Origin of the sequence: Rathayibacter sp. VKM Ac-2928 (assembly GCF_022815545.1) — a bacterium.
Lineage (GTDB): Bacteria > Actinomycetota > Actinomycetes > Actinomycetales > Microbacteriaceae > Rathayibacter > Rathayibacter festucae.
Window position 1 is genome coordinate 624,556 of sequence record NZ_JALGRU010000002.1, and the last position, 225,189, is coordinate 849,744.

Consider the following 225,189-nt stretch of genomic DNA (forward strand, 5'->3'; position numbering starts at 1 on the left):
TCGCGGCGCAGCGGTGAGCGGTCCCGCGGGAGCTCTCCACAGGCCGCTCCTCTCTCCTCTTGTCCACCGTTCGCGAGCTCGCCACCCCGACCCGCTCCGTGCTCGGCGATCCTCGAGTGGGGGCAGTGACGACGAACGGAGCGAGCGGATGAACGGCAGTCGGAGCAGTGGTGCGGGGACGATCGGACGAGTGCGGGGCGGTGCCGGGCGGGAGCGCTTCCCGGGCCCTGCCTGGGAGGCGGGGCCGCTGAGCGGATGGCGCGACGAGGAGGGCTCGGCCACGGCCGAGTACGCGATCGCGACGATGGCCGCGGTCGGCTTCGCAGGTCTGCTGGTGGTGATCCTCAAGGGCGACGAGGTGCGCGGGATCCTCACGGACCTGGTCACCCGGGCGCTCACCTCGGGGGGATGAGCGGTGCGGTGCCCGGGTGGCGCCCGTGCAGCAACGAGAGTGGACCTGGTCGCCGACGGCCGTCGAGGCGAGGACGGCTCCGCGACGGCCGAGCTGGCGGTCGTGCTGCCGGCGGTGGTGGTCGTGCTGGCGCTCTGCCTCGGCTCGGTGGCGGCCTCGGCGCAGTACGTCCGGCTGGTCGACGCCGCGGCGGACGGGGCCCGGTCGCTGGCGCGGGGGGACGATCCTCGTCGGCCCGTCGCGCGGGTCGATGCGGGAGCGAGTGTCGCGACCTCCGCGGACGGCGAGCTCGTCTGCGTGGACGTCGCCGCGCGGCTCCGGCCGCTGCCGGCGCTGGAGCTGCCGGTCTCGGTCCGGTCCTGCGCGCTGGGCGGAGGGCGGTGATCCCCCGGCCGGAGCCGGACCGCGCAGGGGAGGACGGCTCGGCGGCGGTCGTCGCGGTCGGCGTCGTCGCGGGGACGATCCTCGTGACCGCGGCCGTGCTCGCCGGTTGCGGGGGAGTGGTGGGGCACCAGAGGGCCGTGGCCGCGGCGGATGCGGCGGCGCTCGCCGCGGCCGACGTGTCCTCCGGGCTGCTGCCGGGCGAGCCGTGCGGGGCGGCCGAGCGCGTCGCGGGGGCGATGACGGCGACCGTCGCGGGCTGCGCGGTGGAGGGAGGAGTGGCGACCGTCGAGGTCGTCGTGTCCGTCGGGCCGCTCGCGCTCCCCGCCCGGTCGCGCGCCGGGCCGCCGCCGTGATGCTCCTCCCGCGCCGGGGACGGCGGCGACGGCTTTCGCCGCGCCCGGGGCGCAACGGCAGCGCGCTCCCGCGCTCGGTCGGGTCGCCGGTGTCCGACCCGCCCGGTGGGACCGGGGCTCAGTCGGCGCTGACCCGCAGGTAGCGGTAGGCCGCCGCGGTGGGCAGCGCGCCCGCTCCCTCGTCGTGCTCGAGAGCGCCGGCGAGGAGATAGAGGTAGCGGGTGCCCTCGCGGGCGGCCGGGATCTCGAGGCGGCCCGCCGGGGCCGTCGCCTCGCCGTAGGAGCGGCGGAGCGTCTTGCCCTCGAGCGGCCCGTCGAGGAACTTCGCGGTGTAGGCGGAGGTGGTCGGAGCGGAGGTGGTGTGCGTCGTTGCCATGCCCCTCATCATGCGCCGATCGCCGCGATCCGTCACCGGGTGCGGTCCTCCCGATTCGGCGGATTCCCGGGCGGCGGCCGGAGTGCTCCCAGCGCGCGGCGAGCGGAAGACGGCGAGGGACGCCCGGAGTCAGTGTGTATGGTGTGCCTGTCGGGCGCCCCGAAGCCGACGCGAACGGATCGTCGTTCCTCCTGCGGACGCCGCGCACCGCCTCCCCGCCGAAGGGGACCCGTCGGACTCGCTGAGCGTCCGATCCGACAGCATCAATCGAGGAGAACTGTGTCCGGCACGAAGAAGCTGGTGATCGTCGAGTCGCCGGCGAAGGCCAAGACCATCGCCCAGTACCTGGGCGAGGGCTACGAGGTGCTCGCCTCCGTCGGGCACATCCGCGACCTCATCGAGCCGAAGAACCTGCCGCCCGAGCTCAAGAAGGGCGGGCTGGGCAAGTTCTCCGTCGACGTCGACAACGGCTTCGAGCCCTACTACGTCGTCTCCGATCAGAAGAAGAAGACGGTCGCCGACCTCAAGCGCGCACTGAAGAACGCCGACGAGCTCTTCCTCGCGACGGATGAGGACCGCGAGGGCGAGGCCATCGCATGGCACCTCCTCGAGGAGCTCAAGCCCAAGGTCCCCGTGAAGCGGATGGTCTTCCACGAGATCACCAAGGACGCGATCCAGACGGCCCGCGACAACACCCGCGACATCGACACCTCCCTCGTCGACGCGCAGGAGACCCGCCGCATCCTCGACCGCCTCTACGGCTACGAGATCTCGCCGGTGCTCTGGCGCAAGGTCGGGCCGGGGCTCTCCGCCGGGCGCGTGCAGTCCGCCGCCACGCGCCTCGTCGTGGACCGCGAGCGCGAGCGCCTCGCCTTCGTCTCCGCCTCCTACTGGGACCTCGCCACGGTCCTCGCGCCGGAGGCCGACGCCTCGGCGGCGTTCGACGCGCGCCTGGCGCGCCTGGACGGCAAGCGGATCGGCAGCGGCCGCGACTTCGACGACCGCGGTCAGCTGAAGGGGGACGTCACCGTCCTCGACGAGGCCTCCGCCGGTGCCCTCGCCGAGGCGCTGCGCGACCCGAAGACGCTCGTCCGCGTCTCGAACCTCGAGTCCAAGCCCTACTCGCGCCGCCCCGCCGCCCCGTTCACCACCTCGACGCTCCAGCAGGAGGCGGCGCGCAAGCTCCGCTTCTCGGCGCGCCAGACGATGAGCGTGGCGCAGTCGCTCTACGAGAACGGCTTCATCACCTACATGAGGACCGACTCGCCGAACCTCTCGCAGCAGGCGCTGAACGCCGCCCGCTCGCAGGCGGCCTCGCTCTACGGAGCCGAGACGGTCCCCGACAAGCCGCGCCTCTACTCCGGCAAGAACAAGAGCGCGCAGGAGGCGCACGAGGCGATCCGCCCCGCGGGCGAGACCTTCCGCACCCCGGACCAGCTCGCCGGCACCCTCCGCGGGAACGACCACCGCCTCTACGACCTGATCTGGAAGCGCACCGTCGCCTCGCAGATGGCCGACGCCAAGGGCTCGACCGCGACGGTCACCCTGCTCGCCAACCCGGCCGGCGACACCGAGCGCACCGCCGAGTTCACCGCCTCGGGAACGGTCATCACCTTCCGCGGCTTCCTGCTCGCCTACGAGGAGGGCCGCGACGAGGAGCGCCACGGCGCCCGCGACGAGAAGGACGCCAAGCTGCCCGTGCTCGAGGTCGGCCAGAGCCTCGTCGTCGCCGAGGTCGAGGCCAAGGGCCACGAGACCTCGCCGCCCCCGCGCTACACGGAGGCGAGCCTCGTCAAGTCGCTCGAAGAGCTGGGGATCGGGCGCCCCTCGACCTACGCCTCGATCATCACGACGATCGTCGATCGCGGCTACGTCACTCCGCGCGGCACGGCGCTCGTGCCCAACTGGATCGCCTTCTCGGTGGTGCGCCTGCTCGAGGAGTTCTTCTCCGACCTCGTCGAGTACGACTTCACCGCCGCGATGGAGGGCGACCTCGACCGCATCGCCGGCGGCGAGGAGGACCGGGTCGACTGGCTGAACCGCTTCTACTTCGGCGGCGGCGACCAGCCGGGCCTGCGCCACGTCGTCGACAACCTCGGCGAGATCGATGCGAAGAGCATCAACTCGGTCCGGATCACCGACGACATCACCCTGCGCATCGGCAAGTACGGGCCCTACCTCGAGGTCGCCCAGGAGGAGGGGCAGGAGACGCCGCGCCGGGTCAACCTGCCGCTCGAGCTGGCCCCGGACGAGCTCACGCCCGCGAAGGCGCAGGAGCTCGTCGACGCTCCCGTGCAGACCGACCGCGTGCTCGGCAGCAACCCGGACTCGGGCAAGACCGTCGTGGTCAAGGACGGCCGCTTCGGCCCGTACGTGACCGAGGTCGACCCGGAGCCCGAGACCACCGCCGACCCCGCCACCGGTGAGGTCGTCGAGCCCGTCTCCGCTCCTGCTGCGAAGCGCGGCGCGAAGAAGGCGGCCGCGGTCAAGCCGCGCACCTCCTCCCTCTTCAAGTCGATGGACGTCGCGACCGTCGACCTCGCCACCGCCCTGCGCCTGCTCGACCTGCCGCGCACCGTCGGCGAGGACCCGGAGTCGGGTGAGCCGATCACCGCGCAGAACGGCCGTTACGGCCCGTACCTGAAGAAGGGGACGGACAGCCGCTCGCTCACCAGCGAGGACCAGATCTTCGAGGTCGACCTGCCGACCGCGCTCGAGGTCTTCGCCCAGCCCAAGTACGGCGCGAAGCGCGCCACGAGCGCCCTCGCGGAGTTCGAGGCCGACCCGGTCAGCGGCAAGCCGATCCGGATCCGCGACGGGCGCTTCGGCGCCTACGTGACCGACGGCGAGACCAACGTCACGATCCCCAAGGGCCAGCCGATCGAGGAGATCGACTTCGAGCAGGCGGTGCAGATGCTCGCCGACAAGCGGGCGAAGGGTCCGGCGCCCAAGAAGGCCCCGGCCAAGCGCGCCCCGGCCAAGAAGCCGGCGGCGAAGACCACGGCGGCCAAGACGACGGCGACGAAGACCACCGCCGCGAAGACCACGGCGGCGAAGGCGACGGCCGCCAAGACGACGGCGGCGAAGACCACCGCCGCGAAGAAGCCGGCCACCACCCGCGCCCGCAGCACTGCGGCGGAGGCGACGGGCTCGACGGAGTCGTGACCGGGCTGTTCGTCACCCTCGAGGGCGGGGACGGCGCGGGCAAGACCACGCAGGCCCGGCTGCTCGAGGAGTGGCTGGGCTCGCGCGGTGAGACCGTGCGGCGCACCCGCGAGCCCGGCGGCACCGAGGTGGGCGTGCAGATCCGCGAGATCGTGCTGCACCACCGCGGCGAGATCGATCCGCGGGCCGAGGCGCTCCTCTACGCCGCCGACCGCGCGCAGCACATCGGCACCTTCGTCCGGCCCGCGCTCGAGCGGGGCGAGGTCGTCGTCCAGGACCGCTACATCGACTCCTCCGTCGCCTACCAGGGCGCCGGCCGGGTGCTAGACGCCGCGGAGGTCCGCTCCCTCTCGGAGTGGGCGACCCGCGACCTCCGCCCCGACCTCACCGTCCTGCTCGACCTCGATCCCGCCGTCGCCCGGACCCGGCTGGACGCCGCGCGCACCCGCTACGACCGGCTCGAGGCGGAGAAGGCCGAGTTCCACGGCCGCGTCCGGCAGGCGTTCCTCGACCTCGCCGCGGACGACCCGGAGCGCTTCCTCGTCCTGGACGCGAGCCGTCCCGTCGAGGAGCTCGCCGCGGCCGTCCGCGCCCGCGTCGAGCCGATGCTCAGCGCCGGTCCCCAGGGCGCGCGGCCCGCTGTCGGACCTCGCGGTTAGCCTGGATCCGTGACCGTCTGGAGCCAGCTCGTCGGCCAGGAGCACGCCATCGGCGCCCTGCGCGACGCCTCGACCCCCCGCGACGAGAGGGGGCACGAGTCGACCTCGATGACCCACTCCTGGCTGATCACCGGGCCGCCCGGCTCCGGCCGGTCGAACCTCGCCTACGCGTTCGCCTCCGCACTGCTCTGCCGCCGCGGTGGCTGCGGCGAGTGCCCGGACTGCGCGCAGGTCGCCGCCCGCTCGCACCCCGACCTCGCGGTCCTCGCCACCGAGCGCGTCATCATCTCGATCGAGGAGGTGCGCCGCCTCGTCTCGTCCTCGCAGTACTCGCCGTCGGTCTCGCGCTACCGGGTGATGGTCATCGAGGACGCCGACCGGATGAGCGAGCGCACCTCGAACGTCCTGCTGAAGGCGCTCGAGGAGCCGCCCGAGCGCACCGTCTGGATCCTCTGCGCGCCCAGCGAGGCCGACCTGCTGCCGACGATCCGCTCGCGGGTCCGCTCGGTGCGCCTGCGCGTCCCCAGCGTCGAGGACGTCGCCGGCCTGCTCGAGCGCCGCGACGGCGTCGACGTGGAGACGGCGGAGCGCGCCGCCCGCCAGGCCCAGAGCCACATCGGCATGGCGCACCGGCTCGCGACCGATGCGAACGCCTGCGAGCGGCGGGAGGAGACCCTCCGGATCGCGCTGAGTCTGCGCGGGGTGTCCGACGCGGTGCTCGGTGCCGCGCGGATGATCGAGGTCGCCACCGAGGACGCGAAGGCCTACACGCTCGAGCGCGACGAGGTCGAGCGCCAGCAGGCGCTGCGCTCGCTCGGCGTCGAGCCCGGCGGCACGATCCCCGCCCAGCTCCGCTCGCAGCTGCGCACCCTCGAGGAGGACCAGAAGCGCCGGGCGACGCGCAGCCTCCGCGACGGCCTCGACCGCATCCTCGTCGACCTGCTCTCGCTCTACCGCGACGTCGTGCGCCTCCAGCTCGGCGCCCCCGGCGGCGTGATCAACGAGGAGGTGCGGAGCGAGATGACGGCACTCGCCTCGGCCACCGCCCCCGAGCGCACGCTCGCGGTGCTCGACGCCGTGGCGGAGGCCCGGCAGCGCATCGACGCGAACGTCTCGCCCGTCCTCGCCCTCGAGGCGATGCTCGTGGTCGCCGCGCGGCGCCCGGTGGCCGCGTGAGGCGCCCGGGCCGCTGGTCGGCGCTCGCCGCGGTCGGCGCCGCGGTCGCGCTGCTCTCCGGCTGCTTCGCTCCCGGACCCTCGCCCGAGCGCACCTCGACGCCCGCCCCGCAGGCGGTCGACGCCGATCTCGAGCAGTACTACGGCCAGGTCCTGGTCTGGGACGACTGCGGCGAGGGCATGCAGTGCACCGACGCGACGGTGCCGCTCGACTGGGACGCCCCGGCCGGCGAGACCGCCTCGATCGCCCTGGTCCGCCACCCGGCGACGGGCGGGGACGCGATCGGCTCCCTCCTGGTCAACCCGGGAGGGCCCGGCGGGTCCGGGGTCGACCTCATCCGGGACAGCCTGGACTTCGCCGTGGACGACGAGCTCGCCGCCCGCTTCGACGTGGTCGGCTTCGACCCGCGCGGCGTCGGCGCCTCGACCGCGGTGTCCTGCCTCGACGCCGCCGGCCTCGACTCCTACCTCTACGACATCGTCCCGGGCGAGCGCGGCAGCGACGAGTGGATCGCCGCCCAGCGCACCGCCTCGGCCGCCTTCGCCGCCGCCTGCGAGGAGCGCAGCGGAGCGCTGCTGCCCGAGGTCGGCACCACCAGCGCGGCCCGCGATCTCGACGTGCTGCGGGCGGCGCTCGGCGACCAGGCGCTGCACTACCTCGGCTACTCCTACGGCACCTTCCTCGGCGCCACCTATGCCGGCCTGTTCCCCGATCGCGTCGGCCGCCTCGTGCTCGACGGCGCGATCGATCCGGCCGCGACCTCGCTCGACGTCGTCCGCGAGCAGGCGATCGGCTTCGAGAGCGCCCTGCGCGCCTATCTCACCGCCTGCCTCGGTGGCGAGGGCTGCCCCTTCACCGGCACGGTCGACGAGGCGATGGCGCAGGTCGCCGCGATGCTGGAGCGGGTCGACGCCTCGCCGATCCGCGCCCAGGACGGCCGGCAGCTCGGCTCGAGCACGCTGCTCACCGCGATCGTCTACCCGCTCTACTCCGCCTCCTCCTGGGGCGGGCTGAGCGAGATGCTCACGGACGTGCGTCAGGGCGGCGCGGAGATCGCCTTCCAGTACGCGGACGCCTACAACGGCCGGACGGCCGACGGCGACTACAGCGACAACGCGACCGAGGCCTTCCTCGCGATCAACTGCGTCGACTACGCCTACGACGCCGAGACGGAGTCGATGCGGGCGGACGCCGCGGAGCTCGAGGCGGCGGCGCCGACGCTCGGCCGCTACCTCGCCTACGGCGACATCCTCTGCGGCGAGTGGCCGGCCGCCTTCGAGGGCTCGCGGGCGCCGATCACGGCGGAGGGCTCGGGCCCGATCCTCGTGGTGGGCACCACGAACGACCCGGCGACCCCCTACGTCTGGGCGCAGGCGCTGGCGGAGGAGCTGTCCGACGGGCACCTCGTGACCTTCGACGGCGAGGGCCACACGGCCTACAACAAGTCGAACTCGTGCGTGAACGACGCGGTCGACGCGTACCTGCTCGAGGGCGTCGTCCCCGAGGAGGACCCGCAGTGCTGACCGAGCAGGAGCGCCGGGGCGCGCCGGAGCAGCCGGGACTCCGGGAGCGCAAGCGCCTCGCGACCCGGCGCGCGATCGAGACCGCCGTGCTGCGGCTCGCGAGCGAGCGCGGGCCGGACCGCGTCACGATCGAGGACGTCTCGCGGACAGCCGACGTCTCCACGCGCACCTTCTTCAACTACTTCGCCTCGAAGGAGGACGCGCTGGTCGGCGGCCTTCCGGTGATCTCCGACGAGACGGCCGCCGCGTTCCTCGCGGGCGACGCGCCGCTGCTCGTCGATCTGCAGGCGGTCTTCGTCGCGGCGGCGGAGGTCCCGGGGGAGGAGGACCGCGAGCTGCACCTGCTGCGGCGCAGCCTCTTCCGCGAGCACCCGCAGCTCGTCGGCCTCAAGATCGCCGGCATGCGGGAGTTCGAGCTCGCGATCGAGGATCTGGTCGCCGAGCGCCTCACCCGCGGCGGGACGGACGCCGAGGCGGTGCGCAGCCGGGCCCGGATGCTCACCCTGCTCGGCCTCGCCGCCATGCGGCACGCCTGGGCCGGCTGGGTCGACCACGACGGTCGCGACGCGCTCCCGGGACTCATCGTGCACTCGTTCGACGAGCTGCGCGGCGCGCTCGCCGAGTAGCCGGCGGGCTGCGCGCCCCGATTCACGCCCCGGACCGCGAGCAGGCTATGCTGTGTAATCGTGTCCGGGGCCAGCGCCTCGCGAGCACGCCGCCTTAGCTCAGTCGGTAGAGCGTCTCACTCGTAATGAGAAGGTCGTCGGTTCGATTCCGACAGGCGGCTCCGCATTTTTCCCCGTGGTGCAGCCGCGAGTGTCGCCATCGCCCCCAGGCCCCGTTGATCCCGGTTCGTTACCCTGGGCCGGATGACCGACACCCCGCCCCGCCGCCGACCGCGCGCCCTCGTGGCCGCCGCAGCCGTCGTCGCCGTGCTGCTGGGCGTCGGAGCCTTCGGCGCCGGGACGGCGATCGGCCGCACGGCGACTCCCTCCGCGGCGCCCACCGCCTCGGCACCCGCCGCCGCGACGACGGCCACAGCGACGCCGACGCCGACCGCCCGGCCCGCCGGCACCGAGACCGCCGAGGCGCTGCGCACCTGCTCCGTCGCCGAGCTCGCGGCGGATCCGCGCCTCGGCTCGATGCAGGCGCGGGTCGTCGATGCGGCGACCGGCGAGGTGCTCTTCGACCGCGGCGGCACGACCGCCTCGCGCACCGCCTCCGCCCTGAAGATCCTCACCGCCGCCAGCGCGCTCGCCGTCCTCGGCCCGGACACCCGGATCGCCACGACCGTGGTCGCGGGCGACGCTCCCGGCAGCGTCGTGCTGGTCGGCGGGGGAGACCTCACGCTGAGCCGCCTGCCGAGCGGTCAGGAGTCGGTCTACGCCGGCGCCGCGCACCTCGACGACCTCGCCGCGCAGGTCGAGGCCGCCTGGGACGCCGACCCGGCGACCGCGGGCGCCACGATCTCCTCGGTCGTGCTCGACGCCTCGCTCTACTCCGGCGACACCTGGCAGCCGAGCTGGAACCGCAAGGAGCAGACCGACGGCTACATGCCCGAGATCACCGCCCTGCAGGTCGACGGCGACCGGGCGGACCCGAGCGCCGCCACCTCCCGCCGTGGCGAGGACCCGATCGGCCGGGCGGGCGACGCCTTCGCGGACGAGCTGTCCGGCTCGCCGACGGTGAGCACCGGCACCGCCCCGGCTGGAGCGCGGGTGCTCGGCACCGTCGAGTCGGCCCCGGTGAGCACCCTCGTGCAGCAGATGCTGCTCGTCTCGGACAATGCGATCGCCGAGATGCTCGCGCGGCTGGTCGCGATCCGGACGGGCTCCGGCAACGACTTCGGCGCCGAGCAGGCGGGCGTCCTCCAGGGCCTCGCCGGCTACGGAGTGGACACGGCCGGCATCACGATCGTCGACGGCTCGGGGCTCAGCGACGACAACGCGGTGGCTCCGGCGTACTTCACGAGCCTGCTGCGGAAGATCCAGGCCAGGGAGGGGCAGCTCGGCGTCCTCCTCGACGGCCTCCCGGTCTCGGGGCGCACCGGATCGCTCTCCTACGCCGACCGCTTCGCCGGCGACAACGCGGTGGCCGACGGCGCCGTCCGCGCGAAGACCGGCTGGATCGACACCGGCTACACGCTCGCCGGCGTCGTCGACGCCCAGGACGGCACGGCGCTCACCTTCGCGGTCTACGCGCTCGGCGACGTCTCCGACTCGGCGAAGTCCGCCATCGACACGCTCGTCACCGGCGTCTACCGCTGCGGCGGCGCGCTCTCCGACTCCTGACCGACCCGCCCCCACCGCCCCCCACCGCCCCCGCACCGCTCCCGCTCCCGCTCCCGCTCCGAGAGGACCACCATGACCACGGCACTCCTGATCGTCGACGTGCAGAACGACTTCACCGAGAAGGGCGCCCTCGCCGTCGCCGGCGGCAGCCGTGTCGCCGAGGGGATCACCGCCCACCTCGCCGCGAGCGCCGGCCGCTACACGACGGTGCTCGCCTCGCGCGACTGGCACGACGGCGACTCCGACAACGGCGGGCACTTCGCCGCCGAGCCCGACTTCGTCGACACCTGGCCGGTGCACTGCGTGGCGGGGACGGCCGGTGCGGAGTACCACCCGGCGCTCGCGGTCGACGCGGTCGACGTGCACATCCGCAAGGGCCAGGGCCGGCCGTCCTACTCGGCCTTCGAGGGGACCGCGGACGACGGCGCGCCGGTTCCGGCGCTGCTCGAGCGCCTGGGCGTGACCGAGCTCGACGTCGTCGGGCTCGCCACCGACTACTGCGTGCGGGCCTCGGCCCTCGATGCGCGCGCGGCCGGCCTGGAGGTGCGCGTGCTCTCCGACCTCGTCGCCGGGGTCTCGCCCGAGGCGAGCGCCGCGGCGCTGCGCGAGCTGGCCGAGGCGGGCGTCCGTGTCGAGGCGTCCTCCACCGTGCTTCCCTCCTCCACCGTGCTCCCCTCCTCCACAGGGGCTCCGTCGTCCACAGGGGTGACCGACTCCTGAGGTGCGTCCGGGGGCGGTCGTAGACTGAGAAGCGTCGTCGTGCGGGGTCCGCGCGACTCGATCCGCACAGGAAGAGTGTTCTCGTGAGTGATTCCGTCGTTCGAAGCGCCGCCGAGGCGGCCCTGCTCGCCCGCGTCCCGTCGCAGCTGCTCATCGGCGGCGCCTGGGTCGACGGCTCGGGCGGCGGCACGATCGACGTCGAGGATCCGGCCACCGGCGAGGTGATCCGCACCATCGCCGACGCGACTCCGGAGGACGGCCTGCGGGCGCTCGACGCCGCCGTCGAGGCCGGGCCGGCCTGGGCCGCGACCGCGCCCCGGAAGCGCGCGGAGATCCTCCGCCGCGCCTTCGACCTGCTGCAGGAGCGCAAGGACGACTTCGCCCTGCTGATGACGCTGGAGATGGGCAAGCCGTTCGCCGAGGCGCTCGGCGAGGTCGCCTACGGGGGCGAGTTCCTCCGCTGGTTCAGCGAGGAGGCGGTGCGCATCTCGGGCCGCTACGGCGTGAACCCGGAGGGCACGGGGCGGATGATCGTCTCGCAGCACCCGATCGGTCCGTGCTACCTGATCACCCCGTGGAACTTCCCGCTCGCGATGGCGACCCGGAAGATCGCCCCGGCCCTCGCCGCCGGCTGCACCGTCGTGGTGAAGCCCGCCGAGCTCACGCCGCTGACGACGCTCGCCTTCGCGGCCCTGCTCGCCGAGGCGGGGGTGCCGGACGGCGTCGTCAACGTGGTCACCACCTCCTCGGCCGGAGCGGTGTCGGAGCCGATCCTGTCGGACCCGCGGCTGCGCAAGCTCTCCTTCACCGGCTCGACGCCGGTCGGGCGGACGCTGCTGCAGCAGGCGGCCGAGGGCGTGCTGCGCACCTCGATGGAGCTCGGCGGCAACGCGCCGTTCGTCGTCTTCGAGGACGCCGATCTCGACCGCGCGGTCGAGGGCGCGATGCTCGCGAAGTTCCGCAACATCGGCCAGGCCTGCACCGCCGCCAACCGCTTCTTCGTGCACGAGTCGATCGCCGAGGAGTTCGCGGCCCGCGTCACGGAGCGCGTCCGCGCGCTGACCGTCGGCCGCGGGACCGAGTCGGGCGTCACGATCGGTCCGCTGATCGACGATCGCGCCGTCGAGAAGGCCTCCTCGCTGGTCCGGGACGCCGTCGAGCGCGGCGCCGAGGTCCGCGTCGGCGGGCACGGCATCGACGGAGCGGGGCACTTCTACGAGCCGACGGTGCTCGCGGGGGTCGCGGTCGGCAGCGAGATCCTGCACACCGAGATCTTCGGCCCGGTCCTCGCGATCGTGCCGTTCCGTGACGAGGACGAGGCGGTCGCCCTCGCCAACGACACCGAGTTCGGGCTGGTCTCGTACGTCTTCACCCGCGACCTCGCCCGCGGGCAGCGGATGATCGAGCGGCTCGCCACCGGGATGATGGGCCTGAACGTCGGTGTGGTCTCGAACGCCGCAGCACCCTTCGGCGGCGTCAAGCAGTCGGGGCTCGGCCGCGAGGGCGGGCTCGAGGGCATCCACGAGTACCTCAGCACCAAGTACACGCTCACCCCCGACCCCTTCGCCTGATCCGTGGAGCTGATCGAGGTCCGCTCGCTCGAGGACCCGCGGCTGCGCGACTACGCGCACGCCACGGACGTCGCGCTGAAGAACGCCCGCGGCCCGCACGGGCTCTACCTCGCGGAGTCGGCGCTGGTGCTCGAGCGCGCGCTCGCCGCCGGGCACCGGCCGCGCTCGGTGCTCTCGCTCGGCGGCTCGGTCGAGGAGGCCGAGCGGCTGCTCGGCGACCGCGACGTGCCGGTGTTCACCGGGCCCGGCGAGCTGCTGGCCGAGCTGACCGGCTACACGCTGCACCGCGGCCTGATCGCCGCGCTGGACCGGCCGGTGCTGGCCGACCCCGCGGAGCTGCTCGCCGGCGCGCGCCGCGTGGTCGTGCTCGAGAACGTGGTCGACCCGACCAACGTCGGCGCGATCTTCCGCTCGGTCGGCGCGATCGGCGCCGACGCCGTGCTGGTGACGCCGCGCTGCTCCGACCCCTTCTACCGCCGGGCGATCCGCGTCAGCATGGGCACGGTGCTGCAGGTGCCCTGGACGCGGGTCGGCGACTGGCCGAGCACGCGCGCGCTGCTGCACGGGGCCGGCTTCACGATCGCCGCGATGGCGCTGACCCCGGAGGCGGTGCCGCTGCGCGACTTCGCGGCGGCCGCCCCGGAGCGGGTCGCGCTCGTGCTCGGCACCGAGGGGGAGGGGCTCACCGCGGAGGCGCTGGCCGCCGCGGACGTCGCGGTGCAGATCCCGATGCGGCACGGAATCGACTCGCTGAACGTCGCGGCGGCGAGTGCGGTCGCGATGTGGGCGCTCGCGGCGCCCTGACCCCCCGTCAGGGCCGCGGCCCGTCGTTCCGCGCACCCCGGACGCCCCGGTCCGAGCGCCTGCGCTACGCTCGCCACGAACCCGGCCGGCACCGCTCCTCCGGCGCCGTGCCGCCCTCCGCCGTCATCCACTCCCGAGGTCGTCCATGTCCGAGCGCTCCCGGCTCCGCGCCGCCCGCCTGCCGTCGGCTGTCGCGGCCGTGCTGCTGCTGGCCCCGCTCGCGGGCTGCGCGCTGGACCCGGCCGAGGTGCCCGACTCCGGTGCCACGCCCGCGCGGACGATCCGCGCGACCGAGCCGACGCCCGTCGCGACCGGAGCGGTGACCGAGGGTGATGAGGTCTCCCAGCTGATCACCCGGTGCCTCGCGCGCTACGGCCTCAACGAGCGGCCTCCGGCGCCGGACGGCTCGCTCAGCGAGACGGAGTGGCTGGCCGCGCAGGAGGCGATCGCCGACTACGACCGCACCCTCACCGACTGCTCCGCCGAGGCGCTCTCCACCGACGCGCCCGCGCCGACGATCGCCCCCTGATGCGTGTCGAGGGCTGCGCGGCGCTGGTCTCCGGGGGAGCCTCGGGTCTCGGAGCAGCGACGGCGCGGGCCCTCGCCGAGGCAGGAGCGCGAGTCGTCGTCCTCGATCTGCCGGCGGCGCTCGACAGCGCCGACCTGCCGGAGTCGGTCCTCCGGATCGCGGGCGACGTCCTCGACGGCGACGCCGTCCAGCGGGCCGTGACGGCCGCCGAGGGGCTGCGGATCGCGGTGACCTGCGCCGGCGTCGCCACCCCGGGCCGGCTCCTCGGCCGTGACGGGCCGCTGTCGCTCGACGCCTTCGAGCGGGTCCTGCGGATCAACACCGTCGGCACGCTGAACGTCCTGCGGCTCGCGGCGGCCGCGATCGCCGAGGGCGAGCCGGTCGAGGGGGAGCGCGGGGTCCTGGTCACCACCTCGTCGATCGCCGCCTTCGAGGGGCAGATCGGGCAGGCGGCCTACGCCGCCTCGAAGGGCGCCGTGGCCGCGCTGACCCTGCCGCTGGCGCGCGAACTGGCGGCCGCGCTGATCCGGGTCGTCTCGATCGCGCCCGGCACCTTCGACACCCCGCTGCTCGCCGGGCTGCGGGAGGCGGCGCGCACCGCCCTCGGCGAGGCGGTGCCGCACCCCGCCCGGCTCGGGAGGCCGTCGGAGTTCGCCGCGCTCGTGCGCCACGTGATCGAGAACCCGATGCTCAACGGCGAGGTGATCCGCCTCGACGGCGCGCTGCGGATGCCGCCGCGCTGACCGGGCGGGGGCCGCGCTCAGACCAGCAGCTGGTGCTTGGCCAGGTCGCGGTAGAGCGGCGTCGACTCGACGAGCTCGGAGTGCGTGCCGATCCCGACGACCTCGCCCTTCTGCAGCACCACGATCTGGTCGGAGTCGACGACCGTCGACAGGCGGTGCGCGATGACGAGCAGCGTCCGGTTCTCGGCCACGGCGTCGATCGCGAGCCGCAGGCGCTGCTCGTTGAGCCCGTCCAGGCTCGAGGTGGACTCGTCGAGCAGCAGGATCGGCGGGGCCGCGAGGAGCGCGCGCCCGATGGCGAGGCGCTGGCGCTCACCGCCCGAGAGCATGACGCCGCTCTCGCCGACGGGCGCGTTCAGTCCGAGCGGGTTGCGCTCGAGCACGTCGGTGAGGTTCACGGCCTCGAGCACCCGCAGGCAGTCCTCGTCGGAGGCGTCCGGTCGGCCGAGCACGAGGTTCTCGCGGAGGGTGCCGGCCAGCACCGGCGCGTCCTGCTCGACGTAGCCGATCTGGGCGCGGAGGGCGTCGCGGTCGATGGCGGTGATGTCGACTCCGCCGAGCCGGACCACGCCGGCCTCGGGGTCGTAGAAGCGCTCGATCAGCGCGAGGATCGTGCTCTTGCCGGCGCCGGACGGGCCGACCAGGGCGGTGCGCTTGCCGCGCGGGACCGTGAAGGAGACGCCGCGCAGGACGGTGCGGTCGCGGGCGTCCTCGTCGACGTCGAGGGCCTTCTCGTCGTAGGAGAAGACGACGTCGTCGAAGGCGATCGCGGAGTCGGCGACGCCCGGGCCGAGGCCGCCGCCGTCGCGCTCGCCGTCGCCCTCGATCGGCAGGTCGATGATCTCCTGGATCCGCCCGAGCGCGCCGAGCGCCGAGTTGACCGAGGTGATCGCGCCGATGAAGTTGCCGAGCGGCATCACCATCATGAAGAGGAAGAGGATGAACGACACCAGCTGCGCGATGTCGATCGCGCCCGAGGCGACGCGGTAGCCGCCGACGCCGAGCACGGCGAGGAAGGCGACCTGCATCGCGATCCCGGCCACCGGGACGACGAGCGCCGAGATGTGCGCGACGCGGATGCCGAGCCGGTAGGCCTCGGTCGCGTGGGTGTCGACGACGGCGATCTCGCGGTCGGTGGCGCCGGCGGCGCGGATGGTGCGGACGGCGCTGATCGCGCGCTCGACGGCGGCGGCGAGATCACCGACCTTCTCCTGCGCCTTCCGGCTGGCGACGCGGATGCCGCGGCCGAGGGTGAGGGCCGCGCCGAGGGCCACGGCGACGACCACGACGATGATCAGCAGCAGCACCCAGTCGATGATCGCCATGGCGACGATCGCGCCGACGAAGAGCAGCGAGCCCGCGATCGAGTCGACGAGGCCCTGGGTGAGCACGGCACGCAGGAGCGTGGAGTCGGAGCCGACGCGCGAGACGAGGTCGCCGGTGCGGCGGGCGTCGAACTCGCGGATCGGCAGGCGGAGCAGCCGCGCGACGAGCCGGCGGCGGCTGGAGAGCACGATCCCCTCACCGGTGCGCTGGAGCAGGTAGTGCGCGAAGCCGGAGATGAGGCCGGAGGCGACGACGAGCACGAGGAGCGCCCAGACCAGCGGGCCGAGGTCGAGGCCGTCCTGCACGCGGGTGATGACCTGGCCGACGACGAGCGGCTGGGCGAGGCTGGCGGCGGCGCCGAACAGGCTGAGCACCACCACGACCGAGAGGATGCCGCGGTGCTCCAGCAGGTAGGGGACGAGCTGCGAGAAGGAGGCGCGGGGTCCGTCGTCCTTGCCGCGGCGGGGCCGCCGTCCGCCGCGCGTGCTCTCCGTGGTGCTGCTCATCGCTCGTTCGTCCTCGCTCACGCCTTGCCGTACTTCTTGTGGACCGCCGTCCATCTTGCCCCTTCGTGGCTGCGAACCGGCCCTCGATCGGGACGGGACGCCATGCTGATCGAGTAGCCGGCGGAGCGGGCGTCTCGAGATCCGCCGGCGTCAGAACGCGAGTCTGCGGACCGGCCCTGCTGACCACGGTGGGTCTTGATACGCCCCTGCGGGGCTACTCGACCAGCATGAGAAGGGTCGACCAGCATGAAGGGTCGACCCGCATGGAGGGTCGACCGGCATGAAGGGTCGACCAGCATGAAGGGTCGGCGCCGCGTCCTCTCGCACGGGCCCGGAGACGGGTCCGGCCCGCCGGGGGAACCGACGGGCCGGACAGGCGGTGAGCAGGAGCGTCCTACGACACGTTGTCGTGGTACGCCGTGTGCTGCGTCTCCTTCGAGAGCAGCAGCGCGATGAGCGTGAGCACCGCCGCGCCGCTGAGGTAGAGGCCCACCAGCAGCGTGCTGCCGCCGGCCGACTGCCAGAGCGCCACCGCGATGATCGGCGCGAGCGCCGCTCCGAGGATCGACGCCAGGTTGTACGACATCGCCGAGCCGGTGTAGCGGACGTTGGTCGGGAACAGCTCGGGCAGGACGGCGCCCATCGGGCCGAAGGTGAGTCCCATCAGCGTGAAGCCGAGGATCAGCACCGCCATCACGCCGGCGAAGCCGCCGCTGAACAGCGGGACGAAGAGCAGGCCGAAGACGAGGATCGCCGAGGTGACGACGAGCAGCGTGCGGCGGCGGCCGAACTTCTCGGCCAGCGGGCCGGAGACGAGCGTGAAGATCCCGAAGAAGACGACGCCGACGATCAGCATGATCAGGAAGTCGTTGCGGCTGTAGCCGAGGCCCGGGGTCGCCGCGTCGGAGGGCGTGGTGCCGTAGGTCAGCGTGAACGTGGTCATCAGGTAGAAGAGCACATAGGTCGCCAGCATGATGAACGTGCCGAGGATGAGCGGGCGCCAGCTGGTCTTGAAGACGCGGGCGAGCGGCAGCTTGGCCACCTCGCCGTTGTCGACGACCTTCTGGAAGGCGGGGGTCTCGACGAGCTTGAGGCGCACGTAGAGGCCGACGATCACCAGCACGGCGCTCGCGAGGAACGGCACGCGCCAGCCCCAGGCCGCGAAGGTCTCGTCGCTCATGGTGCTCGCCAGCACGAGGAAGAGCACATTCGCGACGATGAAGCCGATCGGGGCGCCGAGCTGAGGGAACGTGCCGTAGATGGCGCGCTTGTTCGCGGGAGCGTTCTCGGTCGCGAGGAGCGCGGCGCCGGACCACTCGCCGCCGAGGCCGAGGCCCTGGCAGAAGCGCATCACGACGAGCAGGAACGGAGCGAGGAACTCCCAGCCCGGCGTGAGGGCGGTCGGCAGGCAGCCGATCAGGAAGGTCGCGATGCCCATCGTGAGCAGCGAGGCGACGAGGGTCCCCTTGCGGCCGACGCGGTCGCCGAAGTGGCCGAAGATGATCGACCCGATCGGGCGGGCGATGAAGGCGACGCCGAAGACCGCGAAGGAGGCGAGGAGGGCGACCGCCGGGTCCTCATTGACGAAGAAGAGCGACGGGAAGACCAGGACGGCGGCCGTCGCGTAGGCGTAGAAGTCGTAGAACTCGATCGAGGTGCCGATGAGGCTCGCCAGGATGACCCGGCCCCGGGAGTTCTGCGGGGCGGCGGCGGGAGCGTCGGCTGCGGTACGGGAAGAAGACATGGAAGAGGGCTGCTCCGGTGGAGGGGTCTCCCGGTGCCGGCGGGGGCGGCGTCGATCGGGCGCTGCGGGCCGCGGGGGCCGAGGGGGAGGGAGGGTAGGGCCGCTCGTGACGACCCGTCCACTTTACTCCGGGTCTTCTCAGCAAGAGCGCCTCTCCGCGAAGTGCGCCGACGCCCCCGACAAGGGGGGCGTCGGCGCGCGGGGTCGCGGCTAGCCGCGCAGCTCGCGGAGGACGAGCGCGGTCGCGATCGCCGCCTCCGCCGCCTCGCGGCCCTTGTCCTCCTTCGAACCGGGCAGGCCGGCGCGGTCGATGCCCTGCTGCTCGGTGTCGAGGGTGAGCACGCCGAAGCCGACCGGCTTGCCGGTCTGGATCGAGACGTTCGTCAGCCCCGAGGTCGCCGCGTCCGAGACGTACTCGAAGTGCGGGGTGCCGCCGCGGATGATGACGCCGAGGGCGACCACCGCGTCGGCGCCGGCCTCGAGGGCGGCCTTCGCGGCCACCGGCAGCTCGAACGAGCCCGGGACGCGCACGAGCGACCAGGAGGCGCCGGACTCGTCGAGCGCGGCCTTCGCGCCGGCGATCAGCCCGTCGCTGATCTGCTGGTGCCAGGTCCCCGCGACGACGACGACGCGGAGGCCGCTCCCGTCGACGGGGGAGGTGGTGGGGGCGCCGCTACCGGCCATGGCTTACTCCTTCGGTGTCGCGCCGGCGGGTCCGGCGTCGAGGGGGTCGAGTCCGACGAGGGGGTCGAGATCGCTGAAGTGGCCCATCCGGTCGCGCTTGGTCGCGAGGTAGCCCTGGTTGAAGGCGCCGACGCCGGCGATCAGCGGCACGCGCTCGGACACGGTGATGCCGCGGTCGGTGAGCTGGCGCACCTTCTCCGGGTTGTTGGTGAGCAGGCGGACGTCGGTGACGCCGAGGTCCTCGAGGATGCCGACGGCGGCGCCGTAGTCGCGGGCGTCGGCGGGCAGGCCGAGGGCGAGGTTGGCGTCGAGGGTGTCGAGCCCGTCCTCCTGGAGGCGGTAGGCGCGGAGCTTGTTGATCAGGCCGATGCCGCGGCCCTCGTGCCCGCGGAGGTAGATCACGACGCCGCCGTCGCGCTGGATCGTGTCGAGCGCGGCGTCGAGCTGCGGTCCGCACTCGCACTTCAGCGAGCCGAATGCCTCGCCGGTGAGGCACTCGGAGTGCACCCGCACGAGCGTGCCGTGGCCGTCGCCGATGCCGCCCGCCACGACGGCGACGTGGTCGGCGCCGGTCTGGCGGTCGCGGTAGGCGCGCAGCTGGAACGGCCCGTGCGTGGTCGGCACGGTCGTCTCGACCTCGAAGATCACCCGCGGGGTGTCCCGGGCGGGTTCCACGCTCGAGGCGTCCAGCTCGGCGTGGTGCTCCTCGAGGTAGGCGATCAGGGCGGCCACCGTGGTCACCGGCACGCCCTCGCGCTCGCCGAGGGCGATCAGGCCGGGGAGGCGCATCATCTCGCCGTCCTCGGCCACGATCTCCGAGATGGCGCCGACGGGCTCGAGCCCGGCGAGCTTCATCAGGTCGACGGCGGCCTCCGTGTGGCCGTCGCGCTCGCGCACGCCGCCCTCGACGGCGCGCAGCGGCAGGATGTGGCCGGGCCGGTGCAGTCGCGCCGGGGTCGCCTCCGGGTCGGCCAGCACGCGGAGCGTGTGCGCGCGGTCGGACGCGCTGATGCCGGTGGAGAGGCGGCCGGCGGCGTCGACCGAGATCGTGTAGGCGGTGCCGCGCGGGTCCTCGTTGTCGACGACCATCAGCGGGAGCTCCAGGCGGTCGGCGATCTCGTTCGTCATCGGCGCGCAGATGAAGCCGGAGGAGTGGCGGACCATCCAGGCGATCGTCTCCTGGCTCGCGAGCTGGGCCGAGACGATGACGTCGCCCTCGTTCTCGCGGCCCTCGTCGTCGGCGACGATGATCGGCCGGCCGGCGCGCAGGGCAGCGACGGCCTCGGGGATCGTGGCGAGGCTCATGCCCGGCCTCCTTCGTCGGCGGCGGACCGCAGCGCGAGCATCCGCTCGACGTGGCGGGCGAGGATGTCGGTCTCGATGTTGACGCGGTCGCCGACGACGCGGGCGCCGAGGGTGGTGGCGGCCAGGGTCTCGGGGATGAGCGAGACCTCGAACCACTGCTCCGGCTCGGTGGCGAGGCTGATCGCCGAGACGGTCAGCGAGACGCCGTCGACCGCGATCGAGCCCTTGTCGGTGACCAGGGGAGCGGCCGCGGGCGGGAGGGAGAAGCGCAGCACGCGCCAGGCGTCGCCGGGGGTGACCGCGAGCAGCGTCGCGGTGCCGTCGATGTGGCCCTGGACGATGTGGCCGCCGAGGCGGTCGCCGACGAGGGCCGCGCGCTCGAGGTTGACGGGGTCGCCGACCGCGACGCCGTCGAGCGTGGACATCCGCAGGGTCTGCGCCATCACATCGGCGGTGAAGCCGTCCGCCGACTGGTCGACGACGGTGAGGCAGACGCCCGAGACCGCGATGGAGTCGCCGTGCCGGGCGCCCTCGACGGCCAGCGGGCCGCGCACAGTCAGGCGGATCGCGTCGGTCCCTGCCGAGACGGCCGTGACGACGCCGACCTCCTCGATGATTCCGGTGAACATCAGGACTCCTTCTGCGGGGCGGTGCGCCGGGCGGGGGAGCCCGGCCGGGCGGTGACGAGGAGGTCGCCGCCGAGGACCTCCACGGAGCGGAGGTCGAGGCGGTGCGCGCCGGCGATGCTCTCGACGCCCAGGTCGTCGAGCGCGAGCCGCGGGCCGCCGAGCAGCGCCGGGGCGAGGTAGACGAGGAACTCGTCGACGAGCCCGCCGGCGACCAGGGCGGAGGCCAGCGTCGGGCCGCCCTCGACGTAGACGTGGCGGATCTCGGCGTCGTAGAGGCGGTCGAGGACCGCGGCGAGGTCGTGGGTGCGCTCGAGGACCGGGGGGCGCGGGTGCTCGAGGACGCGGGCGCCGGCGGGAACGGCGCGGGTGCCGACGACGACGGGGAGCGGCTGCTCGGCGAGGAGCTCGCCGGCGTCGCCGCGGGCGGTCAGGCTCGGGTCGTCGGCGAGGACCGTGCCGGTGCCGACGAGGATCGCGTCCGCTGCGGCGCGCTGCTCGTGCACGCGCTGCCGGGCCGCGGCGCCGGTGATCCAGCGGCTGCTGCCGTCGGCGGCGGCGGTGCGGCCGTCGAGCGTGGACGCCCACTTGAGGGTCACCCAGGGGCGGCGGCGGCGGGTCGCGGCGAGCCAGACGTGCAGGAACTCCTCCGCCTCCTCGGCGAGGACGCCCTCGATCACCTCGACGCCGGCCGCGCGCAGGGTGTCGCCGCCGCCGGCCGAGCGGTCGCCGGGGTCGCCGACGGCGTAGACCACGCGGGCGACGCCGGCGTCGATCAGGGCACGGCTGCAGGGGCCGGTGCGGCCGGTGTGGTTGCAGGGCTCGAGGGAGACGACGGCGGTGGCGCCGGTCGCGGCGCCGGGGGCGAGGGCGGAGAGGGCGTCGACCTCGGCGTGCGCGGTGCCGGCGCCGTGGTGCCAGCCCTCGGCGAGCACGGTGCCGTCGGGCCCGAGGAGCACGCAGCCGACGCGCGGGTTCACGCCGCGGGCGGGGCCGCGCTCGGCGAGGGCCAGCGCCCTGCGCATCGCGTGCTCGAAGTCGATCGTCATTCCCGGTTCCGTTCGTCGCCGAACTCCGGGGTGCGAGCGGCGGTGCGCGGGCACCGTCGTTCAGCGCCGCGCTCGCGCGCGACGCTCGTGCTGCCTCCCATCCGGACTCTCACCGTCGGTCCCGGAATTCCACCAGGTCAACCGCCTCCCACCGAAGTGGTCAGCGGCTCGCGGACTGTCACCGCCGGTTCGGACTCTCACCGACCCCGGAGCACGTTGTATCCCCGCCAGCCTACTCACCGCGGCTGGGAGCGGGGTCTCGCGGCGTCATGCTCGCCGGCGGCGGGGTCTCGATACGCCGCTGCGCGGCTACTCGACCAGCATGGGCCGCTCATGCTGATCGAGTAGCCCCCGGAGGGGGCGTATCGAGATCCGCCCGACGGGTCAGGACTGGTCGGCGGCGGCGACGTGCTCGGCGTGGGCGCCGTGCTCGTCGTAGTGGTCGCCGTGCAGGGCGTGGCGGTGGGTGCCGTGCGCGTAGTCGACGTGGTCGTCGTGCTGGACGGTGGTGTGGCCGCAGCCGTCGCCGTGCTGGTGCTCGGTGAGGTCGTGCTCGGCGTGGAGGTCGGTGCTGCTCATGGTGCTGCCTTTCGAGGAACGCGGCCACCGGTCGGCGGCCAGGACCAGTGGACCAGATCCATAAACGCATCGCAATACATTCGGGCAATCGAGAGTGATGATCATCCGCAGCAGCGGGCTACCCTCGAGGCGATGGACGAGGACAGGTACGGGCAGGACGTGCTCGCCGGGAACTGGCGGGCGAAGAACACGGTCGAGGTCGCGGTGGTCGAGGCCGAGCGCGATCTCGTGGTCGAGGAGGTCGCCTCCGGCTTCGTCGGCGCGGTCGTCGGCGTCGAGCTGCGGATGGTGAAGCTCGAGGACCGCTTCGGCAAGGTCCGCGTCTTCCCGATCGGCCCCGGCTTCCTCATCGACGGCAAGCCGGTGTCGCTCAAGGCCCCCGGTCTCAAGCGCGACGCGAACCTCGGCCGCGCGCGCTCCGCCTCCGGCTCCTTCCACGTCGCGGACGCGAAGGCGCGCGTCGCGCTGCCGAGCCGCATCTACGTCGAGGGCCGCCACGACGCCGAGCTGGTCGAGAAGGTCTGGGGTCACGACCTGCGGATCGAGGGTGTGGTCGTCGAGTACATCGAGGGGGTGGACAACCTCGACGAGCTGGTCCGCGCCTTCGCCCCCGGGCCCGGACGGCGGATCGGCGTGCTCGTCGACCACCTCGTCCGCGGGTCGAAGGAGTCGCGGATCGCCGACGCGGTCGCCGCCGGCCCGCACGGCGCGCACGTCCTCGTGGTCGGGCACCCCTTCGTCGACGTCTGGCAGGCGGTCAAGCCGGCCCGCGTCGGCCTCGAGCGCTGGCCCGACGTCCCGCGCTCGATCGAGTGGAAGAAGGGCATCTGCCAGGCGCTCGGCTGGCCGCACGACGAGCAGGCCGACATCGCGCGCGCCTGGCAGCGCATCCTCGGGCAGGTCCGGACCTTCAAGGACCTGGAGCCCGCGCTGCTCGGCCGGGTCGAGCAGCTGATCGACTTCGTGACGGAGCCGGCGTGACCCGCCGCGCCGGGCTCGGCCTGGCGGCGGACGTCCTCCTCGTCGCGGTCTTCGTGCTGATCGGGCGGCGGACGCACGACGGCGACTCGGTGCTCGAGGGCTTCCTCGTGACGCTCTGGCCCTTCCTCGCGGCGCTGCTGCTGGGCTGGGTGATCGCGCGCGCCTGGCGGACGCCGGATCGCATCCTCGTCTCCGGCCTCGTGGTCTGGGTCGTGACCGTGGCCGGCGGGATGCTGCTGCGGGTGCTCTCCGGGCAGGGCGTGCAGCTGAGCTTCGTGGTCGTCACGTCGATCGTGCTCGGAGTGTTCCTGCTCGGGCGCCGCGCGCTCAGCCGGCGGATCGGGTGACGGCGCGCATAGGACCGGCGGTGCGCCTCAGCCGAGGATCCGCACGCCGAAGTGCTCGGCGAACAGCGGCAGCATCAGGCTGAGCTGCAGCTCCGTGAGCGCGACGCCGCGGAGTCCGTCGAGACCGCCGAGCACGTGCAGCTCGGCGCCGCGCAGGTCGAGGTCCTGGATCTTCGCGCCGGGCAGTTCGAGGGAGCGGACGTCGCAGTCGGTGAAGGCGACTCGCGAACCGGTGGCCCCGCCGAGGTCGAGCTCGTCGATCGTGCAGCGCTCGAAGAGGACGTCGCGCAGGGTCGCTCCGCGCAGGTTGACGTAGCCGAGCTTGCAGTCCGTGATGCGGACCTGCTCGAAGGTGCTCTCGTAGAGCTCGGCCGAGCCCAGCCGGGAGGACGCGAGCTCGATCGAGCGCCAGCGGCTGCGGGGCGCGGACAGCCCCGGCACGTCCAGCCGCTCGAGCCGCGATTCCACGAGGGAGGCGGCCCGCAGCTGCGCCCGCTCGAGGACCACGCCGTCGAGCACGCACTCGCTGAGCGAGGCGGCCGTCAGGTCGGCGCCGGTGAGGTCGACGCCGTCGAAGCGGAGGCCCTCCGCGTGCTCCCGGGCGCCGGTGTCGCCGGCGTAGCCCTCCGCGAGGCCGTCGAGGACGAGCGGATCGAAACGGGGAGCGGGGAGGGCGGCGCGCACCCGGCGAGCCTACGCGGCGAGCACCTGCGCATCGCCCACCGGCGAGCCTCGGCACGCGAGCAGGGCCGTGCGGTGAGAGCATGACCGCATGCCCCGACTCCTCGCCGTCTGCCGCGTCGACCGCCTGCTCCCGGACCCGGGCCTGGTCGGCGTGACCGCCATCGACAAGCGCCCCGTCGAGGGGCCGGTCGTCATCCGCGATCTCGGCGTCTACGCCGACGTGCAGGCCGACCGCGCGCACCACGGCGGCGAGGCGAAGGCCCTCTACGCCTACGCCCGTGAAGACGCCGAGTGGTGGGCGGAGCGGCTCGGCTACGAGATGCCCCCCGGACGGTTCGGCGAGAACCTGCGCGTCGAGGGGCTGGATCTCATCGGCGCCGTGATCGGGGAGCGCTGGCGGATCGGCGAGAAGGTCGAGGTCGAGGTGACGATGCCGCGGACGCCGTGCGCGACCTTCCAGCGCGTGCTCGGCGAGCCGCACTGGGTCAAGCGCTTCGCCGACGAGGGGCGCACCGGCGCCTACCTGCGGGTCCTGCACCGGGGGAGCATCGAGGCCGGCGACGCGATCGAGCTGCTCTCGCGCCCTGAGCGCGCCGTGCCGCTGCGCCGCTGGTTCGTCGAGCGCCGCGCGGACGACGCGCGGACCCTCCTCGACGCCGAGGCCGCCGGCGAGCTGCGCCTCGCCGCCGACCTGCGCCCGTACGTCGAGCGCGCGCTCGCCTGACCCGCGGGCCGTCTCGTTACGCCGCTCCGCGGCTGAGCGGCTGGAAACAGCATGCTGATCGAGTAGCCCTCGGAGAGGGCGTATCGAGATCCGCCGTCGTCCGGTGGGTGGGTCTCGATACGCCGCTGCGCGGCTACTCGACCAGCATGGAGGGGCCGCTGCGCGGCTGCTCATCCGGCAGGGACGGCCGCTCCGCGTCCGCTCAGCGGCATCAGCATGCTGATCGAGTAGCCCTCGGAGAGGGCGTATCGAGATCCACCGTCGTCCGGTGGGTGGGTCTCGATACGCCGCTGCGCGGCTGCTCGGCCGGCATGGAAGGGTCGCTGCGCGGCTACTCGGCCGGCGTGGAGGGGGCGCTGCGCGACTACTCGAGCCGCGGCGGGCCTGCGCAGGAAACTCGGGGAGGATGGGGGGATGACTGCGACCCTGCTCGAACGGATGCCGACGCCCGACGCCGACGGGCGCGTCGACGACGACGCGGTGTACCTGGCGTTCACGGAGTGGGCCGAGGCGCGCGGGCTCCCGCTGTACCCGGCGCAGGACGAGTCGATGATCGAGATCTCGTCGGGGGCGAACCTGATCCTGTCGACGCCGACGGGCACCGGGAAGTCGCTGGTCGCGATCGGGGCGCACGCCGCCGCGCTGGCGAACGGGCGGCGCAGCTACTACACCGCGCCGATCAAGGCCCTCGTCTCGGAGAAGTTCTTCGCACTGGTCGACGTCTTCGGCGCCGCGAACGTCGGCATGGTGACCGGCGACTCCTCGGTGAATCCGGACGCGCCGATCATCTGCTGCACCGCCGAGATCCTCGCGAACCTGGCGCTGCGGCACGGCGCCGAGACCGACGTCGACCAGGTCGTGATGGACGAGTTCCACTTCTACGCCGACCCGGCCCGCGGCTGGGCCTGGCAGGTGCCGCTGCTGACGCTGCCGCACGTGCAGTTCGTGCTGATGTCGGCGACGCTGGGCGACGTGACTGCGCTCGCCGCGGATCTCACCCGGCGGACGGGGCGCGAGACCGCGACGGTCACCGGGGTCGAGCGGCCGGTGCCGCTGCACTTCTTCTACGAGATCGCGCCGATCCACGACTCGATCGAGGAGCTGCTCTCGACGAACCAGGCGCCGGTCTACATCGTGCACTTCTCCCAGGCCGCCGCGCTCGAGCGCGCGCAGGCGCTGACCAGCGCGAACATCGCCACCCGCGAGCACCGCGACCGCATCGCCGAGGTGATCGGCGGCTTCCGCTTCACGACCGCGTTCGGCAAGACCCTCTCGCGCCTGCTCCGGCTCGGGATCGGCGTGCACCACGCGGGCATGCTGCCGAAGTACCGCCGCCTGGTCGAGCAGCTGGCCCAGCAGGGCATGCTGCGCGTGATCTGCGGCACGGACACCCTCGGGGTCGGCATCAACGTGCCGATCCGGACGGTGCTGCTCAGCGCACTGACCAAGTACGACGGCGTGAAGAGCCGCCAGCTCTCGGCCCGCGAGTTCCACCAGATCGCCGGGCGGGCCGGCCGCGCGGGCTACGACACCGCGGGCACCGTGGTGGTGCAGGCGCCCGAGCACGAGTCGGAGAACCGCAAGGCGCTCGACAAGATGGGCGACGACCCGAAGAAGCGGCGCAAGTGGGTCGGCAAGCGCGCGCCGCAGGGCTTCGTCAGCTGGGGCGAGCCGAGCTTCCGCAAGCTCGTCGACGCGGAGCCCGAGACGCTCACCTCGCACATGACGATCACCTCGGCGATGCTGCTCAACGTGATCGCGCGCGGAGGCGACGTCTTCGCGAACGTGCACGCGCTGATCTTCGACAACCACGAGCCGTGGAAGCGGCAGCTGCAGCTGGCCCGACGGGCGCTGGGCATCTACCGCACGCTCCGCACCGCGGAGGTGGTCGAGCAGATCGTCGACGCCGACGGCGTGGTCCGCATCCGGCTGACCGTCGATCTGCAGCCGAACTTCGCGCTCAACCAGCCGCTCTCGCCGTTCGCGCTCGCCGTGTTCGACGTGCTCGACCCGGAGTCGCCGACCTTCGCGCTGGACGTGATCTCGGTGCTCGAGGCGACGCTCGACGACCCGCGGCAGATCCTCGGCGCCCAGCAGTTCCAGGCCAGGGGCGATGCGGTCGCCGCGATGAAGGCGGACGGCATCGAGTACGAGGAGCGGATGGAGCTGCTCGAGAGCGTCACGCACCCGAAGCCGCTCCAGGAGCTGCTCGAGGCGACCTTCGAGACCTACACCGCCGTGCAGCCGTGGGTGCGCGACTTCGAGCTCTCGCCCAAGTCGGTCGTGCGCGACATGTACGAGCGGGCGATGTCGTTCGGCGAGTACTGCGCGTTCTACAAGCTCTCCCGCTCGGAGGGCCTCGTGCTGCGCTACCTCTCCGACGCGTTCCGGGCCGCCCGGCAGACCATCCCGGACGAGATCAAGAACGAGGAGCTGCACGATCTGATCGAGTGGCTCGGCGAGCTGGTGCGCCAGGTCGACTCCTCGCTGGTCGACGAGTGGGAGGAACTGGTCAACCCGGCCCTGCACGCCGCCGACCAGGCGATCGTGCCGCCCGCTCCGCGCCGGCTGACCGCGAACCAGCGCGCCTTCCGGGTGCTGGTGCGCAACGAGCTGTTCCGGCGGGTCACGCTCGCGGCGCTGGACGACCACGAGGCGCTCGGCGAGCTGGACGCGGCGGCCGGCTTCGACGCCGACGCCTGGGGAGAGGCGCTCGACGACTACTACGACGAGCACGACTCGATCGGGATCGGGCCGGACGCCCGCGGACCGAAGATGCTGCTCGTCACCGAGACGCCGACCCAGTGGCGGGTGCGCCAGATCCTCGACGATCCGGCCGGCGATCACGACTGGGGGATCTCCGCCACGGTCGATCTCGCGGAGTCGGACGAGGCGGGCGCCGCGGTCGTGCGGGTCACCGCGGTCGGGCGGCTCGACGGCGCGAGCTGACGGCGCGAACCGACGGCCGGCGCGCGGCCGAACGCCGCGAGCCGCCACCGCGGACCGACGCCGGACGCCGCACGTCGCGTTTTCCGCGACACATCGAGCCCTCATACTGGGTCGCGTGGCAACGGGATCAGGGGACGCGCTCGTCGCGCGCGAGCGGCTCGCCTGGATCGACACCACCCGCGGTCTGGGCGTCCTCGCGGTCGTCCTCTTCCACGTCCTGATCTGGAGCTTCACCACCGTCGCCGATCCGGGATCCTCGGTCGCCGCGCTTTGGGACCAGGTCGGCGGCTCGCTCGGGCGCATCCGGATGCCGATCCTCTTCGCGCTGGCGGGGCTCCTGGCGCAGTCCGGTCTGCTGCGCGGCTGGCGTCGCGGCTCCGCGCGGGTGCGGCTCGTCTCGAACTACTACCTCTACGCGGTGTGGGTCGTGCTCTACGCCGTGTTCTTCGCCCTGCTCGCGCGCCCCGACTTCCCGCACTCGATCGACTCGCTCGACCGCGTCCTCCTGCAGTCCGTCTTTCCGACGACCACGCTCTGGTTCCTCTTCGCGCTCGCGCTCTACCCGCTCGTGCTGGTGCTGCTGCGGGCGCTGCGGGTGCCGTGGTGGGGGATCCTGCTCCTCGGCACCGCCGCCTGGTTCCTCGCGACGAACCTGCGGGTGATCCTCTTCGGCGACGCGCTGCTGGCCAACTTCGTCTTCTTCGCGCTCGGCGTCCTCGGGGCGGAGCAGCTGCGCCGCTTCTCGCGGCCGGGCGTGCTGGTGCTCCTCGTGCCGCTCGGGGTGTTCCTGGTGGCGGTCGTGGGCGGGCGCGTCGTCGACGGGGCGGCCGGGCAGATCGCGGGCTTGGTGGTGAGCGCGAGCGCGATCCCGCTCGCCGTGGCCTGCGCGGCTCTGCTCTGCCGCTGGGCGCCGGCGGCGCGGGTCGGCTCGGCGATCGGGCGGCGGACGCTGCCGATCTACCTGCTGCAGGTGCCGCTGCTCGGGCTGTGGTCGCTCGTCGCGAACCCGGACGCCGCCTGGCTGACGGGGCTGCTCGAGAAGCCGGTGGCGGCGCTGCTCTACCCGCTGGTGCTCACGGCGGCGATCGTCGCGCTCTCGCTCGGGATCCGCCGGGTGCTGGCGCTGATCCCGGGGGATCCGCTCTTCACGGTGCCGGCGCCGCTCGTCGCGCTGACGCGTCCGGCGCGGGCCGGGCGGCACGCGGGCTGAGCGCCGGCAGCCGCGCGCTCAGGCGCCCGGCCGGTGAGGCGACCAGGTGGTCGGACGGTCGGTGCTCAGCCGGTCAGGCCCAGATCTGGGCCAGGTACTCGCTCGTCACCTGCGGGCTGCGCTCGTGCACGTCGTCGGCGCTCCACTCGAGGATCGACTCGTCGATGATCCACTCGCCCTCCTTCGGTGCCGCGCCGCTGGTCTCGTAGCCGGCGGTCGAGTTCGTCACCGACGCCCAGGTCGCGGCGCCCATCGGCCCGATGAAGGTGCTGTCGAGCGCCGAGCAGCCGAACTCGACGCCGGGGCCGTTGGAGGCGCCGAAGCTGCCGTCCTGGTCGGCCTCGTCCGGCACCGGGAAGACCCGCTTCACGACGTCCGCTCCCACGACCAGGCAGTGCTGGTAGCGCACGTTCTCGGCCGAGCCGATCTGGAACGCGGTGTTCGTCGAGGCGAAGTCGATGCAGTCGATGCTCGTGATGTCGCCGTAGTAGTTGCCGCCCTGGCCGGAGAACTGCACCGTGTCCGTGTGGGCGCCGGAGCCCTTCTCCTTATACGCCGGGGCGGTGTAGCAGCCGATGCGGAAGATGTGGCGGAGGCCGCCCGCGCCGTCGGTGGGGGTGCGCATGCTCGAGACGTCCTCGTCGCGGAGCTGGGCGTCCGGGACGACCACCTCGACGAGCTCGACGTTCTCGGTGAAGTCGGTGCCGTCGACGCCGTAGACGTTGTAGGCGTTGGTGGTGATCCGCGCGAAGGCCGAGCTGCTGCAGCCGGAGGCGAGGAAGGCGCCGTTGGTGACGATGCCGACGAGCGCGACGTTGTAGACGCGGAGCAGGCGCCAGGAGTTGGCGGTGGTGACCGTGCCCCAGCCGTCGCGCGGGTAGACGAGGACGCGGGTGTCGCGGTCGAGCGTGCCGATGTCCTGCATCATCGGGGACGAGCTGGAGCCGGCGCCGCCGCCGGGCAGCTCGCCCGGTGCGACGAGGATGCGGACGGTGTCGGCAGGGCCCGCGGTGTCGAGTGCCGTGGTGATGGCCTCGCTGATCGCCGACCAGGAGCACTCCACCTCGACCTCGAGGTCGACGTCACCGGTGAACCACGGGGTCCGCGAGGGCCAGTGGGTGCCGTTCGGGCCGAAGGAGGGCGTCGGAGTCGGGACGCCGGCCAGCAGGTCGAGCTCGGCGGCCGGGGTGCCCGGCTCGCCGGAGACCCCGGGCTGGTCGGGCTGCAGGGCGCGGTAGGCGGCGTAGCCGCCGCCGCCGAGGGCGACGAGGCCGAGGCCGGCGCCGACCGCGCCGAGCACGACGGCTCGGCGGGAGGGCCGCTTCGGCGGGAGCTCGTGGAACTGCGACGCGTCGAAGGGAGGCTGCGCGGAGGAGGGCGGGGAGGAGTCGGCCAAGGGTGTCCAAACCGTCAGTGGGCGGTGCCGGAGGCGGCACGCCTCGGGTCCGGCGCGCCACGCTGTGCCGTGAGCGCAGCCGTCGGGACGTCGGCGCGCTCGACACGCACCCTAGCAGCCGGGGTCGACGGGACTCCTGGGAGGGGGGTGCCGGGTGGGGCCGGGGCTGCGTGTGGGTGGGTCTCGATACGCCGCTGCGCGGCTGCTCGACCAGCATGGAGCGGCGGCGCGGCCGGTATGAGGTGCGAGTCTGCGAGGGGATGTCACCTGGGGCGCGGGAGGAAGATCATGCTGATCGAGTAGCCCCGGAGGGGCGTATCGAGATCCACCCCTCCGTCGTGTCGGGGGTCAGCGGCCGCGGAGCTCGCGCTTGCGCATCTGGGCGGCGATGTCCGCCTCGGTGATCTCCTTCTTCGCCGGGCCCCAGAGGGCGGCCGCCTGGCTGGCCACGCCGATGCCGATGCCGAGCATCGGCCAGATCGGCCAGAAGTAGCCGTCGGCGCCGGTCGCGAACCAGACGCCGGTGCTGATCGCGGAGACGGTCATCCAGCCGCCGACCGAGCCGGCGAAGTCGCGGCGGCGCTTGAGGTCCTTGACGGCCTGCGCCCGCTCGATGTCCTCGGGGCGGGCGAGCTCGACCTCCGCCGGCTTCTCGGCGGCGTTCTCGGCGGGCGGCTGCGCTGCGGAGCTCCGCTCGACCCCGGTCGCCGACGGCTGATCGCGCCGGGCCGACGGGTCCGGGGACCCCCAGACGTTGTCGCTCATGACACCCCTCCGCTCGTTGCGCCCAGCCTACGCAGGCGGGCGGTCGAGGGCACGGCCCGCCTCAGGGGAGCTCGGGCTGGCAGTGCGGGCACCACCAGGTGCGCCGCTGCTCCGGGTCGTCGCGGACCTCGGCGCGGACGAGGACCGTGGTGCCGCAGCGCAGGCACGGCCGGCCGGCGCGGCCCGCGACCCAGTGCCGCTCGCCGCGGCGGGTGTCGCCGGTGGTGGTCTGGAACATCCCGGGCACCGTGACGGACGCGCGCAGGCCCCGGGCGGCGGTGGCGACCAGGGCGCGGACGTCGACAGTGCCGACGGGCCGCCAGGGGAAGAGCCCGCGGAGGAAGCAGATCTCGTTGGCCCAGAGGTTGCCGAGGCCCGCCATCAGGCGCTGATCGAGCAGGGCGGCGACGACCGGCCGCTCCGGTGTGCGGGAGAGGCGAGCGACGGCCTCCTCCGCGCTCCAGTCGGTGCGGAGCGGATCCGGCCCGAGGTGGCCGACCGCGCGCGCCTCGTCGCGGGTCGGCAGCAGCTCGACGACGGGGAGGTCGACGCCCCAGAGGGTGACCCCGTCGTCGAGCCGGAGCCGGACGCGGACGTCCTTCTGCACGGCCCGCGGGACCGCTCGGCCGGGCGAGGTGACCGTCCACGAGCCCTGCATCCGCAGGTGCGTGTGCAGGGTCAGGTCACCGGAGAAGCGGGTGAGCAGGTGCTTGCCGTGGGTGTCGTGCTCGAGGATCCGCAGGCCCTCGAGCGAGCTGCCGGCGGCGTCGCCCGAGCGCAGCTCGCCGTCCGCCACGGTCCGGCCGTCCGCCGCCCGCCTCAGACGGGCGGCGAGACGGTGGACGCTGTCTCCCTCGGGCATGCTCCGCACTCTAGGAGCCGGGACCGCGGGGCGTCAGGGGTGGCGCGACGAGGGCGGGCCCGCTTCTCAGCGGGCCCGCCCCGGCGGTCGGTCGTGCGCGGTGCTCTAGCGGGCGCGGTACGCCTGCTGGTACGTCCGCTCCGTGCCGTCCTTCGCGGTGACCTCGATCGTCGCGGTGCCGGCCTTGATCGGGCGGAGCACCGTGAGGTAGGAGGTCGTGAACGACTGGCCGGGCTTCACCGAGCTCTTCGTCCGCGTGCCGTAGGGCGTCGAGATCTCGATCGCGACCGCCTCCGGGCCGTTGTTGACGGCCGTGACCGTCAGCGTGCGGAGCACGGCGAGGCGCGTGGTCTTCGCGCTGGTCGCGACGTCGATCACGGTCGCCGGCGCGGTCTCGGGCAGGTCCAGGCCGACGACGACCGGGTCGTGGTCGCTCGAGCGGTAGGCCGAGGTGTCGTAGAAGATCGTCGCGTTGTAGTCGTAGCGGCTGTACTCCAGCGCCACCGACTCCCCGCTGTTGATGTTCCAGGTGTCGACACCGGTCACGGTCGCGTCGGCCGCCGGGGAGGCGAAGACGTGGTCGAGCGAGCCGACCGCGCCGTCGAAGGAGTAGGAGTACTTCCCGTCCTTCGCGCCCTGGTCGATGTAGCCCGCGTCGCGCAGGACCTGGATCGGGTCCTCCTGCGAGTAGGCGTTGAAGTCGCCGAGCAGGTAGACGAGGTCCGTCGCCTTCTCGGTCTTCAGGCGGTCGGCGAACGCGACGAGCGCGGTGGCCTGGTTGACGCGGGAGGCGTTCGAGGCGCCCTGGCCGTCGCCCTGGTCCGCGTCGACTCCGGAGCCGGAGCCCTTCGACTTGAAGTGGTTCACGATCGCGACGAACTCGCTGGCGCTGTCGCCGATCAGGCGGAACTCCTGGGCGAGGGGCTTGCGGGCGTTGGAGAAGGCGGCGCCGTCGTTCAGGATGACGGACTCGCCTACCGGCTCGATGACGGCCTTCTTGTAGATGAACGCGGTGCGGATGACGTCCTCGTCCGCGAGCGCGGGGAGGGCGGCGGGCGAGGGCACGTACGCCCACAGCTCCGAGCCGGCGGCGGTGTTCAGCGCGGCGGTCAGCGTGGCGAGGGCCTCGTCGCGCGGCTTGCCGAACTTGGCCGAGTTCTCGATCTCCTCGAGGGAGACGACGCCGGCGCCGAGGCTGTTGATCGCGGTGACGATCTTGGCCTGCTGGCGCTCGAGGTCGTCCGCGTTCGCGGCGCCGCGGGCGTCGCAGCCGCTGTTGACCGTGACGGGGTCGCCGTCGCGGTCGGTGTAGAAGGTGCAGCCGGTGATCGAGTCACCCGTGGTGGAGAAGTAGTTCAGCACGTTGAAGGACGCGATCGAGAGGTCGCCGCCGACGGCCTCGGGGGCCGCCTCGCGGGTGTTCGCGAAGGTCGCGGGCTGGACGGTCGCGGCGTTCTCGACGGTCAGCTGCGTCGTCGGCTGGAAGGACCAGCCGCCGTTGCGGTAGTCGAGCACGACCGGGGTCGTGAAGGTCGCCGGGGCTCCCACGCGGATCGGCTCGGTCGGGGTGAGGTAGGGCAGCGGGATCGCCTTGTTCGCGGCGGCGCCGAGGAAGTTGATCGAGGCGCCGTCGTCGAGGACGATCGCGCGCGCGGCGTTGTCGGCGACGACCGCGGCCAGCTCGGGCGTTCCGGGACGGGCGACCTCGGTCGGGGTCAGCAGCGGCGAGTCGCCGGCGGCGAGGCCGACGGAGCCGAAGCTGTTGAGGTCGAAGGTGTCGGTCACGGTGAACGCGCCCTGCGGGGCGATCAGCATGCTCTCGAGCGTCTCGCGCTCCTCGACGGTGCGGGGGAGGCCGACGGCGGCCGGGATCGGCGCGACGGCCGGGGTGCCGAGCTTCTCGACGGTCGCGGCCGAGGTCGGGGTGAGCTCGGTGAGGCCGTTGAACTCGCTGACGGCGCCGGTGATGCGCAGGTTGTCGCCGATCGCGACCGCGCCGACCGAGGCGGAGGAGTAGACGAAGACGGCGTCGGAGGCGGTGCGGCCGGTGGTCTGCGCGCCGGTGCCGGCGGTCTGGATCACGTAGCCGCTGTAGCCGCCGGTGGGGTAGCGCGCGGTGACGACGCCGGTGGTGGTGACGGTCTGCCCGACGAGCGGGGACGCGGCTCCGGTGCCCTGGATCTCGGCGATCGAGACGGTCGGCGCGGTGGTGGGCGGAGTGGTCGGCGGGGCGGTCGGGGTCGCGGTGGGGGTCGGCGTCCCGGTCGGCGCGGGCGTCGGCTCCGGGGTGCTGCCGCCGGCGGCCTCGGGGGTCATCGCGCCGACGGTGAAGTCGGCGGCGTTGGAGTCGGTGTCGCCGGTCGCGGAGTCGGCGCGGGCGATCGACTCGGTCAGCGTCGGCGCCGTGGCGGCCGCCGACTCGAAGGTGTTGGAGGTGCCGTAGCCGAGGAGGTCGAGGACCGCCTCGGGCTGCTCGGCGGTGCCGGTCGGCGGGGCGACGAGGGTCGCGGTGCCCTCGACCAGGAAGAGCGTGCCGCCCGCGGCCGCGATGTTGAGGCCGTTCGCGGTCTGGTCGGCGGCGGGGAGCGGCGCGCCGTTGGTGCCGTTGCTCGCGCCGGCGATCAGGAAGTGGCCCTCGGCGGGGACGGTGCCGGTGAGCGCGACGGTCGTCGTCGGGTTCGCCGTGCCGGTGGCCGAGCGGTACTGCAGCGAGAGGCCCGAGAGCGCGACGTCGGCGCCGGTCGGGTTGTAGAGCTCGACGAAGCGGTTGCTGTAGGTCGCGCCGGCCGAGCCGCCGCGGGCGAAGACCTCGCTGATGACCAGCTCGTCCCCGCTCGGAGCGGCGGTGGCGGGCGCAGCGACCAGCGGCGAGGCGACGAGGGCCAGGCCGGCGAGGGCCGCGAGTGCGAGGCCTCTCCGGGGAGCGCGGGCGCGGGGCCTCTGCGCGGGGAGTTCGGGGGAGTCGGGCATGGTGGTCCTCTCGATCGCCGCTCCGGGGAGCGGTGGTGCGTCACCGCACGTCGACGGCGACCCTCGCCCCTGAAAGGGGCACAGTGAGCCACGCTATGCAGTGCGGGTGCCCGGCCTGTGAACCGGACGTTTCATGAACGTAAACTCACCCACCGACATCGGGGCCGCGGTCCCGTCTTCGCGGCCTCCGTCCGGGAACGCGCGCCATGATCGGGGGATGATCTCCTTCGAACTGGCCAGGGCGCTGCGCACCGCGGGACTGCGCTGGGCACCGGTCACCGGCGACCGCTTCCGCATCGAGCGCGAGGGGTTCGACGGCGACGTCTTCACCGTGAGCGACATGACCATCGAGCCGCACGAGTACGAGACGGGCACCGTCCTCGGCTTCAACGGCACGACCGAGTGGGCGCTCGACTCCGTCGCGCTCGACGACTCGCTCTGGCTGCCGCGCGAGGACCAGCTGCGCGAGCTGCTGCGCGGCACGTTCCGCTCGCTGCGCCGCGTCGCGGACGGCGGGCCGGTGCGCTTCGCCGTGACCGTCGAGCTCGCCGGCGAGCAGCGCGACTTCGAGGACGAGATCGCCGAGAACGCCTATGCGGAGGCGCTGCTCGCGCTGGTCAGCTCGGTCGCGGTCGACCTCGACGACGTGGACGAGCTCGCCTGAGCCGATCCTCCGGGCCGCTCGGGCTCAGGACGCCGCCTTCTCCTCCTCAGCTTCGGCCGTCGAAGCCGCCTTCTTCGCGGCGGGCTTCTTCTTCGGGGTGATCTTCTTCGGAGCGGCCTTCTCGTCGTCGGTCTTCGCGGCGCTCTTCTTCGCCGGCGCCTTCTTGGCGGCGGTCTTCTTCGGCGCCGAGCCCTCGTCGGCGGAGGCGTCCTCGTCCGCCTTCTTCCTCGTCGCCCGCTTCTTCGCCGGCGCCTTCTCCTCGGAGTCCGCGGACGCCCCCGCCTTCGCGCCGCGGCTGCGCTCCACCGAGCGCTTCAGCGCCTCCATCAGGTCGAGCACCTCGCCGCCGCCCTCCTCCTCGGGCTTCTCGCCGAAGGTGGCGGAGGTGTCGAGGGCGTCGCCCTGCTCGATCTTCGCGTCGATGAGGGTGCGCAGCTCGGCCTGGTAGGAGTCCTGGAACTTCGACGCGTCGAAGTCCTCCGAGTAGGAGTCGACCAGGTGCGAGGACATCTCCAGCTCGCGGGCGGCGATCCGGGTGGTGCCCTCGAGCGACGGGAACTCGACCTCGCGCACCTCGTCGGCCCAGAGCAGCGTCTGCAGCATCAGCAGCTTGCCGCGCACGCGCAGCGCCGCCAGCCGGGTCTTCTGCCGCAGGGCGAACTCGACGATCGCGGTGCGGTCGGTCTCCTCGAGGGTGCGGCGCAGCAGCACGTAGGCCTTGGGGGAGGAGGAGTCCGGCTCGAGGATGTAGGCGCGGTCGAACATGATCGGGTCGACCTGCTCGCTCGGCACGAACTGCACGACGTCGATCTCGCGGTCGCGCTCCTCCGGCAGCGCCTTCAGCTCGTCCTTGGTGAGCACGACCGTGCGCTCGCCGTCGTCGTAGGCCTTGTCGATGTGGTCGAAGGTGACGACCTCGCCGCAGATCTCGCACTTGCGGGCGTAGCGGATCCGGCCGCCGTCCTTGTCGTGCACCTGGTGCAGGGGGACGTCGTGGTCCTCGGTCGCGCTGTAGATCTTCACCGGCACGTTGACCAGGCCGAAGGTGATCGCGCCCTTCCAGATGGCTCGCATGGCCCCAGTGAACACCGTGCGCCACCGCGGCGGGAAGCCCCGCCCCTCCCGCGAGATGCCACTTGTGCACGCGACACGCCGAGGAATCGGGTCACAAGTGGCATCTCGCGGCAGGGGACGGAGGGCGGCACTCGACGTCCTTTCGGGCGGCGGGTGTCGAATGGATGGCGATGACTGACGAGAACCGGCCCGCCGACAGGCTCCGCGCCGCCCTGACTGCCCCCGACGCGTCGTCCCGGCTGCAGGCGGCGATGACGGCCGGCACGCGGCCCGCCGAGGAGTACGCCGCGGTGCTGGTGGAGCGCTGCGCCGTCGAGCCCGACTTCGGTGTGCGCGAGATGCTGACCTGGGCGCTCACCCGCCACGATCCGGCGGTCACCGTCGACCTGCTGCTGCCCGAGCTCGAGTCCAAGACGCCGCAGGCCCGCAGCCAGGCGCTGCACACGCTGTCGAAGGTCGGCGATCCGCGCGCGTTCCCGGCGATCACGCCCGCGCTGCTGCACGACGAGCATCCCGCGGTCGCGCACGCGGCCTGGCGCACCGCCGCCCGGCTCGCCTCGGACTCCGAGAGGCCCGCGCTGGCCCGGCAGCTCGCGGAGCACCTCGGCGAGCGCGACCGCCCGGACCAGCGCGCCCTCACCCGCGCGCTGCTGATGCTCGGCGACGCCGCGGCCCCCGTCCTCGAGGCCGCCGCGCGCTCGGAGGAGGACCCCCGCCGCTTCCACGCCCTCGCGACCCTCCGCCTCCTCGCCGACCCGGACGAGGACGTCGAGGAGGCCTTCGCCCGCGCCCGCCGTCCCTGACGCGGGCCCGATCGCTCGGAAGCGGACGCAGGGAACGCGTGAGGCGTCCCGTTCCCGTCGAGGCGTCCAGCAGCAGCGGGACTCCTCGACGGGGACGGGACGCCTCGGGCGTCCGGGTCGGCTCAGCCGATCGGGGTCGGGTTCACGGGGTCCGGCGGAACGGGCAGCGAGCCGTTGATGCGGTTCTGCGCCTGGCACTGGCTCGTGCAGTTGGTCGCTCCCTGCGAGAGCTCGACGGCGTCCTCGCCGAGCACCCCGCCGAGGCGGCCACCCGAGGCGACGGTCCACTTCGTGACCGTGCCGCTCTGGAAGGTCTTCGTGGCGACCTGCGGGCTGTCCTTGCCGAGCAGCATCGAGTGGTAGCCCGTCGCGCTCTGGGCCGGGGTCACTGCGTCGACTCCGATGCCGAAGTTGATCTTGCCGGTGAAGCTGTTGACGAAGTAGAACAGCCCGGGGCCGAGTGTGTGCACGAGCTCGACGTTCCCGGCGAACTCGGGCTCCATCTGGAAGATGCCGCCCTGCGCGCCGTCCTTCGCCTGCACCTTGAGCTTGCCGGCCGCGGTCCGGAGGATCACCACCAGGGTGTCGTCCTTCACCTCCAGCGAGTCGAGCCGCGCGCCCGCGAGCTGCGCCGCGGTGAGCGTCGGCACCTTGGACGCGAAGACCACCGTCGGCGAGGTGACCATCCGCTGCGTGTCGGGGGCGCCGGTGAGCGTGTAGTCGTAGACGCCCAGCGTCGACACGCGGAGGTCGAAGCGGTTGTTGACGCCGCGCACGGCGATGGTCCCGGAGACGGCGACGTCCTTGAGCTTCACGTCCTTGCCGGCGGCCGGGTCGTAGGTGGTGCCGTTCACGGTGACGGAGTAGTCGCCTCCGACGGACGAGGTCTTGGCCTGCGCGGGCGAGGCCGCGAGGCCGGTGAGGAGCAGTGCGATCGCGGCGATCGCCGCAGTGCGGGCGGTTCTGCTGAGGGGGGACATCGTGGCCTTCCTGTCGACCGGCGCTGGGCCGGTGCGGGTAGGAGGCAACCCTCGCCCGCGCCGCGCCGCGCGGCAATCGGACCTTGGTACTAGTACCCGGGCAGGTGGTCGCGCACCCACAGCGCGGCGCTCGTGCGATCGCGCACGCCGATGCGCGTGAAGGCGTGCCCGACGTGCACCTTGACCGTCCGCTCCGCGATCCCGAGCTCTCGCGCGATCTCCTTGTTCGCTCGGCCGGAGGCGATCAGCCGCAGCACCTGCTCCTCGCGAGTGCTGAGCGCGGGCAGGGCGGCACCGGCGCCGCCCGGCAGCAGAGCCCGGGCCGCCCGAGGATCCAGCGGGGCGTGCCCCGCCGCCGCCGAGCGGACCGCGTCGAGCACCACGGCGGGGTCGGCGTCCTTGAGCTGGTACCCCTGGGCACCCGCCCGCAGCGCGGCGAGGACGCGGCCCCGGTCGTCGAACGAGGTCAGGACCACGACGCGGATCGCCGGGTGCAGGGCGAGCATCCGCGCGGTCGCCTCGATGCCGTCCATGCCCGGCATCGACAGGTCCATCAGGACGACGTCGGGCGCGGACTCCGCCGCCGATCCGAGCGCCTCCTCGCCGCTGCCCGCCTGCCCGACGAGCAGCAGGTCCGGCGCGCTCGAGATCAGCGCGGCGAGGCCCGCGCGGACGAGCGGATGATCGTCGACGATCAGGACGCGGATCACGGCGCCGGCTCCAGTCGCCAGTGCGTCCCCCGGCCTGGAGCGGTCAGGAGGCGCAGCTCGGCGCCGCGCTCGCGGGCGAGATCGCGCAGAATGCTCAGCCCGAGGTGTCCCGCTTCCGGATGCGCGAGCGCCGTCGCCGCGTCGAAGCCGCACCCGTCGTCGACGACGTCGAGCGCGACCGAGCGGCCCGTGCGATCGCCTGCGCGCCGCAGCCGGACGAGGACGCTCCGCGCGCCGGAGTGCTTGACCGCGTTCGTCAGCGCCTCGTGCGCGACCCGGTAGAGGAGCCGCTCGTCGTCCGCGGTCAGGCCGGTGCGCGGCGGCGCCTCGACCACCACGTCCAGTCCGCGCGCCCGGGTCGTGACGGCGAGATCCTCCAGAGCTGCCGCGAGCCCCGCGTCGGCGAGGCTCGGCGGGTAGATGTCGACGAGCAGCGACCGCAGACCGCCGAGGCCGGTGCGGACGGTCGCGGCGACCTCGCGGAGATCCGCGGCGAGGGCGGGATCGCCGTCCGCCTCGGCTCGCTCCGCCCGCCCGTGCACGGCGAAGGAGGCGGCGACGAGGTCCTGCACGGCACCGTCGTGGACGGTCGCCGCGATCCGCCGGCGCTCGTCCGCCGAGGCGTCGAGGGCGCGCTGCAGCAGTGCCTCGCGACTCCGCCGCGACCGCCCGATCAGCGCGAGCAGGCGCGCGAGCACCGGCAGCAGCACGAGCACCAGCAGCACCGTGCTCGCGATCGAGATGACGGCGAAGCTGCGCCAGAGCTCGCCGCTGCGCTCGACGACCTCGTCGTAGCGGAAGTAGCTCTCGAACAGGAGCGGAGTCCCCGACGGCGTCCGCACGGTCCGGTAGGCCTCGAGGAGGCGTCCGCTGTCGCGCTCGTACACGTTCTCCGGGGCCCGCAGGTCGGAGACCTCGGCGTGCACCGCGACGTCGGCGAAGGCCTCGAGATCGTCCTCGTCCAGGGTGAAGGTCCGTCCCTCCAGGCGCCGGTCGTCGGAGTAGAGGATGCGGCCCGAGCGGTCCCAGAGCTTCACGCGCACCAGGGAGTCGTCGAGCACGTGCGCCCGGACCTCGCGGTCGACGAGCTCCAGCGCCGCCGGGTCGCCGGTGAGCACGGCGTCCGCGAGAGCCGGCTCGACGATCACCTCCGCGAGGAGATCGGCGGTGTCGGAGGCGTCGGCGACGGCCTCGGACTCCGCGAGCGTCCGCGCAGCCTGGACGTCGAGGGCGCTGATGCCGAGGATCAGGAGCAGGGCGACGGCGATCACGCCGGCGAACACGCGCCGCGGCCGGACGGCGGGCTCGCCGGTCCGCTCGCCCGCGGCCACGACGACGATCCAGGAAGGCTCCATCGCTCGCGAGGCTATCAACGACATCCGTCGTTCAGTGCGAGCGGTCCGGGTCGGCGGCGGCCCGCCGCGAACGGGCGAGGCGTCCCGCCCCCGTCGAGGCGTCCTGCCGGAGCGGGACGCGTCGACCGGAGCGGGACGCCTCGGGTGGTGCGGTGGCTACGCGCCGATGAGCACGCCGCGGTCGGCGAGGTACTCGCGGATCAGGCGCTCAGCGCTCGCCCGGTCGGTGATGCCGTAGCGGTCGATGATCTGCTGCACGTAGGGACGCGCGATCGCCTCGGTGATGCCGAGCTCGGCCGCGATCTCGCGCGGCGAGAGGCCGGCGGCGATCAGCCCGAGGACCTGCTCCTTGGTGGGGAGCACGAACGGCGGGGTGGTGGGCTCCGGCTCCGGCGTGGTCGGGTCCTTCTCGGCGTCGATCGCGGAGGTGTCCTCGGCGAACGAGGCGGTCACGAAGGCGATCGCCTTCGAGGTGATGCCGAGCGCTTCCTGGTTGATGTTCGCCAGGTCGTCGCCGGCCGAGTGGTAGTTCGGGTCGTGCGCGATGCCGACGGTGCCGCCGAAGAGCGCGGCCTCCTCCTCGGTCTTGATGTCGTCCGCTCCGGTGAACAGGCCCGAGGCCGGGATGCCGGCGGAGATGAAGCCGTCGTAGTCGCTGCGGCCGTCGAACGCGGTGTCGATCCACGGCTGGTCGATCGAGTCGAAGTAGTCCGTGAACGCCTTCTCGGTGGCGATGGAGCCCGCGGGCACCTCGACCGGGGCCTCGTAGGTGGACTCGTTCGCGTCGTAGACCGAGACGACGTAGTTCGGCGAGGCGACCATGTCGAAGTTCAGGTAGGTCGCGATGTCGCCGGCCTCCTCCTCCGAGAGCGAGTCGACGTAGGTGTACGAGCCGACGAGCCCGACCTCCTCGGCGCCCCACCAGGCGAAGCGCACGGCGTTGGTGGTCTCGCCCGCGTCCGCGAGCTGGACGGCGGTCTCGAGGAGCGTGGCCGATCCCGAGCCGTTGTCGTTGATGCCGGGGCCCTCGGGCACGCCGTCGAGGTGCGCGCCGAGCATGACCACGTTGTCGTGGTCGCCGCCGGGCGTCTCGGTGATGATGTTGAAGGTGTCGGTGTCGGTGGTCGTCTGCTCGATCACCAGCGTCGCCGTGCTGGGCAGCGCCGCGATCAGCGACTGGCCCTCCTCGAGCGTCACACCGACCGACGGGATGTAGCTGTCGTCGGGCGCGCCGAGCGTGCCGTTGAGCGCCTCACCGGGAGCGTTGTTGTAGATGATCACGGCCGACGCCCCGGCGGCGCCGGCGGCGGCCGACTTCTCCGAGAAGCTGCAGGTGCCGCGGCTGACCAGGGCGACCTTGCCGGTCGCGTCGAGCCCGGCCCAGGCGTCCGCGTCGCAGCCCAGCGGGTCGACCGGCTGGATCAGCTCGCCCGTGACGCCGCCCTCGGGGGTGGAGGGGGTGAACGACATCGGGATGCCCTCGACCGCGGGGGTCGTGGTCAGCGAGAACTCGTCGATCGTCTGGGTGGTGGTGGTGAAGTCCTGGCGCTCGGTGGTGTAGCCGGCGGCCTTCAGCACGGCCTCGACGTACTGGCCGCTCTGCTCGTAGCCCTCGGTGCCGATCGCGCGGTTGCCGTCGTTGGCGTCCGCGATCGCCTGGAAGGCCTCGAGGTGGTTCATGATGCCGTCGACGGTCACCGCATCGGCGAAGTCGACGGGCTCGACGGCGTTCGCCGCCGGAGCGAAGGCGAAGCCGGCGACCAGCGCGCCGGCGCCGATCATCGCGGCCGAGCCGAGCAGCGGACGCCGACGTCGTGCGCCGGAGGTGTCTTCAGTGGTGGTAGCCACAGGTGGTCCCTTTCGTCGAGGGCGGCGGCCGTCGGACCGACGGTCTCCGTCGCCCTCGCTGTGCTGAGAAGCGGCGGTGCCCTCTGCGAGCGTATTCACAGGTCGCGCGCGAATGACACCCCTTCGCGGCACTTGTCACCCGGTGGAAACACAGGCGGCCGGCCGCGGCCGGAGCGCGTCTCAGGCCGTCGCGTCGCTCTCGGCCCACTCGCGGAGCATCGCGATCGTCTCCGCAGGCCGGTCGCGGTGCGGGCTGTGGCCGGCTCCGGCGACCACCGCGTAGCGGATGCGCGGGTTCGCGCGGAGGACCTGTGCGGCGAGGGACGGCGGGAAGAACGTGAACACCTGCGGGTCGCCCGCGAGCACGAACGCCGGCGCCCGCAGGGTCGGGACGTCCGCGAGCAGGTCCCAGGGGTCGTTGTCGTCGACGGTCGCTGCGACGGCGGCCGGATCGGCGGCGTGCGCGGCGCGGAGCTTCTCCGCGCGGTCGCGCTCGTCCCAGTGCGGCTCGGCGGCGGCGAGCTCGTCTGCGGTGACGGTGAGGGCGGCGAGCTCCTCCGCGCGCACCTCCGCCCGCGACTCGGCCGGCAGCTGCAGCACCGGGTCGAGCAGCACCAGCCGGGCGGCCCAGCCGGTGTCGCGCGCCGCCGCCCGCACCGCCACCGCTCCGCCGAGGGAGTGGCCGACCACCAGGTCCCAGGTGCCGGACGGAGCTCGCAGGGCGAGCACGTCGTCGGCGTAGTCGTCGTGCCGGGACGACCCGCCGCGGGCGCCCGCACCGTGCCCGCGCAGATCCGGTGCCGTCACGCTCCAGCCGGCACCGGTCAGCGCCTCGGCGACCCGCCACCAGGTGCCGGACGCCCCGCCGAGTCCGTGCAGGAGGAGGGCGGTTCTCGTCTCCGGGGCTCGCGTCGTCATGCCGCCAGGCTAGGGCGCGTCAGTCGAGGCTCGGGTCGCGGCCGGTGCGCTCGCCGGTCGCGAGGGCACTGATTCCTGCCAGATCCTCTTCGTCGAGGGCGAAGCCGAACACGTCGAGGTTATCCCGGATCCGCGCGGGCGTCACCGACTTCGGGATCACGACGACTCCGAGCTGCACGTGCCAGCGCAGCACGACCTGCGCGGGCGAGACGCCGTGCTTCGCGGCGATCGAGGCGAGCACGGGCTCGTCGAGCAGGCGGCCGCGGGCCAGCGGCGACCAGGCCTGGGTCACGATGCCGTGCGCGGCGTCGAAGGCGCGCAGCTCGTCCTGAGGGAGCCGCGGGTGCAGCTCGACCTGGTTGATCGCGGGCACGACCTCGGTCTCGCCGAGCAGCCGCTCGAGGTGCTCGATCGCGAAGTTGGACACGCCGATCGAGCGCGCCCTGCCCTCCTGGCGGATCCGCTCCAGCGCGCGGTAGGTGTCGACGTAGCGGTCGCGCGAGGGGATCGGCCAGTGCACGAGGTAGAGGTCGACGTAGTCGGTGCTCGAGGCTGCGGTCGAAGGCCTCGAGCGTCTCGTCGAAGCCGTGGTCGTCGTTCCAGACCTTGGTGGTGACGAAGACCTGCTCCCGGGGGAGGCCGCTGGCGCGGATCCCCTCGCCGACGCCGCGCTCGTTGCCGTAGAGGGTCGCCGTGTCGACGTGCCGGTAGCCGGCCTCCAGCGCCGTGGCGACCGTGCGGGCCGCCTCGTCGTCGCCGATCTTGTAGACGCCGAGCCCGACCTGCGGGATCGCCCGCCCGTCGTTGAGGGGGAGAAGGGGAACGCTCATCCCCCCATTCTTCCCCCTCCGCGAGATGCCACTTGTGCGCACGACACGCCGCGAAAGCCGGTCACAAGTGGCATCTCGCGGGAGGGGTCAGAGGTGCCAGTGCAGCTCGCCGTGCGGGCCGACGCGGACGGTGTCCTCGATCAGGGCGGCGAGGCCGGCGACGCCGAAGAGGAGGCGTCGGTCGTCGCGCGCGGCCTGGCTGGTGTGCACGAAGCGGCGGACGGCGAAGTAGTCGTCGTGTCCGGGCTGGAGGCCGTCGACGAGGCCCTGCTCGCCGAGGGCGCGCAGTCCGCGGCCCGGTCGGCGAGCGGGCCCGAGACCGAGCCAGAGCGTGCCGGTCTCGAGCAGGACGACGGTGCTCGGCACGATCGCGCCGGCCCGCAGGCGCCGGGCCGTGATCTGCCAGCCGAAGCCGAGGTGGTGCACCCGGATCGGATGCGGTCCGCGCCAGGCGTGCGAGGGGTCCTCCGCGCGGTAGTAGACGGGGCTGGGGCGGAACGAGCCCTGCCAGAGCGCCGCGGCGAGCTCGCCCGCCCATTCGGGCGTCTCGGGGTCGGCCCAGGGGTCGAGGACGTGCGCCTCCTCCGCCTCGCGCTGATGCTGGCGGACGAGTTCCTCCGCGTCGTCGCGCAGTGCCATCGGCAGCCCCTCCGTCCCGTGCGAGCCCCACCCTAGGGGGGCGCGCCTGGGAGCCTCAAGGGAGCGGGGTCCGAGCCGAGTGGGAGACGCCTCCGCGAGAGCGACGTCGGGGAAGCCGACTCAGGTCGGCAGCTCCACCGGCTCGGTGTCCGGCAGCGGGCTCGCGTCGCGGCCGCGGAGGTCCGGGTGGAAGCGGCGGCCGAGCGCCGGGACGACGAAGCCGACGAAGGCGAACACCGCGGCGACCACGATCGCGGCCGTCGGGCCGGATCGGTCGATCTGCACGCCCGCGATCGCCGAGCCGAGCGCCGCGCCGATCAGCTGCCCGGTGCCGACCCAGCCGTAGGCCTCGGCCGTGTCCGAGAACTTCACGCTCGCGGCCGTGATCGTGAAGAGCGCGGCCAGGGCCGGTGCGATGCCGACGCCGGCCAGGAACAGCGTGATCGAGAGCCACCAGAAATCGGTCGAGAACGCCGCGAGGCCCATGCCGACGGTGACGATCAGCATCCGCCGCGCGGTCGCCCAGCGGCTGATCGGGATGTGGCCGAGGGTGAGGCCGCCGACGAGCGAGCCCGCCGCGAAGACCGCCAGGACGACGCCCGACTCCACGCCGCCCTCGCCGAAGACCGCCACGACGCCGGCCTCGACCGCGGCGCAGGCGCCGACCAGCAGGAAGCCGACGACGGTCGCGAGCAGCACCGGCGGCTTGGTCAGCACGACGCCGAGCTTCCGACGCGAGCGCGGGATGCGCACCCTGCCGACCTCGGGTGAGGCGATGAACCAGATGCCGCCGCCGACGAGGAAGAACGCGGCGGTCAGGATGCCCGCGACGGTCGAGATCTGGATCGAGACGAACGTCGTCAGCACCGGGCCGAGCACCCAGATGATCTCCTGCGCCGAGGCGTCGAGGGAGAACAGCGGGGTCAGCTGCGAGCTGGGCACCATCTTCGGGTAGATCGTCCGGACCGCCGGCTGCACGGGCGGCATGCTGAGGCCCGCGACGAAGCCGATGACGACGAACTGCCAGATCTCCAGCGGCAGCAGCGCCATCGCGATGATCGCGGCCGCGCAGACGACGAGGGTGGCGGTGAGCACCCGCCGCATCCCGAGCCGGCCCATCAGGCGGCTGGTCAGCGGGCCGGCGATCGCCTGGCCGATCGACATCGAGCCGAGCACCAGGCCGGCCGCGGCGTAGGAGTCGTGCACGCGCTCGACGTGCAGGAGGAACGCGAGCGAGAGCATCCCGAACGGGAAGCGCGCGGTGAGCTGGGCCGCGATGATGCGACCCACGCCGGGAGTTCTCAGGAGTTCGGTGTAGCTGCCCACCGGACGACACTAGCGGCCCGCGGCGGCCCGCCGGCGTCGTCCGCCGAACCGGCCGCCGGCGGCCCCGGTCAGCCCGCGAGGACCTTCCGGATCCGCTGCAGGGAGACGCTCTCGACGGTGCCCAGGCTCTGCGCGAAGAAGCTGATCCGCAGCTCCTCGATCAGCCAGCGGGCGCGCACGAGACGCTCCGGAGCGTGCGGCGGCAGCGGGATCGTGCCGCCCGCGGAGCGGTAGAGCTCCTGCGCCGCCTGCACCTCGTTCAGCCAGACCCGGTCGCGGCCGACGTTCTCGCCGATCTTGCCGAAGCGCTCGGTGATGCCGGCGAGGTAGCGCGGCAGGTGCCGGAGCCGCTCGAGTCCCGTCGCGGAGACGAAGCCGGGGTGCACGAGCCCGGTCAGCTGCTCGCGGGCGTCGGTCAGCGCGGGGAGCAGCGCCATGCTCGTGGACGCCTTGAGCGCCTTCTCGACGCCGCGCGCCGTCGTGAGGATCGTGGTGACCGTCTTCACGGTCTCGAACATCGAGTCCATCACGCTGCCCGACACCCGGTCGCGCACCGCGTCGAACTCGGCGCGGAGGAAGAGCATGCCGTCCGGCTTCATCCGCCAGAGCACCGCGTCGACGCAGGCGAGCAGGCAGTCGCCGAACAGCGCCGTCGTGTTCTGGTACGGGCTCTGCGCGAGCACGAGCTTCTCGTTGGCGGTCAGGTACTGCTGCACGTAGGCGACCGGGCTGGGTGTCGCGAGCAGCAGCAGGCGGCGGACGCCGCGCGGGTGCTCGCGCGCCTGGTCCTCCGCGGTCGCGAGCAGGCGGATCGAGACGGAGTCGCCGTCGTCGATCAGCGCCGGGTAGGCGCGGATCGTGTTGCCGCCCTGGCGGGTGTCGGTGACACGGGGGAGCTCCGCCATGTCCCACGTCCTGATGCCGCGGCGCTCGAGGGCGTCGGGCACGCGCGCCTCGACCACCCGGGCGACCTCGTCGCGGACCCGGCCGCGCAGGCGCTCGGCCAGCGGCGCGAGCTCCTTGCCGGCGGCGACGGTGCGGCCGCGCTCGTCGGCGATCGCGAAGGTGACCCGGAGGTGCGCGGGGATGCGCTCGAGGTCGAAGTCGGAGGCGTCGATCACGACGCCGGCCTCGCGGCGGATCGCCCCGGCGAGGGTCGCGGCGAACGACTCCGTCGGCGGGTTCGGCACGTCCTGCGGGAGCGCGGCGGTGAGCTTGCGCGCCCAGTCGTTCGCCGGGACGACGTTCCGGCGCAGGTGCTTGGGCAGCGCCTTGATCATCGCGGTGACGAGCTCGGCGCGGAGCCCCGGCACCAGCCAGTCGAAGCCGAGCGGCGTGACGCGCGGCAGCAGCGCGAGCGGCACGTGCACGGTGACGCCGTCCTCCTCGGTGCCCGGCTCGAACCGGTAGGAGAGCCGGAAGCGCTGGTCGGCCTGGCGCCACTGGGTCGGGAACGCGGTCTCGTCGATCTGCTCCGCGTCCTCGGGCAGGAGGGTCTCCTGCGTCATGGTCAGCAGGTCGGGCTCGTCGTGCTGCGCGGTGCGCCACCAGGAGTCGAAGGAGCGCACCGAGGTGATGTCGCGCGGGACGCGGCGGTCGTAGAAGTCGAAGACGGCCTCGTCGTCGACGAGCAGGTCGCGGCGGCGGGTGCGCTCCTCGAGGCGCTCGAGCTCGGCGCGCAGGGCCCGGTTCTTCCTGTCGAAGGCGTGCCGCGCGTCCCACTCGCCCTCCACGAGGGCATGGCGGATGAACAGCTCGCGGGCGTACCCGGCGTCGATCCGGGAGAACTGCACCCGGCGCCGGGCGATGATCGGCACGCCGTAGAGCGTGACCTTCTCGTAGGCGACGGCCGCGCCCTGCGCCTTCTCCCAGTGCGGCTCGCTGAACTGGCGTTTCACCAGGTCGCCGGCGATCGCCTCGGCCCAGGCCGGATCGATCGCGGCGTTCGAGCGGGCGAAGAGCTTGCTGGTCTCGACCAGCTCGGCGCTCATCAGGGCGTCGGGCTGCTTCTTCGCCAGCGCGCTGCCGGGGAAGATCGAGAACTTCGCGTTGCGGGCGCCGACGTACTGGACGCTCTGGCGCTCGCGGTTCTTCGCCGCGCGCTGCGCCTGCTGCGAGGTGGTGTCCTTGATGCCGAGGTGCGAGAGCAGACCGGCGAGGAGGCTCCGGTGGATCCCGTCCGGGTCGACCTTCGGCTCGCCGAGCTCGAGCTTCAGCGGCCGGGCCAGCTGGCGCAGCTGGCGGAAGACGTCCTGCCACTCGCGCACGCGGAGGTAGTTGAGGTACTCGGCCTTGCAGAGCCGGCGGAAGGCGCTGGAGGAGAGCTCGGCCTGCTTCTCCTCCACGTAGTTCCAGAGGTTGAGCAGTGTCAGGAAGTCGCTGGTGGGGTCGACGAAGCGGGCGTGCTGCTGGTCGGCCTGCGCGCGGCGCTCGAGCGGGCGCTCCCGGACGTCCTGGATCGTCAGCCCGGCGACGATCGCCATCACCTCGCGGCTGACGTCGTGCTTGCGCGACTCGATCACCATCCGCCCGAAGCGCGGGTCGATCGGCAGCCGCGCGAGATCCCGCCCGATCCTGGTCAGCTGAGGCGCCGTGTCGGCCCCCCGCGAGATGCCACTTGTGACGGGTTTCTTCGGCGTGTCGCCCTCATAAGTGGCATCTCGCGAGGGGGAGTCGGCGGGGGTGGCGGAGGAGCGGAGGGCGCCGAGCTCGGTGAGGAGGTCGAGGCCGTCCTTGATGCCGCGGGAATCGGGCGGGGTGAGGAACGGGAAGCCGGCGATGTCGCCGAGGCCGAGCGAGATCATCTGCAGGATGACGGCGGCGAGGCCGGTGCGCAGGATCTCCGGATCGGTGAACTCGGGGCGGCGCTCGAAGTCCTCCTCCGAGTAGAGCCGGATCGCGATGCCCGCGCTGGTGCGGCCGGAGCGACCGGAGCGCTGGTTCGCCGACGCCTGCGAGATCGCCTCGATCGGCAGGCGCTGCACCTTCGAGCGGGCGCTGTAGCGCGAGATGCGGGCGGTGCCGCCGTCGATGACGTAGCGGATGCCGGGCACGGTGAGGCTGGTCTCGGCGACGTTGGTCGCGAGCACCACCCGGCGCCGGACGCCCGGGGTGCGCCCGCGCTCGAAGACGCGGTGCTGATCGGCGGCCGACAGCCGGCCGTAGAGGGGGAGGACCTCGGTGCCGGGGAGGTTCCGGCCGCGGATGGCGTCCTCGGCGTCGCGGATCTCGTTCTCGCCGGAGAGGAAGACGAGGACGTCGCCCTGGTCCTCGCGGGCCAGCTCGGCCAGCGCGTCGGCGATGCCGGTCATCAGATCGCGGCTGCCGCTCGTGGCGTCGGGGACGTCGGTGTCGTCCTCCTCCTCGGGCTCCTCGGCGACGAGCGGGCGGTAGCGGATCTCGACGGGGTAGGTGCGGCCGGAGACCTCGATGATCGGCGCGGGCTCGCCGGCGGCGTCGCGGAAGTGCTCGGCGAAGCTCTGCGGGTCGATCGTGGCGGAGGTGATGATCAGCTTGAGGTCCGGGCGGCGGGGCAGCAGCCGGTGCAGGTAGCCGAGCAGGAAGTCGATGTTGAGGCTGCGCTCGTGCGCCTCGTCGATGATGATCGTGTCGTACCGGCTGAGCATCCGGTCGTGGTTCATCTCGTTGAGCAGGATGCCGTCGGTCATCAGCTTGATCCGGGTCGACGCGCTCGCCTTGTCGGTGAAGCGGACCTGGTAGCCGACGATCCCGCCGACCTCGTCGTCGAGCTCCTCCGCGATGCGCTCGGCGATGGTGCGGGCGGCGATGCGGCGGGGCTGGGTGTGCGCGATGCTCTCGCGGCCGAGCTCGAGGCAGATCTTGGGCAGCTGCGTCGTCTTGCCGGAGCCGGTGGCGCCGGCGACGATGACGACCTGGTGGTCGCGGATGGCGGCGGCGATGTCGTCCCTGCGCGCCGAGACGGGGAGTTCGGGAGGATACCGGATGCTGAGGACGTCTGACATGAGCCCTCCATCCTACGGCGCCGTGACATGATGCCCAGGTCTCCCGGCGGAATCCCGCGGGCGGCCACCCGCGCCGAGCGGGCCGAGCAGAGAGCCGAGTGTGAACACGCAGTCCCTCCTCGTGATCCTCAACATCGTCCTGCTGATCCTCGCGATCCGGGGCGTGCTGGCGAACGGGCGGCTGTCGAAGGTCGCGAAGGTCGGCTGGGTGGCGCTGATCGTGATCCTCCCGTTCGCGGGGAGCATCGCGTACCTGGTCTTCGGCCGGCGGGCGAGCGGCGGCGGGTCGTCGTCGGGGCCGCAGCGGCCGACCGGCTGGTTCTTCGAGCGCTGACGTCCACCCCGCCGGGGGCGAGGGTGGGGCCGAGGGGAGGCGTCCGTTCCTTCGGGGTGAGACGGGGTCGAGGGGGAGGATCGGCGCGGTCAGTGCGTGCCGGCGCCGACATCGGGGGCGGTCAGGGGGCGCTCCGCCAGGGCGATCGCCTGGTCGCGGGTGAGGTGCGCCGGGAAGTTCACCGCGGCGAAGCGGCCCGTCGGGTCGTCGCGGGAGGTGGGCGTCTCGATGCTGCTGCCGCGCAGGAGCTCGAGCACGGCCTCCTGCGTCCGGCCGGTCGTCAGGCGTCCTAGGCTGTCGCGCAGCTGCAGGAGGATCGTCTGGCCGGGGCGTGGAGCTCGATCGCGACGCGTTTCGAGCGGCCAACGGTCGGCCGTCGCTGTGCCGAGGTGAAGGCGGCGAACGGGGTCGTCCGGGAGCGGACGCGGACGGTCCGCGCGGTCAGGTCGGCGTACGGGGTCGGGTGCCGGACGGCCATCAGCGTGCCCATCACGCCGAACAGGACGACGGTCAGTGCGGCGAGGACGGCGATCCGAACGCCGAGCTGGACGCCGTCGACGAACACCCCGACGAGGTTCCAGGCGGGGATCGCGAGCACCAGCATGCCGATCACGATGCTCTCACTCGGTGTCTTCGCCCGCGTGAACCAGTTCCACTGCGTGAGGGGGACCTCCTTCGATGACTGCTCCGTGCGCATCCGCCCGCCTCTCCTGCTCGGGCCACCCTACGATTCCGGGCGGGTCGGCGTCACTCGGTGCGGGTTGGGGCGGAGGCGGTGCCTCGTCGCGGGGTGGGGTGGACGCGGTGCCTCGTCGCGGCTCCTTCCCGCGCGCCTGCGGCGGGCCCGCCAGACCCGAGCCAGGAGCCGCGACGAGGCACCGCGTCCACCCCTTCGGCGTGAGACAGCGGCGAGGGGCGGCGTCCATCCCTTCGGGATGAGACTCGATGTCGTCAGCGGGGCGGCTGCAGTCATGCTGGTCGAGTAGCCCCAGAGGGGCGTATCGAGACCTGCCGGCGTCAGCAGGTGGGTCTGCAGACTCGGCTTCTGACGATGGTGGATCTCGATACGCCCGCTGCGCGGGCTACTCGATCAGCATGGGGGCACCCGCGGAGCGGGTGTCCACCGGGGGAGGGGCGAGCGTGGGGGCGGCTGTCAACGCCCCGGACGGCGGCGGGCGGCGCGTCTAGCGTGGAGGGCATGGCCGAACGACTCCGCTCCAGTGTCAGTCCGTACCTCCGCTCGCACGCCGACAACCCGGTGGACTGGTGGCCGTGGGGGGAGGAGGCGTTCGCCGAGGCGGTGCGCCGGGACGTGCCGGTGCTGGTGTCGATCGGGTACGCGACCTGCCACTGGTGCCACGTGATGGCGCGGGAGTCGTTCTCGGATCCGGTGCTCGCGGCGCGGCTGAACGACGGGTTCGTGGCGGTCAAGGTGGACCGCGAGGAGCATCCGGACGTCGACACCGCCTATCTGACGGCGGCGAGTGCGTTCACGCGGAATCTGGGCTGGCCGCTGACGGTGTTCACGACTCCGGCCGGGGAGACGTTCTACGCGGGGACGTACTTCCCGCCGCGGGCCGTCGGCGGGGTGCCGGCGTTCTCGGACGTGCTCGACGCGGTGTCGGAGGCGTGGCGGCTGCGGCGCGACGAGGTGCAGGCGACGGCGGGGTCGCTCAGCACCGCGCTGCGGGAGGCGACGTCGGTGGTGCCCACGGGAGACGCGCTCCCGGACGACGCGGCGCTCGCGGCGGCCGTCGGGGCGCTCGCCGCGGAGGAGGACCGGGTGCACGGCGGTTTCGGCGGGGCGCCGAAGTTCCCGGTGGCGCCGGTGCTCGGGTTCCTGGCGTCACGGGACGACGGCGCGGAGCTGGCCGAGCGGACACTGCTGACGCTGGCGGGCTCGCCGCTGCGGGATCGCGACGGCGGCTTCTTCCGCTACGCCACCCGCCAGGACTGGAGCGATCCGCACTACGAGCGGATGCTCTACGACAACGCCCAGCTGCTCGACGTGGCGGCGGTGCTGCTCGGGCGCGAGGGCACCGACCGGGAGGCGCTCGCCGGGGTGGCGGAGGGCGTCGCGTCGTTCCTGCTCGCGACGCTGCGCCGGCCGAGCGGCGGCTTCGCGAGCGCGCAGGACTCGGAGAGCATCGTCGACGGGCAGCGCTCGGAGGGCGGCTACTACCTCGCCGAGGACCGCTCCGACCTGACCCCGCCCGCCCTCGACGAGAAGGTCGTCACCGGCTGGAACGGGCTGGCGATCGGAGCGCTCGCGCGAGCCGGGCGGGCCCTGGGCCGGGAGGACTGGATCGCTGCCGCGCGCGACGCCGCCGATCTCCTCCTGGAGCGGCACCTCGTCGACGGGCGCGTCGGCGTCCGCGCCTCGCTCGGCGACTCCGTCTCCGCCGCGCGCCCGGCGCTGGAGGATCTCGGCATGCTCGCCGGCGGGCTGCTGCAGCTGGCGCTCGCCGAGGGGACGCCCCGCTCCGCGGTCGTCGCCCGGACGCTGATCGACGGGGCGCTGGACGCGGCCGCGTCCTGGCCGCCGTTCGCGCTGCCCGGCGGTGGGGACCCGGCGCTCACCGCGCGCGGGCTGCTGCTGGCGGCGGATCCGTCCGAGGGCGCCTACCCCTCGGGCCTCTCGGCGGCGGCCGACGCGGCCCACGTGCTGTACCTCCTGACGGGGGAGCGGCGCTACCGGGAGGCGGCGGAGGCCGTGGTCGCGGGCATCGGTCCGGGGGCACTCGGGCAGCCGATGGGGTTCGGCGGGATCCTCGCGCTCGCCGGGCGCCTCGCGCAGCCGGTCACGCAGCTGGTCGTCGTCGTGCCGGACGACGGCTCCCGGGCGCAGCTGCAGCGCGGCGCCCGGGAGACCGGGCTGGGCGTGCTCGCGGTGGTGAGCGACGACGCGGCGGCCGAGTGGGCCCGCGTGGGCTTCGAGCTCTTCGAGGGCCGGACGTCGCGCGACGGTCTGCCGACGGCCTACTCCTGCGAGGCCTTCGTCTGCGCGCTGCCGACGACCGAGCTCCCGGAGGAGCTGCTCACGCGGCCGTGACGACGAGCGGGGCGTCGGGATCGGCGGCCCACTCGTGGAGCGAGCCGTCGTAGACGACCGCGGTGTCGACACCGAGGACGGCGAGCGCGAGCGCGTCGGCCGTCGCGGCGATCCCGCCCGCGCAGTAGAGGACGATGCGCTCGGCCCGGAGCGTCTCGCCGAAGAGCGCCCGCAGCCGCTCCGGCGGGAGGAGCGTGTTGTCCTCGCGGTCGACCAGCCGCACGGCCGGGACGCTGACCGAGCCGGGGAGGTGGCCGAGGCGCGGCCGGCGCCCCTGCTCGCCGGTGAACTCCCTCGGCGGCACGGCGCAGACCAGGGCGCCCGGCTCCTCGCCGCGGACGACGCGCTCGACGCCGGCCTTGTCGATCCAGAGCGGGCGCTCGGGGCGCACGGTGATGCCCGCGGCGGTCCGCGGCTCGACGTGACCGGTCTCGATCGGGCGCTCCTCCCGCCGCCAGGCGCTGAGTCCGCCGTCGAGCACCGCGACCGCGTCGTGCCCGGCGGCGCGCAGGAGCCACCACAGGCGCGACGCCCACTGGCCGACCGCGGAGTCGTAGACGACGACCACCGAGTCGTCGTCGATACCGAGGGCGGCCGTCGCCGCGGCGAAGCGCTCGGGGTCGAGCCGGGTGAAGGGGAGGGCCGCCTCCGGATCCGAGAGCTGCGCGAGCAGGTCGCCGAACACCGCACCGGGCACGTGGCCCTCGAGGAGGTACTGCTCGTCGCCGCCGAGGTAGCCGGGCCGGCCGTCGAAGCCGGTCACCAGCAGCACGCTCGCGTCGACCACGACGAGGTGCTCGCGGCCGAGCTGGTCGGCCAGCCACTGGGTCGAGACGATCGGCCGGGCGAGGTAGGGGGCTGCAGTGCTGCTCACCCGCACCACGCTAGGCGCGACCCCCGACGCTCCGCAGGCCGGTGCGTCATCGTGGTTCATCCGGCGTCACAGTCCGCTCGGCGCGGCCGTCCCTCCTGCGGTACCGACCGCCGCCCTCAGCACTCGATGACGTTGACCGCGAGACCGCCCTCGCTGGTCTCCTTGTACTTCGAGGACATGTCGATGCCCGTCTGGCGCATCGTCTCGATCACGGTGTCGAGCGAGACCCGGTGCGTCCCGTCGCCGTGCAGCGCCAGCCGCGCCGCGCTGACCGCCGTCGAGGCCGCGATCGCGTTGCGCTCGATGCACGGGATCTGCACCAGCCCGCCGACGGGGTCGCAGGTCAGCCCGAGGTGGTGCTCCATCGCGATCTCGGCCGCGTTCTCCACCTGCCGCGGGGTCCCGCCGAGCACCGCGCACAGCGCGCCCGCCGCCATCGCGCAGGCCGAGCCGACCTCGCCCTGGCAGCCGGCTTCCGCGCCGGAGATCGACGCGTTGGTCTTGCAGAGCGAGCCGATCGCCGTCGCGGTGAGCAGGAACCGCCGGATGCCCGCGCGGTCCGCCCCGGGCACGAAGCGGAGGTAGTGGTGCGCGACGGCCGGGATGATGCCCGCCGCCCCGTTCGTCGGCGCCGTGACGACGCGCCCGCCCGCCGCGTTCTCCTCGTTGACCGCGAGGGCGAACGCGTGCAGCCACTCCACCGAGGTCGCCCGCGCGCGGTCCAGCGGGTCGTCCTCGAAGGCCTCGAGCCGGCCGCGCAGGACGGAGGCGCGGCGCTGCACGCCCAGACCGCCGGGCAGGACGCCCTCGGTCGCCAGGCCGTGCTCGACGCAGGCCGCCATCGCGTCCCAGATCGCGTCCAGCCGCGCGTCGACGTCGAGGCCGGGGTGCAGCGCCCGCTCGTTCGCGGCGGCGATCTCGTCGATGCTCGAGCGGGTCCGGTCGCAGGTCGCGAGCAGGTCGAGCGCGGAGACGAAGGGGTAGGGGTGCGGAGCGAGCGAGGCCAGCTCGGCGCGCTCGCCGGCCCGGCGGATGAATCCGCCGCCGATCGAGTAGTAGGTCTCCTCCCACTCGGGCAGCGCCGCGTCGCCGAGCCAGACGCTGAACGTCAGGGCGTTGGGGTGCTCGGGGAGCCGGGTGCGCGGCTCGAAGGCGATGTCCTCGCGCGTCATCGGCAGGCGCGTCTCGCCCGCGAGCGCGATCGCGCCGTCCTCGTCGAGCCGCCGCCACGCTCCGCGGACCTCCTCCGGGTCGCAGGTCTCCGGGTGCAGCCCGGACAGCCCGGCCACGATCGCGTCCGGCGTCCCGTGGCCGATGCCCGTGGAGCCGAGCGAGCCGTAGAGCGTGCAGACCACGCGGCTCACCCGGTCGAGCAGCCCGGCGTCCCGCAGCCGCTCGGCGAGGGCCAGGGCCGCCCGCATCGGGCCGACCGTGTGCGAGCTGGAGGGGCCGATCCCCACGCTGAACAGGTCGAAGGCGGAGACGTATGCACTCATCTCCCGAGACTACGCCTCACGCACGGAAGGGGGCGGGCGCCCGATCGAGCGCCCGCCCCCTGTGGCTCCGAGTACCGGGACCGAGGTCCCGGGGGTCAGAACTCGCAGTGCACGTGGTCCGAGTGGCCCGCGTCGCCGGGGCCGAGCGTGAGCGTCGCGCCCATCTCGGCGCAGGCGTTCTGGATCGCCTGGTGGTCGGCGCCCTCGTAGACCCGCACGCCGTCGATCAGGTCGATGTCGACCGCGTCGCCGGTGTAGTGGCCGGAGCCGGTGGAGTGGTCCTCACCCGCGATGGAGGTGACCCGCAGGGTGTGGCCGTACTGCGTGTTCAGCTTCAGCAGCGCATCGAGCATCGCCGGGTTCAGCGCGACCGAGGTCACCCCGGCGTCGCCCTCGGGGCTCGTCTTCGCGGGCTGGCCGGAGGCCGTGTCGCGGATGTTCGCGAGCGAGGTGGAGGCGGCGTCCGAGCCCAGCTCGTAGAGCTCGATCCCGGGGTTGTCGAGGATCGCCTGCGCGGTCGCGGCGGCGTCGCCCGACGGGGGAGGCGTGGTGCCGCCGCCGGTCCCGGCGATCAGGGCCTTCCAGGTGGCCGGCCCGACGATGCCGTCGGCGGTCAGTCCCGCAGTGCCCTGGAAGCTCTGGACCGCGGCGGTGGTCGCCGGGCCGAACGCGCCGTCGACCGCGACGGACGCGCCGTTCGCGTTCAGCTGCGTCTGGACGGCGCTGACCGCGTCTCCGGAGGCGCCGCTCTGCACGGTCACCGTCAGCGCGCCCCAGGTGGCCGCGCCGATCACGCCGTCGGCCGCGAGGCCCGCGCCGGACTGGAAGGAGGTGACCGCCGACTGCGTGCCGGCGCCGAACGCGCCGTCGACAGCGAGCGACTGACCCGACGAGCGGAGCAGGTACTGCGCGGTGGTCACGTCCTCCCCGGTCGAGCCGGAGGAGAGGACGGGCCAGTCGGCCGCCTGAGCGCTGGTCGCGGTCCCGACGCTGACGCCGAGGGCGAGCAGCAGGGCGGTGACGACGGCGAGGACGCGGGCGCCGATGCTCCGCCGGTGCCGGGCCTCGGGGGCCGCCGTGCTGGTGATCGTGCTGATCTCCGTCGTGCTGATCTCCGTCGTGCTCATGATCCTCATCCCTCGCTCTCGACGGCCTCGCGCGCCAGGGTCTCCCACTGCGCGTAGGCGTCCGGGTAGGCGGAGACCTGCACGGCCTGCGCCGCCTCGGTCACCGACATCGACTCCCAGCCGGCGATGTCCGTCAGGCCGGTGTTGGTGGTGGGGCTGTTCGCCGCCCCGTAGAACGCCCTCGAGGCGTAGACCGGGTCGACGAGGTCGGCCGCGTCGCCCCAGCCCGCCGACGGGCGCTGCTGGAACAGGCCGACCGAGTCGCGGTCGCCACCGGAGAGGTTCCGCAGTCGCGACTCCTGCATCGCCGTGGCGATGGCGACGACCCAGCCGTACTCGGGGACGCCGGCGGTCTTGCCCTCCGCGATGATCGTGCGGACGTTCGCGAGCTGCTCGTCGCTGAGGGTCGCGAACGTCTCGCCCGGCTGGCCCGGGTCGGGCGTGGTGCCCGAGCCGGCGCCGACCAGCGACTGCCAGGTCTGCGGTCCGACGACGCCGTCGACCGCGAGCCCGGCCGCCGACTGGACGCTCTTCACGGCGGCGAGGGTCGCGGCGCCGAACGCGCCGTCGACCGTGAGGCTCCCGCCGACCTTGTTCAGCTGCACCTGGAGCGCGCTGACCGCCTCGCCGGAGTCGCCGGAGGACACCGTCGTGATCAGGGCGGCCCAGGTCTGCGCGCCGACGATGCCGTCGGCGGAGAGGCCGCGCGCGCTCTGGAAGGAGGTCACCGCGGCGGCGGTGGCGGGGCCGAAGACGCCGTCGGCGTCCACGGAGGCGCCGGCGGCGTTCAGCAGGTGCTGCACGGTCCGGGCGTTGGCGCTGTTCTCGCCCTCGGCGACGACGGGCCAGGCGGCGGCCGAGGCGGCAGCGGCGCTGACCGGTGCCTCGGCGGCGAAGACCGCAGGCGCCGTGGCGACCGACCCGAAGGCGAGGGCGCCGCAGGCGAGCCCTGCGATCAGGAGGCGCCTCGGGCGCTGGGCGACTGGAGTGGGACGGGTGGTTCTCATCGTTTCGTACACCTCTTCGTGGCCGCCGGGCGGCCGGATTCGTTGTCACGATCGGCGGAGTTCGCTTCTCCCTTGCCCGTCCTGCCTACTCCTGTCGCTGTCACGGATCCGGGGACACGGAGGGGTCGCCCAGAGAGCGCCCACGCGATGCGGAGGAGACTCCGACTCGAGGGGGAGGTGCTCACTGGACGGCAGGAGGATCCTTCGCCGATGGGTTCCGACGTCCCGCGCCGCGCGACACGCCCGGGTTGCACGGCACCAGCGGCACTGCTGGCTTCGGCGGGCGCGCCACCGGAGTGCGCACCCCCGACGCCCGGAAGGAGCAGCCCGTGACCGCGTATCGATCGACCCGTGACGAGATGCTCGTCGCCGATCGCCCCCGCGCCCTCGTCGGCGCGGTCGAGCTCGAACGCTCGAAGCGCGATCTCGCGAACCTCCAGCCCGGCGTCGTCCGGCACCCCTAGGCATCCGCCGCGGGCTCCCGGACGACGTCGTCTCGGGGCCCTCGTGCGTCGGCACTCCTCTGCAGGGGAGGGGCCTCGCGGTCGGCTCGCGGCATCCCGCCGCCCCGAGCGCGTCCCACCCCGATCCCGGCGACCGCCGGGCCTTCACGAGAGGAAGGACCATGCAGAGAATCACGGAGCGGCTCGTCTCCTGGGCGAGCATCCTGGACGACAACGCGCGGCAGCAGGCGCTCACCGCGTCCGAGATGCCGTTCATCCACCCCCACCTGGCGCTGATGCCCGACGCCCACCTCGGACTCGGAGCGACGGTCGGCTCGGTCATCCCGACCCTCGGCGCGCTCATCCCGGCGGCCGTGGGCGTCGACATCGGCTGCGGCATGATCGCCGTCCGCACGCAGTTCTCCCGGAGCGACCTCGCCGGCCGCGACCTGGGCGAGCTGCGGCGGCAGATCGAGCGGGCGGTGCCGCTGTCGGCCGGCGCGGCGAATCGCAAGGTCGCCGCGACCGCCGAGCCGCGGGTGGCCGAGCTGGAGGCGCTCGCCGTCGAGGCGGGCTTCGACCCGGCGCGCTCGGCGAAGCACTGGCGGCTGCAGGTCGGCTCGCTCGGCAGCGGCAACCACTTCATCGAGGTGAGCGTCGACGAGACCGACGCGGTCTGGCTGTTCCTGCACTCCGGCTCGCGAGGCGTGGGCAACCGGATCGCGACGGCGCACATCCGGGTCGCCCGCGAGTACTGCGACCGGCACTGGATCGCGCTGCCGCACCCCGACCTCGCCTACCTGGTCGAGGGGACGGAGCAGTTCGACCGCTACGTCGCCGAGCTGCGCTGGGCGCAGCGGTTCGCGCTGCTCAACGCGAGGAGATGATGGACCGGGTGATCCGCCAGCTCGCCGAGTGGAGCGGCGTCGCGGTCCAGGAGCGGGAGCGGATCAACTGCCACCACAACTTCACCGAGAAGGAGCGCCACTTCGGCCGCGACGTCTGGGTGAGCCGGAAGGGCGCGATCCAGGCCGACGCCGGACGGCCGGGGCTCATCCCCGGCTCGATGGGGACCGCCTCGTACGTGGTGGTGGGGCGCGGTGACGCGATGTCGCTGAACTCGTCGCCGCACGGCGCCGGTCGCGAGTACTCGCGGTCGGCGGCGCGGAAGGCCTTCACCCGCGAGCAGCTGCGCGAGGCGATGGCCAGCATCGAGTACCGCGACACCGACGCCTTCCTCGACGAGATCCCGGCGGCCTACAAGCCGATCGACCGGGTGATGGCCGATGCTGCCGACCTCGTCGAGATCCGGCACACCCTCCGCCAGCTCGTCAACGTGAAGGGCGACTGACCCCCTCCGCGAGATGCCACTTGTGCACGCGACACGCCGTGGAAAGCGTGCACAAGTGGCATCTCGCGGGGGGAGGAGGGGCGCGTCAGCGCAGGGTCTTGCGGGAGGTGATCTGGCCGGTGTCGAAGCCGAGGAGGTGCAGGCCGCCGTGGAAGCGGGCGTGCTCGACCTTGAGGCAGCGGTCCATCACCACGGTGAGGCCCTTCGACTCGCCGTACTCGGCGGCCTCCTGGTTCCAGATGCCGAGCTGCACCCACACCGTCGGCGCGCCGATGGCGACGACGTCGTCGATGACCGAGGGGATGTCGCTCGCCTTGCGGAAGACGTCGACGATGTCCGGAACCACCGGGAGGTCCGCGAGGCTCTTGTAGACCGGCTGCCCCAGGATCTCCTCCGCGTTCGGGTTCACGAAGTACAGCTCGTAGTCGCTCGACTGCTGCAGATAGGTCGACACGAAGTAGGAGGAGCGCGCCGGGTTCGGCGAGGCGCCGACGATCGCGACGGTCTTCGCGCGGCGGAGGATGTCCAGCCGCTTCTTCGCGTCCGGCCCGACCCAGGTGCGCTGCGACTTGAGCAGCTTCGCCAGGGGCGAATTCGTCGGCACGGAGCAGCTGAGCCCGTTCGACAGGTGCGCGACGACGGTGTCGTCGGCCTCGGTGGTCGCGGCGGTGTCGGCAGCGATGGCGGTGTCGCTCATGGTCAGACCTCCACGGTCGGGGAGTCGATGGTCACCGAGACGTCGTCGGGCAGCTCGGTCGGTGCGTCCGGCGTGCCGTGCTCCTCGACCGCGCGGGTGAGCGCCTGATCGAGGTCGTAGATGATGTCGTCCGCGTCCTCGATGCCGACCGAGAGCCGGACGAGGCCCGGCAGCACCCCGGCGTGCAGCAGCTGCTGCTCCGTGAGCTGCGCGTGCGTCGTCGAGGCGGGGTGGATCACCAGCGTCTTCGCGTCGCCGATGTTGGCGAGGTGGCTGGCGAGGTCGACCGACTCGATGAAGGTCTGGCCGACGGCGCGACCGCCCTTGACCACGAAGCTGAAGACCGAGCCGGGGCCCTGGGGCAGGTACTTCTGCGCGCGCTCGTGGTGGGGGTGCGCGGGCAGGCCGGCCCAGTAGACCTCCTCGATCCGCGGGTCGGCGTCGAGCCACTCCGCGACGCGGCGGGCGTTGTCGACGTGCGCCTGGATCCGGTAGGGCAGCGTCTCGACGCCCTGCGCGAGCAGGAAGGCCGAGTGCGGGGCGAGGACCGGGCCGATGTCGCGCAGCTGCTCGGCGCGGAGGCGCGTGAGGAAGCCGTACTCGCCGAAGTTGCCGTCCCAGGAGAGACCGCCGTAGGACGCGACGGCGTCGTGCAGCAGCGGGAACTTCTCCTGCGAGTAGTGGAAGCGCCCCGACTCGACGACGACGCCGCCGAGCGTGGTGCCGTGCCCGCCGAGGAACTTGGTGGCCGAGTGGATGACGATGTCGGCGCCCCACTCGATCGGGCGGACGAGGTACGGCGTCGCGACGGTCGAGTCGATGATCAGCGGGATGCCGGCGGCGTGCGCGACGGCGGCCAGGCCCTCGATGTCGGCGATCTCGCCGGAGGGGTTCGCGATCGTCTCGGCGTAGAGCACCTTGGTCTTCTCGGTGATCGCGGCGGCGTAGTCCGCCGGGTCGCTCGACTGGACGAAGGTGGTCTCGACTCCGAAGCGCCGCAGCGTGACGTCGAGCTGGGTGATCGAGCCGCCGTAGAGGTTGGCGGAGGAGACGACGTGGTCGCCCGCGCCGACCAGCGCCGCGAAGGTGATGAACTGCGCCGACAGGCCGGAGGCGGTCGCGACGGCGCCGAGGCCGCCCTCGAGGCTCGCGACCCGCTCCTCGAACGAGGCGACGGTGGGGTTGGAGAGCCGGGAGTAGATGTTCCCGTACTTCTGCAGCGCGAACCGGGCCGCCGCGTCGGAGGTGTCGTCGAAGACGAACGCGCTCGTCTGGTAGATCGGCAGCGCTCGCGCGCCCGTCACCGGGTCGGGGATGTTGCCGGCGTGGATTGCCCGCGTCTTGAAGCCGTACTCGCGATCTGCCATGCGATCGACGCTAGCGGGCGCCGCCGACACCGGGCCGCCGGAGCGACGCATCCCGTAACAGTCCCAGGCCCCGAGCACTCGAAGCGTCGCGCCTCGACGAGCGTCACAGCGTCGCGTGCACCGCCGCCAGCGACATCACCGCGATCGCGAACCACGAGGCGAGCGCGACGACCAGCGCCCGCCAGCCGGTCGTCAGCAGCGCCCGCAGCCGCACTCCGCTCCCGAGCGCGAACAGCGCCGCCGCCAGCAGCCAGGTCTGCGCCGTGTCCGCCGCGACCAGCACGCCCTCCGGCAGCGGCAGCAGCGTCCGCAGCAGCACGGCCGCGAGGAAGCCGACCACGAACAGCGGCACGATCGCGGGGCGCGGTCCACCCTCGTCTCCGCCGCGTCGCGTCACGGCAGCGGCGACCGCCACCATCGGCGCGAGCATCACCACGCGGGTCAGCTTCACGACCACTGCGATCGCGAGGGCCGACGCCCCCGCGACCTGCGCCGTCGCCACCACCTGGCCGACGTCGTGCACCGACGCGCCGACCCAGTGCCCGAACTGCACGTCCGTGAGGCCGAGCGGATACCGCAGCGCGGGCAGCACCGCGATCGCGAGGGTGCCGCAGAGGGTGACCAGCGCGACCGGCACCGCCTGCTCCTCCTCCTTCGCCCGGGTCGCACCGGCCATCGCGCCGATCGCCGAGGCCCCGCAGATCGAGAAGCCCGCGGCGAGCAGCAGCGGCTCGCGGCCGGGCAGGCGCAGCGCTCGCCCGAGGCCGTAGGTCAGCCCGAAGGTCGCGAGCACGATCGCGACGACGATCAGGATCGCTCCCCAGCCGAGCGCGGCGATGTCGACGAGCGAGAGCTTCAGCCCCAGCAGGACGATGCCTGTGCGCATCAGCGTGCGCGAGGAGAACTTGAGCCCCGGTGCCAGCCGGCCGCTCAGCAAGGGACGGGCTGCCGGCAGCTGCGCGACCAGGATCCCGAGCGCCACGGCGGCCGTCAGCATCGGCACGGCGGGGACCGCCAGGTGCGCCGCGAAGGCCAGGACCGCGGCGGCCGCGCAGGCCGCGAGTCCGGGCCCGATCCGGGCGATCAGACCCATGAGGGCAGCCACATGTGCGCCTGCCAGAACGAGAAGGACGTCTGCTGCCCGGTCCACAGCGGATAGAAGTAGGCGGTCAGGGCCGCCGCGAGCACCACGAAGATCAGCACGATCACGATGCCGCGCGTGCGTCTGCCGCGCTCGTCACCGCGCTTCCCGATCACCACCCCGGCTGTCAGGGCGAGCGCCAGCATCATGTAGGGCTCGAAGACGACGCAGTAGAACTGGAAGACGGTGCGGTCGAGGTACAGCATCCAGGGCAGGTACCCGGCGACGATGCCCATCAGCACGAAGCCGGCGCGCCACTCCCGGTAGCGGGCGAGCCGGTAGAGCAGGTAGACCAGCGCGAGCACGCCGGCGTACCAGATCAGCGGGTTCGCGACCGAGGTGATCGCCTCGTCGCAGCGCACCGCCGCGCAGCCGTCGACCCCGGTCGCCTGGTCGACGAAGTACATGCTCGTCGGCCGCAGCATCAGCAGCCAGGTCAGCGGGTTCGCCTCGTAGGGGTGCGTGGCGCGCAGATTGATCGAGTAGTCGTACATCTGCACGTGGTAGTGCCAGAGGCTCTGCGCCCAGTCCGGCACCCAGGCGAGCGCGCCGGTCCAGGCGTTGCCCGGCGCCTCCGTCGCCCACTGCCGCGCCCAGCCGCCCGAGGTGCGCAGCCAGCCGAGCCAGGTGCCGAGGTAGGCGATCAGCGCGATCGGCACGACCAGGAGGAAGGTGACCGGCCCCTGCTTGAGGATCGCGCCGCTGACCCAGAACGGCACGCCCGCGCGCCGGCGCAGCAGCGCGTCGACGACGACCGCGTAGACGCCGTAGGCGGCGAGGAAGTAGATGCCCGTCCACTTCACGCCCGCCGCGAGGCCGAAGATCAGACCGGCGGTCAGCAGCCAGGGCCGCCACCAGAGCACCGGTCCCCAGCTCGGCAGGTCGCCCGCGGCGACCTTCACGGCCATCCGCTCCTCGGCCCAGCGCCGGTCGAGCAGGATCGCGGCGACACCGCAGAGGGCGACGAACATCAGGATGCCGTCGAGCAGCGAGACCCGCGACATCACGATCGCGTGGCCGTCGATCGCGAGCAGCAGGCCGGCGAGCGAGGCGAGGAAGGTGGAGCGGAAGAGCAGCTTCCCGATCACGATCACGAGGGCGACCGCGAGGATGCCGACGATCGCGGTGGCGAGGCGCCAGCCGACGCTGTCGTCCGCGCCGAGCAGGCCCATCCCGAGCCCGATGATCCACTTGCCCAGCGGCGGGTGCACCACGAAGGACGGCGCTCCGGTGAAGACGTCGACGGCGCCGGTGGCGAAGCCCGGGTCGGGGTTCTCCGGCCAGGCGCCCTCGAAGCCGAGGTTCCAGAGGGTCCAGGCGTCCTTGACGTAGAAGGTCTCGTCGAAGACCAGCGAGCGCGGGTGCCCGAGGTTCCAGAGGCGGAGCACGGCGGCGACCACGACGACGAGGATCGGCAGCCCCAGCTCCCAGAGCCGGCGGCGCGCGGTGGTCGCGACGAGGCGGTCGTGCACGTCGTCGAACCAGGAGCCGCGGGGCAGATCCGGCGCGCTCTCGCGCACGCGCGTCGTCGGGGCGCTCTCGGCGGTGCTCGCGGCAGTGACGCCGGCGGTGCTCCCGTCCGCGGGCCCGACCGGCACGGCGCGCGAGGCCCCCGCGGAGTCGAGGAGCAGGTCGTCGAAGTCGCGCTGCGGTCGGTCCGTCACCCGGCCATGCTAACGGCGCGCGGATCCGCCGCCGGGCCGTGTTCGGCCGCCGACGCGCGCCGACTGGGAGGATGGACGGATGATCATCCTGGCCGGCACGCCCATCGGCAATCTCGGCGACGCGACGCGGAGGCTCGTCGAGGCGCTCGAGAGCACCCGGCACATCGCCGCCGAGGACACCCGCGTCACCATCCAGCTGCTCCGCGCCCTCGGGATCGAGAACCGCCCGCAGCTCTACGCCCTGCACGACCACAACGAGCGCGAGCGCTCCGCCGAGCTGGTCGAGCTCGCCCGCGAGGAGGACCTCCTCGTCCTCAGCGACGCCGGCATGCCGACCGTCTCGGACCCGGGCTACCACCTCGTCGAGACCGCCGTCGCCGCCGGTGTCCGCGTGACCGCTCTGCCCGGCCCGTCGGCCGTGCTGATGGCGCTCGCCGTCTCCGGTCTGCCGACGGACCGCTTCAGCTTCGAGGGCTTCCTGCCGCGCAAGCACGGCGAGCGGGTCACGCTGTTCCGCTCGCTCGTCGACGAGCGCCGGACGATGGTCTTCTTCGAGTCGCCGCACCGCATCGGCGACTCCCTCGCCGATCTCGTCGAGGCGATGGGGCCCGAGCGACGGGTCGTGGTCTGCCGCGAGCTGACGAAGATGTTCGAGGAGGTCCGCCGCGGTACGGCGGCCGAGCTCGCCGAGTGGGCGGCCGACGGCCTCCGCGGCGAGATCTGCCTGGTGGTCGAGGGCGCTCCCGAGCGCGAGTCCTCCCTCGAGGACGGGCTCGCCGACGTGCTCGAGCGGGTCGCGGCGGGCGCGCGGCTCAAGGAGGCGTCGGCCGAGGTCGCGGAGATCACCGGCCTGTCCAAGCGCGCGCTCTACGAGGCGGCCCTCGCGTCCCGTCGCGGCTGAGCCCGAGCCCTGGTCGCGTCCGGCACCGCTCCGTCACACAGCGGGAGGCCCCGGCGGCGAACCCTAGGATGGTCGCCATGTCCGACGGCGCCTCCTTCTATCTCACGACCCCGATCTTCTACGTGAACGACGTCCCCCACATCGGGCACGCGTACACCGAGGTCGCCGCCGACGTCCTCACCCGCTGGCACCGCCAGGCGGGCGACGACACGTGGCTGCTGACCGGGACCGACGAGCACGGCCAGAAGATCCTGCGCACCGCCACCGCGAACGGGACGACCCCGCAGGAGTGGGCCGACCGGCTCGTGCAGAACTCGTGGAAGCCGCTGCTGTCGACGATCGACATCGCCAACGACGACTTCATCCGGACCACGGAGCAGCGCCACGAGGTCAACGTGCAGAAGTTCCTGCAGAAGCTCTACGACGAGGACGCGATCTACACCGGCGAGTACGAGGGCTACTACTGCGTGGGCTGCGAGGAGTACAAGCAGCTCTCCGACCTCGACGAGGGCACCGGCGAGTACGAGGGCCAGTACGTCTGCAAGATCCACTCGAAGCCGGTCGAGCTGCTCAAGGAGAAGAACTACTTCTTCAAGATGAGCGAGTACACCGAGCGCCTGCTCGCGCTCTACGAGGAGCGCCCCGACTTCGTGCAGCCCGAGTCGGCGCGCAACGAGGTCGTCAGCTTCGTGCGCCAGGGCCTCGCCGACCTCTCGATCTCGCGCTCGAGCTTCGACTGGGGCGTCAAGGTGCCCTGGGACGACTCGCACGTCGTCTACGTCTGGTTCGACGCGCTGCTGAACTACATCACCGCCGTGGGCTACGGCCAGGACGAGGCGGAGTTCGAGCGCCGCTGGCCGGCGACCCACATCGTCGGCAAGGACATCCTCCGCTTCCACGCGGTGATCTGGCCCGCGATGCTGATGGCCGCCGGGCTCGACGTCCCCAAGCAGGTCTTCGGCCACGGCTGGCTGCTGGTCGGCGGCGAGAAGATGTCGAAGTCGAAGCTCACCGGCATCGCACCGGAGCAGATCACCGACACCTTCGGCTCGGACGCGTTCCGCTACTACTTCATGAGGGCGATCACCTTCGGCCAGGACGGCTCCTTCTCCTGGGAGGACCTCGCGGCGCGGTACCAGGCCGAGCTCGCCAACGGCTTCGGCAACCTCGCCTCGCGGGTCATCGCGATGCTGCACCGCTACTACGACGGCGTCGTGCCCGAGCCCTCGGCACTGACCGAGGCGGAGGAGCGCGTGCAGGCGACGGTCGCGGAGGCGGCGGCCGCGGCTGACCGCTCGATCGAGACCCTCGCGATCCACGACGCGATCACCGCCGTCTGGACGATCGTCGACGAGCTCAACGGCTACATCACCGAGCAGGAGCCGTGGGCCCTGGCCAAGAAGGACGCGCGCGAGCGCCTCGGCACCGTGCTCTACACGGCGTCGGAGGGGCTGCGCGCCCTGGCCGTGCTGCTCTCGCCGGTCGTGCCCCGCGCGACCACGGCGCTCTGGGAGGCGCTCGGCGTGCAGGACGCGCTCGGCGCACTCACCGCCCAGCCGCTGCGCGCGGCGGGGGAGTGGGGGCAGCTGCCCGTCGGCACCACCGCCGGCACCCTCGCCCCGCTCTTCCCCCGCATCGAGGTCCCGGAGTCCTGACCCGTCCGGGCCGTTGATCGCGGAGCCCGCTCCGCGGGCGCCTTCATGCTGGAGGAGCCCGCTGCGCGGGCGCCGATATGTTGATCGAGTAGCCCGCGCCGCGGGCGTATCGAGATCCACCGTGTGCAGGCGCGGGTTCTCCATCCGCCCGCCGAGGCTCCGCCGCCCCGCCCCGGTAGCCTGGACGCATGACCGACAGCCAGCACGTCCGCGCCCGTGAGAACACGTCCGGCCGTGACCTGACGTACCCGCCGCTGCCCGAGGCGCTCGTCGTCCCCGTCTACGACAACCACACGCACCTCGAGATCAGCGACGGCCTCGAGCCCCTGGACTACCGGGAGCAGCTCGACCGGGCCTCCACGGTCGGCGTCCGCGGCGTCGTGCAGGTCGGCACCGACGTCGAGACCAGCCGCTGGTCGGCCGAGCGCGCCGCGTCCGAGCCGCGCATGCTCGCCGCCGTCGCGATCCACCCCAACGAGGCGCCCGCGCTCGAGGAGCGCGGCGAGCTCGACGACGCCCTCGCCGTCATCGCCGAGCTGGCCACCCAGCCGCGCGTCCGCGCCGTGGGCGAGACCGGCCTCGACTTCTTCCGCACCGGCGAGAGCGGCCGCGCCGCCCAGTTCCGCTCGTTCGAGGAGCACATCCGCATCGCGAAGGAGACCGGGATCGCGCTGCAGATCCACGACCGCGACGCGCACCGCGAGGTGATGGAGACCCTCCGCCGCGTCGGCGCCCCCGAGCGCACCGTCTTCCACTGCTTCTCCGGCGACGCCGAGATGGCGCGGATGTGCGCGGAGGAGGGCTGGTACCTCTCCTTCGCGGGCACCGTCTCGTTCAAGAACGCCGAGTCGCTGCGCGAGGCGCTGGTCGCCACTCCGCGGCACCTGATCCTCGTCGAGACCGACGCGCCGTACCTCACTCCGGAGCCGTTCCGCGGCCGCCCGAACGCGCCCTACCTGATCCCGCACACCCTCCGCTCGATGGCCGCGACGCTGGAGACCGACGTCGGTCACCTGGCCGCCACGATCGCGTCGAACACGGAGCAGGTCTACGGCGAGTGGGGCGGCGAGGTCGGCTCGGAGCCGTCGGAGCCGGTCGGACAGCTGGCATGACCGGCCGGCACGCGGCGGAGGCGGCGGCCGAGGAGGTCGCCGTCCCGAAGCTGCTCGGACCCGCCGAGATCCGCGATCTCGCTCAGCTGCTCGACGTCACGCCGACGAAGAAGCTCGGCCAGAACTTCGTGCACGACGCGAACACCGTCCGCCGCATCGTCAAGCTCGCCCGCGTGGAGCGGGGCGAGAGCGTCGTCGAGATCGGCCCGGGGCTCGGCTCGCTCACCCTCGGCCTCCTCGAGGCCGGCGCCGGGGTCGTCGCCGTCGAGATCGACGGCCGGCTCGCGGAGCAGCTGCCCCGCACGGTCCAGCTGATGGCGCCCGCCGCCGACCTCACCGTGATCCGCGCGGACGCGATGAAGGTGCTCGAGCTGCCGGGCGAGCCCGTGCGGCTCGTCGCGAACCTCCCGTACAACATCTCGGTGCCGGTGCTGCTGCACTTCCTCGAGCACTTCCCGAGCATCCGCTCCGGCGTGGTGATGGTGCAGTCCGAGGTCGGCCTCCGCCTCGCGGCCGGCCCGGGCTCGAAGATCTACGGCGGCCCGAGCGTCAAGGCGTCCTGGTTCGGCTCGTTCACGACCGGCGGCACCGTGTCCCGGCAGATCTTCTGGCCGGTGCCCAACGTCGACAGCGTCCTCGTGTCGTTCGAGCGCGGCGAGGAGCCGGGCGACGAGACCCTGCGTCGCGCCGTCTTCGCGGTGGTCGACGCGGCGTTCGCGCAGCGGCGGAAGATGCTCCGCCAGTCGCTCGCCGCGCTCTTCGGCGACAGCACCGCCGCGATCGCCGCCCTCGAATCGGCCGGCGTGCCGCAGACGGCCCGCGGCGAGGAGCTCGACGTCGCGGCGTTCACCGCCCTCGGCCGGGCGCTCGACCCGGCGCGGGCGCCGGTGCGCGGCGGCGCGGTGCCAGCCGCGACGGGGGCCGAGGACGACGGCGAGAGCGCCGACGAGGATGCCGACGAGGCCGTCGACGAGAGCGCTCCCGCCGCGGACGAGCGCGGCTCCGCCACCCTGTAGCGTGGTCGCATGGCCCATCGCGCGACGACGTCGAACCGGGTCCACGCGCGAGCGCCAGGCAAGATCAACGTCTACCTGAAGGTCGGCGCCGTCCGCGAGGACGGCTACCACGAGCTCGCGACGGCCTTCCAGTCGCTGTCGCTCTACGAGGACGTCCGCGCGAGCGACGCCCCCGACTTCTCGGTCGAGTTCTCCGGCTCGATCGACACCCGCGGCCTCGCCGTCGACGGGTCGAACCTCGCGATCAAGGCGGCGCGGGCCCTCGCCCGGGCGACCGGCTACCGCGGCGGCGTGCACCTCGAGATCGAGAAGAACGTGCCGATCGCGGGCGGCATGGGCGGCGGCTCGGCCGACGCCGCCGCGACGCTGCTGGCCTGCGACGCGCTCTGGGGCACCGCCTGCACCCGCGAGCAGCTGCTCGGGATCGCCGCCGGGCTCGGCGCGGACGTGCCGTTCTCCTTCACCGGCGGCACCGCGATCGGCGTCGGCCGCGGCGACGAGCTGAGCCCCGCGCTCGCGAAGGGCCGCTTCGAGTGGGTGCTCGTGCTCTCGGAGCAGGGCCTGTCGACCCCCGAGGTCTACCGCGAGCTGGATCGCCACCGCGAGCGCCACCTGCACGACTTCCGGCCGATCTCCGCGACGCCGAGCATCGAGCCGAACGTGCTGCAGGCTCTCCGGGCGGGCGATGCCGCGATGCTCGCCGATGCGATGCACAACGACCTCCAGGCGCCCGCCCTGCACCTGCAGCCCGGCCTCGCGCGGATCCTCGAGCGCGGCGAGGAGAGCGGCGCCCTCGGCGGCCTCGTCTCCGGCTCCGGCCCGACGGTCGCCTTCCTCCTGCCCGACGCCGACGCCGCGCTCGACCTGCAGCTCGAGCTGACGTCCGCCCGCCTGCGCGCCGTCCGCGTCTCCGGCCCGGTCCACGGCGCCCGCCTCCTCTCCACCTGAGGCATGCCGTCGGGGCATGCTGGTCGAGTAGCGGCGCAGCGGCCCACCCATGCTGGTCGAGTAGCCGCGGAGCGGCGTATCGAGACCCGCCCTGCTGGACACGGTGGATCTCGATACGCCCTCTGCGAGGGCTACTCGATCAGCATGAGTGGGGAACCGGCCTTCACCATGCTGGTCGAGTAGCCGCGCAGCGGCGTATCGAGACCCACCCGGCGTCCGCAGAGAACGCTCGATCTCGTGGCCTAGAGTGCCGCTCATGGCCCCCAGACGAGTAGCACTGTTCGCGATCCTCACCGGGCTCGTCTCGGCCGCCGTCACCCTCGCCACCGCCGAGCTCGTCGCCGTCTTCACGGGCGCCGGCGGCAGCCCTCTCGTCGCGGTCGGCGGCTTCGTGATCGACATCGTCCCGCCCGGCGTCAAGGACACGGTCATCGCCCTGTTCGGCACCGGTGACAAGCTCGTCCTCCTCGTCTCCCTCGGTATCGCGGTCGCCCTGCTCGCCATCGCCGCCGGACTGCTCGAGTACCGCAAGACGCCGCTCGGCGTCCTGGTCCTCGCCGCCGTCGCCGGCCTCGGAGCCCTCGCGGCCGTCAGTCGGGAGGGCGCCTCCGGCATCGACGCCGCGCCGAGCGTGGTCGGCATGGTCGCCGGCGCGATGGTGCTGCGCGCCGCCTCCGCCCGCTTGCGCGCCTGGGACGAGGAGCCCGCTCAGGGCTCGACCGACCGCCGCTCCTTCCTCCGCCTGGTCGGCATCGCCGGTGCCGCCGCCGTCGTCGCGGGCGTGGGCGCGCGCGTCGTCACCGCCGCCGCCTCCGCCGTCACCGCGGTCCGCGAGGCCGTCGTGCTGCCGACCCCCGCCGCCACCGCCGCGCCGATCCCCGCGACCGGCGTCCTCGACAGCATCGAGGGCATCAGCTCCTACGTCACCTCCAACGACGACTTCTACCGGATCGACACCGCGCTCTCCGTGCCCAGCGTCGACCCGGCGGACTGGTCGCTGAAGATCACCGGCATGGTCGAGGAGGAGATCACCCTCACCTGGGACGAGCTCCTCGCCCTCCCGCTCGAGGAGCACCTCGTCACCCTCTCCTGCGTCTCGAACGAGGTCGGCGGCGACCTGATCGGCACCGCGCTCTGGCTCGGCTACCCGATCCGCGAGCTGCTCGCCCGTGCTCGCCCGACCGCCGGCGCCGACATGGTGCTCTCCCGCAGCATCGACGGCTTCACCGCCTCCAGCCCGCTCGAGGTGCTGACCGACGAGGGTCGCGCCAGCCTCCTGGCGGTCGGCATGAACGGCCAGCCGCTCCCGGTCGAGCACGGCTTCCCGGTGCGGATGGTCGTCCCGGGCCTCTACGGCTACGTCTCGGCGACGAAGTGGGTCACCGAGCTCAAGGTCACCACCTTCGAGGACGACGTCGCTTACTGGTCGACCCGCGGCTGGACCGAGCGGGGCCCGATCAAGGTCGAGTCCCGGATCGACGTCCCCCGCCAGGGCCAGGCCGTTCCGGCCGGCACGGTCGCGGTCGCGGGCGTCGCCTGGGCGCCGCACACCGGCATCTCGAAGGTCGAGGTCCAGATCGACGGCGGCGCCTGGCAGTCCGCGCGCCTGGCCGAGGCCGTCACCGCCGACACCTGGATCCAGTGGGTCTACGAGTGGGACGCGATCGCCGGCGACCACGTCGTCCTGGTCCGCGCCACCGACTCCGAGGGCCTGGTGCAGACGCAGGACGAGGCGCCGCCCGCCCCCGACGGCGCGACCGGCTGGCACATGCGCACCGTGACGGTCGCCTGAGCGCACCGCGTCCGCCCGTGGGGATCCGCGGAGGCGGCCCCCGGTAAACTCGGCCCCTATGGCACATCTCCTGGGCGCTGAGTCGCTCCGCCTCGAGTACCCCACGCGGGTCATCTTCGACGACGTCTCCCTCGGTATCGAGGAGGGCGACCGCATCGGCATCGTCGGCCGGAACGGCGACGGCAAGTCCACCCTCCTCCGCCTGCTCGCCCAGCGCATCGAGCCGGACGGCGGCCGGGTCACCCACCGCCGCGGCGTCACGCTCGGCATGCTCGACCAGGCCGACACCGTCGACGAGGAGCTCACCGTCGCCCAGGCCGTCGTCGGCGGCCTCGAGGAGCACGAGTGGGCCGGGGACGCGCGAACCCGCGACGTCATCGCCGGGCTGCTGCGCGACGTCCCCTGGGACGGCGTCGTCGGCGCGCTCTCGGGCGGCCAGCGCCGCCGCGTCGCGCTGGCCAAGCTGCTCGTCGGCGACTGGGACGTCGTCTTCCTCGACGAGCCCACCAACCACCTCGATGTCGAGGGAATCGCCTGGCTCGCCGAGCACCTCAAGCGCCGCTGGGCCGCGACCTCGGGCGGCCTCGCGGTCGTCACCCACGACCGGTGGTTCCTCGACGAGATCTGCACCGCGACCTGGGAGGTGCACGACCGCCTGGTCGAGCCCTTCGAGGGCGGCTACGCGGCGTACATCCTGCAGCGCGTCGAGCGTGACCGGATGGCCTCCACCATGGAGTCGAAGCGGCAGAACCTGATGAAGAAGGAGCTGGCCTGGCTCCGCCGCGGCGCTCCGGCCCGCACGGCCAAGCCCAAGTTCCGCATCGACGCGGCGAACCAGCTGATCGAGAACGAGCCGCCCGTGCGCGACTCCGTCTCGCTGTCGCAGCTCGCCGTCTCGCGGCTCGGCAAGGATGTCGTCGACCTGCTCGACGTCACCGTCCGCTACGGCGAGCGGACCGTGCTCAACCGGATCGAGTGGCGGATCGCTCCCGGCGAGCGCACCGGCGTCCTCGGCGTGAACGGCGCCGGCAAGTCGACGCTCCTGGGTCTCGTGGCCGGCAGCGTGCAGCCGACCAGCGGCAAGGTCAAGCGCGGCACCACGGTCCGCGTCGCGATCCTGGACCAGCAGCTGCGCGAGCTGACCGAGGTGCAGCACCAGCCGGTCCGCGAGATCATCGCCGAGCAGCGCACCAGCTACTCGATCGGCGGCAAGGAGATGACGCCCGGGCAGCTGCTCGAGCGCCTCGGCTTCTCCAGCGCGCAGCTCTCGACGCCGGTGAAGGACCTCTCCGGTGGCCAGCGCCGCCGGCTGCAGCTGCTGCTGATCCTGCTCAGCGAGCCCAACGTGCTGATCCTCGACGAGCCCACCAACGACCTCGACACCGACATGCTCGCCGCGATCGAGGACCTGCTCGACTCCTGGCCCGGCACGCTCCTCGTCGTCTCGCACGACCGCTACCTGCTCGAGCGCGTCACCGACCAGCAGTACGCCGTGATGGACGGCGCGTTCCGCCACCTGCCCGGCGGGGTGGAGCAGTACCTCGACCTGCGCCGCGCGCTGGAGAAGGGCGCGCCCGCGGGTGGCTCGACGGGGGCCTCCGCTCCGGCTCCGTCCGGCCTCGGCGGCGCCGAGCGGCGCACCGCCGAGAAGGAGGTGTCGGCGATCGACCGGCGCCTGCACAAGCTCACGCAGCTCTCCGCCGCGGTGCACGAGAAGATGGCCACCCACGACCCGGACGACTACGACGGCATCCTGGGCCTGAACGCGAAGCTGCGCGAGCACCAGGACGAGGCGGCCGGGCTCGAGCTGCGCTGGCTGGAGCTGTCGGAGCTGCTCGAGGGCTGAGAGCGGCGCAGAACATCAGCTGAGAAGGGTGTGCCTCCGCTGTGGGGGGAGGGACCCCTGTCTCAGCTGATGTTCTGCAGCGGCGTCAGCCGAAGTCGAGCGAGAGCTTGCGGAGCAGCTGCGCCAGCCGCTCCTGCTGCGCGTGCGTGAGGGCTCCGAGCAGCTCCTGCTCGGCGTCGACGAGCCGGGTGATCGCCGCATCCACCCGGGACAGGCCCGACGGCGTCATCTGCACCAGCACGCCGCGGCCGTCGTTCGGATCGTCGAGGCGCTCGACCAGGTCGCGCTCGACCAGCCGGTCGATGCGGTTGGTCATCGTGCCGCTGGTGACCATCGTCGCCTGGAGCAGCTGCTTAGGGCTCATCCGGTAGGGCGCCCCCGCGCGGCGGAGGGCGGAGAGGACGTCGAACTCCCAGGTCTCGAGCTCCGAGCGGCCGAACGCACTGCCGCGAGCCCGCTCGAGCTGCTTGGCGAGCCGGCGCATCCGGGAGAAGACCTGCAGGGGAGTGAAGTCGAGGTCGGGCCGCTCGCGCACCCAGGCGTCGACGATGCCGTCCACCTCGTCATTCGCGCTCACCCGTCCATTCTGGCGGGTGCGCGCCCCGGGAGTCGCCGGGAGCCGCCCGGCGGGGACGCCACGGCGACGGCGGGTGCGGGCGGATGGCAGGATGGACGGCGCGCGAGAGCGCGGTCCGCCATGGTGTAACGGCAGCACGGCAGCCTTTGGAGCTGTCCGGTCCAGGTTCGAATCCTGGTGGCGGAGCTCGAGCACCGAGCACCGGTGCCGGACGGAGGAGCACGCGCACCATGGTCGACAGCACGCTCGCGGTGGTGATCCTGGCCGCCGGTCAGGGCACCCGGATGAAGTCCCGCACCCCCAAGGTCCTGCACCGTCTCGCCGGGCGCCCGCTGCTGGGGCACGTCCTCGACACGGCCGCCTCGCTCGACGCCGGCCACGTCGTCACCGTCGTCCGGCACGAGCGCGAGCGGGTCGCCGCCGCGGTCCTGGACCACACGCCCGCGGCCCTCGTCGTCGATCAGGACGAGGTGCCCGGCACCGGCCGCGCCGTGGAGCTCGGCCTCGCCGCGCTGCCGGACGACTTCGACGGGACCGTCGTGGTGCTCAGCGCCGACGTCCCCCTCCTCGACGCGCCGACCCTGCGCCGCCTGGTCGACGAGCACCTCGGCGCGGCGAACGCCCTGACGATGCTGTCCTGCGTGCTCGAGGACCCGACCGGCTTCGGCCGCATCGTCCGCGGCGTCGACGGCGGCTTCGCCTCGATCGTGGAGCAGAAGGACGCGAGTGACGCCGAGCTCGCGCTCACCGAGACCAATGCCGGCGTCTACGCCTTCGAGGCCGCCGCCCTGCGCGCGGTGATCGGCGCGATCGGCACCGACAACGCGCAGCAGGAGAAGTACCTCACCGACGCCGCCGCCGCGCTCAAGGCCGCCGGCCGCGCCATCGAGGCCGTCCCCGTGCAGGACCGCTGGCTCGTCGCCGGCATCAACGACCGCGCCCAGCTCGCCGACGCGGCCCTCGAGCTCAACGCCCGCATCGTCCGCCGCTGGCAGCTGGAGGGCGTCACGATCCAGGACCCGGCCACCACCTGGATCGACGTCGACGCGGTGCTCTCGCCCGACGTCGAGATCCTCCCCGGCACGCAGATCAAGGGGCCGACGGTCATCGCCTCCGGGGCGATCATCGGGCCGGACACGACCCTCGACTCCTGCGAGGTCGGCGAGGACGCGGTGATCAAGCGCTCGGACGCGACACTCGCGGTGATCGGCGCGCAGGCGCAGGTCGGCCCGTTCTCGTTCCTGCGCCCGGGCACCGTGCTCGGCGAGCGCGGCAAGATCGGCACCTACGTCGAGACCAAGAACGCGACAATCGGCGCCGGCTCGAAGGTGCCGCACCTCTCCTACGTCGGCGACGCGACGATCGGCGAGGAGTCGAACATCGGCGCCGGCTCGATCTTCGCCAACTACGACGGGGTGAACAAGGCGTCCTCCGTCGTGGGGTCGCACGTGCGCGCCGGGTCGCACAACGTCTTCGTCGCCCCCGTTAGAATCGGTGACGGAGCGTACACGGGCGCCGGCACGGTCATCCGCAAGGACATCCCCGCCGGAGCCCTCGGCATCACCGTCGCTCCGCAGCGCAACATGGCCGGATGGGTGCAGACCCATCGTCCGGGAACCGCGTCGGCCGCCGCCGCCGAGGCCGCCCAGGCGTCGGAGCCCGAGGGCACCGACCGCGCGACCGGAGGAAGCGGAGCACAGTGACGGGCATCACCGCCAGCAACAAGAAGAGCCTGGTCCTGGTCTCGGGGAGGGCGCATCCGGCACTGGCGGAAGCGGTCGCCGACGAGCTGGGCACCGAGCTGGTCACCACCGAGGGGCGCACCTTCGCGAACGGCGAGCTCTACGTCCGCTACGGCGAGTCGGTCCGCGGCGGGGACGTCTTCGTCCTGCAGTCGCACACCTCGCCGATCAACGAGTGGCTCATGGAGCAGCTGATCATGGTCGATGCGCTCAAGCGCGCCTCGGCCAAGCGGATCACCGTGGTCGCCCCGTTCTACCCCTACGCGCGCCAGGACAAGAAGGGCCGCGGCCGCGAGCCGATCTCGGCCCGCCTGGTCGCCGACCTGTTCAAGGCCGCCGGCGCCGACCGCATCATGTCGGTCGACCTGCACGCCGCGCAGATCCAGGGCTTCTTCGACGGCCCCGTCGACCACCTTTTCGCGATGCCGGTGCTGCTCGAGCACTTCCGCGAGAAGCTCGACCCCTCGACCCTCACCGTCGTCTCGCCGGACATGGGCCGCGTCCGCGTCGCCGACATCTGGAGCGACAAGCTCGGCGTGCCGCTCGCGATCATCCACAAGCGCCGCGACCCCAAGGTCGCGAACCAGGTCTCGGTGCACGAGATCGTCGGAGAGGTCAGCGGCCGCGTCTGCCTCCTCGTCGACGACCTGATCGACACCGGCCGCACCATCGCCAAGGCCGCCGAGGCCCTCAAGGCCGCCGGCGCCATCGGCGTCGTCGTCGCCGCGACCCACGCCGTCTTCTCCGACCCGGCCCGCGAGCTGCTCAGCTCCGAGTTCATCGACTCGGTCGTCGTCACCGACACCCTGCCGCTGCCGGAGGAGAAGAAGTGGGACCGCCTGACGATCCTGCCGATCGCCCCGCTGCTCGCCCGCGCGATCCACGAGGTCTTCGACGACGGCTCCGTCACCTCCATGTTCGACGGCGACGCGTAGGCCGAGACCGGAGACGTCCGCGCTCCGCGCGCCACATGCTGGTCGAGTAGCCGCGGAGCGGCGTATCGAGACCCGCCGTCGCCCGCGGGGTGGTCTGCAGACCCGCGTCTGACGGTGGTGGATCTCGAGACGCCCGCTGCGCGGGCTGCTCGATCAGCACGAGCGTCCGCGGTCGGCGGCCTTCGGCTCGCTCGGGGGAGCGTCCGACGCCCTAGCATGAGTGAATGCGCATGCATGGTGATCAGACCCGGACGGGGGGTCTGCTGCGCGCCTCCGAGCTGTCGCGGGCGTCGATCGCCGTAGCCGCGCTCTTCCTGGTCTGGTCGCCCGCCGCGCACGAGTCCGGCTGGTGGCTGCTGCTCGGTCTCGGGCTCGCGGCGGCGATGGCCGTCGTCGGCGCAGTCGCCGACTCCGGCCGCGAGGTGCACGACGGACCGACGGGGGAGTGGCTCGGGCTCGCCGGCCGCGCCCTCGCGGCGTCCGCCCTCGCACTGACCGCCGCCGACTCGATCGTCGGCGCGAGCGCGCGCCCGGTCGCCGTGCTCCTGATCGTCGGCACCACCCTCTTCGTGCTCCGCGGCGGTGCCGTCCCGCCCGGGCTCGCGCGCCTGCTCCTGGGGCTCGTGCTGCTCCTCCTGCTGGCGTCCGCCGTGATCGTCGCCCTCGCGGACCCGGTCGCGGCGCCGTCGGAGACGGTGATCGGCGGTGCGGAGGGTGCCGGAACGGCGGCCGCCCTGCTGCTCGTCCTCTTCGCTCCCGCCTCGCCCGGCGAGACGCCGACGCTCGGCCGCTCGCTGCTCGGGACTGGCATCACGACCGTCGTGGCGGCCGTGATCGGCGTCGGGCTGCTGCTGCTCGTCGGTCCGCAGGAGCTCGCCGATGTCCCGGCCTCGCTCTCCGCGGTCGCAGCAGGGACCCCCGCCGCCGCCCTCGTCGGCATCGCCGCCGTGCTCGCCGCCCTTCTCGCGCTCGTCGCCCTGACGCGGCGCGACGCCTCGGCGCTCGTCCGGCTCGCGGACGCGGGCGAGATCCCCGGCCCCTTCGCCCACCGCAACCGCCGCACGGGCGTGCCCGCGGCCGGTCAGCTCGCCGTCTGCCTCGTGTCGGTGCTCGCGGTGGTCGTCCTCGACGCCGACGCCCTGCTCGCCTTCGCGGTCGCGGCCTCGCTGATCGCGCTGATCCTGCGCCGGCTGGACCGCGGAGTCGCCGGCGCGCGCTGGCCCGCGATCGTCTCCGCGGCGGGCGCGCTCGTCCTCCTGCTCGCGCTGCCCTCGGCGACGGCCGCCGCGGTCGCCGTCCTGCTCGCGCTGCTGCTCATCGTCCGCGCCTTCCGGCGCTAGCGGCCCCTAGGCGAGCGCGGCGGTCTCGACCGGCCGGCTCGGCAGCTGCAGCGCGAGCGGATCCGCCCGCACCCGCCCGAGCCCCGAGCGGACCGCGCCGAGCGCGACCGCCTGATCGCCGAGCGTCGACGGCAGGATCCGCGGCGCCGGGGCGTGCACCTCGCCCACCAGGCGCTCGGAGACCGCTGCGAGCAGCGGGCCGGCCGAGGCGGCCAGCGCCCCGCCGACGACGATCAGGGAGACGTCGAGCAGGTTGGCGACGGTCGCGGTGATGGCGGTGAGGCGGTCGATCAGCCGTGCGACGACGGCGGAGGCCAGCGGATCGCCCGCGTCGGCCGCGGCCAGCACCTCGGCGGCCCCGGGCTGCGCCACGGCGTCGAGGAGCGACGCCGGCCGGCCCGCCACGGCCAGCGCCTCGCGGGCCCAGGTCCGTGCGAGGGCGGCGATGCCCTCCGCCGAGCCGACGCCCTCGACCAGGTCGAGGTAGCGCATCTCGCCGGTGAGCCCGCGGGCGCCGCGCAGCAGCGAGCCGCCGAGCACGATCCCGCCGCCGAGCCGCTCGCCGGAGAGCAGCGCCAGGTAGTCGTCGCAGCCGATCGCCGCGCCGCGCCAGCCCTCGGCCAGCGCGGCGAGGTTCGCGTCGTTGTCGACCACCGGCGACCAGCCGCGGCCGGAGTAGTGGTCCACGAGCCCGGGGTTCATCGCACCCCAGAAGCCGTTGTCGCCCGCGGGGGAGTGGCCGAGCGCGTCGACGGGAGCCGGGACGCCGAGGGTGAGCGCGAGGACCTCGTCGTCGGTCACGCCGGCGAGGAGGAGGGCGCGGTCGAGGACCCGGTCGATGTCGGCGACGCGGCGCTCGTGCGGAAGGTCCTCGACTCGCTCGTGATCGACGGGCTCGACGTGCCGCACGAGGGTCTCGCCGAGCAGGTCGGCGACGAAGACGCCGACGCTGTGCTGCCCGGCGTCGACGCCCACGACGACGCCCGCGCGGCGGCGGAGTGCGTACCGGCGCGCAGGCCGGCCCTTGACGTAGTCGCCGGCGGCGCGCTGATTCTCCAGCTCCTCCAGCCAGCCGAGCTCGATCAGGTCATCGCAGACGGCGATGACGGTGGAGCGGGTGAGGCCGGTGCGCTCGATCAGAGCGGAGGCGGTCACCGCCTCGCCGGTCCAGGCGCACTCGAGCACGTCGAGCGCGCTGCGCCGGCGCTGGAACGAGCCGGTGCTCACGGAGAGCCTGCTCTCGGACATCGAGTCCCCCTTCCCCTTGACCTCGGCCGGATCGGCTGCAACAGTACATCGCGTACTAGATCTACCACCTAGATTTAGTCACCGAAGCAACTTATCCGCAACCCGGGAGACGACGAAGTGCCCCTCACCACCACCGCCCTCAGCCGGCGCACTCTGCTCACCGCGGCGGGTGCCGGCGCCGCCGCGCTCGGCCTCGCCGCCTGCGCCTCCCCTTCCGGTTCGGGCGGGGTCACCGAGATCACCTTCTTCCAGTCCAAGCCCGAGGTGATCGGCTACTTCGACGAGGTCATCGACCGCTTCCACGCCGCGCAGTCGCGGGTGCGGGTCGTGCACGACTTCTCCTCGAACCTCTCGGCCGGCTTCGTCCGCACCAACCCGCCGGACCTCGGCTGCCTGAACTACAACTTCGAGGTCGCGCGGTTCGTCGAGCGAGGCGCCCTGAGCGACCTGTCCGACATGGCCGAGGCGAAGCGGATCAATCCCGACCTGCAGCCGCTGATCGAGCAGACCGCGTCCTACCCGGGCCGCACCAGCGTGCTGCCCTACTCGCTGATGATGTCGGCGGTGCTCTACAACCGCGAGATCTTCGCCGCGCAGAACCTCGAGGTGCCGACCACCTGGACCGAGTTCCTCGCGGTCTGCGACGCACTGACCGCGGCGGGCATCACTCCGATCTACGGCACCTACAAGGACCCGTGGACCGTCGCGCAGGGGCTGTTCGACTACTCCGTCGGCGGCACCGTCGACCTCGAGTCCTTCTTCTCGCAGCTGAAGGAGCAGGGCGCCGACGTCGGCCCCTCCTCGCCGGTCTCGTTCGAGAAGGACTTCGCCGCTCCCGTCGAGCAGATGGTGCAGCTCGCCGGCTACGCGCAGCCGAACGCCGCCAGCCGCGCGTACGGCGACGGCAACCTCGCCTTCTCGAACGGCGAGGCGGCGATGTACTTCCAGGGCCCGTGGGCGCTGAGCGAGATCGCGAAGACCGCCCCGGACCTCTCGATCGGCGCCTTCCCGCTGCCGATGACGGACGACCCGGACGAGCGCCGGGTCCGGGTGAACGTCGACCTCGCGCTCTGGATCCCGGAGGCCTCGACCAAGAAGGCGGCGGCGCGCGAGTTCCTCTCCTTCCTGATGCAGCCGGAGATCATCGACGCCTACAACGCCGACAACAACGCCTTCGGCGTCACCACCGACGCCCCCGCCGTCACCCAGCCCACCCTCGTCGAGCTCCAGGAGTTCTACGACCGGGCGGCGTTCAGCCTCGGCGCCTCGCAGCTCGTGCCGCAGAACATCCCGCTGCAGAACTACGTCCAGGGCGTCGCCCTCGGCTCCGACCCCGCCGCGACGCTCCGCACGATCGACGCCGACTGGGCGCGCATCGCGTTCCGCTCCTAGACCTCCCCGACCACCTCTCAGAGACGAGACACCATGGCCCTCTCCGCCCCCGCCCGCCCGGAGGAGCGCACCGTCGCGACTCCCCGCGCGGCCGTCGCCCCGCGCCGGAAGCCGCGCACCGACCGCACCTTCCTGCTCTACCTGCTCCCCGCGCTCGTGCTCTTCACGCTCGCGATCACTCTGCCCGCGCTGATGGGGATCTTCTTCAGCTTCACCGACTCGATCGGCTTCGGCGAGTGGAGCTTCATCGGCCTCACGAACTACGTCGCGCTGTTCTCCGACCCGGCGATCCTCGCCTCCTACGGCTTCACCGTGGGGCTCGCGCTGGTCACGGTGCTCGCGGTCAACGTGATCGCGTTCCTCCTGGCGATCGCGCTCACCTCGCAGATCCGCGGCAAGGTCGCGCTGCGGGCCGTGTTCGTGCTGCCGATGGTCGTCTCGGGCATCATCATCGCGTTCGTCTTCAACTTCCTCTTCTCCAACTCGCTGCCCGCCTTCGCGCAGTCGGTCGGAGCGACGCCGCTGGCGAGCAGCATCCTCGCGGACCCGAATCTCGCCTGGCTCGCGATCGTGATCGTGACCGCCTGGCAGGCCGTGCCCTCCGCACTGCTGATCTACATCGCCGGCGTGCTCTCGATCCCCGGCGACGTCTACGAGGCCGCCTCGCTCGACGGCGCGTCCAGCTGGGGGCAGCTGCGCTCGATCACGCTGCCGCTCGTCGCGGGCTACGTCGTGATCAACCTCGTGATCGGCTTCAAGAACTTCCTCAACTCCTACGACATCATCGTCGGCCTGACGGACGGCGGCCCCGGGACCTCGACCCGCAGCGTCGCGATGACGATCTTCTCCGGCTTCACCAGCGGCGACTACGCCTACCAGATGGCCAACGCCACGATCTTCTTCCTCATCGCGCTCGTGATCGCGCTCGTACAGCTGCGCGTCTCGCGCGGAAAGGCGGCCTTCTGATGACCAGCCAGGTCCCCCTCGCCCCGTCCCTCCCCGGCACCCGCGCCGCCGTCGACGCCGACGCCCGTCGCGGGGGGAAGCGGCGGCGCTCGAGCCTCCTGCTCACCCTCGTCCTCGTGGTCTGCGCCCTCTCGGTGATCGGCCCGCTGTGGGTGACGCTGACGATGGCCTTCAAGACCGGCGCCCAGGCGGTGGACGGCAACGCCTTCTCGATCCCGCTGCCGTTCTCGGTCGACGGCTTCGTCCAGGCCTGGAATCTGACCGACTTCCCCCGCGGGTTCGCCGTGTCGGTCTTCGTCTCGGCGATCACGGTCGGCGGCACCATCGTCCTCTCGGCCCTCGCCGCGTTCGCGATCTCGCGGAACTGGAGCAAGCGCTTCTACCGCTGGTCGTTCTTCTACCTGCTCGCGGCGATGTTCCTGCCGTTCCCGGTGCTCGCGCTGTCGCAGGTCTCGCTCACCGGACTCGTCGGGCTCGACAACCCGCTCGGCGTCGCGATCCTGCACGTGATGTTCCAACTGAGCTTCAGCGTGATGCTCTTCACCGCGTTCCTCCGCTCGCTGCCCGAGGAGCTCGAGGAGAGCGCCCGGCTCGACGGCGCGACCACCAACCAGGTCTTCTGGCGGCTCGTCTTCCCGCTGCTCGCCCCGATGAGCGCGACGGTCGGCATCTTCGCCTTCCTCGCCTCCTGGAACGACTTCATGATGCCGTCGCTGATCACCTCGGACCCGTCGCTGCAGACGCTCCCGGTGCTGCAGAAGATCTTCCAGACCCAGTTCAGCAACGACTACAACGTCGCCTTCGCCTCCTACCTGATGGCGATGGCCCCGGCGATCATCGTCTACCTGTTCACCCAGCGCTGGGTGATGTCGGGAGTGACTCAAGGCGCCATCAAATGACGCGCGGACGCGCTGCCGCTCCCTCTCCTTGCTGGTCGAGTAGCCCCGGAGGGGCGTATCGAGACCCACGTCATCGAGAGGCCGGCCTCGAAGCAGCAGCCCTGGCGAGGTGGATCTCGATACGCCCGCTGCGCGGGCTGCTCGATCAGCGAAGGGTGCGCGCGGCTCGATGAGCGGAGACGCCGGCCGCGGCCGACGACAGACCAGACCACACACCACGAAGAACGGAAGGACACCCGTGACGGACACGGTACTCAGCAGGAGCGGAACGACCGAGGACGCCCAATGGTGGCGGCAGGCGGCCGTCTACCAGATCTACCCGCGGAGCTTCGCGGACGCGAACGGCGACGGGATCGGCGACCTCGCCGGCATCCTCGAGCGGATCCCGTACCTGCGGGAGCTCGGAATCGACGCCGTCTGGCTCAGCCCGTTCTACCCGTCGGCGCTGGCCGACGGCGGCTACGACGTGGCCGACTACCGCGACGTCGACCCGCGGATCGGCACCCTGGCCGAGTTCGATGAGCTGACCGCCCGCCTGCACGAGAGCGGCATCCGCGTGATCGTCGACATCGTGCCCAACCACTCCTCCGACCTGCACCCGTGGTTCCAGGAGGCGCTCGCCGCCCCGAAGGGCTCGCCCGCCCGGGAGCGCTACGTCTTCCGCGACGGCCGCGGTGAGGACGGCGCCCTGCCGCCGAGCGACTGGGAGTCCGTCTTCGGCGGCCCCGCCTGGGAGCCGGTCGGCGACGGCCAGTGGTACCTGCACCTCTTCGCGAAGGAGCAGCCCGACTGGAACTGGGCGAACCGCGAGATCCGCGACGACTTCCTCGAGACCCTCCGCTTCTGGTCCGACCGCGGCGTCGACGGCTTCCGGATCGACGTGGCGCACTCGCTGGTCAAGGACTTCACCGAGCCGCTCCCCGCGGCCGCCGAGATCGACGGCCAGCGGATCGACGGCAGCCACCCGTTCTGGGACCGCGACGAGGTGCACGAGGTCTACGCCGAGTGGCGCGCCCTCTTCGACTCCTACGACCCGCCGCGCACCGCCGTCGCGGAGGCCTGGGTCGACGCCTCCCGCCGCGCCCGCTACGCGAGCCCCGAGGGGCTCGGCCAGGCCTTCAACTTCGACCTGCTCGAGGCCGACCTCGACGCGGAGGAGTTCCGCCGGCTGATCACCTTCAACCTCGAACTGGCCGCGGAGTCGGGTTCGTCGACGACCTGGGTGCTCTCCAACCACGACGTCGTCCGTCACGCGACCCGCTACGGGCTCCCGCAGAAGGGCGCGGCCGAGACCGCCCCCGCGAAGCAGTGGCTGCTCAGCGGGGGAGCGGAGCCGGTGCTCGACCGCGCTCTGGGGCTCCGCCGCGCCCGCGCCGCCACTCTCCTGCTGCTGGCCCTGCCGGGCTCGGCCTACCTGTACCAGGGCGAGGAGCTCGGCCTGCACGAGGTGGCCGGCATCCCGGACGCCGACCGTCAGGACCCGACGTTCTTCCGCAGCGGCGGCACCGACGTCGGCCGCGACGGCTGCCGCGTCCCACTGCCCTGGGAGGCGACCGGCGACTCCTTCGGCTTCGGCCCCGGTGGCGCGCACCTGCCCCAGCCCGCCTGGTTCGCCGACTCCTCCGTCGAGGCGGAGGAGCTCGCCGAGGACTCGACGCTCGCGCTCTACCGCAGCGCCCTCGCGCTCCGGCACGAGCTGCAGACCGACGAGAGCCTGGAGTGGCGGGACGCGCAGCCCGGCGTGCTGCACTTCGCGCGCCCGAACGGCTGGCACTCGGTGACCAACCTCGGCGAGGAGCCGGTCGCGCTCCCCGAGGGCGAGGTGCTGCTCGCGAGCGCCCCGCTCGAGGGGCGCCTGCTGCCGCCGGCCACGACGGTCTGGCTGCGCTGACCGGCGACCCGGCGACCCGTCGCTCCGCACGACGAAGGCGCCCCCGCCCGCGGGATCCGAGGATCCGACGGGCGGGGGCGCCTTCTGCAGGCCTGCTGCCAGGCGGTGCTGCCGCGGGTCAGTGCGTGGACGGGTCCTGCTCGACCTCGGTGCGGTCGCCCGACCACAGCGTGTGGAAGGTGCCCTCCTTGTCGACGCGCTGGTAGGTGTGCGCGCCGAAGAAGTCGCGCTGGCCCTGCACGAGGGCGGCGGGCAGTCGCTCGGAGGCGAGCGAGTCGTAGTACGACAGCGCGGCGCCGAAGCCGGGGATCGGCACGCCCGAGAGCGCGGCGGTGGAGACGATGCGGCGCCAGGCGGCCTCGCCGTTGGCGACGGCCTCGGCGAAGTACGGGTCCTCGAGCAGCGTCGTGATCTCCGCGTTCTCGGCGTAGGCGTCGACGATGCGGTTGAGGAACTGAGCGCGGATGATGCATCCCGCGCGCCAGATCTTCGCGACGGCGCCCTTGTCGATCTCCCAGCCGTACTTCTCGGCGCCGGCGATGATCGCGTCGAAGCCCTGCGAGTAGGCGACGACCTTCGAAGCGTAGAGGGCGGCGCGGACGTCGTCCTCGAAGCCGTCGTAGAGGGCGACGGGCGTGGGGCGCGAGGTGACGCGCTTCTGCACGGCGGCGCGCTGCGCGGGCTTGGAGGAGACGGCGCGGGCGAAGACGGCCTCGGCGATGCCGCCGACGGGCACGCCCAGGTCGAGCGCGTTCTGCACGGTCCAGACTCCGGTGCCCTTCGAGCCGGCCTGGTCGAGCACGATGTCGAGGAAGGGCTTGCCGGTGTCGGCGTCGACCTGGCGGAGCACCTCGGCGGTGATCTCGATGAGGTACGACTCGAGGTCGCCCTTGTTCCAGGCGTCGAAGACGTCGGCGATGGCGGCGGGCTCGTGGCCGCCGACCGTGCGGAGCAGGTCGTAGGCCTCGGCGATGAGCTGCATGTCGGCGTACTCGATGCCGTTGTGGATCATCTTGACGAAGTGGCCGGCGCCGTCGGTGCCGATGTGGGTGACGCAGGGCTCGCCCTCGGCGACCGCCGCGATCGAGGCGAGGATCGGGCCGAGGGTCTTGTACGACTCGACCGAGCCGCCGGGCATGATCGACGGGCCCTTGAGCGCGCCCTCCTCGCCGCCGGAGATGCCGGTGCCGACGAAGTGGATGCCGGTCTCGCGGACGGTCTTCTCGCGGCGGATGGTGTCGGTGAACAGCGCGTTGCCGCCGTCGACGATGATGTCGCCCGGCTCGAACGCGGCGGTCAGCTGCTCGATCACGGCGTCGGTGCCGCGGCCGGCCTGGACCATGATGATCGCGGTGCGCGGGGTCTTCAGTGAGGCGGCGAAGGCCTCGATGGTCTCCGAGGCGACGAAGCCGGCCTCGGGGTGCTCGGTGATCAGCGTCTCGGTGCGCCCGGAGGAGCGGTTGTAGACGGCGACGGTGTTGCCCTCGCGGCTGGCGAGATTGCGGGCCAGGTTCGAGCCCATCACCGCCAGACCGACGACTCCGATGTTGGCTGTGGCGGTGGGCTGGTCAGACACGGTTCTCCTCGACGTACACGTTCAGGGTTGACGGATCCAGGCTAGCGCCGGGGTCGGACGCGCAGCCGGGAGCGGCCGTGCACGGAGGTGGAACTCAGCGCGCACGGCCGTTCAGACTTCAGGCGCCGTGGCCCTCGGGGACGACCTCGGCGGGGATCGGCGGGCCGGGCGGGGTGCCGTCGCCGAAGGGGCGGCCGCCGAGCTCCTCGCGGTGCGAGGGGACGAGCCAGCCGGACAGGTCCGGGCCCTTCGGCACGACGCCGGTCGGGTTGATGTCGCGCTGCACCTCGTAGTAGTGCGACTTGATGTGCGTGAAGTCGATCGTGTCGCCGAACCCCGGGGTCGCGAACAGGTCGCGGGCGTAGCCCCAGAGGGCCGGCATCGCCGAGAGCAGGTTCCGGTTGGCCTTGAAGTGGCTGTAGTAGACGGCGTCGAAGCGGGCGAGCGTCGTGAAGAGGCGGACATCGGCCTCGGTGATCGTGGCGCCGACGAGGTAGCGCTGCGTGCTGAGGCGCTCCTCCAGCCAGTCGAGTCGCGCCCAGAGTGCGTCGTACGCCCGCTCGTAGGACTTCTGCGAGCCGGCGAAGCCGCACTTGTAGACGCCGTTGTTGACGTCCTGGAAGACCAGCTCCGCGACCTCGTCGATCTCGTCGCGGCGCTCCTCCGGGTACAGGTCGGGCGCGCCCTCGCGGTGGAACTCCGTCCACTCCCGCGAGAAGTCGAGCGTCATCACCGGGTAGTCGTTGGTGACGACCTGGCCGGTGGGGATGTCGACGATCGCCGGCACCGTGATGCCGCGCGGGTAGTCGGGGAAGCGCGCGAGGAACGCGTCCTGCAGGCGCGGGATGCCGAGCACCGGGTCGACGCCGCCCGGGTCGAGGTCGAAGGTCCAGCTGCGCTTGTCGTGCGTCGGTCCGCAGATGCCCATCGACAGCGCGTCCTCGAGGCCGAGCAGGCGGCGGACGATCACGGCGCGGTTCGCCCACGGGCAGGCGCGCGAGACGACCAGCCGGTAGCGGCCCGCCTCGACCGGGTAGCCGTCGCGGCCGTCCGCGGTGATGCGGGTCGGGATGTAGTTGGTGTCGCGGTGGAAGCCGTTCTTCTCGACGTAGGAGCCGAAGTCGTCAGAAGTCATGCCCGCACGCTAGCCAGCCCGGCTGGGGGCGCGGTAGGGGCGCCCGCGGGTGGCGGCTCGGCCGCGCGGCCGGTAGGGTGGGCAGCTGAACTTCGGCGAGGGATGCCCCGTGCATCCGTGATCGACGCGGTGGAACCAGGTGGAGCTCCGGAAGGAGCGCCGCGGACCTTTCCTCACGCAGACACGCGTTCGAGTCGAAACCCCGTCCGCGGCCCCAGGCCGGGACCCGAGCAGGCGGCGCACGGCGCCGTCCAGGAGAACACCATGGCAGAACTCACCAACAAGGTCGTCGCCGAGGTCCGCACCTCGTTCGGCAAGGGAGCGGCCCGCAAGATCCGCGCCCAGAACAAGATCCCCGCGGTCCTCTACGGCCACGGCACCGAGCCCGTGCACGTCACGCTGCCCGGCCACCAGATCCTCCTGCTGACCCGCAAGGCGAACGCGATCCTCGAGCTCGACATCGAGGGCGTCGCCCAGACGTCGCTGGTCAAGGACATCCAGCGCGACCCGGTCCGCCAGATCATCGAGCACATCGACCTCGCGGTCATCCGTCTCGGCGAGAAGGTCTCGGTCGACATCCCCGTGCACGTCGAGGGCGAGGCCGCTCCCGGCACGCTCGTCTCCACCGAGGCGAACACGCTCTCGCTGGAGGTCGACGCCACGAAGATCCCGCAGAACGTCGTCGTCTCGGTCGAGGGACTCGAGGCCGGCACGCAGATCACCGCCGCCGACGTCACCCTCCCCGAGGGCGCGACGCTGCTCACCGACCCCGAGGCGCTCATCGTGAACGTCACCGAGGAGGTCGAGCAGGACCTGGGCGAGGAGGGCGAGCCCACCACGCCGGCCGAGCCCACCGAGGCCGCCGAGTAGTCGGAGCACCACCCGCACGGACGGGCCCGCCGCGATCGCGAGCGGGCCCGTTCCGCGTCCGGGGGCTGCGCCCCGCGGAAGACGTCGCTGCTGAGCGCATCGAGAAGAGGGAACGAGATGGGCGAGACCTGGCTGGTCGTCGGACTGGGCAACCCGGGCGCGCAGTACGCGCGCAACCGGCACAACGTCGGGCAGATGGTGCTCGACGAGCTCGCGACCCGGATCGGCGGCTCGTTCCGCCGACACAACCGCGCGAACGCCGTGGTCGCCGAGGGCTTCCTCCGCCCCGGCGGACCGAAGCTGATCCTCGGCAAGCCGAACAGCTTCATGAACCTCTCGGGCGGCCCGACCGCGCAGCTGCTCGACTTCTACTCCCTCGCGCCCGAGCGCCTGATCGTCGTGCACGACGAGCTCGACATCCCGTTCGACACCCTGCGCCTCAAGAACGGCGGAGGCCACGGCGGCCACAACGGCATCCGCGACATCCTCGCCGCGACCGACGGCGCCGACTTCCTCCGCGTGCGCGTCGGCATCGGCCGCCCGCCCGGCCGCCAGCCCGCCGCCGACTTCGTCCTCAAGGACTTCGCGGGCCCCGAGCGCGAGAACCTGCCGATCCTGATCGCCGACGCCGCCGACGCCGTCGAGCTCATCGCCGACGCCGGCCTCCAGGCCGCCCAGCTGAAGGTCCACACGACCCCGTAGCGCCGGATCCCGCTACGGGCCGCTGCGCGGATCATGCTGGTCGAGTAGCCCCGCAGGGGCGTATCGAGACCCGGCGTCCTCAGCCCGGAGGATCTCGATACGGCCGCTGCGCGCCCTACTCGATCAGCATGCAGTGGGCGCCCGGCAGGCGGCGACGCGCCCTCCGAGCGTCGCCCCTGTCCTGAACGCGGACCCATCCGTCAAGAACGGTCGCCTCAGCTACTCCCAGCCGACCACTCCTGACGGATCAAGATCCAGCACCCGGCAGACCAGCCGACCGCCCCGAAGGCGACTTCGAAATCGCGTGCCAAGCGATTTCGAAGAGCCGAACGCAGGACGCTCTGCGGAACGCACCCCGCGCCCGACCCGACCGCGCCGCGCCGGGCAGGGACCGGCGTGGACCGACGTCCGACACCGGCCGAGGCCGGTGTCGGAGGTCGGCAGTAAACTCCTCCGGTGCCTCTCAACCGGATCATCTCGGCGCTCGCGCGCGCCTCCACGTTCGACGACGCTCTCGCGTTCGCGATCCGCGACGCCGATTTCTCCGTGGCCGACGGCCTCCGCGTCCCCCTGCTGGCGGGCCTGCTGGAGCGCCGCGCCGAGGCCGACCGTCCGCAGGCCGCGCTCGTCGTCACCGCGACCGGCCGCGACTCCGAGAACGTCCGCGCCTCTCTCAGCTGCGTCCTGCCGGACGCCGAGGTCGTCGAGTTCCCGGCGTGGGAGACGCTGCCGCACGAGCGCCTCAGCCCGAGCGCCGAGATCGTCGGCCGCCGCCTCGACGCCCTGCGCCGGATGAAGACCTGGTCCGGTGAGAAGCCGCTCGTCGTCGTCGCCTCGGTGCGCGCCGCGCTGCAGCCGGTCGCCGACAACCTCGCCGACATCGCGCCGATCCGCCTGGTCAAGGGCGGCCGCGGCTACGACCTCGGCCGGATCTCGTCCGAGCTGGTCGACCTCGCCTACTCGCGGGTCGACATGGTCACCCGGCGCGGAGAGTTCGCGGTCCGCGGCGGCATCCTCGACGTCTTCCCGGCTGTGGCCGAGCACCCGAGCCGCATCGACTTCTTCGGCGACGAGGTCGACTCGATCCGCGGCTTCTCCGTCGCCGACCAGCGCTCGCTGCCGGGGGAGGCCGACTCCGTCGTGCTGCCGCCGAGCCGCGAGCTGCTGCTCGTGCCGGCCGTCCGGCAGCGCGCCCGGGAGATGCTGCACGAGTTCCCGAGCCTCTCCGCGATGCTCGCGAAGATCGCCGAGGGCATCCCGGTGGAGGGGATGGAGTCGCTCGCCCCCGCGCTGCTGGAGCGCCTCGTCCCGATCTCGCACTACCTCCCGGCCGGCGCCGCGGTGGCCGTGCTCGCCCCCGAGCGGGTCGCCACGCGCGCGATCAGCCTCGCCGAGACGAACCGCGAGTTCCTCCAGGCCGCGTGGAGCGCCGCGACCGCCGGCGCCGAGGCCCCGATCGACCTGGCGTCCGGCGAGTTCATCTCGCTCGGCGCCCTCCGCGACGCCGTGAAGTTCAGCGCCCCCGGCGCCGAGACCCCCGACCACCCGTGGTGGACGATGAGCACCTTCCGCCAGGGTCCCGCCGCCGGCGAGGCCGCGGTGCTGCCGGAGGACCTCGGGATCGACGAGATCCTCGCTGTCCGCGTCGACGGCGAGCCCGTGCCCGGCTTCGGCGGCGCGGTCGAGGGCGCCCTCGCGCACGTGCGCGCCCGCCTGGCGGACGGCTGGAGCGTGGTGCTGACCGCCCCCGGCACAGGCACCGTCGAGCGCACCGACCAGGTGCTCGCCGAGCACGAGGTCGCCGCGCGCATCGTCCCCGACCTGCCGGCCGAGCTCGAGCCCGGCCTCGCCTACGTGCTCCAGGCCAACGTCGACCACGGCTTCGAGGTCGACGGCGCCAAGGTCGCGCTGCTCACCGACACGGAGTTCTACGGCCGCACCGTCGGCTACGACTCCCGCGCCGTGAAGAAGCTCGCCTCGCGCCGGAAGAACGTCGTCGACCCGCTGCAGCTCAGCCCCGGCGACTTCGTCGTGCACGCCACGCACGGCATCGGCCGCTTCGTCGAGCTCTCGCAGCGCGAGGTCTCCAGCGGCGGGCGCAACGCCGTGAAGACCCGGCGCGAGTACCTCGTCCTCGAGTACGCGCCCAGCAAGCGCGGCTTCCCGGGCGACAAGCTGCTGGTCCCGACCGACCAGCTCGACCTCCTCTCCCGGTACGTCGGCGGCGAGGCCCCCGCGCTGAGCAAGATGGGCGGCAGCGACTGGGCGCAGGCGAAGAGCAAGGCGCGCCGCGCGGTCCGCGACATCGCGGTCGAGCTGGTGAAGCTCTACTCCGCCCGGATGGCCTCGCGTGGGCACTCGTTCCCGCCGGACACCCCGTGGCAGCGCGAGCTGGAGGAGGCGTTCCCGTTCGCGGAGACGCCCGACCAGCTGACCGTGATCGACGAGGTCAAGGCAGACATGGAGCGGCCGATCCCGATGGACCGCCTGCTCTCCGGTGACGTGGGCTTCGGCAAGACCGAGGTCGCCGTGCGCGCCGCGTTCAAGGCGATCCAGGACGGCAAGCAGGTCGCGATGCTCGTGCCGACCACCCTGCTCGTGCGCCAGCACCTCGAGACGTTCCAGGAGCGCTTCGCCGGCTTCCCGGTGCACCTGCGCGCCCTCAGCCGCTTCCAGAGCGCGAAGGAGTCGAAGGAGACGATCGAGGGCCTCGCCGACGGCACCGTCGACATGGTCATCGCGACGCACCGCCTCCTCAGCGACAACATCATCTTCAAGGACCTCGGCCTCCTCGTGATCGACGAGGAGCAGCGCTTCGGCGTCGAGCACAAGGAGAAGCTGAAGGCGCTGAAGAAGAACGTCGACATCCTCTCGATGAGCGCGACGCCCATCCCGCGCACGCTCGAGATGGCGGTCACCGGCATCCGCGAGATGTCGACGCTGGCGACGCCGCCGGAGGAGCGCCACCCGATCCTCACCTTCGTCGGCCCGTACTCGGAGAAGCAGGTCTCGGCCGCGATCCGGCGAGAGCTGCTGCGCGAGGGCCAGGTGTTCTTCGTGCACAACCGCGTCTCGACGATCAACCGGGTCGCTGCGCAGCTCGCCGAGCTGGTGCCGGAGGCGCGCATCGCCGTCGCGCACGGCAAGCTCAGCGAGTCGCAGCTCGAACGGATCATCGTCGACTTCTGGGAGCGCAAGTTCGACGTGCTCGTCTCGACGACCATCGTCGAGACCGGCCTCGACATCCCGAACGCGAACACGCTGATCGTCGACCGCGCCGACAAGTACGGCCTCTCGCAGCTGCACCAGCTGCGCGGGCGGGTCGGCCGCGGCCGCGAGCGGGCCTACGCCTACCTCCTCTACGACGAGATGAAGCCGCTGTCGGAGACCGCGCACGACCGCCTGCAGACGCTCGCCGCCAACTCCGACCTCGGCGGCGGCATGCAGATCGCGCTGAAGGACCTCGAGATCCGCGGCGCGGGCAACCTGCTCGGTGGCGAGCAGTCCGGCCACATCCAGGGCGTCGGCTTCGACCTCTACCTGCGGATGATCGGCGAGGCCGTCGACGGCTTCCGGGGCGAGGTGGCGGAGGGCCAGACCGAGCTGCGGCTCGAGCTGCCGGTCGACGCGCGGATCCCGGAGGAGTACGTCGACAGCGAACGGCTGCGCCTGGAGGCGTACCAGAAGCTGTCCGCGGCGACCTCGCCGACCGCGAAGGAGGGCAGCGTCGACCTCGTGGTCGAGGAGCTGACCGACCGCTACGGCGAGCTGCCCGAGGCGGTGGAGAACCTCGTCCTGGTCTCGCGGCTGCGGATGCGGGCGCAGCGCGCCGGCCTCAGCGACGTGGTCGCGATGGGCTCGAACGTCCGCGTCGCGCCGGCGCACCTCGCCGACTCGATCCAGGTGCGACTGCGCCGGATGTACCCGACCGCGAAGTACCTGCAGCAGGCGAACGCCGTGGTCGTGCCGATGCCGGTGCACGACGGCGTCCCGCTCGGCGACCGCGCGCTGATCGACTGGGTCGCGAACCTGCTCGACGCGCTCTTCCCCGAGCCCGCCGCCGTCGCGAGCTGACCGCCGGAACCCTCTCGGTCGGGCGGCGCCACCGTTCCGGACGCCGCCCGACGACATCGATCCCGACGACACCGACCCCCGACGACACCGAACCCCGAACGAAGGACGATCATGACCGCCTCCGACGAGCACTCCGTCCCGCCGCGCATCCCCGGCCCCGACGAGCCGAGCATCCCCGAGCTCGAGGAGGACGAGACGATCGCCCCGCGCCCCGAGGAGGAGGCCGCCGACCTCGACCGCGCGACCCCCGACCTCGCCCCGCACCCCGAGGGCTAGCCCTCCCCGCGAGATGCCACTTGTGCACGCCTTTCACGGCGTGTCGCGTGCACAAGTGGCATCTCGCGGAGGGGGTCAGTCGCCGTAGACGTCGGTGCGGTGGAAATTCAGCGACGAGCGCGAGGCGGTGGGGCCGCGCTGGCCCTGGTAGCGCGAGAGGTAGGCCGCCGAGCCGTAGGGCTGCTCGGCGGGCGAGCTCAGGCGGAAGAAGCACATCTGGCCGATCTTCATCCCCGGCCAGAGCATGATCGGCAGCGTCGCGACGTTGCTCAGCTCGAGCGTGACGTGCCCGGTGAAGCCCGGGTCGATGAAGCCCGCCGTCGAGTGCGTGAGCAGCCCCAGCCGCCCCAGCGAGCTCTTGCCCTCCAGCCGCGCGGCGATGTCGTCCGGGAGCGCGACCTCCTCGTAGGTCGAGCCGAGCACGAACTCGCCGGGGTGCAGGATGAACGCCTCGCCCGCCGGGGTCTCGACCAGGCGCGTCAGCTCGGGCTGGTCCTCGGCCGGGTCGATGTAGGGGTAGCGGTGGTTGTCGAACAGCCGGAAGAAGCGGTCGAGCCGCACGTCCACCGACGAGGGCTGGATCATCGCCGGGTCGTGCGGCGAGAGCCCGACGCGGCCGGAGGAGAGTTCGAGCTTGATGTCGCGATCGGAGAGCAGCACGAGGCGAGCTTAGGGCGCGGGGCTTGCTAGCATGGCGTGATGCGCCCGAGCGGCGCCGCGCGAGTGTAGTTCAATGGTAGAACTTCTGCTTCCCAAGCAGATGGCGCGGGTTCGATTCCCGTCACTCGCTCCGACCCCCCTCCCCCGCCGGCTCCGTCTCGGCGAACAGCGCGAGGATCTCCGCCGCGATGATCGCGTGGCCCCGCCCGTTCGGGTGGTTCACCTGCGACATCAAACCGGCCAGGGGCTCGCCGCCCTCGTGCATCGCGCAGAAGATCCGGAACGGGTCCGCCAGCAGCACACCGTCCCGCTCGGCGAGTCCGCGGATCTGCTCCGCATGCCGCACGAGGTCGTCGGCGGGGTCGGTCAGGTCGGCGGTCAGGTCCGGCGAGGGCGTGACCAGCACGGGGACGACTCCCGACTCGAGCGTCCGGTCGATCATCGACTCCCACGCGCGGCCGGCCCGCTCGAGCCCGATCGCCCGGTCGTTCAGCGCGTAGTCGAGGACCACGACGTCGGGGCGGTGGCCGAGCACCTCGCCCATCCGGAGCGCGCCCGACTCCGAGTGCTCCCCGCCGATGGCGGTGACGATCGCGTTGAGGACGGCGTGCGGGTGGCGCTCGGCCAGCAGGCCGGCGACGACGTGCGGGTAGGAGGCGCGCCGATCGATCAGGGGCGTCGCGAAGTAGCCCGCGGGAACGCTGTGGCCGTGGAAAACGACGTTCACCGCCCGGTTCTCCGGCCATGTCCGCTCCAGCGCGGCGATCACCGCGGCGAGGCCGGCCACGCGCGACGGCCTAGCGGGTCGCGGGCGGCGCGGTGCTCGCCCGGACGATCAGCGAGGTCGGCACGAGCTCGAGGACGGGGTCGTCGCTGACGCCGTTCGCGAGCTGGTCGAGCAGCAGCTCGACGCACTTCGCGCCGACCGCCCGGTAGTCCTGCCGGACGGTCGTCAGCGGCGGGGAGAAGTCCTGCGCCTCCGGGATGTCGTTGAAGCCCACCACGCTGACGTCCTCGGGGATCCGCAGGCCGTGCTCCGCGAAGGCGCGGTAGACCCCGAGCGCGGCCTCGTCACTCGAGACCAGCACGGCCGTGCAGTCGCCGGTCTCGGCCAGGGCGGCGCCCTGGAGGTAGCCGCCGTCCGAGCGCCAGTTGCTGTAGCGGGTCGGCGGCACAGGTGCGCCCGCCGCGAGGAGCGCCTCCCGCCACGCCGTCTCCCGGCGCTCGGCGGCGAAGGAGCCGCGCGGGCCCGCGATGTGGTGCACCGTGCGGTGCCCGAGCCCGAGCAGGTGCTCCACCGCGGCCCGGACACCGCCCGCCTGGTCGGCGTCGACCACGGGCCCCTGGGCGCCGGCGGCCGCGTTGACGAGCACCCGGGGGATCTCGGGGAGGACCAGCTGCGCCGTGTCCCGCAGGTACGTCTCCACGACCACGATGAGGCCGTCCACCGCCAGCTCGCCGAAGCGGGTGAAGGCGCCGTTGAGCCCGGTCTGACTCGGTGCCGAGACCGGCACGAGCGTGATGGCGTAGCCCGCCTCCGCCGCTGCAGTGGCGATCGAGTCCACGGTCCGCATCATCCCGAGGGTGTCCAGGCTGAAGACCGCGACGCCGAGGGTGCGGAACGAGCCGCTCTTCAGGGCGCGCGCGGCGCTGTTCGGCCGGTAGCCGAGGGTGCGCATCGCCTCCAGGACGGCCTGCCGCGTCGCGGGGACGACGTTCGTCTGCCCGTTCGCGACCCGCGAGGCCGTGACGGGCGCGACGCCCGCGAGGCGTGCCACGTCAGCCAATGAGGGGCGGCGCGGAACGTCGGTCATCTCCCCATAGTGGCTCCTCCGGAGCCTCAGCTCGTCCAGGAGCTCGTCGAGGAAGTCCGGCGGGGGGATCGCCTCGAGCGCGTCATCTGCAGACATGAGGGCATGGTAAGGCAACCATCCTGACCGGGAGTCTCGTAGGATCGGCGACGGCCTCCCCCTTCCGGGACGGCACCACGATCGAGCGAAGGACGACGATGTCTCTCCGGCACCACTCCCGCCCGGCGGCGGCACTCGCCGTCGCCGCCCTCGCGGCCGCGCTCACGGGCTGCGCCGACCGCACGGAGGCCGAGGACGACTCCCTGCTCGTGTGGAGCTGGGACGACCAGCTGCCCGAGGTCGCGGAGCTCTACGAGGAGGAGCACCCCGGGGTCGAGATCGACGTGGTCGACGTGGGCACGGGCGACGAGCAGTACACCGCCCTGCAGAACGTGATCGCGGCCGGATCCGGGAGTCCGGACGTCGCCTTCCTCGACTCGACTGCGCTCCCGCAGTTCGCCCTCTCCGGCGCCCTCGCGGACCTGGGGCCGCTCGGCGCCGACGAGCTCTCCGAGGAGTTCGCGCCGGGGCCGTGGGCGGCGTCCCAGGTGGACGGCACCGTCTACGGACTGCCCTGGGCCTCCGGGCCGATGGTGCTGTTCTACAACCGCGCCGTCTTCGAGCGGCTCGGCGTGGCGGTGCCCGGCACCTGGGAGGAGTACGTCGGCGCCGCGGAGCAGCTGCACGCGGCGGACCCGGAGGTGTACATCCTCAACGACGTCGGCAATCCCGGACTCGCCAATAGCCTCATCCAGCAGGCCGGCGGCCGGCCCTTCTCCGTGGACGGCACCGCCGTCGCCATCGATCTCGCCGACCCCGGCACCGCGCGGTACGCCGAGAACTGGCAGCGCCTGCTCGACGGCGGGCTGCTCGCCCCGGTCGCCGACTGGAGCGACGAGTGGCGGAAGATGCTCGCGGCGGGCCGGATCGCGACGCTCCCGGCCGGCAGCTGGATGGCCTCCGCCCTGACTCAGAGCGCCCCCGACGCCGCCGGGGACTGGCGCGTGGCGCAGCTGCCGCAGTGGGAGCCGGGCGGGAGCGTGACCGCCGAGCACGGCGGCGGCGGCTTCTCGGTGCTCGAGAGCAGCGTCAGCAAGGAGCTCGCCGTCGACTTCCTGACCTACGCCACCGCGGGCGACGGGGTGGACGTCATCCGGGACTCCGGACTCTGGCCCGCCCACCGGGCCGCGACCGAGTCGCCCGCGTTCCTCGACCGGCCGAGCGAGTACTTCGGCGGGCAGGCCGTCAACAGGGAGTACGCGACCGCGTCGGAGAACGCCCCCGACGACGTCCGCTTCCTCCCCTACCAGGTCTACGCGGCCGCGGTGTTCAACGACTCCGTCGGCACGGCCTACACCGGCGAGACGACCCTCCAGGCGGGGCTGCTCGACTGGCAGGCCGAGCTGGAGGAGTACGGCGCCGAGCAGGGTTTCACCGTCGAGCGGTGAGCCCGGACCGCGACACGCCGACGGGATCGGCGCCGACAGGCCGATCGGGCCGTCCCGCGGTGCAGGGTGGAGGGATGAGCGAGCTCGTCCAGATCCCGTCTCCGGGCATCGCCCTCGAGTACGGGCACCCCGGTCGCCCCGTCGTGGTGATCCTGCACGACGTGTTCGGCCGGCTGCCCTGGCTGGAGCCGTTCGCCGAGGCCGTCTCGAAGCACGGCTACCACGTGCTCGTCCCCGACCTCTACGACGGCTGGGCCACGCTCGCAGCCGAGGACGCGAGGGATCTCGCCGCGATGGCCGCGCAGGACCGCGCCCTCGCCTCGGTCGCCGACGCGGTGCGCACCGGATCGGCCGCCGGCGCTGCCCGCTCCGCCCTCATCGGCTTCGGCTTCGGCGGGCGGCTGGCGCTGCTCGTCGCCGCCACCGGTCTCGTCGACGCCGTGGTCGCCTACTACGCGACCCTCGGCCGGGAGGAGCACGCGCTGGTGCCCTGCCCGACGCTGCTGCACTACGCGCAGAGCGACGAGTGGCCCGAGGGCGACGACCCGGAGTCGTTCGTCGGCCGGCTGAAGGAGGCGGGCACGCCCGTCACCGCGCACACCTACCCGGACACCGGGCGGCACTTCGCGAACGCCACACTGCGGGAGTCGGTCAGCCCGTCCGCCGCCGCGCTCGCCTACGCGCGGACCCTGTCCTTCCTCAACCCGCAGCTGATCGACTGCTGACGCACCGCCCGGCGAGCCGGCTCCGGGTGCTCAGCCCTGGACGTCGTGCAGGTGGTGCTGGACGTCGTGCAGGTAGTACTTCGCGATCGTCTCGACCGTGAAGGACGCGCCGTCGCTGCGGCGACCCGGCCGCTGCCACTGCCGGCCGTCGACCCCCTCGAAGACGTCGCTGATGCGGGCCGCCTCCTCGACGAGCTCGCGGCCGACCGCCGCGGGGTCCTGCTGGTCGTAGCGCTCCTCGACCGCCGCCACGTCCTGGTCCCAGTTGGGGAACAGCGGGTCGTCGCCCTCGAGCATCAGCCCGAGGCGCAGCCGGTAGATGCGGTGCACGTCGCGCACGTGCGCGGCGTACTCCAGCGGCGACCAGGTCTCGTCGTCGGGGCGGCCGGCGGCGTCCTCGCGCTCGAGGACGTAGGGCCAGGCGGCGGCGTTCTGGCGGATCAGCGCGGGGACGGCGTCGGACTCCACGAGCGAGGCGTCGAAGCCGCACTCGAGGCAGGGGCGCTCGAGCACCCAGGTCCAGTCCTTGGTATCGGGAGTGATGGGCATGGACCCAGGGTAGGACGGCTCAGCAGCGCGGCTGCGCGCCCTGCACCGCGCCGCGCTCGCCGTCGGCCGTCCAGGGCAGCTGCGGCAGCCCGGCGGCGCCGGTCGCCGCCCCCTGCTCGACCGCGATCGCCGCGAGGGCGCGCGCGGTCGTGGCGGCGAAGCCCTCGCCGGCGGTCGAGCTGTTGAAGGCGACCGCGACCGTCAGCCCCGACTCCGGGTCGGAGTAGGCGGCGGTGAGGAAGCCCGGCGCGATGCCGGAGAAGCCACGGAGCGGGCCGGCCTCGTGGCCGCCGAGACCGGCGAGCAGCCACTCCGCGCGCCCCTGCCCCTGCGGGACGGGATCGGCCCACATCGCGTCGCCCGCGGGCTCGGTCGCGAGTCCCTGCGCGAGGCGGCGCAGATCGTCGAGATCGGTGACGGCGCCGCCGGCCGCGCCGAGCGAGGAGGGCGACGCCGCGGAGAGGTCGCGGCGGACCTCGCACTGGACGGCGCCGGAGCGCGGATCGAGGGCGGCGGAGAAGCCGAGCATCGCCGGGGCGGGCAGCTCGAGCTCCGAGTCGCCGGGGAGGCCGGTGCTGCTCAGGCCGTAGCGGGGCACGACGTACTCGTCGTAGAGCGACTGCATGCTGCGACCGGTGGCCTGCGTCGCCACCACGCCCGCGAGGAGCGGGCCGGTGGAGGACTCGGACCAGGCGGCGCCCGGCTCGGCGATCGGCGCGCTGACCTGCGCGGCCGAGATCAGCTCGAGGGTGGGCCACTCGCGGGCGGGGTTCTGCACGACGGTCGGCCAGAGGACGGAGCGGAAATCGGCGAGGCCGGAGGTGTGCGAGCAGAGCTGGCGGAGGGTCATCCCCTCGATGCCGGGGAGGGAGGTGAGCGCGTCGCCGACGTCCGCGTCGAGGTCGAGGGTGCCCTTCTCGGCGAGCGCGACGACGACGTCGCAGGTCATCGCCTCGGTGCCGCCGGTGCCGAGGCGCACGTGCGCGTCGGTGGTCACCGGGGTGTTCGCCTCGTCGCCGATCGTGCCGATCGCCGTCTCCCAGCCGCCGGCCCAGGGCGACCAGACGCCTGCGACCACACCGGAAGCCCCGGCGACGCTCTGCGCCTCGACGAGGAAGCCGGAGAGGGCGATGGCCAGGTCGTCGGGCACGGGCCCGGGCAGCGCATCGGGGACGACGGAGTCGGCACCGCCGGTGCAGCCGGTGAGGGCGAGGACCAGGGCGGGCACGACGAGAGCTCCGACCCGGGTCGGCCTGCGGCCACCGATCATGCCGTTCGACTCCCCCCGAAGACGCGTGCTGGAACTCCTCCACTGTACGGGCGCGGTCTCGCGCAGCACGGGGCGGGGGCCGTGCGCGGGGCTTTCGTGTCCCGACCGTGACCCGTCACCACGCGGATCCGGATCCGGCCACCCCTTATCCAAACCGTCTGAGCGGCTGCTACGAAGAAGGGACAAGCGACGCGGAGGCGTTTCCCGGAAGGAGAAGAGGAATCATGCGCACATCACCGAACCGGCTGCTCGCCACGCTCTTCGGCGCGGTCTACGTGGTCGTCGGACTGCTCGGCTTCGTCGTCACCGGCGGCGTCCAGTTCCTCGCGACGGAGGGCGGACTGCTTCTCGGGATCTTCGAGGTCAATCCGCTGCACAACATCGCGCACCTGCTCATCGGCGGCGCACTGCTGATCGCCGGCCTCTCCACCACCTCGGCGGCCAAGACGGTCAACACGACCGTCGGCGCGGTCTACCTGCTGCTCGGAGTCGTCGGCTTCTTCCTGGTCAACACCGCCCTCAACGTGCTCGCGCTGAACACCGCCGATCACTTCCTGCACCTCGCCAGCGCGCTCGTCCTCCTCGGAGTCGGGCTCACCGCCGACAAGGGCGCCCGGGCGCGCACCGCGACCGCCTGACCCGGAGCGGATCCGTCCGCTCCCCCTAGACTCCGTCCGCCGTGGGCCCGCCGTTTTCCGCGGCGGACGGACCGAACGGCCCCGGACGACACGATGCGGTGTGTCGATCCGGGGCCTCTTCCTCTTGCCTCCTCCACCACGATCGGAGACCGCGATGAGCACCGTCGCCCGCGGAAACGCCGCCTTCGCCGGGATCGGCGCCGGTCTCGTGCACCTCTCCCTCGCCGCCGGGCAGCTCGACGCGGGGACCCTTCCGCTCGCCGCCCTCGGCGTCGCGGAGCTGGCCTGGGGCGTCGTCGTCCTCGCCCGCGGCCGGATCGTCCTCCCGCGGACCGCGCTCGCCGTCACCGGCGTCACCGTCGCCGGCTTCGTCCTCGCGATCGCCGCCGGTCTGCTGCGCGATCCCCTGCCGGCTCTCGCGGCGGGTGCCCTGCAGCTCGTGGCCGCGGCCGTCGTCGCCGCCACCCTCCGCTCGCAGCGCACGGTGGAGCGGCCCGTCTCGGCCCCGCGCGCGGTCCTCGGCCTCTTCGCGGGCGCGCTCCTCGTCTCCGCCCTCGCGACGCCGGCGCTGTCCGCCTCCTCCGAGGGCTCGCACGACATGGGCGGGATGATGACGACGGTCACCGACAGCGGGCACTCGCACTGAGACCTGCCCTGGCGACCGCGGTGCCTTCGAGCTAAGGTAAGGGCAACCTAAGACGCCGAAGGAGGCCGCCGTGTCGAACGTCTCGAACGTCATCCCGTTCTCGCAGGCCCTCCACGTGCGCCTCGGTCGGTCCGGCGCCGACGACGAGGTCTCGGCCTTCATGACCGCGCTGATGACCGGGTCCGGCAGCCGGGACGACTACGTCGCGATGATCGCGCAGCACTACTTCGTCTACGAGGCGCTCGAGGCCGTGGCGGAGGCGATGGCGGGCGACCCGGTCGCCGCACCCTTCATCTCGCCCAAGCTCACCCGCCTGCCGGCGATCGCGGAGGACCTGCGCTTCCTGGTCGGCGAGGACTGGCGCTCGCGCATCGCCCCGCTCCCCTCGACGGCGGCCTACGTCGAGCGGATCCGCACCGTCGCGAGCGGCTGGAGCGGCGGCTTCGTCGCGCACCACTACACCCGCTACCTCGGCGACCTGTCCGGCTGCTCGATCGTCCGCACGCTGCTCCAGCGGCGCTTCGGCTTCGAGACCAACGGCGTCGGCTTCTACCTCTACGGCGAGATCGCGACGCCGTCCGCCTTCCGCGCGGTCTACCGCGAGCAGCTCGACGCGGCCGGCTGGGACGAGGACGAGCGCGAGCGCGTCATCGCCGAGGTGGCGGAGGCGTACCGGCTGACCACCGCGGTGTTCCGCGACCTGGCCGGCTCGCGCGCCGCGGCCTGACGTGGCGCTCGGGCGCTCAGGCGCTCAGGAGGACGCGGACTCCGGCTCCGCGACGGCCGCGGGCTCGGCCCGGCGCTCGGACATGAAGCGCAGCACGTCCTTGTCGACGATGATGTCGCTCGGCCGGAGCGGCCGGGTGAGGTAGAGCCCCTCGAGGCTCGTGATGCGGCTGAGCGCGACGTAGGTCTGACCGGGGGCGAACGCGCGCTGCCCGAGGTCGACCACGGCGGAGTCGTAGGTCTTGCCCTGCGACTTGTGGATCGTGACGGCCCAGGCCAGGCGCAGCGGGAACTGCGCGAACTCGGCGACGATCTCGCGGGTCAGCTTCTTGGTCGCGGCGGAGTAGGAGTAGCGGTAGCGCTCCCAGGTCGCGGGCTCGACCTCGTGCACCTCGCCGTCCACCTCGACCCAGACCGTGCCGGCGACCTTGGTCACGCGGCCGATCGTGCCGTTCACCCAGCGCTGCTCGGCGTCGTTGCGCAGGAACATCACGTGCGCCCCGATCTTCAGCTCGAGCTTCTGATCGGCCGGGTAGGCGCGGCCGCCGAAGTCGCCGCTGATCTCGGCCGAGGCCGTCTTGACAGGGCCCTTCAGCCGCGCGAGGGCGGTCTGGTTGATCCGGTTGACGGTGTCGTTGCGGGTCGCGAGGGTGATCGCGTCGTTCTCGGGCGGCGTGCGCGCGCCGGCGGCGTTGAGGACGTCCGCGATCTCCTTGGTCACCATGCCGAAGCGCACGGCGTTGAGCATCCACTTGAAGCGCTCGTCGCTCTGACGGTGGATCCTCCCGAGCTCGATGATCCGCAGCGGCGCCTCCTGCCAGACCAGCGCGTCGAAGAACCAGAGCGAGCGGTAGCGGTCGGCGAAGTAGGCGCGCTCCTCCGGATCGCCCGGGACGGGCGCGAGCTGGAACGGGTCGCCGAAGAGGACGACCTGGACGCCGCCGAACGGCTCGGACCGACGCTGCCGCGCCTGGCGGAGGCTGCGGTCGATGCCGTCGAGGAGATCGGCGTTGACCATCGAGATCTCGTCGATGACGAGGGTGTCGATGGTGTTCAGCAGCTTGCGCAGCTCGGGCGGCTGATCGAGGTCCGAGTCGGCGATGACCCCGATCGGGAGCCGGAAGAGCGAGTGGATCGTCTGCCCGCCGACGTTCAGCGCGGCGACACCGGTCGGCGCGCAGATGACGATCTGCTTGTCGGTGTTCCAGCTCAGGTGGTTGAGCAGGGTCGACTTGCCGGTACCGGCGCGGCCCGTCACGAACAGGTGCTCGCGGGTGTTCTCGATGAGGTCGAACACCCGCTGCTGCTCGTCGGAGAGGGTCGGCTGGGTCACCGCTCCACTGTACCCAGCCGACCCCCGCACCCCGGCGCCGCGGTCAGACGTCGCGGACGCGGGTCGCCGTCAGTGCCGGGACCCAGACGGCGAGGAGCCACCCGGCGCTGGCGAGCAGCGCGGACGTCGTGCTGATCTGCTCCACGCCCGAGCCCTCGCTCGGGACGCTCGACAGGGCCAGCCCGAGGTTCGAGAGCAGGTAGGGGCTGACGTCGATGATCCACTGGGCCTGCAGCAGCCCGCCCGCGATGCTCGCGAGCAGCGGCAGCACGAAGAGCACGCCGACCGAGAGGCCGATGGCGGCCGCCGTGCTGCGCAGCAGCGCCGCCACGGCGACCGAGAACGCGCCGATGACCGCCAGGGAGAGGCCGCCGCCGAGCAGGCTGCCGAGCACGCCGTCGTCGAGCAGCGAGGTGGGCGTGCCCTTCGCCGCGAGCATCCCGCCGATGACGGCGAACGAGCCGACGCAGGTGAGCACGCCGACCACGAAGGACGCGACGGCCACGACGACCCCGCGGGCGAGGAGGGACGGGACCCGGCGCGGTACGGCGGTGTAGGTCGAGCGGATCATCCCGGTCGAGTACTCACCACCGAGCGACAGCGCACCGAGTACTGCGATCACCAGGCCGACGAACTGCAGGTGCAGGGTCGCGCCGCCCGCGACGAACGCGGAGACGGAGCCCTCCTTCGGCGGCGCGACGACGGCGCCGAGGGCCAGGGCCAGAGCGAGCGCGAGGAGCACCGAGACGACGATCGACCACCAGGTGGAGCGGACGGTGACGAGCTTGAGCAGCTCGGAGAGGACGACCCCGTCGAGGCGGAGCCTCACCCCGCTCGGGGCGTCGCGGGCGGGGCTCGGGGCGGTCGCGGTCATCGGGAGGCTCCTTCGAGGGACGGGGATCCGTGGGGACGGGCGGCGGTGTACTCGACGGCGTCGGCCGTCATCGCGACGTAGGCCTCCTCGAGCGAGCGGGTCAGCGCGGTGAGCGCGTGCAGCACCGCTCCGGCCTCGTGGGCGAGCGCGCCGATCACCGGCGCCTCGAGCCCCTCGATCTCGAGCCCGCCGCCCGTGACGGCGACCGCGGCGCCGCGGGCGGCGAGGAGCGCGGCGAGCCGCACCGAGTCCGGGCTCTCGACGCGCACGCGCGGCCGCGCCTCGGCGAGGAAGTCGTCCAGCGGGGCGTCGGCGAGGATCCGGCCCCGGCCGAGGACGATGATGTGGTCGGCGGTCTGCGCCATCTCGCTCATCAGGTGCGAGGAGAGCAGCACGCAGCAGCCCTCCGCCGCCTTCGCGCGGACGAAGTCGCGGACCCAGCGGACGCCCTCCGGGTCGAGGCCGTTGACCGGCTCGTCGAGCAGGAGGGTCCGCGGGTCGCCGAGCAGCGCGGTCGCGATGCCCACCCGCTGGCCCATGCCGAGCGAGAAGCCGCCGACGCGCTTGCGCGCGACGCTGCCGAGGCCGACGACCTCGATGACCTCCTCCACCCGGGAGCGCGGGATGCGGTGCGTCGCGGCGATCACGCGCAGGTGGTCGCGGAGGGTCCGGCCGCGGTGCGTCGCCTTCGCGTCGAGCAGGGCGCCGACCTCGGCGAGCGGCGCGGCGTGCTCGCGATAGGGCCGGCCGTTCACCAGCACCGAGCCGGCGGACGGCCGGTCGAGACCGACGATCATCCGCATCGTCGTCGACTTGCCGGCGCCGTTGGGCCCGAGGAACCCGGTCACCCTCCCCGGCGCCACGGTGAAGTCGATCCCGTCGACCGCGGTCTTCGCTCCGTACCTCTTGGTCAGGCCTCGTGCCTCGATCATGCGCTCCCCTTCTCGCAGCGCTGCGCCTCGAGCCAGCGGGACGCGGGCGAGGTCGGACAGCAGCGGCCAGCCTAGGAAGCGCCCGCGGAGCCCGCTCGGGGCTGTCGCGGGACGTCCGTCGACCGGGGACGACTCGATCGGGGACGACTCGACTCGGGACGGTCCGGATCGTGCAGGGCCCGGCTCAGCCGCGCTTCTGCAGGGCGGCCAGGCGGTCGTTGTACGCGGTGAGCTCGGCCTCGCCGGTGCGGTCGGCCTGGCGGTCGAGCCGCTTGGAGTCGCGCGCGTCCGAGCGGCTCCACATCACCGCGACGATGATCGCGAGGGCGAGCGTGGGGATCTCGCCGATGCTCCAGGCGATGCCGCCGGCCGCCTGCTGGTCGTCGAGGGCGTTCGTGCCCCAGCCCATCGCGCCGTACCAGTCGGCGAGCAGGAGGCCCTCCCCCGTCATCAGCGCCAGGCCGAAGAAGGCGTGGAACGCCATCGTGCCCAGCAGCAGCAGCAGGCGCATCGGGTAGGGCACGTGGTGCACGCTCGGGTCGACGCCGATCAGGACGCTCACGAAGAGGTAGCCGGTGATCAGGAAGTGGACGATCATCCACTCGTGGCCAATGTGGTCGGTCGTCGCCCAGCGGAAGAGCGGCGAGTAGTAGAAGCCCCAGAGCGAGCCGACGAACAGCAGCGCCGCGACGATCGGGTGCGAGATCGCGGTGGCGAAGCGCGAGTGCACGGCGAGCAGGACCCACTCCCGGCCGCCGCGGGAGCCGTCGGTGCGCCGGGCCGCGGCGCGCGCGATCAGCGTGACCGGCGCGGCCGGGACCAGCAGCACCGGGACGGCCATGGTCAGGACCATGTGCGCGAGCATGTGCGCGCTGAACAGGTACTTCTCGTAGGCGTTGACGCCGCCGTTGGTGATGTACGCCAGCAGCAGCATGCCCGCGATCCAGAGCACGGTGCGGTGCACGGGCCAGCGGTCGCCGCGGCGGTGCAGGCGCACGACGCCGGCGACGTAGAACGCGATGCCGAAGCCGCAGACCAGAAGCCAGACCAGGTCGACGTTCCAGAGGGTGAGGAAGTTCAGGGCGGACGGCGCCGGCGGCAGCGGCTCGCCGGTGAGCAGCTCCGCGGGGGTCGGGTTCGTCAGCTCGGTGGCGGCGACCTGGTCGACCGGCGTCGCGGTGCGCGCGAGGGCGGCGGCGACGCCGGAGGCGATGCCCATGAAGGCGATCTCCGCGGCGACGAGCCACCAGAAGCTGCGCCCGCCCGCTCCGCCGGCGCTGCGCATCCGGGCGATCAGGAAGCGGCGCTGGACGAGGCCGAAGACGCCGAGCGCGGTCAGCGCCGCGACCTTCACGAGCACCAGCACGCCGTAGCCGGTGAGCAGGTTGCCGAGCGTCGCGAGCCGCAACTCGGCGCTGATGTAGCCCGAGGCGGCGACCACGATGAAGCTGACGAGGGCGAGGCTGGAGTAGCGGCCGAGCACGGGCAGCAGGCGCGCGCCGCCGAGCAGCGGCCGCAGCGCGACGATCGTGAGCAGGCCGCCCAGCCAGATCGCGGCGAAGACCAGGTGCAGACCCAGGGCGGTGACCGCGGCGTCGTGGCCGCTCGCTCCGGCCGCGTGGCCCTGCTGCGCCATCGGCAGCAGCGTCAGGAGCGCGACGGCGGTGACGAAGACGAGGGCGGTCTGGTTGCGCACGGCGAAGCAGAGGACGGTGACGACGGCGGCGAGGAGGGTGGTGATCAGCCAGGCCTGGCCGACCGGGATGCTGCCGATGAAGTAGCTGAGCTTCGTGCCGAAGTCGCGGTCGAGGCTCAGCGGCGTCTGGGTGACGTTGAGGAAGGTGAAGAAGCCGGTCAGCGCGGAGGCGGCGGCGAAGAACGCGGCGCTCGCGGCGGCGACGTCGAGCGCGATCGTGTACTCGGTGCGCGGCTCCGCCTCGGCGGGGGCGCCGGTGCGCTTCGCGATCGCGCGAGGGCTGAGCGCGAACAGCGTCAGGACGAGCGAGCCGATCATGCCGGCGGCACCGAGGTTGACCGCGAGCTTGGCGACCGGGAGGCCGAAGCGGACGACGGGCCCCGGGTCGTTCAGGAGCGGAGCGGCCGAACCGCCGCCGAACGCGAGCGCCGCCAGGAGCGCGACGAGGGCGGCGACCACGAGCAGGAGCGCCGGGCCCGCGATCCGGACGGTTCGATTCACCCGGCAAGCCTACGTTCTCGCGGCTGGGGGGGCGGCAGGACGACGAAGACCCCGGCGGAGGGCCGGGGTCTTCGAGTGGAACTGCTGCGCCGTGAGGGCGCGGACCGCGACTACTTGGCGGCGGCCTTGAGCTTGGTGCCGGCCGAGACCTTGACCGAGTGGCCGGCGGCGATCTGGATGGTCTCGCCGGTCTGCGGGTTGCGGCCGGTGCGCGCGGCGCGGGACGTGCGCTCGACGGCGATCCAGCCGGGGATGGTGACCTTCACGTCGTTGGAGACGGAGTCGGCGAGGGTCGAGAAGAGCGAGTCGAGGACGCCGTTGACGGCGGCCTGGCTCTGGCCGGAGTCGGCGGCGATCTTCGCGACGAGCTCGGTGCGGTTGAGCGACTTGTCAGCCATTGGAGTGTCCTCCCAGGACGTTCGCGCTGTTGAGAACAGCTGGTGGTTGTGTGTCGTCCAACGGCCGGGGACGGACCCCGTCGACCGGTCGGACCGTCCGTAACCTACCAGCCCGATCCCGGATCGGCGGCGATTCGCGCGACGGAATCCCCGGAAACACGCCGATCGGCAGCCCGCGGAGCCCTCGGGAGCGGCTGGGAGGCGATGTCAGGGGCCGTCGCTACACTCGCCGACGGCGCGCACCCGAGCCCGCCGGGAGAGGCGGCCGCAGTGGCGGAGACGACGACGGACGGCTGGATCTCGACGGCGATCTGGTGGCAGATCCACCCGCTGGCGTTCCTCGGCGCCGAGGCGACCTCGGCCGACGGGCCGCAGCCCGGTGACGAGCCGCAGCACCGCCTGCGCCGGATCCTGCCCTGGCTCGACGACCTGCTCGCGCTCGGCTGCAACGGCCTGCTGCTCGGGCCGGTGTTCGCCTCGATGACGCACGGCTACGACACCGTCGACCACTTCCGGGTCGACCCGCGCCTGGGCGACGAGCGCGACCTGGACGATCTGATCGCGGCCTGCCGCGAGCGCGGGATCCGCCTGGTCTTCGACGGCGTCTTCAACCACGTCGGCCGCGAGCACCCGTGGTGGCGCGAGGCCGTCGCGGCGGGCGAGGGCTCCCCCGCCGCCGGGCGCTTCCGGCGGACGGGCGCGGCGCGCGAGGTCGACGGCCTGCCGGTCGACGTCTTCGAGGGCCACGAGGCGCTCGTCGAGCTCGACACCGCGAACCCCGAGGTCGCCGCGCACGTCTCCGCCGTGCTGAGCCACTGGCTCGAGCGCGGGATCGACGGCTGGCGGCTCGACGCCGCCTACGCGGTGGACCCCTCCTCCTGGCGCGCCGCGATCGACCCGGTGCGCGAGCGCTTCCCCGAGGCCTGGTTCGTCGGCGAGGTCATCCACGGCGACTACGCCGGCTACGTGCGGGAGTCGGGTCTGGACTCCGTCACGCAGTACGAGCTCTGGAAGTCGGTGCGCAGCTCGATCGAGGAGGGCAACCTCTTCGAGCTGGACTGGACGCTGCAGCGCCACGCCGAGTTCCTGGAGACGTTAGTGCCGCTGACCTTCGTCGGCAATCACGACGTGACCCGGCTCGCCAGCGCGATCAGCGACCCGCGCCACCACGGGCACGCCGTCGCGATCCTCGGCTTCGTCGGCGGCGTGCCGAGCATCTACTCGGGCGACGAGCGCGGGCTCGAGGGCGTCAAGGAGGAGCGCGCGGGCGGCGACGACGCGATCCGGCCGGAGTTCCCGGCGGAGCCGGCCGAGTGGCCGCGGAACGACGCCTACCGCGTGCACCAGGAGGTCATCGCCTTCCGCCGCAGGCACCCGTGGCTGGTCGCCGCGCGGACCAGGAGCGTCGACCTGTCGAACACCGCCGTGCTGCTGGTCGCCGAGGGGCCGGCCGGCGAGAGCGCCCGGCTCGCGCTCAACCTCGGCGACGAGGCGGCGACCGTCGGCGGCGTGCGGGTCGAGGCGCACTCCTGGCTGCTGCTCGACTGAGCCGCGATCGGACACGCCGTGATCTACGCTCGGGGCAGCGGCGGGAGTGCACGGCCCCCAATCGGGACGACGCTGCCGCGAGGAGACGGACGAGGAGCGACGATGCCCCAGGGGTCGGAGTCACAGCACGAGCAGGCGCGGCGGATCGAGCACGAGCCGGAGGCCGGCGTCGAGCGGACGGGACTGGAGGCGGCGCTGGCCGCTCCGGTCGACGAGCTCACCGATCCCGGGCCGGGCGAGCGCAGCGGGCTCTCGAGCCGGATCGCCGAGGATCTGCTCGACGGCGTCTCGGAGATGGTCGGCGGTGACGCGGACCTCGCACCGGGACGCGCCGTCGAGATCGACGACCCGGCGCGCGCGGTCGGCGACGACCCGGCGCACCCGATCCACGGGACGCTCCGCCAGGAGTTCGAGTCGCGCTGAGCGGCGGGTCTCGATACGCCCCTGCGGGGCTACTCGACCAGCATGCAAGGGCCCCTGCCGGGCTACTCGACCAGCATGGGCGGGGCGGCGAGGGTCTCGGTGAGGAAGTGCAGGAGCTCGCGCAGCAGCGTCTCCTTCGAGTCGGCGCGGCGGTACTCGTGGCCCTCGCCGTCCAGCTGGAGGTAGCGGACCGGGCGGCCGAGCTCCTCGAGTGCCGCGACGATCTGCCGGGCCTCGCCGATCGGGACGTTGGTGTCGAGCTCGCCGTGCACGACGAGCAGCGGCACGTCGATCGCGGCGGCCGCGTTCAGCGGCGACAGCTCCTCGAGCAGCTCCGCGTCGTGCTCGGGGTGGCCGTACTTGGTGACGGCGGCGGAGGCGATCCACGGCTCGGTGTCGCGGTAGAAGGTCTGCAGGTGCGACATCCCGCAGATGTCGACGCCGGCGGCGAAGACGCCGGCTGAGAAGGCGAGCGACGCGAGCGTCAGGTAGCCGCCGTAGGAGCGGCCGGTGACGGCGATCCGCGCCGGGTCGGCGATCCCGGCGTCGACGAGGTGCGCGGCGGCGGCGAGGACGTCGTCGAAGGCGCCGCGGCGCTTCTCCACGTCGTCGGCGTGCACGAAGTCGCGGCCGAAGCCCGAGGAGCCGCGCACGTTCGGCGCGAAGACGGTGATCCCCGCGGCGGCGACCGCCTGGTGCTGGGCGGAGAAGGTGGGCCGCTCCTGCGACTCCGGACCGCCGTGCAGGCTGAGCATGGCCGCTCCGGGCTCCGTCGACCCGGGCGCGCGGTAGAGCCAGCCGGAGAGCGCGAGGCCGTCGCGGCCCGTGAAGCGCTCGAGGGTCGGCACGATCAGCGGCGGTGCATCGAGCGTCGGCACCCCGGTGATCCGGGACCACTCGTGGGTCGCCGTGTCCAGCCGCCACAGCTCTCGGGGGCGCTCCGGGCCCTCGACGCCGAGGATCACCGCGCCGCCGTCGCGGGAGAGCACCGGCGTCGTCGCCACCAGTCCCGGGAGCCCGGCGACCGGGACCCGGGCGCCGGTGGTGGTGTCCAGCAGCTCGATCTCGCTCGAGCCCGCGACGTTCCAGACCAGCATCAGCATCCGGCCGGCGTCGTCGGCGTCCAGGCCCTCGAGCTCGGCGTCGTCGCGGGCGGCGAGGCGGCGGATCCGGCCGCGCCAGCCGTCCGGGCCGAGCGGCATCGCGACGAGCTGGCGCCGCGGCAGGTCGACGTCGGTGGCGAGGTAGGCGACCATCGGGCTCTCGGTGTCGTGCAGCGGCGACGGGCGCAGCAGCGCGACGTCCGTGGATCCGGTGCCCGAGTCGGGCAGGAGGGCGTGGTTCTCGTCGGTCAGCCGGTCGACGACCACGCAGTACTGCTGGCCGCGCTGGCCGTCGCGGACCACGACGAGGCGCTCCTCCACCGAGAGGTCCAGCACCGAGATGAGGTCGCCGTCGACGAGCGGCTTCCGCTCGCCCGTCACCGGGTCGACCAGGAACGAGCGGGTCGGCTGCTTTGGCTCGGCCGACGGGATCGTGACGACGACGTGGTGGCCGCTGCGCGTCCACGGGCCGAGCTCGGCGTGCGCGTCGCGGGAGCCGGCGATGCGGCGGGCGTCCGAGCCGTCGGGGCGGACCACCCAGACCTGGCTGCGCACGCCGCCGTCGGTCGCGACGAGGCAGGCCAGCCAGGCGGAGTCGGCGGACCAGGAGACCTCGAGCACCGGGTCCTCGGTGAGGGCGATGCGGCGCGCCTCGCTCGGCTCGGCCCCGACGACGACGTCCTGCACCCAGACCTCCGGCGACCCGCCGCGATCGCTGAGGAAGGCGACGCGGGCGGCGTCCGGGGTCATCGTCGGACCCCAGCTGCCCCAGGCGTGCACGAGTCCGAGCGCGAGCTCCTCGGCGGCGGCCACGCGGTCGGCCTGCGGCGAATCGATGAGAGGAGGCGTCATGCCTCCATCCTCCGGCACCGCTCAGCCGACGCCGTGCTCCTGGAGCCACATCTCGAGCAGAGCGAGCTGCCAGAGCTCGTTCGAGCCCAGGCGGGTGCGGGTCGCGTTCGGGTCGGCCAGCAGTGCGTCGACTGTCGCGGGATCGAAGACGCCGCGGCGCCGAGCGGCCGGGTCGGTCAGCGCCGCCCGCACCCGCTCCAGGTAGGGCCCCTCCAGCTGACGGATCGCCGGCACCGGGAAGGATCCCTTGGTGCGGTCGATCACCTCGTCCGGGACGATGCCGCGGACGGCCCGCTTGAGGATCCCCTTGCCGCCGTCGGCGAGCTTGAGCTCCGGCGGGATCGTGCCGACGAGCTCGACGAACTCGTGGTCGAGGAACGGGACGCGCGCCTCCAGGCCCCAGGCCATCGTCATGTTGTCGACGCGCTTCACCGGATCGTCGACGAGCATGACCGCGGTGTCGTTGCGCAGCGCCGCGTCCACGGCCGTGTCGGCGCCGGGGCGGGCGAAGCGCTCGGCGAGGAAGGCGGTCGCGGCATCGGGGTCTCCGCGCCAGGCGGGGGCCAGCAGCGCCTGCAGCGCGGAGAAGGGGCGATCGACGAAGACGTCCGCGTAGGCCTCGACGGCGCGCTCGCGCGGCACCCGCGCCAGGGGCGGGTACCAGTCGTAGCCGCCGAGCACCTCGTCGGCGCCCTGACCCGACTGCACGACCTTCACGTGCTGCGAGACGTCCTCGCTGAGCAGGTGGAAGGCGACGGCGTCGTGGGAGACCATCGGCTCGCTCATCGCGCCGACCGCCGCGTCGATCCCGGGCAGCAGCCGCGCGGAGTCGATCGGCAGGCGGTGGTGGTCGGTGCCGAAGCGCTCCGCGACCAGGCTGGAGTACTCGAACTCGTCGCCGGACTCGCCGCCCGCCGCGTCGAAGCCGATGGAGAAGGTCTGCAGCCCGGTCTGGCCGGCCTCGGCCAGCAGCGCCACGATCAGGCTGGAGTCGATGCCGCCGGAGAGCAGCACGCCGACCGGCACGTCCGCGACCATCCGGCGCGACACGGCGGTGCGGAACGACGCGAGCAGCGCCTCCTGCCAGTCGCGCTCGGTCCAGGCGGCGCGGTCGGGATCGCGGGCGAAGACCGGCTCCCAGTAGACGCGCTCGCGGCTCGTGCCGTCGGGCTCGATCACGCGGACGGTCGCCGGCGGCAGCTTGGTGACTCCGGCGAGGATCGTGCGCGGGGCGGGCACGACCGAGTGGAAGCTCAGGTAGAGCATCAGCGCCGTGCGGTCGATCGAGGTGTCGACGCCGCCGGCCGCGAGCAGGGACTGGACGGTCGAGGCGAAGCGGATCCGCTCGCGGGTCTCGTCGAGGTAGAGCGGCTTGATGCCGAGGCGGTCGCGCGCCAGCACCACCCGGCCGGACTCGCGCTCGACGATCGCGAAGGCGAACATGCCGAGCAGGTGGTCGACGCAGTCCTCGCCCCACTGGGCGTACGCCTTGCCGATCACCTCGGTGTCGGAGTGCGAGAAGAAGCGGTGCCCCTTCCCCTCCAGCTCGGCGCGCAGCTCCCGGTGGTTGTAGATGCAGCCGTTGAAGACGATCGTCAGGCCGAGTGCGGCGTCGACCATCGGCTGGGCGCCGGCCGCGGAGAGGTCGATGATCGCCAGCCGCCGGTGCCCGAGCGCCACGCGGCCCGCCGCCCAGAGCCCGTCGCCGTCCGGGCCGCGGTGCACGAGGCAGCCGGTCATCCGGTCCACGGCGCCGATGTCGGCGCGCGCGCCGTCGAACCGGATCTCGCCCGCGATGCCGCACATCTCAGCCTCCGACGATCCAGGTGTCCTTCGCGCCGCCGCCGCGCGAGGAGTTGACGATCATGCTGCCCTCCGCCGCGACGCGGGTGAGCGCGAGGTCGGCGAGGCGGACGTCGCCGGGACCGGTGCCGGTGACGAAGACGAAGGCGCGGAGGTCGATGTGCCGCGGCTGCAGGTCGGTGCCCGAGAACGCGGGCAGCGAGGAGAGCCGGACCACCTCCTGAGCGACCCAGGCGCCCGGGTCCGCCGCGATCTCGGCGCGCCGCTCGGCGACCCGCGCCGCGGGGGCCGACGGGCCGATCATCACGCCGCGGCCGCCGTAGCCGTCGACCGGCTTGGTGACCAGCTCGCCGACCCGCTCGAGCACGATCCGGCGCTCGGCCTCGTCCTCGGGGCGGTAGGTCGGCACGGACTCGAGCAGCGGGCGCTCGTCGAGGTAGTAGCCGATCAGCTCGGGCACCGCGCAGTAGAGGGCCTTGTCGTCCGCGACGCCGTTGCCGGGCGCGTTCGCCAGGTACACGTCGCCGGCCGCCGCGACCTCGAGGATCTCGCGGCCGATCGCGCGGTCGCCGGCGAGGAGGTCGGCCAGCTCGACGTCGAGCCGCAGGTAGAGCGCGTCGACGACCGTGCCGCCGGCCAGGACGCGACCGCCCTCGACGGTGAGGTCGCCCGCCTCGAGCAGCAGGAGCCCCGCGCCCTCGGCCAGCCGGCGGTGCTCGAACCAGGCCGAGCTCGACGCTCCGCTGGAGAGCAGCCCGAGCACCGGGTCGGCGCGCTTCGTCCCGTGGGCGAGCGTCGCGCGCAGTCCGGCGAGCGCCGTCGACGCATCGAGCAGGCCCGCGGGTCGCGGCAGATCGGGCAGCACGTCGTCGAGCAGCGCGCGGATGCCCAGGGCGTAGGCGAGGCCGCTGGGGTTCCGGAGGTTGTCCTCCAGCACCCGCCAGCCGCCGAACTCGTTGCGGACGAGATCGAAGCCCATCACGGCGCCGCGGACCGTGCCGGCGGGCAGCCGTGCCGCGTCCTCGCTCCAGCCCGGCGCGCCGCGCAGATCGCGGACCACGCCGGCCCGGACCGCCCGGCCCTCGCCGTAGACGTCCTGCAGGAAGCACTCGAGAGCGCGGGCGCGCTGCTCGAGCCCGGCGGCGAGCTCGCTCCACTCGTGGGCCTGGAGCACGCGCGGGACGAGGTCGACCGGGAACGGCCGGTCCTCCTCGCCGACGCGGAAGGTGAGCCCGGCCTGCTCGACGAGCCGGTCGCGGGACTCGTGCAGGGTCTCGAGCCGCTCGGGGCCGAGGCCGCGGAAGTGCTCGAGGATCGGCTGGTACGCGCTCTTCGCGCGGCCGCCGGTCGCGACGGCCTCGTCGCCGGCGCGGACGCGGTAGGTGCGCAGGCTCGGGGCGGGCAGGATCGGGCCGCTCGCCGGGCCGTGCGTCTCGGCGACGACGGCGTCGACCACGGCGTCGAGGGTGCCGCGCTCGGCGAGGACGGCGCGCTGGCGGTCGGCGGAGTTGCCGCGCGCGATCAGCGCCTCGGCGAGGGCGCGCACCTGCTCCAGGTCGCCGAGCTCGTCCAGTGCGGGCTGGAGGCGGGCGATCAGGCTGCGCAGCGCCTCAGCGGCGGGGACGGGGCGGGGGTGCTCGGTGTGGTCGAGCAGCGGCCCCGAGAGACCGCCGCGGGCGGCCTGCCAGGTGGCGGCGCGCTGGATCGGCGGCGGCGTGTGCCGGAACGGGCGGCCCGCCTCGATGTCGAGCTCGGCGGTGCGGACGAGGCCGCGGAAGAGCCCGGCGATCAGCACCGCGTCGTCGACGATCGGCATCGCGTCGCAGACCCGCAGCTCGAGGGTCGGCGCGTGCGAGGAGGGCCGGACGTCGAAGTAGGCCATCTTCGAGTCGGCGATGACGCCGGTGGCGATCAGGTCGTCGAGGAGGCGGTCGTACTCGGCCGCGGACTCCAGCGGCCCGGTCGCGCCGGCGCTCGGCCAGCGCTGCCAGATGATCGTCCGGATGCTGGCGTAGCCGGTGTCCTGACCGTTCCAGTAGGGGCTGCTCGCGCTGGCGGAGAGCAGCACCGGCAGGTCGCGCGCGATCCGCTGGGCGATCTGCACGGCGAGCTCGCGGTCGGAGACGCCGACGTGGATCTGGGTGCCGCAGATCAGCTGCTCGTCCACGAGCATCCGGTACTGCTCCTGCATGCGGCCGTAGCGGCCGGTGCTGGTGAGCTCGAAGTCGCCGTGCTCGGAGCGCGGCGCGGTGCCGACGGCCGCGATGCCGATGCCGTCGGGCGCCGCGGCGTCGATCACCGCGCGCCGGAGCGAGATCAGCTGCTCCCGGAGCCCGTCGAGCGAGTCGACCACCGCGGTGTTCGTCTCGACCGTGGTCCGCTGCAGCTCGGCCGAGAAGCTCTCCTTCGGCAGCCGGGCGAGCACCTGGGGGGCGTGGGGGGAGAGCTGCCTCGACTCGAGATCGATGAGGTGGAGCTCCTCCTCCGCACCGAGGGTCAGTTCTGCGCGCATGCGCTCACCGTACGACCCTCATGTTTCGGGCGGCTACCGGGTGGCCGCAGGCGGCGCGCAGGACGGTGGATCAGCGGGCGGTGCGCGCGCGGATCTCGAGGTCGATCTGCGAGGCGTCGAGCGCGGCGAGCACCGAGGCGAGGACGTCGGCGTCGAAGGTGCCGTTGTCGCGGGCGTCGAGGAGGTCCGCGCGCTGAGCGGCGATCACGGCGAGCCGGTGCCGCTGGGCCTGGAGGAAGGCCTCGGTCCGCGGCGCGTCCGGGGCGGGCGGCGGCTCCTGGACGGCCTCGGCGCTGGTGCGCAGGAGGGCGAAGACGCGGGTGCGCTCCTCCTCGCGGGCCCTCTCCTCGGCCGCCTCGTCGACGTCCGGGGCGATGGCGCGCAGCAGCGGCCCGACCGTGCCGCCCTGCAGCAGCAGCGACAGCGCGGCCACCGCGAACGCGATCAGCACGAGGACCGAGCGCTGCGGGGTGTCCTCGGGCAGGGTCTGCGCGGCGGCGACCGTGACCGCGCCGCGCATCCCGGCCCAGACCACCGCCGTGCCCTCGCGCCAGCCGAGCGGCGCGCGGACGAAGTACTCCATGTCGGCGAGCATCCGGGTCAGCCGGGTGCCGAAGCGCTCGAGATCGCGGGCGGTCGGCGACCGGCGCCCGCGGCTGATCCGCTTCAGGCTCTCCTCGCGGCCCTCCTCGGTGCCCATCTGCTCCTGCAGGCCCTCGACGCGGGGGCGCATCCGCTCGCGCAGCCGGCCGCGGCTCCTCAGCACGCCGAGCAGCGGGGCGACGTAGGCCGCGCGCACCAGGATCGTCAGCAGGAGCGCGCCCGCCGCGATCAGCACGGCCGGGCCGACGCCGGCGTGGTCCTCCTCGACGCTCGTCACGATCGCCCGGACCTGCAGGCCCATCGTGAGGAACACCGTGCCCTCGAGCACCAGCTCGACCGTCCGCCAGTTCTGCGAGTCGGACAGGCGGTTCTGCGGCGAGAGCTCGCGCGGCGCGCGGATGCCCGTGACGACGCCGGCGACGACCGCTGCGACCAGTCCCGAGGCGCCGAGGAGCTCGGCCGGGACGGAGGCGAGGAAGGGCACGGTGAACGACAGGATCGTGTTGACCGTCGGGTCCTGCACCCGGCGGCGCACAGCCAGGTTCAGCCAGCCGACCAGACCGCCGACGATCCCCGCGATCAGCACGGAGTAGCCGAACGAGCCCAGCGCGCCCCAGAAGGAGAAGCTCGCCGCGGCGGCCGCGATCGCGGTGCGCAGCAGCACCAGGGCCGTCGCATCGTTGAGCAGGCTCTCGCCGTCGAGCATCGCGACGACCCGCCGCGAGACGGAGGTGCCCTTGACGATCGAGGTCGCCACCGCGTCCGTGGGGCTGACGATCGCGCCGAGCGCGACGCCCCAGGCGAAGCCGAGATCCGGCAGGACAAGCTGGAAGAACAGGCCGAGCACGAGCGAGGTGCCGACGACCAGCAGCACCGAGAGTCCGCTGATCGCACCGAACTCGCGGCGGAAGTTCATCGCCGGCATCGACACCGCGGACGAGTAGAGCAGCGGCGGGAGCACCCCGGCCAGGATCCACTCCGGCTCGATCTCGATCGGACCGACGACGGGCAGGAAGCTCGCGGCCACCCCGATCCCGACCAGCACGAGCGGCGAGGCGACGCCGAGGCGCGGGCCGACGACGGCGGCGCCGGCGATCACGACCAGCGCGAGGACCAGCACCACCAGGAGCGGGGTCATGCGTGCCCGGCGGCGTCGGGGACGGGTCCGACCGCGCCGCGGCGGACGTCCTCGAAGAAGTCGGGGCGGAGCACCCGCCTCTCGATCTCGAACGCGCCGCTGGTCCAGCCGTCGCCGAGGGGGTGCTCCGGGTCCAGCAGCACGTGGCCCGGGGTGGCGCCACGACCGAGAGCGGCGGCGATCGACCGGTCGGGGTCGTAGAGCGCGTGCTCGACGAGCGGGGCGAACACCTCATGGGCGGCGAAGTCGGCGGGCGCGCCGAGGAAGACGGGCATCAGCTCCTCGCCCTCGCGCAGGCCGTTCGGCCACCAGCGGAAGCGCTCGACCAGCTCGTGGCAGGAGATGCAGGACGGCGAGAAGAAGACGAGGTGCGTCGGCGGGTCCGCCCACTCGGCGAGGGCGATCGGCTCGCCGGCGGCGGTGAGGAAGGCGAGGTCGCCGAGGTCGCTCGGGGACGCGGGTGCCGCCGCGGGCGTCGACGCCGCGGGTGCTCGCGCGGCGAGCCGGTCGCGCACCGGGACGAGCGCGAGTGCGAGCAGCACGGCGAGCAGCGCCGGGACCCCGGGGACGAGCAGCTCCGCCGGTGCGATGGCCCCGACGAGCCCGGCGAGCGCCAGCGCGAGCAGGACGACGTTCCGCGCGACCGTGCGGCCGGTCATCCGGGCGTCGCCGAGGCCGCCGAAGCACTCGCACTCGACCGGCTCCGGGGCGCGGACCGCCCGGATCGCGACGACGAGGAAGACGACGTCGACCGCGACCGCGCCGAGCAGCGCGCCGCGGTACAGCGGTGACGGGGCGAGCAGGATCGCCAGGCCGAGCGCGATCTCGACGACGGGGAAGGCGCGGGCGAAGAGCGGGCCCGCGGAGAGCCGGGCGGGCAGACCGAGCGCGGCGAGGCTCGCGCGGAACCGCTCCGTCCGCCCGAGCTTCAGCACGCCGCTGACGACGAGGATGGCACCGGCGGCGGCCCCTGCGACCGCGAGCAGGACCTCGAGCGCTGACGCGAGCATCCGTGTCCCTCCCGCACCCGACGGTGCCCCCGCAGAGCACGCTACCGGGCGGAGGGCGCCGTCACGAGTCGGGGCCGATCCGAACCGAGGCCGATCAGGAGTCGCGGCGGATCAGGAGTCGAAGCCGATCAGGAGTCGAAGCCCAGCCCGAGCGCGTCGAGGGTCCGCAGCAGCGGGTTCCGCCGGCCGCCGTCGTGGTCGGCGCGGTCGAGCGACCAGCGCGTGGCCTGGATGCCGGCGGTGGCGAACGGCTCGGGCGGGAACGGCAGCGGGCGCTTGCGGACCATCTCCAGCTCGGTCCGCTCGGTCGGCTCGCCGGCCAGGAGGTCGAGGAGCACGTCGGCCGCGAAGGCGGTCGTCCCGACGCCGAGGCCGGTGTAGCCCGCGGCGTAGGCGACGCGACCGGCGAGCGCGGTGCCGTAGAAGGCGGCGAAGCGGGTGCTGGTGTCGATCACCCCGGCCCAGCGGTGGCTGAAGCGGAGGCCCTCGAGCTGCGGGAAGGTGGTCAGGAAGTGCGCGGCGAGCGCGCGGTCGGTCTCCGGGCGGTCCTCGTAGGCCGAGCGGATCCGGCCGCCGGGGTGGTAGACGGCGTCGTAGCCGCCCCAGAGGATGCGGTCGTCGGCGGTGCGGCGGTAGTAGTGGAACTGGTTGGCGACGTCGCTGAGGCCCTCGCGGCCGGTCCAGCCGATCGAGGCCAGCTGGGCGGCGTCGAGCGGATCGGTCATCAGGACGTGGTCGTAGACCGGCACGGTCATCAGCCGGGTGCGCGCGAGCAGCGAGGGGAAGGCGCTGGTGCCGAGGATCGCCTGATCCGCCGCCACGGAGCCGCCCGCGGTGCGGACGAGCACGCCGGCGCCGGCGCGCTCGAGGCCGAGCACGCGGCTGTCCTCGTGGATCTCGACGCCGAGCTCCTCCGCGACCCGCGCGAGCTCGCGGACGAGCTTGCCGGGGTGCACCAGGGCGCACTGCTCCGCGGGCGCGGCCAGGCCTGCCAGGAAGGTCGGCGAGTCGACCAGGGCACGCACCTCGGCGGTGTCGAGGAAGCGGCCGCCCGCGACGCCGTCGCCGTCCGCGAGCGGGCCGACCTGGTACTCCTCCACCGCCACGGCGAGCGAGCCGGTGCGCTCGAAGTCGCAGTCCATGCCGTAGCGGGCGACGGTCGCCTCGATGTCGTCGAGGTTCCGCACGCCCAGCTCCTCGAGGCGGGCGGCCTCGGCGGGCCAGCGCGCGAGGCCGTTCTCGCGGCCGTGGGTGAGGCTCGACTCGACGAAGCCGCCGTTGCGACCGGAGGCGGCCCAGCCGAGCGAGCGGGCCTCGAGCAGCACTACGCGGCGGCTCGGATCGCGCTCCTTCGCGCGCAGGGCGCTCCACAGGCCGGTGTAGCCGCCGCCGACGACCACCAGGTCGGCGCGGACGGCGCCGGAGAGGGCCGGACGCGGGGCGTCGAGGTCCTCGAGCCAGAACACCCCGCGCCGCGTGCCGGCCAGGGCGGCGTCGACGACGGTGGGATCGGGGGCGGATCGTTCGAAAACCGTGCTCGTGAGGGCCATAGTGCCTCCATTACGTCAGTTCTCCCGCCGTTTCGCAACCGGATCCGTCGTTCCGGCGCAGGACTCCCGGGCAGGTCGTCCGCCGCGGTCGTACACTGCGAGGGAAATCGGAGGGGACATGCGAGGACGCCGACCGCGCGACGGGGGACGCGACGCGGTGGCGACCCCTCCGGCCGCGACTTCCCCGATCCCTGCGGCCGACGAGCAGCACGACGTCTCCCCCGGCATGCGCATCGCCGCCGCCTGGGGCTGGCGGGTGCTGGCCGTCGCGGCGCTGCTCTGGCTGGTCGTGAAGCTGGTCGCGCTGGTGCCGGTCGTCGTGGTGCCGGTGCTGATCGCGATCCTGGTCACCGCGCTGCTCACTCCGCTGCGGGACCGGCTCGAGCGCTGGCGGCTGCCGCGCCCGCTGGCCGTGCTCGTCTCGATCCTCGCGCTCCTGCTCGCGCTGGTCGGCCTGATCGGGCTCGTCGTCGTCCAGTCCCGCGCGGGCTTCGGCGGCGTCGGGCAGCGGGCGCTCGACGCGGTCGACGACGTGGAGGCCTGGCTGCAGGGCCCGCCGCTCGGCTTCTCCGACGTGCAGCTCGGCGACTGGGCGCAGAAGGCGATCGACTGGGCCGACACCCAGGCGTCGACGATCGCCTCCGGAGCCCTCGCCGTCGGCTCGCAGGTCGCGGAGGTGTTCGCGGGCGCGCTGCTCACCCTGTTCTCGCTGATCTTCCTGCTGCTCGACGGCCGGCGGATCTGGACCTGGTTCCTCCGGCTGATGCCGCGCGCCGCGCGCCTGCCGCTGGACACGGGGGCTGCGGCCGGCTGGCGGACGCTCAGCCAGTTCGTCCGGGCGCAGCTCGGAGTCGCGGCGATCAACGCGATCGGCATCGGGATCGGCGCGCTCGCTCTGCAGCTGCCGCTGGTCGTGCCGATCGCGATCGTGGTGTTCCTCGGCTCCTTCGTGCCGTTCCTCGGCGCGATCGTGACGGGGGCGCTCGCGGCGGTCGTCGCGCTGCTGTTCAGCGGACCGGTGGCGGCGCTGGTGATGATCGGCGTCGTCGTCGTCGTGCACCTGGTGGAGGGGCACGTGCTGCAGCCGCTGATCCTCGGCTCGGCGGTCAAGGTGCATCCGCTGGCCGTCGTGCTGGGCGTCGCGACCGGGCTCGAGGTGGCGGGACTGGCCGGCGCGCTGTTCGCGGTGCCGGTGATCGCGACGCTGAACTCGGCGATCACGGCGATGCGGCACGATCCGGAGCAGGTCGACTCCGTGCCCCGTGATCCGGGGCGCTCCGCGTGAGCCGGCACCCCTTCGACCCGGCGGGGATCCCCGGGTCGGCGGTCCTGCCCGCGCTCGCCTGCCCGGTCTGCGGGGCGCCGCTCGCGTCGGACGCGCTGCCGCGGCCGACCCTGCTGCGCTGCCCGCTCGGGCACAGCGCGGATCTGGCGCGCCAGGGCTACGTCTCGCTGCTGCGCGGCCGGCACGCGACCTCGGGCGACACCGCGGCGATGGTGCAGGCGCGCGACGTGCTCCTGAGCTCCGGGCACTACCGGCCGATCCAGGACGCGGTCGCCGCGGCGGTGCCGGCGGACGCGCGGCTGGTCGTGGACCTCGGCTGCGGGACCGGCGCGTACCTCGCGGCGGTCCTCGAGGCGCGGCCGGAGGCGAGCGGGCTGGGGTTGGACCTGTCGGCGGCGGCGGCGCGCCGGGCTGCGCGCGCGCATCCTCGGGCCGCGGTGGCGACGGCGGACCTGTGGCAGCCGTTGCCGCTCGCCGACGGCTGTGCGGACGCGCTGCTGACCGTCTTCGCGCCGCGGAACGCGCCCGAGATGCGGCGGGTGCTGCGGGCGGGCGGCGTCGCGATCGTGGTGACGCCGCGCGAGCGGCACCTCGGCGAGATCCGCCCGGTGTTCGGGATGCTCGGCATCGACGCGGGCAAGGCGGAGCGGCTCGACGAGCAGCTGCAGGGCTTCGAGCGGGCGGCGCGCGAGGAGCTGGACTACGCGGTCGCGATGACGCCCGGCGAGCTGCGGGCGGAGGTGCTGATGGGGCCGAGCGCGCACCACGTCGACGCGGCGGCGGTGGATGCGCTGCTGACGGGGCGCGACGGGACGACGGCGGTGACCGTCGCGGTGACGGTGTCGGTGTACCGCGCGGGCTAGGCGGAGCCGGAGACGCTCGCGTCGCGGGGGCGTTCCGACGGGCCCGATCTCGATACGCCCGCTGCGCGGGCTACTCGATCAGCATGCAGTGCGCCCACAGCGCGTCGACGCGGGTCGACTCCTGCTGATCGAGTAGCCCGCAGGGCGTATCGAGACCCGGCTCCTGCAGGCCGCGGGTCAGTAGCTCTCGCGGTGGCGCTCCTGGTCGACGACGGCGGCGCGGTCGGAGAGGGCTCGCAGGCCCGCGAGGGGCTGGGCCATCCGGTGGTTGCCGCGGAGGACGGGCTCGGTGCGGTCGAGGAAGGCCCAGTAGCCGGCGGTGACGGGGCAGGCGTTCTCGCCCAGGCGCACCTTCGGGTTGAAGCGGCAGCCGCCGCAGTAGTCGGACATCTTGTTGATGTAGGCGCCGCCGGAGGAGTACGGCTTGGTCGCGACGATCCCGCCGTCCGCGTGCTGCGACATGCCGATCACGTTCGCGGGCATCACCCACTCCGTGCCGTCGACGAAGACGTCGACGAACCAGTCGTTCAGCTCGGCCGGGTCCCAGCCGCGCTGCAGGCCCCAGTTGCCGAGCACCATCAGCCGCTGGATGTGGTGCGCCCAGCCGTGGCGGCGCACGTCGTCGAGGGTCTCGTGCAGGCAGTTCGCCTCGATGCCGGCCGGATCGAGGTCGAGCAGCTGCTGCGGCAGCGGGGCCTTCGCGCCGAGCGCGTTGCTGCGCTCGCGGTAGTCCGGGCCGAGGTGCCAGTAGAGGTGCCAGACGTAGTCGCGCCAGCCGAGGATCTGCCGGACGAAGCCCTCGACGCTCGCGAGCGGGGCGCCGCCCGAGGCGTGCTCGGCCGCGGCGGCGTCGATCACGGCGCGCGGATCGAGCAGGCCGAGGTTGAGCGGGGCGCTCAGCAGCGAGTGCGCCATCGTCCAGTCGCCGGAGAGCATCGCGTCCTCGTAGGTGCCGAAGTCGCCGAGCCGCGACGAGACGAAGTCGGCGAGCGCCGCCTCCGCCTCCGCGGGGGTCGCCGCGAACCGGCGCGGGCCGTCCTCGCCGACGAGCCGGATCGCGCCCTCGCGCTCCCAGCGGGCGAGATCGGCGCGCACCTCCTCGTCGATGTCGTCCTCCTCCGGCCACCACGGATCGGGCAGGCCGAGCCGCGACGCGCCCTTGGGCGGCGGGTTGCGGTTGTCGTGGTCGTAGTTCCAGCGGCCGCCCTCCGGCTGGTCGCCGCGCATCAGCACTCCGGTGCGCTCGCGGCTCCAGCGGTAGAAGTCCTCGAGGAGGAGGCGCTTGCCGGACTTCGCGAGCGCCCACTCGCGGAAGTCCTCCTCCTCCGTCACGAAGCCGCGGCTGGGCAGCACGCTCATGCCCAGCCGGCGGGCGAGGCGGCGGCCGCCCCGGGTCGGCGGGTCGATCACCTCGAGGTCGTCGCGGCCCGCGAGCCCCTCGGCGAAGGTCTCGGCGCGGACGTACTCGACGCGGTCGCCGAGCTCGCGGCCGCGGTGGCGCAGGGCCGAGAGCAGCAGCTGCGCCTTCGCGCGGTGCATCGGCCGCCGACCGAAGGCCGAGCGGGCCTCGACGAGCAGCATCGGGCCGCCGTCGTCGAAGAGGGGGCCGAGCTGGCCGATGACGCTCCAGCGGGTGCGTGCAGTCCGTGCAGTCATGCTCGGAGGCTAGGCGGCGGCGGACGGGTCGCGACAGGAGTTGCGCTCGGGGCGGGGAACGGCGAAGTGCCCGGGACGCCGACGTGCCGGTGACACGGAGCTGCCCGTGTCGCGGACGTGCGCCGGATGTCAAGGTGCGCGGATGTGCAGCCGCGACGGCTTGCACCGGCGGACCGCGTGCAGGATCGTCGACTCCATCCACCCGACGCGATGAGGCGAGGAGCCCCGCCATGGCACACGACGACGAGTTCGAGACCACCACGACCACCGAGAGCGGCGGCACGACCGAGGAGACGACCCGACGCGGCCGCCACCTCGCGGACGGCGACGCGGACGGCCACGGCACGGACGGCCACGGCGCCGACGGACACAGCACCGACACCTCGGCCGAGGGCGAGTACACCGAGACCGACGGCGTCTCGCACACCGACGGCGAGCAGGAGGGCAGCTACGTCGACACCTCCTCGCACGCGGAGTCGAGCACCGAGAAGGGCAGCTACGTCGACACCGAGGGCTCCGGTCCCGACTCCACCGGCGAGGGCGAGTACACCGACCGCGACGAGTAGTCCGCGGGTGCGGGCCGGCCGTCAGTGCTGGGCGGCCGCCCGCTCCGCCGCGATGAACGCGGCGATCGCGTCGGCGCCCGGATGGTCGTCGGCGCTGATCGTCACCACCGCGTCGCCCGCGAAGACGAGCAGCTGGCCGTAGGCGCCGTGCAGGCGCCAGCTCGCGCCGGGGCCGTCCCAGCCGGCGAGGGCGTAGCGCCGGTAGCCCGGGCCGGTGCCCGCGGCGACCCACTCGGAGTGCATCAGGTCGCTCCACTCGGGCGCGAGGATCCGCTCGCCCCGCCAGACGCCGCGATCGCGGAGGAGGCGGCCGATCCGGGCGGTCTCCTGCGTGCGGAGCGCCAGCCCGCTGCCGGCGACGATGCGGCCGTTCGGGCAGCGCTCCCACTCCGCGCCCTCGATCCCGAGCGGCCGCAGCAGGCGGCGGTCGACGTACTCGCCCACGTCACCGACCCGCGTCTCCAGGAGACGCATCGCGGTGTAGCTGCTGGCGTTGGAGTACTGGAAGACGGGCCCGGCGGACGGTCGGCGGAGGAACTCGACGGCGAGGTCCGGCCAGTCCGTCATCAGGGTCGGCGACCACGGCAGGTCGATGCCGCTCGTCATGCTGAGCAGCCGGCGCAGCGTGAGGTCGGCGACTCCCTCACCCAGGTCGGTCGAGACGTCCGCGGCCAGCGGTCCCAGCGGCTCGTCGAGGGAGATCAGGCCCTCGTCGACCGCGAGGCCCGCGGCCAGCACGCAGACGCCCTTGGCGACGGAGTGCACGTCCTCGCGGACGTCCGGCGTCCAGCGGTGCTCGGCCGTGTCGTCGCCGATCAGCACGTGCAGGCCGTGCGCACCGAAGCCGACGGCGTCGATGTGCTCGACGAGGCGGTCGCGGAAGATCTGCGCTGCGGTCACCGGGACAGTCTGCCCGGCGCGGGCGCTTCCTAAGATCGTGGGCATGGACGAGGACAGCGCACGGGGCACCTGGCGGCGCGAGCCGAGCACCGTCGTCGTCGCGGACACCGGTGCGCCGACGCGCATCGCCGAGCCGTTCGCGATCGCGGCCGGCAGCGTCCGGCTCGAGGCGCCGCACGAGTTCGCGCCGCACCGGCACGCGCTGCACGAGCTGGTCTGGGTCCGCGGCGGCACCATGACGGTCCGGCTCGAGCACCGGATCCTGACCGTGCCGGACGGCTTCGGCGTCTGGATCCCGGCCGGGACGGAGCACGCCGGGCGGACGACCGCGCGCACCGCGCTCTGCGACGCGCTGTTCGATCCGGAGCGCTCGCCCGTGCCGATCACGGCGCCGGTCCTCGTCGAGATCACCCCGGTGCTCGCCGCGCTGCTCACCCGGCTCGCGCGGACCGACCTCGAGGCGGCGGCGCGGCTGCGGGCGGAGGCGGTGGTCTTCGACGTCATCGCGCCGTCGGCGGAGCAGTACTCCGTCACCGTGCCGCAGGGCGAGCGGCTCGCGCCCCTGGTCGCGGCCCTCCTCGACGACCCGACCGACCGGCGGACGCTCGCCGACTGGGCGCAGCACCTCGGTGTCGGCGAGCGGACCCTCTCGCGGGTCCTCCGCGCGCAGACCGGACTGTCTTTCCTGCAGTGGCGCCAGGCGCTGCGGGCGCACCGGGCGCTCGCGCTGCTGGCGGAGGGGCGCAGCGTGCAGGACGTCTCCGAGCTGATGGGCCACACCCACCCGAGCACCTTCATCGCGGCGTTCAAGCGGGTGATGGGGACCACTCCCGGCGCCTTCGCGCAGGATCAGCGCACGGCCGCTTCCTGACCGGTTGCGGCTGCACCTGGCCGGAACGCTCTATCCGGTGTCGTCGGCAGTCGATTGCGGACGGTGGTGCGGCCGCCTAGCCTGAGGAAGGTAAGCCAACCCTTACTCAGCGGATCCCCTCCCGCTTCCCCCTCCGACGCAGGAATCCGCTCCTCCCATGCCTCCCTCCCCCGAGCCCGCGCGCCCGTCCTCGCGCCTCGCCGGCTCCGACCTCGTGCTCGGCTTCGGCCGGCGCACCGTCGTCGACGGCGTCTCGGTGCGGCTCGAGCCCGGCCGGGTGACGGCGCTCGTCGGGCCGAACGGCTCGGGCAAGTCGACGCTGCTGCGCGCGCTCGCGCGGCTGCACGCCCCGAGCGGCGGCGCCGTCACCCTCGACGGCGGCCGCCCCGCGACCGCGCTGAGCAGCCGCGACTTCGCCCGCGAGGTGACCCTCTTCGCGCAGAGCCGCACCGCTCCGCAGGGCCTCAGCGTCCGGGAGGTCGTCGCCTTCGGCCGCCACCCGCACCGCCGGGCCTTCGCCGGGCCGTCCGCCCGCGACCGCGAGGCGGTGGAGCAGGCGATGACCACCACCGGGGTGCTGTCGATGGCGGAGCGCGCGGCCGGCGAGCTCAGCGGCGGCGAGCTGCAGCGGGTCTGGCTCGCGGCCTGCCTCGCGCAGGACACCGGCGTGGTGCTGCTCGACGAGCCGACCAATCACCTCGACCTCCGCTACCAGGTGGAGACGCTCGACCTGATCCGCGATCTCGCCGAGGTGCACGGGGCCGCGATCGGCGTCGTGCTGCACGACCTCGACCACGCCGCGCGCGTCGCCGACCGCCTGCTGCTGCTGAGCGACGGGCGCGTCCTCGCCGAGGGCGACCCGCTCGCCGTGCTCACCGCCGAGCACATCGAGGCGGCCTACGGACTGCGGGTCGAGGTCGCCGTGGACGAGCGGACCGGACACCTGCGCATCGACCCCGTCAGCCGGCACAGCGTCTCGAAGCACAGCGTCCGCCTGCACGACCAGACCCCCGCCCGTTCCCGAGAGGACACCGAAGAATGACCCGAGCCCCCCTCCTCCCCGCCGCCCTGGCCGCGGCCGCCGTCGGAGTGCTCCTGCTCACCGGCTGCGGAACCACCGCCGTCGAGAGCGCCGACGCGGCCGGCACCGTCGACTCCGCCGAGTGCGCCGCCGACGACACCGCGACCGCCACCGGCGCCGTCTCGCTCACCGACAGCCTCGGCCGCACCGTCGAGCTCGACGCGCCCGCCGAGCGGATCGTCGTGCTGGAGTGGCAGCAGACCGAGGACCTGCTGACGCTCTGCGTCGCCCCGGTCGGCGCCGCCTCGACCGAGGACTACGCCACCTACGTCAGCGCCGAGACGCTGCCCGCGAGCACCGCGGACGTGGGCGAGCGCGGCGAGCCGGACCTCGACACCCTCTACGGCCTCGACCCCGACCTGATCGTGATGGAGGCGTACAGCGCCGACGACGAGCTGCTCGCCCAGCTCGAGGAGCGCGACGTGCCCGTGCTCGCCACCATCGGCGCGGACGCGAGCGGCCAGATCGACAACATGAAGGAGGTGTTCTCGCTCCTGGGCGAGGCCACCGGCCGGACCGAGCGCGCCGACGCGGTGCTCGCGGAGTTCGACCAGCACCTCGCCGACGCCAAGACCGAGGTCGCCGAGGCGGCGCTCGCGACGCCGGAGTTCGTGTTCTTCGACGGCTGGATCGAGAGCGGCAACGTCGTCATCCGCCCCTACGGGAAGGGCGCGCTGTTCACCGAGCTCGGCGAGGAGCTGGGCCTCGAGGGCGCCTGGACCGACGAGATCAACGACTCCTACGGCAGCGGCGGCGTCGACCCCTCCTACGGACTCGCGCAGACCGACGTCGAGGGACTGACCGCGGTCGGCGAGGCGAACCTCGTCTACTCCAACGACGGCACCCCCGACAGCTACGTCACCGAGCTCGCCAAGAGCCCGGTCTGGTCCGCGCTGCCCGCCGTGCAGCAGGGCCGCGCCTTCGAGTTCCCGCCCGGCGTCTGGGGCGCGGGCGGACCGAAGTCCGGCGAGCAGGCCATCGACGCCTTCGTGGACGTCATCGTCGGCGAGTGACGACGACGCCGACCGCCGCCGAGCGCCGCGCGACCGCCCCCTCCGGGCGGCGCGCGGCGCTCGGCGGCGTCGGCGTGCTCGCGGCCCTCGCCGTCGCGGTCGTGCTCATCGGGCTCTGGCACCTGACCCAGGGCACCTCGGGCATCGGCGCGGACGGGCTGCTGCGCGCCCTGCTCGGCGAGGACGTGGCGGTCGGCGGAGTCTCGGCGGGCGACGTCTTCGCCGGCTCGCGGCTGCCGCGCCTGTCCGCGGGCATCGCCGTGGGCCTCGCCCTCGGCGCGGCCGGCGCGCTGCTGCAGTCGATCTCGCGCAACGCGCTCGCCTCCCCCGACACGCTCGCGGTGACCGCGGGCGCCTACTTCGCCCTGACCGCGGTGGCCGCCTTCTCGCTGACCGTGCCGCTCTGGGCGTCCAGCGGGGTCGCCTTCCTCGGCGGTCTCGCCGCGGCGGCGCTGGTGCTGGTGCTCACCGGGCGGGCCGCGGGCACCTCCAGCACCCGGCTGATCCTGGCCGGCTCGGCCATCGCGATGGCGCTCGACTCCGGCACCGCGATGCTGCTGATCCTCTTCCGGGAGAACACCACCGGGCTCTTCGCCTGGGGCAGCGGCTCGCTCGGGCAGCTCAACATCGACGCGTCGGCGCGCGCCGCTCCGCTGATCGTCGTCGTCCTCGCGCTCGCCCTGCTGCTCTCGCGCCGCCTCGACGTGCTCGGCCTCGGCGAGGACGGCGCCGCCTCGCTGGGCGTCCCGGTCCGCTCGACGCGGGCGCTCGCCGTGCTCTGCGCGGTCCTGCTCACCAGCACCTCGGTGACGCTGGCCGGGCCGATCGCCTTCGTCGGCCTCGGCGCCCCCGTCCTCACCCGGCTCCTGGCCGCGCGGGTGCCGGCGCTGCGCCGCCACGTCTTCCTGGTGCCCGCGTCGGCGCTGATCGGCGCCGCGCTGATCGTGCTCGCCGACGCGCTGCTGCGCGCGATCCTCAGCCCGGAGGGAGCCACGGCCATCCCGACGGGCATCCCGACCGCGGTGCTCGGCGGGCTCGTCATCGTGGTCCTCGCCCTGCGGATGTGCGACGCCGGCGCGGCGCGGTCGGCGCGGACGGTCCGCTCGACGCTGCGGACGGCGCGGCGGTTCCGGGTCGTGCTCGGGGTGGTCGCCGTCCTGCTCGCCGTGACGATCGTGCTCGCCCTGCTCGCGGGGAGCCTGCAGCTGCGGCTCGGCGACGTCGTCCTCTGGCTGCAGAGCGCGGCACCGGACCTCGTCGCCCGCGCCCTCGACGAGCGGGCGCCGCGCATCGCCGCGGCCGTGCTCGCGGGCGGGGCGCTCGCTCTCGCCGGCACCGCCGTGCAGGGCACCGTGCGCAATCCGCTGGCCGAGCCGGGGCTGCTCGGGATCACGGCCGGCGCTGGGCTCGGTGCCGTGATCGTCGTCACCACCGGGCTGGGCGGCGGCGGCCGGCCGGTGCTGATCGCGATGGCGATCGCCGCGGGGCTCGCGACCTTCGGCGCGATCGCGCTGCTCTCCTGGCGCGGCGGGCTGCAGCCGGACCGCTTCGTGCTCGTCGGCATCGGTGCCGGCTACGCGCTGAGCGCCGTGACCGCCTTCCTGCTGCTGAGCTCCGACCCGTGGCGGACCCCGCGGATCCTCACCTGGCTCTCCGGCACGACCTACGGCCGCTCGCTGCCGGACGTGCTGCCGGTCGCGCTCGGGATCCTGGTGCTGCTGCCGGTGCTCCTCGGGCTGCGCCGCCGCCTCGACCTGCTGGCGATCGACGAGGACACCCCGCGGATCCTCGGCGTCCGGCCCGAGCGCACCCGCCTGGGCGTGCTCGCCCTCGCCGCCGTGCTCGCCTCGCTGGCCGTCGTCGCCGTCGGCACGGTCGGCTTCGTCGGTCTGGTCGCGCCGCACCTGGCCCGGACGCTGGTCGGCGCGCGGCACGGGCGCATCGTCCCGGTCGCGATGCTGCTCGGCGGCCTGCTCGTCCTCGTCGCGGACACCCTCGGCCGCACGCTCATCGCGCCCTCGCAGCTGCCCGCGGGGCTGATGATCGCGCTGGTCGGCGCGCCCTACTTCGTCTGGCTGCTCCGCCGCACCCGCGACTGAGCGAGGAGGCGGTAGGCCGCGCCCGCGGCGAGCACCGCGACGCCGCCCGCGATCGAGGCGGGCGGGAGGGTCGCCACGAGCAGGAGGCAGCCGGCGACGCCGACGACCGCCAGCGGGCGCGGGTAGCGGCGGTGCGGGGCCTCCTGGGTCAGCGCCGCGACGTTCGCGACCAGGTAGTAGAGCAGCACGCCGAACGAGGAGAAGCCGATCGCCGAGCGCAGGTCGGCGACGAGCACCAGCACGACGACGATCAGGCCGACGGCGATCTCGGCGCGGCGCGGGACGCTGCGGACCGGGTCGATCACGGCGAGCGCCCGCGGCAGGTCGCCGTTCCGCGCCATCGCGAGGCTCGTGCGCCCGATGCCCGCGATCAGCGCGAGCAGCGCACCGAGGCTCGCCGCCGCCGCGCCCACCCGGATCGGCACCGCGGTCCACGGCCAGGCGGCGGCCGCGTCGACGAGCGGCTGCGTCGAGGCGGCGAGCCGCTCCGGGCCGAGCGCCGCGAGCAGCCCGGCGCCGACGACCGTGTAGAGCAGGACCGCGAGCAGGAGCGCGCCGAGGATCGCGCGAGGGATCGTGCGGGCGGGGTCGCGCACCTCCTCCCCCATCGTCGCGAGGCGGGCGTAGCCGGCGAAGGCGAAGAACAGCAGGCCGGCGGACTGCAGCACGCCGTAGGCGTCGAAGGGCCGGTCGGTGCCGGAGACGACCGCCGGTCCGGACGCGGCGGCCGCGGCCATCGCGACGACGAGCACCACGAGCACGATCGAGAGCAGGATCCGCGTCGCGAGCGCCGTGCGGGTCACCCCGAGCACGTTCACCGCGACGAGCGCGACGACCGCGGCGACCGCGACCGGTCGCTCCCAGCCCGCGGGCGCGGCGTAGGCGGCGACGGTCAGCGCCATCGCGGCGCAGCTCGCGGTCTTGCCGACGACGAAGCTCCAGCCGGCCAGGAAGCCGGGCCACTCGCCCAGCCGCTCCCGGCCGGAGAGGTAGGCGCCGCCCGAGCGGGGGTACTGCGCGGCGAGCTGCGCCGTGGAGGAGGCGTTCGCCCAGGCGACGATCGCGGCCAGCGCGAGGCCGACCAGCAGCCACGGCCCGGCCGCCGCGGCAGCGGGGGCGAAGGCCGAGAAGAGCCCGGCGCCGATCATCGAGCCGAGCCCGATCACGACGGCGTCGCGGAGGCCGAGGCGGCGGGCGAGGGAGGCGTCGGCTGTCACCGGACCGTCTTAGCGCACGCGGGGAACGCGCGGGTTAACCTGGGCGTCCGCGCCGAGACCGGGAGGCTCCCATCCGCATCCTCATCGTCGACGACGAGATCAACCTGCTGGGCGCGCTCGAGGCGGGGCTGCAGGGCGAGGGCTTCGCGGTCGACACCGCGACGAACGGCACCGACGCGCTCTGGCTCGCGCGGGAGGCGGAGTACGCGGCGATCGTGCTCGACCTGATGCTCCCCGACATCAGCGGCTTCCGCGTCTGCGAGCGGCTGCGCGCGGCCGAGGACTGGACGCCGATCCTGATGCTCACCGCGAAGGACGGCGACCTCGACCAGGTCGAGGCGCTCGACACCGGCGCGGACGACTACCTCACCAAGCCGTTCTCCTTCCCCGTGCTGGTCGCGCGGCTGCGGGCGCTGATCCGCCGCGGCGCCGCTGAGAGGCCCACCGTGCTGACCGTCGGCGATCTCGTGCTCGATCCGGCCGCGCGCCGGGTGGAGCGGGGCGGGGTCGCGATCCCGCTCACGGCCCGCGAGTTCAGCGTGCTGGAGTACCTCGTCTCGCGGGCGGGCGACATCGTCTCCAAGCGCGATGTGCTCGGCGCGGTCTGGGACTTCGACTTCGACGGCGATCCCAACATCGTCGAGGTCTACATCCGGACGCTCCGCAACAAGATCGATCGGCCGTTCGGCCGCGAGACCATCCGCACCCAGCGCGGCGCGGGCTACTCGGTGCTGCCGTGAGGGGCGGGACGACGCGGCGGCGCTCCCTGCGCTCCCGGATCACGCTCGCGGCGACCGCCGTGGTCGCCCTCGCGGCGGTGCTCGGCGCGGCCGGCTTCCTGCTGGTGCTCTCCTCGGTGCTCGCGGGCAGTGCCGCGACGGCCGCCGAGACCGAGGCGGAGCGGGTCGCGACCCTGGTCGGGCGCGGCGGCGCGGACGCGGTGCGGGCCTCGGAGGGCGTGGTCCAGCTGATCGTCGACGGGCGCGTGGCCGCCGCGGGCGAGGACGCCGACGACCTGCCGGCGCTCGCGACCGAGGAGCGCGACGAGCCGTTCACGACCACGCCGGCGGACGAGGATCCGCTGGTCGTCGCGACGCAGGAGCTCGACGACGGCTCGCTCGTCGTCGTCGGCGTGCCCGACGAGGGCCGTGCGGAGGCGCTCGCGACGACCGCGGGTCTGCTCGCGGTCGCCGTCCCGCTGCTGGTCGCCTTCGTCGCCATCGTCTGCTGGATCGTCGTCGGCCGCGCCCTGCGGCCGGTGGACCGGATGCGCGCGGAGGCGGACGCCGTCACCGCCGCGGCACTGGACCGCCGCGTCGCGGAGCCCGGCTCCGGCGACGAGATCGACCGGCTCGCGCAGACCCTGAATCGGATGCTCGGCCGGCTCGAGGACGGCCAGGAGCGGCAGCGCCGGTTCGTCTCGGACGCCTCGCACGAGCTGCGCTCGCCGGTCGCGGCCCTGCGGCAGAGCGCGGAGGTCGCGCTCGCGCACCCCGACCGGCTCGACGCGGCTCGGCTGGCGAGGACGGTGGCCGAGGAGTCGGTGCGGATGGGTGGCCTGATCGAGGGCCTGCTGCTGCTGGCGCGCGCCGACGAGGCGCGGCTGGCCGTGCTCGCGGCGCCGGTCGACCTCGACGACCTGGCGCTGCGCGAGGTCCGGCGGCTGCGCGACTCCGGGATCGCCGTGGACGCCTCGGGCGTCTCGCCGGTGCAGGCGGTGGCGGACGAGGCGCTGCTCGGGCGGGCGCTGCGGAACCTCGACGACAACGCGGTGCGGCACCGCGCCGCGCGGCTGGCGATCGCGACCCGCGCGGAAGGCGACTCCGCGGTGCTCGTCGTCGACGACGACGGGCCGGGGATCCCGGCGGCCGACCGCGAGCGGGTGCTGGAGCGCTTCGTGCGGCTGGACGAGGGGCGCGCCCGCGACGCCGGCGGCTCGGGGCTCGGGCTCGCGATCGTCGCCGAGATCGCGGCGGCGCACGGCGGGAGCGTCGCGATCGAGGAGTCGCCGTGGGGCGGCGCGCGAGTGACGCTGCGGGTGCCGCTGCGCTGACCGGTGGCGGGTCCGCTCCGCTTCAGGCTGGCTTCAGCGGCGCCGCGGGACAGTGTCTGCGGCGTCGAGGAACGGCGCCGGAGACGGAGCGGATCATGAAGAAGAAGACCGGGATCATCGTCGGAGTCGCGGGCGCGATCGTGCTCGCCGGAGCCGGCACGGGCATCGCCTTCGCCGCGACCGACGGCTTCGAGCGCTCGGACGCGCTGACAGGCGCCGACCTCGACCGCGCCAGCGAGGTCGCGATCGCCGAGATCGGCGGCGGGACCGTCACCTCGGCCGAGCGCGACGACGACGGCACGCCGGGCTACGAGCTCGAGCTGCGCGGCGACGACGGCCTCGAGTACGACGTGCGGCTCGACGACTCCTTCGGCGTGCTGGTCGTCGACCCGGACGACGACGCGGTGCGCGGCACCGGCGGCAGCACGGACGACGGCACGGACGACGGCACGACCGGCTCCACCGAGGACAGCACCACCGGCGTCACCGGCGCGGTCGACCCCGACGACCTCGTCGGCGAGGAGCTGACCCGCGCGAGCGAGGCCGCGATCGCCGCGGTCGGCGGCGGCACGGTCACCGAGGCCGAGCGCAGCGACGACGCCGACCACGCCTTCGACGTCGAGGTCACCCGCGCCGACGGCACGGACGTGGACGTCGACCTCGACGCGTCCTACGCGGTCGTCCGCACGGAGGAGTAGGTCGCGGGAGCGGAGGGGCTCAGCCCTTCCCCGGGCCGTTCCCGTTGCCGGGGTTCTGGCCGCTCTCCGGGCTGCGGCCGTTGCCGTTCCCGCCGCCGTTCCCGCCGGAGTTCCCCGGTCCCTCGACCGGCTCCTCGACCGGAGCCTGCGTCGCCGGCGCCTGCACGGCGGGCGCACCGGCGGCCGGCGTCGTGGCGGCAGGCGCCGGCGACTCCTCCTCGGGCGGCTCGGTCGGCTCGACGGGTTCGGCCGGCTCGGTCTCCTCGGGCGTCGGCGACGGCTCCTCCTCGGGACTCTCGACCGGGGCCGGCGTCTCCTCCTCCGGGGTCTCCTCGGCGGGCGGCTCCTCCTCGACGGGAGTGGTCTCCTCCGGCTCGGGCTCGGTCGACTCCTCGGGCGCCGGCACGGCGGCGATCAGCGCGGCGAGGTCGGCGCGCACGAGGTCGGCCTGCGCCTTGATCGACGTGGCCCGGTCCTCCCGGACGTTCCCGCCGGCGACCGCCGCGTCGAGCGTCGCCTGGAGCGCGTCGAGCGCGGTGAGCGCTCCGGCCCAGTCGTCGGCCGACGCCTTCTCGGCGACCGCCACGACCGCGTCGTCGAGGGCCTGCGCGGTGCCGTCATCGATCGACGGATCCGCGGCGGAGCAGCCCGACAGCACGAGCACGGCGGCGAGCACCGCACCCCCGGCCCGCAGTCGAAGGCCCCGCCGGCTCACGCCCCGTCGGCCCGGCCCCCTCACGAGCGGATGCTCTCGCGCAGCTGACGGAGGTGCTCGCCGAGCTCCCCGTCGACGGCGGGCAGCGGCGACTGCGGACCGTCGAACAGCACGATCACGAGGCCGACCGCCACGGCGACCAGCGCGAGCACCACGACGATCAGCCACGGGCTCGGCCCGGTGCGGCGTCGGGCGACGGCGGCGGGCGGCGTGACCCCTGCGCTCGGCGCGACCCGCGTGGTCGTCGCGGTCGCGGGAGCGGCGCCGGGCAGCAGCTCGGTCGCCCCCACGGGCAGCACCGACGTCGCGTCCAGCAGCTCGGTCGCGGCCGCGGTCGGAGCGAAGCGCTCGGTCGCGGGCATCCGCTCGGTCGGCGGCGGTCCGGCGGGCTCCCGGACCGGCACGTCGGGGACGACGATCGCCGTCGGCGGTCCGTCGCGGCGCGGATCGATCAGCGCGCGCGCCGACTCCGCGACCTCGATCGCCGTGGGCCGCTCGGCCGGCTCGCGCCGCGTCATCGCGTTCAGCAGCGCCGACCAGCCGCCGCCGAGCGAGTCCGACACCTCCGGGTCGCGCAGCAGGCGCGCGAGGGTGACCTCGATCGCCGATCCGGTGAAGGGGCGGCGCCCGGTCAGCGATTCGAGCAGCACCAGGCCGAGGGAGTAGACGTCACTCGCCGAGGTCAGCACGTCGCCGTGCGCCTGCTCGGGGCTGAGGTAGGCGGCGGTGCCGATCAGCGTGCCCGGCGAGGTGATGCGGGTCGCGTCGATCAGGTAGGCGATGCCGAAGTCGGCGAGCTTGGGCCGGAACTCGCGGCTCGTCAGCGGGCTCGGCACGAGCAGCACGTTGGAGGGCTTCACGTCGCGGTGCACCACTCCGGCCGCGTGCACGGTGTGCAGGGCCTCGCCGAGGTCGGCGGCCATCGACGCGACGTCGTTCGGCAGGACGGGCCCGCTGGCCAGCCGCTCCGCGAGACTCGGTCCCTCGGCGAGCTCCATCACCATGTAGGCCTGGCCGCCGGTGTCGTCGCCGCCGTCGTCGGCGTCGTAGAGCGTCACCAGCGCGGGGTGGTTGAGGGCCGCGAGCAGCCGGATCTCGGACGACTTGCGCTGGAGGTCCTGCGCGTCGTCGATGCCCGGCGCGAACATCTTCAGCGCCACCGAGCGGCCGAGGATCCCGTCGCGCGCCCGGTACACGGTGGCCATCCCGCCCCGGCCGATCAGCTCCTCGATCGTGTACCGACCGCCGATCGTCGTGCCGACGACGCGGTTCTCGCCCGTTCGGTGGGATGACACGGTTCCTCCTCGGGCGGATGCTGCGGCAACGCCGCGCCCCCCGGTGCGACCGTCTCCCCAGGGTAGTACGTCCGTCTTCCGAGCCGCAGGGCTCGACGGGGGGCTCGCGAGCTGTCAAGCGGGTGCTCGCCCGAGGGGCCGCGCGTAGCGTGGCTGGTCCCGACGAAAGGCAGAGGCACATGGACGAGCACGAGCAGGGATCGACGATCGGCGCGACGGACGGCGCGGCTCCGGCGACGCGGACCAGCAGCGAGCAGGTCGAGAAGGACCGCGCCGAATCCCCCGGCAGCGAGCGCGAGACCGAGGTCCGCCAGAATCAGGACCCCACCACCAGCCGGACGGAGGTCTCCGGCTCGGCCGAGGTCGTCTCCGTCCCCGGCACCGGCGGCGCCGACGACGTCGGCACCGTCGAGGTCGACCCCGACGAGGTCAGCCTGAACGGCAAGCCGTTCCCGGGCCACGCCGGAACCAAGTAACCGCTCCCGCGTCGTAACGAGCGGCTAAGCCGCTTCACATCTCGGTGGTGAGGAGAAGGACGCGCGGCGTCCACTCATGCTGGTCGAGTAGCCCCGCAGGGGCGTATCGAGACCCGCCGTCCCCGACAGGGCGGTCTGCAGACTCGTCTTCCGACGTGAGTGGATCTCGATACGCCCGCTCCGCGGGCTACTCGATCAGCATGGCTTCCCCCACGTATTCGGCGATCGTTCCCAGGTCGCTGATCGTGCATCGTCTCGGAGGAGCTGAGCAGCGGTCGACCGGGCACACCATGATGGTCGAGGCGACCTCGACCCGCGCGTGCGGCCGAAGGCGCGTGCTGTTCGTGCAGGTCGATTCAGGCTCACGCTTCGTCGAGTACGACGCCGAAGCGAGCGGCGACGTCCGACAGCGGCTCGCTCTCCATGCCCCCGCGCTGGCCCATGACTGTGGCGATCTCCTCGTCGTCCAAGCGCGAGAGGAGCCGACGGTGTCGTCGGCCCGGCTGATACCGACCTCCGCCCTGCAGAAGGACCAGCGAGGACAGGCGCGCGAAACACATCCGGCGAGGGTATTCGCGACGGTCACCGACAGACCGGGCGGAGTGCTGCCTGGCGCGCGATGTGGCGACCGACCCCGCTCTCCGGCAAGGCGTGCCTCAGAGGACCGGGTCGAGTAGCCCCGGGTCGTGGCGGTCGACCGTCCGCGCGTTGTTCACGCGGCGGTCGACCGGGTAGGCCGTGATCGTCGACGCGACCGCGACCGACGCGCGGTCGAGGGTCGCGAGCATCTCCTCGCTGGAGGCGAGCGGCTCCGGGCTCAGCCAGGCGTCGCGGACGTCGGGCGTGAGGAAGACGGGCATCCGGTCGTGCACCTCGCCGGACGCGTCCCGGGCCTCGCGGGTGATGATCGTGAAGGAGACCCGCCACTCGTCGCCCTCCTTGCGCGCCGCGTAGAGACCCGCCGCGGCGAGGATCGGCTCCTCCCCGTGCAGGAACCACGGCTGCTTGCCGTCGGCGCGCGCCTCCCACTCGTAGTAGCCGCGCATCGGCACGATGGCGCGCTGCTTGGCGAAGGCCCCGCGGAACAGCCCGTTCGAGGCGACCGTCTCGAGCCGCGCGTTGATCGGCGACGGCCCCTTCCCCTTCGCCCACGACGGCCGGAACCCCCAGGAGGCCAGCTCGATCTCGCGCTCCAGCGACTCCTCGTGCCGGTGCTCGCGCACGATCGGCGCCGCGTCGGTCGGGGCGACGCTGAAGTCGGGCGCCCAGTCGGCCGCCCGGCCGCCCGCCGCGACGAACTCCGCGATCAGAGCGTCGGTCTCGGAATCTATCGCGAAGCGTCCGCACATGCGGGCGACACTACGCCGGACCGCCGACAGCGGCGAGGACGGGATCGCGCCGGCCGCGGCGGATCGTCGCGACCGCGAGCCCCGCGACCATCACCGCGCCGCCGATCAGCACGCCGACCGACGGCACCTCGCCGAGCAGCACCCACGCCGACAGCACGCCGACAACCGGCACCAGCAGCGTGAACGGCACCACCGACGCGGCGGGGTAGCGGGCGAGCAGCGAGTTCCAGATGCCGTAGCCGATCAGCGACGCGAACACCGCCGTGTACAGGGTGCTGAGGACCGCCGCGAGCGAGAGCCCCTGGATCGCCTCGGCGATCGCGGGCCCGCCGTCGACGAGCAGCGAGAGCAGCAGCGCCGGGATCGGCACGACCAGCGCCGACCAGACCACCAGCGAGAGCCCCGAGGCGCCCTTCGCGCGCCGGGTCAGCACGTTGCCGATCGCCCAGGAGAGCGCGCCGCCGAGGCAGACCACGAACGGCAGCCACGGCGCGACGGCCCCGTGCGAGAGGGCGACGACCACGAGCCCGGCGACGCCGACGACCAGGCCGATGCTCTGCCGCCGCGTCGGCCGCTCCTTCAGCAGCACGGCCGCGATCAGCACCGTCAGCACGATCTGCGCCTGCACCACCAGCGACGCGAGCCCCGCGGGCATCCCCAGCGCCAGCGCCAGGTAGAGCAGCGCGAACTGCCCGAGGCTCATGAACGCGCCGATCGTCGCGACCGTCCGCAGCGGCGCCTGCGGCCGCGGCACGAGGAACACGGCCGGCACCGCGACCACCGTGAACCGCATCGCCAGGAACAGCAGCGGCGGCACGTCCGCGAGCCCCACGTCGATCACGACGAAGTTCAGCCCCCAGAGCAGCACGACGAGGAGGGCGAGGAGGCTGTGCCGGCGGGTCACCGCCGACCGCCGACGACGCGGCTCTTCGCCGACCAGAAGCGCATCAGCGCACCGGCCGCGATCGAGCCGGCCGCGCCGGCCGCCAGGTCGCCCAGCGTGTCCTCGTAGCCGACGAAGATCGACGGGTCGACGAAGCGGTGCCCGGCCCACTCGCCCCACTCCCAGACCACGCCCATCGACAGGCCGAAGCAGGCGCAGAGCACGATCGCCGGGGCGAGCGGCCCGCGGTCGCCGGCCACCGTCGGCACCACGCCGGCGCGCGCGGCGACGATGTAGGCGACGGCCGCGACCAGCCCGTTCAGCACGAAGTGCACGACGAGGTCCCACGACGCCCAGGCCTGGTAGAGCCCGAGCACGCTGCTCCAGGACGCGACCAGCAGGGCCAGTCCGAAGGTGGCGTCCAGCGCCGGGCGGATCCCGAGGAACCGCGGCAGCACCAGCCCGATCGCGGCGAGGGCGAGCACGGCGACGTCGACGAGATCCCAGCCGATCATCGCGGCGACGATGCTCACGGCGCCGAGGGCGCGGACCGCGTCGGCGAACCACTCGCCCCGGGTGCGCGGAGGCTCCATGAAGGTCGAGATCAGGACGGGCTCGTTCTCGGGGCGGGCTCTCACGGCGGGTCGGGTCACGGCTTCGTGAAGCGGAGGACGGCCTGGACCGCCTCGTGGTCCGAGCCCGGCGCCGTGCCGTAGCGGGTCGCGTTGATCGCCGCCGAGACGACCTCGAAGGCCCCGGCGCTGACCGTGAGCCAGTCGATGCGGCGGCCGGCCTTCGGCGGGCGGTAGTTGGAGTAGGTGCCCCAGTGCGGGGTGAGGTGCGTGCCGGCGACGACCCAGGAGTCCGCGAGCCCGCCCTCGTCCAGCAGCGCCCGGTACGGCTCGGTGCCGACGTCGGTGTTGGTGTCGCCCATCACGATCGCGGGCAGGCCGAGGTCGGTGATCCGCTCGGCGACCAGCTCGGCCGAGCGCAGTCGCGAGCGCCGCGAGAGGTGGTCGAAGTGCGTCGCGACGACGGTGAACTCGCGGTTCGTCGCGTGGTCGGTCAGCTCGGCGATCACCGCGGTGCGCGGGATCCGATTGCCCCAGCTGCGCGAGCCCGCGACGTCCGGAGTCGCGGACAGCGCGATCTGCGACCAGTCGCGCACCGCGAAGCGGCTCCGGTCGACGAAGAGCATCACCCGCTCACCGCCGCGGTCGGCGTCGCGGCCGAAGCCCATGCCCTCGAACGAGGCGCCGAGCGACTCGTGCACCCACTGCGCCTGATCGGGCAGCGCCTCCTGCACCGCGAGGATCGACGGGCTCTCCTCCTGCAGCAGCCGGCGCACCAGGGGCTTCCGGCGCTCCCACTGGTCGACCGCGCGGGCGGTCAGGCGGGGCATGCGGCGGCGGATGTTGTACGTCATGACGTGGAGCTCGGGCGCCGGGATCGGACCGATCAGGGGGGACGGGTCGGTCATGCCTCCACCCTACGGCGGCGATCGGAGCTGCCAGGGAGGCTTGCGGAGTCGCTCCCGCGCACCCCTACTCTTCGAGGATGACCCTCTCGCCCGCTCTCGCGGCCCTCTCCGACGCCTCGTTCGTCTCGCTCACGACCTTCCGGAAGACGGGCGTCGGAGTGTCGACGCCGGTGTGGATCGCCCGGGACGGCGCGGACCTGATCGTCACGACTCCCCGCAAGAGCGGCAAGGTCAAGCGCCTGCGCAACGACCCGCGGGTGACCCTCGTCCCCTGCGACCGCCGCGGCCGCGTCGCCGACGGAGCGACCGCACTCGAGGCGGAGGCGCACATCGTCTCCGACACCGACACCGTCGAGCGCCTCGGCCGCGTCTTCCTCCGCAAGTACCGCCTCGAGTACCGCGTCTTCATGGTGATCGAGCGGATCGTCTCCCGCGGCGACCGCACCCGCGTGATGCTCCGCATCGCGGACCGCTGAGCCGGGGGCCGCCGCCGCGCAGAGCGTCGCCGCACCACCGTCAGGCGCCATCCCCCGCACTCCAGCGATCGCCGTTCGAGACTGGAGGGATGACCCAGGTGCTCCCGGACGGCTACGCGCAGACACTCGAGCTTCTCGTCCGTCGAGCGCACGAGGCGCGGTTCGCGGTGCAGCGGACCGCGAACACGGAGGTCGTCGCGCTGTGGTGGTTCATCGGCCACACGCTCGTCGAGCGGCAGCGGGCGGAGCCGTGGGGAAGCGGTGTGCTCGCCCGGCTGGCGGCGGATCTCCGCGCTGAGTTCCCGACGATGAAGGGCTTCTCGGAGTCGAACCTGCGCTACGCGCGGCGGTTCGCAGAGGCGTGGCCGTCCGAGGATCTAATTCGCCAACAGCCTGTTGGCGAATTGCCGTGGGGCCACACGATCCAGCTGCTGGACAAGCTCGACGACCAGCGCCTCCGCGACTGGTACGCCGCGCAGGACGTCGAGCACGGGTGGAGCCGAGCAGTCCTGCAGCACCAGATCGCGACTCGACTGCACGAGCGAACGGGAGCCGCTCCGTCCAACTTCTCGTCCGCGCTGGAGCGCCGTGACTCGGAGCTCGCTCAGCAGCTCACCAAGGACCCGTACGCACTCGACTTCCTCGCGATCGACTCCGACGCCGGCGAGCGCGAACTAGAGGAGCGACTCACCCTCCAGGTGGTCGACACTCTGCGCGAGCTCGGCGCAGGGTTCTCCTTCGTCGGACGTCAGGTTCACTTCGATGTGGACGGCGACGACTTCTTCGTCGACCTGCTGTTCTTCAACTGGCAGCAGGTGCGGTTCGTCGTCGTCGAACTGAAGACCCGCAGATTCGATCCGCGCGATGCCGGCCAGCTCGGCTTCTACGTCGCACTCGTCGACGACACGATGCGCATTCCCGAACTCCATGCGCCCACCGTGGGGATCCTGCTCGTGACGGACAAGAACGAGACTGTGGTCAAGTACTCCCTCGCCGGCTCGACGCAGGCGGTCGCCGTGAGCCGGTATGAGCTGTCGCCGGCCGATCAGGCGACGCTGCCGGCGGAGGAGACGCTCACCCGGATCGCGACGGAAGTCATGGACGAGACGAGATCGAAGGCGCCCTGAGGCGCGCGTCCGGTCTGCAAGAAGACAACCAATGCTGACGAAGGAGGTCGGAATGACGCGTCCGGTCGGGGCGGTCAAGCCGGGTCGAGCCGAAATCGATCGGCATCTGCTGTTCGCTGAAGCCGCTCTCGCGCTGGGAGGCCACGAGGTCGAGGATCCGGCGCTGCGCGCCATCATCGGGCGGGCCGCACGCCGTGAGCTGACGGGGGACGAGGCGATCGCTGCGATACGGCGCCGTGTCCAGGGTTGAAGCCCCGGACGGCGCAGCAGCAGTTTCCCGACGATCGCCCGCCTGGGGTCGGTGGGGAAAGGACGCGGCAGCAGCCCTTCATGCTGGTCGAGTCGCCCCGCAGGGGCGTATCGAGACCCCGGTCCCCAGCAGGGCGGGTCTGCAGACCCAGGTCCTGACACGGGTGGATCTCGATACGCCCGCTCCGCGGGCTACTCGATCAGAATGGGACGTCACCACCGCTGGTCCTCCCCGATTGAGACGCCCGCTCCGCGGGCTGCTCGATCAGCACGGGCGGCCCGCCTACACCCCGGCCGACGGTGGCGGATAGGGCTTCGGCGGCGGGCCGCCGCGGCACTACGGTGGGGCGTCGCCCGCCGGTGCCCATCGCGCTCCCGCGCACGCCGGCGCACGCAGAAGGAGCACGTATGAGCATCGGAGCAGGGATCTTCCTCCTCGTCGTCGGCGCGGTCCTCGCGTTCGCCGTGGACGTCCAGGTGTCGGGAGTCGACCTCAAGCTGGTCGGCTACATCCTGATGGCCGCCGGAGCCGTGGGCCTCATCCTCGGCCTCGTCCTGATGACCCGCCGCCGCCAGGCCGTCTCGACCACCCGCTCGGCGGTCGACCCCGCCAGCGGCGAGCAGGTCACCCGCCGGACCAGCGAGGGCAACGGCCCCGTCGTCTGACCTCGGAGAACGACGAGAGGGGCGTCACCGGCATCACCGGTGGCGCCCCTCTTCTCGTCGCCGAGCGTGCCGCGGCGACTACTCGTCGTCCGGCTCGCCGCCCGAGACGGTGTCCGTGTCGCCGCCGCCGCTGGAGGTGTCGGTGCCGGTGCCGTCGGGGAGGTCCTCGGTCTTCTCGGTCTTCTCGTCCTCGGTGCCGTTGCTGCTGTCGCTGCTCATCGCCGCTCTCCCTTCGCCCGGCGCTCTGCCGGAACGCCCACTCTCCTCCGCGCCGCACGGACCGCGCCAGGGGGTGGCGGCGGGCGGCCCGGGGAGGCCACGATGCCCACGCCCCCGAACAATCCCCAGCGGCGCACCCCGCGCCTCCGGTTGACTGGGGTCGCTCCGCCGACCGACGGCGGCACTCTGGAGGAGACATGGCGAACCACCGATTCGAGCTGCGGTCCGGACGCGGGATGGGCGTCTCGGCCGCCGGCGACCCGATCGCGGACCGGCTGGTCGTGTTCTGCCACCCCACTCCCGGCGCGGGCGGCTTCGACCCCGACCCGCTGGTCACCGGACCGTGGGGCCTGCACCTGCTGATCCTCGACCGCCCCGGCTACGGCGCCTCCGATCCCGTCGACGCGCAGCACGGCCGCGTCCAGGACCGCGCCGACGACCTCGCGGAGTACCTCCGCCGCTCCGAGCGCACCGCCCGCGACGTCGACGGCGCCCGCTTCGGCAGCGTCGGCGTGGTCGGCTGGGGCTCCGGAGGCGCCTTCGCGCTCTCGCTCGCCGCACGGCACCCGGACCTGGTCGACCGCATCGCGATCGTCGGCACCCCCGCTCCCCCGCAGGCCGGCGCTCTCGTGCACCCGACGACGGCGTGGGAGCGGCGGCAGACCCTGCCCGGCGAGGACGCCGCGGGGATCGCCGCGACGCTCCCCGCCGACGTGCCCGGCCTCGACTCGCTCGGCGTCGACCCCGGCGACCCGGTCCTCGAGAGCCACGGCGGGCTGCGCAACCGGCTCGAGCGGATGCTCGGCGAGGGCTGGCGCCAGGGCCCCGGCGGCGCCGCGACCGACCTGGTCGCGCTCCGCGACGGCTCCTGGGCGGACGAGCTCGACCGGGTCACGGCCGAGGTCCTGATCGTGAACGGCGACGCGGACCCGGTCGCCGGCTCGGAGGACGCGCGCTGGTTCCGCTCCCGGCTCGCCGACGCGCGCTCCGCGACCGTCGACGGCACCGGGCGGCTGGCGCTGGTGCGAGAGTGGCGCCGGATCCTCGACCACGTCGCTCCGCTCGAGCGCGGCGCGCAGGGACGATGAGCCGCCGCACCCGTCGCCGGAGCGGCAGGGGCCTCGGCGCCGGACCGCTCGCGCTCGTCGGCGCGATGGCGGTCTCGGGCGTGATCCACCTCGCGCGCCCCGCCGTCTTCGAGCGCGCCGTCCCGCGGGCGATGCCCGGCTCCGCCCGAGGCTGGGTGCTCGTCTCGGGGGTCGCGGAGCTCGCCTGCGCCGCGACGACGCTCTGGCCGCCGACCCGCGCTGCCGGCGGTCTCGCCTCCGCCGCCCTGATGGCCGGGGTCTTCCCCGCCAACGTGCAGATGGCCCTCGACGCCCGCCGCCCGCGGACCCGGGCGATCACGCTGCTGCGTCTGCCGCTGCAGATCCCGCTGGTGCTCTGGGGGCTGCAGGCCGCCCGCTCGACCCCGCGCTGAGAGCGGCCGCCGAGGCCGACGCAACCCCGAGCGGCGCTCGCGATCGCGCTGCTACCGTCCAGGCATGAGCGACCAGAAGGCGGATGATCGCCGAGACCAGCTGACCAGCGCACCGAAGGCGACGGAGGCCGACGCGGCCCCGCGCATCGACGTGACGACCACCCCCGCGGGCGACACCCGCATCGACATCCGCGACGACGCCGCCGTGCGCCCGGGCCGGGTCGACGCCGACGGGAACGAGCTCGACGAGGACGAGGACGGCGCCGATGTCTGAGCTCCGCCGCGCCGCGATCGTCTACAACCCCGTCAAGGTCGACCTCGAGGCCGTGAAGGCCGCCGTCGCGCGCGCCCAGGAGGCCGCCGGCTGGGACGAGACCCTCTGGTTCGAGACCTCCGTCGAGGACCCGGGAGCCGGCCAGACCAGGGAGGCGCTCGAGCAGGGCGTCGACATGGTGATCGCGGCCGGCGGCGACGGCACCGTGCGCGTGGTGGCCGAGGCGCTGCAGGACTCGAAGGCGTCGCTCGCGCTGCTGCCCTCCGGCACCGGCAACCTGCTCGCCCGCAATCTGAACCTCACGCTCGACGACGTCGACAACGCGCTGACCGTCGCCTTCTCGGGTGAGGACCGCGCCATCGACATCGGCGTGATCGACATCGAGACGTCGAAGGGCCGCGACCGGCGCTCCTACGTCGTGATGGCCGGTCTCGGTATCGACGCGAAGATGCTCGCGAACACCGACGACGACCTGAAGAAGCGGGCCGGCTGGCTCGCCTACGTCGACGCGCTGCGGAAGGCCCTGCTGGACAAGAACCAGCTCGAGTTCCGCTACTCCCTGAACGGCGCGAAGACGCGCAAGGTGCGCGCGCACACGATCATCGTGGGCAACTGCGGCGCCCTGCCGGCGAACATCCTGCTGCTGCCGGACGCCGCGGTCGACGACGGCGAGTTCGACATCGTGCTGCTGCGCCCGGAGGGCTTCTTCGGCTGGGTCCAGATCATCTTCAAGGTGGTCTGGGAGAACGGCGTGCTGCGCCGCAGCGGCGTGGTCGGCACGAAGCTGATGGGCCTCACGAAGGAGGTCTCGGCGCTGCGCTACGTGAAGGGCCACGAGCTCGTGGTGCGCCTGGAGAAGCCGCAGGAGATCGAGCTGGACGGCGACCCGTTCGGGACGACGTCGGCGTTCCGCACCTGGATCGAGCCGGGCGGACTGACCGTCCGAGTCCCCGCCGCGTAGCGCGGCCGTCCTGGACGAGCGCGGACCCGCCGCCTGATCGGCAGGCGGCGGGCACCGGCGAGCGACTGCGGCGCGGGTTCGGGTCCCGCACCCCATGCGCTTGCATGGACACGGCGACCCTAGTGCGCATTCCGTCGTCGAAGCAATGGATTCCGCACCTCTGCGCGCCTTTTCGCCGCAGAACAGGCGTTTCTGCTCAGTGGAGGCGGCCGGACGCAACCGATTCCGCACTCCACGCTCGATCCGGCCGCCGCCCCGCAACCTCCGTCACCGGGGCGACCGCGCGGTCGTCAAGCGGGAGAACCGCGCCCCGTCCCTCCACTACGGTTCCCCCCATGGGCTTCTTCGACCGCACCGTCCCCCCGGCCGCCTCCCCGGCCGCCTCGCCGGCCACTCCCCCCGCCGAGCGGCGGCCGACGGTGTGGACCGACGGACTCGGGCGCTTCGCGCTGCGCTGCCTCCAGGTGCTCGTCGTCCTGGCGCTCGCGGCGGTCCTCGTCCTCGCGATGACCCAGCTGACGCTGGTGCTGATCCCCGTGCTGATCGCGATCATCCTCGCGTCCGCGATCCACCCCGTTCTGGCCTGGATGCGCCGCAAGGGCGTGCCGTCGATCCTCGCCACCTGGATCGCCCTGATCGGACTGCTCGCGATCCTCGGCGCCATCGGCTGGCTGATCACCGTCGCGGTCCGCAACCAGTGGGACGAGCTGGTCAGCAGCGCGTCCGACGGCATCGCCTCGCTGCAGGACTACGTGCAGCACCTGCCGTTCCAGATCGACGAGCAGCAGATCGAGGACGCCCGCCAGAGCGTCGTCGACTTCCTCACCTCGAGTTCCTTCGGCTCCGGCGCCCTCGCCGGCGCGGCGGCCGCGGCGAACTTCGTCACCGGCCTGGTGCTGATGATCGTCGTCCTCTTCTTCTTCATGAAGGACGGCCCGAAGATTTGGGAGTTCCTGCTCCGCCCCTTCACCGGCTCGAGCTACGACCGCGCCAAGCGCGTCGGCGGCAAGACCGTCGACGTCCTCGGCGGCTACATCCGCGGAACGGCGACCGTCGCCGCGGTCGACGCGATCGGCATCGGCGTCGCCCTCGCGATCCTGCAGGTGCCGCTCGCCCTCCCGCTCGCCGTGATCGTCTTCCTCACCGCCTTCATCCCGATCGTCGGAGCGACCGCCGCCGGCATCCTCGCCGCACTCGTCGCCCTCGTCGCGAGCGGCCCCGGCGCCGCGCTGATCGTGATCATCGTCGTCATCGCCGTCAACCAGCTCGAGGGCAACTTCCTCCAGCCGGTCGTGATGGCTCGCTCGCTGAAGCTGCACCCGCTGATCGTGCTGATCGCCCTGACCATCGGCACCGTGCTCGCCGGCATCGTCGGCGCTGTGCTCGCCGTGCCGATCGCCGCGGTCGCCTGGGGCATCGTCTCGGTCTGGAACGGCCCCGACCGCCCCGCCGAGCCGGCCCGGCAGAAGCGCGACGAGTCCGTCTGACCCGAGCCGGTCGCCGACCGCGGCGTTGACTTCTGCCGCGCCGCTACGGCGCGCGCCCGATGATCCCGTCGCGCAGGGCCTGGCGGCGCAGCGCGATCTTGGTGCTCACGCCCACGCCCTCGGCGCGGTACTTCGCCCGAGCGTTCCGCAGCGAGCTGCGCGCCGCGTCCTGGGTGATTCCGAGCTCGGTCGCGACCTGCTTGAGCGAGAGCCCCTCGACGAAGAGGCCGACGATCCGGCGCTCGCGGGCCGTCAGCGGGCCCGTGCCGCCGCCGCCGAGCAGCGCGCGGGTCTGCGGGGTGAGGAAGCACTCCCCGCGCGCCGCGGTGCGGATCGCCTCGAGGATCACCTCCGTCCGCTCGCTCTTCACCAGGTAGCCGCGCGCTCCGGCCTCCAGCGCCCCCGCGACGGTCTCCGCCTGGGAGTGGGTGCTGATGATGACCGGGGCCGCCCCGGCGGCGGTGATCGTGCGGATCTTCATCGCGAGGTCGAGGTCGTCGCCGAGGTCGATGTCCAGCAGAACGACGTCGGTGGGGAAGCGCGGATGCGCCAGCAGACCGGTCCAGCTCGAGGCCGTCGCGACGACGCGGATCTCCGCGCCGGAGCGGTTGATCCACTCGGTGAGCGCGCTGAGCAGGATCGGGTGGTCGTCGAGGATCGCGAGAGCGATCCCGGGCTGCTCGCCGGTCGCCGTCCCGACGTCCGCGCTCACGCCGGCCGCCCCGGCGGGCGGTGGTCCAGCTCGATCGTCGTCCCCGTGCCCTCGGGTGACGCCCGGTGCGCGCCGATCTCGCCGAGGATCCCCCAGACCGCCGGGTCGACGTCCCGCGGCCGCAGGCCCGGCGCGCGCAGGACGATCCGCACCGGCACCGCCGCGTCCTCGCGCTGCGCGAGCACCAGCTCGAGGGCGGGCCGGCCCGCGGCGGCCTGCGCGGTGAGCAGCCAGAGGACGGAGAGCAGGCGCGAGCGGTCCGGCGGCGCCAGAGCCGCGGCGACCCCCCGCGGGTCGCGGACGAGCACCGCTCCGGAGAGCAGCGCGGACTCCTCCACGGCGATCACGAGCCAGGTGCGGTCGTGGCTGCGCGCCAGCACCTCGCGGAGCCGGTCGCCGAGCACCCGGGCCCGCTCGCCGAGGTCGGCGTCGGGCGCGGCGCCCCGGGCGACCACCTCCTCGAGCAGCTCCGCGATCTCCGCGTCGACCCGCGCGAGCTCCACGGCCGCGAGACTGCCCGGACCGGTGCCCGGTCCGTCGACCACACTGTCGGCCAGGGTGCGGTCGAGCCCGCGGTGCACGTGGCGGTCGAGCGCGGTGAGCAGCGAGGCGTAGACCGCCACGGGGGTCGTCGCCAGCAGCACGTTGCCGACCGCGATGCTCGACCCCTCGCCGGAGATCAGCGCGTGGGCGAGCAGCCCGAGCAGGCTCAGCCCGACGAGCACGATGATCGCCGCGGTGCTCCGCGACGGCGGCTGGAAGCCGAGCAGCGCGATCACCGTCGCGCCGACCCCGATGCAGACCGTCGGATAGTAGAGCGGCGCCGGCGCCGGCAGCGCGTAGTCGGCGAACTCCAGCACCATCGCCACCGCGTCGACGGCGAGCACCCCGGCGAAGACCGGACGGGGCAGCTCGCCGTGCCGCGTCACCACGACGACGATCCCCACCGCGAGCGCGGCGAGCACGAGCGCCCAGGACAGGCCGGACAGCCCGGTCGCCGACCGGTCGTTCAGCGCCCAGAGGAAGGACGCCAGCCCGCGGACCACCAGTGCCACGGTGATCGCGAGGAAGCCGGCGCTCAGATAGCTCGCGGTCAGGCGATGGGTGCGGGTGATCCGCTGGCGGACCGAGTCGAGCGTCCTCGGCCCCTCGCCGGCCGCGCGGACCAGCTCGACGAGCGTGCCCTCTCCGGCGCGGTCGGCGCGGTCGCCGGCCCCGATCGGCGCGGTCATCGCGGCACGCTCAGCAGGACGGTGGTGCCGGCGCCGACCGCGGAGAAGATCCGCACCGTGCCGCCGACGGCCTCGATCCGCCCGACGACCGACTGCGCGAGGCCGAGCCGCGACCCGGGGACGGCCGCAGGGTCGAAGCCGCGCCCGGCGTCCGAGACGGTCACGCGGACCGCGTCCGCCCCCTCGTCGAGCGTGACGTGGGCCGTCGCCGCACCGGAGTGGCGCCGCACGTTCTCGAGACACTCCCCCGCCGCGCGCGCGAGGGCATCGAGCGCCGCATCGGGCAGGGGCGGCGCGTCGGGCGCGGCCGTGCCGGAGTGCCAGCGCACCTGCACGCCCAGCGCCTCCGCGCGGCGGCCGACCTCCGCGAGCACCGAGGGCGCGCTGCCCGCGTCCTCGGCCGGCGCCGGGCTCCCCTCCGCGGAGTCGGCGGGGGCGGAATCGGCACGGTCGAGCCGGCGCAGCAGCGCGAGGTCCGCCGCCGCCTGCGAGCGCAGCGTCGCGGCGGGGACGCCCTCGCCGCGGTGGGCGAGCAGGGTGAGGGTGGCGAGGATGGTGTCGTGCATCAGGCGCGCCTCGCGGCGGCGCTGCGCCTCGCTCTCGCTCGAGCGGCGCTCGGCGGCGTGCGCCGTGCGCAGGCGGGTGGTGCCGGCGTGGGCGCGCTCGACGCTCGAGGCGAGCCAGCGGGCGCCGATGACGGCGACGATCCAGCAGACGACGACCGAGAGTCCGACGAACAGCGCCCGTCCCGAGCCGCTCGTCGCCGCCATCCCGAGGGCCAGCGCGGGGACGCCGCCGAGGACGGCCGCCCAGCCGAGGCGCGCGGACGAGCCGATCGCGAGCAGCGGGGCCGGGAGCGCCATCGAGGCGAGCATGGTCACGCAGCTGAGCACGGTGCGGTCGCCGTCCGGGACGCCCGGGCCGAGGAACGCCGCGAGCGCGACGACGCCGAGCACGAGGCCCGCGATCACGGCCCGCGCGCCGCTCGGACCGGCCCGGCGCGAGGAGAGCTGGATCGCGGCGCCGACCACGAGCAGGAGGGCGCTCGGCAGCACGGCGGGCAGCTCGGTCGGCACGAGCATCACCAGGTGGAGCGCGGACGCGCCCGCGAACACTCCCCCGGCCCGGCGCGCGCAGGCGACGCCGACCTCGCTCTGCTCGCGGCGGAGCTCGAGCACGTCGGCGTCGGCGGCCTCGGAGCTCGGGAGCCCGGCACTCGTGAGCAGCATCGACACCTCGCCGTGAGGGGTGCGCGAGCCGCACCCGGAGTTGCATCGTGGCACAGGCGCGGGCCGCGCGAGGAGCCGGTCTGGGCCCGACGGTCGCGCTCGGGCGCTCCTCTCCCGTAGAGTGGAGACATCTCCTGGGCGATCGCCCGAATTCCACGGCTGAGAAGTCGCACGACGACGAAGAGACTCAGCCCCTGATAGAGACGGCAACGATCGAGTGCATCGCCCTCGATCCGCCGGTTCGAACGCCCGCCTCACCCGCGGGTACCGCCCTTCACAGGACGCCGCGGAAGCCGCGCCGTTCCTCGTTCGACCCCCGCTTCTCCGACACTCTCGGTGAGCGGGACGTTCTCCCCCGCGCAGTCGCACTCCCCACGAGGAGCCGCGCTCTCCGCCCCCAGACGACCCGGATCGACCGGCCGACGCGTGTTTCACCCGCGGCGGACGAGCGGACCGGGTACCGCACAGCTGTGCGAAATCTAACGACGGCCGCTCACGCGGGCGTCACCATCACGTAAGGAAAAGAAATGCCTACTGGCACCGTTAAGTGGTTCAACTCCGAAAAGGGCTTCGGCTTCATCGCTCCCGACGACGGAGGCGCCGACGTGTTCGCGCACTTCTCCGCCATCGCCAAGGAGGGCTACCGCGAGCTCGTCGAGAACCAGCACGTCGAGTACGACGTCGAGCAGGGCCGCAAGGGCCCGCAGGCCGCGAACATCCGCGGCGTCGGCGAGTAATCACCGACCCCAGCGTCACACGGCCTCCGGGTCGCAACGACCTCTGAACGCCCCGTCCACCGCGATCCTCGGATCCGCTGGGCGGGGCGTTCGCCGTTCCCGGTCCGATCCGCCCGGAGCGCGCTGCGGCGGTATCCTCGCCAGCATGGGACGACTGATCTACGGGCCGCAGTCACTCGAGATCGACTTCGACGATCGACTGCTCGCCCACCTCAAGGTGGCGATGTTCGCGAAGATGCGGCGGAACGAGTCGTTCAGCCTCTCCTGGACCGAGCCGGAGTCGAGCGGCTACGGCCGCAGCTCCGTCTGGATCCACCCGACCACGCCGCTGCACTTCCGCTTCCACGGCGGCCGGCGCCCGGCGCTCAACCGCGCCTGGATCGACGAGCTGATCGCCCACGCCAACAGCACCGGCGAGCTGGTGCTCACCGAGGAGCCCCCCGAGTACACCTGACTCCCGGACACGCTGATCGAGTAGCGCCCGCAGGGCGCGTATCGAGATCCACCCCCGCCGGACGACGAGTCTGCCGTGAACGCCGGGTCTCGATACGCCCCTCCGGGGCTACTCGACCAGCCTGTCCGCGGGCGTCTCTTCCGCGGGGCTCAGACCACGCGGGGGCGGGCGGTGTGCACGAGCTCGTCGTGGGGCAGGGCGCGCAGGCGGGACGCGATCTCCTCGCGGGCGGTGGTGTCGACCGAGGCCCAGGCGTACTCCTCCGGCCAGAGCGGGGTGACGGTCACCAGCTCGACGTCGCCCGTCGCCAGCTCGAGGCGCTCGGGGAGTCCGCCGCCGCGCAGGCCCAGCAGCACGCCGACCGAGCCGCGCTCGTCCGCCCAGGCGGCCGGTGCGGCCGCGCCCGGCAGAGTGGCCGTGTCGACGCCCGTGCGGCAGCACACGCCCTGCAGCGCGGCGAGCCGCGCCGCCTCGTAGAGGACGCGGAACTGCCAGTGGTTCCAGAGGTCGGCCGCGGGGATGCCGCGCAGCGCCGAGGTCTCGAGGCACAGCTCGAGCCCGAGGCCGGTGCCGGGGCGGGCGAGGCGGTCGAAGGGATCGCTGAGGCCGTCGGTGGCCAGCACCACGGAGGGGCCGCGCTCGACGCGGAGGAAGGCGCGGTGATCGGTGGGCCAGCGGGCGCCTCCGCGGACGCCCGGGTCCTCCGTCGAGACGACGACCGTGCGGTCCAGGTCGCCGACGCTGCGCCACAGCTGGGCGCGGTCCTCGGCCACGGCCTCCGCGAGGGCCTTCCGCTCGTCCGGGGTCCAGCGGAGCTCCCGGGTGCGGTTGAACAGCAACGACATGAGACTCTCCGTCCACGCGGCGGGCCTGCCGCGTCCTCCGGAACCGTACGGGGCCCGCCAGGGGGGCTCCTCCGAGCAACCGGAGTAGTTCCTGGACGCGGGACCCCGCGCGGGAGGGCGTCAGCCGAGCGGATCGACGCCGTTCTGCCGCCAGCGCTCGTCCGCGAGCTGGCCCGAGCCGGCCTCGCCGTCGTGCGCGCCGAGCGGCTCGGCCTCGCGCCGCGCCTCGACCGGGACGGCCCCGAGCGAGGTGCCCGCGCCCTCGGCCGTGCTGCCGGGGGCGAGCAGCCCCTCCTCGTCCTCGCGCGAGCCGACCTCGTCCTCCGGGGCGTTCTCGGTGCCGCTCTCGGCCATCGAGTCGTAGGGGTGGTCGGGGTCGGCGCTCTCCTCGGGAGTCGTGCTCTCCTCGTTGTCGGCGTCGGCCGGCTGCACGTCGTCCGGGTGCTCGACGTTCGCCGAGCCTCCGCTGGTGAATCCGGCGAACTCGGGGCTGTCGTCTGCGCTCATGGCCGCCACGGTAGCACCGGGCGGCCAGCGCCTAGGCTCGGAGGACGACCGCCTCGGCGGCGCGACGACGGGAGCGGGAATTGCGACGACTCGGCTACGAGCGGTTCGGCGGACCGGACGTGCTGTCCTGGCGGGAGGCCCCGGTGCCGATGCCCGGACGCGGCGAGGTGCTGGTGCGCACGCGCGCCGCGAGCATCAACGCGACCGACGAGAAGATCCTCTCCGGTGCCGCCCGGATCATGGCGGTCGGCCGGAAGCGCCCCTACGGCTTCGGACTCGACATCGCTGGCACGGTCGAGGCGCTCGGCCCCGGCGACCACTCCGTCTCGATCGGCGACCGCGTCGTCGGCATGACCCGCGACGGCGACGCCTTCGCCGACGCGGCGATCGTCCGCGGCCGCTCGCTGGTCCCGCTGCCCGACGCCCTCGACGACGTGCAGGGGGTGACGCTGGCGATGTCCGGCGGCACCGCGATCGGCACGGTCGACGCCCTGCGGGTCCGGGCCGGCGAGCAGATCCTGGTGGGCGGCGGCTCCGGCGCGATCGGGAACCTCGTCGTGCAGCTGCTGCTCCGCGCGGGCTGCACCGTCGCGGCGACCGGCTCCGCCGCGTCCGCCGACACCCTCCGCGCGCTCGGCGCCGAGCCGCACGACTACCGCCTGCTCGACCTCGGCGTGCTCGGCGGGCGCTTCGACGCGGTGCTCGACGTCTCCGGGCACCTGCCGGCGCGGGACGCCGCGCTCCTGCTGGCCGATGGCGGCCGCTACGCTACCCTCGTGCCGAGCGGCCCGGACCTCGGCGCGCAGGCGGCGAGCCTCGTCCGGCGCGGCCGCCCGAAGGTGAGCAACCTGATCGTCACGGCGAGCGCCGAGCGCATCGGCCGGGCCGTCTCGCTGGCCGTCTCGGGCGAGCTCGTCCCCACGGCCGGCGCCGTGCATCCGCTCGAGGACGTCATCGCCGTGCTCTCGCGGCGGGCGCAGGGCACCGACCGGACGATCGGCAAGATCGTCTTCACCGCCGACGACGCGGCTCCGCTGAGCTGACCGGACCGGAGCCGACCGGCTCGGCGGACTCGCCCTTCTCCTCGCGCGGCGCCGCGCCGAGGGAGAGGGTCGCCGCGAAGCCGACGGCGAGGAACCCCGCCGCGGCGAAGGCGGCGAAGCGCGTGCCGTCCGACAGCGCCTCCCCGGCCGCGCGGGCGACGTCCGCCGTGCCCGGATCGGCCGCGAGTCCGGCGATGGCCGCTCCCGAGGAGTCGACGACGGCGTTCACCGTGCTGCTGACCTGCGCGGCCGGCAGCCCCTGCTCCTCCAGCGACGAGGTGAGCACGCCCGCGGTCGAGGTGTAGAGGATCGTGCCGAGCACCGCGATGCCGAGCGCCGAGCCGATCTGCCGGGCGGTCGACTGGGTGCCGGAGCCCTGGCCGCTGAGCTCGACGGGCACGTCGCGGAGGACCACTCCGGTCAGCTGCGCGGTGGCGAGGCCGACGCCGAAGCCGTAGACGGCGAGGAAGGGCACGAGCGCCCACCACGGCGTCGTGTCGGAGACGACGGCGCCGATGCCGACCACGCCCACGATCTCGGCCGCGAGCCCGACCCGGACGATCAGCACGGCGGAGACGCGGTTGCCGAACGCACCCGCGAAGCCGGAGGCGACGAACGAGCCGAGCGCGAGGGCGATCAGCACCAGCCCGGTCTGCACCGCGGTGTAGCCGAGCACGTTCTGCAGCCAGATCGGCAGGGCGAGGATGATGCCGAACTCGCCGAGCGAGACGATCATCGCGGCGATGCTGCCGTTGCGGAACGAGGCCAGCCGGAAGAGCCTCAGCGAGAGCATCGCCGAGCGGCCCGCGCGCTCGCGGGCCCGGCCCCAGAGCACGAACGCGATCGTCGCGAGGACCGCGACGACGAAGGCGACCGGCACCGGCGAGGGCAGCCACCAGCCCAGGCTCCGGCCCTCGATCAGCCCGAAGACCAGGCCGGCCGAGGCGACGACCGAGAGCAGCGCGCCGACCAGGTCGACGCGGCCCGCGTCCGGCTGCTTCGACTCGTCGACGAAGAGCAGCGCGCCGACGACGATGACGATCCCGAGCGGGATGTTGATCCCGAAGGCCCAGCGCCAGGAGAAGTCGGTGGTGAGCCAGCCGCCGAGCAGCGGGCCGACGGCGGTCATCCCGCCGATGGTCGAGCCCCAGACGGCGAACGCGATCGCGCGCTCCTTGCCGCGGAAGGTCGCGTTGATCAGCGAGAGCGTCGACGGCAGCACCATCGCGCCGCCGACGCCCTGCACGACCCGGGACAGGATCAGCAGGTCGCCGGTGGCCGCGAGCGAGGCGGCGACGGACGAGAGCGCGAACAGCGCGATGCCGACGACGAGCATCCGGCGCCGCCCCCAGCGGTCGGCGAGCGTGCCGAAGGCGAGCAGGAGCGCCGCGAAGACGAGCGTGTAGGACTCCTGCACCCACTGCACCTGGGTCGAGGTGATGCCGAGGTCGGCGACGATCGACGGGATCGCCACGTTCACGATCGTCGAGTCGACGATGATCGTCGCGACGCCGAGGCTGATCACGATCAGTCCGATCCAGCGGCGCCGTGCTGCTGCGAGAGCCATGATGCCGTCCTCCTCCGCCCCGGAACCGGTCCGGAGCTCAATTAGTAAGCCAGCTGACTATATGCCTCGGCGGGCCGCTCGCGCCAGGGTGGCGCGTGGAGAGGGGTCCGGAACAGTACCGGCCCGTGCCCCGCCGGACAAGGGCGAGAACCGCTCAGGGAGCGTTCGTCAGGATGGTCGCATGCCCGCATCTCCCCGTTCCTTCCCCTATCCCCTCGGCGTCTCCCTGCGCGGCGACGCCGGCGCCAACGTCGCCGTCTACTCCGAGACCGCGGACAGCGTCGAGGTCTGCCTCTTCGACTCCTCCGGAGCCGAGACCCGCGTCACCCTCTCCGAGCGCACCGGTCACGTCTTCCACGGCATCGTCCCCGAGATGACGGTCGGCACCCGCTACGGTCTGCGCGTCGACGGCCCCTGGGACCCCGCCAACGGCCTCCGCCACAACGCCGCGAAGCTCCTGCTCGACCCGCACGCCACCGCGATCGAGGGCGGCTACGAGTGGAGCGAAGACGTCTTCGGCCAGTTCTACGAGGACGCCGACACCCGCAACGACGCCGACGACGCGGCCGCCGTGCCGCGCTGCGTCGTGACCGACCCCGACTCCTTCGACTGGACCGGCGACGAGGCCCCGCGCATCCCGCTGGACGAGACCGTCGTCTACGAGGTGCACGTGAAGGGCTTCACCCAGCTGCACCCGGACGTGCCCGAGAACGTCCGCGGCACCTACCGCGGCCTCGCGCACCCCGCGTCGATCAAGCACTTCACCGACCTCGGCGTGACCTCGGTCGAGCTGCTGCCGGTGCACCAGTTCGTGCAGGACTCGCACCTGGTCGAGAAGGGCCTGCGCAACTACTGGGGCTACAACTCGCTCGGCTTCTTCGCGCCGCACAACGAGTACTCGCACGCCGGCGACGACGGCTCGCAGGTCGACGAGTTCAAGGCCATGGTCAAGGCGTTCCACGAGGCCGGCCTCGAGGTCATCCTCGACGTGGTCTACAACCACACCGCCGAGGGCAACGACAAGGGACCGACGCTGTCCTTCAAGGGCATCGACAACGGCTCGTACTACCGCCTCGTCGAGGACGACCGCGCCAACTACTTCGACACCACCGGCACCGGGAACAGCCTCAACGTCGCGCACCCCGCGGCGCTGGGCCTGATCATGGACTCGCTGCGCTACTGGGTGACCGAGATGCACGTCGACGGCTTCCGCTTCGACCTGGCGACCACGCTCACCCGCCAGACCGGCGAGGCCGAGGTGCACAGCGCCTTCCTCGACCTGATCGCGCAGGACCCGGTGCTCGCGCCCGTCAAGATGATCGCCGAGCCGTGGGACACCGCCGGCTACCAGGTGGGCGGCTTCCCCGCCGACTGGTCGGAGTGGAACGGGAAGTTCCGCGACGACGTGCGCGACTTCTGGCACGGTGCCGACTCGGTGCTCGGCACCACCGCGCAGCGGATCCTCGGCTCGCCGGACGTCTACGAGGCCGACAAGCGCTCCCCCGTCTCGAGCGTCAACTTCGTCACCGCGCACGACGGCTTCACCCTCGCGGACCTCACCGCCTACTCGCGCAAGCACAACGCGGCCAACGGCGAGGACAACAACGACGGCGAGAGCGACAACCGCTCCTCGAACAACGGCGCGGAGGGCGCGACCGACAACGGCGCCGTCAACGAGCGCCGCGCCCGGATGCGCCGCAACTTCCTCGCGACGCTGCTGCTCTCGGCCGGCGTGCCGATGATCCTCGGCGGCGACGAGATCGCGCGCACCCAGGGCGGCAACAACAACGCTTACTGCCAGGACGACGAGATCTCGTGGTTCGACTGGGAGAACGCGGACCTCAACCTGCTCGCCTTCACCCGCGAGCTGATCGCGCTGCGGAAGGCCGAGCCGGCCCTGCGGCCGAAGTGGTTCCGCCGTGCCCCCGGCGACGGCCCCGAGACCGTCGACATCCTGCGCTCGGACGCCGCCGGCTTCGCCGACGAGGACTGGGACAACCCGGACGCCCGCTCGATCACGTTCGTCTTCCGCTCCGAGGGCAGCGCCAGCTTCGCGCTGCTGCTGAACTCGGCCGAGAACGGCGTCGAGTTCACGGTGCCGGACGCACCCGGCGCCGAGTGGCAGCTGGCCGCCTCGAGCGACCCGGAGCAGGTCGTCGAGGGCGAGGTCACCACGCTGATCGTGCGCGACGCGTCCTTCACGCTGCTGCGCTCCGCCGCCTCCTGATGACCGGGCCGGGCCGGACCTCGCGGCGCCTGCGCTTCAGCGGGCGCATCGCGGGGTTCGGCACGGCCTCCGGCACCCGGATCGTGCTCGGGCTGTGGGAGAGCACGCCGTTCGGCGCGTTCGCCGACGCCATGGTCGAGCGGGCGGACGGGCACCGGCTCCTGATCGCGCCGACGGACGAGGTCGCCGACTTCATCGGGTCGACGTACTCGTTCGACGAGGTGCGGCTCGCGCCGGTCGCCTGGCACCGCGTCGACGGCGGGATCGACGCCACGGCCGGCCCGCTCTCGCTCGCGCTGCGGCTCGGCGGGCTCACTCCGCTGGGCCGCCTGCTGCGCGTCGTGCCGCGGCCGCTCGCCGAGCACCCGGCCTGGCTGACCGCGATCTCCCCGGTCGCCTCCGTGCTGGTGCGCGGCGTGAGCACCGCGGGCTCGGCCGGCCAGGGCAGGCGGGAGTACTACGGCGTCCGCGCCATCCGCTCGATCCTCGGGGTCACCGCCTCGCTCGACGGCGCGGACCTCGGCGCGCTCGGCCCGCTGTCGCCGCCGGTCCGCTTCGGCTTCTCGTCGGCACCGGCCACGCCGGCCATCGTCGACGTCACCACCACCATCACGCTGCCCCGGACCCCCGGTGCGGCACGAGAGAGAGGAAGCGCCTCGTGAAGAAGGGCGACAAGATCAGCTGGAACACCTCGCAGGGCGAGACCCACGGCGAGCTGGTCGAGAAGAAGACGAAGGAGTTCCAGTTCGAGGGGCAGAAGTTCAACGCCTCGGACGACGAGCCCTACTGGATCGTGCAGAGCGACAAGACCGACGCGAAGGCCGCGCACAAGGAGTCCTCGCTCACGAAGAAGTAGCGGAGCACACTGGGGAGCATGAGCGACGACGACGACGTGCGCCGGCTGGCGCTCCTGCTCCCCGGCACCGAGGAGCGGACCGCCTACGGCACCCCGGCCTTCTACGCCGGCCCGAGGATGTTCGCCCGCCTGCACCAGCGGCCGGGTGTCCTGCTCGTCTGGCGGGCCGACCTCGGCGAGCGCGAGGCGCTGCTGCAGAGCGACCCGGAGACGTACTTCACGACGAGCCACTACGACGGGCATCCGAGCGTGCTCGTGCGGCTGGAGAAGATCGGTGCGGATGAACTCGGCGAGCTGCTGCGCGAGGCGTGGGCCGCGAGAGCGCCGCGCCGGCTGCTCGACGGCGAGGCCTGACTCCCAGGTCCCCCGGCGACGAGTCACAGCCGTGCGCCGCGGCGACGAGTCACAGCTGTGCGCCGCGGCGACGAGTCACAGCTGTGCGCCGCGGCGACGAGTCACAGCTGTGCGCCGCGGCGCACCAGCTCGTGCACCCAGGCGAGCTTCTCGGCGATCGCGGGCGTGATGACGAAGGGGTAGAGGTCGTCCTTGCCCATCGAGCGGTTCACGCTGTTGAGGGCGAGCGAGAAGCCGTGCCAGCGGGCGAGGATCTCGGGCGTCTCCAGATCGGCGACGCGCTGCGCGCCGGTCGCCTGCACGCTGCCGACCAGCGACTCGGGGAGGCGGCCCCAGGGTCCGGCGACGGTCAGGCCGACCGTCGCGGTCGTCTCCAGCGCGTCGGCGATGTGCAGGTAGTGCGCGAAGGTCTCGGCGAAGTCCTCCCACGGGTGCGTGGTCGCGTACTGCGAGATGTGGTCGCGGGCCCAGTCCTCGGTCGACGCGCCGCCGTAGTGCGCGTCGAGCGCCGCACCGTAGTCGGCCCGCTCGTCGCCGAACAGCGCGCGGAACGCGGGCAGGAGCGGCGAGCCGTCCACGAGCAGCTGCCAGTAGTAGTGGCCGATCTCGTGCCGGAAGTGGCCGAGCATCGTCCGGTACGGCTCGCCGAGCCGCGCCTTCAGCGCCTCGCGGTGCGCGTCGTTCCCCTCGGCGAGATCGACGGTGATCACGCCGTCGGCGTGCCCGGTCGTCACGGAGCCCTGCGCGGAGGAGAGCAGCTCGAAGGACAGCCGCCGACCGCGGTGCACCGGCAGGTCGAGGTGCCGCAGCTGGCGCAGCAGCCGCCGCTTGGCGAACTCGGCGACCGTCAGCTGGCTCAGCGTCGCCGCGTCGTACACCGGCGGCCGGGCGCTCGTCAGCGCGCAGGAGGCGCAGGCTCCGCCGGTGCCCTCCGCCGCGAGCCAGGTGCAGTCGATGGTGCCGCGGTACACGCAGAGCGCGCGCCCCCCCGCCTCGACGAGCTCGTCCGCGTCGACGTCGTAGGCGAGCGCCGTGCCGCAGCGCAGGCACCGCGCGTCCTCGAACTCCACCCGCGCCTCGCAGTGCGGACAGCCGAAGACGCGCATGACGGGCGAGCTTACCCGCCTTCAGGCGGCCACGATGCTTCTCGACCGCCGAGCGGTACGGTTGTGTCATGGACGTCAAGCAGGCCGCCGAGCGACTCGGGGTGACTCCGCGCCGCGTGGTGGCGCTGATCGCTGCCGGCCGGATCGAGGCGACGAAGGTCGGCCGCCGCTGGGAGGTCACGGAGGTGTCCGGCGCACGTTCGCGCCGTCCGCTCTCCGTCAGGTCGCGGCAGTCGCTGGCGCACGCCCTGCACGAGCGGACCCTGTCGGGCCTCGAGGGGCAGGAGCTCGCCAGGACGGCCGCGCGCATCCGTCGGCTCCGCGCGTCGCAGGACCCCGCAGGGTTGCTGGCGGACTGGTGGGGTGGAGAGGTGGAGTCCGGGCTCGTCGACTTCGGCACCAATCTCGTGCAGCACGCGCTCCACGGTGATCCCGACTACGTGCGGGAGGCTCTGCACCGACCGCGACGCGAGTACCTCCGGCGCCCGGAGGATCTGGCGGATGTCGTCGGCTCGGAACGACGCATCATGGGACTCTCCATCGACGACCTCGCGCGAACCGCGGACGTGGAGGTCTCCGACGTCCGACGCCTCGAACGCGGGCTGCCTGTGTCGCGGCCCTCGACCACGCGACGTGTACTGGACGCCCTGAACGTCGAGCCGACCGCACTTCCCGATCTGGTGCTGCGATGACGGAACGACTCGAAGCGTGGCTCGAAGGCAGACATGCCGGGCGGTTCACCCGCGACGCCGACGGCAGGATCGGCTTCAGCTACTCCGACGACGCACCGTCGACGCCGATCTCCCTGTCGCTGCCGCGCGAGGGCACGACGACGCGCGCGGCGGCGGCGAGGTTCCTCGACAACCTGCTGCCCGACCAGGAGCACACGCGACGCCGGATGGCACAGGCGTACGGTGTCGCGAGCACGGGGACGTTCGATCTCCTGCGCACGGTCGGCGGTGACGTCGCCGGCGGCCTGGTGCTCCTCCCGGACGGCGAGGCACCGCCGACGGGACTGGCGCAGCTCAATCCCGCTCTCGATCGGGACGTCGCCGATCGCATCAACAGCATCAAGCTCGATCCGGACGCCTGGGTGCCACGCCAGACTCCGGCGCGCTTCTCCCTGGCGGGAACGCAGGGCAAGTTCGCCCTGGCTCGAGTGGACCGGAACTGGTACTGGTCGAACGCCGCCGTGCCCTCCACGCACATCGTCAAGCCCGCGCGCCCGGAGCATCTCCACCTCGAGGAAGCGGAAGCGGCCGCGCTGACACTGGCTGCGGAGGCCGGCCTCCCGGCTCCCCGAGCGGCCGTCCTGCAGATGACGGATCAGACGGCGTTCGTCGTGGAGCGCTTCGACCGCGTCTTCGACGACACCGTGTTCGCGACACGACTCCACGCCGAGGATCTCGCCCAGGCGCTGGGCGTCGACGTTGCACGGAAGTACTCCGTGACGGCCGCGCAGATCGTGGAGAAGCTCCGGTCGGTCGACGCGACCGGCGGGGTAGTGCGCGCCTTCCTCCGGCAGCTGGCCTTCAACGTCCTCCTCGGGAACGCTGACGCGCATGCCAAGAACTACTCCGTCCTCCTCCGGCCCGACGCCGTCAGCCTCGCCCCGATCTACGACGCGGTTCCGACCGGCCTGTACCCGGCGTTCGATCAGGAGCTGGCGATGCGCATCGCCGGCGCGCGGTTCCCGCAGGCGGTGACGCAGAACCACTGGCGGAAGCTCGCGAGGACCTCGGGGATCGACGAGGAGGAGGTCGTCACTCTCGTGGAAGAGGTGGCGCGCGGCGTCGCCGCGAGGAACGACACCGCGTGGAGAACTCTCGACGACGATCAGGCGACGCTTCTGAAAGAGACCGTGGAGCGCAACGTCGCCGTCGCGCTGGCACGGCCCCGCCGGGCGACGACCTAGGCGATGCGGATCAGCTTCTTGTTGACGAACTCCTCGAGGGCGCTGCGGCCCATCTCGCGGCCGGTGCCGGAGCGCTTGACGCCGCCGAAGGGGAGCTCGGCCGCGTCGCCGAGGACGAGGTTGATCCAGACCATGCCGGCGTCGATGCGGTCGGCCAGGCGGAGGGCCTGCTCCGAGTCGGTCGTGTAGAGGTAGGAGCCCAGACCGTAGGGGGTGTCGTTGGCGAGCGCGATCGCCTCGTCCTCGTCGTGCACGCGGTAGAGCGCGGCGACGGGGCCGAAGAACTCCTCGCGGTAGGCGTTCATCTCGGGGGTGACGTCCTCGAGGACGGCCGGCGGGAAGAAGTTGCCGGTGACCTCGCCGCTGGCGCGGACGGTCGCGCCCTGCTCGCGGGCGACGGCGAGCTGCTGCTCGAGGCGCTCGGTCGCGGCGGCGGAGGAGAGCGGGCCGAGGAGGGTCCCCTCGGCGAACGGGTCGGCGGGCCGGGCGGCGGTGAAGGCCGCGGTGAACTTCTCCGCGAACGCGTCGTAGAGCGCGTCGATCACGATGAAGCGCTTGGCGGCGTTGCAGGACTGGCCGTTGTTGTCCAGGCGCGCGGCGACCGCGTCCTCGACGGCCTTGTCGAGGTCGTCGGTGGAGAGCAGCACGAACGGGTCCGAGCCGCCCAGCTCGAGGACGACCTTCTTGAGGTTCCGGCCGGCGATCTCGGCGACGGCCGCTCCCGCGCGCTCGGAGCCGGTCACGGAGACGCCCTGCACCCGCGGGTCGGCGATGACGGTCGCGGCCTGGTCGTTGCTCGCGTAGAGGTTGACGTAGACGCCGGCGGGGGCGCCGAGCTCCTCGGCGGCGGTGCGGAAGATGTCGGCGATGGCGGCGGCCGACTCCGGGCACTGCGGCGCGTGCTTGAGCAGGATCGTGTTGCCGTTCACCACGTTCGGGCCGGCGAAGCGGGCGACCTGGTAGTAGGGGAAGTTCCAGGGCATGATCCCCAGCAGCACGCCCAGGCCCGAGCGGCGGACGAACGCCGAGCCGGCGCCGTCGGCCAGCGCGATCGGCTCGTCCTTCAGGAACTCCTCGCCGTTCTCCGCGTAGTAGCGGTAGATGTCGGCCGCGAAGCCGACCTCGCCCTGCGCCTGGTCGAGCGGCTTGCCCATCTCGCGGACGATGATCTCGGCGAGGGCGCCGGCGCGCTCGACGTGCAGGTCCGCGACGCGGGCGATCAGCGCGGCGCGGGTGGCGACGGGCACGGTGCGCGACCAGGTGGAGTACGCGTCGTGGGCCGAGGCGATCGCGTCGGCGAGCTCGGCGTCGGTGATGCCGCGGTACTCGCTCAGCGTCTCGCCCGAGGCCGGGTCGATGACGGCGTAGCTGCTGCTGCTCATGCGGGGAGTGCTCCTTCACGGTCGCGGGCCGGCGCGGTCGCGTCGGCGGTGTCGTGCTGTGTCTCGGCGTCAGCGGAGTCCTCGTCGAGGATCTCCTGCGCCAGGCGCCGGCCGACGCGGATCGCGCCGTCGACGTGCTGGTAGCCCTCGGCCGCGAGGTCGCTCGAGCCGAAGCGGAGCGGGCCCACCGGCTCGAGCTGCAGCGCGCCGTAGCGGGTCAGTCCGCCGAGGTCGAAGCTCGCGGCGTACGCGCCCTGCGTCCACTCCTCCGACGCCCAGTCGCTCTCGTAGTAGACGACGGGGTCGAGCGCGGCCGGGCCGTAGTAGGCGGCGAGCGAGTCGAGGATCGCGGCCTTCCGCTCGGCCTCGGGCAACGCGAGCACTCGGTCGGCCTTCTCGTCCGAGACGAAGCCGACGAGGGTGCCGCGCTCCTCCCCCGCGTTGGAGTTGTCGTAGGCCTCGTGCACGAGAGCGTGCGGGCTGAACGCGGTGCCGGAGAGGCCGTCGGCGCGCCAGAACGGGGTCGCGTAGGTCGCGTGCACCTTGATCACGAGGCCGAGGGACTGGTGCTGGAGCGCCTGCTGGCGGAGCCGGGGCAGCGGCGGGTCGAAAGTGATCCGGTTGACGAGGTTCGGCGGCACGGCGACGATCGCGCGGCGGGCCCGCACGGTGACGCCGTCGGCGCGGACGGTCACGCCGTCGTCGCCGTGCTCGACGGAGCGGACCGGCCGGCCGAGCAGCACGCGCTCGGCGCCCACGCGCTCGGCGAGCCGCTCCGGGACCTGCTGGAGCCCGCCGAGGACGCGCTTGTCGAGGATGAAGTCGGCGTCGACGAGGTTGCCGAAGCTGCCCGCACTCGCCGCCATCAGCAGGGCCTGCAGCAGCGAGAAGGAGTGCGCGGGCTTGGTGAGCATGGCGTCGGCGATGAAGAGCGCGATGTTCGCGCGGGCCTCGGCGTCGTCGCTCTGCGCCTCCAGCCAGGCGCTGAAGCTGATCCGGTCGTAGTCGTGGGCCCGCGGGTGCGACCACGGCGCGGACGGGTCGGTCTCGGCGACGAGGCCGTCGAGGATCCCGATCAGGCGCTCGATCTCGGCCTCGGTGCTCGCACCGCCGGGGAAGATGTCGCCGGTGAAGCGCCGGGCGCCGCCGTCGGCGCCGATGTAGACGCTCTCGCCCTCGCGGTAGCGGGAGTAGGTGTCGAGGCCGAGCTCGTCGAGCGTCTCGAGGAGGGCGGTCTGATCCGGCGAGACCCACTGGCCGCCGAGCTCGAGCATCTGGCCGTCGACCACGCGGGTCTCGAGGCGGCCGCCGACGCGCTCGCGCGCCTCGAGGACGACGACGCGGCGGCCCTGCTCCTGCAACCGGAGGGCGGCGGTCAGGCCGGTGGCGCCGGCGCCGATCACGACCACGTCGCAGTCGAGATCGGATTCGAGGGCGGTCGCGCTGGACTCCACCACGCTGTGCATGACAACTCTTTCCGTCGGTGATCCCCGCTTTCGACGAGGGATTGCGAACAATTCTGGCACAGCAACGGTGGAGAAGGGCAGTCCGGGACGCGACGGATCGGTCTTTCCCGCAATACATAGGCGTGCTATGTTTAAGCACGTGCTCGAACCCTCCGCCCCCGTCCGCCTCGCCTCCGCCGCCACCGCGCTCGCGCGGTACGCCGGCCGCTCCAGCGGCGCCACCGGGCTCGGCGCGCAGTCCGGCGCCGTCTGGTCGACGCTCGCCGAGCTGCGCACCGCCTCCCCGATCCGCCTCGGCGAGCTCGCCGAGCGCGTCCGGGTCACCCAGCCGACGATGACCGGCATCATCGCGCGCCTCGACGAGGCCGGCTGGATCCGCCGCGTGCACGACGAGAGCGACGGTCGCGCCTGGCTGATCGAGGGCACCGAGGCGGGAGCCGCGGCGCTCACCGAGCACCGCCTCCGCCTCGACACCGCCCTCGCCCCGCTGTTCGACGACCTCGACGACGACGACCGCCGCGCCCTCGAGCGCGCCGCGGCCCTCGTCGAGGAGCGCGTCCTGCGCGTCGCCGGCGGTCCCGCCTCCTGACTCCCCTTCCCCGCACGACCCCTCCCCCGAAAGGCCCCTCCGTGTCCACTCCCCACTCCCCCGCCGCGGGCGGCTCGATCCTCCGGCAGCCGCTCGCCGTCTGGGCCGTCGCCTTCGCCGCCGTCATCGCCTTCATGGGCATCGGCCTCGTCGACCCGATCCTCCCGGCCATCGCCGAGAGCCTCGAGGCGACGCCGACCGAGACCTCGCTGCTGTTCACCAGCTACCTCGTGATCACCGGCGTCGTGATGTTCTTCACCAGCTGGCTCTCCAGCCGCATCGGCGCGAAGAAGACGCTGATGATCGGCCTGGTGCTGATCGTCGTCTTCGCCGCGCTCGCCGGCACGGCCGGCAGCGTCGAGGGCGTCATCGGCTTCCGCGCCGGCTGGGGCTTCGGCAACGCGCTCTTCATCTCGACCGCGCTCTCGACGATCGTCGGCGCGGCCAGCGGAGGCTCCTCCGCCGCGATCGTGCTCTACGAGGCCGCGCTCGGCGTCGGCATCGCGATCGGCCCGCTGCTCGGCGGCCTGCTCGGGTCCGTCTCCTGGCGCGGACCGTTCTTCGGCACGGCGGTGCTGATGGCCGTCGGCTTCATCGCCATCGCGACCCTGCTGCGCGAGGACGGCCCGCGGCCGACCCCGACGCCGCTCTCCGCGCCGTTCAAGGCGCTGGCCGTGCCCGCGATCCGCACCCTCGCCGGTGCCGCACTGTTCTACAACATCGGCTTCTTCGTGCTGCTGGCCTACACGCCGTACCCGCTCGGGCTGGACGAGATGGGCCTCGGCTTCACCTTCTTCGGCTGGGGCCTCGGCGTCGCGATCACCTCGGTCTTCGTCGCTCCGCTGCTGACCGCGCGGCTGCCGCGCACCGTCGTGCTCCGCTCGGTGCTGGTGCTGCTCGCGCTCGACCTCGTCGCCGGCGGACTGCTGATCTCCTCGCGGGTCGGCCTGATCTTCTGCATCATCGTCGGCGGCCTGCTGCTGGGCGTCGTCAACACCGTGCTCACCGAGTGCGTGATGGAGGCGACCGACCTGCCCCGCTCCGTGGCCTCGTCCTCCTACTCGGGCGTCCGCTTCCTCGGCGGCGCGATCGCCCCGCCGGCCGCCTCGGCGCTGGCCGCGGCGATCTCGCCGGCCTTCCCGATGTACGCGGCGGCGGGCGCGGTGCTGATCGCCTCGCTGATCGTGTTCCTCGGGCGGCGGACGCTGGCGCGCGCGGACGCGCACGGCCAGGAGTCGGAGGCCGTCGAGGCCCAGTCGATCGCCATCGGCGAGAGCCTCTGACGGTGCTCACCAGGAGGGGCGTCCCTGCCGCCCCTCCCGCAGTCGACTCCTCGACGTGACCGGGTCCCGCGGAGCGTCTCGCGTTCGCTGCGCGGAATCGCTTGGCACGCGATTCCGCGGGATGCTCTTGCGCCCTGCTTGCGGAGATGCTCCGAACGGAGCAGTGGCTGGGCACGGGTGCCGCTGTGAGGGCCGCTCATGCTGATCGAGCAGGCCGCGCAGCGGGCGTATCGGGATCCACCGTCGTCCGGGCTCGGGCCGTCAGGGCGCGACCTCGAACATCCGGGGGCGCAGCGGCGCCGTGCGCGGGTCCGCGGCGCAGGCGGCGAGGGCGGCCGCCAGCACGCCGGGGGCGGGCCGCGCCTCGCGGACGTAGACGTCGACGCCCGCCGGGGTGAACGGCGTGCGGGCGAAGCGGGTCAGCGCCCAGCCGGCCTCCTCGTCGGCGGCGACGAAGGACCAGCGGCTGCGGGCCAGCAGCGTCAGCGGCTCGACGCCCCGCCAGCGGAAGCCGTCGGGATCCGCGGGGTCGGGGGCGTCGATCCCGACCACGTAGCGCGTCGAGCGGCGGCCGCGCCAGCTGACCACGTCGCCGACCTCGCCGCCGGGCAGGGGCGCGTAGGTGATCGCCACCCCCTCGCGCCCCCGCCACAGCGGCAGGCTCGAGCCGCGCACGAACCAGGTGCCGGTCGCCAGCGCGGCGCGGTCGATCGCGGGAGCGTCGATCACGGCAGCGCGTGCTTCACGTTGGAGCGGGCCAGCGCGATCGCCTCGCCCGCGCCGCCGTTCATCACCATCTTCGACATCGCCAGTGCGAAGCCCTTCACCTGGGCGCCGGTGACCGTCGGCGGCAGCGAGAGCGCGAGCGGATCGGTGACCACGTCGACGAGCACGGGCCCCGGGTCGGCGAGCGCCTCGCGCAGCGCGGACTCCACCTCGCGCGGGTCCTCGACCCGGATCCCCCGGATGCCGACCGCCGTCGCGACCTGCGCGTAGTCGACCATCGGCACGTCCACCGCGAAGTCCGGGAAGCCGTCGACGAGCATCTCCACCTTCACCAGCCCGAGCGTCGAGTTGTTGAACACGACGATGGTCACCGGCAGCTTGTAGGCCGCGACCGTCACCAGCTCTCCCATCAGCATCGAGAGCCCGCCGTCGCCGCTCAGCGAGACGACCTGGCGGCCGGGCTGCGCCATCTGGGCGCCCACGGCGTGCGGCAGCGCGTTCGCCATCGAGCCGTGCGAGTACGAGCCGAGCAGGCGCCGGCGCCCGTTCGGCGTGATGTAGCGCGCCTGCCAGACGTTGCCCATGCCGGTGTCGGCGGTCACGATCGCGTCGTCGGCGAGCAGCGCGTCCAGCGTCGACGCGACCAGCTCGGGGTGGATCGGCTGCTTGGTGGCGACCTCGGTGTACTTGCCGACCACGCCGGTGACGAGCTTCTCGTGCTTCTTCAGCATCCGGTCGAGGAAGCGGTGGTCCTTCCGCTTCACCAGCGGGGCCAGCGCGTCCAGGGTCGTGGCGACGTCGCCGTGCACGGGATGCGCCACGCTCACCCGGCGGCCGAGCTTGGAGGCGTCGCTGTCGACCTGCGCGATGACGACCTTCGACGCGTCCGGCAGGAACTGCTCGTAGGGGAAGTCGGTGCCCAGCAGGATCAGGAGGTCGGCGTCGTGCATGCCCGCGTGGGCGGCGCCGTAGCCGAGCAGCCCGGTCATGCCGACGTCGTAGGGGTTGGCGTACTGGATCCACTCCTTGCCGCGCAGGCTGTGCCCGATCGGCGCTCCGACGAGCTCGGCGAAGGCGACGACCTCGTCGTGCGCGTCCCGCACGCCGGCGCCGGCGAAGATCGCGACCGTCTTCGCCTCGTCGATCGCCTGCGCGAGAGCGCGGACGTCGGCCGCGGCGGGCACCAGGGCCGGCCGCTCCGGCAGCACGAAGGACGGGAAGTCGCCCTCCGCCTCGAACTCGGCGACGTCGCCCGGGAGGGTCACCACGGCCACGCCGCGGAGGGCGACGGCACTGCGCATCGCCGCGTTGACGACCCGCGGGGCCTGCGCCGCGGTGGAGACCAGCTCGCGGTAGTGCGAGCACTCGACGAAGAGGCGGTCGGGGTGCGTCTCCTGGAAGTAGCCGGAGCCGATCTCGCCGCTCGGGATGTGGCTCGCGATGGCGAGCACGGGCGCACCCGAGCGGTGCGCGTCGTAGAGGCCGTTGATCAGGTGCAGGTTGCCGGGGCCGCAGCTCCCGGCGCAGACCGCCAGCTTCCCGGTGATCTGCGCCTCCGCGCCGGCCGCGAAGGCGGCTGCCTCCTCGTTGCGGACGTGGATCCAGTCGATCCCGCCCTTCGCCGAGCCGCCGCTGCGGCGCACCGCGTCGACGATCGGATTGAGCGAGTCCCCGACGATCCCGTAGATCCGGGCGACCCCGGCGTCGATGAGCTGGGCGATGAGCTGGTCTGCGACGGTCTTCTGAGCCATGACTCCATTCGACTCCACCCGGCTGGACTTCGCCTGCCCCTCGCGGGGCCTTGCCCGGCGCCGACGATCGGAGTAGCGGACCGCACCGCACAGGGGGTGCCCCGGCGGGCCCCGCCACCCCTACCCTGGAGCCGACCCCGTCACCGCCGTCTGGAGCCTCCGATGAACCGCCGCCGTTCCGCCCTCGTCCTCGCCGCCGCCGCGGCCCTCGCCCTCGGCCTCACCGGCTGCTCGGGGATCAACAGCATGATGGGCGGCGAGACCCGGGACGACACCTCGGGTGAGATCGTCGACGGCGGCACGACCGACGTCTTCCAGCTCCGCGTCGGCGACTGCCTGAACGACGAGCTGAGCGAGACCGCGACCGAGGTCACCGACGTCCCGACCGTGCCGTGCTCCGACGCGCACAGCTACGAGGTCTTCCAGAACATCACGATGGCCGACGCCGACGAGTACCCCGGCGAGACGGCGACCACCGAGCAGGCCGACTCCGAGTGCCAGGCCGCGTTCGAGGGCTTCGTCGGCCTCAGCTACGAGGAGTCGCAGTACGACTTCAGCTACTACTACCCCACCCAGGAGAGCTGGGACGGCGGCGACCGCGTCATCAACTGCCTGATCACCGACCCCGCGGGCCCCAGCACCGGCACCCTCTCGGGCGCCGCCGCCTGACCCTCCCCGCGAGATGCCACTTGTGCACGCCTTTCACGGCGTGTCGCGTACCCAAGTGGCATCTCGCGGCGGGGATCAGCTCTCGCGGGCCGGCAGGGGGCGGGGGAAGAGGGTCAGGAGCAGGCCCGAGGCGATCCAGACGGTGGCGATGCCGAGGATGAGCCAGCCGGCGTCGAGGCCGGAGGCGGCGCCCGCGAGGGCGGCACCGACCGCGGCGGCGGCGGCGCGCAGGCCCGCGCCGATGGTGAAGACCTGGGAGCGGACGGCGGCCGGGCTCTCCTGATCGCGCAGCAGCAGCATCGCGGCGTTCGCGGGCGCGGTGAAGACTCCGGCGACGGCGAACGCGACGAGGGCCACGACGATCCCGAGGTCGGGCGCGGCGGCGAGCAGGGCGACGCCGGTCGCGGCGAAGCCCGCCCCCATCGCCCAGGCCGGCGGGCGGTGCGTCCAGCGCCGCACGGCGACCGCGATCGCACCGAGCAGCCCGCCGACGGCGAACGCGGTGAGCAGCCCGGCCGCCGCCGCGGTGCTGCCCACCCGCTCGAGCGACAGGCCGATCGCGGCGACGCCGGCCGCACCGCCGCCGATCTGGCTGATCGTCCCGGAGAGGGTGACGATCGCGATCGGCCGGTGCCGCACGAGGTGGGTGACACCGGCCGCGATGGTGCGCCGGACGCCGACGGTGGGGGTCGGCCGCGCCTCCATCCGCAGGGCGAGCGAGCCGAGGACGCCGACGAGCGCGAGGGCGGCCATCGCGAGCATGGCGAAGCGGGCCGAGGCGACGGCGATCACCAGCCCGGCGATCGCGGGGCCGCCGATCGAGGCGACGGTGTAGGACAGCGAGTCCTGGGCGTAGGCGCGGCGCGGGTCGGCGATCGCGCTGGTCACGAAGCTCGACATGCCGCCCATGTAGACCGGGGTCGCCAGGCCCGCGATCACCAGGAGCAGCGCGATCAGCGCCGTCGGCACGTCGCCGAGGAAGGACGCGAGCGCGAAGGAGGCGGCGGTGGCGAGCGCCGCGCCGACCAGCAGCCGCCGCGGCGAGCGCACCCGGTCGAGCACGGTGCCGACCAGCGGAGCGGCGATCACGCTCGGGAACAGGGCGGCGCCGGTCAGCAGCCCGCCGAGCGCGACGTCGTCGAGGCGCTCGACGGCCAGGACGGGCAGGGCGACGACCATGCCCGCGCTCGCGAGGCGCAGGGGGATCGAGGCGGTCAGGTAGGTGGCGGCGCTCATGCGGCTCGGGAGGACATCGCCTCCCATTTTTCCACGCTCTCGAGGGCCGACTGCCCGGCCGCGGCGATCAGGGCAGCAGGATCACCTTGCCGTCGAGCGTCCGCGACTCCGCGAGCTCCATCGCCGCCACGATCTCCGTGAGCGGGAAGCGCGCCGCGATGTTGGCGGTGAGCGAGCCGTCCGCGAGCAGCGCGAGCACGCGGCCCAGGTCCTCCTCGAGCCGCGCGCGGAACCGGGCGGGACGGAGCGAGTGCCCGGACCAGAGGTCGTAGAAGACGGCGCGCTTCCCGTTCGGCGCCAGCTGGTACGCCTGCACGCGGGCGAGCTGCTTCAGGAACGGCGGCCAGATGCTGCCGGTGCTCGCGCTGACGATCGCGTAGGCGACGAGGGTGCCGCCGGGCGCGAGCAGCGACCAGGCCAGGCGGGTGGTCTCCCCGCCGATGTTGTCGAAGACGGCGTCCACGCCGCCCGGTGCGAGCTCGCGGACGCGGGCGGCGAGCTCCGGGTCGGCGTAGTCGACCGGCTCGACGCCCGCCGCGCGGAGGGCGTCGTGGTGCCGCGGCGAGGCGGCGCCGATCACCCGGATGCCCTCGAGTGAGGCCAGCCGGTGCACGAGGCCGCCGACGCCGCCGTTCGCCCCGAATAAAAGGATCGTGTCGCCGCGGGAGAGCCGGGCCGAGCGGTGCAGCATCTGCCAGGCTGTCACTCCGCTCACCACCACGGCCTCGGCGTCCTCCGGCGCGACGCCCTCGGGGACGAGGACGCAGTCGCGCGCGGCGACCCGGGCGTGGCCGGTCCAGCCGCCGGTCTTGGTGAGGGCGGCGACACGGCGGCCCTCGAGCGAGGCGTCGCCGCCGGGGCCGACCGCGAGCACCCGGCCGACGAGGTCGTAGCCGGGCGTGAACGGGAAGGCGGGCTGGGCGAAGTAGCGGCCGCGGCGCATGGACTGCTCGGCGAAGGAGATGCCGGTGGCCTCGACGGCGACGAGCAGCTCGCCGGCCGCGGGCGGCTCGACCGGCGCCTGCTCGAGGAGCAGTCCGGACGGCTCGACGAGCCCGGGGAGGACGACGCGGGTGGTGGTGAGCGGGAGGGCGGTGGTCATGGGGTGCTCCTTGGGGTAGGTGTGAGTGACTGGACAGTCACTTCTTTTGATTCGAGAAAGGAAGTCCATGCTGATCGAGTAGCCCGCGCCGCGGGCGTATCGAGATCCACCAGCGTCAGAGGCCGAGTCTGCAGGTCCGCCCTGCTGACGACCGTGGGTCTCGATACGCCCCTGCGGGGCTACTCGACCAGCAGGTGGCGGCTCGCCGGCGCTCAGTCGTGGTGCCGGATGCCTGCGGAGACGATGCGCGCCCACTCGGAGTCGACGCCGCCGAGGTCGGTCTGCACGATCAGGTGGCAGAGCTGGCCGTAGGCGACGAAGCGCTGCACGGCCGGGCCGTCGGCGCCCGAGACGACGCTCACCGTGCGGACGACCGTCGAGATCCCGCGGCGCACCGCCTCGCGGATCTCCGGCACCCCGCTCGCGCTCTGCGCCTGCGACTGCAGCATGATCAAATCGCGGTCGGCGATCAGGTCGATGTAGGCGAGGGTCATCGCCTCGAGCCGGTCGGCCGGGTCCGACGAGACCGAGGCCTCCCCCGCTGCGGCGAGCGTCGATGCCACCAGCTCGTAGCAGCGGTCGACCGCGGCGACGAAGACGCCGAGCTTGCCCGGGAAGAGCCGGAAGACGTAGGCCGGCGAGACCCCCGCCTCCGACGCGACCTCGGTGATCGGGGTCGCGGAGTAGCCGGTGCGGGCGAAGACGTGCACGGCGGCCGCGGTGATCCGCTCGCGCTGGGCTTCTGCGGTGGAGCGAGGGGTCGTGGTCGGCATGTGACTGATCAAACACTTACAACGGGGCGGTGTCAAGAGGCGTCCGGAGCGGATCCCGGATCAGGACCGCTTCCGTCGCCCCTTCAGCGCGAGCTGCAGCGCCGCGAGGAGCAGCAGCGCGGCGAACAGCACGCCCGAGATCCGCGCGGGCAGGAGGAACGACAGCGCCACCCCGGCGAAGGAGAACCCCGTCGCGCAGAGCCCGACCACGAGCCCGGCCCGGACATCGAGCAGCCCGCGGCGCGCGTTCGCGATCGAGCCGCTGATCGCCGTCGGGATCATCGCGGCGAGCGAGGTGCCCTTGGCGAGCAGATCGGCGAGGCCGAACGCGCCGACGAGAACGGGCACGGCGATCGCGCCGCCGCCGATCCCGAAGAGCCCCGAGGCCACTCCCATCGCCAGGCCCAGCCCGCCGAAGCCGGGCCAGACGCCCCAGCCCTCGGCGACGTCGCCGGTCTCGTTCGAGCCGAACACCGCCATCCGCGCGGCCGCCGCGACCAGCAGGGCGACGAACAGCCAGCGGAGCACGCCGAGCGGCAGCCTCGCGAGCAGCCAGGAGCCGAGGATCGCGCCGATCATCGCGGCCGCGGCGATCACCGCGGCGGGGACCCAGGCGACCTGACCGCCCAGCGCGTAGCCGAAGGCACCGGCCACCGCGGTCGGCGCTATCGCGAGCAGCGAGGTCGCAGAGGCCCGGCGCTGGTCCATCCCGGCCCAGGCGATCAGCATCGGCACCATCACGATGCCGCCGCCGACGCCGAACGCGCCCGAGAGCACCCCGCCGATCGCGCCGATCAGCGCCAGCACGAGCATCGCCCTCGCGCGGAGGGCCTTCGGGCGGGTCGCCGGCGCGCTCGCCGCCGTCTCCGGGGCGGCCTGCGCGCTCGTCTCGTCCGTCACCCTTCCAGCCTGCCACCTGCGCCGTCGCACGGCGGAAACATGCGGTGCGTACCCTTCGTGATGCGTCGCCGGTGGGGGCCGGGCGATCGACGCGAGGAGGGGGCACCGTGCGTGCGACGCCGATCCGGGCCGCGTCCTGGCCGGCCGCGCTGGCGGTCCGTGCGGTCTTCGAGCGCGAGGCGCGGCGGACGGCCGCGGCGATGCTGCCGTTCGCTCCGGAGGGGATCCAGCGGGTCGCCGAGCCGATCCCGGCGCGTCCGGACGCTCCGGCCACGACGGCCGACGTCCTCCGCTCCGCGGGAGCCGGCTCGCGCCCGACCGTCGTCTGGATCCACGGCGGCGGCTGGGTCTCCGGCCACCGGCGCGACGTGGACCCCTACCTTCGCCTGCTCGCCGAAGCCGGCTACACCGTCGTCTCGCTCGACTACAGCCGCGGGCCCGAAGCGGTGCACCCGACCGCGCCGCGACAGCTCCTCGCCGCACTCGAGCACCTGCGCCGCAACGCCGGCCGCCTCGGGATCGCCCGCGACCGCCTCGTCCTGGCCGGCGACTCCGCGGGCGCGCAGCTCGCGAGCCAGCTCGCCACCGCGATCACGAACCCCTCCTACGCGCGCGCGGCCGGGCTCACGACGACCCTGCCCGTCGACGCCGTGCGGGCGGTGATCCTGCACTGCGGAGTCTTCGACCTCGCCGCCCTCGCCCGCGCCACCGGTCTCGCCGGCCGCGGGCTGCGCGCCGCCCTCTGGGCGTACACCGGCCGGCGGGCCTGGTGGACCTCCGACGCCGCCCGGTGGATGTCGACGATCGAGCACGTGACGCCGCGGTTCCCGCCGACGTTCCTCAGCGGCGGCAACGCCGACCCGCTCACCGCGCAGCAGTCGCGCCCGTTCGCGGCGCAGCTGCGCTCGCTCGGCGTCCCGGTCACGGCGCTGCTCTGGGGCGACGGGCACGAGAGCGAGCTCGGCCACGAGTACCAGTTCCACCTCGAGCTGCCGGAGGCGCGCGAGGCGCTGGAGCGGACCCTCGCGTTCCTGGCGCAGCAGACGGCGCGATGAGGCCCGCCTCCCTCCCGACCCTGGCAGTCCCCTGGGCAGCGGGGACTCCACCGTGACGTTCGCCGTGCACGCTCCGTCCTACCTCTGAACCGCCCGATCGACCGACCGGGCACCGAGACGAAAGAGGAGATCATGGCCGAGAGCACCGCGAACACCACGACGACGAACGGGACCGGACGCACGGTCATCGACGACGGCGTCATCGCGAAGGTGGCCGGCATCGCGGCCCGCGAGGTGCCCGGCGTGCACGCCCTCGGCAACGGCGCCGCCCGCGCCCTCGGCGCCATCCGCGGCGCGCTCGGCAACGACGACCGCGCCCAGGGCGTCAAGGTCGAGGTCGGCGAGCGCCAGGTCGCCGCCGACGTCACGATCGTCGCCGAGTACCCGGCCGCGCTCCAGGACGTGGCGGAGGGCGTGCGCTCCGCCGTCGGCCGTGCGATCCGCGAGATCGTCGGCATGGACGTCGCCGAGATCAACGTCACCGTGCAGGACGTCCACATCCCCGAGGACGACGCCCCCGAGGCCGAGCCGCGCGTCGCCTGATCACCCCGCACCACCCCTGACGCCCCGCGGTCGATCCGGCCGCGGGGCGTCTCGGTACGTCCGGCCCCGAAGCCGGCAGCGCCCCCTCACCCGCCCCACCCGCCCCCGACCGCGTCCCCCGCGCGGCACCGAACCCCTGGAGATGCGCATGGAGAACAACTGCGCCCGACCCCTCGACGTCGACGACGCCGTCGCGCTCATCGGAGTCCTCACCACCCTCGAGGTGCTCACCTCCGCCGGCCGCCTCGGCACCCCCGAGCTCGACTCCCTCCGGCACAGCCTCGCGCAGGGCGGCGCGGTCCTGCCCGGCGCCGACGACGTCGAGATCGCCGCCGCCCTCGCGGCCCTGAACGCGCGACTTCGCGACAGCATCTCCTAGCCGCCGACATCGGCTCTCCGCAAGAGCGTGTTTGTGACAGGCTTGTCAATGCGCGCCACTGCGCGACGATGAAGGAGCAGCCATGAGCGTCGGTCACTACGTGCTCTCGACCACCGGGCCGTTCGCGGACGAGACCGAGATCCTCGGCGTCTACTCCACCGAGTCCTGGGCACGCGAAGCGGCCGCCAGCTGGCTCGACGCCCTCGACCTCGAGGCCTTCCCGCAGTGCGTGATCGAGAACTGGAACGGGTCGCACCTGCTCCACCGCGAGGTCCTCGGCGGCCTCGGCCTCGACGACGACGGCTCGGCCGCCGGCACCGTCGAGGGCTGACCCTCAGCGTCCGCTGCTCGCCGCCCAGTGCGACGGGCGCTCGAAGTCCGGCGGCAGCGCCGTCCGCGCGTCGCCGCGAGTGCTGCTGACCTGCGCCTGCGTGAGGTAGATCGCCGTCGAGAGATCGGCCCCCGCCACGTCCGCGTCCCGCAGATCGGCGCCGAGGACGTCGCAGCCGCGGAGATCCGCGCCCCGGAGGTCTGCGGCGATCAGCAGGGAGCCGCGCAGGTCGGCACCCCGCAGATCGGCGCCCGCGAGGGCGGCCGCCACGAGGTCGGCACCGGGCTGCAGGCGCAGCCGGCCGTGCCGCCGCCGCCGCCGTGGGCCGTCGTTCCGCGCGGCCGCGCTCGCCGCGATCAGCAGCGGACGGGCGGCGCCGTACTCCGCGTCGACGTCGGCCGCGAGGATCGCGTCGGCGTCGGCGAGCGTCAGGGCGTGCACCGCCTCGAAGCGGACGCGCACCGCGTCCCGCAGGGCGGCGTCGACCCCGCGCAGGCCGAGGGCCACGTCGAGGTACCAGAGCAGCTCGTGCAGGCGGCGCATCAGCGGGAAGACCGCGAACATCCGCGCGCGCACCTCCGCGTCGCTGCGCCAGGAGACGCCGCCGAACGTCTGCATCGACACCTTCTGGCCCGCGCCGAAGCAGTCGAAGACGGTGCAGCCGGCGAAGCCCTCGGGGCGCAGCCGCCGGTGGATCGTGCAGGCGTCCTCGGTGTCGAGGTTCGTGCACGGCTCACCGGCCGGCTTGTCGACCGGGAAGTCGGCGGAGCGGGTGAACGCGAGGGCGACGCAGCAGAGGCCGAAGCAGTTGGCGCAGTCGGCGCCGAGATCCTCCCTGCGGCCGAGCTCGACGCGGGTGCGGGTGCCGGTCACGATCGCCGGCCCCTCAGTGCGACAGGGCGAGCACGCCGACGACGGCGGCTCCCAGTCCGACGAGGCCGAGCAGGCCGATGATGCTCTGCCCGACACCGAGGCCGGCCCGGACGACCGCGATCAGGGCGATGCCGGCGAGGGTCGCGACGTAGACGCCGACGCCGATCCGCAGCGCGACCACGTCGTCGATCCAGCCGAGGGCCGAGGCGATGAGCACCAGGACGGGGAGCGACGCGGAGGCGAGCGCGCCGCCGGCGATCCGGAGCATGACCCGCGCCTCCGCCGCGGTCGGGGTCGCGGCGTGGGCGACCTGGTGCGCGATCACGTCGGCGACGAAGCCGGCGGCCGAGATGCCGACGATCGCGATGACGAGGCTGCGCAGGGCGTGCGCGGAGTCCGCCTGCTCGTCGACGGCGTAGATCATCACGACGGCCAGCCCGGTGAAGGCGGCGTAGACCCGCTCCTTCAGCGCCTTGGCGACGACGTCGAGGGACCCGCCCTCCGCCGCCGCGCGCCGACCGGACGGCCCTCCCCCGCGCACGGCGCTCAGTACGACGCGGTGTCGACGCGGGCGGCGGAGGCGTCGCCTGCCTGGCGCGCGGTCAGGTCGCCGAGGATCGTCGCCGAGCCGCTGGTGCCGAAGCGGGTGACGCCGAGCTCGCGGAAGGCGAGGAGCGTGTCGAGGTCGCGGACGCCTCCCGAGGCCTTGACCTGGACGGCGTCGGAGACGGCGCCGCGCATCAGGCGCAGGTCGTGCTCGTTCGCGCCGCCGCCGCCGAAGCCGGTCGCGGTCTTGACGAAGTCGGCGCCCGCACGCTCGGCGGCCTCGCTGCCGGCGACGATCTGCTCGTCGTCGAGGTAGCTGGTCTCGAGGATGACCTTGACGACGTGGCCCTCGGCGGCGCCGACGACCGCGCGGACGTCGGCCTCGACGTCGTCGAGCAGTCCACTGCGCAGGCGGCCGATGTTGACGACCATGTCGAGCTCGACGGCGCCGTCGGTGAGGGCCTGCGTCGACTCCGCGACCTTCGCCGCGGTGGAGGTCGTGCCGTGCGGGAAGCCGATGACCGTCCCGACGAGGACGCCGGAGCCCTCGAGCCGGCGGACGGCGTGCGCGATGTCGGAGGGGCGCACGCAGACGCTGAAGACGCCGGCCGCGCGGGCCTCGTCGAGCTGCGCGTCGACCTCGGTGCGGGTCAGCTCGGGCTTGAGGATCGCGTGGTCGATGAGCGCCGCGATCTCGGCGACGGTCGGAAGGCTGCTTGTCATGCCCGCCATTTTACGCGGCGCCACGCGGCCGGATCTCGATACGCCCGCTGCGCGGGCTACTCGATCAGCATGCAACGGATCCCGTTCGCAGTGCGGCTCCGCCCATGCTGGTCGAGTAGCCCCGCCAGGGGCGTATCGAGACCCACCGTCACCGAGAGGTCTGCAAACCCCGTGCCCGGTCACGGTGGATCTCGATACGCCCGCTCCGCGGCCTCCTCGATCAGCATGCAGGGGCCCGCCGGCGTGTGCGAAGCGTCGCCATCCGTCTCGAACGGCTGCCTGAGAGCGGAAGAAGGAGCCGTTCGCGACGGATCACCGTCCGGAACAAGCCGCGCCAGCGGAACGCGCGAGCGAATCGGAGAATCGCGTGCCGAGCGATTCTCCGCAGCGGACGCAGGACGCTCTGCGGAACCCCACCACTTCGAGAAGCCGACTGCGGGAGGGGCGGCAGCGACGCCCCGACCCGGGAACGCCGAAAGGCCCCGCGATCTCGAGATCGTGGGGCCTTTCGGTGTTCACGCAGAAATGCGCGCGCCGCTTACCAGCTCGACTTGGTGATGCCGGGCAGCTCGCCGCGGTGGGCCATGTCACGGAAGCGGACACGCGAGATGCCGAACTTCGAGAGGTTGCCGCGGGGGCGGCCGTCGACGGCGTCGCGCGAGCGGACGCGGACGGGCGAGGCGTTGCGGGGGAGCTTCTGGAGGCCCGTGCGGGCGGCCTCGCGGGACTCGTCGGTCCCGGCGGGGTCGACGAGGGCCTTCTTCAGCTCGAGGCGCTTGGCGGCGTAGCGGTCGACGACCACCTTGCGCTGCTCATTGCGGGCGATCTTGCTCTTCTTGGCCATACTTAGCGCTCCTCGCGGAAGTCGACGTGCTTGCGCACTACGGGGTCGTACTTCTTGAGCACGAGACGGTCGGGGTCGTTGCGGCGGTTCTTCTTGGTCACGTAGGTGTAACCGGTTCCGGCCGTCGAGCGGAGCTTGATGATCGGACGGACGTCCTGCTGCTTGGCCATTAGATCTTCACCCCACGAGCGAGAACATCCTTCACGACGGACTCGATGCCACGGGCGTCGATGACCTTGATGCCCTTGGCCGACAGCGTCAGCGTGACGTTACGGCGCAGGGACGGGACGTAGTACGTCTTCTTCTGCACGTTCGGGTCGAAGCGGCGCTTGGTGCGCCGGTGCGAGTGCGAGATGGCGTGTCCGAAGCCGGGAACGGCTCCGGTCACCTGGCAGACTGCTGCCATGGTTTCCTCCATGTGTGGGTACCGTGGGCCACGCGCGGCACGAGGCCTCGCCCGACCCACCCAAGGTCACTTGTCGGCGCACCGCCCGCCTGTCGAGGAGGACCGGGGTCCCGCCCGGAGGGCAGCGCGCAAGAGCGTGCAGATGCACGCAACCCGAGTAGCTTAGGCGACACGCGCGCACCCTGCAAGACTCGCCGATGCTACGGTCGCTCCGGTGCACCGGGGGGTCCGGGTCGCCGCGGGGGGAATCATGGACGGCTCGAGGCCGGATGCACTGCGGCGCCGTGCGCTGCTGCTGGGGATCGCCTCCGCCGCCGCCGGCCTGGCCGGGTGCACGAGCGCCGCGCGGCTCACGCCGACCGCGACGCCGGTGGCCGCGACCACGACTCCCACTCCCACCCCCGCTCCCCCGCCGCGCCCCGTGCCGACCGCGACGGCGACGCCTGTGCCGATCCGCGCCCGCTTCCCGCTCCCGGAGGGCACGATCACCGAGCTGCCCGGCGACGGGAACCTGATGGCGTGGACGGTCGACGACGGAGCCGACACCGACGTCGTCGCCGCCTACACGCAGTTCGCGAAGGACACCGGCACCCGGCTCACCTTCTTCCTCAACGGGAAGTACGACTCGTGGACCGTGAACGCGCCGGCACTCGCGCCGCTCGTCGCGAGCGGGCAGGTGCAGCTCGCGAACCACACCTGGTCCCACGCCGACCTGACCTCGCTCTCGGACAACGGGATCCAGGAGGAGCTCGGCCGCAACGGCGACTTCATCCGCGCCACCTACGGGGTGGAGGCGGCACCGTTCTACCGCCCGCCGTTCGGCTACACCGACGCGCGCAGCCGGGCGGCCGCGGCGGCCGTCGGCTACACGGCGACGACGCTCTGGTACGGCTCACTCTCGGACTCGGGGCGGATCACGCCGGAGCAGCTGCTCGGCTTCGCGGACGAGTGGTTCCGGCCGCAGCGCATCGTGATCGGGCACGCGAACTTCGACCCGGTCACGACGGTCTACGCCCAGCTGGTCGACCTCCTCCGCGCCCGCTCCCTCGAGACGGTGACCCTCCGCGACGTCTTCGCCGTCTGACCCCTGTGCCCGTCGGCTCCGCGAGATGCCACTTGTGCACGCCTTTCACGGCGTGTCGCGTGCACAAGTGGCATCTCGCGGCGGGGATCAGAGGCGCAGGGTCGCGCGGGCGGCGGCGGTGATCGCGGCGGCGACGGCGTCGAGGCTCGGGGTGTGCAGGGACCACTGCTGCCAGTAGAGGGGGACGTCGACGGGGGCGCCGCCGAGGGGGACGAGGCCCGGCGCGCCGACGGGGGCCTGCAGCTCGGGGAGCATGCCCCAGCCGAGGCCCAGGCGCACGGCCTGCTCGAAGTCGGCCGAGCCGGGCACGCGGTGCTGCGGCGGGCGCGCCTCCACCCCGGCTGCAGCGAAGAACCGGGCCTGCAGGCGGTCCTTCTCGTCGAAGACGACGACGGGGGCGACGGCGAGCGCTGCCGCGTCCGGCCCCTCCGGGAACCAGCGCGCGGCGAAGGCGGGGGCGGCCATCGCCCGGTAGCGCATCACGCCGAGCGGGGCGACGGTGCAGCCGAGCACCGCCTCCGCCTCGGCCGTCACCGCGGCGAGGACGGTGCCGTCGCGCAGGAACGCGGTGGTGTGCTCCTGGTCCTCGCGGTGCAGCTCGACGACGACCTCGGGGACGGTCGCGAGCGCGGGCAGGACCCAGGTCGCGAGCGAGTCCGCATTGACGGCCATCGGCACGGTCACCGGTCCACGGCCCTCGCGCGCACCGCCGTCGAGCGCGCGGACGGCGTCCTCGGTGAGCAGCTCGATCTGGCGGGCCAGCCGGAGCAGGCCGGCACCCGCCTCGGTGGCGACGACGGGACGCGAGCGGACCAGCAGCACCCGCCCGGCCGCCGACTCGAGCGCTTTGATCCGCTGGCTGAGCGCGGAGGGCGTGACGTGCAGCTCGCGCGCGGCGGCGTCGAAGGAGCCGAAGCGCACCGCGGCAGCGAGGGCGCGGAGGCGGGCGAGGTCGAGGTCGTCGGTCAGCATCGGAGGTCCCATCAGTCGCGCTTACGGTACTGAAGGAGCGTGAGCTGGTCTACAGGCGCGGTCGCCCCTAGCGTCAGAGTCGTGTCCCCCCTCCTCGCCGCCGTGTCCGGCCTCGGCTTCGGCCTCTCGCTCATCATCGCCATCGGCGCCCAGAACGCGTTCGTCCTGCGGCAGGGCCTCCGCCGCGAGCACGTGCTCGCCGTCGTCGCGATCTGCGCCCTGGCGGATGCGGCGCTGATCATCCTCGGCATCGCCGGGATCGGCGCGGTGCTCGAGTCGGCTCCGTGGCTGCTGGTGGTCATCCGCTGGGGCGGGATCGCCTTCCTCCTCGCCTACGCGGTGCTCGCCGCGCGGCGCGCACTGCGCCCCGGGACACTGGAGGGCGACCCGGCCGGCGCCTCCACGTCGCTGCGGACGGCGATCGGCACCTGCCTCGCCCTGACGCTGCTCAACCCGCACGTGTACCTCGACACGGTGGTGCTTCTCGGCTCCGTCGCGAACACGCACGGCGACGAGCGCTGGTGGTTCGGCGCGGGGGCGGCGCTGGGCAGCGTGCTGTGGTTCACGGCGCTGGGCTTCGGGGCGCGGGCGCTGCGCCCGCTGTTCCGCAGCCGGACGGCCTGGCGGGTGCTCGACGGCGCGGTCGCGGTCGTGATGGTCGTGCTGGCGGTGTCGCTGGCGCTGTCGCCCTGATCAGGGTCGTCCTGAGCGGAGGCGCGCCGGTCAGCCCGCGCGGACCATCGAGCGGGCGGCGAGCAGCCAGACGGCTCCGGTGGCGAGGATCGCGAGCGACCCGGCGATCGAGGCCACGATCGAGATCCCGATCAGCAGCCCCTGCGAGGGCGTCGCCGTGACCAGCAGCGGGACGGTCGTCGCGAATCCTCCGGCGGCGTTCACGGCCACGGCGACCGCGGCGATCCCCACCACCCGCCGCGGGACGGTGCGCGAGCGCCCGAGCGCGACGAGCCCCACCACTCCGGCGGCCGCGGTGAGCACGGCCAGGGTGAGCACGAGCGTCGAAGCGGCGATCATCTCGGGCGTGGATGTCGAGCCCGTCGTGCTCGGCGAGGACCAGGACACGATCGGCCGCAGCACGATCAGGACCGCGAAGACGATCAGCGCCGTCGCTCCGGTCGGGCCGACGAGCCCGCCCTTCGAGTCGGCGCCGCGCGCGAGGACCGAGGCGGCGGCCGCGAGCAGCCCCGCCCCGAGGAGGACGACGGCGCGCGCCGCGAGCAGGGAGCCGGAGCCGGTCGGGGCGAACAGGAATACGACGTCCAGCAGTCCGGCGGCCGCGACGAAGAGGCCGGCGAGGCGCAGGGTTGCCGCGCGCCGGGCCGCGGACGGCGCACCGGTGACCGGAGTCGTCATCGGGGTCCCCTCTCCCGTGCTGGACCCTCCACGCTAGCGCGCTCGACTCCTCGCTCATTGTTCTACTAATATTGCGAACATGTTGCTGCGCGTCGACCACTCCTCGCCGCGCTCGCTGGCCGACCAGCTCGAGGCGCAGGTCCGCGCTGCCGTGGCGGCGGGCGAGCTCTCGGCGGGCGACCGCCTGCCCCCGGCGCGCGAGCTGGCCGACTCCCTCGGCATCAACATGCACACCGTGCTGCGCGCGTACGCCGCGCTCCGCGACGACGGGATCCTGCAGATGCGACGGGGCCGCGGTGCCTGGATCGCGGAGTCGGCCGGCCCCGGCCTCGTGCGCGTCACCGCCCTCGTCGAGCAGCTCGCCGCCGAGGCCCGCCGCAGCGGCATCAGCCGCGCCGACGTCATCCGCCTTCTCGAGAGGACCGCACCGTGACCACCACCGGCACCACCACCGACCGCAGCCCGCGCACGCTCGTCGCCGCCGCGTCGCTCCTGCTCCCCGCCGCGGCGATCCTCGTCTCGCGGGCCGTCCTCGGCGAGCGGCTCCCGCCGGTGCTCGCCTCGCACTGGTCGAGCACCGGCGCCGCGGACGAGTCGCAGCCCGTCGCGGCCCTCCTCCGGCTGGCACTGCTGCTGGCGGGCGTCCCCGCCGTCGCCGGACTCGTCGCCGCGGCGTTCGGCCGCGCCCCGCGCCTCCTGCTCGGCGGACTCGGCCTCGTCGCCGGTCTCGGTGCCGGCGCCTGGGCGACCTCGGTCGGCACGACGCTCGCCGCGGGGTCGGCGGAGGGGGCCGTGCTCGGCGCCTGGCTTCTCGCTCTGCTCGGCGGCGGGGTGTTCGCGGTGGTGCCGGCGCTGATCGCGCCGCCCACCCGGCACACGCCGCGGGTCGCCGTCGACCGGCTGCCGCTCGGCGCCGAGGAGACCGGCGCCTGGTCGCACACCGTCACCGGCCGGGTGTTCGACGTCACGGGCACGGTGCTGCTGCTCATCGCGGCGGCCGCCGTCCCGGGGCTGCTCGCCACGGGCGACACGGGACCGGCGATCGCGATGGCGATCGTGCTCGGAGCGAGCGCGGTCGTGATGCTCGGCTTCACCCGCCTGCGCGTCACGGCCGACCGCCGGGGGCTGCGCGTCGTGTCCCGGGTGCTCGGCATCCCGCTGCGGCGGATCCCGCTGGCGTCGATGGCCTCGGTGAGCACTGCCGCGCTGCGGCCGTCGGAGTGGGGCGGCTGGGGCTACCGGATGTCCCCGGGCCGCTCGGCCCTCATCCTCCGCGCCGGCCCGGGGCTCGTGGTGACGACCACCCACGGCAGCGAGTTCGCGATCAGCCTCAGCGATCCGGAGACCCCGGCCGCCCTCCTCGAGACGCTGCGCCGACGCGCCGAGGACCGACGCGCGTAGGGTGCGAGCGCGGCCGGTGGTCGCCGCCGGAGTCTTCACGAGGGAGTGGGCATGGACGAGCTGCGCAGCAAGACGGTGACCTGGCACGATCCGATGGCCGGCGCGGCCGCGGCGATGCGGATGAGCGGGCTGGACTACCTGCGGGCGATGCAGGACGGGACGATCCCGCCGCCGCCGATCATCACGCTGATGAACATGGAGCTCGGCGCGGTCGACGAGGGCCGGGTGGAGTTCCGCTGCTCGCCGGACGAATCGCACTACAACCCGATCGGGCGGGTGCACGGCGGCTTCGTCTGCACGGTGCTCGACTCGGCGGCGGGCTGCGCGGTGCAGTCGACGCTGCCGATCGGTGTCGGCTACACCTCGCTCGACCTCACCGTCAGCTACCTCCGCGGACTGCACCAGGACAGCGGCGAGCTGCTCGCCGTCGGCACGGTCGTCAAGCCGGGCCGCCGCGTGGCGTTCGCGGAGGCGAGGGTGACCGACGCGCAGGGGCGCCTGGTCGCGACGGCCACGTCGACGCTGCTGGTGTTCCCGCTGGGTGAGGGCGCGTGACCTCGAGGCGCCGTCAGTCCTCGGATGCGCGCTCGCACAGACGCTGGACCGCGGCCTCGAGCGCGGGCAGTTCCGTGGTCACCGTCGCCGCAAGAATGGCGTGCGTGGTGTCGAAGTAGCGGTGCGCGAGTCGGTCGCGCATCCCGGCGACATCTCGCCACGGCACCTCCGGTTCCGTCTCGAGAAGACTCTGCGGAAGATCTTTGACGGCCTCGCCGATCTCGACGAGGCGCATCCTCACGGCATCGAACACCAGACCGTCATCGAGTCCACCGCGGTCGAGGTGCGCTCGGATCGCCGCGGCAGCGGCAGCGATGTCGGCCAGACGATGGCGCGGCTCTCTGCTCACAGCGGCGTCAGGTCCGGCTCGATGGCGCGGCGCACGTGATCCTTGAGCCCCTGCTCGGGGACGAGGTCGACGGGAGCGCCGAGGACGTCACCGAGCTCGCGCTCGAGGCCTGCCAGACCGAGGACGCCGAGACCGGCTGGGATCGTCACGAGGAGATCGAGGTCACTGTCCGGGCGGTCGTCTCCGCGTGCCGCGGATCCGAAGATCCGTGCATCGGCGATGCCGCGACGGCGCAGTGCCCGGCGGAGCTCGGCACGGTGATGCAGGACCCGCCGCCCGACAGGCCCCGAGAGCGCCGCGGCCGGTGCGGCGCTCCGCTCAAGCGAGAGGTCGAGGGTGAAGCCTGCAGCGGAGAGGAGACGGCGCAGCGTCGGGAGGGTCGGCTCTCGCGCGCCTCTCTCGTAGACGCTGATCATGCTCTGGGCGACTCCGGCTCGCTCCGCCATCTCGCTCTGGTGCAGTCCGGCCCGCGATCGCGCTTCGATCAGCAGGTCTCCGGTCTTCGTGTGCATGCGCGCAGCATATCAACGATCGTATATATGCGCGAGCGCCGGTCGCATCGAGTAGTGGCACGAACGGGGATCGCCCGCAAGTGGCAACGCGGGTTCCCGTGCTGTGGTCGCATGGAGGCCGGACGCAGCCGCTCGGGCGCCTCCCCCGATGCGACAGGACCTCCATGCCCACGACCGCGAGCCGGCCGACGATCTTCGCCCTGCACGGGCTCGGCCTCAGCGGCCGCCTCTTCGATCCGCTCGCCCGCGAGCTCGCCGACGCGGCGGAGGTGGTGGCGATCGATCTGCCCGGCTACGGCGACGCGCGCGACGCCGAGGACGTCTCGCTCGAGGCGATGACGACCGCCGTGATCCGCACGATCCGCGAGCTCGGCGCCTCGCGCTGGCTGCTCGTCGGGCACAGCATGGGCGGCAAGGTCGCCTCGCTGGTGGCCGCGCGCACGCTGTCGGGCCGCTCCGGACTCTTCGGGCTCGCGGGCGTCGTGCTGCTGGCCGGCTCGCCGCTCTCGCCCGAGCCGATGCCCGAGGAGAAGCGGAGCGAGATGCTCGGCTGGGTCGCCGACGGCCCCCTCGACGAGGAGCACGCGCGCACCTTCCTCGAGCAGAACATCGGCGGCGCCCTCCCCGCCGCCGAGGACCGGCAGGCGCTCGCCGATCTGCTCCGCTCCTCCCCCGCCGCCTGGCGCGACTGGCTGGAGACCGGCAGCCGCGAGGACCGCACGGACGTCGCCGAGCTGCTCTCCGCCCTGCCCGCGCTGCTGATCGCGGGCGGCGAGGACGGCGACCTCGGCGCCGACGGCCAGCGCGCGACCAACGCCCGCAGCTACCCGCGCGCCCGCCTCCTCGAGCTGCCCGGCGCCGGACACCTGCTGCCGATCGAGCGGCCGGTCGAGGTCGCCGCGGCGATCCGCGCCTTCTGGACCGACGAGGCCGGCACCGGACCGGCCGTGCCCGCCGACGTCGCGGAGACGATCCGCTCCAGCCGCACCACCTCCCGGATCCGCGCGCTCTTCGCCGAGCGCCTGCTCGCGGACGACCCGGCGTACGCGCCGAAGGCGATCACTCCCGCCCAGCTGACGACGCTGCGCGCCGTCGCGGACCGGGTGGTTCCGCAGGACAGCGGCGACAGCGCCGCCCCCGGCCGGATCGACCTCGCCGCCCGCGTCGACGCCCAGCTCGCGGCCGGCCGCGGCGACGGCTGGCGCAACGCCGACCTGCCGAGCGACCCCGAGGCCTACCGCCTCGGCCTCGACGCGCTCGCGGGAGTCGACGGCCTCTCCCCCGAGGAGCAGGACGCGCGGCTCGAGGCGCTCGGCACCGAGCCGCTCGGCGCGTTCAGCGCGGAGCAGGCGAAGGCCTGGTTCGAGGACTGCCGCAACGACCTGGTCCGGCAGTGGCTCGCGCACCCCGCGAGCCTCGCGCGCATCGGCTTCGACGGCTACGCCACCGGCGGCGACGTCCTCCCCCTCCTGGGCTTCACCGCCCTCGGCGCCGACGCACACGACACCTGGGAACCTGCGACCCTGCAGCCGAGCACGAGGAACCCGCGATGAACACCACCGGCATGCGCCGCTACTCTCCCGACGAGGTCGTCGACGCCGTCGTGATCGGCACCGGCGCCGGGGGCGCCCCGATCCTGGCGACCCTCGCCGCGCGCGGTCTCCGGGTCGTCGCGCTGGAGGCCGGACCGTTCTTCGATCCGCTGACCTTCACCGCGGACGAGACCGAGGCGACCGAGATCAACTGGATGGAGGAGCGCCTCAGCGGCGGCAGCACGCCCACCGCCTTCGGCCCGAACAACAGCGGCCGCGGCGTCGGCGGCTCCACCCTGCACTGGGGCGCCTTCACCCCGCGCCCCGACTCGCGCGACCTGCTGCTGCGGACCGAGTCGGGCCTCGGCCGCGACTGGCCCGTCACGCACGCCGAGCTCGTGCCCTACCTGGAGCGCGCAGAGGCGACCATCGGCGTCTCCGGGCCGGCCGACTACCCGTGGGACCCCTCGCGCCGCTACCTGCAGGCGCCGGTGGACCGCAACGCCTCGGCCGAGATGATGCTGCGCGGCTGCGCGGCCCTCGGGATCCGCGCCACCGACGCCCCGGCCGCCGTCCTCAGCACCGGCCGCGACCAGGAGGCGCACGGCGAGCGCGCCTCCTGCCGCAACTGCGGGCAGTGCCACCAGGGCTGCCGCACCGGCGCCAAGGGGAGCATGGACACCTCCTACCTGCCGCTCGCGGTGCGCGACGGCGCGGAGATCCGCGCGGAGTCCTTCGTGCACGGGATCGAGCTCGATGCGGCCGGGAAGGTCAGCGCCGTCCTCTACACCGCGGACGGGGTCGAGCACCGGCAGCGCTGCTCCGCCCTCTTCCTCTGCGCGGGCGGCGTGGAGACGCCGCGGCTGCTCCTGCACACCGGCGTCGCGAACAGCAGCGGGCTGGTCGGCCGCAACTTCCTCGCGCACGGCGCCACCCAGGTCTGGGGCACCTTCGACGAGGAGATGCGCGGCTACCGCGGCTACCCCTCCTCCGTGATCACCGAGGACACCGTGCGCCCGGCCGACGCGGACTTCGCCGGCGGGTACCTGATCCAGAGCCTCGGCACGATGCCGCTCACCCAGGCGACCTCGTTCGTCCGCGGCGCCGGACTGTGGGGGCCGTCGCTGATGCAGGCCCTCGACGACTACCGCTTCATGGCGGGCGTCGGCATCAACGCGGAGTGCCTGCCCTCGGACGACAACCGGCTCGTGCTGACCGACGAGCTCGACGAGCACGGGGTGCCGAAGGCGCGGATCACCTTCTCGCCGGGCTCGAACGAGGAGGCGATCGACCAGCACGCGATCCGGACGATGACCGCGATCGTCGAGGCGGCGGGCGCACGCAGCACCCGGGTGATCGCCCGCACGGCGCACACGCTCGGCACCTGCCGGATGGGCACCGACCCGGGCGACGCGGTCGTCGACGGCGACGGGCGCAGCTTCGACGTGCCGAACCTCTTCGTCTGCGACAACTCGGTCTTCCCGAGCGCGGTGATCGCGAACCCGGCGCTGCTGACGGTCGCGCTCGCGCTCCGCACGGCGGACCGCTTCCTCGCGGCGTAGGGGCGTCCTTTCCTCCCGCGAGATGCCACTTGTGCACGCTTTCGTCGGCGTGTCGCGTACTCAAGTGGCATCTCGCGGACGGGATCAGGGGACTTAACACATCGGAAACGCCTCAGAAACCGCACAGCATCTGAGCGGGGTTGAGTGGGAGGACACCCTCACCGATGGAGCCCGCATGCCCCTGTCCCGGCCGTCCACCCGCACCGCCCGCCGCGCCCTCGCCCTCGGCGCGGCGCTCGCCGCCACCCTCTCGCTCGTCGCCTGCTCCGGAGCGAGCGACGCCGCCTCCGGAGACGGCGGCGACACGGTCACCGTCACCGTCGGCACCCTCCGCGGCCAGCCGCACTTCTACCAGCCGTTCCTCTACGAGCAGTTCGCCGAGGAGGGCGTCGAGTTCGAGGTGATCACCCTCGACACCACGCCCGCGCTCAGCGACGCGCTGGTCGCCGGGACGATCGACTTCGCGATCTCGGGCGTCACCCCGACGATCGCCTCGATCGCGCAGGACCGGGACCTGAAGATCGTCGCGTCCGCCGCGGACGGCGGCTCGGGCTTCCTCGCCGGTGAGGGCATCTCCTCCGTCGAGGACCTCGCGGGCAAGAAGGTCGGCTACATCCAGGGCAGCGCCCAGGAGGTCGCGCTGCGCTACTACCTCGACCAGGCGGAGCTCACCGACGAGGACCTCGAGCTGATCACGATCCCGGTGCCCGAGATGGCGTCCGCGTTCACCAGCGGCTCGATCGACGCGTTCTTCGGCGTGGAGATCGGCGTCTCGATCGCGGAGGCGGCCGGCGGCACCGAGATCGCCGACCCGTACGCGACGCCGATCGGCCGGGTGAACATCGGCCTGGTCACCACCGGCGCGATGATCGAGGAGCAGCCGGAGGTCGTGCAGAAGGTCGTCGACACCCACGCCGCGACCACCGCCTACATGGCCGACAGCGTGGACGAGTGGCTGCCGGACATGATCGCCGAGTTCGGCGGCGACCAGGAGGTGCTCGAGTCGGCGCTGGAGAACTTCTGGCTCCGCTCCGACCTCAGCGAGGAGTACCAGGGCCAGCTCGGCGCGCTCGCGACGCAGATGCAGGAGCTCGGCTTCATCGACGAGGCGCCCGCGATCGAGGACGTCGTCGACACCTCGTTCGCGCCGGCGGCCTGAGCGGTCGGCCGATGACCACCACGATGCGCCCCGCCGAGGCGGCGACCGCCACCGAGCGGCTGTCGACCGTCCGGCGCCGGCGCCGCCCCGGGCGCAGCGGCTGGACGACCTTCCTGCTGGGCCTGCCCGTCCCGATCCTCTTCCTGCTGCTCTGGCAGTTCGGGCGGGCGGGCGAGTGGGAGCTGCCGTTCGGCATCCGGATGGCGTTCCTGCCCTACCCGGGCGACGTGCTGGTCTCGCTGATCGACTACGCCGTCGCGGGCTTGCGGGACGACGCCTTCAGCGGGCTGCTCTGGACCGACCTGGCGGCGAGCGCCGGCCGCGTCTTCGGCGGCTTCGCGCTCGCGACGGTGCTCGCGGTGCCGCTCGGGGTGCTGATGGGCCGCTACTACGCGGTGAACTCGCTGTTCGATCCGTTCATCAACCTGTTCCGGCCGGTGCCGGCGACGGCCTGGGTGCCGCTGGTCGCGCTGCTGATCGGCTACGGCGACCAGGCGTCGATCTTCCTGATCACGCTGTCGGCGTTCTTCCCGATCGTGCTCGGCACGATCAGCGGGGCGCGCCAGGTGCCGCCGCGGCTGATCGAGGCGGCGCGGATGCTGGGCACCTCGCGAGCGGGCGTGCTCGTCCGGGTGGTGCTGCCGGCCTCCGCCGCCGCCATCGTGAACGGCATGCGCATCGGCCTCGGCCTCGCCTGGGTCGTGCTGGTGCTCAGCGAGACGACGGGCGTGAGCACGGGTCTCGGCTCGACGATCTTCCTCGCGCGCGACGTGGTGCGCACCGACCTGATCGTGGTCGGGATGATCTGCATCGCGATCGCGGGATTCGCCTCCGACCGGCTGCTCCTGCTCCTGTTCCGCGTGCTCTTCGGCCGCCGGCCGCTCGTCAAGTGAGGACCCGATGACGCTCTCCGCCCCCGCCTCTGCTCCCGCCCGCACCGCGGACGTCCACGTGCTCGATCTGGCGAAGCGCTACGACACCGCCGGCGGCGGCGTGCTCGCCATGGCCGACGTCTCGCTCGACGTCCGCTCGGGCGAGTTCGTCGCCGTGGTCGGCGCGAGCGGCTGCGGCAAGTCGACGCTGCTGCGCATCCTCGCCGGGTTCGAGGAGGCGACCCAGGGTGTCGTCGAGGTCGGCGGCCGGGCCGTCTCGGCGCCGGGCCCGGACCGCGGCGTCGTGTTCCAGGACTACGGGCTGTTCCCGTGGCTGAGCGTGCGCGAGAACGTCGCGTACGGTCCGCGGCGGAAGAAGCTGGCGAAGGCCGCGGCCGCGGAGGTGACCGACCGCTTCATCGAGGCGGTCGGGCTGACCCGCTTCGCCGACCGCTTCCCGGGCGAGCTGTCCGGCGGCATGCAGCAGCGGGTCGCGATCGCGCGGGTGCTGGCGAACGAGCCGTCGGTGCTGCTGATGGACGAGCCGTTCGGCGCGCTCGACGCGCTCACCCGCTCCGATCTGCAGGTGGAGCTCAAGCGGATCCACCGCGAGACGGGCACGACCGTGCTGTTCGTGACGCACTCGATCGAGGAGGCGGTCTACCTCGCCGACCGCGTCGTAGTGATGACCGGCGGCGCCTCGCACGGCGTGCCCGGGCACATCAGCGAGATCGTGACGGTCGACCTGCCCGGCGAGCGCGACGTGACGTCGCCGGAGTTCAACGAGTGCAAGCGCCGCATCTCGGCACTGGTGCACGCGCCGGCCTGACGCTGACCGCGAGATGCCACTTGTGCACGCATTCCTCGGCGTGTCGCGTGCACAAGTGGCATCTCGCGGAGGGGGACGGGGGAGGCTTCGGGGACCGTCTGAAGGAGGAGTCGTCGTGACCAGCACCGATCGCGCAGGCCGGATCGCCAGAAGCGCCCTCGCCGGGGTGCTGCTCATCAATGCGGTGCCGCACGGTGTCGCGGCGCTGCAGGGGCGGCGGTTCCCCTCGCCGTTCGCCACGCCGCCGGGACGCGGGCTGTCGTCGCCGCTCGTGAACGCGGTGTGGAGTGCGGCGAATCTCGTCGCCGGGCTGGCCGCCCTGCCGCGCCGCCGGTCGAGGCGCGCTGCGATCGTCGGCGCGGGCGCCATGGGCGTCCTCCTCGCCGCCTACTTCGGGAGCATCGACCTCGACTGACGTCGCCCGCGAGATGCCACTTGTGCACGCTTTCGTCGGCGTGTCGCGAGCACAAGTGGCATCTCGCGGCACCGCGCAAGGGGCTCCTCCGCCAGGACCGTTCCCGCAGAAGGGGGGTCCACGGATCGCTGAGAACGGGCGCACGGATGTGACCGCTCCTGTCACGCTAGGAGCCGGCCCGTTCATGTCGTCCCGAAGGGAAGCGATGCCCGTTCTCCAGCTGGTGCTCTACCTGGTCGACGATCCCGAGCAGAGGGCGCACGCCTGCACGTTCCACGGTGATCGCCACAAGCTCGCCCACGACCTGGAGACGCGGCAGTTCCTGCCGGTCGCGCGCGGGCCCGAGCAGTACAGCGTGGTCGCGGTGAACCGCATCCAGCGCGTCGAGTTCGAGCGTGTCGACGCCGACGCGCAGGCGCTCCCGGACACCGTCGCCTGCTAGCCCGAGCGCCGGAGAGCGGATCGTTACCCGGTCACCGACCCCCGCGCGGGAGGATGGGCGGTGGGGGGACGATCCGCGACCCCCGTCGTCCGCTTCTCCGGGGGTCCGCCATGCCCGTCCCGTCCCGCTCGCTCCTGCGCACCGCCCTCGCCGGAACCGCCCTCGCCCTCGGCGTCGGGACGGTTCTGAGCGGCTGCGTCTCCTCCGACGAGCCCGTCGCGCAGCCGGCCGCGACGGTGACCGCCACCGCCACCGCGACCGTCACCGCGACGCCGGCCCCCACCGCGACCCCCGCGCCGACCGCGACGCCCGCGGCCGCCGCGAGCCTGCTGATCGGGCCGACCTCGTTCTCGCTGGTGGACGCCACCGGCGCACAGCTGGGCAGCTGGGCGTACCGCGACGGCACCGGTGCGGTCGCGGCGCTCACCGAGGCGTTCGGCAGCGAGCCGACCGAGTCCGACGACGTCCCGTACGAGGGCTACCGCAGCCGCGCCTACACCTGGCCGGGCTTCGTCCTCCGGGACACCGACGTCTACGACGCCGGCGGGCCGGAGCTGACGTACCCGGAGCCCGACTTCCTCCTCGAGGCCACGGCCGCCGCCGTCGGCGATGTCGCCATCAGCACTCTGGGAGGCGTCGCGGTAGGTGACGCCACCGCCGAAGTGGCGGCCGAGCACCCGGACAGCACCACCGACGGCGCCCCCGGATCGTTCCTCTTCGACACGACGCCCGTCGGCACCCTCGAGGGCTACGAGCTGACCAACACGGTGGGAGCGATCGCGGAGGACGAGGTCACCGTCTCGAGCCTGCGCGCGCCGTTCGTCAACTGGGGCGTCTGAGGAGTCACTCGCAGGCGGTCGCCCTCAGCAGTCGCGGGCGCGGAAGCGCAGCGCGGTCAGCGCGATCGCGTGCCAGCCCTGCTGACCGTCGTGCTGGCTCACGGTGAGCGTGCTCCCCGAGGGGAGGACGTCGAACACGAAGGTGTCGAAACGGGGGTCGTTGACGAGGACGGGCTCGAAGGAGGTGCTGCGCCGGAACGGGTCGGCCACCGTGCCCGTGCCGACTCCCGCGTCGGGGCCCTGGGCGGAGATCGAGGCGGGGGCGAGGCTGAAGCCGACGGTGGTCCACCAGCTCGCCACCCACGGGAGGGAGGAGTCCGCGAGCGACGTGATGTTCTGGAAGGTGAGCCGGACGTCGAGCGGGTCGAACGGCCGCCCGTCCGCTCCGAAGAAGCGGAACGTCAGCGTCTGCGAGTCGGGCCCGGGCGACGGGGTCTCCGTGAGCGCCCCGGCACGACGCTGGTTCAGCAGGAGCGTCCCGGGACCGAACGCGCCCGGCGCCCCGGCGCGCGCGACCGTCTCGCCCGGCGGCGGACCGGCCTCCTCCCCGATCCACACGGAGCCCTCGCCGGTCAGATCGAAGCTCCGGCCCTGCGACCCGGTCGCGGTGCCCGGCGCGAGGACGGACGTGATCCGCACCGTCGACACCGCTCCCCCCGGCGAGATCGCCGTGAGCACGGTCGGGTCGCTCGCGACGCTCGTCGGCGGGAACACCGTCGTGCCGAAGCACGGGGCGGGCGAGGCGGCGGCGAGCGGGGCCGCGACCGCCGCGCTGACGACGGGGACGCTCCACGCGGCGCTCGCGGCGACGGTGCGCCGGGTGGGGCCGTGCGGGTCGGCTCGGTGCTGCGGCATGCGGGATCCGTTCCGTGAGAGCAGGAGCGTGAGAGCAGGAGTGCGATCGGACGTCGGCGCGTCCACCCCGGCAGGATAGGAGCAGCGATCGCCCGAGTGCGACGCTCCCCCACCGCTGGCGCGAAACTCGTGCTCAGCAGTCGCGGGAGCCGAAGCCGAGCCCCGTGATCGCGCTGCTGTGCCAGCCCTGGTAGCCGCCGTGCTGGCTGTAGACGAGCGAGCTGCCCGAGGGGAACGAGCGGAACGTGAAGGTGTCGTAGCGGGGCGTGAGTGGGACAGCCGGCTCCCAGTTGGTGGCGCGCCGGAAGGGGTCGGCGACCGTGCCTGCCCCGACCCCCGCAGCTCCGCCCCGTGAGGAGATCGAGGTGGGCGTGACGCTGAAGCCGACGGTCGACCAGAACTTCAGAGGCCAGTAGGACGTCTCACTCACCACACCCGACGTGATGTTCAGGACGGTGAGCCGGACGTCGAACGGGTCGAACGGCTTCCCCTCCTCATCGAGGAACTCGAAGGTGAGCGTCTGCGCTTCGAGACCCGGAGCAGGCGTCCCCGGGAACCTGACGTCCGACGTGGAGACCGCGCCGGCACGACGCTGGTTCAGGATGAGCACTCCGGGCTCGAAATAGCGCAGCGGCACCTCGTTGGCGAAGTCCGAGGATCCCCCGGCCCACCAGACAGTGCCGTCCTGCGTGAGGTTGTAGCTCTTCCCGTCGATCTCGGTCGTGGTGCCGGGGGCCAGGACGGAGGTGATCCGGACGGTCGACGCCTTCCCGGTGGGCGAGGACGCCATCAGCGTCGTGGGATTGCTCGCAATGCTCGTCAGCGTGAACATCGTGACGCTGGAGCACGGTTGCGGCGAGACCGGGGTGGCCGGAGTCATCGACGCGGCGGCGAGGGGAGCCCCGACCGCCGCGCTGATCACGGGGATGCTCCACAGTGCGCCCGCGGTGACGGAGCGACGGGTGGGACCGGAGGAGTGAGTCGGGTCGGACGAGAGAGGGGACATGGCGGATCCGTTCCGGAGGAGGGAGTGGACAGGCGAGGACCGACTGCCCGACACGGCAGCGTAGGTTCGACGCTCGGCAAAGACGAATCCTCCTCACTTCTGGCGCGGAACGTCGGTTCGTCATTCGCCCCGACCGCGAGGGTCAGCAGTTGTAGGACACGAAGCTCAGCGCCCCCAGCGCACTGGCGTGCCAGCCCTGGTGCCCCTGGTGCTGGCTGTAGGTGAGCGTGCTCCCCGAGGGGAACGCGCCGAACGTGAAGGTGTCGATCAGGGCTCGGCCGATTATCCCGGCGTCCGAGGACGCGGCGCGCCGGAAAGGATCCTCGGCCGTCCCCGTGCCGACTCCCTCATGGCCGGCCGTCGAGGAGATCGATGCGGGCCGGACGCTGAAGCCGACGGTGGACCACCAGCTCAGGAGCCAGGGATATCCGGGATTCGTGTCCGACGTGATGTTCTGGATCGACAGCTGGACATCGGTCGGATCGAACGATCGTCCGTCCGGGCCGACGAACGTGAAGGTCAGCGTCTGCGCATCGGGCCCGGGCGACGGATCCTCTGTGATCGGTCCGGACCGCCGCTGATTCAGCATCAGCGAACCGGCGGGGTAGTTGCGGACGACGACCTCCGAGACCGCCGACAGGCTGCCACCGGACGCCCATCGGTTGCCGTCCCGCACCAGGTTGAAGTCACGGCCCTGGGTCGCGGTGGTGGTACCGGCCGCCAGGGCGGAGTCGATCCGCACCGTCGAGACGGCACCGCCGGGCGCGACCGCCGTGAGCACCGTGGGATTGCTCGCGACGCTCGTCTGCGTGAACACCGCCGTGCTGCGGCAGGACGCGGGCGACGCGGCGGCGAGCGGAGCGGCGACGGCCGCGCTGACGACGGGGAGGCTCCACGCCGCGCTCGCGGCGATGGTCCGTCGAGTGGGTCCGGCGGGTGCGGAGGGGCGCGGGGGCATGGGGTTCCGTTCGGGAGAGCGACAGGGAGCGCGCGGGGACGGACCCGCTGACCCCGGCAGGATAGAAGGCACGCGCTCTGTGAGAGCGACGCTCCCTGACTCCTGGCGCGCGACGCCGCTTCACGAGCCCGCCGGCGCCCCGCCCGTCACTCCCCGTCGGCGAAGTCCGTGCCGCGACTGAGCGGCTCCCACGCGTCGACGTCGGAGCGGAGGGCGTCGAGCACCGCGCGGAAGGCGTCCGACGCGTCGTTGCCGAGCAGCAGGATCGACGGCGGCGCGGCCGACTCCACGGCCTCGATCAGCGCGGTCGCGGCCTTCGCCGGGTCGCCCTTCTGGGTGCCGTGCACGGTGTCGTGCTCCTTGCGGCGCTTGCCCGCCGTCTCGGCGTAGTCCGCGATCGGCTGCGACGACTGGGTGAGCGAGCGGCCGGCGAAGTCGGTGCGGAAGCCGCCCGGCTCGACCGAGAACGCCCGGATGCCCAGCGGTGCGACCTCCTTGCGCAGCGACTCGGTGAGCGCCTCGATCGCGGCCTTCACCGCGGCGTAGTAGCCCGATCCCTCCGGCGAGATGCGCGCGCCGATCGAGGACAGGTTGACGATGGTGCCGGAGCGGCGCTCGCGCATCCCGGGCAGGACCGCCTTGATCGTGCGGACGGTGCCGAAGAGGTGGGTGTCGAAGAGCTGCTGCACCGCGGCCTCCTCACCCTCCTCCACCGCCGCGCGGTAGCCGTAGCCCGCGTTGTTGACGAGCACGTCGATCCCGCCGAAGCGCTCCACGGCGGCGTCGACCGCGGCGGCGACCTGCGCGTCGTCGGTGACGTCGAGAGCCAGGGCGAGCGCGGAGTCGGGGTGCGCCTCGGTGATGTCGCGGACGGAGTCGACGTCGCGCGCGGTGACGACGGCGCGGTCGCCGTGGGCGAGGACGGCGGTCGCGAGCGCGCGGCCGAGTCCGGTGGAGCAGCCGGTGATGAGCCAGGTGGTCATGGCGGTCCTTCTTCCTCGAGGGCGCCCGCGGCAGGAGCGATCGGTGCGATCGGCGCGTTCACCGCGGGCAGGACTCCATTCCACCGCCGCCGGGGCGCCCGGGGACAGGGGTGGACGCGTGAGAGGCTGGTCCGGTGTCCACAGTGAGCGTGCCGACGCCGCGCTCGGGGGTCCGGACGCGGCGATTCCGGCGCCTCGCGCGCCTCGGCTTCGCCGTCAACGGCGTGGTGCACCTGCTGATCGGCGGCCTCTCGCTGCGGGTCGCGTTCGGGGACGAGACGACGCAGGAGGCGGATCCCTCCGGCGCGATCGCGCGCCTGGCCGAGACACCGGCCGGACTCGTCGTCGTCTGGGCGGCGCTGGTCGCGCTCGTCGCGCTCGGGCTCTGGCAGCTCTCCTTCCAGAGCCGCTCGAGCGATCCGAGCCGCGCGAAGCGCCTCGGGCGGCGGATCGTGGAGTCGGGCAAGGGCTTCGCGGCGCTCGCACTGGCCGGGACGACGCTGGTCTTCGCGCTCGGCGGGTCGACGAGCTCCTCCGCCACCATCCGCGCGATCAGCACCGATCTGCTGGCTCGACCGGCCGGCGCGATCGTGCTGACGCTGGTCGGTGGGATCGTCCTCGGCAGCGGGATCGGCTTCGTCGCCATCGGCGTGCGCCGCGGCTTCCGCAAGCTCGTGCGGATCCCCGCGGGGCGGCGCGGCACGGCCGTGCTGATCCTCGGCGCGGCCGGCTACGTCTCGAAGGGGATCGCCCTCGGCATCGCCGGCGGGCTCTTCGTCGTCGCCGCGATCACCGGCGACGCCCGGCGGGCGACCGGGCTCGACGGCGCCCTGCGCTTCCTCGACGTCCCGCCCTACGGGACCATCGCGCTCACCGTCATCGGCGCCGGCCTCGTGATGTACGGCGGCTTCCTGATCGCGCGCGCGAAGCTCGCCAAGCTCTGACGCCGGCCGGGGTCAGCTCGCGGGCTCGGCGGGGGCGAGACGCTTCGCGTAGCAGCGGGTCGCCGGCTCGTCGCCCCAGTAGCCGAAGCCGGGGATGAGCTCGTAGCCCGAGCTGCTGTAGAGCGCCATCGCCTCGGGCTGCTCGATGCCGGTGACGAGGCGGAGCAGCGTCACGCCGTGGCGGACGGCCAGCTCCTCGACTCCCGCGAGGAGGAGGCGGCTGTAACCGCGGCCGCGCGCCGACTCGGCCACGAACATCCGCTTGATCTCGCCGATCCCGCCCTCGGCGGCGAGTGCTACGCAGCCGACGACGTCCACCCCGACGTGGAGCAGCAGCGTCGGCGCGTCCGCGGGCGGCCTCGGCCCCGGGTCGTCGCCGCCGTAGCGCCGCATGATCTCCGCCTCCTGCACGGCGAACAGCCGCCCCGCCACCGCGTCGTCGGCCGTCGTCTCGACCAGCCGCACCTCGTCCGCACCCATGTCGCTCACGGTCCCATCTCGCGGAGGGTCAGCAGACGTCGGAGCGGAACCGGAGGGCACTCAGGTAGATCGAGTGCCAGCCCTGCCGGCCGTCGTGCTGGGTGTAGGTGAGCGTGCTGCCGGAGGGGAACGCGTCGAAGGAGAAGCCGTCGCTCCGGAGGAACGGGAGAGTCGTCTCGTCCTCCGTCGCGCGCCGGTACGGGTCGGCGATCGTGCCGGCACCGACGCCCTCGGAGATGCCGTCCCTCTGGATCGCGGTCGGCGCGACGCTGAAGCCCAGCGCGTCCCAGTGAGTCTGCGGCCACGGCACGCGCTTCTGCGAGGTGATGTCGATGAACTCGAGCTGGAGACCGACCGGATCGAAGAGGTTTCCCTGCGGGTCGAAGAACTGGAAGGTCAGGGTCTGGGAGTCGACTCCCGGGCTGGGGAGCTCGCCGATCGGACCTGCGCGGCGCTGGTTCAGGACGAGCGCGCCGCCCACGCCGTAGGTGAACATCACCTCAGTGTTCACGCCGTCACGGGTGCCGCCTCCCCACCCCTGGTCGCTCTGAGTCAGGTTGTAGCTCGTGCCCTGCGTCCCGGTCGTGGTGTTCGGAGCGACCACCGTTGCGATGCGGACGGTCGACACCGCGCCCGTGGGGGAGACCGCCAGGAGCGTCGCAGTGTCGCCCCCGGCATTCCTGGTCCGCCGGAAGTCGACCTCGCTGTCGCAGAGGACGGCGGTCGAAGCGGCCGCGAGGGGCGCGGAGATCACCGCGGCGGCGACGGGAGCGCTCCACGCCGCCGCGGCGGTCACGGTGCGGCGGTCACGGTGCGGCGGGAGGGTCCGGGCGTGCCGGAGGAGGGCTGGGACATGCAGGGTCCTTTCGATGGCGATCCGAAGACGGAGTCGCGGGGCGTGGTAACGCTGTCATCCACGACGATCGCCAGCTAAGCGCACCCCTGCCCTCCGACGCACGCCCCCCGTTGGTGGCGACCGCACCCCCTGACGCGCTGCGCGAGATGCCACTTGTGCACGCGACACGCCGTGAGAAGCGTGCACAAGTGGCATCTCGCGGGAGGGGACGAGGGCGCGCGGGTCAGGCGTAGGTCGCGGCGATCTCGGCGAGGCACTCGCGGAAAACGCGGACCGCGGGGGAGGCGAGCTGGGCCTCGCGCTGGGCCGTGAAGATGGTGCGGCGGGGGCGGCCGGGCAGCTCGAGGAGGCGGCAGTCGGCCTCGCCGCCGGCCCAGACAAGGTCGGGCATCAGCGCGACCGCGTTGCCCGAGGCGGCGAGGCGGATCTGCGCCTGCAGGTCCGCGGTCTCGAAGCGCACGTCGGGCTCGAAGCCCGCGACGCGGCAGGTCTGCTCGGCGAAGTGCCGGCTGGCGGTGCCGCGCGGCTCCATCACCCAGGCGGCGTCGCGGGCGCCCCGCAGGTCGCGGATCGCGGAGTCGCGGCCCACCGCGAGGCGGATCGCGTCGGTCGTGAGGTCGCTGCGCACCAGGCCCGGCAGCCAGGACACCGAGTGGCCGGGGTACTGCTCGGCGACGACCAGGTCGAACTCGCGCGCCCAGGAGGTCTCGTGCAGCGCCCCCTCCGGCTCGCGCTGCACCATCTCGACCCGCACCTCGGGCGCGCGCTCGGCGATCGAGCGCAGCGCGCCGGGCATCAGCGCGAGCGCCGCCGACTGGAAGACCGCGACCCGCACCCGCCCGGTGACCGACTCCCCCGACGCGGCCAGCGCCGCCTCCGCCCGCTCGAGCAGCGCCAGCACCTCGCCGGCCGCCGCGACCAGGATCTCGGCCTGCGGAGTGAGCTGCACCCGCCGCCCGACCTTGCGCAGCAGCTCGACGCCGGTCTCGCGCTCGAGCACGCTCAGCTGCTGCGAGACCGCGGAGGGACTGTAGGCGAGGGCCTCCGCGGCGGCGGCGAGGGTGCCGCGGATGGCGACCTCGCGCAGCAGCACCAGGCGGCGGACGTCGAGCACGGGGGACCTCGATTCGGCGCGGAGATTCAGTAAGCAGGAGTGACCGGTACCGGTAAGGAACGGTCGCTTCTGCTCAACGGTACCCCGGTCGGATACTGACGTCATGACGGATCTCGCAGCGCCTGCCCGCTCCACCGGTCCCTTCTCCGACGACGCCGCCGGGCCCGCCACCGGTCACGCCGGGCCCGCCGCGGACAGCGTCGACCCCGGCCTCGTCGACGCGAGCGTCGCGCTGGTGCGCCAGTGGCTGCGCGACGCCGCCGACGTCCCGGTCGACGCCTCCGGCGCCCAGCTCGCCGGCGTGCTGAAGGACCCGACCGGCCTCGACTTCACGGTCGGCTTCGTCGACGGAGTCGTCCGCCCCGAGGACACCAAGGTGGCCGCCGCGGCGCTGCGCTCGATCGCCGGCGGCGTCCCCCGCTTCCTGCCCGCCCCGATGCGCGGCGCGGTCGCCCTCGGCGGCGCGGTGGCCCCGCTGCTGCCGGACGTCGTCGTGCCGATCGCGCGCCGGGTGCTGCGGCAGATGGTCGGCCACCTCATCATCGATGCGACCGACTCGCGCCTCGGCCCGGCGATCGCGAAGATCCGCCGCGACGGCGTCCGGCTCAACATGAACCTGCTCGGCGAGGCGGTCCTCGGCCGCAAAGAGGCGCAGCGCCGGCTCGAGGGCACGCACCGCCTGCTCGCGCGCGACGACGTCGACTACGTGTCGATCAAGGTCTCCTCCACCGTCGCCCCGCACAACCCGTGGGCGTTCGACGCCGCGGTCGACGACATCGTCGAGGAGCTCGCTCCGCTCTTCACCCGCGCCGCCGCCGCGACGCCGCAGAAGTTCGTGAACCTCGACATGGAGGAGTACAAGGACCTCGATCTCACCATCGCGGTCTTCACCCGCCTGCTCGACCGGCCCGAGTTCCTCGGCCTCGAGGCGGGCATCGTGCTGCAGGCCTACCTGCCCGACGCGCTCTCCGCGATGATCCGGCTGCAGGAGTGGAGCGCCGCGCGCCGGTCCCGCGGCGGCGCCGGCATCAAGGTGCGCCTGGTCAAGGGCGCGAACCTGCCGATGGAGCAGGTCGAGGCGTCCGTGCACGGCTGGCCGCTGGCGACCTGGTCGACGAAGCAGGACTCGGACACCAACTACAAGCGCGTGATCGACTACGCGCTGCACCCGGACCGGATCCGGAACGTGCGGGTCGGCGTCGCCGGCCACAACCTCTTCGACGTCGCCTACTCCTGGCTGCTGGCCGGCGAGCGCGGCGTCCGCGAGGGGATCGAGTACGAGATGCTGCTCGGCATGGCGCAGGGCCAGGCGGAGGCGGTGCGCCGCACGGTCGGCTCGCTGCTGCTCTACACGCCGGTCGTCTCGCCCGCCGAGTTCGACGTCGCGATCGCCTACCTGATCCGCCGGCTCGAGGAGGGCGCGTCGAGCGACAACTTCATGTCGGCCGTCTTCGAGCTCGAGGCTCAGCCCGCGCTGTTCGCCCGCGAGGAGGCCCGCTTCCGCGCCTCCGTCAGCGCGCTCGACAGAGCGGTGCCGCCCGCGCACCGGGTCGCCGACCGCTTCGCCGCGACCGGCCGCCCCGGCTTCGGCGACTTCCGCAGCACCCCGGACACCGACCCGTCCGTCGCGGCGAACCGCGCCTGGGCCGAGGAGATCCTCGCCCGCGTGCCCTCCTCCCGCGCCGGTGTCGACGCGATCGAGGCCGCGACGATCGCCACCCGCGAGGAGCTGGAGGCGGCCCTCGCCGCCACCCGTGCCGCCGGCTCCGCGTGGGGGGCCCTGCCCGCCGACGAGCGGGCGCGCATCCTGCACCGCGCCGGCGACGAGCTCGAGGCGCGCCGCGGCGAGCTGCTCGAGGTGATGGCCGCCGAGGCCGGCAAGACCATCGACCAGGGCGACCCGGAGGTCTCCGAGGCGATCGACTTCGCGCACTACTACGCCGAGCGGGCCCGCGAGCTGGACTCGGTGGACGGCGCGGTCTTCCACCCCGCGCAGCTGACGCTCGTCGCTCCGCCGTGGAACTTCCCGGTCGCGATCCCCGCGGGCGGTGCGCTCGCCGCGCTGGCCGCCGGCTCGGCCGCGGTGCTGAAGCCCGCCGGGCCGACCGCGCGCTGCGGCGCCGTGCTGGCCGAGGCGCTCTGGGCCGCCGGCGTGCCCCGCGAGGCGCTGCTGCTGCTCCGGCTGCCCGAGGAGGAGCTCGGCGCCGACCTCGTCGCGCACTCCTCGGTGGACCGGGTGATCCTCACCGGGGCCTACGAGACGGCCGAGCTGTTCCGCTCCTTCCGGCACGACCTGCCGCTGCTCGCGGAGACCAGCGGCAAGAACGCGATCATCGTCACCCCCTCCGCCGATCTCGACCTCGCGGTGAAGGACGTCGTCTCGAGCGCCTTCGGCCACGCCGGCCAGAAGTGCTCGGCCGCGTCGCTCGTCGTGCTGGTCGGCTCGGTCGCGCGCTCCAAGCGCTTCCGCGCGCAGCTGCTCGACGCGGTCGACTCGCTCACCGTCGGCCTGCCGACCGATCCGGCGACCCGGATGGGGCCGGTGATCGAGCCCGCCGCGGGCAAGCTGCTGCGCGGGCTCACGACCCTCGGCGAGGGCGAGCGCTGGCTGCTGCAGCCGCGCGCGCTCGACGACAGCGGGATGCTGTGGAGCCCGGGCGTCCGCGACGGCGTGCGCCGCGGCTCCGAGTACCACCGCACGGAGTACTTCGGACCGATCCTCGGCATCATGACCGCCGCGACGCTCGAGGACGCGATCGCGCTCGTCAACGAGGTCGACTACGGCCTCACCTCCGGGCTGCACGCGCTCGACCCGGCCGAGATCGGCACCTGGCTGGGCGGAATCCAGGCCGGCAACCTCTACGTCAACCGCGGCATCACCGGCGCGATCGTCGAGCGCCAGCCGTTCGGCGGCTGGAAGAAGTCGGCGGTCGGACCGGGCACGAAGGCCGGCGGGCCGGACTACCTGCTCGGGCTGGGGTCGTGGACCTCGGCGCCGTCGACCGCCACCACCGCGTTCGAGGACCCGCGCGTCGGCCGGCTCGTGGCCGCCACCCGAGCGGAGCTGTCGCCCGCGGAGGCGGACGCCGTCGAGCGGACGGCCCGCAGCGCGGCGCAGGCTCTGGCCGCGGGCGCCGCCCGGGACGTCACCGGGCTGGCCGCCGAGCGGAACGTGTTCCGGCACCTGCCGTACGACGCCCCGGTGCTGATCCGCCTCGCGGACGGCGAGCCGGTCGGCTCGCTCGCGCAGGTCGTCGTCGCCGCGGCGACCGCCGGGACCCGGGTGGCGGTCTCGAGCGCGACCGAGCTGCCGCCGCAGCTCGTCTCGGCCATCGCGTCGGGAGCCTCGGCGGTCGCCGTCGAGGACGAGGCCGCCTTCGCGGCGCGGGTCCGCGAGCACGGCGCCGGCCGCGTGCGCCTGCTGGGCGCCGACGCCTCCTCGGTGACGTCCGTCACCGGCGGACGCCCCGACCTCGCCGTCTACGCGAACGAGGCCACCGAGTCCGGCCGCCTCGAGCTGCTCCCGTTCCTCCGCGAGCAGGCCGTCTCGATCACCGCCCACCGCTTCGGCACCCCGGACCACCTGACGGACTCCCTGCTCTGACCTCTTCCGCGAGATGCCACTTGTGCACGCTTTTCACGGCGTGTCGCGCGCACAAGTGGCATCTCGCGGGAGGGGAGGGGGACGTGGTCAGAAGAGGCCGCGGGGGGACTCGACGGAGGCGAGGACGCCGGGCGCTGCGACGATCGTCAGGCGGGCGACCTCGTCCGCCGTCAGCTCGGGCAGGCGCTGGGCGAGGTCGAGGAAGCGCTCGATCTCGGGCTCCTCGAGGACGTCGGCGGCGAGGGTGCGGAACTTCGCGACGTACTGCTCGCGCGTGAACGGGTGCGCGCCGAGCGGATGCGCGTCCGCCACCGCGATCTCGTCCACGATCGTCGTGCCGTCGGTGAGCAGGATCTCGACGCGCGCGCCGAACGCCTTCTCCGCCGGGTCGGTCGAGTGGTAGCGGCGGGTCCACTCCGCGTCCTCCTCCGTCGTCGTGCGCTGCCAGAGCGCGACGGTGTCGGGGCGGGCGGCGCGCTCGGGGGCGTAGCTGCGCTCGTGGTGCCAGGCGCCGTCCTGCAGCGCGACCGCGAAGATGTACGGCACGGAGTGGTCGAGCGTCTCGCGGGACGCCGTCGGGTCGTACTTCTGCGGGTCGTTCGCGCCGGAGCCGATCACGTAGTGGGTGTGGTGCGAGGTGTGCAGGACGATCCGCTCGACGAGCTCGGGGTCCGCGGCCTCGGGGTGCGCGTGGTGCAGGCGGCGGGCCAGGTCGATCAGCGCCTGCGCCTGGTACTCGGCCGAGTGCTCCTTCGTGTATGTGTCGAGGATCGCGCGCTTGGCCTCGCCGGCGTCCGGCAGCGGCACGTCGTAGGACGCGTCGGGGCCGTCGAGCAGCCAGGCGATCACGCCGTCCTCGCCCTCGTAGATCGGCGACGGGCTGGTCTCGCCGCGCATCGCCCGGTCGACGGCCTCGATGGCGGCCTTGCCGGCGAAGGCGGGGGCGTACGCCTTCCAGCTCGAGATCTCGCCCTTGCGCGACTGGCGGGTGGCGGTGGTGGTGTGCAGCGCCTGGGCGATCGCCTGCTCGATGACGGCGACGTCGAGGCCGAGCATCGTGCCGAGTCCGGCCGCGGCCGAGGGGCCGAGGTGCGCGACGTGGTCGATCTTGTGCCGGTGCAGGCTGATCGCGCGGACGAGGTCGACCTGGACCTCGTAGCCGGTGACGATGCCGCGGACCAGCCGGGCGCCGTCGATGCCCGCGTGCTGGGCGACGGCGACCAGCGGCGGGATGTTGTCGCCGGGGTGCGAGTACTCGGCCGCGAGGAAGGTGTCGTGGTAGTCGAGCTCGCGGACGGCGACGCCGTTCGCCCAGGCCGCCCACTCGGGCGAGACGCGGCGGCCCGGGTCGACGCCGAACACCGTCGCGCCCTCGCCGCCGATGGACGCGGGGTGGGCGAGCGCCTGCGAGCGCGCGGCGACGACGGGGCGGCGCACCAGCGACGCGGCGGCGACGGCGGCGTTGTCGATGACGCGGTTGACGACCATCTCGGCGACCTCGGCCTCGACCTCGACGGGATCGGCGGCGACCTCGGCCAGGGCGTGGGCGAGCTGCCCGTGGCGCGGGAGGTCCTCGTCGCTGCGGTGGACGCGGACGTGGTGTTCGTGCACGGGGGCTCCTTCGGCTCGTCCCTGCCAATCTAGCGGCGGGGCCGCCGGGCAGACTGTCGGCATGACCGCCACCCGCGTGGCCGCGTTCGACTGCGGCACCAACTCCCTCCGGCTCCTGATCGCGGACGTCGAGGACGGCCGCCTCGTCGACGTCCTCCGCCGCACCGAGCTCGTCCGGCTCGGCCACGGCGTGGACCGCACCGGCCGCTTCGACCCGGAGGCGCTCGAGCGGACCCTCGCCGTGACCCGCGAGTACGCCGAGCTGGTCCGCGAGGCCGGGGCCGAGCGCGTGCGCTTCGTCGCCACCTCCGCGACCCGCGACGCGGCGGACCGCGAGGACTTCCTCGTCGCGGTCGAGCGGATCATCGGCTCCCGCCCCCAGACGATCAGCGGCGAGGAGGAGGCGGCCCTCTCCTTCCGCGGTGCGCTCTCGGCCGTCGACGCGCCCCGGCCCGTCCTGGTCGTGGACCTCGGCGGCGGCTCGACGGAGCTGGTGCTGGGTGGAGCGGAACCCGAGCAGGCGCACTCGATGGACGTCGGCAGCGTCCGGCTCACCGAGCGCCACCGCGCCGGCGGGGGCGCGCCGACCGCGGAGCAGCGCGCCGCGATCCGCGCTGACGTCCGCCGCGCACTGGCCGCCTCCCCCGTCGACCTCTCGGCCGCGCGCAGTGTCGTCGGAGTCGCGGCGACGGTCCTCACGGTCACCGCGCACGTCCTCCGTGTCGAGGCCTACGACCGCGACGCGCTCGAGGCGACCCTGCCGATCCGCGACGTCCTCGCCGCCTGCGACGAGCTCGCCGCGCTCTCCCCTGCCGCGACAGCCGTCCTCCCCTACGTCCGCGCCGGCCGCGAGGACGTCCTCGGCGCCGGCGCCGCCATCTGGTCCGAGGTCCTCCGCGCCGTCCAGGAGGCCTCCCCCGCCGTGACGTCGGTCACGACGACGGCCCACGACATCCTCGACGGCCTGGCCCTGCACCTCTGACCCCTCTGCACCTCTGATCCCCTCCGCGAGATGCCACTTATGAGCGCGACACGCCGCAGAACGAGCACACAAGTGGCATCTCGCGGGAGGGGTCAGCGCGTGAGGGTGCTGCCGGAGTCGTGGGGGAGGCGGGCGGCGGCGATCAGGGGGACGAGGGTCAGGACGGCCAGCGTCAGGAAGGCGAAGCGGTAGGGGACGAGGCCGGGGCCGAACGCGGCACCCGCGGCCAGCGCGATGCCGCCGGCGGCGACGCCGAAGCCCGCGGCGATCTGCTGAGTCGTCGCGCTGAGGGTGTTCGCGCCCGACATCCCCTCGGGCGCCACCTCGGCGAAGGTGACCGTGTTGTAGGCGGTGAAGCCGGCCGAGCGCGCGACACCGCTGAGCACCAGCAGCGCCACGATCAGCGGGACGGGCACACCGGGATCGAGGAACGCCATCGCGACCATGCAGGCGATGCCGACGACGTTCGCCGCGACGAGCACCCCGCGGAAGCCGACCGTGTGCAGGAGCCAGGTCGTCGCCGGCTTGATCGCCAGATTGCCGACGAAGAGCGCGAGCACGATCGAGCCGGCCTGCACCGCGTTCCAGCCGAAGGCGTCCTGGAAGAGCAGCGGCAGCAGGAACGGCACCGCGTTGATCGTCGCCCGGTAGAGCGAGCCGCTCGCGTTCGCCACCCGGAACGTCGAGAAGCGGAAGGCGTCCAGCGGCACGAGCGGGTGCGGCGTGCGGCGCAGGTGCCGCACCGCGACGGCGGTGACGAGGGCGCCGGTCACGGCCAGGCCGAGCGCGACGGTGTCCGAGCCGCTTCCGGTCACGAAGCCGGTCGCGCCGACCAGCGCGCCGAGTCCGACCGCGACCAGGAGCAGGCCGACGACGTCCAGCGGAGGCGGTGAGGCCTCGACGCCGGCCGGGATGATCCGCCGCGCGATCACGAAGGCGACGACGCCCAGCGGCAGGTTGATCAGGAAGATCCAGTGCCAGGAGGCGTAGGTCGTCAGCAGCCCGCCGAGGAACGGCGCCAGGATCGGCGCGACCAGGCCCGGCCAGACCAGGATCGCGATGGCGCGGATGATCCCCTCCCGCGGCGTCACGCGCAGCACCGCGAGCCGGCCGACCGGCACCATCAGCGCGCCGCCGACGCCCTGCAGCACGCGGGCCGCCACGAGCAGCGGCAGGGTCGGGCTGAGCGCGCAGAGCAGCGACGCGAGCGTGAACACCGCGATCGCGGTCGTGAAGACCCGGCGCACGCCGAAGCGCTCGCTCAGCCAGCCGGAGGCGGGGATCAGCACCGCGACGGTGAGCAGGAACGCGGTGACGGTGATCGCGACGGCGGCGGAGTCGACGCCCAGGTCGGCGCCGATCGCGGGCGCCGCGGTGGTGACGATCGTCGCGTCCAGGTTCTCCATGAAGAAGCAGCCCGCGACGAGGAGGGCGATCGCGCGCTGACGGCGGGGATCCAGGGCGGCCTCCTGCGGGGACGGGTGCGGCGGGGCGGGCGCCGGGACGACAAGGGCGAGCGTAGCGCGCAGCCCGGCACGACTCGGCCCGGTACCGTCGAGGGCATGAGCGCCTCCGAGAACCGCACCGTCCAGCTCCGCCGCTACGAGCTCGTCGACGGGGTGATGGACGACTTCCTGGCCTGGTACCGCGCGAAGATCGTCCCCGCCCGCGCCGCGCACGGCTTCACGATCGAGTTCGCCTTCGCCGACCGCGAGGTGAACGAGTTCGTCTGGGCCGTCAGCACTCCGGGCGACGCGGAGGCGTTCGCCGAGATCGAGAAGGCCTACCTCGCCTCTCCTGAGCGCGAGGCCGCCTTCGCCGGCGAGCCGACCCGCGTGGCCGTGCACCACGTCCGGCTCGTCGAGCGCATCGTCTGACCGGGGCGGGGCGGCTCCCGGGAGCCGCCCCGTACCTCAGCTCCGGGCGCGGCGCGCGACGGCCAGGGCGGCCCGCAGGGCGAGGGAGCCGACGGCGATCGAGGCGACGGTTCCGAGCAGCCGCGGCAGGACGTGCTTCGGCGAGTCGAGCCCCGCGCGGTCCTTCGGCGAGGCCAGCGCTGCCGGCGGCAGGGTGCGGCCGTTGGCGCCCGCCTCCGCCATGTGCGCGAGCCGGCGCAGGGTCTCGATGTTGCGCACCCAGAGGAACGAGTGCAGCAGCGGCTTCGGGATGAGCGTGCCGGGGCCCTTCACCGCCGTCTCGTGGATGCGGACCCTGCAGCCGTCGCGGTGCGGCTCCACCTCGAGGCGGACGCGCGCCTCGCCCATCGGCCAGCCGGCCGCCTGGATGATGAAGCGGCTCGACGGGTCCCACTCCAGGACCGTCGTCTCGTCGTCGATCACCAGCGGCCAGACGCCGAAGGAGTGGTGCAGCTTCGAGCCGACGTGCGGCCAGTCGCGGCCGACCCGGCGCATCCGGGACGAGCCGACGACCCACGAGGGGAAGAGCCAGCCGGACGCGAAGACGGCGAAGACGGACTCGGGCGGGCAGTGGAAGACGCGGGTGTTGCGGGACATCGCGGGCTCCTAGTCGTGAGGGCGGGGTCGGGCGGGTCGTGCCGCCCGACCCTCAGGGTGCCAGATCGGACGAGCGGGTCCGATCGGGTGAGGGCGACAGATCGGGCGCCCGCCGGATCCCGAACTCGTGCCGGAGCGCGCTGCGGGCGGCGTGCCAGCCGGCCATCCCGTGCACGCCCGGGCCGGGCGGCGTCGAGGACGAGCAGAGGTAGAGCCCCTTCGCGGGCGTGCGCCACGGGTCGGAGGAGGGGATCGGCCGCGAGAGCAGCTGCGCGACGCTCGCCGCTCCGGCCGCGATGTCGCCGCCGATGTAGTTGGGATTCCAGGCCTGCATGTCGCGGGCCGTCATCGAGGACACGGCGAGGACGCGGTCGCGGAAGCCCGGGGCGAAACGCTCGATCTGGGCGGTGATCGCCTCGCGCTGGTGCGCCGGCGAGTCGCGCGGCACGTGCGTGTACGCCCAGAGGACCTGCTTGCCCTCCGGCGCGCGGGTCGGGTCCAGCACCGAGGGCTGCGCCACGAGCACGTACGGGTTCTCGCTGTGCCGTCCCTGGACGACGTCGCGCTCGGCCGCGGCGATCTCGGCGCGGGTGCCGCCGACGTGCAGGGTGCCGGCCCCGGCGAGCTCCGGGTCGGTCCAGGGGACGGGTCCGTCGAGCGCGAAGTCGACCTTGGCGACGCCGTTGCCGTAGCGGAACATCGCCAGCGCCGACGCGTACGGGCCGGGCAGGCGGTCGCCGGCGAGCGCGAGGAGCGCCCTCGGCGTGAGATCGAGCAGCACGGCGCGCGCGCTCGGCAGCTGGGAGAGCGAGGTGATCTCCACTCCGGTCTCGATGGTGCCGCCGTGAGCGCGGAGGTCGTCCGCCATCGCGTCGACGATCGCCTGGCTGCCGCCGATCGGCACCGGCCAGCCGCGCGCGTGCGCGTAGGAGCCGAGCGCGAGCGCCGCGGCGGCCGTGGACGGACTCGGCATCGGCCGGATCGCGTGCGCCGCGACCCCCGCGAACATGGCGGGCGCGACCTCCTCGCGGAACCGCGCGTTCCAGAGCGGCGAGCCCTGCTCGAGCACGCGCAGGCCGAAGCGGAGCAGCACCGAGGGGTCGGTCGGGATCTTCAGCAGGGCGTCGTTGGTGAAGCCCGCGACGCGGTCGGCGCGCTCCGCGAGCGGACCCATCAGGGAGCGCCACGCCGCACCGTCGCGCCCCAGCGCCGCGGCGGTCCGCTCGAGGTCGCGGTAGGCGATGCCCGAGCGGCCGCCGTCGAGCGGGTGCGCGTAGGAGATCTCGGGCAGCCGCAGGTCGATCCGCCGGTCGAGCTGGAACCGGCGGAAGAACCCGGAGGCGAGCGCCATCGGGTGCACGGCCGAGCCGATGTCGTGGTGGAAGCCGGGCAGCGTCAGCTTGGCGGTCCGAGCGCCGCCGCCCAGGGTCTCGTTGCGCTCGTAGACCGCGACCGAGAGCCCGGCGCGGGCGAGGGTGACCGCGGCGGAGAGCCCGTTGGGGCCGGAGCCGACGACGACGGCGTCGACCACGTCACTTCCTCCGCAGGGCCGCGACCGCGCCGACCAGGCCGGCCGCGCCGAGCACGGCCGCACCGGCGTAGCTCGCGGCGCGGTGGCGGATCATCCAGATCTGCGGCGTCATCGTGTGCGCGCGGTCGCTGAAGAGGCCGCGGGCGCCGTGGTCGCCCGGGACCGGCTCGTAGACGTTGTTCGGGAGCATCGGCTCCTTCTTGTCCGGCGCCTGCTGTCCGTCGAAGGCGCTGCGGGCCAGGTACCAGTCCATGAAGGCGCCGGCGAAGCGGTCGCCCAGGATGGTGCCCGCGGTCGGCTCGCCGACCCAGGTGCGGCGGCGCGGCTTGTCGGCGACGTCGGCGATCGCGATCGCGCCGACCTCGGGCTCGTAGATCGGCGGCACCGGCTGCGGGTGGTGCGGCAGCTGCGACTTCACCCAGTTGAACTGGATGGTGTTGAGCGCCGGCATGTCGACCTCGGACAGCTTGATCCTGCTCTTGGAGTGCAGGAGCTCGGCGGTGACCGCCTCGGTGAAGCCGCGGGCGCCGAACTTCGAGGCGCAGTACGCGGCCTGGAGCGGGATGCCCCGGTGCGCGAGCGCCGAGCCGACCTGGATGACGTGGCCGCGGCCGCGCGGAGTCATCCGCGAGAGCGCCGCGCGGGTGCCGTTGACGAAGCCGAAGAAGTTCACCGCGACGGCGCGCTCGAAGTCGGCCGGGTCGGTCGAGAGGAACTCGCCGAAGACGCCGACCATCGCGTCGTTGACCCAGAGCTCGATCGGCCCGAGCTCGGCCTCGATGCGGTCGGCCGCCGACTCGACCGCCTCGCGGTCGGCGACGTCGGTCGGGATGGTCAGACCACGGCGGCCGGCCTGCTCGATCTCGGCCAGAGTGGCCGCGAGTCCGTCCTCACCGCGGGCGAGCACGGCGACGTCCCAGCCGCGCGAGGCCAGCTCGCGGACGGTGGCGCGGCCGAGACCGGCGGTGCCACCGGTGACGACGGCGACGCCGCGGCTCATGCGCGGGCTCCGGAGGCGGGGGTGCGGAGGTTCTGCGTCATGGTCGAGCTCCTTCGTGAGGGCGCCGGAGGCGGCTTGCTGCATCTCCACGGTAGGCGGCGGCGGAGGCGCGCCGCGCGGGGTTGCGCCCGGTCGGTGGGAGCATCGCAGAACGAGCGGCTGGGGAGGAGCCCCGCCAGCCTCTCGATCCGTCCAGCGATCATCCAGAGCGCACCCAGACGTCGGCGCCAGACTGACCGCCGCCGCGCCCCGCGCGACCCCGCCCCTCGACGACCGGATCGACCCCATGAACACACTCCTCGGGCTCAGCCTCGTCTCCGGTCCGGTGGTGATCGCCGTCTACGCGGTCTCGGGTCTCGCCCTGCTCCTGCTGGTCCTCGCCTTCGCGCGCTCGGCCCGCCGCGGACGCCGCCGCCGCCTGGCGCTGGCAGCGGCGGTCCTGCTCCTCGGCCTGCTGGTCGGCTGGGCGCTCGGCGGTCTACTCGGCGGCACCGGCGGCCCCTTCGGCGTCGACTTCACGCCCGTCACCCGCGTCTGGATCGGGCTCGGCCTGGGCGGACTCGCCGTGGCGCTGCTCGCCCTCGGCCACGCCCTCGCGCACCGGCGCAGACGGCGGGTGCTGGCCTCGGCGCTCGTCGGGGTCCTCGTCGTGGCGACCGCGGCGATGACCGTCAACATCGACTTCGGCCAGTACCCCACCGTCCGCAGCCTCCTCGGCATCAGCGCCTACCCGACGGTGGCCGAGCCGATCGCGACACCCGCCGGCGACCACGCCTCGCTCGACACCTGGACCGCCCCGGCGGGCATGCCGACCGCGGGCAGCGTCACGAACGTGGCGATCCCCGCGACGCAGTCCGGCTTCCCCGCCCGCGACGCCGTCGTCTACCTCCCGCCGGCCGCGCTGACCGAGAACCCGCCGCTGCTGCCCGTGATGGTGATGCTCTCCGGCCAGCCGGGCTCGCCGTCCGACCCGCTCGCCGTCGAGCACCTGCAGCAGACCCTGGACACCTACGCGGCCGCGCACGCCGGCCTCGCGCCGATCGTGGTCTCGCCCGACCAGCTCGGCGACCCGACGGCGAACCCGATGTGCGTCGACTCGCCGCTCGGGAAGTCAGCGACCTACCTCACCGTCGACGTGCCGAACTGGATCCGCGCCAACCTCCCGGTCCTCGGCGACGCGCACGACTGGGCGATCGGCGGCCTCTCGCAGGGCGGCACCTGCGCGATCCAGCTCGGCGCCGGCTACCCGCAGCTCTTCGGCAACATCGTCGACGCGTCCGGCGAGCTCGCCCCGACGCTCGGCGACGACGCGACCACCATCCAGCAGGGCTTCGGCGGCGACGCGGCGGCGTACGAGGCGGCCAAGCCCGCGGCGATCCTCGCGAAGAACGCGCCCTACAAGGACTCGTTCGCGGTCTTCGGCGTCGGCGCGAACGACACCTCGTTCCTCGCCGGAGTGCAGACCCTGCACGCCGCCGCGCAGGCCGCCGGGATGGACACCACCTACCTCGAGGTGCCGGACAGCGCGCACGACGCGACGGCGTGGTCGACGACGTTCGACAAGGGCGTCGAGCTGCTGACGGCGCGCTGGAACCTGGTCCCCGCGTCCTAGCGAGCGGAGGGGGCGCCTCCGGCGATCACCTCGCGGGCAGGGGGAAGCGCATGCTGATCGAGTAGGCCGCGCAGCGGACGTATCGAGATCCACCTGCGTCAGAAGCTGAGTCTGCAGACCCGCCCTGCTGGGGACGTCGGGTCTCGATACGCCCCTGCGGGGCTACTCGACCAGCATGAAGTGAGCCGTCTCCGCGTCCTCTTTCTCACCACCGGGACGCGAAGCGGCTCCGCCGCTCGACACGCCCCCGCGCGCTCCGCCTAGGCGCGGGTCGCCGCCGCCACCGCGGCCGCCACTCCCCCGCCCCACGGCGCGCCGTGGCCGGGCAGCACCCAGGTGGCACCGGTGGGCAGCAGGTGCTGCAGCGAGGCGAGCGCCTGCTCCGGCTCGTCGGTGAACGGCGCGGGAGCCGGCCCGGTCGCGCCGGTCAGCACGTGGCGCGTCGTGAGGCCGTCGCCGACGAACACGGCGTCGGCGATCGGCACGTGCACCGCGATGCTGCCGGCGGAGTGGCCGGGCAGTCCGATGATCCGCGGAGCACCCGGGAGGTCGAGCGTCTCGCCGTCCCGCACCGTCACGACCTCGGTCAGCGGGGGCACGCGCGCGCCGCCCTTCCGCAGGAAGTAGCCGAGGAAGCCGACCAGTGCGCCGATCTTCATCGACTGCTTCCCGTTCGCGGGCTTCTTCCCGCCCTTCGCGCGCTCGGCGTCGGCCTCGTGCACGAAGACGGGCACGCCGTGCTCGCGCCGGAGCCGCTCGGCGAAGCCGATGTGGTCGGAGTCGCCGTGGGTGAGCACGACTCCCCTGACGTCGTCGACGGAGCGGCCGATCGCCGCCAGCTCGGCGAGCAGCTCGGGCCAGAGCCGGGGCAGGCCGGCGTCGATGAGGGTCACGCCCTCGGGCGTGTGGACGAGGTAGGCGGCGACGATGTCCGAGCCGATGCGGCGGAGGTGGGGGGCGAGTTCCATGATGGCTACGGTACCTAGCCATCATGGCTACTGTCAATAGCTATAGTGGAGAGCATGCCCACTCCCGAGCGCACCTCCCTCGACGCGATCGTCCGCGCCGCCGCCCAGATCCTGGAGGAGGAGGGGCTCGCCGGCGTGACGATGCAGGCCGTCGCGCAGCGCGTCGGCGTGCGCGCCCCCTCGCTCTACAAGCGGGTCGAGGGCCGCGACCCCCTGCTGCGCCTGGTCGCCGAGGCGACGCTGGGCGAGCTCGCCGCGCGCGTCGAGCCGATCGAGGACGCCGCCGAGCTCGCCGGCGCCTTCCGCGCGTTCGGCCGCGAGCGGCCCGCCGCCTTCCTCCTGGTGATGGCGCCGGCGCCCGGTACCCCGGTGGCCCGGCAGCAGTTCCGGGACGCGGCGAGCGCCTCCGTCCTCCGCGTCGCCGCCGGGCTCGCGGGCCAGGAGCACGCGCTCGAGGCCGCGCGCACCCTCACCGCCTGGAGCACCGGCTTCATCGGGATGGAGATCAACGGGGCGTTCACCCTCGGCGGCGACGTCGAGAGCGCCTGGCGCTTCGGGCTGAGCCGGGTGATCGCGGCGCTGGCGCTGGCGGAGGTGGAGCCGGCGGAGGTGGAGCTCGCGGAGGTCAGCGCGCCGCGGCCTCGTCCTCGAGGAAGCGCGGCCGGCTCGCCGCGAGTCCGCTGAGCAGCAGCACCACGAGGCTCGCCAGCAGCAGGACGTACGAGCCGGTCCAGCTCCCCTGCGCCTCGTAGAGCAGGCCGATCAGCAGCGGCCCGGCGCAGGCGAGCGCGTAGCCGAGGCCCTGCGTCGCCCCGGAGAGCACCGAGGAGCCGGCCGTGCTGCGGGTCCGGGCGTTGACGAGCGTGAGCGTCATCGGGAAGGTGCTGACGCCCAGACCCAGGCAGACCACCCAGGCGACGGCGCCGGCCAGCGGCGCGACCAGCAGGCCGACGTAGCCGACGGCGAGCAGCGCGACGCAGACGACGACCACGATCGAGGGGTTCCGCATCCCGAGGGTCAGCGGCGGGACGACGAAGGCCGCGCCGAGGCCGAAGATCGAGAAGAGGGCGAGCAGCGCCCCGCCCTGGGCCGGGTCCGCGCCGGCGTCGACGAGGATCGTCGGCAGCCAGGTGATGATCGCGTAGGTGTTCAGCGCGGTCATCCCGAGCATCAGCACCATCGCCCAGAGCAGGCGGGTGCGCCAGGCGCCGGCGAGCCGGGTGGGCGCGGCGGCCGCGGCGGTGCCGGCCTCCCTGCGCCGGGCGAGCGCCGCCCAGAGCAGGCAGGCGACGGCGGTCAGCGCCGCCCAGACGCCGACGGCGAAGCGCCAGTCGAGGGCCGAGGCGAGCGGGACGGCGACCAGCGGGGCGACGAACTGGCCGGTCTGCAGCAGCGCGAGGTAGAGCGAGCTGATGGTCTTCAGCCGGTCGGCGAAGTAGCGCTTCACGATCGGCACGATCAGGACGTTCGAGGTGCCCACTCCGGCGAAGGCGACGACGGAGGAGAGCACCAGCGCGAGCGGGCTCGGGCTCAGCGCACGGAGCACCAGGCCCGCGGTGGTCATCAGCGTCGCGACGGCGAGCGTGCGCTCGAGGCCGAAGCGGCGGGCGGCCGCGGCGGCGACCACGCCGAAGACGGCGAAGGACGCGGTGACGATGGTGCCGAACGCGCCGTAGAGCGAGGGGCCGAAGCCGAGGTCGGCGCCGATCGTCTCGAGCAGCGGGCTGAAGCCGGTGACGGCCGTCCGGAGGTTGAGCGCCGTCATCACGATCGCGGCGAGTGCGAGGAGCGCGGTCCTCTGCGGGGTGACGACGGTGGACGTCATGGCGGCCTGCCCTGGGTAGGATGATGGGATGAATCCCACCGAGCCTAGCGCGCCGGAGCCCCGATCGGTCGACCTCCGCACACCGGAGCCGTTCCGCCGCGAGAGCGTCATCGACCACGTCACGGCGCTCTTCCACGAGGAGATCCGCTCCGGCCGGTGGGCCGTCGGCGCGCGGATCCCGACGGAGCCGGAGCTGGTGCGCTGGAGCGGCGCCGGGCGGAACTCCGTGCGCGAGGCGGTGCAGACGCTCGTGCAGTCGGGGCTGGTGCGGCGGGAGCAGGGGCGCGGCACCTTCGTGATCGCGCGCTCGCAGCTCACCACGTCGCTCCGGAGGCGGCTGCCGAGCGCCGAGCGGCGCGACGGCCTGGAGCTGCGCTTCGCGATCGACGGGGCGACCGCGGCCCTCGCGGCCGAGCGCCGGACCGCGGAGGACGTCGAGACGCTGCAGGCGCTGCTCGCCGCGCGCACCCGCTCCTGGGAGGGACACGACCTCGCCGAGCGGACCGCGACCGACACCGCGCTGCACCGCGCGGTCGTCGCCGCCACGCACAACGCGCTGTTCCTCGAGCTCTACGACGGGCTGACCGGCCTCTTCGAGACGGTGCTGCAGGACGACGTCGTCGGCGAGGAGGACCGGCACGCCCGCGAGCACTCCCTGCTGGTCGAGTCGATCGCCGCGGGCGACGCCGCGGGGGCCCGGCGAGCGATCGAGGAGCTGCTGGCACCGCTGCTGGAGCCGGACGGCGAGCAGAACATCAGCTGAGAGGCCGCGTCATCGGCGATCGGCGATGAGACGTGCTCTCAGCCGATGTTCTGCGGGAGCAGCGCCGATCAGCGCTGCGGCCGGCGCGTCGACCAGAGCGCCCAGGCCACCAGCAGCGGCTGGAAGACCAGCCGGACGGCACGCTTGCGATCGGTGTCGAGGCCGAACGCGCTGGTCTTCGTGAGGTACTGCGAGACGTTGCCCGGGAAGATCGCGGTGAAGAAGGCGGCCGCCGCCGCGCCCACCAGCGGCGCCCGGCGGCGCGCGAGCACCAGCGAGGCGCCGAGGCCGATCTCCACGACGCCGGACGCGAGCACGACCGTGTCCTTGTCCAGCGGCACCCACTCCGGCACCTGCGCCTGGAACTCCTCGCGCGCGCGGGTCAGGTGACTGACGCCCGCGAAGACGAGGGCGGAGCCGAGGAGGACCTTGGCGCCGGTGCGGATCAGGGACGGAGTGGAGGAGGCCATCCCCCCATCGTTCCCGATCGAGCGGGCCGGAGTGCCCGGCAGCGCCCGAACCGCACGGATGTGCCGTGTCGGAGGCCCGGCCTAGTCTGATCGGGTGTCAGACCGCATCCTCGTCCTCACCACCGGCGGAACCATCGACAAGGAGTACTCGCTCGCGGGCGAGCTCGAGATCGGGGCGCCGACGATCCCGCGCCTGCTCGAGCCCGTGCTGTCGACGCTCGAGTTCCGCGTCGAGGAGGTCCTGCGGAAGGACAGCCTCGACCTCGACGACGCCGACCGCGCGCTGATCCGCGAGCGCGTGCTCTCGGCGGAGGAGGACCGCATCGTCCTCACCCACGGCACCGACACGATGACGCTCACCGCCGAGGCGCTCGGCGCGGTCCGCGACCGGGTCGTCGTGCTGACCGGCGCGATGCAGCCCGCGCGGATGCGCGACAGCGACGCCGCCTTCAACCTCGGCGCGGCCGTCGCGGCGGTGCAGCTGCTGCCGCCGGGCGTCTACCTCGCGATGAGCGGGCGGGTGCTGCCGGCCGGCGCCGTCGTCAAGGACCGGGCGGCCGGGATCTTCCTGCCGGCCTGAGCCGCGACCGGACCCTCGAGCCCGGGGCCGGCGGCGTCACTCCGCCGCGGCGACCGCCCGCGTGCACTCCGCGCACAGCCCGAAGACGTCCACGACGTGGTGCGCGTCGGTGAAGCCGTTCTGCGCCGCGACGCTGTGCGCCCAGGTCTCCACCGCGTCCGCGGCGATCTCGACGGTCAGCCCGCAGCGCCGGCAGATCAGGTGGTGGTGGTGGGTGCCCGGGGTGCAGGCGCGGTAGAGGCTCTCGCCGTCCGGCGACTGCAGCGAGTCGGCCTCGCCCTCGACCGCGAGGTCGGACAGCGCGCGGTAGACCGTCGCCAGGCCGATCGGCGAGCCCGAGGCGTGCAGGGCGCTGTGCAGCCCCTGGGCGCTGACGAAGTCCTCGCGCTGAGTGAGCGCCTCGCGCACGGCCTCGCGCTGCCACGTGTTCCGCTTGACCACCGGTCCGCCTTCCCGTTTCACGACCCGCGCCACGCTATACCCCCGCCCCGACCGCGACCGGCGAGCGCCGGCGCGAGGGCCGCCGCACGCCCTTGCGGCCGATGATCCGGCAGACGACGTAGATCGTGAACGAGATCGTGGTCACGTAGGGGCTGATCGGCACGGAGCCGCCGAGCGCGAGCAGGATCCCGCCGACCAGCGCACCGACGGCGAAGAGCACGCTGAGCAGCGGCACGAGCACCGGCGACGCGGAGATCCGCAGCGCCGCGGCCGCGGGCGTCACCAGGATCGCGAGCACCAGCAGCGAGCCGACGATCTGCACCGACACCGCCACGGCGAGGCCGAGCAGCAGCATGAACACGATCGAGAGCGCCCGGGTCGGGATGCCGCGCGCGGCCGCCACGTCGGCGTCGACGCTCGCGAAGGTCAGCGGACGCCAGATCAGCGCGAGCCCGATCACGACGACGACCGAGATCGCGATCAGCCAGCCCAGCTGCGGGTCGTCGACCGCGACGATCTGCCCGGTGAGCAGGCCGAACTTGTTCGCGCTCCGCCCCGGGTACAGCGCGAGGCAGAGGATCCCGAGGCCCAGGCCGAACGGCATCAGCACGGCGATGATCGAGTTGCGGTCGCGGGCGCGCGAGCCGAGCAGCCCGATCAGCAGCGCCGCGACCAGCGAGCCGACGATCGAGCCCTGCACCACGCCGACGCCGAGCAGCAGCCCGGCCGAGGCGCCTGCGAAGGACAGCTCGCTGATCCCGTGCACGGCGAAGGCCATGTCCCGCGACATCACGAAGACGCCGATCAGCCCGCCGACGACGCCGAGGACGGCGCCCGCGATCACGGAGTTCAGCAGCAGCGCGAGCAGCGCGCCGTAATCGGAGAAGTCGAAGATCTGCGACCAGACGTCGTCGGTCATGCGCGCTCCTCCTCGTGCTCGTGCACGTGCGAGTGGTCGGGGGCGCCGACCACGATGACGCGGCCGCGCGCGCGGATCACGTCGACCGGCGCGTCGTAGAGCTCGCTGAGCACCTCGGAGCGCAGCACCTCGTCGGGGGTGCCGATCCGGAAGCGGCCGCCGGCCAGGTAGAGCACCCGGTCGACCATCCCGAGCACCGGATTCACGTCGTGGGTGACGAAGAGCACGCCGAGGTTCCGCTCGCGCCGGTGCCGGTCGATCAGCTCGCTGACCGCGCGCTGGTGCGCGAGGTCGAGGGCGATCAGCGGCTCGTCGCAGAGCAGCAGGGCCGGGTCGCCGGCGAGCGCCTGGCCGACCCGGACGCGCTGCTGCTCGCCGCCGGAGAGGCTGCCGATCGGCGCGTCGGCGTAGTCGGTGGCGCCGACGGAGGCGAGCAGAGCGTCGACCTGCGCGCGACGCGAGCGCGACGGCAGCGGCAGGCCGAAGCGGTGGCCGTCGATGCCGAGGCCGATCAGGTCGCGGGCGCGCAGCGGGGTCCCCTCGTCGGCGAGCTTCTGCTGCGGGATGTAGCCGATGCGGCGGTTGCCGCGGTGCACGGGCTCGCCGAGGACGCGCAGCTCGCCGCTGCTGAGCGGCTGCTGGCCGAGGACCGCGCGGAGGAGGCTGGTCTTGCCGGAGCCGTTGGCGCCGAGCACCGCGACGAACTCGCCGGCCCGCACGTCGAGGTCGACGCCGCCCCAGAGCTCGCGGTCGCCGAAGCGCAGGCCGGCGCCGCGCAGCTGCAGCACGGACGCCGAAAGGCCCGCCTCCGAGGAGGCGGGCGCTGACGACGGACCGGATGGGGTCGAGGAGGGTGGCGTCACGACGAGAGGGCTCCCTCGAGGGCGTCGAGGTTGGCGGTCATCCAGGTCACGTAATCGTCGCCCTCGGGCAGCGTCTCGGTGACGCCGACGGTCGGGACGCCGGCCGACTCCGCCGCGTCGAGCACGGCCTGGGTCTGCGAGCTCTCGGTCTGCTCGTTGAAGACGAGCGCGTCGACGGTGCCGTCGGAGAAGAGGGCGAGCGTCTCCTGCAGGGTGGTCGCGGGGACGTCGGTGCCCTCCTCGACCGCCTCGCTGAACGCCTCCGGAGTCGCGTTGACCAGGCCGAGCGCGTCGGTCAGGTAGAGCGGGACGGGCTCGGTGATGGCGATCGAGCGGCCGCCGAGCGTGCCCTTCAGCTCGGCCTCGCGGTCGATCAGGGCGTCGAGGGAGCCGCCGAGGGCCTCGGCGTTCTCGGCGTAGGTCGCGGCGTTGTCCGCGTCGATCGTGGACAGCTCGTCGGCGATCGACGTGACCATCTCCCGGACGGCGGACAGGTCGTACCAGACGTGCTCGTTGTACTCGGCGTGCTCGTGGCCGGCCTCGTCGTGATCGGCGTCGGCGCCCTCGTCCTCGTGGTCGTGCTCCTCCTCGAGCCCGGCGACGACGGTGGCGGTGATCACGGGGGCGGTCGAGCCGGAGGCGTCGATCATGGTATCGACGAAGGCGTCGTAGCCGCCGCCGTTCTCGATCACGAGCGCCGCGTTCGAGAGGGCGAGCTGGTCGCGGGCCGTCGCCTCGTACTCGTGCGGGTCCTTGTCCGGGCTGTCGATGATGCTCGTGACGTCGACCATGTCGCCGCCGATGCTCCGGACCAGGTCGCCGTAGACGTCGGTCGACGCGACGACGGCGACCTTGCCCTCCGCGCCGGAGGAGCCGGTCGAGGAGGCCGTGCCGGAGCACGCCGAGAGGGCGAGCGCGGTGCTGCCGAGCAGCGCGACGAGGGCGAGGGAGCGGGTCTTCACGGGTGAGCCGATCTGGGTCTGGAGCGGGGCGGTCGGGATGCTGACACGGTAGCGACTATTGATAACGATTGTCAAAGTCACGGGCGCGCAGCCCGCCGGTCTCAGAGCAGGCCGTGCCGCCGGAACGCCGCCAGGACGCCGTCCTCGCGCACGGAGGCGGTGACCTCGTCGGCGGCGGCGAGGGCCGCGGCGGAGGCGTTCCCCATCGCGATGCCCAGGCCCGCTGCCGCCAGCATCTCGACGTCGTTCGAGCTGTCGCCGATCGCCATCGTGTCGGCCAGCGGGTGGCCGAGGCGCTCGGCCAGTCGCACCAGCGCGCTGCCCTTGTCGACGCCGCGGACGCTGACCTCGCCACCGGCGTCGCCGAGGGACGGGATCGTGCCGGTGATCACGTGGAAGCGGTCGCCGAGGCCCTCGCGGACGAGGGCGAAGGCGGTGCCGTCCTCGCCGAAGAAGGTCGCCTTGGCGATGCCCTCCGTCGGGACGGTGCCGTAGCCGCCGCCCACCCCTCCGCTCGTGAAGACATCGTCGTAGGACTGCAGCGAGTAGGCGATCCGGTGCGCCTCGAAGAAGCCGGCGATCGCCTCGACGTCCTCGGGCGCCATCGTCCGCGACTCGAGCAGGACGCCGTCGAGCTCGACGAAGCCGCCGGCCGCCGAGACGACCCCGTCGAAGCCGAGGTCGAGGACCTGCTGCGGGATCTCGGGACGCGAGCGGCCGGTCGCGACGAGGACGAGATGGCCGTTGCTCCGGGCGCCGGTGATCGCCTCGCGCACCGACGGCGCGACGACCCCCTCGTCCAGGAGCGTGCCGTCGACGTCGAGCAGGACCAGTCGGGTGCGTGTCACCCGCGGAGCCTACCGGCCGAGTCCGACGCCCCCGTCGGCCGGCCCGCGTCCCCTGATCAGCCGAGCGTGCGCGGCGCCCGCCACTCCCAGGAGCGGTCCTCGTCGCCGATCGGCCGCAGCACCCGCGCCGGCACGCCGCCCGCGACGACCAGCGGCGGCACGCTCGCCGTGACGACCGCGCCGGCCGCCACCACGGAGCCCGCGCCGATCACCACGCCGGGCAGCAGGATCGCGCCCGCGCCGATCCAGACGTCGTCCTCGATCACGACCGGCGCCGAGAACTGCGTGCCGTCGCGGCGCAGCTCCGGGTGCACGGGGTGCCCGGTGGTGCTGATCGTGACGTTCGGCGCGATCATCACCCGGTCGCCGATGACGACCTCGACGTCGTCGACGAGCGTCAGCCCGAAGTTCACGTAGACGTCCGCGCCCAGGCGGACCCGGTTGCCGTAGGCGACGTTCACCGGCGGCTCGACCCAGGCGCCCTCGCCGACCGCCTCGAACAGCTCGTGCAGCAGGCGCCGGCGCTCGTCGACCTCGCGGGGGCGGGTCGCGTTGTAGGCGTGGGCGAGCTCCTTGCCGCGGATCCGCTCCTCCTCGAGCGCCTCGAGGCCCTCGCCGGCGTCGACGTACAGCTCGTGGGCGTCCATCCGCCGGCGGACCTCGTGCTCGCGCGCGTCCATCGCGTCCCCTCTCGTCGTCACCAGCCTGGCACGGGGGCCCCGACGGCCCCGGGTGCGCGGCGATCGGAGGAGGGAGGAGGCAGGCAGGGGGGCGGGGGGCTCACGCGGCGCGAGGTCGCCCGCGCGTCAGCAGGCGCAGATCTCCCGGCGGATCCAGTCGCCGGCCTCGGCGACCGGCAGCTCGCCGTGCCGCAGCAGCCGGCTCCACTCGACCGCGCGCCCGGTGAGGCGGTCGTCCGCGGTGCCGCGGTGATCGCCGCCGGCCGTGCGCATCAGGAGGTGCGCGATCGGGCCGCCGAGGCGCAGCGTCGCGCCGGCCACCCCGGCGAAGTGCCGGGCCTGGCCGCGGGTGTCGTCGTCGTAGGGCTGGGCGAAGCCGCGGCCGCGGATCCGGTTGCTGCCGCCGGAGGCGAGGTCGATCAGCCCGAGCGGCCAGGGCCGGATTCCGGCGACCTCGCGCGCGACCGCGGCGATCAGGACGCGGGGGCGGGGCGAGGCGGCGGCGAGGGCGTCGACGCGGTCGGCGAGGGCGGAGCAGGCGTCGGAGGCGGGCACCCGCCCAGTGGAGCACAGGACGACTGGGCGGCGGCGGGGAGCAGCGGCCTTGACACCCGCGGCTCGCGCCAGCACCATCGACGGTACAACGTTAGAAACAGCGGGCGGCGATCGCCGACGATCACCCCGTCCGGCCCGGCCGGAGCCCGCCGACGCCTCGGAAGGGCCCCGAATGACCGACTCCTCCGCCACCTCCTCCCCCGCCGCCGCGACCGCGCGCGTCTTCCTCGACCCGGCCGCGGTGGTCGCCCCCGTGAATCCGCGGCTGTTCGGCTCGTTCGTCGAGCACCTGGGCCGCTGCGTCTACGACGGGATCTACGAGCCCGGGCACCCCACCGCGAACGAGGACGGCTTCCGCCTGGACGTGGTCGAGCTGGTCAAGGAGCTCGGCTCGACCACCGTCCGCTACCCGGGCGGGAACTTCGTCTCCGGCTACCGGTGGGAGGACGGCGTCGGACCGCGCGAGGACCGCCCGCGCCGCCGCGATCTGGCCTGGCACTCCCTCGAGACCAACGAGGTCGGCCTGGACGATTTCGCGAAGTGGGCGAAGCTCACCGGCAGCGAGATCATGTACGCCGTGAACCTCGGCACCCGCGGGGTCCTCGAGGCCCTGGACGTCCTCGAGTACGCGAACGGGAAGGCCGGCACGTTCCTCGCGGACCAGCGGATCGCGAACGGGTCGCCGGAGCCGCACGACATCCGCATGTGGTGCCTGGGCAACGAGATGGACGGCCCCTGGCAGGTCGGCCACATGAACGCCGACGACTACGGCAAGCTCGCCTCCCGCACCGCCAA

216 protein-coding genes, 3 tRNA genes, 3 pseudogenes and 1 riboswitch (1 of these 223 only partly in view) are annotated in these 225,189 nt (G+C 73.4%); of the genes and pseudogenes, 112 read left to right on the plus strand and 110 right to left on the minus strand.

Translation table 11 applies throughout. The features are described 5' to 3' along the window. The 4 genes from MT350_RS10395 to MT350_RS10410 all read left to right on the plus strand — a co-directional run. Positions 1-17, plus strand: partial view of a type II secretion system F family protein gene (locus MT350_RS10395; protein WP_243615875.1) — the 3' end only. It extends 1,006 nt beyond the left edge of the window; 17 of the gene's 1,023 nt are visible here — the last part of the coding sequence; its start codon lies beyond the left edge, outside the window; it ends in the stop codon at positions 15-17. 230 nt (positions 18-247) lie between these two features. Further along, entirely contained in the window at positions 248-412 is a 165-nt protein-coding gene (locus tag MT350_RS10400) for a DUF4244 domain-containing protein (RefSeq protein ID WP_243598702.1), read from the plus strand. Between the two features lie 39 nt (positions 413-451). Beyond that, on the plus strand, positions 452-796 hold the full coding sequence (locus MT350_RS10405) for a TadE family type IV pilus minor pilin (RefSeq protein ID WP_243615876.1): 345 nt from the start codon (positions 452-454) through the stop codon (positions 794-796). Beyond that, complete coding sequence (locus MT350_RS10410; RefSeq protein ID WP_243615877.1) at positions 793-1,149, plus strand: Rv3654c family TadE-like protein; 357 nt, start codon at positions 793-795, stop codon at positions 1,147-1,149. Before MT350_RS10405 ends, MT350_RS10410 begins: the two co-directional genes overlap by 4 nt. 118 nt (positions 1,150-1,267) lie before the next feature. Here the strand turns inward: MT350_RS10410 and MT350_RS10415 are convergent, their stop codons facing one another. Beyond that, positions 1,268-1,525, minus strand: a complete 258-nt coding sequence (locus tag MT350_RS10415) for a hypothetical protein (RefSeq protein WP_123447682.1) — start codon at positions 1,523-1,525, stop codon at positions 1,268-1,270. A 279-nt stretch (positions 1,526-1,804) separates the two neighbouring features. Here MT350_RS10415 and topA point away from each other — a divergent pair, with 279 nt between their 5' ends. The 12 genes from topA (at position 1,805) to MT350_RS10475 (ending at position 14,706) form a co-directional block, all read left to right on the plus strand. Continuing rightward, a complete protein-coding gene (gene topA, locus MT350_RS10420) occupies positions 1,805-4,690 on the plus strand; it encodes a type I DNA topoisomerase (protein WP_243615878.1) in 2,886 nt (961 codons plus the stop codon). Then, a complete protein-coding gene (gene tmk / locus MT350_RS10425) occupies positions 4,687-5,349 on the plus strand; it encodes a dTMP kinase (RefSeq protein ID WP_243615879.1) in 663 nt (220 codons plus the stop codon). The genes topA and tmk overlap by 4 nt, the downstream gene beginning before the upstream one ends. A gap of 9 nt (positions 5,350-5,358) precedes the next feature. Then, complete coding sequence (locus MT350_RS10430; protein WP_243615880.1) at positions 5,359-6,525, plus strand: DNA polymerase III subunit delta'; 1,167 nt, start codon at positions 5,359-5,361, stop codon at positions 6,523-6,525. Continuing rightward, entirely contained in the window at positions 6,522-8,048 is a 1,527-nt protein-coding gene (locus MT350_RS10435; protein WP_243615881.1) for an alpha/beta hydrolase, read from the plus strand. The genes MT350_RS10430 and MT350_RS10435 overlap by 4 nt, the downstream gene beginning before the upstream one ends. Further along, positions 8,042-8,674 (plus strand): TetR/AcrR family transcriptional regulator, encoded by a 633-nt coding sequence (locus tag MT350_RS10440; protein ID WP_243615882.1) that lies wholly within the window; start codon positions 8,042-8,044, stop codon positions 8,672-8,674. The genes MT350_RS10435 and MT350_RS10440 overlap by 7 nt, the downstream gene beginning before the upstream one ends. Before the next feature lie 88 nt (positions 8,675-8,762). Further along, a tRNA-Thr gene (locus MT350_RS10445) sits at positions 8,763-8,835 on the plus strand. Positions 8,836-8,917: 82 nt separating this feature from the next. Continuing rightward, positions 8,918-10,339 (plus strand): D-alanyl-D-alanine carboxypeptidase/D-alanyl-D-alanine-endopeptidase, encoded by a 1,422-nt coding sequence (gene dacB / locus MT350_RS10450; RefSeq protein ID WP_243615883.1) that lies wholly within the window; start codon positions 8,918-8,920, stop codon positions 10,337-10,339. A 72-nt stretch (positions 10,340-10,411) separates the two neighbouring features. After that, complete coding sequence (locus MT350_RS10455) at positions 10,412-11,059, plus strand: isochorismatase family protein (protein WP_243615884.1); 648 nt, start codon at positions 10,412-10,414, stop codon at positions 11,057-11,059. An 83-nt stretch (positions 11,060-11,142) separates the two neighbouring features. Next, positions 11,143-12,630 (plus strand): NAD-dependent succinate-semialdehyde dehydrogenase, encoded by a 1,488-nt coding sequence (locus MT350_RS10460; RefSeq protein WP_243615885.1) that lies wholly within the window; start codon positions 11,143-11,145, stop codon positions 12,628-12,630. Positions 12,631-12,633: 3 nt separating this feature from the next. Then, positions 12,634-13,434 (plus strand): RNA methyltransferase, encoded by an 801-nt coding sequence (locus tag MT350_RS10465; RefSeq protein ID WP_243582254.1) that lies wholly within the window; start codon positions 12,634-12,636, stop codon positions 13,432-13,434. A gap of 145 nt (positions 13,435-13,579) precedes the next feature. After that, positions 13,580-13,963 carry a hypothetical protein gene (locus MT350_RS10470; protein WP_243598457.1) on the plus strand — a complete coding sequence of 128 codons (384 nt, stop codon included), beginning with the start codon at positions 13,580-13,582 and terminating at the stop codon, positions 13,961-13,963. Continuing rightward, positions 13,963-14,706, plus strand: a complete 744-nt coding sequence (locus tag MT350_RS10475; protein WP_243598458.1) for an SDR family NAD(P)-dependent oxidoreductase — start codon at positions 13,963-13,965, stop codon at positions 14,704-14,706. The genes MT350_RS10470 and MT350_RS10475 overlap by 1 nt, the downstream gene beginning before the upstream one ends. 17 nt (positions 14,707-14,723) lie before the next feature. Here MT350_RS10475 and MT350_RS10480 read toward each other — a convergent pair whose 3' ends face one another. The 7 genes from MT350_RS10480 to MT350_RS10510 form a co-directional block, all read right to left on the minus strand. After that, positions 14,724-16,538, minus strand: a complete 1,815-nt coding sequence (locus tag MT350_RS10480; RefSeq protein ID WP_133963222.1) for an ABC transporter ATP-binding protein — start codon at positions 16,536-16,538, stop codon at positions 14,724-14,726. 394 nt (positions 16,539-16,932) lie between these two features. Then, positions 16,933-18,282 carry an MFS transporter gene (locus MT350_RS10485; protein WP_123705187.1) on the minus strand — a complete coding sequence of 450 codons (1,350 nt, stop codon included), beginning with the start codon at positions 18,280-18,282 and terminating at the stop codon, positions 16,933-16,935. Between the two features lie 210 nt (positions 18,283-18,492). Next, positions 18,493-18,966, minus strand: coding sequence for a 6,7-dimethyl-8-ribityllumazine synthase (gene ribH, locus MT350_RS10490; RefSeq protein ID WP_123447670.1), 474 nt, complete (start codon positions 18,964-18,966; stop codon positions 18,493-18,495). A gap of 3 nt (positions 18,967-18,969) precedes the next feature. Continuing rightward, complete coding sequence (ribA, locus tag MT350_RS10495) at positions 18,970-20,271, minus strand: GTP cyclohydrolase II (RefSeq protein ID WP_243615886.1); 1,302 nt, start codon at positions 20,269-20,271, stop codon at positions 18,970-18,972. Further along, on the minus strand, positions 20,268-20,900 hold the full coding sequence (locus tag MT350_RS10500) for a riboflavin synthase (protein ID WP_243615887.1): 633 nt from the start codon (positions 20,898-20,900) through the stop codon (positions 20,268-20,270). The genes ribA and MT350_RS10500 overlap by 4 nt, the downstream gene beginning before the upstream one ends. Beyond that, positions 20,900-21,946 (minus strand): bifunctional diaminohydroxyphosphoribosylaminopyrimidine deaminase/5-amino-6-(5-phosphoribosylamino)uracil reductase RibD, encoded by a 1,047-nt coding sequence (gene ribD / locus MT350_RS10505; RefSeq protein WP_243615888.1) that lies wholly within the window; start codon positions 21,944-21,946, stop codon positions 20,900-20,902. The genes MT350_RS10500 and ribD overlap by 1 nt, the downstream gene beginning before the upstream one ends. 84 nt (positions 21,947-22,030) lie before the next feature. Continuing rightward, a riboswitch (FMN riboswitch) is annotated at positions 22,031-22,164 on the minus strand. Between the two features lie 166 nt (positions 22,165-22,330). Next, positions 22,331-22,525, minus strand: coding sequence for a zinc transporter permease (locus MT350_RS10510; RefSeq protein ID WP_123447667.1), 195 nt, complete (start codon positions 22,523-22,525; stop codon positions 22,331-22,333). A 132-nt stretch (positions 22,526-22,657) separates the two neighbouring features. On the opposite strand from MT350_RS10510, the gene MT350_RS10515 reads away from it, so the two are divergent. Together MT350_RS10515 and MT350_RS10520 are read left to right on the plus strand one after the other, a co-directional pair. Continuing rightward, positions 22,658-23,506: a DUF3097 domain-containing protein gene (locus tag MT350_RS10515; RefSeq protein WP_123447666.1), complete on the plus strand. Its 849-nt coding sequence runs from the start codon at positions 22,658-22,660 to the stop codon at positions 23,504-23,506. After that, on the plus strand, positions 23,503-23,853 hold the full coding sequence (locus tag MT350_RS10520) for a DUF3054 domain-containing protein (RefSeq protein WP_243598463.1): 351 nt from the start codon (positions 23,503-23,505) through the stop codon (positions 23,851-23,853). Before MT350_RS10515 ends, MT350_RS10520 begins: the two co-directional genes overlap by 4 nt. 27 nt (positions 23,854-23,880) lie before the next feature. Here MT350_RS10520 and MT350_RS20460 read toward each other — a convergent pair whose 3' ends face one another. Continuing rightward, the gene (locus MT350_RS20460; protein ID WP_243598464.1) at positions 23,881-24,537 is read right to left on the minus strand and encodes a pentapeptide repeat-containing protein; all 657 of its coding nucleotides are present in this window, start codon (positions 24,535-24,537) and stop codon (positions 23,881-23,883) included. An 88-nt stretch (positions 24,538-24,625) separates the two neighbouring features. On the opposite strand from MT350_RS20460, the gene MT350_RS10530 reads away from it, so the two are divergent. From MT350_RS10530 to MT350_RS10540, 3 genes are all read left to right on the plus strand, one after another. Then, the gene (locus MT350_RS10530) at positions 24,626-25,261 is read left to right on the plus strand and encodes an MOSC domain-containing protein (RefSeq protein WP_243598465.1); all 636 of its coding nucleotides are present in this window, start codon (positions 24,626-24,628) and stop codon (positions 25,259-25,261) included. A 414-nt stretch (positions 25,262-25,675) separates the two neighbouring features. Further along, on the plus strand, positions 25,676-28,210 hold the full coding sequence (locus tag MT350_RS10535) for an RNA helicase (protein ID WP_243615889.1): 2,535 nt from the start codon (positions 25,676-25,678) through the stop codon (positions 28,208-28,210). Between the two features lie 115 nt (positions 28,211-28,325). After that, positions 28,326-29,420 carry an acyltransferase gene (locus MT350_RS10540; RefSeq protein WP_243615890.1) on the plus strand — a complete coding sequence of 365 codons (1,095 nt, stop codon included), beginning with the start codon at positions 28,326-28,328 and terminating at the stop codon, positions 29,418-29,420. Between the two features lie 73 nt (positions 29,421-29,493). On the opposite strand, the gene MT350_RS10545 is transcribed toward MT350_RS10540, so the two are convergent. The 4 genes from MT350_RS10545 to MT350_RS10560 form a co-directional block, all read right to left on the minus strand. After that, positions 29,494-30,816, minus strand: coding sequence for a hypothetical protein (locus MT350_RS10545; RefSeq protein ID WP_164874520.1), 1,323 nt, complete (start codon positions 30,814-30,816; stop codon positions 29,494-29,496). 348 nt (positions 30,817-31,164) lie between these two features. Then, the gene (locus MT350_RS10550; RefSeq protein ID WP_243598468.1) at positions 31,165-31,581 is read right to left on the minus strand and encodes a 2TM domain-containing protein; all 417 of its coding nucleotides are present in this window, start codon (positions 31,579-31,581) and stop codon (positions 31,165-31,167) included. Positions 31,582-31,642: 61 nt separating this feature from the next. Next, entirely contained in the window at positions 31,643-32,443 is an 801-nt protein-coding gene (locus MT350_RS10555) for an Fpg/Nei family DNA glycosylase (protein WP_243598469.1), read from the minus strand. A 105-nt stretch (positions 32,444-32,548) separates the two neighbouring features. After that, positions 32,549-35,413 carry an ExeM/NucH family extracellular endonuclease gene (locus MT350_RS10560; protein WP_243598470.1) on the minus strand — a complete coding sequence of 955 codons (2,865 nt, stop codon included), beginning with the start codon at positions 35,411-35,413 and terminating at the stop codon, positions 32,549-32,551. A gap of 217 nt (positions 35,414-35,630) precedes the next feature. Here MT350_RS10560 and MT350_RS10565 point away from each other — a divergent pair, with 217 nt between their 5' ends. Beyond that, on the plus strand, positions 35,631-36,077 hold the full coding sequence (locus tag MT350_RS10565; protein ID WP_123705172.1) for a hypothetical protein: 447 nt from the start codon (positions 35,631-35,633) through the stop codon (positions 36,075-36,077). Positions 36,078-36,101: 24 nt separating this feature from the next. On the opposite strand, the gene MT350_RS10570 is transcribed toward MT350_RS10565, so the two are convergent. Then, entirely contained in the window at positions 36,102-37,151 is a 1,050-nt protein-coding gene (locus MT350_RS10570) for a Ku protein (protein ID WP_243598471.1), read from the minus strand. Positions 37,152-37,321: 170 nt separating this feature from the next. Here MT350_RS10570 and MT350_RS10575 point away from each other — a divergent pair, with 170 nt between their 5' ends. Beyond that, complete coding sequence (locus MT350_RS10575; protein WP_243598472.1) at positions 37,322-37,954, plus strand: HEAT repeat domain-containing protein; 633 nt, start codon at positions 37,322-37,324, stop codon at positions 37,952-37,954. 122 nt (positions 37,955-38,076) lie between these two features. Here MT350_RS10575 and MT350_RS10580 read toward each other — a convergent pair whose 3' ends face one another. The 9 genes and pseudogenes from MT350_RS10580 to hrpA form a co-directional block, all read right to left on the minus strand. Then, positions 38,077-38,934, minus strand: a complete 858-nt coding sequence (locus tag MT350_RS10580) for a hypothetical protein (RefSeq protein WP_243615891.1) — start codon at positions 38,932-38,934, stop codon at positions 38,077-38,079. 89 nt (positions 38,935-39,023) lie between these two features. Then, positions 39,024-39,644: a response regulator transcription factor gene (locus MT350_RS10585; protein WP_123737594.1), complete on the minus strand. Its 621-nt coding sequence runs from the start codon at positions 39,642-39,644 to the stop codon at positions 39,024-39,026. Next, positions 39,641-40,999, minus strand: coding sequence for an ATP-binding protein (locus MT350_RS10590; RefSeq protein WP_243615892.1), 1,359 nt, complete (start codon positions 40,997-40,999; stop codon positions 39,641-39,643). The genes MT350_RS10585 and MT350_RS10590 overlap by 4 nt, the downstream gene beginning before the upstream one ends. A 156-nt stretch (positions 41,000-41,155) precedes the next feature. Then, complete coding sequence (locus MT350_RS10595) at positions 41,156-42,847, minus strand: M28 family peptidase (protein ID WP_243598476.1); 1,692 nt, start codon at positions 42,845-42,847, stop codon at positions 41,156-41,158. A gap of 180 nt (positions 42,848-43,027) precedes the next feature. Then, positions 43,028-43,765: an alpha/beta fold hydrolase gene (locus tag MT350_RS10600; RefSeq protein WP_243615893.1), complete on the minus strand. Its 738-nt coding sequence runs from the start codon at positions 43,763-43,765 to the stop codon at positions 43,028-43,030. 19 nt (positions 43,766-43,784) lie between these two features. Continuing rightward, a pseudogene (locus MT350_RS10605) lies at positions 43,785-44,595 on the minus strand (aldo/keto reductase). A gap of 87 nt (positions 44,596-44,682) precedes the next feature. Next, positions 44,683-45,234 carry a hypothetical protein gene (locus MT350_RS10610; RefSeq protein WP_123447651.1) on the minus strand — a complete coding sequence of 184 codons (552 nt, stop codon included), beginning with the start codon at positions 45,232-45,234 and terminating at the stop codon, positions 44,683-44,685. Positions 45,235-45,354: 120 nt separating this feature from the next. Next, positions 45,355-46,560 (minus strand): MFS transporter, encoded by a 1,206-nt coding sequence (locus MT350_RS10615; RefSeq protein WP_243598479.1) that lies wholly within the window; start codon positions 46,558-46,560, stop codon positions 45,355-45,357. Positions 46,561-46,628: 68 nt separating this feature from the next. Beyond that, the gene (gene hrpA, locus MT350_RS10620; protein ID WP_243598480.1) at positions 46,629-50,543 is read right to left on the minus strand and encodes an ATP-dependent RNA helicase HrpA; all 3,915 of its coding nucleotides are present in this window, start codon (positions 50,541-50,543) and stop codon (positions 46,629-46,631) included. Between the two features lie 100 nt (positions 50,544-50,643). On the opposite strand from hrpA, the gene MT350_RS10625 reads away from it, so the two are divergent. Further along, a complete protein-coding gene (locus MT350_RS10625) occupies positions 50,644-50,877 on the plus strand; it encodes a PLD nuclease N-terminal domain-containing protein (protein ID WP_123705161.1) in 234 nt (77 codons plus the stop codon). An 89-nt stretch (positions 50,878-50,966) separates the two neighbouring features. Here the strand turns inward: MT350_RS10625 and MT350_RS10630 are convergent, their stop codons facing one another. Then, entirely contained in the window at positions 50,967-51,134 is a 168-nt protein-coding gene (locus MT350_RS10630; protein ID WP_243598481.1) for a hypothetical protein, read from the minus strand. 32 nt (positions 51,135-51,166) lie between these two features. Next, positions 51,167-51,574 (minus strand): hypothetical protein, encoded by a 408-nt coding sequence (locus tag MT350_RS10635; RefSeq protein ID WP_243598482.1) that lies wholly within the window; start codon positions 51,572-51,574, stop codon positions 51,167-51,169. 501 nt (positions 51,575-52,075) lie between these two features. Between MT350_RS10635 and MT350_RS10640 the strand changes: the two genes are divergently transcribed. Beyond that, the gene (locus MT350_RS10640) at positions 52,076-53,929 is read left to right on the plus strand and encodes a thioredoxin domain-containing protein (RefSeq protein ID WP_243598483.1); all 1,854 of its coding nucleotides are present in this window, start codon (positions 52,076-52,078) and stop codon (positions 53,927-53,929) included. Here the strand turns inward: MT350_RS10640 and MT350_RS10645 are convergent. The 4 genes from MT350_RS10645 to MT350_RS20100 form a co-directional block, all read right to left on the minus strand. Further along, positions 53,916-54,803 (minus strand): rhodanese-like domain-containing protein, encoded by an 888-nt coding sequence (locus MT350_RS10645; protein ID WP_243598484.1) that lies wholly within the window; start codon positions 54,801-54,803, stop codon positions 53,916-53,918. The genes MT350_RS10640 and MT350_RS10645 overlap by 14 nt on opposite strands. A gap of 116 nt (positions 54,804-54,919) precedes the next feature. Continuing rightward, the gene (locus tag MT350_RS10650; RefSeq protein WP_243598485.1) at positions 54,920-56,299 is read right to left on the minus strand and encodes an L-serine ammonia-lyase; all 1,380 of its coding nucleotides are present in this window, start codon (positions 56,297-56,299) and stop codon (positions 54,920-54,922) included. Between the two features lie 95 nt (positions 56,300-56,394). Next, positions 56,395-57,426 carry a peptidoglycan-binding protein gene (locus MT350_RS10655; protein WP_243615894.1) on the minus strand — a complete coding sequence of 344 codons (1,032 nt, stop codon included), beginning with the start codon at positions 57,424-57,426 and terminating at the stop codon, positions 56,395-56,397. A gap of 5 nt (positions 57,427-57,431) precedes the next feature. After that, positions 57,432-58,433: a peptidoglycan-binding protein gene (locus MT350_RS20100; RefSeq protein WP_279391998.1), complete on the minus strand. Its 1,002-nt coding sequence runs from the start codon at positions 58,431-58,433 to the stop codon at positions 57,432-57,434. A 329-nt stretch (positions 58,434-58,762) separates the two neighbouring features. Between MT350_RS20100 and MT350_RS20105 the strand changes: the two genes are divergently transcribed. Both MT350_RS20105 and MT350_RS10670 read left to right on the plus strand, forming a co-directional pair. Beyond that, positions 58,763-58,897 carry a hypothetical protein gene (locus MT350_RS20105; RefSeq protein WP_279391999.1) on the plus strand — a complete coding sequence of 45 codons (135 nt, stop codon included), beginning with the start codon at positions 58,763-58,765 and terminating at the stop codon, positions 58,895-58,897. Between the two features lie 275 nt (positions 58,898-59,172). Then, a pseudogene (locus MT350_RS10670) lies at positions 59,173-60,227 on the plus strand (RtcB family protein). An 85-nt stretch (positions 60,228-60,312) separates the two neighbouring features. Here the strand turns inward: MT350_RS10670 and MT350_RS10675 are convergent. From MT350_RS10675 to MT350_RS10690, 4 genes are all read right to left on the minus strand, one after another. Beyond that, positions 60,313-60,924, minus strand: a complete 612-nt coding sequence (locus MT350_RS10675; protein ID WP_243598488.1) for a CoA-binding protein — start codon at positions 60,922-60,924, stop codon at positions 60,313-60,315. Between the two features lie 2 nt (positions 60,925-60,926). Continuing rightward, a complete protein-coding gene (locus tag MT350_RS10680) occupies positions 60,927-62,291 on the minus strand; it encodes an O-acetylhomoserine aminocarboxypropyltransferase/cysteine synthase family protein (protein ID WP_243598489.1) in 1,365 nt (454 codons plus the stop codon). Between the two features lie 103 nt (positions 62,292-62,394). Beyond that, positions 62,395-63,384 (minus strand): YeiH family protein, encoded by a 990-nt coding sequence (locus MT350_RS10685; protein WP_243615895.1) that lies wholly within the window; start codon positions 63,382-63,384, stop codon positions 62,395-62,397. Further along, complete coding sequence (locus MT350_RS10690) at positions 63,375-65,096, minus strand: dolichyl-phosphate-mannose--protein mannosyltransferase (RefSeq protein ID WP_243598490.1); 1,722 nt, start codon at positions 65,094-65,096, stop codon at positions 63,375-63,377. Before MT350_RS10690 ends, MT350_RS10685 begins: the two co-directional genes overlap by 10 nt. A gap of 79 nt (positions 65,097-65,175) precedes the next feature. On the opposite strand from MT350_RS10690, the gene rsmI reads away from it, so the two are divergent. The 7 genes from rsmI (at position 65,176) to MT350_RS10725 (ending at position 74,366) form a co-directional block, all read left to right on the plus strand. Beyond that, positions 65,176-65,997: a 16S rRNA (cytidine(1402)-2'-O)-methyltransferase gene (gene rsmI, locus MT350_RS10695; protein ID WP_243598491.1), complete on the plus strand. Its 822-nt coding sequence runs from the start codon at positions 65,176-65,178 to the stop codon at positions 65,995-65,997. A gap of 77 nt (positions 65,998-66,074) precedes the next feature. Continuing rightward, positions 66,075-67,652, plus strand: coding sequence for a methionine--tRNA ligase (metG, locus tag MT350_RS10700; RefSeq protein WP_243598492.1), 1,578 nt, complete (start codon positions 66,075-66,077; stop codon positions 67,650-67,652). Between the two features lie 188 nt (positions 67,653-67,840). Then, a complete protein-coding gene (locus tag MT350_RS10705) occupies positions 67,841-68,764 on the plus strand; it encodes a TatD family hydrolase (RefSeq protein ID WP_243598493.1) in 924 nt (307 codons plus the stop codon). Then, positions 68,761-69,780 (plus strand): 16S rRNA (adenine(1518)-N(6)/adenine(1519)-N(6))-dimethyltransferase RsmA, encoded by a 1,020-nt coding sequence (gene rsmA, locus MT350_RS10710; RefSeq protein ID WP_243598494.1) that lies wholly within the window; start codon positions 68,761-68,763, stop codon positions 69,778-69,780. The genes MT350_RS10705 and rsmA overlap by 4 nt, the downstream gene beginning before the upstream one ends. A 9-nt stretch (positions 69,781-69,789) precedes the next feature. Next, positions 69,790-70,728 (plus strand): 4-(cytidine 5'-diphospho)-2-C-methyl-D-erythritol kinase, encoded by a 939-nt coding sequence (locus MT350_RS10715; protein ID WP_123705149.1) that lies wholly within the window; start codon positions 69,790-69,792, stop codon positions 70,726-70,728. A gap of 256 nt (positions 70,729-70,984) precedes the next feature. Continuing rightward, entirely contained in the window at positions 70,985-72,520 is a 1,536-nt protein-coding gene (locus MT350_RS10720; RefSeq protein WP_243598495.1) for a molybdopterin-dependent oxidoreductase, read from the plus strand. 58 nt (positions 72,521-72,578) lie between these two features. Continuing rightward, on the plus strand, positions 72,579-74,366 hold the full coding sequence (locus MT350_RS10725) for an ABC-F family ATP-binding cassette domain-containing protein (RefSeq protein WP_123447634.1): 1,788 nt from the start codon (positions 72,579-72,581) through the stop codon (positions 74,364-74,366). Between the two features lie 85 nt (positions 74,367-74,451). Here the strand turns inward: MT350_RS10725 and MT350_RS10730 are convergent, their stop codons facing one another. Continuing rightward, positions 74,452-74,943, minus strand: a complete 492-nt coding sequence (locus tag MT350_RS10730; protein WP_123447633.1) for a MarR family winged helix-turn-helix transcriptional regulator — start codon at positions 74,941-74,943, stop codon at positions 74,452-74,454. Positions 74,944-75,057: 114 nt separating this feature from the next. Between MT350_RS10730 and MT350_RS10735 the strand changes: the two genes are divergently transcribed. The 4 genes from MT350_RS10735 to MT350_RS10750 all read left to right on the plus strand — a co-directional run bounded on the left by MT350_RS10735 (position 75,058) and on the right by MT350_RS10750 (position 78,960). Next, positions 75,058-75,129, plus strand: a tRNA-Gln gene (locus MT350_RS10735). 44 nt (positions 75,130-75,173) lie between these two features. After that, positions 75,174-76,646: a bifunctional UDP-N-acetylglucosamine diphosphorylase/glucosamine-1-phosphate N-acetyltransferase GlmU gene (gene glmU / locus MT350_RS10740; protein ID WP_243598496.1), complete on the plus strand. Its 1,473-nt coding sequence runs from the start codon at positions 75,174-75,176 to the stop codon at positions 76,644-76,646. Beyond that, complete coding sequence (locus MT350_RS10745; protein WP_123447631.1) at positions 76,643-77,620, plus strand: ribose-phosphate diphosphokinase; 978 nt, start codon at positions 76,643-76,645, stop codon at positions 77,618-77,620. Before glmU ends, MT350_RS10745 begins: the two co-directional genes overlap by 4 nt. A gap of 224 nt (positions 77,621-77,844) precedes the next feature. Next, positions 77,845-78,960, plus strand: coding sequence for a hypothetical protein (locus tag MT350_RS10750; RefSeq protein WP_243598497.1), 1,116 nt, complete (start codon positions 77,845-77,847; stop codon positions 78,958-78,960). Positions 78,961-78,966: 6 nt separating this feature from the next. Here MT350_RS10750 and MT350_RS10755 read toward each other — a convergent pair whose 3' ends face one another. Beyond that, positions 78,967-80,208 carry an ROK family protein gene (locus MT350_RS10755; protein ID WP_243598498.1) on the minus strand — a complete coding sequence of 414 codons (1,242 nt, stop codon included), beginning with the start codon at positions 80,206-80,208 and terminating at the stop codon, positions 78,967-78,969. A 117-nt stretch (positions 80,209-80,325) separates the two neighbouring features. On the opposite strand from MT350_RS10755, the gene MT350_RS10760 reads away from it, so the two are divergent. The 4 genes from MT350_RS10760 to MT350_RS10775 all read left to right on the plus strand — a co-directional run bounded on the left by MT350_RS10760 (position 80,326) and on the right by MT350_RS10775 (position 85,356). Further along, on the plus strand, positions 80,326-81,600 hold the full coding sequence (locus tag MT350_RS10760; protein WP_123705143.1) for an ABC transporter substrate-binding protein: 1,275 nt from the start codon (positions 80,326-80,328) through the stop codon (positions 81,598-81,600). A gap of 33 nt (positions 81,601-81,633) precedes the next feature. Next, entirely contained in the window at positions 81,634-82,566 is a 933-nt protein-coding gene (locus MT350_RS10765; protein ID WP_123447627.1) for a carbohydrate ABC transporter permease, read from the plus strand. Further along, positions 82,566-83,465 (plus strand): carbohydrate ABC transporter permease, encoded by a 900-nt coding sequence (locus MT350_RS10770; protein WP_123705141.1) that lies wholly within the window; start codon positions 82,566-82,568, stop codon positions 83,463-83,465. The genes MT350_RS10765 and MT350_RS10770 overlap by 1 nt, the downstream gene beginning before the upstream one ends. Positions 83,466-83,634: 169 nt before the next feature. Further along, on the plus strand, positions 83,635-85,356 hold the full coding sequence (locus tag MT350_RS10775) for an alpha-amylase family glycosyl hydrolase (RefSeq protein ID WP_374206636.1): 1,722 nt from the start codon (positions 83,635-83,637) through the stop codon (positions 85,354-85,356). Between the two features lie 118 nt (positions 85,357-85,474). Here the strand turns inward: MT350_RS10775 and gndA are convergent, their stop codons facing one another. Together gndA and MT350_RS10785 are read right to left on the minus strand one after the other, a co-directional pair. Beyond that, complete coding sequence (gene gndA, locus MT350_RS10780; protein ID WP_123447624.1) at positions 85,475-86,932, minus strand: NADP-dependent phosphogluconate dehydrogenase; 1,458 nt, start codon at positions 86,930-86,932, stop codon at positions 85,475-85,477. A 118-nt stretch (positions 86,933-87,050) separates the two neighbouring features. After that, a complete protein-coding gene (locus MT350_RS10785) occupies positions 87,051-88,067 on the minus strand; it encodes a glutathione S-transferase family protein (RefSeq protein WP_243615897.1) in 1,017 nt (338 codons plus the stop codon). A gap of 264 nt (positions 88,068-88,331) precedes the next feature. Between MT350_RS10785 and MT350_RS10790 the strand changes: the two genes are divergently transcribed. The 4 genes from MT350_RS10790 to MT350_RS10805 all read left to right on the plus strand — a co-directional run bounded on the left by MT350_RS10790 (position 88,332) and on the right by MT350_RS10805 (position 93,989). Next, entirely contained in the window at positions 88,332-88,937 is a 606-nt protein-coding gene (locus MT350_RS10790) for a 50S ribosomal protein L25/general stress protein Ctc (RefSeq protein WP_123447622.1), read from the plus strand. A 117-nt stretch (positions 88,938-89,054) separates the two neighbouring features. Then, entirely contained in the window at positions 89,055-89,639 is a 585-nt protein-coding gene (gene pth / locus MT350_RS10795; RefSeq protein WP_123737724.1) for an aminoacyl-tRNA hydrolase, read from the plus strand. 456 nt (positions 89,640-90,095) lie between these two features. Continuing rightward, positions 90,096-93,713, plus strand: a complete 3,618-nt coding sequence (gene mfd / locus MT350_RS10800) for a transcription-repair coupling factor (protein ID WP_243598501.1) — start codon at positions 90,096-90,098, stop codon at positions 93,711-93,713. A 111-nt stretch (positions 93,714-93,824) separates the two neighbouring features. Further along, positions 93,825-93,989, plus strand: a complete 165-nt coding sequence (locus tag MT350_RS10805; RefSeq protein ID WP_159422277.1) for a hypothetical protein — start codon at positions 93,825-93,827, stop codon at positions 93,987-93,989. Between the two features lie 75 nt (positions 93,990-94,064). On the opposite strand, the gene dcd is transcribed toward MT350_RS10805, so the two are convergent. Next, positions 94,065-94,649, minus strand: coding sequence for a dCTP deaminase (gene dcd, locus MT350_RS10810; protein WP_123444853.1), 585 nt, complete (start codon positions 94,647-94,649; stop codon positions 94,065-94,067). A gap of 59 nt (positions 94,650-94,708) precedes the next feature. Here dcd and MT350_RS10815 point away from each other — a divergent pair. Then, a tRNA-Gly gene (locus tag MT350_RS10815) sits at positions 94,709-94,779 on the plus strand. Here MT350_RS10815 and MT350_RS10820 read toward each other — a convergent pair. Both MT350_RS10820 and MT350_RS10825 read right to left on the minus strand, forming a co-directional pair. Further along, on the minus strand, positions 94,771-95,436 hold the full coding sequence (locus MT350_RS10820; RefSeq protein ID WP_243615898.1) for an SGNH/GDSL hydrolase family protein: 666 nt from the start codon (positions 95,434-95,436) through the stop codon (positions 94,771-94,773). The genes MT350_RS10815 and MT350_RS10820 overlap by 9 nt on opposite strands. A 10-nt stretch (positions 95,437-95,446) precedes the next feature. Beyond that, positions 95,447-96,559, minus strand: a complete 1,113-nt coding sequence (locus MT350_RS10825) for a LacI family DNA-binding transcriptional regulator (RefSeq protein ID WP_243600429.1) — start codon at positions 96,557-96,559, stop codon at positions 95,447-95,449. A 98-nt stretch (positions 96,560-96,657) separates the two neighbouring features. Here MT350_RS10825 and MT350_RS10830 point away from each other — a divergent pair, with 98 nt between their 5' ends. After that, on the plus strand, positions 96,658-97,947 hold the full coding sequence (locus MT350_RS10830; RefSeq protein WP_243600428.1) for a sugar ABC transporter substrate-binding protein: 1,290 nt from the start codon (positions 96,658-96,660) through the stop codon (positions 97,945-97,947). Positions 97,948-98,021: 74 nt separating this feature from the next. Beyond that, on the plus strand, positions 98,022-98,672 hold the full coding sequence (locus MT350_RS10835; RefSeq protein ID WP_123734878.1) for a dienelactone hydrolase family protein: 651 nt from the start codon (positions 98,022-98,024) through the stop codon (positions 98,670-98,672). Positions 98,673-98,702: 30 nt separating this feature from the next. Here the strand turns inward: MT350_RS10835 and MT350_RS10840 are convergent, their stop codons facing one another. Next, a complete protein-coding gene (locus MT350_RS10840; protein WP_132434862.1) occupies positions 98,703-99,221 on the minus strand; it encodes a DinB family protein in 519 nt (172 codons plus the stop codon). Between the two features lie 19 nt (positions 99,222-99,240). Further along, complete coding sequence (locus tag MT350_RS10845; protein ID WP_243600427.1) at positions 99,241-100,449, minus strand: serine hydrolase; 1,209 nt, start codon at positions 100,447-100,449, stop codon at positions 99,241-99,243. A gap of 266 nt (positions 100,450-100,715) precedes the next feature. Here MT350_RS10845 and MT350_RS10850 point away from each other — a divergent pair, with 266 nt between their 5' ends. The 3 genes from MT350_RS10850 to MT350_RS10860 all read left to right on the plus strand — a co-directional run bounded on the left by MT350_RS10850 (position 100,716) and on the right by MT350_RS10860 (position 102,502). Then, on the plus strand, positions 100,716-101,129 hold the full coding sequence (locus MT350_RS10850) for a DUF4383 domain-containing protein (RefSeq protein ID WP_123734875.1): 414 nt from the start codon (positions 100,716-100,718) through the stop codon (positions 101,127-101,129). A gap of 154 nt (positions 101,130-101,283) precedes the next feature. Then, positions 101,284-101,775 (plus strand): hypothetical protein, encoded by a 492-nt coding sequence (locus MT350_RS10855; protein WP_123734874.1) that lies wholly within the window; start codon positions 101,284-101,286, stop codon positions 101,773-101,775. A gap of 70 nt (positions 101,776-101,845) precedes the next feature. After that, entirely contained in the window at positions 101,846-102,502 is a 657-nt protein-coding gene (locus MT350_RS10860; RefSeq protein WP_243600425.1) for a heme oxygenase (biliverdin-producing), read from the plus strand. A gap of 24 nt (positions 102,503-102,526) precedes the next feature. Here MT350_RS10860 and MT350_RS10865 read toward each other — a convergent pair whose 3' ends face one another. The 5 genes from MT350_RS10865 to MT350_RS10885 form a co-directional block, all read right to left on the minus strand. Beyond that, positions 102,527-103,834 (minus strand): ATP-dependent RecD-like DNA helicase, encoded by a 1,308-nt coding sequence (locus MT350_RS10865; RefSeq protein ID WP_243615899.1) that lies wholly within the window; start codon positions 103,832-103,834, stop codon positions 102,527-102,529. Between the two features lie 43 nt (positions 103,835-103,877). After that, the gene (locus MT350_RS10870) at positions 103,878-104,708 is read right to left on the minus strand and encodes an ABC transporter permease (RefSeq protein ID WP_243600424.1); all 831 of its coding nucleotides are present in this window, start codon (positions 104,706-104,708) and stop codon (positions 103,878-103,880) included. After that, complete coding sequence (locus MT350_RS10875) at positions 104,705-105,640, minus strand: ABC transporter ATP-binding protein (RefSeq protein ID WP_243600423.1); 936 nt, start codon at positions 105,638-105,640, stop codon at positions 104,705-104,707. The genes MT350_RS10870 and MT350_RS10875 overlap by 4 nt, the downstream gene beginning before the upstream one ends. 184 nt (positions 105,641-105,824) lie before the next feature. Next, positions 105,825-107,837, minus strand: a complete 2,013-nt coding sequence (locus tag MT350_RS10880) for a cytochrome c oxidase assembly protein (RefSeq protein WP_243615900.1) — start codon at positions 107,835-107,837, stop codon at positions 105,825-105,827. Between the two features lie 110 nt (positions 107,838-107,947). Further along, entirely contained in the window at positions 107,948-108,235 is a 288-nt protein-coding gene (locus tag MT350_RS10885) for an HU family DNA-binding protein (protein WP_055786347.1), read from the minus strand. A gap of 270 nt (positions 108,236-108,505) precedes the next feature. Between MT350_RS10885 and MT350_RS10890 the strand changes: the two genes are divergently transcribed. Both MT350_RS10890 and MT350_RS10895 read left to right on the plus strand, forming a co-directional pair. Continuing rightward, entirely contained in the window at positions 108,506-109,783 is a 1,278-nt protein-coding gene (locus MT350_RS10890) for an alpha-amylase family glycosyl hydrolase (protein WP_243615901.1), read from the plus strand. Between the two features lie 102 nt (positions 109,784-109,885). Continuing rightward, complete coding sequence (locus tag MT350_RS10895) at positions 109,886-110,206, plus strand: hypothetical protein (RefSeq protein ID WP_123734868.1); 321 nt, start codon at positions 109,886-109,888, stop codon at positions 110,204-110,206. Positions 110,207-110,268: 62 nt separating this feature from the next. Here the strand turns inward: MT350_RS10895 and MT350_RS10900 are convergent, their stop codons facing one another. The 6 genes from MT350_RS10900 to MT350_RS10925 all read right to left on the minus strand — a co-directional run bounded on the left by MT350_RS10900 (position 110,269) and on the right by MT350_RS10925 (position 120,777). Beyond that, on the minus strand, positions 110,269-112,161 hold the full coding sequence (locus MT350_RS10900; protein WP_243615902.1) for a S9 family peptidase: 1,893 nt from the start codon (positions 112,159-112,161) through the stop codon (positions 110,269-110,271). A gap of 21 nt (positions 112,162-112,182) precedes the next feature. Next, positions 112,183-113,967, minus strand: coding sequence for an N-acetylglutaminylglutamine amidotransferase (locus MT350_RS10905; protein WP_243615903.1), 1,785 nt, complete (start codon positions 113,965-113,967; stop codon positions 112,183-112,185). A 1-nt stretch (position 113,968) separates the two neighbouring features. Next, positions 113,969-116,476 carry a glutamate--cysteine ligase gene (locus MT350_RS10910; RefSeq protein WP_243615904.1) on the minus strand — a complete coding sequence of 836 codons (2,508 nt, stop codon included), beginning with the start codon at positions 116,474-116,476 and terminating at the stop codon, positions 113,969-113,971. A gap of 70 nt (positions 116,477-116,546) precedes the next feature. Continuing rightward, positions 116,547-118,217, minus strand: coding sequence for a sodium:proton antiporter (locus MT350_RS10915; protein WP_123734864.1), 1,671 nt, complete (start codon positions 118,215-118,217; stop codon positions 116,547-116,549). Beyond that, positions 118,214-119,227: a MauE/DoxX family redox-associated membrane protein gene (locus tag MT350_RS10920; protein ID WP_243615905.1), complete on the minus strand. Its 1,014-nt coding sequence runs from the start codon at positions 119,225-119,227 to the stop codon at positions 118,214-118,216. The genes MT350_RS10915 and MT350_RS10920 overlap by 4 nt, the downstream gene beginning before the upstream one ends. A gap of 128 nt (positions 119,228-119,355) precedes the next feature. Then, on the minus strand, positions 119,356-120,777 hold the full coding sequence (locus tag MT350_RS10925; RefSeq protein WP_243615906.1) for an FAD-binding oxidoreductase: 1,422 nt from the start codon (positions 120,775-120,777) through the stop codon (positions 119,356-119,358). Between the two features lie 157 nt (positions 120,778-120,934). On the opposite strand from MT350_RS10925, the gene MT350_RS10930 reads away from it, so the two are divergent. Beyond that, positions 120,935-122,062, plus strand: coding sequence for an AI-2E family transporter (locus tag MT350_RS10930; RefSeq protein ID WP_243615907.1), 1,128 nt, complete (start codon positions 120,935-120,937; stop codon positions 122,060-122,062). Next, positions 122,059-122,925, plus strand: coding sequence for a methyltransferase domain-containing protein (locus MT350_RS10935; RefSeq protein ID WP_243615908.1), 867 nt, complete (start codon positions 122,059-122,061; stop codon positions 122,923-122,925). Before MT350_RS10930 ends, MT350_RS10935 begins: the two co-directional genes overlap by 4 nt. A 177-nt stretch (positions 122,926-123,102) precedes the next feature. On the opposite strand, the gene MT350_RS10940 is transcribed toward MT350_RS10935, so the two are convergent. Next, positions 123,103-124,581: a cryptochrome/photolyase family protein gene (locus MT350_RS10940; protein ID WP_123444832.1), complete on the minus strand. Its 1,479-nt coding sequence runs from the start codon at positions 124,579-124,581 to the stop codon at positions 123,103-123,105. A 230-nt stretch (positions 124,582-124,811) separates the two neighbouring features. Between MT350_RS10940 and MT350_RS10945 the strand changes: the two genes are divergently transcribed. Next, positions 124,812-125,147: a hypothetical protein gene (locus tag MT350_RS10945; RefSeq protein ID WP_243600411.1), complete on the plus strand. Its 336-nt coding sequence runs from the start codon at positions 124,812-124,814 to the stop codon at positions 125,145-125,147. Positions 125,148-125,168: 21 nt separating this feature from the next. Here MT350_RS10945 and MT350_RS10950 read toward each other — a convergent pair whose 3' ends face one another. Beyond that, complete coding sequence (locus MT350_RS10950) at positions 125,169-126,047, minus strand: serine hydrolase (protein WP_243600410.1); 879 nt, start codon at positions 126,045-126,047, stop codon at positions 125,169-125,171. Positions 126,048-126,090: 43 nt separating this feature from the next. Between MT350_RS10950 and MT350_RS10955 the strand changes: the two genes are divergently transcribed. The 4 genes from MT350_RS10955 to MT350_RS10970 all read left to right on the plus strand — a co-directional run bounded on the left by MT350_RS10955 (position 126,091) and on the right by MT350_RS10970 (position 131,111). Then, a complete protein-coding gene (locus MT350_RS10955) occupies positions 126,091-126,918 on the plus strand; it encodes a helix-turn-helix domain-containing protein (protein ID WP_243600409.1) in 828 nt (275 codons plus the stop codon). Positions 126,919-127,075: 157 nt separating this feature from the next. Further along, entirely contained in the window at positions 127,076-127,960 is an 885-nt protein-coding gene (locus MT350_RS10960) for an ABC transporter ATP-binding protein (RefSeq protein ID WP_243600408.1), read from the plus strand. Continuing rightward, positions 127,957-129,012 (plus strand): ABC transporter substrate-binding protein, encoded by a 1,056-nt coding sequence (locus tag MT350_RS10965; protein ID WP_243615909.1) that lies wholly within the window; start codon positions 127,957-127,959, stop codon positions 129,010-129,012. Before MT350_RS10960 ends, MT350_RS10965 begins: the two co-directional genes overlap by 4 nt. Then, complete coding sequence (locus tag MT350_RS10970; protein WP_243600407.1) at positions 129,009-131,111, plus strand: iron ABC transporter permease; 2,103 nt, start codon at positions 129,009-129,011, stop codon at positions 131,109-131,111. Before MT350_RS10965 ends, MT350_RS10970 begins: the two co-directional genes overlap by 4 nt. Here the strand turns inward: MT350_RS10970 and MT350_RS10975 are convergent. Then, positions 131,075-132,328, minus strand: a complete 1,254-nt coding sequence (locus MT350_RS10975) for an APC family permease (RefSeq protein WP_243600406.1) — start codon at positions 132,326-132,328, stop codon at positions 131,075-131,077. The genes MT350_RS10970 and MT350_RS10975 overlap by 37 nt on opposite strands. 71 nt (positions 132,329-132,399) lie before the next feature. On the opposite strand from MT350_RS10975, the gene MT350_RS10980 reads away from it, so the two are divergent. The 3 genes from MT350_RS10980 to MT350_RS10990 all read left to right on the plus strand — a co-directional run bounded on the left by MT350_RS10980 (position 132,400) and on the right by MT350_RS10990 (position 135,079). Continuing rightward, positions 132,400-133,068 carry a response regulator transcription factor gene (locus MT350_RS10980; protein WP_243600600.1) on the plus strand — a complete coding sequence of 223 codons (669 nt, stop codon included), beginning with the start codon at positions 132,400-132,402 and terminating at the stop codon, positions 133,066-133,068. Then, the gene (locus MT350_RS10985) at positions 133,065-134,381 is read left to right on the plus strand and encodes a cell wall metabolism sensor histidine kinase WalK (RefSeq protein WP_243600405.1); all 1,317 of its coding nucleotides are present in this window, start codon (positions 133,065-133,067) and stop codon (positions 134,379-134,381) included. Before MT350_RS10980 ends, MT350_RS10985 begins: the two co-directional genes overlap by 4 nt. Before the next feature lie 95 nt (positions 134,382-134,476). Next, positions 134,477-135,079, plus strand: coding sequence for a PepSY domain-containing protein (locus MT350_RS10990; protein WP_243600404.1), 603 nt, complete (start codon positions 134,477-134,479; stop codon positions 135,077-135,079). Between the two features lie 19 nt (positions 135,080-135,098). Here the strand turns inward: MT350_RS10990 and MT350_RS10995 are convergent, their stop codons facing one another. Together MT350_RS10995 and MT350_RS11000 are read right to left on the minus strand one after the other, a co-directional pair. Then, positions 135,099-135,755, minus strand: coding sequence for a hypothetical protein (locus tag MT350_RS10995; protein ID WP_243615910.1), 657 nt, complete (start codon positions 135,753-135,755; stop codon positions 135,099-135,101). 59 nt (positions 135,756-135,814) lie between these two features. Continuing rightward, complete coding sequence (locus tag MT350_RS11000; RefSeq protein WP_132434908.1) at positions 135,815-137,089, minus strand: serine/threonine-protein kinase; 1,275 nt, start codon at positions 137,087-137,089, stop codon at positions 135,815-135,817. A 179-nt stretch (positions 137,090-137,268) separates the two neighbouring features. On the opposite strand from MT350_RS11000, the gene MT350_RS11005 reads away from it, so the two are divergent. Next, entirely contained in the window at positions 137,269-137,565 is a 297-nt protein-coding gene (locus MT350_RS11005) for a hypothetical protein (protein ID WP_243600402.1), read from the plus strand. Positions 137,566-138,221: 656 nt separating this feature from the next. Here the strand turns inward: MT350_RS11005 and MT350_RS11010 are convergent. From MT350_RS11010 to MT350_RS11025, 4 genes are read right to left on the minus strand one after another with little or no spacing between them, the layout of a single operon-like run. Next, entirely contained in the window at positions 138,222-138,914 is a 693-nt protein-coding gene (locus MT350_RS11010) for an SOS response-associated peptidase (RefSeq protein ID WP_243600401.1), read from the minus strand. 10 nt (positions 138,915-138,924) lie between these two features. Beyond that, positions 138,925-139,818 carry an EamA family transporter gene (locus MT350_RS11015; RefSeq protein WP_243600400.1) on the minus strand — a complete coding sequence of 298 codons (894 nt, stop codon included), beginning with the start codon at positions 139,816-139,818 and terminating at the stop codon, positions 138,925-138,927. Further along, positions 139,815-140,435, minus strand: coding sequence for a hypothetical protein (locus tag MT350_RS11020; RefSeq protein WP_243615911.1), 621 nt, complete (start codon positions 140,433-140,435; stop codon positions 139,815-139,817). The genes MT350_RS11015 and MT350_RS11020 overlap by 4 nt, the downstream gene beginning before the upstream one ends. A gap of 11 nt (positions 140,436-140,446) precedes the next feature. Continuing rightward, positions 140,447-141,277, minus strand: coding sequence for an endonuclease/exonuclease/phosphatase family protein (locus tag MT350_RS11025; RefSeq protein WP_243586100.1), 831 nt, complete (start codon positions 141,275-141,277; stop codon positions 140,447-140,449). A 77-nt stretch (positions 141,278-141,354) separates the two neighbouring features. Between MT350_RS11025 and MT350_RS11030 the strand changes: the two genes are divergently transcribed. The 4 genes from MT350_RS11030 (at position 141,355) to MT350_RS11045 (ending at position 143,795) form a co-directional block, all read left to right on the plus strand. Beyond that, on the plus strand, positions 141,355-141,753 hold the full coding sequence (locus MT350_RS11030) for a PPOX class F420-dependent oxidoreductase (RefSeq protein WP_123734842.1): 399 nt from the start codon (positions 141,355-141,357) through the stop codon (positions 141,751-141,753). Between the two features lie 89 nt (positions 141,754-141,842). Beyond that, a complete protein-coding gene (locus MT350_RS11035) occupies positions 141,843-142,880 on the plus strand; it encodes a YhcG family protein (protein WP_123734841.1) in 1,038 nt (345 codons plus the stop codon). Between the two features lie 31 nt (positions 142,881-142,911). Continuing rightward, on the plus strand, positions 142,912-143,130 hold the full coding sequence (locus tag MT350_RS11040) for a hypothetical protein (protein ID WP_243600398.1): 219 nt from the start codon (positions 142,912-142,914) through the stop codon (positions 143,128-143,130). Between the two features lie 407 nt (positions 143,131-143,537). Continuing rightward, on the plus strand, positions 143,538-143,795 hold the full coding sequence (locus MT350_RS11045; protein ID WP_123444811.1) for a DUF6458 family protein: 258 nt from the start codon (positions 143,538-143,540) through the stop codon (positions 143,793-143,795). A gap of 78 nt (positions 143,796-143,873) precedes the next feature. On the opposite strand, the gene MT350_RS11050 is transcribed toward MT350_RS11045, so the two are convergent. Beyond that, complete coding sequence (locus MT350_RS11050) at positions 143,874-144,014, minus strand: hypothetical protein (RefSeq protein ID WP_159423548.1); 141 nt, start codon at positions 144,012-144,014, stop codon at positions 143,874-143,876. Between the two features lie 197 nt (positions 144,015-144,211). Here MT350_RS11050 and MT350_RS11055 point away from each other — a divergent pair, with 197 nt between their 5' ends. The 5 genes from MT350_RS11055 to MT350_RS11075 all read left to right on the plus strand — a co-directional run bounded on the left by MT350_RS11055 (position 144,212) and on the right by MT350_RS11075 (position 148,216). Continuing rightward, on the plus strand, positions 144,212-145,102 hold the full coding sequence (locus tag MT350_RS11055) for an alpha/beta fold hydrolase (RefSeq protein WP_185020067.1): 891 nt from the start codon (positions 144,212-144,214) through the stop codon (positions 145,100-145,102). After that, positions 145,099-145,494, plus strand: a complete 396-nt coding sequence (locus MT350_RS11060) for a hypothetical protein (protein WP_243600397.1) — start codon at positions 145,099-145,101, stop codon at positions 145,492-145,494. Before MT350_RS11055 ends, MT350_RS11060 begins: the two co-directional genes overlap by 4 nt. Before the next feature lie 64 nt (positions 145,495-145,558). Further along, complete coding sequence (locus tag MT350_RS11065; RefSeq protein WP_123444809.1) at positions 145,559-145,768, plus strand: multidrug transporter; 210 nt, start codon at positions 145,559-145,561, stop codon at positions 145,766-145,768. Further along, entirely contained in the window at positions 145,761-146,729 is a 969-nt protein-coding gene (locus MT350_RS11070) for a diacylglycerol kinase family protein (RefSeq protein ID WP_123444808.1), read from the plus strand. Before MT350_RS11065 ends, MT350_RS11070 begins: the two co-directional genes overlap by 8 nt. Before the next feature lie 335 nt (positions 146,730-147,064). Beyond that, entirely contained in the window at positions 147,065-148,216 is a 1,152-nt protein-coding gene (locus tag MT350_RS11075; RefSeq protein WP_159423550.1) for an AI-2E family transporter, read from the plus strand. Positions 148,217-148,259: 43 nt separating this feature from the next. Here MT350_RS11075 and MT350_RS11080 read toward each other — a convergent pair whose 3' ends face one another. From MT350_RS11080 to MT350_RS11090, 3 genes are read right to left on the minus strand one after another with little or no spacing between them, the layout of a single operon-like run. After that, the gene (locus MT350_RS11080) at positions 148,260-148,928 is read right to left on the minus strand and encodes a response regulator transcription factor (protein WP_243600396.1); all 669 of its coding nucleotides are present in this window, start codon (positions 148,926-148,928) and stop codon (positions 148,260-148,262) included. Continuing rightward, positions 148,925-150,160, minus strand: coding sequence for a hypothetical protein (locus MT350_RS11085; protein WP_243600395.1), 1,236 nt, complete (start codon positions 150,158-150,160; stop codon positions 148,925-148,927). Before MT350_RS11085 ends, MT350_RS11080 begins: the two co-directional genes overlap by 4 nt. Then, positions 150,157-151,389 carry a sensor histidine kinase gene (locus tag MT350_RS11090; protein ID WP_243600394.1) on the minus strand — a complete coding sequence of 411 codons (1,233 nt, stop codon included), beginning with the start codon at positions 151,387-151,389 and terminating at the stop codon, positions 150,157-150,159. The genes MT350_RS11085 and MT350_RS11090 overlap by 4 nt, the downstream gene beginning before the upstream one ends. A gap of 527 nt (positions 151,390-151,916) precedes the next feature. Between MT350_RS11090 and MT350_RS11095 the strand changes: the two genes are divergently transcribed. Together MT350_RS11095 and MT350_RS11100 are read left to right on the plus strand one after the other, a co-directional pair. Continuing rightward, entirely contained in the window at positions 151,917-152,126 is a 210-nt protein-coding gene (locus MT350_RS11095) for a cold-shock protein (protein WP_123444803.1), read from the plus strand. Positions 152,127-152,271: 145 nt separating this feature from the next. After that, complete coding sequence (locus MT350_RS11100; RefSeq protein WP_132434930.1) at positions 152,272-152,580, plus strand: hypothetical protein; 309 nt, start codon at positions 152,272-152,274, stop codon at positions 152,578-152,580. A 149-nt stretch (positions 152,581-152,729) separates the two neighbouring features. Here the strand turns inward: MT350_RS11100 and MT350_RS11105 are convergent, their stop codons facing one another. Next, positions 152,730-153,425: a suppressor of fused domain protein gene (locus MT350_RS11105; RefSeq protein WP_123444801.1), complete on the minus strand. Its 696-nt coding sequence runs from the start codon at positions 153,423-153,425 to the stop codon at positions 152,730-152,732. 120 nt (positions 153,426-153,545) lie between these two features. Then, positions 153,546-153,932: a hypothetical protein gene (locus tag MT350_RS11110; protein WP_132434935.1), complete on the minus strand. Its 387-nt coding sequence runs from the start codon at positions 153,930-153,932 to the stop codon at positions 153,546-153,548. An 80-nt stretch (positions 153,933-154,012) separates the two neighbouring features. Between MT350_RS11110 and MT350_RS11115 the strand changes: the two genes are divergently transcribed. Further along, the gene (locus MT350_RS11115; RefSeq protein WP_243600393.1) at positions 154,013-154,975 is read left to right on the plus strand and encodes an NADP-dependent oxidoreductase; all 963 of its coding nucleotides are present in this window, start codon (positions 154,013-154,015) and stop codon (positions 154,973-154,975) included. Here the strand turns inward: MT350_RS11115 and MT350_RS11120 are convergent. Next, complete coding sequence (locus MT350_RS11120) at positions 154,944-156,542, minus strand: DHA2 family efflux MFS transporter permease subunit (protein WP_243600392.1); 1,599 nt, start codon at positions 156,540-156,542, stop codon at positions 154,944-154,946. The genes MT350_RS11115 and MT350_RS11120 overlap by 32 nt on opposite strands. 181 nt (positions 156,543-156,723) lie before the next feature. Between MT350_RS11120 and glgX the strand changes: the two genes are divergently transcribed. Genes glgX through MT350_RS11140 form a run of 4 tightly spaced genes read left to right on the plus strand, consistent with a single transcriptional unit; the run spans position 156,724 to position 159,979 of the window. Beyond that, a complete protein-coding gene (glgX, locus tag MT350_RS11125; RefSeq protein ID WP_123444798.1) occupies positions 156,724-158,769 on the plus strand; it encodes a glycogen debranching protein GlgX in 2,046 nt (681 codons plus the stop codon). Further along, positions 158,769-159,431, plus strand: coding sequence for a hypothetical protein (locus MT350_RS11130; protein ID WP_243600391.1), 663 nt, complete (start codon positions 158,769-158,771; stop codon positions 159,429-159,431). The genes glgX and MT350_RS11130 overlap by 1 nt, the downstream gene beginning before the upstream one ends. Continuing rightward, positions 159,428-159,625 (plus strand): DUF2945 domain-containing protein, encoded by a 198-nt coding sequence (locus MT350_RS11135; protein WP_056866275.1) that lies wholly within the window; start codon positions 159,428-159,430, stop codon positions 159,623-159,625. Before MT350_RS11130 ends, MT350_RS11135 begins: the two co-directional genes overlap by 4 nt. An 18-nt stretch (positions 159,626-159,643) precedes the next feature. Further along, positions 159,644-159,979, plus strand: a complete 336-nt coding sequence (locus MT350_RS11140; protein WP_123444796.1) for an MmcQ/YjbR family DNA-binding protein — start codon at positions 159,644-159,646, stop codon at positions 159,977-159,979. A gap of 101 nt (positions 159,980-160,080) precedes the next feature. Here MT350_RS11140 and MT350_RS11145 read toward each other — a convergent pair whose 3' ends face one another. Then, a complete protein-coding gene (locus MT350_RS11145) occupies positions 160,081-161,085 on the minus strand; it encodes a putative zinc-binding metallopeptidase (RefSeq protein ID WP_243600390.1) in 1,005 nt (334 codons plus the stop codon). A 68-nt stretch (positions 161,086-161,153) separates the two neighbouring features. Here MT350_RS11145 and MT350_RS11150 point away from each other — a divergent pair, with 68 nt between their 5' ends. Together MT350_RS11150 and MT350_RS11155 are read left to right on the plus strand one after the other, a co-directional pair. Then, positions 161,154-161,777: a helix-turn-helix domain-containing protein gene (locus MT350_RS11150; protein ID WP_243600389.1), complete on the plus strand. Its 624-nt coding sequence runs from the start codon at positions 161,154-161,156 to the stop codon at positions 161,775-161,777. Next, positions 161,774-163,000, plus strand: coding sequence for a HipA domain-containing protein (locus MT350_RS11155; RefSeq protein ID WP_243615913.1), 1,227 nt, complete (start codon positions 161,774-161,776; stop codon positions 162,998-163,000). The genes MT350_RS11150 and MT350_RS11155 overlap by 4 nt, the downstream gene beginning before the upstream one ends. Here the strand turns inward: MT350_RS11155 and MT350_RS11160 are convergent. After that, entirely contained in the window at positions 162,997-164,382 is a 1,386-nt protein-coding gene (locus tag MT350_RS11160) for an NAD-dependent succinate-semialdehyde dehydrogenase (RefSeq protein WP_243600387.1), read from the minus strand. The genes MT350_RS11155 and MT350_RS11160 overlap by 4 nt on opposite strands. Then, positions 164,379-165,848: an NAD(P)/FAD-dependent oxidoreductase gene (locus MT350_RS11165; protein WP_243600386.1), complete on the minus strand. Its 1,470-nt coding sequence runs from the start codon at positions 165,846-165,848 to the stop codon at positions 164,379-164,381. The genes MT350_RS11160 and MT350_RS11165 overlap by 4 nt, the downstream gene beginning before the upstream one ends. A gap of 127 nt (positions 165,849-165,975) precedes the next feature. Here MT350_RS11165 and MT350_RS11170 point away from each other — a divergent pair, with 127 nt between their 5' ends. Both MT350_RS11170 and MT350_RS11175 read left to right on the plus strand, forming a co-directional pair. Continuing rightward, positions 165,976-166,437, plus strand: a complete 462-nt coding sequence (locus MT350_RS11170) for a MarR family winged helix-turn-helix transcriptional regulator (RefSeq protein WP_243581054.1) — start codon at positions 165,976-165,978, stop codon at positions 166,435-166,437. A gap of 41 nt (positions 166,438-166,478) precedes the next feature. Further along, positions 166,479-167,720 carry an MFS transporter gene (locus tag MT350_RS11175; protein ID WP_243615914.1) on the plus strand — a complete coding sequence of 414 codons (1,242 nt, stop codon included), beginning with the start codon at positions 166,479-166,481 and terminating at the stop codon, positions 167,718-167,720. A gap of 261 nt (positions 167,721-167,981) precedes the next feature. Here the strand turns inward: MT350_RS11175 and MT350_RS11180 are convergent, their stop codons facing one another. Both MT350_RS11180 and MT350_RS11185 read right to left on the minus strand, forming a co-directional pair. Further along, positions 167,982-168,449, minus strand: a complete 468-nt coding sequence (locus MT350_RS11180; RefSeq protein WP_243600384.1) for a hypothetical protein — start codon at positions 168,447-168,449, stop codon at positions 167,982-167,984. Further along, on the minus strand, positions 168,446-170,197 hold the full coding sequence (locus MT350_RS11185; RefSeq protein WP_243615915.1) for a pyruvate dehydrogenase: 1,752 nt from the start codon (positions 170,195-170,197) through the stop codon (positions 168,446-168,448). The genes MT350_RS11180 and MT350_RS11185 overlap by 4 nt, the downstream gene beginning before the upstream one ends. A gap of 162 nt (positions 170,198-170,359) precedes the next feature. Between MT350_RS11185 and MT350_RS11190 the strand changes: the two genes are divergently transcribed. Further along, positions 170,360-170,866, plus strand: a complete 507-nt coding sequence (locus MT350_RS11190; RefSeq protein WP_123444786.1) for a septum formation family protein — start codon at positions 170,360-170,362, stop codon at positions 170,864-170,866. Positions 170,867-170,941: 75 nt separating this feature from the next. Here the strand turns inward: MT350_RS11190 and MT350_RS11195 are convergent, their stop codons facing one another. The 4 genes from MT350_RS11195 to MT350_RS20465 form a co-directional block, all read right to left on the minus strand. Then, entirely contained in the window at positions 170,942-172,102 is a 1,161-nt protein-coding gene (locus tag MT350_RS11195; protein ID WP_243615916.1) for an MFS transporter, read from the minus strand. 67 nt (positions 172,103-172,169) lie between these two features. Further along, the gene (locus MT350_RS11200) at positions 172,170-173,204 is read right to left on the minus strand and encodes a medium chain dehydrogenase/reductase family protein (protein ID WP_243615917.1); all 1,035 of its coding nucleotides are present in this window, start codon (positions 173,202-173,204) and stop codon (positions 172,170-172,172) included. 212 nt (positions 173,205-173,416) lie between these two features. Continuing rightward, complete coding sequence (locus MT350_RS11205; RefSeq protein ID WP_123734820.1) at positions 173,417-173,977, minus strand: TetR/AcrR family transcriptional regulator; 561 nt, start codon at positions 173,975-173,977, stop codon at positions 173,417-173,419. A gap of 60 nt (positions 173,978-174,037) precedes the next feature. After that, on the minus strand, positions 174,038-174,877 hold the full coding sequence (locus tag MT350_RS20465) for a sulfite exporter TauE/SafE family protein (RefSeq protein WP_243615918.1): 840 nt from the start codon (positions 174,875-174,877) through the stop codon (positions 174,038-174,040). A 107-nt stretch (positions 174,878-174,984) separates the two neighbouring features. Between MT350_RS20465 and MT350_RS11215 the strand changes: the two genes are divergently transcribed. The 4 genes from MT350_RS11215 to MT350_RS11230 all read left to right on the plus strand — a co-directional run bounded on the left by MT350_RS11215 (position 174,985) and on the right by MT350_RS11230 (position 177,185). Continuing rightward, positions 174,985-175,932: an alpha/beta hydrolase gene (locus MT350_RS11215; protein ID WP_243615919.1), complete on the plus strand. Its 948-nt coding sequence runs from the start codon at positions 174,985-174,987 to the stop codon at positions 175,930-175,932. 132 nt (positions 175,933-176,064) lie between these two features. Beyond that, the gene (locus MT350_RS11220; protein ID WP_123734818.1) at positions 176,065-176,475 is read left to right on the plus strand and encodes an Asp23/Gls24 family envelope stress response protein; all 411 of its coding nucleotides are present in this window, start codon (positions 176,065-176,067) and stop codon (positions 176,473-176,475) included. A 148-nt stretch (positions 176,476-176,623) separates the two neighbouring features. Then, complete coding sequence (locus tag MT350_RS11225; protein ID WP_123701598.1) at positions 176,624-176,854, plus strand: hypothetical protein; 231 nt, start codon at positions 176,624-176,626, stop codon at positions 176,852-176,854. 82 nt (positions 176,855-176,936) lie between these two features. Next, positions 176,937-177,185 carry a hypothetical protein gene (locus MT350_RS11230; RefSeq protein ID WP_123444778.1) on the plus strand — a complete coding sequence of 83 codons (249 nt, stop codon included), beginning with the start codon at positions 176,937-176,939 and terminating at the stop codon, positions 177,183-177,185. A 3-nt stretch (positions 177,186-177,188) separates the two neighbouring features. On the opposite strand, the gene MT350_RS11235 is transcribed toward MT350_RS11230, so the two are convergent. The 6 genes from MT350_RS11235 to rpmB all read right to left on the minus strand — a co-directional run bounded on the left by MT350_RS11235 (position 177,189) and on the right by rpmB (position 180,577). Further along, positions 177,189-178,058, minus strand: coding sequence for a pentapeptide repeat-containing protein (locus MT350_RS11235; protein WP_243615920.1), 870 nt, complete (start codon positions 178,056-178,058; stop codon positions 177,189-177,191). A 13-nt stretch (positions 178,059-178,071) separates the two neighbouring features. Next, positions 178,072-178,599, minus strand: a complete 528-nt coding sequence (locus MT350_RS11240; protein ID WP_123734816.1) for a hypothetical protein — start codon at positions 178,597-178,599, stop codon at positions 178,072-178,074. Between the two features lie 5 nt (positions 178,600-178,604). Beyond that, positions 178,605-179,327: a deoxyribose-phosphate aldolase gene (deoC, locus tag MT350_RS11245; RefSeq protein WP_243615921.1), complete on the minus strand. Its 723-nt coding sequence runs from the start codon at positions 179,325-179,327 to the stop codon at positions 178,605-178,607. A gap of 538 nt (positions 179,328-179,865) precedes the next feature. Then, positions 179,866-180,171, minus strand: a complete 306-nt coding sequence (gene rpsN / locus MT350_RS11250; RefSeq protein ID WP_123444774.1) for a 30S ribosomal protein S14 — start codon at positions 180,169-180,171, stop codon at positions 179,866-179,868. 2 nt (positions 180,172-180,173) lie between these two features. Beyond that, positions 180,174-180,341 carry a 50S ribosomal protein L33 gene (rpmG, locus tag MT350_RS11255; protein ID WP_027692168.1) on the minus strand — a complete coding sequence of 56 codons (168 nt, stop codon included), beginning with the start codon at positions 180,339-180,341 and terminating at the stop codon, positions 180,174-180,176. Next, positions 180,341-180,577, minus strand: coding sequence for a 50S ribosomal protein L28 (rpmB, locus tag MT350_RS11260; protein ID WP_056038148.1), 237 nt, complete (start codon positions 180,575-180,577; stop codon positions 180,341-180,343). The genes rpmG and rpmB overlap by 1 nt, the downstream gene beginning before the upstream one ends. A gap of 250 nt (positions 180,578-180,827) precedes the next feature. Between rpmB and MT350_RS11265 the strand changes: the two genes are divergently transcribed. Next, positions 180,828-181,661 (plus strand): polysaccharide deacetylase family protein, encoded by an 834-nt coding sequence (locus MT350_RS11265; protein ID WP_243615922.1) that lies wholly within the window; start codon positions 180,828-180,830, stop codon positions 181,659-181,661. An 87-nt stretch (positions 181,662-181,748) separates the two neighbouring features. Here the strand turns inward: MT350_RS11265 and MT350_RS11270 are convergent, their stop codons facing one another. Continuing rightward, complete coding sequence (locus tag MT350_RS11270; protein ID WP_243615923.1) at positions 181,749-182,645, minus strand: ArgP/LysG family DNA-binding transcriptional regulator; 897 nt, start codon at positions 182,643-182,645, stop codon at positions 181,749-181,751. 69 nt (positions 182,646-182,714) lie between these two features. Here MT350_RS11270 and MT350_RS11275 point away from each other — a divergent pair, with 69 nt between their 5' ends. After that, positions 182,715-183,326: a LysE/ArgO family amino acid transporter gene (locus MT350_RS11275; RefSeq protein ID WP_243615924.1), complete on the plus strand. Its 612-nt coding sequence runs from the start codon at positions 182,715-182,717 to the stop codon at positions 183,324-183,326. 30 nt (positions 183,327-183,356) lie between these two features. Here MT350_RS11275 and MT350_RS11280 read toward each other — a convergent pair whose 3' ends face one another. After that, a complete protein-coding gene (locus tag MT350_RS11280; RefSeq protein ID WP_243615925.1) occupies positions 183,357-184,004 on the minus strand; it encodes a hypothetical protein in 648 nt (215 codons plus the stop codon). A gap of 79 nt (positions 184,005-184,083) precedes the next feature. On the opposite strand from MT350_RS11280, the gene MT350_RS11285 reads away from it, so the two are divergent. Genes MT350_RS11285 through MT350_RS11295 form a run of 3 tightly spaced genes read left to right on the plus strand, consistent with a single transcriptional unit; the run spans position 184,084 to position 185,960 of the window. Further along, entirely contained in the window at positions 184,084-184,437 is a 354-nt protein-coding gene (locus tag MT350_RS11285) for a GntR family transcriptional regulator (protein WP_123444769.1), read from the plus strand. After that, on the plus strand, positions 184,434-185,405 hold the full coding sequence (locus MT350_RS11290; RefSeq protein ID WP_243615926.1) for a hypothetical protein: 972 nt from the start codon (positions 184,434-184,436) through the stop codon (positions 185,403-185,405). Before MT350_RS11285 ends, MT350_RS11290 begins: the two co-directional genes overlap by 4 nt. Before the next feature lie 51 nt (positions 185,406-185,456). Next, positions 185,457-185,960: a PaaI family thioesterase gene (locus MT350_RS11295; RefSeq protein WP_243600370.1), complete on the plus strand. Its 504-nt coding sequence runs from the start codon at positions 185,457-185,459 to the stop codon at positions 185,958-185,960. A gap of 13 nt (positions 185,961-185,973) precedes the next feature. Here MT350_RS11295 and MT350_RS11300 read toward each other — a convergent pair whose 3' ends face one another. Both MT350_RS11300 and MT350_RS11305 read right to left on the minus strand, forming a co-directional pair. After that, on the minus strand, positions 185,974-186,309 hold the full coding sequence (locus tag MT350_RS11300) for a HepT-like ribonuclease domain-containing protein (protein ID WP_243600369.1): 336 nt from the start codon (positions 186,307-186,309) through the stop codon (positions 185,974-185,976). Then, complete coding sequence (locus tag MT350_RS11305) at positions 186,306-186,821, minus strand: XRE family transcriptional regulator (protein WP_243615927.1); 516 nt, start codon at positions 186,819-186,821, stop codon at positions 186,306-186,308. Before MT350_RS11305 ends, MT350_RS11300 begins: the two co-directional genes overlap by 4 nt. Before the next feature lie 164 nt (positions 186,822-186,985). On the opposite strand from MT350_RS11305, the gene MT350_RS11310 reads away from it, so the two are divergent. From MT350_RS11310 to MT350_RS11345, 8 genes are all read left to right on the plus strand, one after another. Further along, entirely contained in the window at positions 186,986-188,374 is a 1,389-nt protein-coding gene (locus MT350_RS11310; protein ID WP_243600367.1) for an alpha/beta hydrolase, read from the plus strand. Further along, complete coding sequence (locus MT350_RS11315) at positions 188,371-189,915, plus strand: GMC family oxidoreductase (RefSeq protein WP_243600366.1); 1,545 nt, start codon at positions 188,371-188,373, stop codon at positions 189,913-189,915. The genes MT350_RS11310 and MT350_RS11315 overlap by 4 nt, the downstream gene beginning before the upstream one ends. A gap of 175 nt (positions 189,916-190,090) precedes the next feature. Continuing rightward, on the plus strand, positions 190,091-191,074 hold the full coding sequence (locus tag MT350_RS11320; protein ID WP_243615928.1) for an ABC transporter substrate-binding protein: 984 nt from the start codon (positions 190,091-190,093) through the stop codon (positions 191,072-191,074). A gap of 11 nt (positions 191,075-191,085) precedes the next feature. Beyond that, on the plus strand, positions 191,086-191,967 hold the full coding sequence (locus MT350_RS11325) for an ABC transporter permease (protein WP_243600364.1): 882 nt from the start codon (positions 191,086-191,088) through the stop codon (positions 191,965-191,967). 7 nt (positions 191,968-191,974) lie between these two features. Then, positions 191,975-192,775, plus strand: coding sequence for an ABC transporter ATP-binding protein (locus tag MT350_RS11330; RefSeq protein WP_243615929.1), 801 nt, complete (start codon positions 191,975-191,977; stop codon positions 192,773-192,775). 115 nt (positions 192,776-192,890) lie between these two features. Then, positions 192,891-193,190: a hypothetical protein gene (locus tag MT350_RS11335; RefSeq protein WP_243615930.1), complete on the plus strand. Its 300-nt coding sequence runs from the start codon at positions 192,891-192,893 to the stop codon at positions 193,188-193,190. A gap of 205 nt (positions 193,191-193,395) precedes the next feature. Then, complete coding sequence (locus tag MT350_RS11340; protein WP_243600361.1) at positions 193,396-193,632, plus strand: hypothetical protein; 237 nt, start codon at positions 193,396-193,398, stop codon at positions 193,630-193,632. 110 nt (positions 193,633-193,742) lie between these two features. After that, positions 193,743-194,471, plus strand: a complete 729-nt coding sequence (locus tag MT350_RS11345) for a hypothetical protein (protein WP_243600360.1) — start codon at positions 193,743-193,745, stop codon at positions 194,469-194,471. A 24-nt stretch (positions 194,472-194,495) separates the two neighbouring features. On the opposite strand, the gene MT350_RS11350 is transcribed toward MT350_RS11345, so the two are convergent. From MT350_RS11350 to MT350_RS11365, 4 genes are all read right to left on the minus strand, one after another. Beyond that, positions 194,496-195,326, minus strand: a complete 831-nt coding sequence (locus MT350_RS11350) for a hypothetical protein (protein ID WP_243600359.1) — start codon at positions 195,324-195,326, stop codon at positions 194,496-194,498. 133 nt (positions 195,327-195,459) lie between these two features. After that, complete coding sequence (locus MT350_RS11355) at positions 195,460-196,332, minus strand: hypothetical protein (RefSeq protein WP_243600358.1); 873 nt, start codon at positions 196,330-196,332, stop codon at positions 195,460-195,462. Between the two features lie 142 nt (positions 196,333-196,474). Further along, positions 196,475-197,290, minus strand: a complete 816-nt coding sequence (locus MT350_RS11360; protein WP_243600357.1) for a hypothetical protein — start codon at positions 197,288-197,290, stop codon at positions 196,475-196,477. Between the two features lie 146 nt (positions 197,291-197,436). Next, complete coding sequence (locus MT350_RS11365; protein ID WP_243600356.1) at positions 197,437-198,273, minus strand: oxidoreductase; 837 nt, start codon at positions 198,271-198,273, stop codon at positions 197,437-197,439. 134 nt (positions 198,274-198,407) lie between these two features. Here MT350_RS11365 and MT350_RS20470 point away from each other — a divergent pair, with 134 nt between their 5' ends. Continuing rightward, on the plus strand, positions 198,408-199,217 hold the full coding sequence (locus MT350_RS20470; RefSeq protein WP_173287283.1) for a DUF1206 domain-containing protein: 810 nt from the start codon (positions 198,408-198,410) through the stop codon (positions 199,215-199,217). A gap of 12 nt (positions 199,218-199,229) precedes the next feature. On the opposite strand, the gene MT350_RS11375 is transcribed toward MT350_RS20470, so the two are convergent. The 3 genes from MT350_RS11375 to MT350_RS11385 all read right to left on the minus strand — a co-directional run bounded on the left by MT350_RS11375 (position 199,230) and on the right by MT350_RS11385 (position 201,667). After that, positions 199,230-199,697, minus strand: coding sequence for a GNAT family N-acetyltransferase (locus MT350_RS11375; protein ID WP_243600599.1), 468 nt, complete (start codon positions 199,695-199,697; stop codon positions 199,230-199,232). A gap of 28 nt (positions 199,698-199,725) precedes the next feature. Next, positions 199,726-200,493, minus strand: coding sequence for a hypothetical protein (locus tag MT350_RS11380; RefSeq protein ID WP_243615931.1), 768 nt, complete (start codon positions 200,491-200,493; stop codon positions 199,726-199,728). Positions 200,494-200,776: 283 nt separating this feature from the next. Continuing rightward, complete coding sequence (locus MT350_RS11385; RefSeq protein WP_173287287.1) at positions 200,777-201,667, minus strand: LysR substrate-binding domain-containing protein; 891 nt, start codon at positions 201,665-201,667, stop codon at positions 200,777-200,779. 103 nt (positions 201,668-201,770) lie between these two features. Between MT350_RS11385 and MT350_RS11390 the strand changes: the two genes are divergently transcribed. Beyond that, entirely contained in the window at positions 201,771-205,271 is a 3,501-nt protein-coding gene (locus MT350_RS11390; protein ID WP_243615932.1) for a bifunctional proline dehydrogenase/L-glutamate gamma-semialdehyde dehydrogenase, read from the plus strand. A gap of 87 nt (positions 205,272-205,358) precedes the next feature. Here the strand turns inward: MT350_RS11390 and MT350_RS11395 are convergent, their stop codons facing one another. After that, positions 205,359-206,882, minus strand: a complete 1,524-nt coding sequence (locus tag MT350_RS11395) for an MmgE/PrpD family protein (protein WP_243600352.1) — start codon at positions 206,880-206,882, stop codon at positions 205,359-205,361. A 61-nt stretch (positions 206,883-206,943) separates the two neighbouring features. Between MT350_RS11395 and MT350_RS11400 the strand changes: the two genes are divergently transcribed. Beyond that, a complete protein-coding gene (locus MT350_RS11400; protein WP_243600351.1) occupies positions 206,944-207,864 on the plus strand; it encodes an exopolyphosphatase in 921 nt (306 codons plus the stop codon). 92 nt (positions 207,865-207,956) lie between these two features. On the opposite strand, the gene MT350_RS11405 is transcribed toward MT350_RS11400, so the two are convergent. Then, positions 207,957-209,393: an MFS transporter gene (locus tag MT350_RS11405; RefSeq protein WP_374206639.1), complete on the minus strand. Its 1,437-nt coding sequence runs from the start codon at positions 209,391-209,393 to the stop codon at positions 207,957-207,959. Between the two features lie 33 nt (positions 209,394-209,426). Here MT350_RS11405 and MT350_RS11410 point away from each other — a divergent pair, with 33 nt between their 5' ends. Continuing rightward, positions 209,427-209,741 (plus strand): hypothetical protein, encoded by a 315-nt coding sequence (locus tag MT350_RS11410; protein WP_243600349.1) that lies wholly within the window; start codon positions 209,427-209,429, stop codon positions 209,739-209,741. A gap of 36 nt (positions 209,742-209,777) precedes the next feature. On the opposite strand, the gene MT350_RS11415 is transcribed toward MT350_RS11410, so the two are convergent. The 3 genes from MT350_RS11415 to MT350_RS11425 are packed head-to-tail and all read right to left on the minus strand — an operon-like array spanning position 209,778 to position 212,908. Then, positions 209,778-210,377, minus strand: coding sequence for an SRPBCC family protein (locus tag MT350_RS11415; RefSeq protein WP_243600348.1), 600 nt, complete (start codon positions 210,375-210,377; stop codon positions 209,778-209,780). A gap of 52 nt (positions 210,378-210,429) precedes the next feature. Then, positions 210,430-211,908 carry an NAD(P)/FAD-dependent oxidoreductase gene (locus MT350_RS11420; protein ID WP_243600347.1) on the minus strand — a complete coding sequence of 493 codons (1,479 nt, stop codon included), beginning with the start codon at positions 211,906-211,908 and terminating at the stop codon, positions 210,430-210,432. A 1-nt stretch (position 211,909) separates the two neighbouring features. After that, on the minus strand, positions 211,910-212,908 hold the full coding sequence (locus MT350_RS11425) for an SDR family oxidoreductase (RefSeq protein WP_123734762.1): 999 nt from the start codon (positions 212,906-212,908) through the stop codon (positions 211,910-211,912). A 286-nt stretch (positions 212,909-213,194) separates the two neighbouring features. On the opposite strand from MT350_RS11425, the gene MT350_RS11430 reads away from it, so the two are divergent. Beyond that, positions 213,195-214,520: an esterase family protein gene (locus MT350_RS11430; protein WP_123734761.1), complete on the plus strand. Its 1,326-nt coding sequence runs from the start codon at positions 213,195-213,197 to the stop codon at positions 214,518-214,520. Between the two features lie 260 nt (positions 214,521-214,780). On the opposite strand, the gene MT350_RS11435 is transcribed toward MT350_RS11430, so the two are convergent. Further along, complete coding sequence (locus MT350_RS11435; protein ID WP_243600346.1) at positions 214,781-215,488, minus strand: MBL fold metallo-hydrolase; 708 nt, start codon at positions 215,486-215,488, stop codon at positions 214,781-214,783. A gap of 54 nt (positions 215,489-215,542) precedes the next feature. Between MT350_RS11435 and MT350_RS11440 the strand changes: the two genes are divergently transcribed. After that, entirely contained in the window at positions 215,543-216,172 is a 630-nt protein-coding gene (locus tag MT350_RS11440; RefSeq protein ID WP_243600345.1) for a TetR/AcrR family transcriptional regulator, read from the plus strand. Here MT350_RS11440 and MT350_RS11445 read toward each other — a convergent pair. Further along, positions 216,114-217,313, minus strand: coding sequence for a CynX/NimT family MFS transporter (locus tag MT350_RS11445; RefSeq protein WP_243600344.1), 1,200 nt, complete (start codon positions 217,311-217,313; stop codon positions 216,114-216,116). The two genes, MT350_RS11440 and MT350_RS11445, sit on opposite strands and share 59 nt — an antisense overlap. 28 nt (positions 217,314-217,341) lie before the next feature. Between MT350_RS11445 and MT350_RS11450 the strand changes: the two genes are divergently transcribed. Then, positions 217,342-218,076 carry a FadR/GntR family transcriptional regulator gene (locus MT350_RS11450; protein ID WP_243600343.1) on the plus strand — a complete coding sequence of 245 codons (735 nt, stop codon included), beginning with the start codon at positions 217,342-217,344 and terminating at the stop codon, positions 218,074-218,076. Between the two features lie 68 nt (positions 218,077-218,144). On the opposite strand, the gene MT350_RS11455 is transcribed toward MT350_RS11450, so the two are convergent. Beyond that, the gene (locus MT350_RS11455; protein ID WP_243600342.1) at positions 218,145-218,546 is read right to left on the minus strand and encodes a hypothetical protein; all 402 of its coding nucleotides are present in this window, start codon (positions 218,544-218,546) and stop codon (positions 218,145-218,147) included. 94 nt (positions 218,547-218,640) lie between these two features. Here MT350_RS11455 and MT350_RS11460 point away from each other — a divergent pair, with 94 nt between their 5' ends. Continuing rightward, complete coding sequence (locus MT350_RS11460; RefSeq protein ID WP_123444686.1) at positions 218,641-219,126, plus strand: asparaginase domain-containing protein; 486 nt, start codon at positions 218,641-218,643, stop codon at positions 219,124-219,126. Positions 219,127-219,162: 36 nt separating this feature from the next. Here the strand turns inward: MT350_RS11460 and MT350_RS11465 are convergent, their stop codons facing one another. From MT350_RS11465 to MT350_RS11495, 7 genes are all read right to left on the minus strand, one after another. After that, on the minus strand, positions 219,163-219,567 hold the full coding sequence (locus tag MT350_RS11465) for a Fur family transcriptional regulator (protein WP_123734752.1): 405 nt from the start codon (positions 219,565-219,567) through the stop codon (positions 219,163-219,165). A gap of 34 nt (positions 219,568-219,601) precedes the next feature. Next, a complete protein-coding gene (locus MT350_RS11470; RefSeq protein ID WP_243600341.1) occupies positions 219,602-220,486 on the minus strand; it encodes a metal ABC transporter permease in 885 nt (294 codons plus the stop codon). After that, the gene (locus MT350_RS11475; protein ID WP_243587249.1) at positions 220,483-221,274 is read right to left on the minus strand and encodes a metal ABC transporter ATP-binding protein; all 792 of its coding nucleotides are present in this window, start codon (positions 221,272-221,274) and stop codon (positions 220,483-220,485) included. The genes MT350_RS11470 and MT350_RS11475 overlap by 4 nt, the downstream gene beginning before the upstream one ends. Before the next feature lie 71 nt (positions 221,275-221,345). After that, positions 221,346-222,311 carry a metal ABC transporter solute-binding protein, Zn/Mn family gene (locus tag MT350_RS11480; protein ID WP_243600340.1) on the minus strand — a complete coding sequence of 322 codons (966 nt, stop codon included), beginning with the start codon at positions 222,309-222,311 and terminating at the stop codon, positions 221,346-221,348. Between the two features lie 101 nt (positions 222,312-222,412). Beyond that, on the minus strand, positions 222,413-223,159 hold the full coding sequence (locus tag MT350_RS11485) for an HAD hydrolase family protein (RefSeq protein ID WP_123701422.1): 747 nt from the start codon (positions 223,157-223,159) through the stop codon (positions 222,413-222,415). A gap of 56 nt (positions 223,160-223,215) precedes the next feature. Next, complete coding sequence (locus MT350_RS11490; protein ID WP_243600339.1) at positions 223,216-223,839, minus strand: DapH/DapD/GlmU-related protein; 624 nt, start codon at positions 223,837-223,839, stop codon at positions 223,216-223,218. Between the two features lie 126 nt (positions 223,840-223,965). Next, complete coding sequence (locus tag MT350_RS11495; protein ID WP_243600338.1) at positions 223,966-224,394, minus strand: hypothetical protein; 429 nt, start codon at positions 224,392-224,394, stop codon at positions 223,966-223,968. Positions 224,395-224,566: 172 nt separating this feature from the next. On the opposite strand from MT350_RS11495, the pseudogene MT350_RS11500 reads away from it, so the two are divergent. Further along, positions 224,567-225,189, plus strand: a pseudogene (locus MT350_RS11500) (alpha-L-arabinofuranosidase); the annotation flags it as partial.

Coding starts and splice junctions, on each gene's coding strand:
- MT350_RS11410 (WP_243600349.1), top strand. CDS start 209,427: ATGAGCGCCTCCGAGAACCGCACCGTCCAGCTCCGCCGCTACGAGCTC.
- MT350_RS10535 (WP_243615889.1), top strand. CDS start 25,676: ATGACTGCGACCCTGCTCGAACGGATGCCGACGCCCGACGCCGACGGG.
- ribD (WP_243615888.1), bottom strand. CDS start 21,946: ATGACGATCGACTTCGAGCACGCGATGCGCAGGGCGCTGGCCCTCGCC.
- MT350_RS10530 (WP_243598465.1), top strand. CDS start 24,626: ATGCCCCGACTCCTCGCCGTCTGCCGCGTCGACCGCCTGCTCCCGGAC.
- MT350_RS11140 (WP_123444796.1), top strand. CDS start 159,644: ATGAGCGACGACGACGACGTGCGCCGGCTGGCGCTCCTGCTCCCCGGC.
- MT350_RS11110 (WP_132434935.1), bottom strand. CDS start 153,932: ATGAGCGCAGACGACAGCCCCGAGTTCGCCGGATTCACCAGCGGAGGC.
- MT350_RS11160 (WP_243600387.1), bottom strand. CDS start 164,382: ATGAGCAGCAGCAGCTACGCCGTCATCGACCCGGCCTCGGGCGAGACG.
- MT350_RS10805 (WP_159422277.1), top strand. CDS start 93,825: ATGACCGCCTCCGACGAGCACTCCGTCCCGCCGCGCATCCCCGGCCCC.
- MT350_RS10475 (WP_243598458.1), top strand. CDS start 13,963: ATGCGTGTCGAGGGCTGCGCGGCGCTGGTCTCCGGGGGAGCCTCGGGT.
- MT350_RS11190 (WP_123444786.1), top strand. CDS start 170,360: ATGAACCGCCGCCGTTCCGCCCTCGTCCTCGCCGCCGCCGCGGCCCTC.
- MT350_RS11360 (WP_243600357.1), bottom strand. CDS start 197,290: ATGCCCCCGCGCCCCTCCGCACCCGCCGGACCCACTCGACGGACCATC.
- MT350_RS11120 (WP_243600392.1), bottom strand. CDS start 156,542: ATGGCTCTCGCAGCAGCACGGCGCCGCTGGATCGGACTGATCGTGATC.
- MT350_RS11145 (WP_243600390.1), bottom strand. CDS start 161,085: ATGCGCGTCTTCGGCTGTCCGCACTGCGAGGCGCGGGTGGAGTTCGAG.
- MT350_RS11055 (WP_185020067.1), top strand. CDS start 144,212: ATGGCGAACCACCGATTCGAGCTGCGGTCCGGACGCGGGATGGGCGTC.
- MT350_RS10770 (WP_123705141.1), top strand. CDS start 82,566: ATGACCAGCCAGGTCCCCCTCGCCCCGTCCCTCCCCGGCACCCGCGCC.
- hrpA (WP_243598480.1), bottom strand. CDS start 50,543: ATGTCAGACGTCCTCAGCATCCGGTATCCTCCCGAACTCCCCGTCTCG.
- MT350_RS20100 (WP_279391998.1), bottom strand. CDS start 58,433: ATGAGAACCACCCGTCCCACTCCAGTCGCCCAGCGCCCGAGGCGCCTC.
- MT350_RS10655 (WP_243615894.1), bottom strand. CDS start 57,426: ATGAGCACGACGGAGATCAGCACGACGGAGATCAGCACGATCACCAGC.
- MT350_RS10830 (WP_243600428.1), top strand. CDS start 96,658: ATGTCTCTCCGGCACCACTCCCGCCCGGCGGCGGCACTCGCCGTCGCC.
- MT350_RS10640 (WP_243598483.1), top strand. CDS start 52,076: ATGGCCGAACGACTCCGCTCCAGTGTCAGTCCGTACCTCCGCTCGCAC.
- MT350_RS10550 (WP_243598468.1), bottom strand. CDS start 31,581: ATGAGCGACAACGTCTGGGGGTCCCCGGACCCGTCGGCCCGGCGCGAT.
- MT350_RS10905 (WP_243615903.1), bottom strand. CDS start 113,967: ATGTGCGGCATCGCGGGCGAGATCCGGTTCGACGGCGCGCGCGCCGAC.
- MT350_RS11095 (WP_123444803.1), top strand. CDS start 151,917: ATGCCTACTGGCACCGTTAAGTGGTTCAACTCCGAAAAGGGCTTCGGC.
- MT350_RS10485 (WP_123705187.1), bottom strand. CDS start 18,282: ATGTCTTCTTCCCGTACCGCAGCCGACGCTCCCGCCGCCGCCCCGCAG.
- MT350_RS10940 (WP_123444832.1), bottom strand. CDS start 124,581: ATGACTGCACGGACTGCACGCACCCGCTGGAGCGTCATCGGCCAGCTC.
- MT350_RS10610 (WP_123447651.1), bottom strand. CDS start 45,234: ATGGCACTGCGCGACGACGCGGAGGAACTCGTCCGCCAGCATCAGCGC.
- MT350_RS10765 (WP_123447627.1), top strand. CDS start 81,634: ATGGCCCTCTCCGCCCCCGCCCGCCCGGAGGAGCGCACCGTCGCGACT.
- MT350_RS10750 (WP_243598497.1), top strand. CDS start 77,845: ATGCGCATGCATGGTGATCAGACCCGGACGGGGGGTCTGCTGCGCGCC.
- MT350_RS11450 (WP_243600343.1), top strand. CDS start 217,342: ATGAATCCCACCGAGCCTAGCGCGCCGGAGCCCCGATCGGTCGACCTC.
- MT350_RS10570 (WP_243598471.1), bottom strand. CDS start 37,151: ATGCGAGCCATCTGGAAGGGCGCGATCACCTTCGGCCTGGTCAACGTG.
- MT350_RS10600 (WP_243615893.1), bottom strand. CDS start 43,765: ATGACGACGCGAGCCCCGGAGACGAGAACCGCCCTCCTCCTGCACGGA.
- MT350_RS11355 (WP_243600358.1), bottom strand. CDS start 196,332: ATGTCCCCTCTCTCGTCCGACCCGACTCACTCCTCCGGTCCCACCCGT.
- MT350_RS10560 (WP_243598470.1), bottom strand. CDS start 35,413: ATGCCCGACTCCCCCGAACTCCCCGCGCAGAGGCCCCGCGCCCGCGCT.
- MT350_RS11075 (WP_159423550.1), top strand. CDS start 147,065: ATGGGCTTCTTCGACCGCACCGTCCCCCCGGCCGCCTCCCCGGCCGCC.
- MT350_RS10705 (WP_243598493.1), top strand. CDS start 67,841: ATGACCGACAGCCAGCACGTCCGCGCCCGTGAGAACACGTCCGGCCGT.
- MT350_RS11100 (WP_132434930.1), top strand. CDS start 152,272: ATGGGACGACTGATCTACGGGCCGCAGTCACTCGAGATCGACTTCGAC.
- ribA (WP_243615886.1), bottom strand. CDS start 20,271: ATGAGCCTCGCCACGATCCCCGAGGCCGTCGCTGCCCTGCGCGCCGGC.
- rsmI (WP_243598491.1), top strand. CDS start 65,176: ATGATCATCCTGGCCGGCACGCCCATCGGCAATCTCGGCGACGCGACG.
- metG (WP_243598492.1), top strand. CDS start 66,075: ATGTCCGACGGCGCCTCCTTCTATCTCACGACCCCGATCTTCTACGTG.
- MT350_RS11340 (WP_243600361.1), top strand. CDS start 193,396: ATGCCCGTTCTCCAGCTGGTGCTCTACCTGGTCGACGATCCCGAGCAG.
- MT350_RS11330 (WP_243615929.1), top strand. CDS start 191,975: ATGACGCTCTCCGCCCCCGCCTCTGCTCCCGCCCGCACCGCGGACGTC.
- MT350_RS10790 (WP_123447622.1), top strand. CDS start 88,332: ATGGCAGAACTCACCAACAAGGTCGTCGCCGAGGTCCGCACCTCGTTC.
- MT350_RS10910 (WP_243615904.1), bottom strand. CDS start 116,476: ATGCGCGCAGAACTGACCCTCGGTGCGGAGGAGGAGCTCCACCTCATC.
- glgX (WP_123444798.1), top strand. CDS start 156,724: ATGCCCGCATCTCCCCGTTCCTTCCCCTATCCCCTCGGCGTCTCCCTG.
- MT350_RS11130 (WP_243600391.1), top strand. CDS start 158,769: ATGACCGGGCCGGGCCGGACCTCGCGGCGCCTGCGCTTCAGCGGGCGC.
- MT350_RS11325 (WP_243600364.1), top strand. CDS start 191,086: ATGACCACCACGATGCGCCCCGCCGAGGCGGCGACCGCCACCGAGCGG.
- MT350_RS11375 (WP_243600599.1), bottom strand. CDS start 199,697: ATGGGTGCGGACGAGGTGCGGCTGGTCGAGACGACGGCCGACGACGCG.
- MT350_RS11470 (WP_243600341.1), bottom strand. CDS start 220,486: ATGACCGACGACGTCTGGTCGCAGATCTTCGACTTCTCCGATTACGGC.
- MT350_RS11315 (WP_243600366.1), top strand. CDS start 188,371: ATGAACACCACCGGCATGCGCCGCTACTCTCCCGACGAGGTCGTCGAC.
- MT350_RS10680 (WP_243598489.1), bottom strand. CDS start 62,291: ATGGCAGATCGCGAGTACGGCTTCAAGACGCGGGCAATCCACGCCGGC.
- MT350_RS11035 (WP_123734841.1), top strand. CDS start 141,843: ATGACCCAGGTGCTCCCGGACGGCTACGCGCAGACACTCGAGCTTCTC.
- MT350_RS11345 (WP_243600360.1), top strand. CDS start 193,743: ATGCCCGTCCCGTCCCGCTCGCTCCTGCGCACCGCCCTCGCCGGAACC.
- MT350_RS11065 (WP_123444809.1), top strand. CDS start 145,559: ATGAGCGACCAGAAGGCGGATGATCGCCGAGACCAGCTGACCAGCGCA.
- MT350_RS11185 (WP_243615915.1), bottom strand. CDS start 170,197: ATGGCTCAGAAGACCGTCGCAGACCAGCTCATCGCCCAGCTCATCGAC.
- MT350_RS11200 (WP_243615917.1), bottom strand. CDS start 173,204: ATGACCACCGCCCTCCCGCTCACCACCACCCGCGTCGTCCTCCCCGGG.
- MT350_RS11105 (WP_123444801.1), bottom strand. CDS start 153,425: ATGTCGTTGCTGTTCAACCGCACCCGGGAGCTCCGCTGGACCCCGGAC.
- MT350_RS11060 (WP_243600397.1), top strand. CDS start 145,099: ATGAGCCGCCGCACCCGTCGCCGGAGCGGCAGGGGCCTCGGCGCCGGA.
- MT350_RS11045 (WP_123444811.1), top strand. CDS start 143,538: ATGAGCATCGGAGCAGGGATCTTCCTCCTCGTCGTCGGCGCGGTCCTC.
- MT350_RS11445 (WP_243600344.1), bottom strand. CDS start 217,313: ATGACGTCCACCGTCGTCACCCCGCAGAGGACCGCGCTCCTCGCACTC.
- MT350_RS11310 (WP_243600367.1), top strand. CDS start 186,986: ATGCCCACGACCGCGAGCCGGCCGACGATCTTCGCCCTGCACGGGCTC.
- MT350_RS10720 (WP_243598495.1), top strand. CDS start 70,985: ATGGCCCCCAGACGAGTAGCACTGTTCGCGATCCTCACCGGGCTCGTC.
- MT350_RS11400 (WP_243600351.1), top strand. CDS start 206,944: ATGACCGCCACCCGCGTGGCCGCGTTCGACTGCGGCACCAACTCCCTC.
- MT350_RS11005 (WP_243600402.1), top strand. CDS start 137,269: ATGGACGAGCACGAGCAGGGATCGACGATCGGCGCGACGGACGGCGCG.
- MT350_RS11155 (WP_243615913.1), top strand. CDS start 161,774: ATGACGGAACGACTCGAAGCGTGGCTCGAAGGCAGACATGCCGGGCGG.
- MT350_RS11040 (WP_243600398.1), top strand. CDS start 142,912: ATGCTGACGAAGGAGGTCGGAATGACGCGTCCGGTCGGGGCGGTCAAG.
- MT350_RS10895 (WP_123734868.1), top strand. CDS start 109,886: ATGCCCCAGGGGTCGGAGTCACAGCACGAGCAGGCGCGGCGGATCGAG.
- MT350_RS11195 (WP_243615916.1), bottom strand. CDS start 172,102: ATGAGCGCCGCCACCTACCTGACCGCCTCGATCCCCCTGCGCCTCGCG.
- MT350_RS10960 (WP_243600408.1), top strand. CDS start 127,076: ATGCCTCCCTCCCCCGAGCCCGCGCGCCCGTCCTCGCGCCTCGCCGGC.
- MT350_RS11165 (WP_243600386.1), bottom strand. CDS start 165,848: ATGCACAGCGTGGTGGAGTCCAGCGCGACCGCCCTCGAATCCGATCTC.
- MT350_RS11085 (WP_243600395.1), bottom strand. CDS start 150,160: ATGACCGCGCCGATCGGGGCCGGCGACCGCGCCGACCGCGCCGGAGAG.
- MT350_RS10965 (WP_243615909.1), top strand. CDS start 127,957: ATGACCCGAGCCCCCCTCCTCCCCGCCGCCCTGGCCGCGGCCGCCGTC.
- MT350_RS11415 (WP_243600348.1), bottom strand. CDS start 210,377: ATGTCCCGCAACACCCGCGTCTTCCACTGCCCGCCCGAGTCCGTCTTC.
- MT350_RS11010 (WP_243600401.1), bottom strand. CDS start 138,914: ATGTGCGGACGCTTCGCGATAGATTCCGAGACCGACGCTCTGATCGCG.
- MT350_RS10555 (WP_243598469.1), bottom strand. CDS start 32,443: ATGCCCGAGGGAGACAGCGTCCACCGTCTCGCCGCCCGTCTGAGGCGG.
- MT350_RS10565 (WP_123705172.1), top strand. CDS start 35,631: ATGATCTCCTTCGAACTGGCCAGGGCGCTGCGCACCGCGGGACTGCGC.
- MT350_RS11320 (WP_243615928.1), top strand. CDS start 190,091: ATGCCCCTGTCCCGGCCGTCCACCCGCACCGCCCGCCGCGCCCTCGCC.
- MT350_RS10500 (WP_243615887.1), bottom strand. CDS start 20,900: ATGTTCACCGGAATCATCGAGGAGGTCGGCGTCGTCACGGCCGTCTCG.
- MT350_RS10470 (WP_243598457.1), top strand. CDS start 13,580: ATGTCCGAGCGCTCCCGGCTCCGCGCCGCCCGCCTGCCGTCGGCTGTC.
- MT350_RS10945 (WP_243600411.1), top strand. CDS start 124,812: ATGGCACACGACGACGAGTTCGAGACCACCACGACCACCGAGAGCGGC.
- deoC (WP_243615921.1), bottom strand. CDS start 179,327: ATGACAAGCAGCCTTCCGACCGTCGCCGAGATCGCGGCGCTCATCGAC.
- MT350_RS11430 (WP_123734761.1), top strand. CDS start 213,195: ATGAACACACTCCTCGGGCTCAGCCTCGTCTCCGGTCCGGTGGTGATC.
- MT350_RS10685 (WP_243615895.1), bottom strand. CDS start 63,384: ATGGGTCTGATCGCCCGGATCGGGCCCGGACTCGCGGCCTGCGCGGCC.
- MT350_RS10955 (WP_243600409.1), top strand. CDS start 126,091: ATGGACGAGGACAGCGCACGGGGCACCTGGCGGCGCGAGCCGAGCACC.
- MT350_RS10580 (WP_243615891.1), bottom strand. CDS start 38,934: ATGTCCCCCCTCAGCAGAACCGCCCGCACTGCGGCGATCGCCGCGATC.
- rpmB (WP_056038148.1), bottom strand. CDS start 180,577: ATGGCAGCAGTCTGCCAGGTGACCGGAGCCGTTCCCGGCTTCGGACAC.
- MT350_RS11435 (WP_243600346.1), bottom strand. CDS start 215,488: ATGGAACTCGCCCCCCACCTCCGCCGCATCGGCTCGGACATCGTCGCC.
- MT350_RS11425 (WP_123734762.1), bottom strand. CDS start 212,908: ATGAGCCGCGGCGTCGCCGTCGTCACCGGTGGCACCGCCGGTCTCGGC.
- rsmA (WP_243598494.1), top strand. CDS start 68,761: ATGACCGGCCGGCACGCGGCGGAGGCGGCGGCCGAGGAGGTCGCCGTC.
- MT350_RS11270 (WP_243615923.1), bottom strand. CDS start 182,645: ATGGGACCTCCGATGCTGACCGACGACCTCGACCTCGCCCGCCTCCGC.
- MT350_RS11350 (WP_243600359.1), bottom strand. CDS start 195,326: ATGCCGCAGCACCGAGCCGACCCGCACGGCCCCACCCGGCGCACCGTC.
- MT350_RS11390 (WP_243615932.1), top strand. CDS start 201,771: ATGACGGATCTCGCAGCGCCTGCCCGCTCCACCGGTCCCTTCTCCGAC.
- MT350_RS11280 (WP_243615925.1), bottom strand. CDS start 184,004: ATGACGACTCCGGTCACCGGTGCGCCGTCCGCGGCCCGGCGCGCGGCA.
- MT350_RS10825 (WP_243600429.1), bottom strand. CDS start 96,559: ATGTCTGCAGATGACGCGCTCGAGGCGATCCCCCCGCCGGACTTCCTC.
- MT350_RS11440 (WP_243600345.1), top strand. CDS start 215,543: ATGCCCACTCCCGAGCGCACCTCCCTCGACGCGATCGTCCGCGCCGCC.
- MT350_RS11230 (WP_123444778.1), top strand. CDS start 176,937: ATGAGCGTCGGTCACTACGTGCTCTCGACCACCGGGCCGTTCGCGGAC.
- MT350_RS10755 (WP_243598498.1), bottom strand. CDS start 80,208: ATGTCCGAGAGCAGGCTCTCCGTGAGCACCGGCTCGTTCCAGCGCCGG.
- MT350_RS11220 (WP_123734818.1), top strand. CDS start 176,065: ATGGCCGAGAGCACCGCGAACACCACGACGACGAACGGGACCGGACGC.
- MT350_RS10990 (WP_243600404.1), top strand. CDS start 134,477: ATGAAGAAGAAGACCGGGATCATCGTCGGAGTCGCGGGCGCGATCGTG.
- MT350_RS10715 (WP_123705149.1), top strand. CDS start 69,790: ATGGCCCATCGCGCGACGACGTCGAACCGGGTCCACGCGCGAGCGCCA.
- MT350_RS10835 (WP_123734878.1), top strand. CDS start 98,022: ATGAGCGAGCTCGTCCAGATCCCGTCTCCGGGCATCGCCCTCGAGTAC.
- MT350_RS10915 (WP_123734864.1), bottom strand. CDS start 118,217: ATGACCCCGCTCCTGGTGGTGCTGGTCCTCGCGCTGGTCGTGATCGCC.
- MT350_RS11365 (WP_243600356.1), bottom strand. CDS start 198,273: ATGACCACCTGGCTCATCACCGGCTGCTCCACCGGACTCGGCCGCGCG.
- MT350_RS10455 (WP_243615884.1), top strand. CDS start 10,412: ATGACCACGGCACTCCTGATCGTCGACGTGCAGAACGACTTCACCGAG.
- MT350_RS11050 (WP_159423548.1), bottom strand. CDS start 144,014: ATGAGCAGCGACAGCAGCAACGGCACCGAGGACGAGAAGACCGAGAAG.
- MT350_RS11150 (WP_243600389.1), top strand. CDS start 161,154: ATGGACGTCAAGCAGGCCGCCGAGCGACTCGGGGTGACTCCGCGCCGC.
- MT350_RS10515 (WP_123447666.1), top strand. CDS start 22,658: ATGGACGAGGACAGGTACGGGCAGGACGTGCTCGCCGGGAACTGGCGG.
- MT350_RS11490 (WP_243600339.1), bottom strand. CDS start 223,839: ATGGACGCGCGCGAGCACGAGGTCCGCCGGCGGATGGACGCCCACGAG.
- MT350_RS10785 (WP_243615897.1), bottom strand. CDS start 88,067: ATGACTTCTGACGACTTCGGCTCCTACGTCGAGAAGAACGGCTTCCAC.
- MT350_RS11225 (WP_123701598.1), top strand. CDS start 176,624: ATGGAGAACAACTGCGCCCGACCCCTCGACGTCGACGACGCCGTCGCG.
- pth (WP_123737724.1), top strand. CDS start 89,055: ATGGGCGAGACCTGGCTGGTCGTCGGACTGGGCAACCCGGGCGCGCAG.
- MT350_RS11455 (WP_243600342.1), bottom strand. CDS start 218,546: ATGGCCTCCTCCACTCCGTCCCTGATCCGCACCGGCGCCAAGGTCCTC.
- MT350_RS11090 (WP_243600394.1), bottom strand. CDS start 151,389: ATGCTGCTCACGAGTGCCGGGCTCCCGAGCTCCGAGGCCGCCGACGCC.
- glmU (WP_243598496.1), top strand. CDS start 75,174: ATGGTCGACAGCACGCTCGCGGTGGTGATCCTGGCCGCCGGTCAGGGC.
- MT350_RS10900 (WP_243615902.1), bottom strand. CDS start 112,161: ATGACGCCTCCTCTCATCGATTCGCCGCAGGCCGACCGCGTGGCCGCC.
- MT350_RS10635 (WP_243598482.1), bottom strand. CDS start 51,574: ATGCGCACGGAGCAGTCATCGAAGGAGGTCCCCCTCACGCAGTGGAAC.
- MT350_RS10885 (WP_055786347.1), bottom strand. CDS start 108,235: ATGGCTGACAAGTCGCTCAACCGCACCGAGCTCGTCGCGAAGATCGCC.
- MT350_RS11205 (WP_123734820.1), bottom strand. CDS start 173,977: ATGCCGACCACGACCCCTCGCTCCACCGCAGAAGCCCAGCGCGAGCGG.
- ribH (WP_123447670.1), bottom strand. CDS start 18,966: ATGGCCGGTAGCGGCGCCCCCACCACCTCCCCCGTCGACGGGAGCGGC.
- MT350_RS11025 (WP_243586100.1), bottom strand. CDS start 141,277: ATGACCGACCCGTCCCCCCTGATCGGTCCGATCCCGGCGCCCGAGCTC.
- MT350_RS10870 (WP_243600424.1), bottom strand. CDS start 104,708: ATGACCGCGACCGCCCCGAGCCCCGCCCGCGACGCCCCGAGCGGGGTG.
- MT350_RS11170 (WP_243581054.1), top strand. CDS start 165,976: ATGTTTAAGCACGTGCTCGAACCCTCCGCCCCCGTCCGCCTCGCCTCC.
- MT350_RS10575 (WP_243598472.1), top strand. CDS start 37,322: ATGACTGACGAGAACCGGCCCGCCGACAGGCTCCGCGCCGCCCTGACT.
- rpsN (WP_123444774.1), bottom strand. CDS start 180,171: ATGGCCAAGAAGAGCAAGATCGCCCGCAATGAGCAGCGCAAGGTGGTC.
- dacB (WP_243615883.1), top strand. CDS start 8,918: ATGACCGACACCCCGCCCCGCCGCCGACCGCGCGCCCTCGTGGCCGCC.
- MT350_RS10675 (WP_243598488.1), bottom strand. CDS start 60,924: ATGAGCGACACCGCCATCGCTGCCGACACCGCCGCGACCACCGAGGCC.
- MT350_RS11265 (WP_243615922.1), top strand. CDS start 180,828: ATGGACGGCTCGAGGCCGGATGCACTGCGGCGCCGTGCGCTGCTGCTG.
- MT350_RS10725 (WP_123447634.1), top strand. CDS start 72,579: ATGGCACATCTCCTGGGCGCTGAGTCGCTCCGCCTCGAGTACCCCACG.
- MT350_RS10775 (WP_374206636.1), top strand. CDS start 83,635: ATGAGCGGAGACGCCGGCCGCGGCCGACGACAGACCAGACCACACACC.
- MT350_RS10650 (WP_243598485.1), bottom strand. CDS start 56,299: ATGAGTGCATACGTCTCCGCCTTCGACCTGTTCAGCGTGGGGATCGGC.
- MT350_RS10875 (WP_243600423.1), bottom strand. CDS start 105,640: ATGATCGAGGCACGAGGCCTGACCAAGAGGTACGGAGCGAAGACCGCG.
- MT350_RS10590 (WP_243615892.1), bottom strand. CDS start 40,999: ATGGAGCCTTCCTGGATCGTCGTCGTGGCCGCGGGCGAGCGGACCGGC.
- MT350_RS10415 (WP_123447682.1), bottom strand. CDS start 1,525: ATGGCAACGACGCACACCACCTCCGCTCCGACCACCTCCGCCTACACC.
- MT350_RS11295 (WP_243600370.1), top strand. CDS start 185,457: ATGGACGAGCTGCGCAGCAAGACGGTGACCTGGCACGATCCGATGGCC.
- MT350_RS11285 (WP_123444769.1), top strand. CDS start 184,084: ATGTTGCTGCGCGTCGACCACTCCTCGCCGCGCTCGCTGGCCGACCAG.
- MT350_RS10925 (WP_243615906.1), bottom strand. CDS start 120,777: ATGGCCCTCACGAGCACGGTTTTCGAACGATCCGCCCCCGATCCCACC.
- MT350_RS10480 (WP_133963222.1), bottom strand. CDS start 16,538: ATGAGCAGCACCACGGAGAGCACGCGCGGCGGACGGCGGCCCCGCCGC.
- MT350_RS11305 (WP_243615927.1), bottom strand. CDS start 186,821: ATGCACACGAAGACCGGAGACCTGCTGATCGAAGCGCGATCGCGGGCC.
- MT350_RS11030 (WP_123734842.1), top strand. CDS start 141,355: ATGACCCTCTCGCCCGCTCTCGCGGCCCTCTCCGACGCCTCGTTCGTC.
- MT350_RS10840 (WP_132434862.1), bottom strand. CDS start 99,221: ATGCCCATCACTCCCGATACCAAGGACTGGACCTGGGTGCTCGAGCGC.
- MT350_RS10850 (WP_123734875.1), top strand. CDS start 100,716: ATGCGCACATCACCGAACCGGCTGCTCGCCACGCTCTTCGGCGCGGTC.
- MT350_RS10855 (WP_123734874.1), top strand. CDS start 101,284: ATGAGCACCGTCGCCCGCGGAAACGCCGCCTTCGCCGGGATCGGCGCC.
- MT350_RS11070 (WP_123444808.1), top strand. CDS start 145,761: ATGTCTGAGCTCCGCCGCGCCGCGATCGTCTACAACCCCGTCAAGGTC.
- MT350_RS10920 (WP_243615905.1), bottom strand. CDS start 119,227: ATGCTCGCGTCAGCGCTCGAGGTCCTGCTCGCGGTCGCAGGGGCCGCC.
- rpmG (WP_027692168.1), bottom strand. CDS start 180,341: ATGGCCAAGCAGCAGGACGTCCGTCCGATCATCAAGCTCCGCTCGACG.
- MT350_RS10510 (WP_123447667.1), bottom strand. CDS start 22,525: ATGAGCAGCACCGACCTCCACGCCGAGCACGACCTCACCGAGCACCAG.